The following is a 230686-nucleotide window of genomic DNA, read 5'->3' as shown; positions in this document are numbered from 1 at the left end:
TGATTATGGCGTTCGGCATGGTGGCGAATATTTTGGTCGCGCGTTTTACCCGCTTAAAATTCATTTTCTTAACCGGTCACCACACCTTTTATATGGCGTGTATGATTGCGGTGATTTTAACCGTTGCCGGTTTGGAAGGCATGGAATTGATTGTTGCCGGATCCCTGACTTTAGGCTTGATTATGGCGTTTTTCCCGGCGTTGGCGCATTTTTATATGAAGAAAATCACAGGTAGTAATGATGTGGGTTTCGGGCATTTCGGTACTTTGGGTTATGTGCTTTCCGGCGCCATCGGTCAGGCGGTGGGTAAAGGATCCAAATCCACGGAAGAAATGGATTTGCCGAAAAATCTAAGCTTCCTGCGTGACAGTTCCATTTCCATTTCACTGACCATGATGGCGATTTATTTCATTCTTGCCATCGCTTCCGGCAGTGAATATGTGACGGCGCATTTCAGTAACGGACAACATTATTTGGTGTATGCGGCGATTCAAGCCATTACCTTCGCAGCTGGCGTGTCCATCATCTTGCAAGGGGTGCGTTTGATTTTGGCTGAAATCGTTCCGGCATTTACCGGGATTTCCGAGAAGCTCGTGCCGGATGCCAAACCTGCGCTGGATTGCCCGATCGTCTTCCCGTACGCACCGAATGCGGTGTTAATTGGTTTTCTTGCCAGTTTCGTGGGTGGGATCGTCGGCTTGGCGTTACTCAATCAATTACACTGGGTGTTAATTCTGCCCGGTGTTGTACCGCACTTTTTCTGTGGCGCCACAGCCGGGGTGTTCGGTAACGCCACCGGTGGTCGTCGCGGCGCAATTTTAGGCGCATTTGCACACGGCGTGTTGATTACCTTCTTGCCGGTATTCTTATTGCCGGTCTTGGGTTCTCTTGGTTTTGCCAATACCACCTTCTCCGATTCGGACTTCGGCGGTGTGGGTATTGTGCTGGGCTACATGGCGCAATATTTCTCCAAAGAGATGATTTTAATCTCCGTGGTGAGTGTTTTCCTGTTGCTGGTGGGCTATAACTACATTGCGAAAAAAACAACAGAGCAAAAATAGGTGAATAAGATGGATACTACAGAACTTCAACGGTTTGCTCAGAAAATTCGTCTTAACACATTAAAATCGCTGGTGCATTTAGACTTTGGTCACTTCGGTGGCAGCCTTTCTATCGTAGAAACCCTTGCCGTGTTATACGGCAAGGTGATGCGCCTCAAACCTGAAGATCCGCATTGGCAGGAACGCGATTATTTTGTGTTATCCAAAGGGCATGCAGGCCCCGCCCTGTATGCCACTCTCGCCTTAAAAGGCTATTTTCCTCTCGAGCAACTTTTTACCTTAAATTCCGACCGCACTTTTTTGCCAAGTCACCCCGACCGTTTGAAAACCCCCGGCGTGGACGCCACAACAGGTTCGCTCGGGCAGGGCATTTCCATTGCGGCAGGCATCGCCTTGTCCCATCAATTACGCGGTATGCCGAACCGCACTTTTTGTATTGTGGGCGACGGCGAACTGAACGAAGGTCAATGTTGGGAGGCGTTTCAGTTTATTGCGCATCGCAATTTAACCAATCTTTGCGTCATCGTGGATTACAACAAATTGCAATTAGACGGATGCCTGACGGACATCATCAATCCGTTCAGCTTGCAGGACAAATTTGCCGCTTTCGGCTTCGTGGTGGAAACCGTCAACGGCGATGATATTGACGCCTTGTGTCGTGTGCTTTCCGCTACGCCGACCCGACCGTTGGCGGTGATTTTGGATTCCAAAAAAGGGCAGGGCGTGCCTTATATCGAAAACCTTGCCAATAATCACCATTTGCGTCTGAATGACGAAAGCCGCGCGCAAATTCAGTTATCAATCGACGAATTGGAGGCGGAGTATGGCGCTTAAATTAGAACGTGATGCGCTGGAAATGCGCAAAATTTACGCCGGCACCTTGCAGGAATGTATGCGGGAAAATCCGCTGGTGATTGAACTGGACGCGGATTTAATGAGCTGCATGACCATGGATAAAGTGCAGAAAAATCTGCCGAATCAGGTGATTAACTGTGGCATTATGGAAGCCAATGTGGTGGGCATGGCGGCAGGGTTAGCCATTGCCGGGCACATTCCGTTCTTCCACTCGTTTACCGCCTTTGCCAGCCGTCGCTGTTTGGATCAGCTGTTTATGTCGGTGGATTATCAACAGGTGAACGTGAAAGTTATCGCCTCCGACGCGGGTGTCACGGCAGTGTATAACGGCGGCACGCATATGTCCTTTGAAGACATGGGCATTGTGCGCGGGCTGGCTCATGCCAAGGTGTTGGAAATCACCGACGGCGCCATGATGAAAAATCTCGTTCGGCAGTTGGTGGCGTTAAAAGGCTTTTATTGGGTGCGCACCATTCGTAAAAGTGCGGTCAAAATTTACGATGAAAATGAAACCTTCACTATCGGTAAAGCAAAAGTCCTGCATGAAGGCAAAGACATTACCCTGATCGCCAACGGCATTATGGTGGCGGAGGCCTTGAAAGCGGCGGATATGTTGGCAGAGCAGGGCATTGACGCCACGGTAGTGGATATGTTCACCCTCAAACCGCTTGATCGGGAATGCGTGATTCAATGTGCCAAACGCACCGGTAGAATCGTCACCTGTGAAAATCACAGCGTCCAAAATGGTTTAGGTTCCGCCGTGGCAGAAGTGCTGGTGGAACATTGCCCGGTGCCAATGCGTCGTATCGGCATTAAAGAGCGTTACGGGCAAGTGGGATCCTTGGAATTCTTGATGAATGAATACGAGCTCACTGCGAATCATATTGTGCAGCAGGCGTTGACGTTGTTTTGATGTTCCCGACCAAAATCATGAACTTGCTACTTCGTGGTATAAATAACCCGTACAATGCAAACGATATTGTTAGATAAGATGAATTTATAGCTAAATACTTAACAAACAAAAGTGCGGCTAGTTTGAAAAACGTTTTTTTAGCTGACCGCACTTTTATGAATCCCGCTTAAGCAAAAGTTGCCTGGTGGGCGATGAGTTCTGCTTTGGCTAAGGCGAAAACGCCGACACCGCCGTTTTTGAGTTCAAGCCAATTGAACGGGACGTTGGGGAATTGTTCGATTAAATGCACCATGCTGTTGCCTACTTCGCATACCAATACGCCGTCGTCGGTGAGGTAGTTTGCCGCTTGGCGCAGGATTTGTTTGGTGATGGTTAAGCCGTCGTCGCCTGAACCGAGTGCCATTTCCGGTTCGTAGTGAAATTCTTCCGGCATATCTGAGCGATCGTCTAAATCCACATAAGGCGGGTTGGTGACGATGAGGTCATATTGTTCTGCCAATAATTGAGAGAATAAATCCGATTGAATCGGAAACACGCGGCGGCTGAGGTTGTAGCGTTCAATGTTGATTTCCGCTACATTCAGCGCATCAAGAGAAAGATCGACGGCGTCCACATCCGCTTCGGGGAATTGCTCGGCACAGGCGATAGCGATACAACCGCTACCGGTGCACATATCCAAAATACGTTTCGGCGCTTTTGGCAACAAGCCGGCAAAGCCATCCTGAATCAGCGCACCGATCGGCGAGCGCGGGATGATGACCCGTTCGTCTACATAAAATTCCAATCCACAAAACCAGGCGCTGTGAATTAAATAGGCGATAGGAAGGCGTTTTTCAAGACGAATCATCACTAAACGGATGAGTTCCAATTTTTCTGCGACGGTTAAGCGGGCATTGTATAATTCGGCGGGAAAATCGGGCGGCAGGTGAAGGCAGGAAAGCACCAGCTGGTGCGCTTCGTCCCAGGCATTGTCATAGCCATGCCCGTAAAATAATTCGGCGCGATTAAAGGTGCTGTAGGTCCAGCGCAGAAAATCTTTGATACTGTGCAGTTCGTCATGTACGTTGGCGGAATAAATATCGTCGATCAATTCCTGATTAAAGGTAATTTGGTTCATGGTTTGCTCTTATCAATGTTAGAATTGCGCGTAGTTATACCATATTTGAGATAGGAAACGAAATGTTAGATGATGAAGCGATTTCGCTGTTCCGTGCCGAAATCAAAGGTGTGAAGCCGTTAAAGCAGGACAGATTCGTGCCGCCGCGCGCCACGAAGAAGAAAAATCAGATAGCGGTCAAAGAGGTGCGCGAGCAGCGGGACACGTTATTTTATTTTTCTGACGAATATGAACCGTTGTTGAACGACGAAAGTGCGGTCAAATATTTACGTGAAAATGAGGATTCCCATTTGCTGAAACAATTGCGGCGCGGGGATTTTTCGCCGGAAATTTTTTTGGATTTGCACGGCTTAACCCGCGAGCAAGCAAAGCTGGAATTGGCGGCACTGATTCAAGCCTGTGAGAAAGAACATATTTATTGCGCAAGTATTATGACCGGTTACGGCACTTACACCTTAAAACGTCAAATTCCCCGTTGGTTGGTGCAACACCCTAAAGTGCGCGCCTTACACCAAGCCCCGAAAGAATGGGGCGGTGATGCGGCAATCTTGATTTTAATCGACGTTTAGACGGTTTTCTGAAATGCACCGTAAAGGGACGGCAGAATTTGGCTGATCATGCTTAACTGCTGAATCGGAATGTTAAATTGTACCTGTTCCGGTTGGGCGTTAGTATTTAGATTGACTTGCACCTGTTTTAAACGTGATTCAATGTTCTCGTGCAGCTTTTCAAAAATATCCGGTGGCAGTTTTTCCAGGTGTTCCAAAATATAAATAATCTTTTTCGCCGCCGGATAAAATTCCGCTAAAAATGCCGTGCTTTGCTGTATTTTTTTCATTTTACTGCGATACGCGCCGAGCGCCGAAATATAACTGAGCAGAGAATAATTGATTTTTAGCAGCTCGAATCCTGTTTGCAAATACGCCTGATATTTCTTCGGTTCATGATTCATATTGGAAATGGTGGCACTTAGCGCCGCCGCATATTCGTGGGCGTAACGACGCACGATACGGTATTTCAGATTATCCCCTTTGCCGAATTGCAGTTGGCTGACCACATAAAGCAAATATTGCGCATCGCTTTTTACTGCCTGTCGGCTTACTTTATCCAGTTGTAAATATTTCCAGTCCGGCCAAAAATAAGACACCGCAAACCAAGAGATCGTAGCGCCGATAAGGGTATCAATGACCCGCGAATAAAGCGCCTGTTCCACATCAAACCCCATGACATCAAAACTGAAAATCACTTGTAAAGTAATAAAAAAGGTGGAGAAACTGTAATTATTGGTGCGGAAAAAGAAGAACAGGGTGCTGGTCAGCACAATTAAGCCCAGTTGCAATTCCAGTGTCGGGTTGGTGTATGGCAATAATGAACCGATAACCACACCGAGAATGGTGCCGATAATTCGTTGTTTGAGACGTAATTTGGTGGCGGTGTAGTTCGGCTGGCAGACGAACACGGCAGTAAGCAAAACCCAATAACCACGATCTAACGGTAAAAATTCGCCGATTACACAACAAACAAACACTACAATAGACAGACGCACCGCATGGCGGAAGAGTTGGGATTCAAAGCTACAATGGCTACGAATTGCCAATAGGATATTTTTTAACCCGGTGATTTGCTCTGTGTAAATTTGTGCCCGTTCAGTTTGTTCCGTATTGTCCGCTTCCTGATCAATGTGGCGTAGCTGATAATCCACGCTTTTCAGGTTATCCAGTAAGGTTTGCAGATTGAGCAGAGTTTCGCTTTCTTCCCCATGAGCGGCGCTGTAAAACTCAAAGGATTGGTTTAAACCGTGAATGGCTTTTTCTACCCGAGTGTCGTAGTGATAGGTTTTATTGCGCTGTAAACTTAAAGCAATGTCGCGACAGGCTTGGGCTTGCAGTTCCAATAAACGTTGAATGCGGAAAATTAAATCGGTGTTTTTTAAATGTTCCGCTAATTTTTGATAGTTAAAATGGCTGGAACTGATGCGCTCGTGAATGTCCTGTGCGGCAAAATAATAACGAATCATTTGGGTGGTGTGGCTGTGGCGATGTTGCCCGCGAATACGGTAAAAAAGTGCGGTGCGGGAGCCGTTGAAGGCATTGATGAGTTCGCTGTTTTTCATCGCCATGGCAATGTGTTTATTTTCGATTTGATCGATTTCATCAGGATCGAAAAACATGGATTTGGCATCCAGATAATTGGCTAATGCCAAAAAGGATTTGGCAACGCTTTCCTGTACCGGGCGATTAGGGAAAAATAAATGCACGCATAGGGTAGTGACGCTATAAAGCAGCGTACCGCAGAGGATCATCAGCGGATTGATGTACCAAAGGGTATCGGGCAAATAGGCCAGCGTGGTGTATAACGCTACTACTAAGGTGCCGAAAGCGATGGTGCTGTAACGCTGCCCCAAAGCGCCGATCATGGTGAAGGCAAAGGTCATGAGCGTCATTAACAGCATAAATTGCAGGTTATGCCCAATGCTCAGTTGCACGCTTAGGGTTGAAACGGAGAAAGCGAGCAGGGTGTAAAATACGTTTTTAATACGGCCGGTTAACCGGTTATCCAAATCCACTAATCCGCCGGCAATAATGCCCAGCACCAAAGGCATGCTTTGTTCGGAAATATTAAAATACCAAATTGCCAGCACCGCGAGATTTACGGCGATAAAAATCGGAATGGACGCAATAACTTTGGCGTTAAACCAGCGATTCATGTTTAACCTTATTTATAAAACTGCTTGTATTGTTGTTCGGTGAATTGTTGGCGGATTAAGGCGGCAGTGTCTTTCGGCAACACGCGTTGTCCCACCGGATATAATGCGATGGCGGCGATTTTGAAATGCGCCAAGCCGGTCGGAATACCGATGATGGTCAGACATTGAGAGATACCGCAAAACACATTGCTGAGACAAAGCCACCAGCCGAACAAAATGAACCAGACAATGTTAAGTACGGATCCGATGGAATTTTCCACCGCACTTTTCGGTTCTAAATACTTAACATGAATAATGTCATTGCCGAAAGGCACGAATGTCATTTTGGTGATTTCCCAACAGCTGCGGGTGTATGGCAAGGTGACGATCAAAACGGCGCTCATCACGGTGGCCAAAAGCCATGCCAAGGTGACGGCGAAGCCACCCAGGACAAAATTCAGAATATTTAAAACGAGTGCAAGTGTTGCGTTATTTCCGTTCATTATTTCAGTCGCTCGGTTAAATAGCCTTGGTAATCTGGAATGCGAATGTCGGCAGTTTCATTAAATAACGGAGAAGTGACTAAAAATGGCGATATTCATGGCTACCGGAATATTCCACACCGTTGCGATACGCATTAAGGCTTTGACGTCCGGATCATGGGGCACGGCATTCATCGGATCCCAAAAGAAAATCATTAAATCAATTTTGTTTTCGGCGATCAATCCGCCTAGTTGCTGATCGCCGCCCATCGGACCGCTCAATAGGTTGTTTACCGTTAAGCCCGTTTCCCGATGAATCAGATTGCCGGTCGTACCCGTGCCGTACAGGGTGTGATTTGCCAATAAAGTGCGGTGGTTTTTACACCAGTTTATGAGGTCCTGTTTACAGTGATCATGTGCCACTAACGTGATATGTTTATTTTTAGGTAGCGCACGATAAGTGGTTTGCATAAATTCTCCTTAAACAAAAAGTGAGCGGGAAGCTCACTTTTCAAATGTATCTAAAATTAATTTTATTTTTGTTTTTTCACCCAATTAATGAAACGGGTTTGCGTTTCTTTGTCGGCTTGTTGATACCAGTATTGGAGCATTTGCTCGGCAACATTCTCGCCTTGTAAGGTGACTTTGCCTTTTGCTACTTTACCTGTGGCCGCACCACCGGCTACCACGGTAGTGGTCGGCGTGGCAGTTGAAGCGGTTGCAAAGGCAGGCACGGCGGCGGCTGCACCGGAAGCGTTGTATTCGCCTAAGTCTTTAATCAGGCTAACGGTTGGGAAGAAACCTTCCTGTTTTAAGTATTCTTGTTGGGTTTGTATGTTCGCGCCGGAAGCGGTTTTTACGCTGATCACCGGGGCCTTTTTAAAGGCATTGAAATCACGCTCGTTAGATAATTTCGGGGCGGAAATGATGATGTCTTGTGTTGAACCTTGGAAGGTAACGACAATTGGATCGGTTTCAAGTAAGGCGCTGTCGGAACTGGTTTTTATAATCTCGGATACGCGCACTACCACTTGGTGCTTTTGGGTGTCATTAATATTGAAACTGCGGGCTTCCTTCAATAAGGATTTTGACGGTTTTTGACCGTCAAAGGCGAGGAAGTCGATGTTGGATGAACTGGTGATCATACCTGCAAAGCTGGCGGTACTGGCTAAAAGTGTTGCAGCTAATGCAGCTAAACGAAATTTCATATTTGCTCCTGTTTTGAGTAAAATTAAGTGACACTTTATAGCATAAAGCGTTGGCTGTATGCTATTCCAAATTCGCGGAAATGCAAATAGAAAATTGTATTTAATGGCTGGTTTTTTGTTTTTATTCGATTTTAGGAGACGAAAATGCTGAAAAAACGTTTTTTGGTTTATGGTTGCGTGCAGGGTGTCGGCTTCCGTTATTTCACTTGGCAACAGGCAACAAAAATCGGCGTGACGGGCTTTGTACGCAACCTTGCTGATGGCTCCGTGGAAGTGGTAGCCATCGGTTCTGAGGTGCAAATTCAGGCGTTAAGTGACTGGCTGCACCATGGTCCGCGCACGGCGACGGTGCAACAGGTTTTTGCGGAAGATTATCTCAGCAGTAAAGTATTTACGACGTTTCAAGTGTTGCATTAAAGCGCAGGCGGATTTTGCTGTAAATAAGTGCGGTCAAAAATGCGGTCGCTTGTAGCAAGATAATGCAAGGACCGGTTGCGCCGTCGATATAATAGCTGATGATCGTGCCTAAAATGCTCGTGCTGACTGAAGTTATTAGGGCAATGGCGATCATATAATCAAATCGCTTGGTTAAAATAAAGGCGGTAATACCCGGTGAAATGAGCATGGCGACTACTAAAATAACCCCCACCACCTGCATGGCGCTAATGATGGTTAAGGCAAGTAAAATCAATAAGCTGTAATGTAGCAGACGCGGCGATAAACCAACAATTTTGGTTTGGTTGGGATCGAAACAATAAAGTAGGAAATCTTTTCGACGGAGAAAGATGACAAGAAAAATCAGCGCAGTCATAAAGAAGGTTTGCCAAACCTCGGCATCACTGACACCAAGTAAATTACCGAATAAAATATGGGTTAAATGTTGTTCTGTTTCAATTTTGGTAAACAGTACAATCCCTAAGGCAAACATCCCTGAAAATACAATACCCATTGCAGTATCTTCTTTAATTCGGCTGTTTTCTTTTAAATAGCCCACACTAATAGAACAAACCAAGCCCGCGATAAAAGCGCCTATACTTAACGGTAATCCCAACCAGAATGCGACCACAATTCCCGGTAACACGGCGTGTGAAATGGCATCGCCCATTAACGACCAGCCTTTTAACACTAAATAGCAGGACAGCATAGCACAAATAACGGACACCAACAGCGCGGTAATTAACGCGTTTTGCATGAAAGGGTAGCTGAAAGGTTCGGTAATCCAAAGATAAATGGCGTTCATTTTTGCACCTCTTCTTGTGCGATGGGTTTATGTTGATGGAGCAAACCGTACTTCGGTGAAAAAATGAATGCCAGCAAGAAAAGAGCGGTCTGAATACAAACAATAACGCCACCTGTTGCACCGTCTAAGAAATAGCTTATATAAACGCCTACGGAACTGGAAGAAATGCCTAAAACTACGGCAATAAGGACCAAAGTTTTAAAACGATCGGTGAGCAGGTAAGCGGTTGCGCCCGGTGTGATAACCATGGCGATAACCAAAATGGCACCGACGGTTTGTAACGCGGCAACCACGCAGGCGCTGAGCAAGGTGAAAAACAGGATTTTGTAGTAAATCGGTGAAAAGCCGACGGAAGTGGCGTGCACTTCATCAAAGAAAATCAGCAAAAGATCTTTCCAAAAGATCAGCAGTAATACTAAACAAACGCCGATGATAATGCCGACTTGCAGAATATCTTCATCGGCAATGCCCAGAATGTTGCCTAAGATAATGTCTTGTACGTTAATCGACGTCGGGTTAAGGGAAATAATCAGTAGGCCAAGGGCAAAGAAAGTGGTAAAAATAAAGCCGATGACTGCGTCTTCACGGAGTTTGGTAATGGATTTTATCCAAAGAATGGCGATGGCGGCGAGGATACCGGAAAAAAATGCACCAAGCGCGTAGGGCAGGGAGAGGGCATAAGCAATGGCAACGCCGGGTACGACGGAATGAGAAAGGGCATCACCAATCAGTGACCAACCTTTCAGCATTAAATAAGCGGATAAAAACGCACAAATGCCACCCACCGCCGAGCTGATTAAAATGGCTTTCACCATGTAATCGTAGGAAAAGGGTTCTAATAACAGGTCCCACATTATGCGTCTTCCTTCGGTTTGGTATATCTGACAGTAGGTGCCGGTGGATCAATTTTAGTTTTACCATAGAATACCGCTGCCCGCTCATCATCGGTTAATACCGTAACGGCGCGTGGGTCCTCGTCATCATGCAAGTCTTCGCCTAATAGCTTAATGTGGCGCAACACACCGCCAAAAACCAATTCCAAGTTATGCTGGTTAAAAGTAGTTTCGGTCAAACCTGCAGCGATTACCGTGCGGTTAATCATTACCACGCGATCACAAAAATCCGGCACGGAACCTAAATTGTGCGTGGAAACCAGAATTAAATGCCCTTCACTGCGTAACTGACCTAATAAATCAATAATGGCGTTTTCCGTTTGTACATCTACGCCGGTGAAAGGTTCGTCCAATAAAATAATCTTACTTTGTTGTGCGAGCGCGCGAGCAAGAAATGCCCGTTTTTTTTGCCCACCGGAAAGCTCGCCGATTTGGCGATGGGCAAGGTGTTCAATGTTCACCCGTTGCATGGCTTCCTGCACCTTTTGTTTGTCCGTTTCACTCGGACGGCGCAGGAAGTTCATGTAACCATAGCGCCCCATCAGCACCACATCGTAAACAGAGACCGGAAATTGCCAGTCCACGTCTTCCGATTGTGGCACATAAGACACTAAATTTTGTTTTAAGGCTTGTTTAATTGTGAGATTGCAAAGAGAAATATTACCTCGTTGCGGTGTAATTAACCCCATCAGACTTTTAAACAGGGTTGACTTACCGCTCCCGTTCACGCCGACTAAAGCGCAGGTCGTACCGCCTTCTAGTTTAAAAGAAACATCATGAATGGCGGTATGACCATTGTTGTAACGAACGACTACGTCTTCAACGCAAATAGAGGCAATATTTGATGACATTATTTTTCAAATCCTTTAGCAATGGTAGAAACAGTCACTTTTAATAAATCAATATAAGTCGGCACAGGACCCCTGGCACCGGAAAGAGAGTCAACATAAAGCACGCCACCGTATTTTGCACCGGTTTCTTTTGCTACTTGTTTTGCCGGTTTCGGGGAGATGGTGCTTTCACTGAATACGACCGGAATATTGTTGGCTTTGACGGTTTCAATTACTTTACGCACTTGTTGCGGCGTGCCTTGTTGCTCAGCGTTAATCGGCCACAAATAAGCCTCTTTAAAACCGTAATCACGTGCTAAATAACTGAATGCGCCTTCGCTGGTCACCAACCAACGCTGTGCTTCCGGCACTTGTGCTAATTTTTCACGCAACGGTTGATCAAGTTCTTTGATTTTTTGGATATAAAGTGCGGTATTTTTTTCGTATGTTTCTTTATTTTGCGGATCGTATTTAATCAACGCATTTTTAATATTTTCAACATAGATTAACGCATTGGAAGGTGACATCCAGGCATGCGGGTTCGGGTTGCCGGTGTACGGACCTTCATGAATTGACATCGGCTCAATGCCTTCGGTTACAACGACCGCCGGTTTATCTTTGACGTTTTGGAAGAATTTTTCAAACCAACGCTCAAGGTTCAAACCATTCCATAACACTAAATCGGCAGATTGTGCCTTGACAATATCTTTCGGGGTTGGCTCGTAATCATGGATTTCTGCTCCGGGCTTGGTGATGGACTCTACGGTTGCCGCATCACCGGCGACATTTTGTGCCATATCTTGAATAATAGTGAACGTAGTGACAACTTTAAATTTCGCATAAGCAAGACTACTGCTTAAGCTTAACGCAAGTACGCTGACTAATGTGGCTAATAAACGCATATTTTTTCTCCTTGGCTTTTTAACTATAAAATAACAACATAAGCTGCGCGGACATTATATTCTTTCTATTTCTAAATGCAAATGATTCTCAAAAAAAATTATAGACATTTTACCGGTTTGGGGAGACCCGCCAGCTTGGTTGCCTGTTTTGCCGGACCATCGGGAAATAAACGTTGCAAATAACGGCTATTGCCTTTATCTTCTCCCAGCTTTTGCGCGGTGGCTTTCACCAACATACGAATGGCAGGAGAGGTTTTATATTCTTGATAAAAATCACGCACAAAATGGATAATTTCCCAATGGGCATCCGTTAATTCCAGATTTTCTAACTTTGCAATCGCTAAGGCGACGTCCGGTGTCCAATCATTTATATTTAGTAAATACCCCGACGCATCGGTTTCAATGCGTTTTTTATTGACTTCGAGCATCGGCAAGACCTCATGATTTATACGGATTTGGTTATATAAAAACGCCCCAAAAAAGGGGCGCTGCATTTATCTATTAAATTAATAATTAATCTCGGGAAGAGAAGAATGAAAGTAAGTTTAACAAGCTGATAAATAAGTTATAGATTGATACGAATAAACTTACTGTGGCACGAATATAGTTGGTTTCGCCGCCGTGAATGATGTTGCTGGTTTCATACAGAATTCCCATGGTGGAGAAAATCACGAACAACGCACTGATACCTACATAAAGCGCTGGGAATTGGAAGAAGAAACTGGCGATCATGCCAAGTAACAACACCACGAATAAGGCTAAAATGGTGCCGGACAAGAAAGACATATCTTTCTTCGTGGTCAATACATAGGCAGAGCATGCGAAGAAGGTCGCCGCAGTACCCGCCAATGCCAACACGATAGCATCACCCAAACCGGCACTCACATACGCATTTAAAATCGGTCCGACGGTATAACCCAAGAAGCCGGTAAAGGCGAAAGCGGACAAAATCCCCAACGCACTGTTTGCCAACGCATTGGTTAAGAAAAGTAAACCGTAGAAACCCACAAGCATCAGAATTAACCCCGGTCTTGGTAAATTCATCGCCATGGAAACATAGGCCACCACAGCAGAAAATGCTAACGTCAAAGCCAATAGGAAATAGGTGTTACGCAACACTTTATGTGTGCTCAGCAACGATTCTTCCTGCGTGCTAACAATAATACGAGATTGCATAAAAGCTCCTTTAAATTAAAGAAAATAACAGGTTAAAACCTTTGTGTAAAGTAAGGGTTGAGAAGGGAAAAGTCAATTCTTGGCAGTAAATATTTTTTATGGATGCGCTTGCGGAGTGAAAAGTGCGGTCTAAAAAGTAGGTGTTTTTATGCTTCAATAAGAAGATTAAATAAATTTAATAATTTCAGTAGATTAAATAATTTTCTGCTATTGACTATGGAAGATGGACGGGTAAATTATTCAAAAAAATGAATGACAATAATGCTATCTACTTATCCGAAGATCATCTTCGGTGTTAAAATCTAAGGGAAGCTATCATGTCTTGTTTAGAAAATGATCCTTATTATGTCAATTCTCCTGTTATGAACCTTAGCGTTCGCTACTTTTTAGTGCTGTTTTTTATCCAATTAAACTATTGCCTACTGTTTCGGAATGATAGAAAGCTACGCAGCTATTGACTATCCTGTTTGGCAGTGACACTGAAACCTTTATCGACAGCCTGCACCATGCTGATTAAATCGACGGACTGCTACGCAAACTCCAGCCCTACACCGTGCAAATCCCTGAAAAAGCGTTTGAGGCTTTATATAAGGCAGGACGCATTGAGCCGATAAACGAGAAAACCTTCGGTAGACAATTTTATACACTGATTGGGCTGGATTTGTATGACGAGGTGGCGGAGCTTTCTTCGGAAGATACGGAGTTTTTGAAGAAAGAAAACTTGGTGTTTTAGCTAACTTATTATTTTTACGATGAAAGTTTGCATTTTTCTTTTAGAGCGCATATCATCAGTCTGATTTAAAAACATATTCGGAGAAAACCAAGACCCATGCCCCATCACCAGCTTACTCCCTATCAAGCCCGATACTACTCCTGGTTACTTACCCGTCAAGCCGAGGGGAGCAACGTCGAATCTTTAGCAAGCACCTTAGTCGATGCCCAAGTCGATTTGAATCCGCACCAAGTGGATGCAGCTTTGTTTGCCTGCCAAAATCCCCTGTCAAAAGGCGTGATTCTGGCGGATGAGGTCGGTTTGGGTAAAACTATTGAAGCGGGCTTGGTGATTTTGCAGCGTTGGGCGGAGCGCAAACGCAAAATTCTGATTATTACGCCTGCCAACCTGCGCAAACAATGGCATCAGGAATTGCAAGAAAAATTCGGTTTGCAAGGCATGATTTTGGAAGCCAAAAGCTACGACGCTGACAAGAAAACGGGCAAAAACCCATTCCGTCAAGAAAGACCCGTTATTTGTTCTTACCAGTTCGCCAAATCCAAAGCGGACGACATCAAACAAATCGGCTGGGATTTGGTCGTATTGGACGAGGCGCACCGCCTACGCAATGTCTATAAGAAAAACAACGTCATAGGTAAAACCCTAAAAGAAGCCCTGGCAAACGTTTCCAGCAAAGTCCTGCTCACCGCCACGCCTTTACAAAATTCCCTGTTGGAACTCTACGGCTTGGTCAGCATGATAGACGAGCTCGTTTTCGGCGACTTGGACAGTTTTCGCACCCAATTCGGTGCAAAAGTGACCGAACAAACTTTACTTCATCTACGCCAACGGCTAAGTGCCGTCTGTCAGCGCACCTTGCGCCGACAAGTTCAGGCATATGTTCCCTATACCAAGCGTCTCGCCATTGTGCAAAAATTCACCCCGTCCGACCAGGAGCGGGAGTTTTCTTTTTTGGTTGCCGAATATCTGCGCCGTCCGAATCTGCAAGCCCTGCCCGAAGGGCAGCGGCAGTTGATTTCATTGGTATTGTGGAAACTGCTTGCTTCCAGTAGCCGCGCCATTGCCGGCGCATTGGAGACCATGACCAAACGTCTGCAAGGTGTGTTGGAGGAATCTGCGCCGCAAGACTTGGTTGAAACGCTGGACGAAGATTATGAAAGCCTGGATGAAACCGCCGAAGAATGGGAAGAAGAAAACGAACCCAATCTTCTGACCACCGACGAATATCACGCCATTGCCGATGAAATCGACGAGCTTAAACATTTCAAAACATTGGCGGAAAATATCCGTGAAGACGCAAAAAGCTGCGCATTATTGACCGCACTTTCCACCGCATTCGACAAATTAAAAGAACTCGGCGCCGCACAAAAAGCCATCATCTTCACCGAATCCAAACGCACCCAAGATTACCTCTTAGAATGCCTTACCCAAACTTTATGCCGGTGAAAACGGCGACGGCATCGTATTATTCAACGGCACCAACAACGACGCACAAGCGCAAAAAATCTACAAAGACTGGCTCAAGCGACACGAAGGCAGCGACAAAATCACCGGCTCCAAAACCGCCGATACCCGCGCCGCCCTGGTCGAGCATTTCAAAGATCGCGGTTGCATCATGATTGCCACCGAAGCGGGCGCCGAAGGCATCAACCTGCAATTCTGTTCGCTCATCATCAACTACGATTTGCCGTGGAACCCGCAGCGCGTCGAACAGCGCATCGGACGCTGCCACCGTTACGGGCAAAAACACGATGTAGTCGTCGTGAACTTTGTCGATGAAACCAACGAAGCCGACCAGCGCGTTTACGAACTGCTCGAACAAAAATTCCAACTCTTCAACGGCGTCTTCGGCGCCAGCGACGAAGTATTGGGCGCCATCGGTAGTGGCGTGGACATCGAACGGCGCATTGCCGACATCTACCGCCGATGCCGCCAACCCGAAGACATCAAAACCGCCTTTGACAGCCTGCAAAGCGAATTATCGGACGAAATCAACCAAAACATGATGAAAGCCCGACAAACCCTGCTGGATAATTTCGACGAAGAAGTCCGCGAAAGACTACGGATTCGCGCCGAAGAAAGCCAGGCTGTGCTCGACAAATACGAAAAAATCCTACTGGACTTGACCCGAAGCGAATTGGGCAGCTACGCCGATTTCGACAACGGCGGCTTCACGCTAAAAGGGCTACCTGAAAATCTTTCAGACGACCTTAGCATCCTAATCGGACGCTACGAACTGCCGAGAAAAAGCGGCGAAGCCTACCTCTACCGCATCACCCACCCATTAGCGCAAGCCATCATCGAACACGCCAAACATTGAGATTGCCCGCCTGTACGCTTGATTTTCGATTACCAAGTAGGCAACGGCAGAATCAGCACGCTGGAACCCTATCGCGGACAAAGCGGACAGCTTGCCGCCAAACTCATCAGCGTCAGCGCGCTGGGCGGCATGGAGCAGCACATCCTTATTTCCGCCGTCACCTCAAACGGCGAAACCCTGCAAGATAACGACCCCGAAAAACTCCTGCGTCTGCCCGCCCATATCGCCGAATCCGCCGTCAATCCCAATTTTCAGACGACCTTGACCAACGATATGGCGCAACGTCTTCAAACCCTGCTCAACCAAACCACCGAACGCAACCTCGGCTACTTCGAGCAGGAAGTGCAAAAACTGGATGATTGGGTCGATGATTTAAAACAAGGTTTGGAACAAGAAATCAAAGAAACCGATCGCGAAATCAAAGCGGCTCGCCGCACCGCCGCCACTTCCGCCACCTTGGAAGAAAAACTAAGCTGGCAGAAAAAACAGCGCGAACTGGAAAACAAACGCAGCCGCCAACGCCGCGAGCTTTTTGACAGACAAGACGAAATCGAAGAACAGCGCAACCGATTGATTGAAGAGCTGGAAGAACAGTTGAAACAAGAGGTTGAAGAGGAAGAATTGTTTTTTATTGAGTGGGAGATGGTGTGATATGAGTCAAATTGAAAGGAAAAATAAATATGGCTGATTCATCTTTAAGATTAAGACCATGGGTCTCGTTAATTCTTTTTATTAGTGCATATTCTCCATTAATGGTGATTATGGCAATTAATGGTGGGGCAGCGTTTAACAAAATGCTCTGTGCGACTTCGATACTCGCCAAGCTCACGATTTATTACCCTGCACGATTTTATACAATCCTTTTTTAATCTTATTCAACATATTGGTAATTCAAAAAAACACCTTAAAAATCAACCGCACTTTTCCTTTCATAAAACAAAAGCTGAATCTCTCTAGATCCAGCTTTTTTTATCTATTTATTACGCTAATTCCACGCGTAATTTTTTCGTTACATCCACCATCACTTTTAATGCGGCGATGGTTTCCGGCCAACCGCGGGTTTTTAAACCACAGTCCGGGTTGACCCATAAGCGTTCTTTCGGTACCACTTGTAACGCTTTGCGTAGCAAGTGTTCGATTTCGGCGGCGGTTGGGACGCGTGGGCTGTGGATGTCGTACACGCCCGGGCCAATGTCGTTCGGGTATTTGAAATCGCCGAATGCCGTTAATAATTCCATGTCGGAACGAGAGGTTTCGATGGTGATCACATCTGCGTCCAAGCCTGCGATTGCCGGTAAAATGTCGTTAAATTCGGAATAACACATGTGGGTGTGAATTTGCGTATCATCTTGGCAACCCATTGAACTTAAACGGAATGCTTCTCCTGCCCATTGTAAATAAGCGTCCCAATCGGCGCGTTTGAGCGGTAAGCCTTCGCGAATTGCCGGTTCGTCAATTTGAATCACTTTAATGCCGGCTTTTTCCAAATCCAACACTTCATCGGAAAGTGCCACGGCGATTTGTTTACATACGGTTGAACGCGGAATATCATTGCGTACGAAAGACCATTGTAAAATCGTTACCGGGCCGGTCAACATGCCTTTCATCACTTTTTGCGTTAAACTTTGGGCATATTGCGACCAGCGTACCGTCATTGGCTCAGGGCGAACCACATCGCCGTAAATCACCGGCGGTTTTACACAACGGGAACCGTAGCTTTGTACCCAACCGAATTTGGTGAAGGCAAAACCGTCTAATAATTCGCCGAAATATTCCACCATGTCGTTACGTTCCGCTTCGCCGTGAACCAGCACGTCTAAATCCAATTTTTCTTGCTCACGCACCACCAATTCGATTTCTTTTTTCATTGCCGCTTCATAATCCGCAAGGGACAATGTGCCTTTTTTGAAGGCGGCGCGCGCGTGTCGAATTTCAGTAGTTTGCGGGAAAGAACCGATATTCGTGGTTGGCAATAACGGTAGATTTAACCAGGCATTTTGTAATTTGATACGTTCCGCAAACGGGGATTTACGTTGATCCGCGCCTTTTGGCAAGTTCGCCAAACGTTCCGCCACTTCAGGGCGATGAATATCTTTTGAGGTCGCACGGGCATCGGCGGCAACTTGGCTGGCATCCAGTTCCGCTTGTACGGCGGCTCTGCCTTGCTCAAGTGCGGTCTTAATGACGCGTAATTCTTGAATTTTTTGTAAACAGAATGCAAGCCAGCTGTAAAGTTTAGGTTTGTTTACTTGTAACTGTGTTTCCACCGATAAATCATAAGGGGTGTGAAGCAGAGAACAGCTTGGCGCAATCCACAAACGATCGCCCAGTTTCGCTTTTAACGGTTCCACCACATCCAACACTTGGTTCAGGTTCGCACGCCAAATGTTACGACCATCAATCACGCCCACAGACAAAATCTTGTCGTAATCAGCAAAGGCGGAAAGTTGGTCAGGCGCACGCACTAAATCAATGTGTAAGCCCGCAACCGGCAAGGCTTTTAATAACGCAGCGTGTTCCGCGACAGAACCGAAATAAGTGGCTAACAGTAATTTTGCGTTTACTTGTGTGCTTAATGTGGCGTACACGTCTTTATAAGCCGCAACCCATTTAGCCGGCAAATCGACAGTTAAAGCAGGTTCGTCAATTTGAATATAATCCACGCCTTCTGCTGCCAATGCGTTTAAGATTTCTACATAAACCGGTATGAGTTTATTTAATAAATCAAAGCGATCAAATGCCGCACCTTTTTCTTTGCCTAACCACAAGAACGTTAATGGACCAACAATAGTGGGTTTAACATTCAAGCCAAGGGCTTTGGCTTCGCGAATTTGTTGCACGTAATGCGCCGGATTAGCTTTGAATTGGGTATCCGCGTGGAATTCCGGCACGAGGTAATGATAGTTGGTGTCAAACCATTTGGTCATTTCAATGGCAAATTGTGCTTTGTTACCGCGCGCCAGTTGGAAATATTGATCAAGGGTTAAATGTTGGCTGTCAAAGCCGAAACGAGCCGGAATCGCGCCTGTTGCCACTTGCAAGTCTAAAATGTGATCGTAGAAGGTGAAATCCGCCACGGCGACGTAATCCGCATTCGCTGCCGCTTGGTGTTTCCAGTTGATTTCGCGTAAGGCTTTGGCGATGTCTAATAAATCGGCTTCTGCGATTTCACCGCGCCAATAACGTTCTTGTGCAAATTTAAGTTCACGTTTTGCGCCCACGCGCGGAAAGCCGGATAAATGAAAAGTTGTCATACTAATTCCTCAATGTATTAAATGATTTAGACGGCTAAACGTCTATACGTGGGCTAGAATGACGAAAACGGGGGTATTATGCAAATTAATAATTTTCTAAAAGTTTATGAAAGAAATTAATGATCCTGTATTTTATTAGTTTGCGGTGGTAATCATAAAAAACGCTTTTAAAAACGACCGCACTTTTTCATCGATTTCTTTATGGATTTTATGGATTTCTTCTATGTAACGTTAAAGTGCGAGCCGTTTTCGTGTATGATACGGCTTCATTCTTTTTCGAATTTAGATGAATCTTTCTCATGAAACCGATCTTCCTTGAACTCAGACATCTCAAAACTTTACTTGCCCTGAAAGAAACCGGTAGCGTTTCCTTAGCGGCAAAGCGGGTTTATCTCACCCAATCGGCGCTGTCCCATCAAATTAAATTATTGGAAGAACAATACGGCTTGCCGTTATTTGAGCGGAAAACCCAACCGTTGCATTTCACCGCGGCCGGGGAGCGCTTGATTCAGCTTGCCAATGAGATTCTGCCGAAAGTGATTGAAGCGGAGCGCGATCTGGCGCGGGTGAAGCAGGGCGATGCGGGCGAGTTGCGGATTGCCGTGGAGTGTCATACCTGTTTTGACTGGCTGATGCCGGCAATGGATTCTTTCCGCAAGCACTGGCCATTGGTGGAACTGGATATTGTGTCCGGATTCCACACCGATGCCGTCGGCTTATTGCTGAACCATCGCGCCGATTGGGCGGTGGTTCAAGAAGTGGAAGAAAATTCGGGTATTGTATATAAACCATTGTTTTCGTATGAAATGGTCGGCTTATGCGCGAAAGATCATCCCCTGGCGACGAAAGATATTTGGCAGGCGGAAGATTTTTCCGATCAAACTCTGATTACCTATCCTGTGCCGGACGATATGCTGGATTTACTGCGTAAAGTGTTGTATCCGAAAGGCATTAACCCGACCCGTCGCACCAGCGAACTCACCATTGCGATTATTCAACTGGTGGCAAGTAAACGTGGCGTGGCGGCTTTGCCGTTTTGGGCGGCAAAACCTTATTTGGATCGTGGTTATATTGTGGCGCGCAAAATCACTCATCAAGGTTTGCACAGTAATCTCTATGCGGCCTTTCGTGAAACAGACGCGCATATCGCCTTTGTTGATGATTTTTATGAAACCGTTAAAGTACAAAGTTTTTCAACTTTACCTGAATTATCTATATTAGAAGAGAGCTAGCCATATGTCTGATGTTAAGACAACTCCTCATCCTATATTTGCTGCCGCCAAAGCAGCGTTACCGTACAGTTCACCGATGATTGCCGGTTTTTTATTCCTTGGTATGGCATATGGCATTTATATGAAATCCCTGGGATTTGGTGCGTGGTATCCGTTTTTTATGGCACTGTTGATCTACGGTGGTTCGGTGGAATTTATTATTGCCGGCGCGCTCACCTTACCGTTCGCTCCGCTTAATGTGTTATTGATTACACTGATGGTCAGCGGACGACAACTTTTTTACAGCATTTCCATGTTGGAAAAATACGGTAAATATTTGGGCAAGAAACGTCCATATCTCATCGCTGCCCTAGTGGATGAATCCTTCTCTCTCAATTATATGGTAAAAATTCCACCGCACTTGGATCGCGGCTGGTATATGTTTTTCGTCAGCTTTTATTTACAAGTTTATTGGGTGGCAGGCGCGGTACTCGGCAATTTGTTCGGCAACATTATTCCTTTTGATTTAAAGGGCATTGAATTTGCTATGACGGCATTATTCTTAGTGATTTTTGCCGAAAACTGGTCGCGGGAAAAATCCCATGAAAGTTCTGTGTTGGGGCTGGCAATTGCGTTTATTGCGTTGTTAATTTTCGGCAAAGATTACTTCCTGCTGCCGACGCTAATCGGTATTTGGACGGTGCTGACACTCCGTCGCCCGAAACCGAAATCAAAATTGGAGAGGGTGAAATAAATGAGCTTAACCGAACAGATTCTCACCATTGCTATCGCAGTATTGGCGGTGCAGTTTACCCGTTGGCTGCCGTTCTGGATTTTCCCCGCCAACCGCCCGATTCCCGAATATATCCGTTATTTGGGCAGAGTGTTACCTGCCGCCATGTTTGGTATGCTGGTGGTGTATTGCTATAAGAATATTGACGTATTGATCGGTTTTCACGGCTTGCCGGAATTTATCGCCGGTGCGGTGGTGTTGGCGCTGCATTTTTGGAAACGCAATATGTTCCTTTCTATCGCTGCCGGCACCATGCTGTATATGTTGCTGGTGCAACAGGTTTTCGTGACATAAAAACGTTCTTCGAGATAACCGCACTTTTTCTGACATGATAAGTGCGGTTATTTTTTTAGGTGTTTTTTATTGACGTAAAATTGCTTCAAAACGGGCAGCTTTGACTAAAACTTTTCTTGCTAATGCCTCAAGGTGAGGTTTGTCGGCAATCTGTTCCAATCGTTGATACAAATAAACCGACTGTGGGTTGCTTTGCTGCCAATAACTGTCCTCAATCATGCCTGCCACAGAGACGAGTGAATCAAACTGACGTTTGATGTATTGCTGTTGCTCAGCTTTTTTTTTGCGAAGTAGTGTTTCATCTATACCGTTTTCAATAATTTCATCCAAAATTTGATGGGTCAATTTGATTAATTCTTCAGCACGATTAGGTGCGCAACTGAACGCAATTTTCCCTTCAATTTGCGGCGTATGCGGATCTTGGCTGAACCAACTATTGACGGAATAAATGCCCGATACTTTTTCACGTAAAACAAGGCGAAGTTTTTCTTGTACAATTTCAGCAAGGATTTCTAAGGCATATTTCTGTTCCGGATGCCATTGATTTTCAGCGGTAAGATAAATTTCCACATCAGCACGTGGTTCACTTAATCCGCGCATAATGAATGCTTTTTTAGGAGTATGAATATAACCGGGCTGATAAGCACGGGCCTGTGTTTTTATTTCCACTGTCGCTAAATATCGCTTTGCCAATTTTTCGACCTCGGATCGGGAAATATCACCAATAATGAAATAAGTGAAATCCGTTTTACCTAAAATCTTTTCTTGATAAATTTGACTTAATTGTGCAGCTGTAAAGCTAAGCTGTTCATTTTGATTTTGGGTATAAACTGTAGCAGTGTTAGGTCGGCGCAAATAGGAAATAGATTGCATAAACTTTGTTTCGGCATCAATTTGTTTAAAATAATCCTGTGTTTCCCGATGATATTTTTGTAACACATTATCTGAAACGGGAGCGGATTGGAGTTTCAGACGGAAAAGTGTCAGCAAACTACTGAGATCTTGCGGTTTTGCCACACCGGTAAAACCTTGCTTATCGTCATCAATAACCGTTGCCAACACAAGTGGGCTTTGACCAAAGAGGTTGTTGACATCTGCCTGCGTTAGTTCACCTGTGCCGGTATCATCAACTAAGGTAATCGCCGTTCGCAATAAATGATAATCTTGGTTTGGTACAGATCGTAATCCACCGCTTGTTACTGCTCGAAAATGGACTTGGTTCGGTGTTTTATTGCTGTAGTGATAAATTAATTTTGCCCCGTTACTGAGGCGAAATTCATCAATATCGCCTTTATCCCAGTGTTTTTCTAATACTAATGAACCGTCTTTGAATTCAAAGTGCGGTTGTTTTACGATGTGTTTTTTGTTTTCCCATTGATTTTGACCGGAATGCATTGCTTGGTTCCAACGCTGTTCTATATAATCTGCATCAAAAGGAAGTTTTTTCTCCGGTAGCGGTTGTGTTATCAGTAATAGCTTAGCGTTTAACGCTAACATTTGATTAAATGTTGCATTTAAGTCAGTTACTTTAATTTCATTCAAAAAACGTCGATTTAGATTATAGCGTTCTTTAGCGCTTAACATGATTTGATGATTTGCCGCGATTGCAATCAAATCATTAGCAATTTTTAAGCTGCCAGGACGAATATTTTGTTGTTTTTCATTGAGATTATGTAGTCGTGCAATTTCGCCGTTAAGCTCGTCGGCGGTAAATCCATGTTGTTTAATTTCGGCGATAAAAGCAAAAAGTGCGGTGATATTTTTTAAATAATTGGTATCGATTAATTGCAAGGAAAAGACACTTTGCAGGGTTTGTTTACCAAGATGAGAACGATAGAAATTCGCCGAATCCAACCAGTTGTTTTGGCTTTTTTCCCATTTTTGCAGACGTAAATTGACTAAACGGGTCACAATTTGTTGAATGAGATCTTGTTTGTAGCCAATGGCCGTTTCTTTTTGTTTATCTTCTTCAAAAAAGCTCAACTCCAGTGCCGGGATATTGGTGCCTTGTTCGGCAATACTTGCTACCCGCCAATGATGAATCAGCGGAATGCTAAAATCAATTTTATCTAACGGGCGTTGTGTGCGAGAACTCGGTTTATCTAGTTGTTGTGATATTAACTGTGCAATTTTGTGCGCATCGATATCACCGACGACAATAAGGGACATATTATCCGGTCTATACCATTTATGATAAAAATCGGTTACGCGATCACGGGAGATGTGACGAATAATATTCATATCGCCAATCGGGTCACGTAACACATAGCGCGAACCTGCCATTTCAATTGCACTTTTTTTATCTCCGAGACGTAACATTGGGCTTAATCGACGTCGCCATTCTTCTTGTACCACGCCGCGTTCACCATCAAGGTCTTTGGGTAAAATTGTGAGATGATTCATCCATTCATTGATAACATCAAAAGCAAGGGATAGTTTTTGCGGGCTATTACCGTCTAAATTCAGAGTATAAACGGTATTTTCAAAATCAGTGAATGCATTAATATCGCGGGCAAATTTCATACCCAATTTTTCAAGAGCATTAATGATGGTATTTTCAGGATATTTTTTCGAACCGTTAAACGCCATGTGTTCTACTAAATGGGCGATGCCTTTTTGATCATCATCTTCGTGCATTGAACCGGCATTTACCACTAAACGAATATACACCCGATCTTTGGGATCACGATTATTCAAGATGTAATATTGCAATCCGTTTGTCAGTTTGCCGTGTTTAATATCGGGATCGAAAGCTAAGGCATCAGGATCTATTCCGGTTCGACAAGCAATGAGTAAGTGAAAAGAGCAGAGCAGTACGAAAAGTGCGGTCAGTTTTTTCATCGTTTTTTGATTGGACGTAACAAAGAAAACCTACGCTAATTCACATTAGCGTAGAAGTATGAAGTAATTATTATGAACTAGAATTTGTAGCCGACTTCCAGCCAAAACTCGCGGCCGGGCGTGTAAATACCGTATTCATCGTTACTTGAAATTGGTTTTACGGTTTTTGATTTACGGGTTTTATTTAATACATTTAGTATGTCAACTTGCAAATAAATACTGTGATTACCGGTAATGGTCGGTTGCCAACGAATACTACTGTCCCATTGGGTGTGTCGGCCGTAGTGATAAGAACGATAACGGGAAATTCCGTCGTTAAAATCACCTTCCAAAACGTCATAACTGCGAATCGGTGCTTTTATATACAATTTGTTTGACCAAGTGATGTTGTAATCGGGGATTGCCATATCCAAGCCGAAGCGAGCAATCCAGTCTTCTGTAGAACTATTGACTTTGTTCAGCATTTCTCTGCGGGTAAGTAATTTACCATCGAGATAAACTAATTCATTGGGATCAAGATCTCGACCTATATCCGCCCGTTTGGTTTTTAACCAATCAAATCCCAGAGAGCTTGTCCAGTAGCTTTTACCCAATTGCCAAGGTTCAATATTATTCATTTGGAAAGTGTAAACGTCGACGCTGAAGTCACTGCCGTTATGATAAAAATTAACTTTATTGGCATCACGTTTTAGCACAATACGATTTTTATTTTTGCGATGAATATAATTAAGTTTAAATGCCAGATTATTGAATTCTTGATCAAAACCGATACTAAGTTCATCAGCGTAAGGGGTTTTTAAGGAATGAAATTCTTGGTATTTACGACTGGTATCACGGTTTATTTTTAAAATCTCATTCGTTAGTTTTAATGAAGCGAAAGAGCGTCCATAATAGCGATTTAAACCTAATGTGAACCCGGTTTCCTCCCACGGCTTATAGCGTGCAACAAAACGCGGGGCGATATTATTGTTTTGTAGATAGTCATCACGTTCAATACGTACACCCGGGCGTAGCTCCAATTTTTTCCACTTAATTAAATCTTCGGTATAAAAAACAAAGTTTTGATAACGGGTTTGGGCATTACCTTGGTGGGTAATATTTGTTGTCTCAATTGGGCTAAGGTTAGGATATTTTTGAATAATTTTGGAATGTACATCCTGCGGGCGGTTAAATTTATAATGGGTTGCCTGATAAATTCCACCTATAGAAATAGAATGGTTGGCAAAACCTAAATTAAAGGGATCTACGGCAAATTCTGTGGAGAAATGAATGTTGTCTTGCGTAAGAGAACTATTACCATAACCACCTTTTTCATAATCATAAAGCGGATCAAAGTTTTCATCGAAAACAGAAACGATTTCAACATTGGCAGAGGAGGATTTCCGCTTGTCTTTAAAGTGATCGTAAGCAAGTGTATTTGTCAAAATGCCTGAATTAAAAGAATGTACCCAAGCTAATGTTGAACCGAGGGCTTGATGATAATCACTGACGTTACTATCAATATTAGTAGCATAATATTTTTGTTCTTTATAATTAGAATAACGGAAGCCCAGTTCAAAACGATCTTTTTCACTTGCCGCCAAATTGAAGTTCAACAATAAATTATCTGAATCGCGTTTATGATTTTGTTTGTCTAATTTAGCGTCGGGAGCATAACCAATTAATCTATTCTGTTGAATGCGGGCGTGGCGTTTACTGTAACCGATCACCATGCCCAAATTTTCCGTTAAGCCTTTTTCTGCCATGATGCTGAACGTCTGTTTATGGTATTTAGGTTGAAATTCGGCAACACCGCCTGCATCAGGCCTAATTTTATCTAAAAGAGTTTTTGCTGAGCTATCTGCATTAATTTTTGCCCAACCGGAGTTGGTGGTGCGATATTTTAGTGAAACACCGTCTTTACCATTATATTGTTTGGTTTTAGCTACGACTGCACCTCCCATGAAACCACCTAAACTTGCGGAAATGTTGCTATCGTGAACTTCGACTTTTGATAGCATAGATGCATCAAAAAAATAAGCTTGCGTATTACTAATACCCGGAACAACCTGCATGGCTCCATCAAAGATTTCGTTATCGACGGTTAAATCATTATTTACGTTTACGTTATCGACAAAGTAAGCAGTTTGGTTTGCATCGGCTCCATTAATTGAGATATTTTGCGGCTTAATTTCGCCACGTTGAAAACCATCTTGGTCGCTGTCTTCATAACGAATGTGCGGGTTGGAACGTAGATAATCGGTGATGTTATTATTGGTTGTCGGTATTTTTTCCATTTCATTGGAAGTAACAGCCTGGGTGGAGGAAAGGGATTTATTACTATCTCCGTATACTATAATTTCCGGTAACATATTGGATTTATTTGTTGATTTTTCTTCCGAAAGAACATGCTGTGCATACAGCGCCGTACAAATGAAAAATGCGATCTTGGTTTTTTTATACATAGTATTTCCTCAGATTCTGGCCATAGATAAAAACGATTCGCATTATATTTTTGTTTGGTTTAATGTAAAGAATAAATTTATAAAATATTTGATACAAAATTTTGTAACTTTGACTACCTTCCGTAGCGAAATATCCAGGGTAGCTTTTTAGTTAATTAATTGAGTTCATGTTTTAGTGAAGTGACAGATTAAGTGCGGTGGTTTTTCCTCGTGTTTTTACGGCGCATGGGCGCATTTAAAATAACAAGGCTTTTTGCTATAATCTGGCGCTTAATTTATTGAATCGATTTTTATGGGGTTTATGGTGGCAACGTTCCATTTTCCGACATTTCATGAAATGTTTCCCGTTGAAAAACGTAAATTAAAATTATTGCGGGAAGGGTTGCGCTATGGGGCGCGTCGTTTGTTTTTTGTCGGGCAATGTTCGGCGTTGGTCAAGTTTATTCACGACAATACCTTGTGGCAGCCGATTTTTACGCAGCATCCTTATCGGGTGAATACGTTATTGAGCCAATATTGCGATAAAGGTTTTAACGTAACTCAGCGCTTACAGGCGATTGAAACCAATTTTGCCGTGGCGGAAAAACAATTCGGTAAGGCGTTATGCGAAACGTTAATCGCGCAACAGCCGGTATTGCTATCACAGTTAACCGATGAGTTAGCGTTAAATTTAACGCTGAATCATATCGACCCTTACGAAGGTTTTTTTGCCATGGGTTTAACAGATGCAAATCAACGCAGCATTTATTCTGCCGGTTTTACCTTTTTAGCGAATAATCGCGTATTGATCGCTTCCATTCAGGGACCAAAAGGCGATGAAGCGCAGGATTTGGTGCGTCAGGCAACAAAAGCATTGCATGGCGTGCGCCCGATGTTTATGTTGGTGAATGCGTTTAAGGTATTGGCGGAAGTATTACATTGTCGCTTGCAAGGCATTCCGCATAAGCGTCAGGCGAAATACCGTTGGAACGATTCGGCGAAATTGTTGTTTAACTATGATGAATTTTGGCAGGAAAACGAGGGCAAATTAGCGGAAAATTATTGGCAAATTCCGACCGCACTTGAACGTCGTCCGTTAGAAGAAATCCAGAGTAAAAAACGTTCTATGTATCGCAAACGTTACGATATGTTCGACAAAATGACGACAGAAATTCAATCCCTTTTTAATAGAGAAAATCATGAATAAAATTATTACGGTGGACGGCCCGAGCGGCGCCGGTAAAGGCACATTATGTTATGCGTTGGCGGAAAAACTGGGCTTTACCTTGTTGGATTCCGGTGCGATTTATCGTGTGACGGCGTTAGCGGCGCTAAAAAGTGCGGTGGATTTGGCGGATGAATCTGCGCTTGCCGAGTTGGCACAACATTTACACATTGAATTTGTGGCGCAAGACGGTGAAATACAAATTTTACTCAATGGTGAAAATGTCAGCGGCCAGATTCGTACGCAGGAGGTTGCCGATGCCGCCTCAAAAGTCGCGGTGTTCCCGCAGGTACGGGCGGCGTTACTGCAACGTCAGCGCGATTTTGCAACGGAAAAAGGCTTGATCGCGGACGGTCGGGATATGGGCACGGTGGTGTTCCCCGAAGCGCAAGTCAAATTATTTTTAGACGCCAGCGCGGAGGAACGTGCAAAAAGACGTTATAACCAGTTGCAAAATAAAGGGATTAGTGGTAACTTTGCACAGATTTTAGCCGAGATAAAAGCGCGTGATTTGCGCGATAGAAATCGTGCCGTCGCTCCTTTAAAACCTGCTGGTGATGCGTTTTTACTTGATAGCACCGCATTGAGTATTGATGAAGTGATTCGTCAGGCGCTCGATTATATTCAGCAACGTATTGATATTAAAGCTTAAATTTCACGGTTTGTTCATGGATGAATGAACTTTATTATCAGCCCCACTTTTTATGGATTAGAAGTGGACGTTATTTACTTAAAATTGAAGATTAATTATGACAGAATCTTTTGCTCAACTCTTTGAAGAATCATTGAAAGACCTTGAAACCCGTCAAGGTGCGGTCGTTAAAGGTACCATCGTTGCTATCCAAAAAGGCTTCGTACTTGTAGATACTGGATCTAAATCCGAATCAGCTATTCCTGCCGAAGAATTTTTTAATGCACAAGGTGAATTGGAAGTTCAAGTGGGTGATGTTGTTGATGTCGTGCTTAAAGCGGTGGATGACGGTTTCGGTGAAACTGTAGCTTCCCGTGCTGATGCAAAACGCAACGAAGCTTGGATTGTATTGGAAAAAGCATACGACGAACAAGCGACTGTTCTTGGTTTGGTTAACGGTAAAGTTAAAGGTGGCTTCACAGTTGAGTTAAGCGGTGTTCGCGCATTCTTACCGGGTTCATTGGTTGATACCCGTCCTGTTCGTGATGCAGATCACTTACTTGGCAAAGAATTAGAATTCAAAGTAATCAAACTTGATCAAAAACGTAACAACGTTGTTGTTTCCCGCCGTGCCGTTATCGAATCCGAAAGCAGCCAAGATCGCGAAGAAGTATTGGCGAACTTGTCTGAAGGTGCAGAAGTTAAAGGTACCGTTAAAAACTTAACCGACTACGGTGCGTTCGTTGATTTAGGCGGTGTTGACGGTTTATTACACATTACCGACATGGCTTGGAAACGTGTTAAACACCCAAGTGAAATCGTTAATGTTGGTGATGAAATCACTGTTAAGGTATTGAAATTCGACAAAGATCGTACCCGTGTATCTTTAGGCTTAAAACAATTAGGTCAAGATCCTTGGGCGGCAATCGCTGAAAATCACCCGGTAAACAGCAAATTAACCGGTAAAGTGACTAACTTAACCGACTACGGCTGTTTCGTTGAAATTTTAGACGGTGTTGAAGGTTTGGTTCACGTTTCCGAAATGGATTGGACTAACAAAAACATTCACCCATCTAAAGTGGTTAGCTTAGGTGATGTTGTTGAAGTGATGGTACTGGAAATCGATGAAGAACGTCGTCGTATTTCTTTAGGTTTAAAACAATGCAAACCTAACCCATGGACACAATTCGCCGAAACCCACAACAAAGGTGACAAAGTTGTCGGTAAAATCAAATCCATCACCGACTTCGGTATCTTCATCGGCTTAGAAGGCGGTATCGACGGTTTGGTTCACTTGTCCGATATTTCTTGGAATGTTCAAGGCGAAGAAGCCGTACGCAACTACAAGAAAGGTGACGAAGTCGCTGCCGTTGTATTGCAAGTGGACGCAGTGAAAGAACGTATTTCTTTAGGTATCAAACAACTTGAAGAAGATCCGTTCAATAACTTCGTTGCAATCAACAAAAAAGGCGCAGTATTAAACGCTAAAGTTGTTGAAGCAGACGCTAAAGGCGCTAAAGTTGAATTAGACGGCGGTGTTGAAGGTTATATCCGCGCGGCTGATTTAACTAACGAAGTGGTTGCCGGCGATGTTGTTGAAGCGAAATACACAGGCGTAGATCGTAAAGCCCGTATCGTTCATTTATCTGTTCGTGCGAAAGATCAAGCTGAAGAAGCCGCGGCAGTTGCAAGCGTGAATAAGCAAGAAGATGTTGCTATTCCAAATGCAATGGCAGAAGCTTTCAAAGCCGCTAAAGGTGAATAATTCACTTTTTACTAATAAACCGGCATAGCAATATGCCGGTCATAAAGAGTTAGGAGAATATATGACAAAGTCAGAACTTATTGAACTTCTGGTGCAAAAAAACAGCAACATTCCTGTTAAGCATGTTGAAGAAGCGGTAAAAGCAATTTTAGAGCAAATGTCATATGTGTTAGAACATGGCGAACGTATAGAAGTGCGTGGTTTCGGTAGTTTTTCTTTGCATTGTCGCCAACCGCGCATCGGACGTAATCCTAAAACCGGCGAACAAGTAAAATTGGATGCCAAATGTGTGCCATATTTTAAGGCAGGCAAAGAATTAAGAGAACGTGTCGACGTTTATGCAGCATAATTTTTTACTAACTAACTTTTCATAACGGCACTTCTAAGTGTCGTTTTTTATATGTATTTTTGGCATAATGCTCACACATTTATCTAAAGGAGAAACAAATGATTAAATATATTTTGGGATTGATCATTACCTTAGCCATTGTGCTGGTTGCCGTTACCATTGGTGCCAACAATGATCAAATCATTACCTTTAATTATATTGTGGCGCAAAGCCAATTCCAGCTTTCTACCTTAGTTGCTATTTTATTCGGCCTGGGATTAATTCTAGGGTGGTTTATCACCGGATTCTTCTATCTCAAATTAAAGTTAAAAAATATTGCGCTGAATCGCCAAATCAAACGCCAAACGCAACAAATCAACGAATTAACGACCAGCAGAGATAAGGTTTCTCAATAATGCTTGAACTCCTCTTCCTTCTTTTGCCGATAGCCGCCGCGTACGGTTGGTATATGGGGCACCGTAGTGCTAAAAAAGATCAGGATGATGTCAGCAACAAGCTTTCTCGGGATTATGTCACCGGGGTGAATTTTTTACTTGCCAATCAAACGGAAAAAGCTGTTGATTTATTTTTGGATATGCTGCAAAAGCAGGAAACTGAGAATGAAATCGATAGCACCTCACAATTTGAAGCGGAATTAACTTTAGGGAATTTATTTCGCTCCCGTGGCGAAGTGGATCGTGCGTTGCGTATCCATCAAGCCCTCGATAACAGCCCTCATTATTCTTTTGAACAAAAACTGTTAGCCAAACAACAATTAGCCAAAGATTTTATGACCGTCGGTTTTTTTGATCGGGCGGAAAATCTGTATATTTTAATGGTAGATGAGCCGGAGTTTGCCGAAGGCGCGTTACAACAACTGACGGTGATCTACCAGAAAACCAAAGAGTGGAAAAAAGCCATTAATGTGGCGGAGAAACTGGCAAAAATAGCACCGAAAGCCAATAATGTGGAACTGGCGCAGTATTATTGTGAATATGTGCAACATTTGCCGGCAGACAGTAAAGAAAATCGGCAGCAAATCTTATTGCAAGCGCTTAAAGTCTCTCCGAATTGCGTTCGTGCTTCAATGATGTTGGCGGACTTGGCAATTCAACAAGAAAACTATAAAAGTGCGGTCGGTTTTTTAGAAGAAATTTTAAATCAGAGCCCGGCGTATATTAGTGAAGCCTTGCCGGCGTTGAAACATTGTTATCAAAAATTAAATCTGTTAGATAATTTTGAGCTATTCTTAATCAAAGCCAGCCGCCAAAATAACAACAGCGCAGTGGTGTTAATGCTTGCAGAACTGATTGAAGAAAAAGACGGTTATTCTGCCGCCCAATTGAAGTTATACCAACAATTGCAACAAAATCCGAGCACGCCGATTTTTCATCGGTTTATCCAATATCAAATTGATGATGCAGAGCAGGGCAGAGGCAAAGACAGCTTGATTTTATTGCATAAAATGGTAGGTGAGCGGATTAAACAGACTTTTGATTACCGCTGTAGCAATTGCGGCTTTCAAACCCATAAATTAATGTGGTGCTGTCCTTCCTGTCGTCAATGGGAAACCATTAAACCGGTTAATGCGATTGAACATAATTAACCGTGACTTTGCTTTATAAGGAGAAAAATATGACGAATAAAGTCATTATTGCATTGGATTATGAAAGGGAAGCTGAAGCCTTGGCTTTGGTTGACCAACTGGATCCGAATTCATGCCGTTTAAAAGTCGGAAAGGAAATGTTTACGACGCTTGGCACGAATTTTGTAAAGCAGTTACATAAGCGTCATTTTGATGTTTTCCTTGATTTAAAATTCCATGATATTCCGAACACGGTAGCAAGAGCGGTGCGTTCTGCGGCCGATTTAGGCGTTTGGATGGTGGATTTACATGCCAGCGGCGGTTTGCGTATGATGGAAGAAGCCAAGAAAATCCTCGAGCCTTATGGCAAAGATGCTCCGTTGCTAATTGGCGTTACCGTGCTGACCAGCATGGAAGATTTGGATTTATTGCAAATCGGCATTAACGCCTCACCCATGGAACAAGTTATTCGTTTGGCGCATTTGACCCAACGAGCCGGTCTGGACGGCGTGGTTTGTTCACCGCAAGAAGTGGAAATTTTGCGTCGTAATTGCGGTGAGAACTTCCTGCTGGTGACACCGGGAATTCGTCCGATTGGTACCGATTTGGGTGATCAACGCCGCGTGATGACACCGGCGGCAGCAATTCGTTCCGGTTCCGATTATTTAGTGATTGGTCGTCCAATTACCCAGGCGGAAAACCCGGCAGAAGTGTTAAACGCCATTAATGCGTCTATTGCGTGATACGTATGACAAGTCATTTAGTGTATTCCACCGACGTCGGACGTATTCAAGCCGACAAACCGCAGGAACCAATTCCGCAGGGCGACGGTATTGTGCGTATTCAGCTGCAAAAAACTGGACGGAAAGGAAGTGGTGTAAGTATTATTAACGGGCTTGGACTGGCTGAGCCTGAGTTGAAAGCCTTGGCGGCGGAATTAAAAAAACGCTGTGGCTGCGGTGGTGCGGTGAAAAATCACACCATTGAAATTCAAGGCGAAAAGCGTGATTTGCTGAAACAACTACTGGAGCAAAAAGGCTTTAAAGTAAAGTTGGCGGGAGGTTAAAACAAAAAGTGGGTTTGAGCCCACTTTTTGTTTCTAGTGAAAGTAGCCTAATAACATCGTGGCAGTCAGTGCCGCAAGGGCGAAGAAGAAAAAGTGCGGTCGAATTTGAGATTGTTTTTTACTGAAGAATTTTGCCGAGAAGACAATGTAGCCTGCAAGCAGTAAAATTTTCACTATGATCCAAATTGGTAAGCCGTAGTTGAACACAAATAACATGGCGACACCGCTCAAAATAAGCAGGGTGTCCGTTAAGTGCGGTAGGATTTTCAAGAGTTTTACCGCGCGCCAGTTTTTCTGTGTTAACTGCATTGCCCCACGCACAATTAACAACCCTAAACTTAGAAAAGCACAAACAATGTGCAAATAAACCAGATAAATACCCATTTTTCACTCCAATAGTAAAGGCAGTAGTAAAACACTACTGCCTTAAAATAGAAATAACCTAATCTTGTTATTCTTCGTTATTTTCTACCGCACTTTCTGTCGGATTTTCACTTTCTTCGTCATCCACTTCGCAGATACGTTCTAAACTCACAACGTGTTCTGCTTCGCTGGTGCGGATTAAGCGAACGCCTTGGGTGTTACGTCCAACGATGCTGACTTCGCTTACTCGGGTGCGAACAAGGGTGCCTGCATCGGTGATTAACATGATTTGGTCGTTTTCTTCCACTTGTGCCGCCGCCACGACTTTGCCGTTACGCTCACTCACTTTAATGGAAATCACCCCTTTAGTGTTGCGGGATTTGGTCGGATACTCATCCAGTTTCGTCCGTTTACCGTAGCCATTCTGCGTTGCGGTGAGAATTTCGCCGTTGTTTTTCGGAATGACTAAAGAAACGACTTTGTCGATATTTAAATCCAAGGTTTCTTCTGCGTTATCATCAGAAACGTCTTCAATTTCCACCGCACTTTCGTCGTCATTCAGATCATTGGTTAAGGCGAGTTTGATCCCGCGCACACCCGTTGCCAAGCGCCCCATAGCACGCACGGCGGATTCGCTGAAGCGCACCACGCGACCTTGAGAGGAGAACAACATGATTTCATTGCTGCCGTCGGTAATATCCACGCCGATTAACTCATCTTCATCACGCAAGTTAAGGGCGATAATCCCGCTGGAACGCGGACGGCTGAATTCTGTTAATGCGATTTTCTTCACAATCCCACCGGCGGTTGCCATGACGACGAATTTGTCTTCCTCGTAGGCGGCGACCGGTAGAATAGCGGTGATCCGTTCATTTTCATTTAACGGCAAAATATTCACGATTGGTCGTCCGCGCGCGCCACGGCTGGCTTGCGGTAGTTGATATACTTTCAGCCAGTATAAACGTCCGCGGCTGGAGAAGCAGAGAATGGTATCGTGGGTGTTGGCAACCAGTAATTTTTCGATAAAATCTTCTTCTTTCATTTTGGTTGCGGATTTACCTTTACCACCACGACGCTGTGCTTCGTAGTCGGTAATCGGTTGATATTTCACATAACCTTCGTGGGAAAGGGTCACCACCACATCTTCTTGGGCAATCAAATCTTCCAGATTTATATCGCCGGAAGCCGCCGTGATTTCGGTTCTGCGCGGATCGTTAAATTGCTCGCGGATTTGCTCCAATTCTTCACGAATCACTTCCATTAAACGCTCAGGGCTACGCAAGATGTACAATAATTTACCGATGGCATCCAATAATTTTTTGTATTCGTCCAGGATTTCATCGTGACCTAAATTGGTTAATTTTTGCAAACGTAAATCTAAAATGGCTTGTGCTTGCACTTCGGTTAAATAATATAAACCGTCACGAATGCCATATTGTTCGTCCAAATCTTCCGGACGAGCGGCATCGACACCGCTTGCCGCCAACATATCGGCGACATGACCCAGCTGCCATGGATGGGTGAGCAATTCACGTTTGGCGTTTTCCGGATTTGGTGCTTTGCGGATTAATTCGATAATCGGATCGACGTTTGCCAAGGCAATCGCCAAGCCTTCTAAGATGTGCGTACGTTCACGGGCTTTGCGTAATTCAAAAATCGTACGACGGGTCACCACTTCGCGGCGGTGTAATACGAACGCCTCAATGAGCTGTTTTAAATTCAATAGTTTGGGCTGACCGTGGTCAAGTGCGACAATATTAATCCCTAAAGTGACTTGCATTTGTGTCAACGCATACAGGTTATTTAACACCACTTCGCCGACCGCATCACGTTTGATTTCGATGACGATGCGCATACCGTCTTTGTCGGATTCATCGCGCAACCCGCTGATCCCCTCAATTTTTTTGTCTTTGACGAAATCGGCAATTTTTTCGATGAGTTTCGCTTTGTTCACTTGATACGGAATTTCGTTCACGATGATGCTTTCACGGCCTTTTTCATCGGTTTCGATTTCTGCGCGGGCGCGTACGTAAATTTTTCCGCGTCCGGTTTTATAGGCTTCTTCAATGCCTTTACGTCCGTTGATCAATGCCGCCGTCGGGAAATCCGGGCCGGGAATGTGGCTCATTAATTCATCAATGGTAATGTCGTTATTTTCGATATAAGCCAGACAGCCGTCCAACACTTCGCCCAAGTTGTGTGGCGGAATGTTGGTTGCCATCCCCACTGCAATCCCGGAGGAACCGTTTACCAATAGCGCCGGGACTTTGGTCGGCAGCACTTCGGGAATCATTTCGGAACCATCGTAGTTTGGCACGAAATTGACGGTTTCTTTGTCTAAATCAGCCAATAATTCGTGGGCGATTTTGGTCATACGGGCTTCCGTATAACGCATTGCCGCCGGCGCGTCGCCGTCCACCGAACCAAAGTTACCTTGCCCGTCCACCAACATATAACGTAAGGAGAACGGCTGCGCCATACGTACTAACGTGTCATATACCGCGCTGTCGCCGTGCGGGTGGTATTTACCGATCACGTCACCGACGATACGGGCGGATTTACGATAAGGTTTGTTGTAGAGATTGCCCCCTTCATGCATCGCAAATAACACGCGGCGGTGTACCGGTTTTAAGCCGTCACGCACATCGGGCAGGGCGCGCCCCACAATAACGGACATGGCGTAATCAAGGTATGAAGATTTCAATTCTTCTTCAAGGCTTACCGGCGTAATATCTTGGATTAAATCAGACATTTAGAATTTCCTAATGATTGAATTTAATAGTGAAAAATTGGCGTGATTATAGCACGGAGAGGTACTTTTCCCTAAGAAAAATCTCGGTTTATAGGCGAAAAGTGCGGTTGATTTTTCAGATGTTTTCAGAGATAGAAAGGGCGGTTTTGAGACCGCCTTTTGCATGGTTATTTTTTGTTATTTTCTGCGCAATGATTAATGTCGCTACACTTGCCGTAAAGGTACAGGTTGTGACTGGAAAGCTCAATACCGTGTTGTTTACTGATTTCTTTTTGGCGACTTTCGATTAACTCGTCATTGAATTCAAAGACTTTGCCGCAATCGGTGCAGATAATGTGGTCATGATGTTGGGTTGGCGCCAGTTCGAAAACTGATTTATTGCCTTCAAAGTTATGGCGAATAAGAATCTTTGCTTCATCAAACTGGTTTAATACACGGTATACTGTTGCTAGACCGATGTCTTCGCCATTTTCCAATAACATTTTGTAAACGTCTTCAGCAGAAAAATGGTGTTCTCTGTGTTTTTGCATTAAAGCGAGAATGGTTAAACGGGGTTCGGTAATTTTTAATCCTACTTTTTTTAATAATTTAATATTTTCTTCAGACATAACAGCTCCTTTTTGCTATTAAGCTAATTCGGCTAAGCACATCTCTTCATAGACTTGTTTAACCCATTTATTTACACGTTCGGATGTTAATTCAGGCTGGCGATCTTCATCAATGCACAAGCCGACAAAGGTATCATTGTCGATTAATGCTTGTGAAGATTCAAAACTATAGCCCTCGGTTGACCAGTTGCCTACGATAATGGCGCCGTGCGGTTCAATAATGTTGCGCACTGTTCCCATGGCATCACAGAAATAATCTGCGTAATCCTCTTGGTCGCCACAACCGAAAATTGCTACGAGTTTATCCGTAAAATCAATTTGTTCCAATGTCGGGAAGAAATCATCCCAGTCGCATTGCGCTTCACCATAATACCAAGTCGGGATACCGAATAGCAGAAAGTCGTAAGCTTCAATATCTTCTTTGCTGCTTTTTGCGATGTCGCGAATATCGACTAATTCACTACCTAATTGTTTTTGAATCATTTTGGCAATATTTTCCGTATTGCCTGTGTCACTACCATAAAATAAGCCGACAACAGCCATTTTGTTCCCTATTTTCTTAACTTCTTAACACTAAAATCATCTTGTAAAACTGTTACGATTAACTCGAAACGGTTTAGGTTTCGTGTTGGCACACATCCTCATAACTGCTGAACCAAACCCGTGTGCAACTCTAGCTTCACACGTTTTTACCCACAGGATTTACCGCATTTTAACTGAGAGCATTTATTACTTCGAATTGGTTTTTCCCGCCTAAAATAGATTGGTTTTTGCATGCTTAACTTTACGGATCTCGCTAAATAAATCTAAAGTAATACAGTCGGAATCTTGTTTTGCTATATTGTGGATTATTGGTTTGTCAATTCACATTTCAATAAAGAGAATTATTTGTAAAGTGATAATGATAAGCCACAGTGAAACCCGCGTCGAACTATACCATAAATTTGGCACTAAATGAAACTCTATTTAGACTTGTATTCGCTATTAATTTTATTTAAAAAGTTCGTGATAGCACGAATTACAAATTGTGGTTTCTCGGCGTGTACCCAGTGATCGCTGCCGTTAATGGTGAAGGAACTTGCCTGCGGGCATTGGGCCAAAATGCGATCGGCATATTCCGGCAGAATATAGGACGAATTGCCACCTTTAATGAACAGGCAGGGTTGTTGAATGTGGCGGGTTTGCCATCCCATCAGGTTAGGGTAATTGCGTTTAAGTGCGGTCAAATTAAAACGAAAATAATCGACGCTTGTGGCATCAAAAGACTTCAGCATAAACTGTTGCACGCTTTCATCGTAAATATGTTGTGCCAAAATTGGTTTGGCTTCCTGACGGGTATGAGGCTGCGTGTTTTTCACCGCAAATAACCCGTTGAAAACCGCATCATGCCCATGTTCGCCGTAGGCAATGGGCGCAATATCAATCACCACCAGTCCTTTTACCAAATCAGGAGAATTCGCCGCCAGTACCATGGCGGTTTTGCCGCCCATAGAATGCCCCACCAAAATCACTTCGCGCAGTGATAAGGATTGAATGACATGAAACACATCTTCCGCCATCAAATCATAGTTCATTTCTTCACTGTGAAAGCTCGCGCCGTGATTGCGCAAATCTACCCGTAAAATGGCATAATCTTCACTAAATGCGCGGGCAATAATACCCAAATTATTCATATCGCCGAATAAACCGTGAATAAAAACCAAAGTCGGCTTGTTAATTGCTTGTTTTAATTCATTAAATTGAAATTTGAGTAATTTTTGCATCGGGTAAATTTTTGGCTAGAGAATTTATTAATAGCTCGCTATAATGTGCCAAAAGATTAAATAGATCAAGCAAGTGGAGAGAGAAAATGAAAATTATCGAAGTGGACGAAGAACTTTATCAATATATTGCCGGTAACACGCAATCTATTGGCGAAAGTGCATCCGATATTTTACGGCGCTTATTAAACCTTTCCCCGCACAACACATATTTCAGTTTACCGGAAAATCAACCGACGATCGTCACCTCTCCATCAGACGCCAAAGCAGAAGCAACGGAACAAACCACGATTTTTGAAGAAGAAATCAATAAGCCGGTGACGAGAAAACAATCTGATGAAGTGATGCAGAAAACCATCAGTAAATTGGAAACCTTGTTACATTCCGAAGAATTCAAACAGGAAAACAAAGCGGTTATTCGTTTTTTAGCGATTTTGACCATTTTGTATCGCACCAATCCGGAAGGATTTGCGCTTGCCACCGAATCGTTACAAGGGCGCACCCGCGTGTATTTTGCCAGAGATGAAGGCACATTGCTGATGGCGGGCAATCACACCAAACCGAAACAAATTCCCGATACGCCGTATTGGGTGATCACCAATACCAACAGCGGTCGTAAAATGCTCATGCTGGAAGGTGCGATGCAATCCATGCACTTGCCGGAATCGTTAATTGATCAAGTGCGGTTATTTTTTACGGCAAATTAAATCTCATGGCTCTTGGTAGCAAATTCGCACAATCTTCTTTATTCTCCGAACGAATCGCCTTGCAAGTATTGCAAGGCGACGCTTTTACATGGCGCCAACTGGTTGAAAAAACGCTACAAATTTCCGCATATCTGCAGCAATTGGGCGTAGAAAAACAATGTGGTGTCGCGCTATGCGGAAAAAATAGTCTTGAACTGCTGCTATTTTATTTGGCGGCGATTCAGACGGGGGCGCGGGTGTTAATGCTTAATCCGATGTTCCCGTTGGAAAAACGCATTGCTCTTTGTCAATCTAATCATGCGGATTTTTACTTTACGGCAGAGCAGAAGGCATTTGCTAGCGAGCAACAAAAGTGCGGTCCAATTTTCAAGTGTTTTTTAACCCTGAACGACGCCATGGCACAGGCAAATCAAATTCACGCTTACTCGGATGTTGATATTGATTTTTCTCAACCCGCCACCATGACGCTCACTTCCGGTTCCACAGGCTTACCGAAAGCCGTAGTGCACAATGTACAAGCCCATTTGGATAACGCCCGAGGCGTGTGTGAGTTAATGAACTTTGACGCAGCGGATTCGTGGCTGCTTTCCTTGCCCTTATACCATGTCTCCGGACAGGGGATTGTGTGGCGTTGGTTGACCGGCGCCACCACCTTGGTGTTACCCGGTGAAGATTTTTATGCGGCAGTGAATCAAGTGACCCATGTCTCGTTGGTGCCGACGCAGGTTCAACGTTGGTTGCAATATTTGCAGGAAAACCCGGCGCCGTTACAAATCAAGGCGGTGCTGCTTGGCGGCGCGCATATTTCCTTAACGCTTACCCGGGCGTTGCAACAGTTGGGTATTAAAAGCTATTGCGGTTACGGTATGACGGAAATGGCATCCACAGTGTTTGCCAAAGAGAGTGACGAAAAAAATGGTGTGGGAAACGTCTTAGCCGGGCGTGAATATTGCCTGCAAAATGGCGAAATTTGGCTACGTGGCGCGGGATTGGCACTCGGTTATTGGCAGCAGGGGAGAATTGTTTCGCTACTGAATGAACAGGGTTGGTTTGCTACCAAAGATAAAGGGCAATGGCAGAATGGCGAGCTTGTGATTTCGGGGCGAATTGATAATATGTTCATTTCCGGTGGGGAAAATATTCAGCCGGAAGAGATTGAAAAGGTGATATTGCAGTCTGATTTAGTTAAGCAGGTTTTTGTGTTGCCTATGGCGGATTTGGAATTCGGTCAGCGACCGGTTGCAATCATTGAGTGGTTGGAAAAATCCAAAAGTGCGGTGGAAAATCTGCGCGAATTTTTACAAGGGCGGTTGGAACGATTTAAACAGCCTGTTGCCTGTTATGATCTGCCGTTAAATTTAACCGACGGCGCTATTAAGATTTCACGGAAAACGTTGGCGGATTGGCTGGCGCAGCAATGAGGATAAGTATGAAAATAAACGCTTTTTTGACCGCACTTTGTGTGGCATTGTTGCTAAACGTTGCCGTTTCGCAAAGTGCATTTGCCGATCAGAATAATGCGTTACCGACGGAAAAATCCTTAAAAGCCGATTTGGCGAATGCGCAGAAACTGCCCGATGGCGATGAGAAAAAAACATTGGTCGCCGACCTGCAAACGTCTTTGGATTTGTTACAGCAAATTCAGGCACAGCAAAAAGCCAATGATGAGCTACAGGCAACCATTAACGGCGCCGATGCGGAAATTCAAAAAGATAGCACGGATCTGCAAAATCTGAAAAAACAACTGAATACGGCAAGTGCCGATGACTATAAATCCGCCACCTTGACCTCGTTACAATCCGCTTTTGAAAAGCTAAATGCACAACAACAAGACACGCAAGCGGCATTAAATGTAGCGAATGGCTTGTTGGCGGGGCAAAGTTCCGTGTCCGAACGGGCGCAAACGGCGTTGGCGACGAATTTAAAACGCACGCAGGAACTCAATCAAAAACTTGCCGAGTCTTCTACAAGCAGCACGCTGAAACAGCAATATCAGTTAGAGTTACAACTGATCGAACTGCGCAATGCCAACAATCAATTTTTGTTGAAAAACAGCGATCAACTTACCGTATTGTATAAAAACCGTTACGATTTATTGAGCGTAAGAGTACAAGTGCAGCAGCAACAGCTTGCGCTGATTCAAGAAGTGATTAACCAAAAGAATTTGGTGCAATCGCAAAATCAGGTGGAGCAGGCGCAGCAGCAACAGCAAAGTGCGGTCAAAAATAATTTTATTCAGCAAGAACTGGAGCGTAATGCACAGTTGAGCCGCTTTTTACTTGAACAAACGGAAAAAACCAATACGCTGACTCAGGATGAATTGCGTATGCGCAACGTGTTGGAAAATTTAACCCAAACTCAGCGCACCATTGACGAGCAAATCAGCGCCTTGCAGGGCACATTGGTGTTGTCACGAATTATCCAGCAACAAAAACAAAAACTGCCTACCAATCTAAATATTCAGGGTTTATCAAAACAAATTGCCGATTTGCGCGTGCAGATTTTTGATATTACCCAGCGCCGTAACGAGTTGTACGATTTAGATGCTTATATTACGAAGGTACAATCTGATGAAAATCAAACCTTCACCGATACGGAAAAAACGCAATTAACTAATTTGTTGACGGAACGCCGTAAAATCGCTTCCGATGTGATTAAATCATTAAATAATCAGCTGAATTTGGCGATTTCCTTAGAGTTGACCCAACAGCAGATTACGCAAATCAGTGATCGAATTCAGGCTAAACTGGATCAGCAAAGCTTCTGGGTAAAAAGTAACAACCCGCTCAACCTGGATTGGATTAAAACCTTGCCGATGTCATTGAGCACGCAATTTGACGGCATCGTTAAAAAATTAGGTTTCCCGAGTAATTTTGACAATCTGCCGTATTTATTGACTTATGTGTTTATTCTGGTAGTCATTGGCGGGATTATTTTTAAATTCAAACCGGCAATTAAACACCGCTTTGCGTTAATGAACGGTGAAATCAATACGTTGCGCTCCGACAGCCAGTGGCATACGCCGATTGCGTTGTTTTACACAGCAATTTTGTCCCTGTCAGGAACGTTATGGTTTTTGGCAATTTGTCAGCTTGTCGGCTTTTTCTTCTTCCGTAACCCGGCGGAATTCTGGCAGTGGTCGCTGAGTATGGCGGGCTATTGGTGGTTCTTTAGTTTCCTGCTGGCGGTATTGCGCCCGAACGGTATTTTAGTGCGCCACTTCGGCTTTTCACAGGAAACGGCGGAGAAATTCCAATCCATTACCAAGCGGATTATTGTCGCCGTGGTTTTATTGTTGAATACTTCGATTTTCAGCAGCGTGATGGATAGCGGTTTAGCCAATGATGTGCTTGGTGAAATTAATACCATTATTGCGTTAGGGTTCTGTATCCTCATTATTGCGCCGCGCTTTAATCGCGCGGTGACGGCGTTTGGCGCAAACACGCAGGATAATCGCGATAAAATTATTCTGAAAATCGTACGCATTTTGCTACGTTTGGCGCCGGTCGGATTAATCGTATTGGTCGTGTTAGGCTACTATTACACCGCGTTAAATCTGATTTCACACATTATTAATACTTACATTGCCTGGGTGGTGTGGTCGCTTGCCCGCCATACCGTCTATCGTGCCATTACCGTGGCGTCCCGCCGTTTGGCGTATCGTCGTTTACAGGAAAAACGTCAGCAAAAACAAGCGGATTCTAACGACGGTTCTCCTTCTGACGATGTGGTAATGATTACTGAGCAGGAAGAAGGTTTGGCGTTAAATCAAGTGCGCAGCCAGTTATTGAGCTTTGCCGATTTATTCATTTGGACGGCGCTGTTTGCCATGTTCTATTATGTATGGTCGGATTTGGTCACTGTGGCAAGCTATTTGCGCGACATTACATTGTGGCAGCAAATTTCTACCACGGAAGCGGGCGTAGTAACGGAAAGTATTTCGTTATTTAACTTGCTGGTGGCGTTGGTTATCATCAGCATTACCTACATTCTGGTGCGCAATATTCCGGGGATTTTGGAAGTGATCGTATTTTCTCGGGTAAGATTGTCGCAAGGTACGCCTTATACCATCAACACCTTATTAACCTATATTTTAGTAGCTATCGGCGGCGCCTGGGCGTTTGCGACGCTGGGAATGTCGTGGTCGAAATTGCAGTGGTTATTCGCCGCACTTTCCGTCGGTCTTGGTTTCGGTATGCAGGAAATCTTTGCGAACTTCGTGTCGGGGATTATTTTATTATTTGAACGCCCGATTCGGGTCGGCGATACCGTCACTATTAATGATGTGAGCGGTACCGTAGCGAAAATTCGGATTCGTGCTATTACGTTGATAGATTTTGATCGTAAAGAAGTGATTGTGCCAAATAAATCCTTCGTGACCGGGCAGGTGATCAACTGGGCGTTATCCAATACGATGACACGTTTGGTAATTCGCGTTGGAGTTGCTTATGGTTCCAATCTTGAATTGGTGAAAAAATTATTGCTTCAAGCGGCAAATGAACAGCCGGCTGTGCTTAAAGATCCTGAACCGCGTGCATTATTTTTATCCTTTGGGGCAAGCACATTAGATCATGAATTGCGTGTTTATGTGGGGCAACTTTCCGAGCGAACAAATACCATCGACTCGCTCAATCGACGAATTAATGAATTATTTACAGAAAATAACATTGATATTGCCTTTAATCAGCTTGATGTGTTTATTAAAAATCAAGATACCGGTGCAGTCATGCCACTGATTGAAGTAAAATCTTAATTGCATTAAAGAGAGAACAGCATGGCAGGAAATACCATCGGACAATTATTTCGCGTCACCACCTTCGGCGAGTCCCACGGCATTGCCTTGGGTTGCATTGTGGACGGCGTACCGCCGAACATGGCATTATCGGAAGCGGATATTCAACCGGATTTGGATCGTCGTAAACCCGGCATCTCGCGCTATACCACACCGCGCCGCGAAGACGATGAAGTGCAGATTTTATCCGGTGTCTTTGAAGGAAAAACCACCGGCACCAGTATTGGCATAATCATTAAGAACGGCGATCAACGCTCGCAGGACTATGGCGAAATTAAAGATCGCTTCCGTCCGGGACATGCAGATTTTACTTATCAACAAAAATACGGCATTCGTGATTATCGCGGCGGCGGTCGTTCTTCCGCCCGCGAAACTGCCATGCGCGTGGCGGCGGGTGCCATCGCGAAAAAATATTTACGCGAACAATTCGGCATTGAAGTGCGTGGTTTCTTAAGCCAAATCGGCGATGTCAAAATTGCGCCGCAATCCGTGGAACATATTGATTGGGCAGAAGTAAATAGCAATCTGTTTTTCTGCCCCGATAAAAGTGCGGTGGAAAAATTCGATGAATTAATTCGTGATCTGAAAAAACAAGGGGATTCTATCGGTGCTAAATTGACCGTGGTGGCGGAAAACGTCCCCGTCGGGTTGGGCGAACCGGTGTTTGATCGTTTGGATGCGGATTTAGCCCACGCATTAATGAGCATTAATGCGGTAAAAGGCGTGGAAATTGGTGACGGTTTCGCTGTGGTAGAACAAAAAGGTAGCCAACATCGTGACGAAATGATCCCGCAAGGATTTCTTTCCAACTATGCCGGCGGGATTTTGGGCGGCATCAGTTCAGGACAACCGATTATCGCCACGATTGCCCTCAAACCCACTTCCAGCATTACCATTCCGGGGCGCTCGGTGAATCTCGACAATGAATCTGTCGAAGTTGTTACTAAAGGTCGCCACGATCCTTGTGTCGGCATCCGCGCCGTGCCGATTGCGGAAGCTATGACGGCGATTGTATTGTTGGATCATTTGTTGCGTTTTAAAGCGCAATGCCGATAAACCTGAAAAACGGATGCCATCATGAATAAAACCTTTCTCCAATTCATCAAAAGTGCGGTCGTTTTCAGCAGCGTTTTTTACGCCGCCAACGCTTTTGCCGCGCCGCAAGATTGGCAACAAATTAAACGTCCGATTCCCGCAGAAGACGGGAAATCGCAGGCTATCGGCAGTTATTCCAACGGTTGTATCATAGGCGCCCAGCCTTTGCCTTATAAAGGCGACGGCTATCAAGTGATTCGCATGAATAAAAACCGCTATTACGGACACCCTGACATGATTAGCTACTTGCAACGTTTGGGGCAACGCGCCAAGGCGGCGGGTTTGCCGACCATGTTGGTGGGCGATATTGCTATGCCGGGCGGCGGACGTTTTCTGACGGGACACGCCAGCCATCAAATGGGGCTGGATGCGGATATTTGGCTGCGCATGGGCAGTATGTCCGACAGCGACGCACTGAATTCCGACGGCAAAGGTTTGTTGGTGGTGAATCGCAAAGCGCAGCGGGTGGACGACAGTATTTGGAATGCCAACCACGCGAAACTAATTAAACTGGCGGCGGAAGATGTGAAAGTGACGCGTATTTTCGTTAATCCGGCGATCAAATTAAAACTCTGCGAAACCGCGGGCGCCGATCGCGCCTGGTTGCACAAAATCCGCCCGTGGTTTGGGCATGACTCCCATTTCCATGTGCGTCTGACTTGTCCGCAAGGGGCGCAGTATTGTGAGAATCAAGCGCCGGTGCCCGCCGGCGACGGTTGTGGGGAAGAACTCTATTCTTGGTTTAAACCGGCAAAACCGGGTTCAGCCCCGAGCAAACCGAAAGTTACACCGCCCGAACCGTTTTTGTGTCAGCAAGTCTTAAGCTCGCCGAATCGAAGCGAGTGGCTGGAGTGATGTATGGAATTCGGACTTGATATTTTAGCCATTTTATTTGCTGTTGCCTTTATTGCCGGTTTTATTGACGCCATTGCCGGTGGCGGCGGTTTAATCACCATCCCCGCGTTACTGATGACAGGGCTTCCGCCGGCGGTTGCGCTCGGTACCAATAAACTACAAGCCTGTGGCGGTTCCTTTTCTGCCAGCCTTTATTTTCTGCGTCAAAGAGCGGTTAAATTTTCGGAAGTTTGGTTGATTTTGTTGATGATCTTCCTCGGATCTGTTGCCGGCACCATTTTAATTCAATTAATTGACGCGTCTTTGATCAAGAAAATTCTCCCGTTTTTGATTTTGGCTATCGGTATCTATTTTTTGGTCACCCCTAAACTCGGCGACGAAGATCGCAAACAGCGTCTTTCTTACCCGATTTTTGCATTTTGTATCGGTACGTTTATGGGCTTTTATGACGGCTTTTTCGGCCCCGGTACCGGTTCCATCATGAGCTTGGCTTGCGTGACATTACTTGGCTTTAATCTGGCAAAAGCCACTGCCCATGCCAAAGTGATGAATTTTACCTCTAATCTGGCTTCCTTGATTTTCTTCTTAATCGGCGGACAAATTTTATGGACAGTGGGCTTGATTATGCTGGCAGGGCAGTTCATCGGCGCCAACTTAGGCGCCAAAATGGTGATGACCAAAGGAAAAACGTTGATTCGCCCTATGGTGGTCGTAATGTCCTTTATCATGACGGTGAAAATGGCGTTTGATCAAGGTTGGTTTGACTTTTAACGGCATAGAGTGCGGTCAATTTTTTGATTGTTTTTTTATGAATTCCGATGGCGTCCTGATGGCGTGCGTTTTCTAACGCGTGTCCTAATTCTTAAAACTGAACGAAGAACGATAAATGACAGATTCTCAACAAAACGTCCGTTTAACGGCGCGTGTCGGCTATGAACCACGTTTCTCATGGTCGTATTTAAAGCCGAAATACTGGGGCATTTGGTGCGGTATTTTGGTACTGCTTTTGCTCGGCTTTATCCCTTTTCGCTTGCGCGATAAGCTGGCGGCGAAACTCGGTGTGTTTATCGGGCATAAAGCGAAAAAACAACGTAAACGGGCGCAAATTAATTTGCAATGTTGCTTTCCGCAATGGTCGGAACAGCATCGTGAGAAGGTGATTGATGAAATGTTCGCCGTGTTGGCGCAAGTGATGTTGGGCATCGGTGAAGTTGCCGTGCGTTCAAAAAAACATTTGCAAAAACGCAGTGAATTTATCGGCATTGAACATATTAAACAGGCAAAAGAACAGGGTAAAAACGTGATTTTGCTGGTGCCGCACGGTTGGGCGATTGATGCGTCGGGGATTATTTTGCACACCCACGGCATTCCCATGACGTCCATGTATAACCCGCACCGCAATCCTCTGGTGGACTGGCTTTGGACTATCACCCGACAGCGTTTCGGCGGCAAAATGCACGCCCGCCAAAATGGTATTAAACCGTTTTTGAACCACATTAAGCAGGGGCAAATGGGCTATTATTTGCCGGATGAAGATTTTGGCGAAGAGCAGAGTGTGTATGTGGATTTCTTCGCCACCTACAAAGCTACATTGCCGGGTATTAATAAAATGGCGAAACTGGCAAAAGCGGTGGTGATTCCCATGTTTCCGCGCTACAACGCAGAGGCCGGCAAATACCAGATGGAAATTCATCTCGCCATGGCATTAAGTGATGATCCGGAACAATGTGCACGCGCCATGAATGCAGAAATTGAAAGTTTTGTCACTGAAACGCCGGCGCAATATGTGTGGATTTTACAGCTGCTGCGCACCCGAAAAAATGGTGAAGATCTTTATGATTAATGTTCGGCAATCCGTCGATTTATGATAATATGCGCGCCGATTTATAATTTTAATCCGTGCAAAAAAACAACCGCACTTTTAGGTAAAAAAATGGAAAAACAACTTGCACTTATCGCTTCTTCAATTAAATCCATTCCCGATTATCCGAAACCGGGCATCATTTTTCGTGACATTACCAGCCTGGTAGAAAACCCGGCGGCATTTCATGCGGCTATCGATCTCATCGTGCAACATTGCAAAGACAAAGGGATTAATAAAGTGATCGGTACCGAATCCCGCGGTTTTATTTTCGGCGCGCCGGTGGCGTTGGCGTTAAATGTGCCTTTCGTGTTGGTGCGCAAGCCGGGCAAATTACCCCGTGAGACCATCGCACAATCTTACGAATTGGAATATGGGCAAGACACTTTGGAAATTCACACGGATTCCATTCAACAACGTGATAATGTCTTAGTGATTGATGATTTGTTGGCGACCGGCGGCACTGTTGAAGCCACCGTTAAATTAGTGCAACGTCTTGGCGGTGAAGTGAAGCACGCCGCGTTCGTGATTAATTTATCGGAATTGGGTGGCGAACAGCGTTTACTTGGATTGGGCGTGGAACCTTATACCTTGGTTAATTTCGCCGGTCATTAATTTTTCAGATTAGGCAAGCGGGAAAATATAGTATGAGTTATCAGGTATTAGCAAGAAAATGGCGTCCGAAAACCTTTGCTGACGTTGTGGGGCAGCAACATATTTTGACCGCACTTGCTAACGGTTTGCGTGAAAATCGTCTGCATCATGCCTATTTGTTTTCCGGCACGCGCGGCGTGGGGAAAACTTCCATCGCCCGTTTATTCGCCAAAGGGCTTAATTGTGTCAGCGGTGTCACCGCCGAACCCTGTGGCGTGTGCGAGCATTGCAACGCCATCGAAAAAGGCAACTTTATTGATTTGATCGAAATCGATGCGGCGTCCCGAACCAAAGTGGAAGACACCCGTGAATTGCTGGATAACGTGCAATATAAACCGGTGTTGGGGCGCTATAAAGTGTATCTTATCGATGAAGTACACATGCTTTCCCGCCATTCTTTCAATGCGTTGCTGAAAACCCTGGAAGAGCCGCCGGAATACGTCAAATTCCTGCTCGCCACCACGGATCCGCATAAATTGCCGGTAACGATTTTATCCCGTTGTATGCAGTTCCATTTGAAAGCCCTGGAGCAATCACAAATCGCTGACCATTTGGCGTATATTCTCAATCAGGAACAGATCCCTTTTGAATCCTTGGCGTTAGATAAACTTGCCAACGCCGCGCAGGGCAGTATTCGCGACAGTTTAAGCCTCACCGATCAAGCGATAGCCATGAGCAACGGCAATGTTACGCTCAATATCGTTAACGATATGCTCGGTTTACTGGATGAAAGTCAAGCCATTGAGATGATTTATGCGTTACAGCAAGGTAACGGCGAAAAACTGATGCAGGCAGTGAATGCTGTGGCGGATAAAGCCGGCGATTGGGATGAATTGCTACGTGAAGTGTCGGAAAACTTGCACAAAATCGTCATGCAACAACTCTTGCCGCAGGCTGCCTTGGATGAAAGCAGTCAAATCGGCTTTTTAGCCAAACATATTGCGCCTCAGGACGTTCAATTTTTCTACCAGGTCGTTGTCACCGGTCGTAAAGAATTAAGTGCCGCACCAACGGCGCGTATGGGCGCTGAAATGGTGTTATTGCGTGCGTTGGCGTTTCACCCGAAATTAATGGGGGATTTTGCGAATGCAGAACAGAACGAATTCAATCCTCCGTTAAGCCAACAAAGTGCGGTGGAAAATCCCGTTAAATCTCCATTGCAATCTACCGCCCCCGCGATTGAAATGCCGGTGGTTTCACAGGCGATCAAAGCCAATTATCAAAGCCGTAAAAAATCGGTGGCGGATAATGCGCCGACTCAAATGGAAAAAGCACAACCTGCGCAATCGACAGAGGCGTTAGTCAATTCCCCCGTGCTGGACGCCTTAAACGGGCTGGAGCAGCTGGATGCCATGCCGAGTACGCCCTCTCAAGAAAAAAAAAAGTCTGAACGCTTAGCACAACATTCATCGGAAAAACTGACCGCACTTTCCCATGCAACCACGCATTCTGACGCCCAAAGTGCGGTAGAAAATCAGAGTGAATCTGATAGCGACGAAACTGATGCGGATGTGTTGTTAGGCGAGGATTATCGTTGGGAGTGGAGCAACCCCGAGCTTGCCAATATTGAGCAAGGCCCTAAGCCCTCCGAAATCAAAGCCGCCATTTTGCAGGACATCACTCCTGAATTACAGCAAAAAATCGTCAATTTAACTCAAACGCAAGATCGCTGGGCGCAGCTGATTGAGCAAAGCGGTGTAGAAAATCTCACCAAAGAGTTCGCCTTAAATACCTTCATTTGGCAGGAAAATGACGCGGAGTTTAAACTTGGTGTGCGTTCCAGCCACGGGCATTTAAATCAGGATAAGCATCGGAAGCTGTTACAACAGGCACTTTCAGTGGTGTTACAGAAAGAAATTGCACTGACCGTGGAAATTAACGACGACGAACAATATCTGACGCCGACGGATTATCGCCGTAAAACCTATGCTCAATTGCGTGAGCAGGCGAAACAGGATTTGTTGCAAGATGAAAAGTTGCAACTATTGGAGCGTGAATTTGATTGTCAGGTTGATGTGAAAAGTATTCGTCCGGTGTAATGATGGCAAAGAAAACGACGCATTTTATTCGCAAATTTCTCGCTTTATTTGGTATAGTCGCAGTAGGCGTTGCTGCCTATCTTTTTTACAGCATCGAGATTTTTTTGCCGGTCAAAATCCATTTTTCCGGTGCTTCCAAGCTGACTTACCAACCGCTCGCAAAACACGAAGATTTAACCTGTTACCAAGCGGCGCAAAAACCGCAAGAAATGACACAAAATAGATTCCGTTTACTCGTTTGGAATTTGCACAAAGGGCAGGATGCCGGTTGGCAGCAGGCGCTTTCCCGTTTTGCCAAAGGGCGCGACTTTGTGTTGCTGCAAGAGGTGTTAAATACGCAACATCTGGCGACGCAATATTCAGCGCAATTTCCGACCGCACTTTATGCCTCTGCCTTTGCTTATTTACAGCAGCAATCGGGCGTTGAAATTCTCTCAAAATTTCCACCGCACTTTTATTGCGCCGGTTCAAAACCGGAACCCTGGATCCGCATTCCGAAAGTCGGCGCCGCCATGAGTCTGCCTCTGGCGGGAGGAAAAAATCTCTTATTAGTCAACGTGCATTTAATTAATTTTGAATTAAACCCCACCGCATACGGCGAGCAACTACGCACGCTCATGCAACTTATTTCCCACCATCAGGGACCGTTAATTTTCGCCGGGGATTTTAATTCTTGGAGCAGTTACCGTATGTCGCGTATTCATGAGTTAATTACGGAATATGGTTTACAAGAGGTGACTTTTCCGCAAGATCATCGTCTGCGCTTTTTGGGTAACCCGCTGGATCATATTTTTATTCGCGGATTAAATGTCATCAACGCCACTACAGAACCAACGGAAAGCTCCGACCATGCGCCGTTGTTGCTGGAGGCGGAGCTAATAGCAGATAAATAGAATCCATTCTATTTATTATCTTTCTTTGGTGTTTTACTGTACTTTACAGTTATTCACTTCTATACTTATCCTGTCATTAGATATAATTACTATCTGTTTATATCATAATTTTTAAATATTTTTTCCAAATGATGAAGGCTTTTATGTCGGAACCTATACTTACAATTGTTTTGCCTTGTTATAACGAACAGTCTGTTTTATCTAAATCCATACCGATTATTCTTAATCACTTATTAAATTTAATAAATAATAAGAGAATTAATAAGAATAGTAAGTTATTGCTGATTGATGATGGTTCAAAAGATAATACCTGGCTGGAAATAGAAATGCTGGTTAAGCAATATCAGCAAATCAAAGCATTAAAGTTAACCCGCAATTTTGGGCACCAAAATGCCTTGTTGGCAGGAATGATGTTTTCAGCTAAACAGTTAAAAACAGATATTTGTATTACTATGGACTGCGATTTACAAGATGATCCCGGTACTTTAGAGGAGATGTTAGAAAAATATTTTTCTGGTTATGAAATTGTATATGCTGTGAGAAATAGGCGTGCAAAAGACAGCTTATTAAAACGGAATTTTGCTTTATTATATTATAACATTTTAAAAAAGATGAATATTAACGTTGTTCCTAACCATGCAGATTATCGTCTAATGAGTGCTAGAGCTTTGTCTGCTTTGGAATGTTTTAGGGAAAGTAATTTATTTCTTCGCGGTATTGTTCCACTTTTAGGATTTTCAAGTACTACAGTTTATTATGCACGTGAAGAAAGGATCGCCGGATTTAGTAAATATAGCATTCCTCGTATGATGCGTTTAGCCATAGATGGGATATGTGGATTTAGTGCAATTCCTTTATTATTTATATTATGGTTAGGTATTATTGTTAGTTTAATTTCACTGGCAATGGGAGGATGGGCACTAATTATAAAAATTTTTGGCAGTGGTATAGTACCCGGATGGGCGTCTACTGTTGTGCCTATGTATTTTTTAGGCGGTGTGCAACTTTTTACTTTAGGTATTATAGGTATCTATATTAGTAAAATATTCGATGAAGTCAAAGATAGACCTAAATATATAATAGAGAAAGAATTATAATAATGAAAATATTTACCTTATTAACTAATAATGAAAGAAATTTATTTTATCTGGTTCTGCTTGTTACTGTTCTTTTTTTATTTTATCCACCATATTTACCCATGGTTGATTTGCCGCAGCATGCAGCCCAAGTAGTTATGTTAGATGATCTGTTTAAACAACAGAGTAAATGGTCTGATTTAGTTCAGCTGAATTGGGATACTCCTTATTTAACGGGCTATTTTGTTTGGTGGTTGCTATATCAATTCACGGATATTGTTACATCTTCTAAACTGTTGGTGGTTTTTATATTCCTATTTAATGTTTGGGCGGTTTTTCTTTTGAGAAAAAGCTTTCAAGCTGAAAGTATTCTGGAATGGGCTGCGATAACAAGCTTTTTTGGATTTGCTTTCCAATGGGGATTTGTTACATTTCTTTTAGCAATACCTATCGGTATTTTATTTTTTCTTTCTAATAAAAATTGGCTTGAAACTAAGAAATATCGTTATTTTATAGGTATAGTATTATTAGGTATTTTATCTTACTGTAGCCATGTTTTAATTTTTTCATTCTTCTGTTTTATTTCATATGGATATTTTTTAGCTATTCATTTTAGACAAGAATCTTATAAAGCGGGGGGGGGGTAATATTTACTCTCCCTTATCTGCTATTTGCAATAATATTAATTCGGTATTTGGGTAAAACAGATTTACTACAATTTAAAGATTATTCTGAAAATTATGTATTCCTACCTTTTTGGTATAAAGTATTTACACTGATTTACTATCCTTGGAATATGGACTATGCCGTATTATATAATGTTGCTTGGATAGTTTTTTTTATTTTACCGAGTTATATGGGCTATACCTTAACTAAGGATATTAAACGTTATATTCCTTTTATCGGTTTTCTCATTCTTTGGTTTAGTTTACCTCATGCACTTAATCAAACAGCATTTATATATGAACGATTTTCCATTTTTATGCTTCCTTTTTATTATTTAATTTTTGAAAAAAGGTCAATCAAAAAGAATAACGGTAACATAATTTTCTTTAATTTAATGTTTTTTATATTTGTTTTCTTATTAATGGGAAAAGTCTATTATAATAATATTCAATTTAATAATGATCCAAATATGAGAGCATATTCGAAAATAATAGAGTCTATGCAGTCTCAAAAAAGAATATTAACTTTATTTAGTCAATCTTCAGAAACCAGTGGATTGCTTACTTCAAGTACAGAATATTTACATTTTGGTAGCTGGTATCAGGCGCAAAAACATGGGTGGTCCGATTTTAATTTTGCCGTTTATTCACCGCAAATAGTTAGATTCAAACCTAATAAAATGCCAAATATATCAAGTCGTTCAGGTGTGGTTAATAAAGATTGGATTATTAGCCTTGATAATTGTAAGGATTATGATTATTTATTGATGAAAACAAAAGAATCACCAACAATGATTTCGACATGGTTGGCAGAAAACCCTCGATGTAAAACATTCATTTTAGAGAATCAGCAACAGGATTGGTTACTGTTTAAAAAAATTAAAGAAAATGAAGCGTTATAAATTGTAATATGAAGGCTAAATATTAGGTCCGAATAGCATTGTTAAACCGCCGACGTCACCACAATTTCCACTTTCCAGCGAGGATCTGCCAGTTTGGCTTCTACAGTGGCGCGCGCCGGTGGATTTTGTGGATCAACCCATTCGTCCCATGCCTGATTCATCAGGGCATAATCCTGCATGTCGGCAAGATAGATCTGCGCGTTTAAAATTTGGCTTTTGTGGGAATTGGCTTTGGCAAGTAATTTGTCGATGAGATTTAGCACTTCTTGCGTTTGGGCGTAAGCATCCTGTGCTAAGGTGGTTTCCGGAACTTGTCCTGCCAAATAAGCGACACCATGATAAATCACCAGTTCGGCAAGGCGGGCGTGAGTATCGATACGTTGAATTTGTGTCATGATTTCTTCTCCGTAATGAAAATAATTCGTAAGGATTATATCAATCTTCCAGAAAAACCTCTAAAATTCTTAAACTTTTCAACTGATAACTAGTCTCAATTATGACGCTATTGATTTCTAATCAGCACGGCGCAATCGTCATGGCACTCATGCCATTTCTGTACGGTATGTTACTTGCTCACCCTATTTGGCAGCACCTTTTCTTTTTATTGGCATGGTTTTCATTATATTTAATGACTTACCCGTTTCTGAATTTGTTCAAAGGCAGAAATTTAGAACTGTACATAAAATGGTCGTGGATTTATTTCTTTGCCACGGTGATTTTTGCCATTCCGGTGTTATTGCATAACTGGCGAACGGTGCTTTTTGTGGTCGCCATGATGCCGTTAGTGTTGGTAAATATTTATTATGTGAAAAAAAAGGATGAGCGTGCTTTTTTAAATGATCTGGTGGGAATCATTATTTTTGCCATTGCGGGCATGGGATCCTACTATTTTTCCGACCGCACTTTTGATGGCAAAATCTGGCTGGTAGCGCTGTATCCGAGCTTGTTTTTTATCGGTACCACCTTATATGTCAAATCCGTCATGCGTGAGCGAAAAAATCCGTTATATTTGAAGTTATCTATCGGTTTTCATGCGCTTTGTGTGCTCGGATTTATCTTGTTACAACAGTATTTAATGGCGCTGGCGTTTGTTCCGTCGTTAATTCGTGCAATTTGGCTACCGCACAAAAAAATGTCGGTAAAACAAGTGGGGCTGACCGAAATGGGCGTTTCGCTGCTGTTTTTTGCCAATTTGCTTTATGCAACGTTATGAATATGATGAAAAAACAGTTAAAACATTTTGCGATAGTATTGGGATTATTGGGTTTTTCTGTACAAGCGGCGGAAAATGTGGCGTTTTCGGTCGCGGAACGTGTACAAGAAATGTCGGCGTTTGCACAGAATAAATTGAATAATGATGAATTGAGAAATCTGGCAAGATATTTCTATCAAAATGACGATGTCCGTTCGGCATTCAATGTGATGCGTATTTTGGCGCTACGTGGTGATAGTAACGCGCAACTGGATTTAGGGCGTTTGTATTTTGGCGGTAACGGCGTAGAGAAAAATTACGAAAAAGCCTATTGGTGGTTTAGTGAGGCGGCAGAAAAGGGGAGTGTGAAAGCGCTCACCAATTTGGGCATTCTTTATACAGGCGGCTACGGCGTTAAAAAGAATCTGGAATATGGCATTAATTTATTGGAGCAGGCCGCCGAAGTTAGCGATTCGCAAGCCATGTTGATTTTAGGCATGCTGTATTACAACGAGAACAAAATTAAGAATTTCAACAAAGCATTTCAGTGGTTGGAAAGAAGCGCACGACAAGGCAACGAAGAAGCGATCTTTCGTCTGGCACTAATGTATGAACATGGCGAAGGTACTCGACGCAATCGCCCGCTCGCTATTTCTATTTACAAGGATCTTATTGCACAACAAAGTTATTTTTCTGATGCCGCCCGTGAACGGTTAGAGATTCTGAACTATCACTAAATAAAAAAATCCGTCTCTATAAAGACGGATTTTTTTATTTAATACAAGAGTTAAATCAACCCTTCGGCTTTTTGTACACGTTTTACAATGTCCAATGCTGCAATGCGTTGCGCAAATTCGGTTAAATGTGTTAGGGATGAAAAATCAAGATCGATAAATTTACACCAGCCTAAAATTGTAAATAGATAAATATCGGCGACGGATACATCTTCGCCTAGGTAATTCTGCTTTGATAAGCAGTGATTAGCTTGCGCCAGCATACCCAGAATATTTTCTTTCGCTGTTTTTTGAATCGCTTGTTTTAAGGATTCATCTTGAACGTAAGGCGGTACATGGAAGAGTGGGACAAAGGCTTTGTGTACGTCAGAATTCAAGAATGCCAACCAGCGAAATGCTATAGCTTTGCCTTTGGCTGAGTCGCTGCCAAAGAGTTTTGCCTGTGGGTAAAGATCGTCTAAATAAGTTAAAATCGCCAAGTTTTGGGAAAGTACAAGATTACCGTCAACGAGTAGAGGAACTGCACCTTGTGGATTGAGCTCTAAGTATTCCGGGCTCTTCATATACTCTTGTGTCACTGCTTCGGCTTCATAAGGCTGATTGATTTTTTCCAATGCGAAATGCGGTACGAATGAGCATGCACCCGGCTTAAAATATAGTTTCATATTAACTCCTTGAATAAAATGACAATTACAATTTTTGCCTGCTTAATGATGGTATAAATAACCATCAGGGACATTGTAGCAGATTTGTGTAATATGCCCACCTGATTGAATCTATTGATATTTCCATTTATGGATATATACAACGTGCCGGCTTAGTTACACTCAGTAGTGAATAAAATTCTTTCTATCTTGTTTATTGTAAGAGAAAAAAACACCGGTAAAAATAACCGCAGTTCCTCATGAAAGAATGCGAATAGCAGCCTTTAAGTGCAATTTAAGATTTTCACTGCTGTGGTGTTACCACTTCAATTTCCACATTACTGTGTAAACCCCGTGGCAATTGCGTGCCTTTACGACCGCGTTCGGCGCGGAATTTCTGCAGATCTTCCGGTTTCAGTACAATTTTGCGTCTGCCGGAATGGAACACTAGACTCGAATTTTCTTCAATCAGCAATAAGTGCACCAACAGCTCAGAACGGGCTTTGGCGTTGGCGGACGGAATGGTAACGATTTTGTTGCCTTTGCCTTTGGATAATTCCGGCAAATCCTGCGCGGGGAAAATGAGCATGCGACCGGCGGAAGTGAGCGCTACCAAAAGTGCGGTGGAATTTTTCAGCGTTAACGGCGGCAAGACTTTGGCATTTTCCGGCAGGGAAATCAGCGCTTTGCCGGCTTTATTGCGGGCAATTAAATCGGCAAATTTACAAATAAAACCGTAGCCTGCGTCAGATGCCATGAGCAACGGCTGATCTTCATTTTCAATCAGTAACTGATCGATAGTCGCCCCCGCCGGTAAAGTGAGTTTGCCGGTGAGCGGTTCGCCTTGTGAACGGGCGGATGGCAACGTCAACGGATCCAGCGCGTAACTGCGCCCCGTGCTGTCGATAAACACCGCTGCTTGATTGCTTTTGCCGTAGGCGTGCGCCAAATATTTATCGCCCGCTTTATAACTCAAGCCTTGTGGATCAATATCGTGTCCTTTGGCACAACGCACCCAGCCCATTTCCGACAAAATCACGGTGACCGGTTCTGTCGGCAGCATTTCGTTTTCCGCAATGGCTTTGGCTTCTGCACGTTCCACTAACGGCGAACGGCGCGGACTGGCGTAGATTTTGGCATCCTGTTGAATTTCTTTTTTCAGGAGCGTATTCAAACGGCGCTCGGAGCCTAAAATCTCTTCCAAAGATGACCGCTCTTTTTCCAACTCCGCTTGTTCCGCTTGCAGCTCATGCTCTTCTAACTTGGCTAAATGGCGCAAACGTAAGTTCAAAATAGCTTCTGCCTGCTCGTCGCTTAAATTAAAACGCGCCATCAATTCCGCTTTCGGTTCGTCTTCGTAGCGAATGATGTGGATCACTTCATCAATGTTTAAAAAGGCGATCATTAAGCCTTGCAAAATATGCAAACGGGCGAGCACTTTGTTCAGATGATATTGCAAACGACGGGTGACTGTAGTGCGGCGGAAGCTGAGCCATTCGGTGAGAATTTCCAACAGATTTTTCACCGCCGGCTTGTGATCAAGACCGATCATGTTCATGTTTACGCGATAACTTTTTTCCAAATCGGTGGTGGCGAATAAATGTGCCATCACGGCGTCAATATCCACCCGATTGGAACGCGGCACCAGCACGATGCGCACCGGATTTTCATGATCCGCTTCATCACGAATATCTTCCACCATCGGCAGTTTTTTGGCATTCATCTGCTCGGCGATTTGCGCGATGACTTTCGACGGTGAAGATTGATGCGGCAAGGCGCTGATAACAATTTCACCGTCTTCTTTCTTCCAAGTGGCGCGCATTTTAATAGAACCGCGACCCAGTTGATAAATCTTCCGAATATCTTCTTTCGGCGAAATAATTTCTGCTTCCGTCGGGAAATCGGGGCCTTGCACTACGGTTAATAATTCGTCCAGCGTAGTTTTCGGATTGTCCAATAACATCACCGCCGCGTCGGCGATTTCATTAATGTTGTGCGGTGGAATATCCGTCGCCATCCCCACCGCAATGCCGGTGGTGCCGTTGAGTAAAATGTGCGGTAGGCGCGCCGGTAAATATTGCGGCTCTTCCAGCGTGCCGTCGAAGTTCGGCTGATAATCTACTGTGCCTTGTCCAAGTTCCGCTAACAGAATCTCAGAAATTTTAGATAAACGGGACTCCGTATAACGCATGGCGGCGAAGGATTTCGGATCATCCACCGCCCCCCAGTTACCTTGCCCGTCAACCAGCGGATAGCGGTAAGAGAACGGTTGCGCCATCAGCACCATGGCTTCATAACAAGCGCTATCGCCGTGCGGATGGAATTTACCCAACACGTCCCCCACGGTACGGGCGGATTTTTTGTACTTCGCCGTGGCGTTCAGCCCGAGTTCGGACATGGCGTAAATAATACGTCGCTGCACCGGCTTTAAGCCGTCACCAATAAACGGCAACGCGCGATCCATGATGACGTACATGGAATAGTTGAGGTACGCACTTTCAGTGAAGTGGCGGAGTGGCATTTGTTCGATGCCTTCGTAGTTGATGGATTCTGTTGTCATTTGTAGTTCATATTTTGGTTGTGTTAATCGGTTTCGCCTGATGGGGCGAGTTACTTTTATTTGCTTCGCCAAAGAAAAGTAACCAAAAGAAAGGCGACCCCGGATAAATTGCTTTTCCTCTCTTAGCATTAATTTTCTTCACGGAAAATTTTGAACTCGCCACTACGTGGTTCAAACAAAGCAAAATTTTCCTAAAAATTAACGCACGTTCGGGCAATTTATACGGGGACCCATTATTTCGAGCGTTATTCTGAAAAGTGCAGTTGATTTTTTTCGGATGTTTTTTTATTTAAAAAATGATTTTAAAATCGACCGCACTTTTAGAGCTATTTATTGGGTTCCCTTCTTTGCCGCCCTTGTGGAGTTGAATTTGTAGGAAATTTTCGCTTTGTTTGAATCACGTAGTGGCGAGTTCGAAAATTTCCGTAAAGCAAATTCAGTGGAACAAGGGAAACAAGGGAAAGCAGGGCGTGTTTTCTTTTTGCCTACTTTTGCTTTGCACGAGCAAAGAAAAAGTAGGTCGCCCATCGGGCGAAATCCGATATCAATTTAATAATGGGCTGAAATTATTAAAAATAATCGAATATACTCTTACACCGCCAAATCAACCTGGTCACCTTTTGCCTGCAACCAGTTTTTACGGTCTTCGGCACGCTTTTTAGCCAGTAACATATCCATGGTTTCGATGGTTTCCCGCTTTTCTTCGCTTTGGGCTTCAAAGGTGAGCTGCACTAAGCGGCGGGTGTTCGGGTCCATGGTGGTTTCGCGCAGTTGCATTGGGTTCATTTCGCCCAAGCCTTTAAAACGCTGTACGTTCGGTTTGCCTTTTTTCCCTTTAAGACGATCTAAAATCGCGTCTTTTTCGCTTTCATCCAAGGCGTAAAACACGTCTTTGCCTAAATCAATACGGTATAACGGCGGCATTGCCACATACACATGGCCCAGTTCCACCAGTTTCGGGAAATGGCGTAGGAACAAGGCGCAAAGCAGGGTGGCGATGTGTAAGCCGTCGGAGTCCGCATCGGCAAGGATGCAGACTTTACCGTAACGTAGTTGGGATAAATCGCTATTGTCGGGATCAATGCCCAACGCCACCGCAATATCATGCACCTCTTGTGATGCCAAAACTTGTTCCGGAGACACTTCCCACGTATTCAAAATCTTGCCGCGTAACGGCAGGATCGCCTGATATTCACGATCCCGCGCTTGTTTGGCGGAACCACCGGCGGAATCGCCTTCTACGAGGAATAATTCGGTGAAATTGATGTCTTGCGAGCTACAATCGGCGAGTTTACCCGGTAGCGCAGGGCCACTTACCAGTTTTTTGCGTACCACTTTTTTCGCCGCACGCAGACGACGTTGAGCGGAGCTGATTGCCATGTCTGCCAACAGTTCCGCTTGCTGAATGTTTTGGTTGAGCCATAAACTGAAGGCATCTTTGACTACGCCGCCGATAAACACCGCACTTTGACGGGAAGAAAGTCGTTCTTTGGTTTGACCGGCGAACTGTGGATCCTGCATTTTGAGGGAAAGCACATAAGCGCAGCGATCCCATAGGTCGTCGGCGGTCAGTTTTACGCCGCGCGGCAATAGATTGCGAAACTCGCAGAATTCGCGCATGGCGTCTAATAAACCTTGACGCAAACCGTTGACATGGGTGCCGCCAAGTGCGGTGGGAATCAGGTTCACATAGCTTTCACCAATGAGTTCACCGCCTTCCGGCAGCCACAATAATGCCCAAGATACCGCTTCTTTTTCGCCGTTAAATTCGCCGATAAAGGGCTGTTCCGGCAATGTGACCAAGCCATTGACCGCTTCCATTAAGTAGTCATTTAAGCCGTCTTGATATAGCCAGGTGTCTTCGGTGTCGTTGACGTTGTCGATAAATTTGATTTCCAAGCCGGAACAAAGTACGGCTTTGGCGCGTAATAAATGGCGTAGGCGGCTGACGGAGAATTTTTCGCTGTCGAAATATTTCGGATTCGGTTTGAAATGCACGGTGGTACCGGTCGTGCGGCGACCGCAGGTGCCGATAACAGTAAGATCTTCTACTTTTTTGCCGTTTTCAAAAGCGATTTTATAGATTTCGCCATTGCGTTTAACGGTAACATCAACCCGCTCCGATAAGGCGTTTACGACAGAAATTCCGACCCCGTGCAAACCGCCCGAGAAGGTGTAGTTTTTATTGGAGAATTTACCGCCGGCGTGCAATTTACTCATGATCACTTCCACACCGGAAACTTTTTCCACCGGGTGAATATCCACCGGCATCCCGCGTCCGTTATCAATGACTTCAATGGATTGGTCTTTGTGCAAAATCACTTCAATTTTGGTGGCAAAACCGGCAAGAGCTTCGTCCACGCTGTTATCGATAACTTCTTGTGCAAGATGGTTCGGGCGGGTGGTGTCCGTGTACATGCCGGGACGCAGCTGGACAGGTTCGAGGTCTTTTAAAACGGTAATTTCGTTGGCGGAATAATTCGTTGTCATAATGGGTTAATTCATAAAATCGGGAAGCAAAATTGCGCGGGATTATAGCAAAAAACAACGGAATTTTTAACCGCACTTTAATGGATTTGGCAAAAAGTGCGGTCGTTTTGGCAGGTGTTTTATTTTTTTGAGTAATGGCTCGTGTGGTGATAGCTTTAAAAAAGGTCTCGGCAGGTAACTATTTTAACCGATTAAAATATAATTTTTTTAGATTATAAGTTTGGAGGGAAAGATTTAACCTTGTTTAAAGAAGGATTAATAAATGGTTTTTTAATATGCAAGATTAAGTATTGTTTCTATTTTAGGGTAAAACAATAGTCGTAACCTATTGAATTGATACATTTATATTAGAAGGGATTCATATTTTTTTGTGGTATAAATTCAAGCCGAAAAGGAGGCATGTTAAATCAGACTCTTTTTTAATTTTATTATGGAAGAATGGTTTTTCGATTTCGAAAAATTAGACTAAAAATTAAATAACTTTATTTTTTAAGGATGAATTATGACATATCAATTATTTAAACACCACCTCGTTGCTTTAATGGTCACTGGTGCAATTTCTGTCAATGCATTGGCTAAAGACTCTTTTCTGGAAAATCCTTCTGCTAATCTTCCACAACAAGTCTTTAAAAACAGGGTGGATATTTTTAATAATGAGACGAACATTAATGAAAATAAGAAAGATATTGCTATTAATAAAGCAAATATTGCTAGTATAGAAAAAGATGTTATGCGTAACACTGGGGGGATCGATAGATTAGCTAAGCAAGAGCTTGTTAACAGGGCAAGGATTACTAAAAATGAGTTAGATATTCAGAAAAATACTAAATCAATTGCAGAGAATACAGCTTCTATAGCCCGTATTGATGGAAATCTGGAAGGCGTTAATCGGGTGCTTCAAAATGTAGATGTGAGATCTACCGAAAATGCGGCAAGATCCCGTGCTAACGAGCAAAAAATCGCCGAGAATAAAAAAGCAATTGAAAATAAAGCGGATAAGGCTGATGTAGAGAAAAACAGAGCCGATATTGCAGCAAATTCCAGAGCGATTGCAACCTTTAGATCTTCAAGCCAAAACATCGCGGCATTAACGACCAAAGTTGATCGTAATACTGCGCGTATTGATCGATTAGATAGCCGAGTCAATGAATTAGACAAAGAAGTAAAAAACGGTTTGGCTTCCCAAGCGGCACTAAGCGGCTTATTCCAACCGTATAATGTCGGCAGCCTTAACTTGAGTGCAGCTGTTGGTGGTTATAAATCTAAAACAGCACTAGCGGTTGGTTCAGGTTATCGTTTCAATCAAAATGTAGCCGCGAAAGCCGGTGTGGCAGTAAGTACCAATGGTGGCAGCGCAACCTATAACGTCGGTTTAAACTTTGAGTGGTAATTCACTTAAAGTGCGGTCAGAATTTTAGGTGTTTTTGGCTGCATCAATAAAACAAAACCCGTTTTCAATGAAAGCGGGTTTTTTTGTGTTTCGCGATTAACAATTATTTCGCAATGCGTTTATATTTAATTCGGTGCGGTTTAAGGGCTTCAGCACCGAAAGTTTTCTTTTTCCATTCTTCATAATCGGAGAAATTGCCTTCGTAGAAGGTGACTTTGCCTTCATCGCCGTAATCTAAAATGTGGGTGGCGATACGATCTAAGAACCAGCGGTCATGGGAAATTACCATGGCACAGCCCGGGAATTCCAAGATGGCATTTTCCAGTGCGCGCAAGGTTTCCACATCAAGATCGTTAGTTGGCTCGTCCAATAACAGCATGTTGCCGCCGGCTTGTAATAATTTCGCCAAATGCAAACGACCACGTTCACCGCCGGAGAGTTCGCCCACACGTTTTTGTTGATCCACGCCTTTGAAGTTGAAGCGTCCTACATAAGCACGGCTTGGGATTTCAAAGTTACCGATGGTTAGAATATCTTGTCCGTTGGACACTTCTTCCCACACGGTTTTTTTTTCGTCCATAGCATCACGGAATTGATACACGGAAGCTAACACGACGGTTTCGCCCAAGGTAATGGTACCGGAATCTGGTTTTTCTTTGCCGGAAAGCATACGGAAGAGGGTGGATTTACCCGCGCCGTTGGCACCGATAATACCGACAATGGCACCTTTCGGAATGCTGAAGGATAAATCGTCGATTAAAGTGCGGTCGCCGTAGGACTTACTTAAATGTTGCACCTCGATGACTTTTTCGCCCAGGCGTGGACCGGGTGGAATAAAGAGTTCGTTGGTTTCGTTACGTTTTTGATATTCGCCGGAATTAAGTTCTTCGAAGCGCGCCATACGGGCTTTGCTTTTCGCTTGGCGGCCTTTCGGATTTTGACGCACCCATTCCAATTCTTTCTCAATGGATTTTTGGCGGGCGGATTCCTGCGCCTGTTCCTGCGCCAGACGTTTTTCTTTTTGTTCCAACCAAGAGGAGTAATTGCCTTCCCAAGGAATGCCTTCACCGCGGTCAAGTTCTAAAATCCAACCGGCAACGTTATCCAAGAAGTAACGGTCGTGGGTGATTGCCACTACAGTGCCTTCGTAGTCGTGTAAGAAGCGTTCCAACCATGCCACGGATTCCGCGTCCAAGTGGTTGGTCGGCTCGTCTAACAGCAACATATCCGGTTTTTCCAACAACAAACGACACAAAGCAACGCGGCGGCGTTCCCCCCCGGATAAATGCTCGATTTTGGCATTCCAGTCCGGTAAACGTAGCGCATCGGCGGCGCGTTCTAATTGATTTTCTAAGTTATGCCCGCCGTGAGCCTGGATAACGGCTTCCAGCTCCGCTTGTTCGGCGGCAAGTTTGTCAAAGTCCGCATCGGGATTCGCATATAGCGCATACACTTCATCCAAGCGGGTTAAAGCGCGTTTCACCTCGCCGACGGCTTCTTCAATGGCTTCGCGCACGGTGTGCTGTGGATCGAGTTTCGGTTCCTGCGGAAGATAGCCGATTTTAATGCCCGGCTGCGGACGGGCTTCCCCTTCGATTTCTTTATCGATGCCTGCCATAATGCGAAGCAGGGTGGATTTACCGGCACCGTTTAAGCCAAGTACGCCGATTTTGGCGCCCGGGAAAAAGCTGAGTGAAATATTTTTCAGAATATGACGTTTCGGCGGAACTACTTTGCCTACTCGGTGCATCGTATAAACGAATTGTATTGACATAATTATTCTCTGGGTTAAGGGAAAAGTGCGGTCGGAATTCAAGGCGTTTTTTCGGCACCTGATGACCGATGGAATTTAATCATTCGGGGGTTCATTCTACTTGATGTTTCATCTTTGTGCTAATCATTCGCGGAAAACAGATATAAAAAAACCTCTCGCGAGGAGAGGTAGGAAAGTAGTTTAGCTATTTATGATTATTTTATTTAGGAACTTTATGAATATCAAGCAATCACTTGACGCGATTGAATGCTATAGATTTTTTCGTGTGAAGAAAAATACTAAATTAAGTTTTTTTGATATAGATCACAAAACTGAGCGTGTTTTTTTCTTTTTGCTGATTTTTTATACTTGTTCTGTGTAATTTTATTTTATGTTAGAATGCGTTATAGCTATTTTTCGGAAGGTGAATTTGTGAAGAAACTTTTTTTATTGCTATTGTCTTTGTTATCCGCTCAGTATGTTTTTGCCCATCCTCATGCTTTCATTGAGATAAAAACCAAAACCTTGGTAGAGAATCAACAATTAGTCGGTTTTTCAATGCAGTGGATTTTAGACGAACCCAGCTCCGCAGCGGTTTTATACGATTTAAGACAAACCAAAGGCGATAAAAACGCGCGACAAAAGCTCATTGATGAAGTCATGGGCAATGTGGTGAATGAGCATTATTTTAGTTATTTTTTTGACAAGCAGGGCAATAAAATTAAATACCGAGCCAAACCGCAAAACTACGGTATGAAATCCAATGGTTCACAAGTGATGTACTTTTTCGATTTCATGTTGTCTAAACCGCAGCCCTTGACAGATAACGAATATACTTTAAGTACTTACGATCCAACCTATTATGTGTCCATGTATTACGGCGAACCGACCAAAAGTGCGGTGGATTTTTCCGCGCTGCCGGCAAATTGCCGGGGACAGGTGCTTGAGCCGCAAGTGGATGAAAAAGTGAAACAATACGCCTCATCATTAGATCAAACGCAACGTGATGAGGACAATACATTGGGTGCGCTATTTGCACAAAAAGTGCGGTTGATTTGCCGTTAGTTTTTAAAAATTTTATGAAAGCCCGTTTATTTTACAGCATCGTCTTTATCGTCTTAGTTCTCGCTATTATTTATCTTTTCCCCTGGCTGTTTAAGCAGGTTGTCGTGTGGCAGCGGGAATTTAATCAACTGATTTCCGGTTACTTGCACGAAATCAAGCAACAGCCCGTGTATGCCGGCAGCCTGCTGATTGCTGTTAGTTTTTTATACGGTGTGTTTCATGCGCTGGGTCCGGGACACGGTAAATTTATTATTGCCGGTTATTTAGCCACCCATCAAACCAAGCTCGAGCGCAGTATGCAAATCACGTTCTTTTCTTCTTTAACGCAGGGCGTGGTGGCAATTTCGGCGGTGTCAATCGTGGTTTTGCTGCTTCAGCTTTCTTCCGCTTATTTTAATTTAAGCCAATTATGGCTGGAGCGAACCGCTTATGCGTTAGTGATTTTATTGGGATTAAATTGGTGTTGGAAAAGCGGGAAAACGCTGTTGAAGCAACATCGACAAACGAAGCAGCAACTGCAAATCAAAAAAATTGAAGGCGGTTTGGTAAATGAAATGCGTGTCGGTTCATTGATCGCAGGAAAAAGTGCGGTCAGAATTTCAGGTGTTTTTAACGGGCATACGGAACACCACGAAAATTGCGGTTGCGGGCATCAACATGTGCCGAACCCCGAACGACTCAATCAAAGTACCAACATCAAAGAAAGTTTGCTGATTATTTTGAGTATCGGCATGCGCCCCTGTTCCGGCGCGATTTTCGTACTGTTTCTGGCGTATATGTTGGATCTCTATGCTTGGGGCGTGATAGCGACACTGGCAATGGCTCTCGGCACAGGAATGACATTATCGGCCTTTGCGTTGTTGGTGCGCTATGCCCGATCCACTGCCGTGAAAATGGCGCAGTGGTATCGCCTGCCGTTTGCCAATGTGAATACGGAAGCCTTAATGAAATGCCTTGCCGGCATCATATTGATTTTCTTTGCGATGAGTTTACTTTATGGCACCACATTGCCGATAAGTGGCGGGGCAGCATTATTTGTTCGATAAGCGAAGATCTTAGAGAGTGAAAGAATCCGGTAGAAAAATAAAAGCCCATAAAGAAGGTATGGGCTCAAATTCTTTTGGTATGCTTTAGTTTCATAATAAGGAGATAAATAAAAACTGTCCAAAAGAAAAAATTGGCTCCTCCTGCTGGACTTGAACCAGCGACATATGGATTAACAGTCCACCGTTCTACCGACTGAACTAAGGAGGAATAATTTGGTGTCAAAAAAGACAGGTCGCGTATACTACTGATCCGATTTCTCCTTGTCAACACCTTCAATTGAAAATTTTTTGAATATTTTTGAGTGAAATTTTCTATCCACAAAGTCTGTGGATAAGTTTGTGGGTTATTATTTTACGAATGGGCTAATACCCGATGAAATAAGGCTTCAACAAAATCCTAAGAGAAACTGATTGTAAAATAACATTTATTTAATTTTCAAATGGTTAGTAAAAATCTAGCGAATTTTTTGAAATTTTTTTCTAAATTTGTGAAGTAACCTGCTTGACAAATATAACTCTGTGTAAAACTTGATTTTTTAACCCTCAATTTAGTGCCTTAAACGTGTTAAAATAGCCGCCATTAGAAACAATGCTAAAATCGGTCGCACTTTATGTCAGAAAAAATTAACACTAAACCTTTTATTCTTCATTCCCATTTCAAACCCTCCGGCGACCAACCCCAGGCCATCGCAAAATTAGCCGAAAATTTAGAAGATGGCTTGGCACATCAAACCTTGCTTGGGGTAACAGGTTCAGGCAAAACCTTTACCATTGCCAATGTGATTGCGCAATTGAATCGCCCTGCGATGGTGTTGGCACCGAACAAAACCCTTGCCGCCCAGCTTTATGCCGAAATGAAGGATTTTTTCCCGGAAAATGCGGTGGAATATTTTGTTTCTTACTATGATTATTATCAGCCCGAAGCCTATGTGCCGAGTAGCGATACTTTTATTGAGAAAGACGCGTCTATTAATGATCAAATTGAACAAATGCGACTTTCCGCCACAAAATCTTTCTTAGAACGGCGCGATACTATTGTAGTGGCGTCCGTGTCCGCTATTTATGGTTTAGGAGACCCCGATTCCTATTTAAAAATGATGCTGCATTTGCAACAAGGCGCGATTATTAATCAGCGCCAAATCTTGGCAAAATTGGCAGAGTTGCAATATACCCGTAATGATCAGGCGTTTCAGCGCGGAACGTTCCGTGTACGGGGAGAAATTATTGATATTTTCCCGGCGGAATCGGACGATCGGGCGGTACGTATCGAATTATTTGATGATGAAATCGAACGCTTGAGTTTATTTGATCCGCTCACCGGCAGCAGCTTCGGCACGGTGCCGCGCTTTACCGTTTATCCGAAAACGCACTATGTCACACCGCGCGAGCGTATCTTGGATGCCATCGAAAAAATTAAACTGGAATTGGCGCAACGGCGGGAGTATTTCATTAAAGAAAATAAATTATTGGAAGAGCAGCGTATCAGCCAACGTACCCAATTTGATATTGAGATGATGAATGAACTCGGTTATTGCTCGGGCATTGAAAACTATTCCCGCTATTTATCGGGTAGAAATGAGGGCGAACCGCCACCGACCTTATTTGATTATATGCCGTCTGACGCAATTTTGATTATTGACGAATCCCACGTCACCGTGCCACAAATCGGTGGGATGTATCGCGGCGATCGCTCCCGTAAAGAAACCTTGGTGGAATATGGTTTTCGTCTGCCTTCTGCGTTGGATAACCGTCCGTTACGTTTTGAAGAATTTGAACGTTTGGCACCGCAAACCATTTATGTTTCCGCCACACCGGGACCGTATGAACTGGAAAAATCCGGTGGGGAAATTATCGACCAAGTAGTGCGTCCGACAGGTTTGCTTGATCCGCAAATTGAAATTCGCCCGGTATCTATTCAGGTGGATGATTTACTTTCCGAAGCACGCCACAGAGCGGATAAAAATGAACGCGTTTTAGTGACGACATTAACGAAGAAAATGGCGGAAGATCTTACCGACTATTTAGATGAACATGGTATTCGCGTACGTTATTTGCATTCTGATATTGATACTGTCGAACGGGTGGAAATTATTCGTGATTTGCGCTTGGGGGAATTTGATGTTTTAGTCGGCATTAACTTATTACGGGAAGGTTTAGATATTCCGGAAGTGTCTTTAGTGGCAATTTTAGATGCGGATAAAGAAGGTTTTTTACGTTCCGAGCGTTCATTAATTCAAACGATCGGACGTGCTGCGCGAAATTTACACGGAAAAGCCATTTTGTATGCGGATAATATAACCAAATCAATGGAGAAAGCTATTACCGAAACCAATCGTCGGCGTGAGAAACAAGCAAAATATAATGAAGCACAGGGCATTGTGCCGCAGGCATTAAATAAAAAGGTAGGCGAGTTGTTAGATATCGGTCAGGGTGCCAATCAGAAAGCCAAAGCCAATAAACAACGTGGAAAAACGGTGGCAGAACCGACCGCACTTTATACAACGCCGAAATCACCGAAAGAATATCAGCAACAGATTAAGAAACTTGAGCAGCAAATGTATAAATTTGCACAGGATTTGGAATTTGAGAAAGCTGCTGCAACGCGCGATCAGTTACAACAATTACGGGAAAGTTTTATGTTATCAAGTGAGTAAAATTTCATATAAAAAGCAACAAAGGAAAGTTGGTTATATTGATCTGAAAAATAAGCGGAATTTGATTTTTTATTTTTTTATAGGATAATACTAAAGCTTTAGCATTTTATTTTAAATAAAGGACTGAATTTACCCAAATAAAGCGGTTCAATTTGCCTTTAGTTAAATTAAAATCTTAAGTTAGCATATTTTAAGTTAATCAAATTAATAATATAGGAGAGCAAAAATGAAAAAAACTGTAATCGCATTAGCTACTACTGCGGCTTTAGCTGCATCAGTAGCGACAATTGTGCAGGCAGCATCGCAAGCAAATACCTTTTATGCGGGGGCAAAAGCCGGCTGGGCATCTGTCCGTCACGGTTTAAATCAATATCAGTATGAGCAGGACGGCACAGTAGTGGGTAAAGCCAAGAAAAACTCGGAATCCTATGGCATCTTTGCCGGCTACCAAATTACCGATAATTTCGCTGTTGAAGCAGGGTATGAATTCTTCGGTCGCGGTAAAGTAAAAGAAGCTACCGGAGAAAAACGAATTACCGCTCATGGTTCCAGCTTGTCTCTTAAAGCAAGCTATCCTGTATTGCATAATTTAGATCTTTATGCACGTGCAGGTGCAGCATTAATCCGTGTTGATTACAAAGATAACACTTTCGGAGAAACTCATAAATTCCATGATTTAAAAGTTTCTCCGGTATTTGCCGGGGGGCTTGAATATGCCATTCTTCCTGAATTGGCATTACGTTTGGAGTATCAATGGGTGAGCCGAGTAGGCAATTTCGGCAAAGCAGAAAGAAAAGCCAATTATTATGAAAATAACGAATCTGATGTTCGCTATTCTCCGGATATTGGTTCCGTAGCGCTAGGTTTATCTTACCGCTTTGGTCAGGGACCGGCGCCTGTTATTGCTCCTGAAGTAGTTAACAAAGTATTCAATTTGAATTCTGATGTGACTTTTGCGTTCAACAAAGCGAATTTAAAACCGCAGGCGCAAAAAACTTTGGATGGCATTTCCCACGAAATTGCACAAGTAAATAACGCTAACGTTCAAGTTGCAGGTTATACAGACCGTATCGGTTCCGACGCTTACAACCAAAAATTATCCCAAAGACGTGCTGAAACTGTAGCAAATTACCTTGTATCTAAAGGTGTTTCTCAACAGGCAATTTCCGCTACCGGTTACGGTAAAGCAAACCCGGTTACCGGCAATAAATGTGACACGGTTAAAGGTCGCAAAGCGCTGATTGCGTGCTTGGCTGATGACCGTCGTGTAGAAATTGCGGTAAACGGCACGAAATAATTTCTTTTTAATTGAAGAATAAATAAGTAATAAATCTGCATGCTGTGAAGTATGCAGATTTTTTTATCTCTTTTTTCAGAAAATAGGCCATGAAAAACACCTGATTTTTTGACCGCACTTTATAGCAATAGCGTGCTTATAAAAACCGTACGCTATGCGTATGGAATCAAAGAGCTTAAGCGGTCAACATAAAAAATCCTCACTATATAATGAATAAGGCTGACAACCAAAATTCAAGATATAGGAGGATAAGTCAATGGTAAGTAAAGCCAATGACGATTCAAGTCTATCACACACCAAATGGAACTGTAAGTACCACATTGTTTTCACCCCGAAATAGAGAAGAAAAGCCATTTGCGGAAAGCTTAGAACGGATAGATATTTTCTGCTGGCTTGTTTTCCGCCTTTGTTTTCCAACAGCCAAATCAAGCCATCCTATGATAAAATAAGAGTTGTTTACCGAATTGTGTAGTGTAAACAATGGAAAGATAGTTTTTTACCAACTATTTTGTCTACTATGTCTTGAGAAAATGGTGAGTCTAATGAGGCAGCATCATATCGCAAAATACATTGATTTTCGACCGCACTTTTTTGTAGCTTATCGGCTTTTATGTTCTTAGTTAATAAAAAAGCTTGGAGAATATTCCAAGCTTTTATCAAGATTTAGACGAAAACTCACTTCACTTTTGCTTTAATCGCCTCCGCCATCAATTCTGCTTCGGGGCCAAGAATCACTTGTAACCCGTCATTACCTAGTTTGACATTGCTTTTAGAACCGAGGGATTTGAGTTGTTCCTCGTTGATTTTATTTCGATCAACCAAGGTTAAGCGCAAGCGGGTAATACAGGCGTCAATGGTTTTGAAATTGTCGGCACCGCCTAAAGCGTCGATAAATTTGATCGCCCTTTCTTCACGGGATTGATTGTTTACGCTTGGTGCAGGGACGGATTCTTCCGTTTCTTCTGTGCGACCGATGGTTTTTAAGTTAAAGGCTTGGATGGCAAAACGGAACACCAAATAGTAAATGGCGAAGAACACTAAACCTTGCACCGGTAACATATACCAGTCAACGGCGAGTGGGTTGCGGGAGGAAAGTACCATATCCACCAAACCGGCACTGAAACCGAAGCCTGCGATCCAGTGCATACTGGCGGCGATAAATACGGAAATCCCGGTGAGTAATGCGTGCAATACATAAAGAATCGGCGCCACGAACATGAAAGAAAATTCGAGCGGTTCGGTGATACCGGTGAAGAAGGAAGCAAAAGCACCGGCGAGCATGATGGAGGCGACTTTCACTTTTTGGCTTGGTTTCGCACATTGGTAAATGGCAAGTGCCGCGCCCGGTAAGCCGAACATCATGACCGGGAAAAAGCCCGCTTGATACATCCCGGTGATGCCCATGGTTGCCGTGCCTTCGGCAATGGATTTGGCGCCGCCTAAGAAATTCGGAATATCGTTAATGCCCGCAACGTCAAACCAGAATACGGAGTTTAAGGCGTGGTGTAAGCCAACCGGGATTAATAAACGGTTGAAGAAGCCGTAAATCCCTGCGCCCACTGCACCGAGGTCTTTGATGGACTCCCCGAAGGACACCAAGGCATTGAAGATATAAGGCCATACATAGAGTAAAACGAAAGACAAGGCGATCATGGCGAAAGACACTACAATCGGCACTAAACGTTTTCCGCTGAAGAATGATAAGGCTTTCGGCAATTCCACTTGGTAAAAACGGTTGTAAAGTTCGGCGGAAAGTACACCGATTAAAATACCGATAAATTGGTTGTTGATTTTGCCGAAAGCAGCAGGCACCTGGCTTGGATCAATATGTTGTAATTGCGCTACGCCGCCAGGGGCGAGTAGGGTAGTGACCACATAATAGCCCACTAAACCGGAAAGCGCAGCAGAACCGTGCTTGTCTTTGGACAACCCGAATGCTACGCCCACGGCGAATAATAAGCCCATGTTATCGATGATTGCCGCGCCGGACTTGATTAATAAGGCGGCAAGTTGGCTGTTTGCGCCCCAGCCGTCCGGGTCAAGCCAATAGCCGATCCCCATTAATACGGCGGCTGCCGGCAAAACGGCAACGGGTACCATTAAGGCTTGCCCGATTTTTTGGGCATAACTTAAAACACTCATACGAACTCCTTTAATTTATTTTTGATTCCATAAGATTTTTTATTAAACGGAAGAGAGCATATGACTATGCGATTTCCTTTGGCAAATAAAAACTTCCGTTTTTGTGAGAAGTATCACGCAACGGCGTGGTATTAGCGGTGGCTTATTTTAAAACGGTTCCCTTGTTCCGTAAATTTGTGCCCGCCACAATAACAATGAAGGATTAAACGTCATTGGCGTAATCCTTCATTTTTTACGTCTTTGACAGGTTATTCGACACTTAATTTTTTGCCGTTGTAGCTCATGCTTTGTACGGAAGTTAAGGCTTTGCCGCCGTTGGTTTCACCACCGATTAAAAGCACTTGATTGTTGTAAGACACCGTAACACCATAGCCGATACCGGCAGGCAATTCACCGATAATTTGCCATTTACCGTTGTTTAAGGTGTAAATGTCTTTGTGCCAGGCCTTGCTTAAGCCTTTGTGGGCGTGAAGCATGCCTTCTTTGAATTGTTTTACGGAGCCCGGGAAGTTTGCGCCACCGGTGACTAAATAATGCCCGTGGCTATAGCCCGCCATGGCACCCGCTAAACCGTCTTGGCTTTGCCCTTTTGGTGCCGGCAGATCAGGTAGATTTTTCCATTGCACGCCTTTGTCGGTGAATTTACCTTGATGGGTTTCCGCTGTGCGCAAGCCCGGTTTGATTTCGCCGTTGACAACGATTAACTCATTGCCTTGAATAGTAAACGCCGCACCGGCACGTCCGGAGAACGGCACGCGACCTTCGTTGCGCCATTTGTTGGTGGACGGTTCATAGCTGAGCAGTTCGGTGGTGAAGAAATAATCTTCAGGGCGTTGTTCAAAATAGGCTTTGGCAATGTCGTCTTTTTTCGCTTTGTCTTCACCGGCGGCGACGGTGTCTTGGAAGAAGCCGTTGAAAATAGAGAGATTAGAACCGCCGATGATATACACTTTGTCGCCGTGAGAAGCACCGCTGGAACCTACTAGACCACGCGGTGAACGGGTTGGCAATTTGTTCCAGGTATTGTCGGCAGGGTTGTAGCTGTAAGCGTCATTGACCAGTTGTAATTCGCCTTTTTCATTTTTTTGTAAGCCGCCGAAAATGTACAATTTGCCATCAACTGCCGCCGCGACAGGTTGGTTGCGTTCGCCACCCGGGAACGCGGCAATTTCTTTCCATCGGGCGTTCGGGGTCTTTAAATCCAAGGCATAAAATTTATCTCCGCCCGAGCCTAAGCCCACATAAACCGTATCGTTGATTAACGCGCCTGCGCCGCTTTTAATCGCCACGGGTAAATCGGGATAAGCTGCTTGCGCAGTCGTGGCAAAAGCCGTTGCAGCAAAAAATAAATTCGCTAATGTTGTTTTTTTGAATGTCATAACACACCTCGTTTTGAGTTATTGTTTGCTATTCGTAAACGGCATGAATAGATTTTTTGTGGTAGGGCGCAACCGGTTGCACCCTAGGGTTTAAAGTGCGGTTAAAATTTACAGCGTTTTTCAACCGCACTTTTTTTCCTAAGGTATTAATAAATTCGGCACAAAGGTAATAATTTGCGGGAAGATGGTGATTAATACCAAAGTAATAAAAATCGGCACTAAGAATGGTAATACCCCTTTGGTAACGGTGGAGACGGACATATTGCCTACCCGTGCTACCACGAACAACGCCATTCCCATCGGCGGTGTTAAGATACCGATCATCATGTTCAAGGTGGTCATGACACCGAAGAACACGAGGTCGATACCAAATTGCATAGCGATTGGAATGAGCATCGGTAATACCAAGAATTGCAAGGCAAGGGCGTCAATAAACATACCGAGGAATAGTAACAAGGCGTTGATCATCACCAGCACCATTAACGGGGAATCCGCCACGGCGACGAACACATTGGCAATACGCATTGCCACTTGTTCGCGGGCGATCATGTCGCCGAAGAAAGTTACCGTCATGATCATCAGGGCGACCACGCCGGTAATTGCCATGGCTTCCACACAGCTGTTGAACAGCATTTTAAGGGTAAGTTCTTTATACACGAATTTACCGATAATGATGGAATAGAAGGCCGCTACTACCGCAGATTCTGTCGGGCTGAATAAACCGGAGAAGATACCACCGATAATCAATAACGGGGTTAAAATCGCCCAGAATGCCCCTTTAAAAGAGGCGCAAAGTTGCTCCCGGGTGGTTTTCGATGTTCTTGGATATCCGCGTTTTTTAGCAATGTAATAGTTCATACCCATTAGTGCGATGGTGACTAAGACACCCGGGATGAAGCCGGCAATAAATAGTTTTGCAATGGATTCGTTGGCGATAACGCCGTAAATGATCATGGCGATACTTGGCGGCACTAGTGGGCCGATGATACAGGAAGCCGCAGTGATACCACCACAAACGTCATCGTCATAACCTGCGTCGCGCATGGCTTTGATTTCCAGTTGACCTAAACCACCGGCATCGGCAAGGGCAGAACCCGACATACCGGAGAATAATAAGCTGGCGCCGATGTTAACGTGTCCCATTCCGCCGGTATAGTGACCTAATAAAGTTTTGGCGAAATCAAAGATACGGGTAGTGATACCGCCGGTGTTCATTAAAATTCCGGTGAGAATATAAAATGGTACGGCAAGGAGTGGAAAACTGTCCAAGCTCAAGGTCAGTTTTTCGGAAGCCGCATTCACCACGTTCCAACGGGTCATAGAGAAATAAAGCAGGGTAGTGATGAATAGTGACCAGCCCACCGGAACGCCTAAGAACATGATAACCAACCAGAAGACCAGTGCGACATAAACCGCATTGGAGCCGAATTTGACATATTCCGTGATGCGCAGTGCTTTGTACCATTCAGGGGTGGTAAATAAAATACCCAATAAAATAACCGCACTTATAATGAAAAAGGTCGCCGGCAGATAGCTTTTATTGTCTTTGAAATTATCTGCTTGCGCTTGAAAGAAGCGAATTAGCATTAAAACGGAAATAATCGGCAGGGAGGCGTAAATCCATTTTTCCGAAATACCGCCTAAGGCATCAATGGGGAAACCGGCACCTGTGAAGGTTTTTATGCCGAAGTGGATAAAGAAAATCACACCGAGGAAAATCACCAATTGCACAAAGGAATTGACGATTTTTTTGATTGTCGGCGGCATTAAGTTGGTGAGAAAGTCGATATAAACATGTTCTTGTTTTCTGATGGCGACACTGATACCAAGCATACCCACATAAACGAATAGCAGTTTTGCCAGTTCTTCACTCCAAATTAATGGAGATTGGAAAACTTGTCTGAACAGAATTTGTAAAACAAGAATGCAGAATATCACGAGGAACAAGACACCACCGATCCATTCTTCAAGTTTATTAAAGATTTTCATGTTCAACTCCGTTCAATCATAATGGAGGACATGCCTGCCGAAACAGGCACACGTATGAGTCAATTATTTGTTGATTGCTTGAATCTGTTTTAGGACCTCTTCACCTTTTGCGCCGGTTTGTTTTACAAATTCGGCGTAGTAAGGTTTCATAGCGTCTTTAAACGGTGTTAAATCAGGATGCGTAACGGTGACACCTTGTTTTTCAAAGAAAGTTACTAACTCTTTTTCTCCGTCAACAAAGAGTTTGGTGTGATATTCCGCTGCTTTTTGTGCAGCTTCTTTTACTACTTTTTGTAAATCTTCCGGCAAGTCGGCGAAGGTTTCACTGCTGACCAAATAAAGTTGGTCGTTCAGAATGTGGTTGGTTATCGCCAAGTATTTTTGCACCTCATAGAATTTTTGCGCCTGCACGGTTGCCAACGGGTTTTCCTGACCGTCCACGGAATTGGTTTGTAGTGCTAAATACACTTCGGAGAATGCCATCGGTGTTGGAGACGCGCCCACATATTTGGCGTAAGCCAGATTGGTTGCGGCATTCGGTACGCGCAGTTTCAAGCCTTTCATATCGGCAATGCCGTTGATGGCACGGTTTGAAGTGGTTTGGCGAGTGCCGTTATAGGCTTGGGATAACAAGGTTAAGCCCAATTCTTTGTTCATTTTTTGGATTAAATCTTTACCGAATGCGGTGTCATGTAACGCCTTTTGTGCCACTTCATAATTGGTGATCACATAAGGCAGGGCAAATACCGCCGCTTCAGGATAGAACAATTGGAAACGGGCGGATTCCGCAAAGGTGAAGTCCAATGCGCCGTCTTTTAATTGCTTTAACATGGCGCGGTCGTCACCTAATTGAGAACTTGGATAAAGGGAAATTTCAATTTTGCCGTTGGATTTTTCTTTCACTTCTTTGGCAAACATTTCGGCAGCTTTGTATTCATTGGATGAAGTGCCTGCATTCATACCGAATTTCAAATCATATTCTGCGGCATTGGCAACAGAGGTCACACCTAGTGCAATTGCAGTGGCAAGGAAAAGTTTGGCTAGTTTCATGGCTACACTCCTGTAGTAACAAATAATGAATATGGGATGTTTGAATTACAGCTCAGTTTGCATTCTAAAGTAAAAAAATCGTTTTTAAATAGAGAATGAAGCTTTATTTCAAAAATGAGAAGTAGATCACATAGTTGGAATATTACTTCAAAAAATATTTTAAAATGAAATTTTATTTTAGTAGAATGTCTCCATTGACTAGAATGACTGCCAAATGCAGCCGCAAAAAAGAGGAGTTTCTATGTCACAGCTATCTCAAAAATTATCTCATCAAGCCGTTTTCGCCCAACTTCAGAACGGATTAATTGCCTCTTGTCAGCCGGTGGATGATGGTCCGATGGATAAACCGGAAATTGTCGCTGCTATGGCGCAGGCTTCCGTTATCGGCGGGGCGGCGGGGTTGCGCATTGAAGGTGTGGACAATTTAAAAGCCGTGCGCCCGACCGTAAATGTGCCGATCATCGGTATCGTCAAACGGGATCTTCCCGACAGCCCGGTACGTATCACCCCGTTTTTACAGGACATTGAAGACTTGGCGCACGCCGGAGCGGACATTATCGCCGTGGATGGCACTCGTCGCCCGCGCCCGGTAGAGATTGAAAGTGCGGTTAAAAAAATTCATGAAATGGGCTGTCTTGCCATGGCGGATTGCTCCAATCTGGAAGAAGGGTTGTATTGCCAAAAACTCGGTTTTGACATCGTGGGTAGCACCATGTCGGGCTATACCGGCGGCACCGTACCGACCGAACCGGATTATCAGTTAGTGAAAGATCTGAAAGCGGCGGGTTGCAAAGTGATGGCGGAAGGGCGTTATAACACGCCGGAACTTGCCAAAACCGCTATTGAAATCGGCGCGGATTTCGTCACCGTCGGATCGGCATTAACCCGCCTGGAACACATCGTCAGCTGGTTTGCAAGTGCGGTCAAATCGGCGGACAAATAATAAAGAGGGACAGATGATGCGTTGCTTAGCTTTAGATATTGGCGGAACCAAAATCGCCGCCGCCATTGTTGCTCAGAACCAAGTTACACAACGGAAACAAATCCATACGCCACAGGAAAATGTGGCGGCGGCAATGCATCAGACTCTCGCGCAATTACTCACGGATTATGCGGGGCAATTTGATTACGTTGCGGTTGCTTCAACGGGCATCATCAATAAAGGAATATTGACCGCATTGAATCCGAAAAACCTGGGCGGTCTTGCCTACTTCCCGTTAAAAGAAAGCCTTTCCAAGCATACGTCCAAGCCGGTGTATTTATTAAACGATGCACAGGCGGCGACTTATGCGGAATATCAACTGCAAGATAAAAATAACATTCAAAACTTTGCTTTTATTACCGTCTCCACCGGTGTGGGAGGTGGTTTAATTTTAAATCGCCGATTACTTACCGAACCAAACGGCATTGCCGGTCATATCGGACATACCGTCGCCGATCCGAACGGGCCTGTGTGCGGTTGCGGACGCGTGGGCTGTGTGGAAGCTATTGCGTCGGGGCGTGCCATTGAAGCGGTTTCCAAACAATGGGACGATCCTTGCGAACCGAAAGAGGTGTTCGCCCGTTTTCGAAAAACGGACGAAAAAGCCACCGTACTTGTGTCCCGTTCGGCAAAAGCCATCGCCAATCTGGTGGCGGATTTGGTTATCGGTATGGATATTCAAAAAGTGGTTATCGGCGGCAGCGTAGGACTGGCGGAAGGCTATTTGCCTTTGGTTCAAGCCTATTTGCAACAAATGCCGGAAGTGTATCGCGGCGCTATCGAATCGGCTCAACTAGGGCAAGATGCGGGGCTTATCGGTGCAGCTTCTTGGGCGCTGGCGCAAATTCAGGCTGCCGCGTAAGGGGAATTTATGGCAACGAATGGCAATGTGCTTAACACCGTTAGCGCGTTATATCAGAGTTTAACTAAAACGGAAAAGAAAATTGCCGATGTGATTTCGCAATCACCGGAAATGGTCATGCAATATTCTCTTTCCGAGCTTGCATCGAATTTGAATGTGGGCGAAGCGACCTTTGTACGTTTTTGTCGAACCTTGGGGTTCAAAGGCTTCAGCGATTTCAAACTGGCGTTTTCCATTGAGCTGGCAACCGCCAGAGAAAGCCGTGACGACACCGTGCTGGAAACGGAGATCATGCCTGACGACGATTCATTGAAAATCGCTCACAAATTACAGGCAGCGATCTCCAAAGTGATGGACGAAACGGTGAATTTGCTGGATTTCCAACAACTTGAAAGCGTGGTGCGGGCGATTCAAAAAGCTAAACGGGTCTTTTTATTCGGCGTGGGATCTTCCGGTGTCACGGCGGAAGATGCGAAAAATAAATTTATGCGTATCGGTGTGCCGGTAGATGCTACCGGTAACAATCATTTTATGTATATGCAGGCGGCGCTGCTGAAAGAAACCGATGTGGCGATTGGGATCAGCCATTCGGGCTATTCACAGGAAACCGCCCACACGTTAAAAATCGCCAAACAAAACGGGGCGACGACAGTGGCGTTAACGCACAGTTTGCGTTCGCCTATTACCGAACACGCGGATTTTGTACTGGTCAACGGCAATAAACAAGGGAAACTCCAGGGAGATTCCATCGGTACGAAAATCGCTCAATTATTTGTATTGGATTTGATCTACGCTTTATTGGTACAAGCCAAACAGGACGCCGCGACCAAAACCAAACAGAAAACACTTAATGTTATTTTAGAACAACGTATTAAATAGGAGAAAACTATGCGGGATTTAAAAGGAATTTTCAGTGCATTATTAGTATCATTCAACGAAGACGGCTCTGTGAATGAAAAAGGTTTGCGCGAAATTATTCGTTACAACATCGACAAAATGAAAGTGGACGGCTTGTATGTGGGCGGTTCCACCGGTGAAAACTTCATGCTTTCCACGGACGAGAAAAAACAAATCTTCCGTATTGCCAAAGATGAAGCCAAAGACCAAGTGGCGTTAATTGCCCAAGTGGGTAGCGTGAATTTACAGGAAGCCGTTGAATTGGGTAAATACGCCACCGAATTAGGCTATGACAGCTTGTCTGCGGTCACCCCGTTCTATTACAAATTCAGCTTCCCTGAAATCAAACATTACTATGATACTATCATTGCCGAAACTGGCAACAACATGATCGTGTATTCCATCCCGTTCTTAACCGGTGTGAACATGGGGATCGAACAATTCGGCGAACTTTACAAAAACCCGAAAGTGCTTGGCGTGAAATTCACCGCAGGCGATTTCTATCTGTTGGAACGTTTGAAAAAAGCCTATCCGAACCACTTAATCTGGGCAGGTTTCGACGAAATGATGTTACCGGCAGCCTCTTTAGGGGTGGATGGCGCTATCGGTTCAACCTTTAACGTGAACGGTATCCGCGCCCGTCAAATTTTTGAGTTAACCAAAGCGGGCAAACTCAAAGAAGCGCTTGAAATCCAGCACGTCACTAACGATTTAATCGAAGGCATTTTGGCGAACGGTTTATATTTAACCATCAAAGAATTGTTGAAATTGGAAGGCGTTCACGCCGGCTACTGCCGTGAACCGATGACCGCCAAAGCCACTCCGGAACAACTCGCGAAAGCGAAAGAATTAAAAGCGAAGTATTTATAATTTAATGGAAACTGCAATGACCTAGGGTAACAAGTTACCCTAGGTTAGGCATAGTTGTTCCCCTTTGGGGAACCTATACAGCCCAAAAGGGGCTGAATTATACATAATCGTGGGTAATTTATTACCCACGGCGATAGAATAAAGGAATTTCACTATGCGTCTTATCCCACTCACTACAGAACAACAAGTCAGCCGCTGGGCAGCACGTCATATCGTGGATCGAATCAATCAATTCAAACCCACTGAAAATCGTCCTTTCGTATTGGGCTTGCCGACCGGCAGCACCCCGTTAAAAACCTATCAGGAATTAATTAAACTTTATCAAGCGGGCGAAGTGAGCTTTAAACATGTGGTGACATTTAACATGGATGAATATGTCGGTTTGCCGAAAGAACATCCGGAAAGTTATCACAGCTTTATGTATAACAATTTCTTCAATCATGTGGATATTCAACCGCAAAATATCAATATTTTAAACGGTAATACGGAAGATCATGATGAAGAATGCCGTTGTTACGAAGAAAAAATCAAATCCTATGGCAAAATCAATTTATTCATGGGCGGTGTGGGCGTTGACGGGCATATCGCCTTTAACGAACCGGCATCTTCTTTAAGCTCCCGCACCCGTATTAAAACCTTGACGAAAGACACCTTAATCGCCAATTCCCGCTTCTTTGATAATGATGTTAAAAAAGTGCCGAAATATGCCTTAACCATCGGTGTGGCAACGTTATTGGATGCGGAAGAAGTGATGATCTTAGCCACCGGACACCAAAAAGCCCTTGCAGTACAAGCAGCGGTGGAAGGTTCGGTGAACCATCTCTGGACGGTCAGCGCGTTGCAATTACATCGCCACTTTATTTTGGTGACGGATGAAGCCGCGTTGCAAGAGCTTAAAGTGAAAACCGTGAAATATTTCACCGAATTGGAAGAAAGAGCCATTCACAGTGTGTTATAGTTAAACGCCGCACGAAAGTGCGGTTGTTTTTTTCGATAAATTTGGGAAGGTAAGAATGAAATATGCATTAACAAACTCTGTGATTTACACAAAATATGAGGTGTTACGGGATTATGCCGTGGTGATTGAAGGCGAACATATTCAAGCCGTGGTTCTGCAAAGTGAATTGGAGCGCGGTATTAAAACCATTGATTTACAAGGACATAACCTCACGGCAGGGTTTATTGATTTGCAACTTAACGGCTGCGGCGGCGTGATGTTTAACGATCAAACCAGCGTAGAAACCTTGGAAATCATGCAAGCTACCAATTTGAAATCGGGCTGCACCAGTTTCTTACCGACCTTTATCACCGCACCTGATGAAGGCATTAAAAGTGCGGTTAAAATTATGCGTGAATATTTAGCCAAGCATAAAAACCAAGCGCTGGGCTTGCACATTGAAGGACCGTATTTAAGCGTTGAGAAAAAAGGCGTGCACCGCCCGGAATATATCCGCGAAATTTCGCCGGAAATGAAAGATTTCCTTTGTGAAAATGCCGACGTGATCACCAAACTCACGATCGCCGCAGAAAATCCGACCGCCAATTATATTCCGGATTTCGTGAAAAGTGGCATTGTGGTTTCCATCGGGCATTCCAACGCCACCTATGAAGTGGCAAAAGCGGCGTTCCATAAAGGCGCCACCTTCGCCACCCACTTGCACAACGCCATGTCACCGATCAGTTCCGGACGCGCTATGGGCGTGGTCGGCGCGGTGTTGGATTCTGATGTTTACACTGGCATTATCGTGGACGGCGTGCATGTGAATTTCGGCAACGTACGCCTTGATAAAAAAGTGAAAGGCGACAAACTCTGTATTGTCACCGACTCCCTTGCCGCTGCCGGCGCAGGTCCGGAATTGGAAAGTTTCACCTTCGTGGGTAAAACCATTTATGTGAAAGATGGTCGTTGCTACGATGGCAACGGCACCATTGCCGGTGCGTCCATTACCATGATGGAATCCATCAAAAACGCCGTAGAATATGTGGAAATCCCGCTCGCCGAAGCGGTTCGCATGAGTAACCTTTATCCCGCACGCGCCATCGGCGTGGACGATCGTTTAGGTTCCGTGGAAACCGGCAAAATTGCCAACCTCGCCGTATTCTCCAATGATTACGAAGTTATTGGCACCGTGCTGAACGGCGAGTGGAAAGTGAATTAATCAATGGTAGGGTGGGAATCACACCATTTTAAAAACCTTCCGATGGCGGAGCGGTGAGTTTTTGTATATCAATAGGCTATCGGTGCGTTCCGTAAAACGTGCGCTATCAAGGTGGGATAAATCCCATCCTACAAAAAAAGTGCGGTAGATTTTCCACGTGTTTTTAAAACATCGAAAAAATCTACCGCACTTTTATGTGATCAACTATGCCAATACTGCAAGTGCCGCGTCGTAATTGGGTTCATTCTTAATTTCAGAAACTAACTCGCTGTGTAACACGTTGTTATTTTCATCCAACACAATAACCGCGCGTGCCGTTAAGCCGGCAAGCGGACCGGAGGTGATGTCAACGCCTAAGGTGTTGTGTAGGGCGTGGTTACGGAAGGTGGAAAGGGTTTTGACATTTTCAACGCCTTCCGCGCCACAGAAACGGGCTTGGGCGAACGGTAAATCGGCGGAAATGCAAAGCACTACGGTATTTGCCAAATTTGCCGCTTTTTCATTGAATTTGCGTACCGATGTGGCGCAAACACCGGTGTCGATACTTGGGAAAATATTTAAGACTTTGCGTTTACCGGCAAAGCTATTAAGTGCCACATCTGCCAATTCATTGTTGACTAAAGTGAAATTGGCGATTTGCGTATCTGTTGCAGGAAAAGTGCCAGCAACATCAATAGGGGTGCCTGTTAAAGTGACTTTACTCATAATTTTCTCCTAAATTGAATTAAAAATATAATGCCGGCCATTAATGGCAACGGCTGCTTAATTGACCTGAAGTTTGCACTTCAATGATCGGAACTTCGTTGATATTCGGCACATTGCAATTATTGCATTTCATTTTGCCGATCATATTCAGTAATAGTTTACCAAGCGCTTCGATATGCGCCGGTTCGGCATTGAGCGCCGGGATGTAGTGATAGCTTTGTCCGCCGTTGGCTAAAAATAGTTCGCGGTTTTCTTCGGCGATTTCTTCCAAGGTTTCCAAACAATCGGCGGCAAAGCCCGGGCAGAGTACGGCAATATTTTTGATGCCTTGTTGTGCCGCACCGGCAAGAAAGTCGTCGGTGTAAGGCTGCAACCATTCTTCTTTACCGAAACGGGATTGGAAAGTCACCCCCCACTGCTTTTCATTTAAACCCAAGCCTTGCGCCACAGCAGTGGCAGTTTGTTGACAGTGGGTGCGGTAATAATCGCCGGTGTTTTCGTAACGTAACGGAATGCCATGGAAAGAGAACAGTAAAAACTCTTCGGATTTCAACCGCACTTTGCAGGATTCAATCAGGGCTGTAATATAACCTTGGTTTAATTGATAAGAATGAATGAAATCGAACGGCACGATGCCACGCTGTTGTTTCAGCGCCGCAGCGAAGGAGTCAAACACAGCGCCTGTGGTGGTGCTACTGTATTGCGGATAAAGCGGCAATACAATAATGTGATCCACTTTTTTATCTATTAATTTTTGTACCGCGTCGGGTATTGACGGATTGCCGTAAGTCATGCCGATTTCGATTTCCATATTAAGGTTTTGTTGTTGCAGAAAAATCGCTAACGCTTCTTTTTGTTGTTGAGTTATGGCAAGTAGCGGCGAACCTTGTTTGGTCCAAATGGCACGGTAGTTTTTTGCAATACGTTTGGAGCGCAAGGGCAAAATAATGGCTTTGAGCAGCGGAAACCATTTATAGCGTGGCAAATCTACTACGCGCGGATCCGTTAAAAATTGCCATAAGTAGCGGGAAATATCCTTAGGATTGGGCGAGTCCGGTGTACCTAAATTGGCAAGGATGACGCCGATTTTTGCTGCTTTATTCATGAGTGATTACAGAAAGAGTTAAACGTGAAACGCAGCATAGTTTATCTTGCTCGTCACGAATGTCAATTTGCCAAACCTGCACATTTTTGCCCAAGTGAATGGGCATGGTTTTGGCATACACATTGCCTTGACGCACGGCGCGCAAGTGATTGGCGTTAATTTCCAGCCCGACCACCACCTGATTTTCCGCCACACAACAAAACCCGGCTGTTGAAGCGATAGTTTCCGCCAATGCCGCAGAAATGCCACCGTGCAATAACCCCATGGGTTGCGTAGTGCGTCGATCTACCGGCATTCGTGCTTCCAGCCAATCATCACCTTTGGCGATAAATTCAATGCCTAAATGTTCTACTGCGCAGTTTTTACAAAACGCATTCAGTTGTTCCAACGTAAGATTTTTTTTCCAGATGCTCATGGGATCTCGTTATTTAAATAAAGTTAATAAGGCTTGCACAGGGTGTTTTGGCTGATAATGGGCGAAACGTTTAACTTGACTGCGACAGGAATAACCGGTGGCCAAACAATAGTCAGGCTTTCTATTTTGCAGTTTTTGCTCCCACGAAGATACATAAATAGCTTTCGACATGTCGATGTGTTGGGTTTCATGCCCGAAAGTGCCCGCCATACCGCAACAACCCACGCTTTCGACCTGTAACTGTTGAGTGAACGCGGCAAAAATTTGCTGCCATTCTTTTGCGCTGTTCGGCATTGCGGTGATTTCCGTGCAATGCGGGAATAAATACCACTGATGCGGCTCAAAAGTGCGGTCATTTTTCCCGGCGTTTTTCATGTGCTGCAACAACGTGCCGTTATCAAGCTGTTGTTTTAGCCATTCGTGTGCAGTCAGCACATGGAAATCCCCCCGTTCTGTCCCTAGGATTTCTTTATACTCATCGCGATAAGATAACACAATCGCCGGATCCACGCCTACCAATGGCAAGCCTAGCTTCGCCATGCGATTAAGAAAGTCCGCCTGATTTTTCGCGGTTTTCGCAAAACGGGTTAAAAAGCCTTTAATGTGTTGTGCTTTACCATTCGGTTTGAATGGCAATAACACTGCTTTAAATCCTAATTTTTCGGTCAGCGCCACAAAATCGACAACCACTTTGGCATCATAATAAGAGGTAAAAGGATCCTGCACGATGAGTAAAACATTTTGTTTTTCCACCGCACTTAGGCGTTCCAGTGTTTCCAAGGAATCATTTTTATGTCCGATTTGAATGAGTTGCTGCTGCAAATTCGGCGTGGACAACAACGGCAAATCCGTCATGCCTAAATATTTTTCCGCCGCCTTTTGGCTCACTTTTGCCGTGGTAAAATAATTGAAGAATTTCGCCTGTTTTGCCATCAGCGGCGCAATAAATTCTACATTGGACACCACATAATCTTTTATCGGGCGCAAGTAGCGTTGGTGATAAAAATGGAAGAATTTAGAACGGAAATTCGGCACATCAATTTTAATCGGACATTGACTGGCGCAGGCTTTACAGGCAAGGCAAGTATCCATGGCGGCTTTCACTTCATGGGAAAAATCATATTCGCCACGACGTTTTTTGCGGCTGTTTTGGATTTTTTTCACGATATTCGTGAGTTTCATTGTGGATTGTCTGAAATCCAGTTGTTCCGGGCGAATTTGTTCATTTGCCAATAAACGCAACCATTCGCGAATCATCGCAGCGCGTCCTTTCGGTGAAAAAATACGGTTTTTGCTCACTTTCATGGACGGGCACATGGCGCTGTGCACGTCAAAGTTAAAGCATAATCCGTTGCCATTACAATTCATGGCGCCGATAAATTCTTGTTTCATTTGAATAGGAATTTGACGATCCAAATCGGCGCGCATCGGCGATAAAATGGTGTAGGGTTCTTGCTCGCTGCCCAGCGGGGTGCAGATTTTCCCCGGATTTAAGCGGTTTTGCGGATCGAACAGGAATTTGATGTAACGTAACTCACGCCATAGTGCCGGTGTGAAGAATTTTTCGCCGTATTGCGAACGCATACCTTTGCCGTGTTCACCCCAAATTAAACCGCCGTATTTGCGGGTTAAGTCCGCCACTTGGTCGGAAATTCGTTTGAACAGTTTCACTTGTTCCGGAGCGCATAAATCTAACGCCGGGCGTACGTGTAACACGCCCGCGTCCACGTGTCCGAACATACCGTATTGCAGCTTATGGCTATCCAACAAGGCGCGGAATTCACTAATATAGTCCGCCAGATTCTCCGGCGGCACGCAGGTGTCTTCCACAAAAGGGATAGGTTTCTCTACGCCTTTGGCATTACCCAACAAGCCCACAGCTTTTTTGCGCATGGCGTAAATTCGTTCGATAGAAGGCAAATCGGAACACACTTGATAGCCGATGATATGATCCTGCCCGTCGGCGATTTTTTGATCTAATGTCGCACATAATTGAGACACTTGATTTTCAATGAGCGCCTGGTTATTGCCGGCATATTCCACTATATTTAAGCCGAGAATCGGATTTTGCTCTTCTTCTGTTAAGAGTGCTTTCACCGAGTGCCAAATAATGTCCTGCTTCGCCAGATTCAACACCTTGGAATCCACGGTTTCCACGGAAAGGGCATTGGCTTTCACCATAAACGGCGCATTACGCAACGCCGCGTCAAAGGAACTGTATTTAATTAAGGTACGATATTGCGGAATCGGCGTTAAATCCAGCACTGCTTCACAAATAAAGGCGAGGGAACCTTCCGAGCCGGTGAGAATGCGGGTTAAATTGAATTCGCTTAAATCATCGTTAAAAACATTCTTCAAATCATAACCGGTGAGAAAACGGTTCAATTGCGGTAAATCATTAATGATTTGTTCACGGTTTTCTTTGCAACGTTGGAAAATTTCCTGATGGATTTTTTTCCCGTTGGCAGATAAATGACTTTCTTCTATCGCATGAAAAACGTCGTCAGATTTGACCGCACTTGTGTCCAGAATTTCGCCATTCATTAATACGGCACGCAATCCCAAAACATGGTCGGAGGTTTTGCCGTATTGCAAGGAGCCTTGCCCGGAAGCATCCGTATTGATCATACCGCCCAAAGTGGCACGGTTGCTGGTAGAAAGCTCCGGCGAGAAAAATAAACCGTGCGGTTTGAGGAACTGATTAAGCTGATCTTTCACCACGCCCGCTTGCACGCGCACCCAACGTTCTTTGACGTTGAGTTCTAAAATTTTCGTCATGTGGCGGGATAAGTCCACAATAATATTGTTATTGATGGATTGCCCATTGGTTCCTGTGCCACCGCCGCGCGGGGTAAAGGTCAGCGGAAGGTATTTTTCCTGTTGTGCCAATTTGGTCAGACGTACCACATCGGCGACGGTTTTAGGGAACAAAATGGCTTGTGGCAGTTGCTGATAAACACTGTTGTCGGTGGCTAAGCTCAAACGATCGGCATAATTAGACGAAATATCGCCTTCAAAGTGTTGTCGGTACAGAGCATTCAAATAATTTTTAACCAAAGGAGAACACTGGGGAACATTTTTTAAACGAGGTAGTATTTGCATGACGCTTTATTAGTTAGAGCGGTAGAAAGTAACCGAATCTTAGCACACAAATGCAGAATATTGTCAGTAGAAAAAAGCAAATAAATATTAAATTTACTGAATAAATTCTTAAGATTGGTTGATTAGTGAACTAGAAAGGTGTTGGGTTGTTTAAAAAATAATCAAAAAAACTTAAGTTGTTTGATTTTCGGCTTTTTAGTAGGATAATGTTCGAACTTTTAAACAGTCATTTCATAAGGGATATGTATTTGTTAAAAGTATATGGGGTGAATTCAACTTCGTATTAAACAATATCTTAGTTCGTTAATTGTAAAAAATTTCACTTTTTTACTTAAACGGTTTAAGATGACAGGTAACACAAGTCCTTGTGTTGGTTTTCAGCTGTATCGGCTGATACTGTTTTAAATTAAAGATGACTAATTAATAGAGGATCATCAAAATGAAAAGAACTGCAATCGCATTAGCTATCGCTGGTTTAGCAGCAGCAACAGTAGCACAGGCAGCACCACAAGCAAACACTTTCTATGCTGGTGCAAAAGCCGGTTGGGCTTCGTCTCATCACGGATTAAATCAATTTAAACAGAAAGGAGTTTCTATAAATCGTAACTCTGAGGCTTACGGCGTTTTCGGTGGTTATCAAATTACAGATAACTTCGCTGTTGAAGCAGGTTATGAATATTTTGGACGTTCTAAGGCTAAAGTTAATGGTGCTCAACGCTTTAGACATACTGCTCATGGTACAACTTTAGCCCTTAAGGCAAGTTATCCTGTATTGGACAACTTAGATGTTTATGGACGTGTTGGCGCCGCTTTAATTCGTAGTGATTATAAAGTTGGTCAAGCCAATAAACCTGATAGATATCACAATTTGAAAGTATCTCCGGTTTTTGCCGGTGGTGTTGAGTATGCCATTCTTCCTGAACTGGCATTACGAGCAGAATATCAATGGGTTAGCCGTGTAGGTAACTTAGGCCGTGCAGAAGAAAAAGCCGACCGTTCTGCACGTACAATTGATTATTCACCGGACATCGGTTCTGTAGCAGTTGGCTTGTCTTACCGTTTCGGTCAAGGTGTAGCGCCTGCTCCGGCTCCTGAAGTTGTAAGAAAGACATTCAGTTTGAACTCTGATGTAACTTTCGCATTCGGTAAAGCTAACTTAAAACCACAAGCACAAAACACATTAGATGGCATCTACGGCGAAATCGCTCAAGTGAACAATGCTAATGTTCAAGTTGCAGGTTATACAGACCGTATCGGTTCCGACGCTTACAACCAAAAATTATCTCAAAGACGTGCTGAAACTGTAGCAAACTACCTTGTATCTAAAGGTGTTTCTCAACAAGCCATCTCTGCTACCGGTCACGGTAAAGCAAATCCGGTTACCGGTAACAAATGCGACGTAGTTAAAGGTCGTAAAGCGCTTATCGCTTGTTTGGCTGATGACCGTCGCGTAGAAATCGCTGTTAACGGTACTAAATAATTCATTTGTTAATTGTTAGCAAATAGAGATAATAAAGACCTAAACGAAAGTTTAGGTCTTTTTTTATGTAGTCAGATTTGATAGTAAGAAATGAAAAATAGCTTATTTTAATCGCAGTTGTTGTGATTGTGGCAGTCACGTTTATTCCAAACTTATATCAGTCAAAATCATGTGCTGAATGAAGCATTACCCCAAACCTTGCCGCCCTAATGGATGAGGCGAGGGCGTTTTGGTAGTAGCCGGTAAATACCCGAGCCAAACATTCAGACCTTTATTGGTGGGGAAAATTGTTTGTGATACAATACGCGCGTTTTTTTCCTTCAATGAACACAAGGAATGTTATGGAAACTTTAGATAAAATCAAAAAACAAATTAGCGAAAACCCCATTCTTATTTACATGAAAGGTTCGCCGAAATTCCCGTCTTGCGGTTTTTCCGCCCGCGCGGTTGAAGCCTTAATTAACTGCGGTGTGCCGTTCGGTTATGTGGATATTTTACAACACCCGGACATTCGTGCCGAATTACCGGCTTATGCCAACTGGCCGACATTCCCGCAATTATGGGTGGAAGGCGAGCTCATCGGTGGTTGCGACATCGTGTTGGAAATGTACCAACAAGGTGAGCTTAAAACCTTGTTACAAGAGGTTGCCGCAAGACATCCGCAAGCGTAAAAACGCGTTTCAAAATGACCGTACTTTGGTTTCCGGAGTGCGGTTTTTTGCTGCTTGGCGCAGGGAAAAACAGGCGGTTTGTGCTATAATTCTCCGCAAATTTTTACCGCACTTTAGGATCAATATGTCGTTTCAATTCAACGCGATCGCCTTACTTTTGGTGATTTTAATTTTATTAGGTGTACTCAGCCACAACAGTTCCATCACCATTTCCGCTGCCGTATTGCTCATCATGCAACAAACCTTGCTCGCAAAATATATTCCTTACTTGGAAAAATACGGCTTGAGCATCGGTATCGTAATTTTAACCATCGGCGTACTAAGCCCGTTGGTTTCCGGCAGAATTCAACTGCCTGGCTTGTCGGCATTTTTTAGCTGGCGAATGTTTGTTGCCATTGGCGTCGGCGTATTAGTGGCGTGGCTTGCCGGCAAAGGCGTTCCGCTCATGGGGGAACAGCCTGTTCTGGTAACCGGCTTGGTTATCGGCACCATTATCGGCGTTTCTTTTCTCGGTGGTATTCCCGTTGGTCCCCTTATTGCGGCAGGGATTTTGGCATTATTAATAGGAAAATTTTAAATGAAAAACAAATGGTTATTGATTGCCGCCGTGAGCGGTTTTTTATGTGTGACTATCGGCGCGTTTGCGGCGCACGGTTTAAGCCAAGTGTTGGACGCGAAAGCCTTAGCGTGGATTGACACCGGCGTGAAATATCAAATGTTCCACACCCTCGCCATCATGGGAATCGGCATCGCACAATTATGTCGCGAACCATTTGCCGCCAACAAAAGCGCCAATGTTGCCGCCGGCGCGTGGTCATTCGGAATCCTTCTCTTTAGCGGCAGTTTATACGCCCTCGCACTTGGCTCAGGTAAATTTATGGTTTGGCTCACGCCCATCGGCGGCACGCTATTTTTAATCGGCTGGCTTGGTTTAGCTTACGGCGCTTTCAAAAGTAAATCAGAATGAATAAAAGAACGATAAAACAAGAACTTAATCCTTTACAACAATCCCTTTTCACACAACTGAATGACGTCATGCTTTCGGATAAACGCCGTTTATCCGAAAGCATTCACGGCATTGGCAAAATAAAAAGCACTGATGCGCAACAGGCGGTGATAGCGGAGATTGAACAGCAAATTCACCTCGCCAAATTGCGCGTAGAACAACGCAAAAGTGCGGTCAAAAATTTGATTGTTTTTCCGGAAAGTCTGCCTGTTAGCCAACGCAAAGCGGAAATCGAAAAATTATTGTCCGAACATCAAGTGATTGTGGTGGCGGGGGAAACCGGTTCAGGCAAAACCACTCAGTTGCCGAAAATGTGCCTGGAGTTGGGGTTAGGCAATCTTGGCATGATTGGGCATACTCAACCACGCCGTATTGCCGCCCGCTCCGTCGCCGCGCGTATTGCGGAAGAATTGCAAACGGAACTGGGCGATTTGGTCGGTTACAAAGTGCGTTTTAACGACCAAATCAGCGACAACACCCAAATCAAGTTAATGACTGACGGGATTTTGCTGGCGGAAATTCAAACGGATCGTTTTCTCAACCAATATGCCTGCCTGATTATCGACGAAGCCCACGAACGCAGTCTGAATAACGATTTTATTCTCGGCTATTTGAAACAGCTCCTGCCGCGTCGCCCTGATCTTAAATTGATTATCACGTCCGCAACCATTGATGTGGAGCGTTTTTCCAAGCATTTCGATAATGCGCCGATTATTGAAGTCTCCGGCAGAACTTATCCTGTGGAAGTGCGTTATCGTCCTATTGCGGAAGAAGACGATCAAGACCAGCTACAAGGCATTTTAAATGCGGTGGACGAGCTACAAGCGGAAGGGCGCGGTGATATTTTGATTTTTATGAACGGCGAACGGGAAATCCGCGACACCGCTGAAGCCCTGCAAAAGCAAAATTTAAAACACACGGAAATCCTACCGCTCTTTGCGCGCCTTTCTGCGCAAGAACAAAACAAAATTTTCCACCCGAGCGGACTTAATCGCATCGTGCTTGCCACCAACGTGGCGGAAACTTCCCTCACCGTGCCGGGCATTAAATACGTCATCGACCCCGGCACTGCGCGCATTTCCCGTTACAGTTACCGCACCAAAGTGCAACGTCTTCCCATTGAACCCATTTCACAAGCCTCCGCCAATCAGCGTAAAGGGCGTTGCGGGCGTGTGAGCGAAGGCATTTGTATTCGTCTTTATTCGGAAGACGATTTCAACAATCGCCCGGAATTTACCGATCCGGAAATCCTGCGAACCAATTTGGCGTCGGTGATTTTGCAAATGACGGTGTTGGGTTTGGATGCTATTGAAGCCTTCCCGTTCGTGGATGCACCGGATAAACGGCATATTCAGGATGGCGTGAAATTGTTGGAAGAATTGGGGGCGTTGGAATGGAAGGCTATTCGCAAATCTCCCCCTTCCGCCTTCGGTACTTCCCCCCGTAAACAGGGGGAGGGAAAGGGTATTTTATCAGAAGAAGGATCTTCGCTCCCTCCGTTTACAGGGGGATCTGCCCGTAGGGCTGAGGGGGGGAATACTCCAACTTTCAAAGAAAAACGTGTTCTCACACACCTCGGTCGCCAACTCGCCCAGCTCCCAGTCGATCCATGCTTGGCAAAAATGCTACTAAGTGCGGTCAATTTTTGCAGCGTTTATGAAGTAATGATCATCGTTTCGGCGTTATCCATTCAGGATCTGCGCGAACGTCCGACGGAAAAACAACAGGCAGCGGACGAAAAACATCGTCGTTTTGCCGATAAAAAATCGGATTTCTTGGCGTTCTTGAACCTGTGGAATTATCTGCAAGAACAACAAAAAGCGCTGAGCAAAAACCAATTCCGTCGCCAATGTCAAAAAGATTTCCTCAATTACCTGCGCATTCGCGAATGGCAGGATATTTATCAGCAAATTCGTCTGGCGGTGCGTGAAATGGGCTTGCCGATTAATTCCGAAAAAGCCGAATATCAGCAAATTCATACCGCACTTTTAAGTGGCTTGTTGTCCCATATCGGGCTGAAAGAAGCGGAAAAACAACAATATCTCGGCGCGCGCAACGCCCATTTCGCCATTTTCCCCAATTCCGTGCTTTTCAAAAAACAACCGAAATGGGTAATGGCGGCGGAGCTGGTGGAAACTTCCAAACTTTGGGGGCGCATGGTAGCGGAAATTGAGCCGGAATGGATTGAGCCTTTGGCTGAACATCTGGTGAAAAAATCCTATTCCGAACCGCGTTGGTCGAAATCTCGCGGGGCGGTGATTGCCGATGAGAAAGTGAGCTTGTACGGCGTGCCGATTGTGGCGGGGCGCCCTGTGAATTACGGCGCTATCGATCCTGTGGTGAGCCGTGAGATCTTTATTCAATCGGCGTTGGTAGAAGGCGATTGGAATACGAAGCACCCATTCTTCAAGCAAAATCAACAGCTGATTCGTGAAGTGGAAGAACTGGAACACAAAAGCCGCCGTCGTGATATTTTGGTGGATGAGCGCACGTTGTTTGAATTTTACGACCAACGCATCGGCACAGACGTGGTGTCTCAAAAGCATTTTGATACCTGGTGGAAAAAAGCCTCAAAACAGGATCCGGAACTGCTGAATTTCGAGCGTTCCTTCCTGATTAATGATGACGTGGAACAGGTCAGCAAGCTGGATTTCCCGAATTTCTGGCATCAAGGTAATTTAAAACTCAAGCTCACGTATCAATTTGAACCGGGCACCGACGCAGATGGCGTGACGGTGCATATTCCGTTGCCGTTGCTCAATCAGGTGGAAATGACGGGCTTTGACTGGCAAATTCCGGGCTTGCGTGAAGAACTGGTGATTGCGCTGATTAAATCTTTGTCGAAATCCTACCGTCGTAATTTTGTGCCCGCGCCGAATTACGCTCAAGCCTTTTTAGGGCGAGCCGTACCATTGGAAAAACCGCTGTTAGATACGCTGATTTATGAATTGCGCCGTATGACGGGTGTGACCGTGGAAGCGGAACATTGGAACTGGGCACAAATTCCAAGCCATTTGAAAATGACCTTCCGCGTGGTGGATGAAAAAGGCAAGAAAATTGCCGAATCGATGGATTTGGACGCGCTGAAATTTGAGCTGAAAGACCGTGTGCAGGAAAGCATTTCTGCGGTGGCAGACGACGGCATTGAACAAAGCGGTGCGCACATTTGGAATTTCGCCGACCTGCCGCAATTTTATGAGCAGAAAAAACAGGGTTTCAGCGTCAAAGCCTTCCCGGCAATCGTCGATGAAAAAGATGCCGTGGGTGTGAAACTCTTTGAAACGGAATTTGAGCAAGCGGTGGCAATGCAACAAGGTCTGCGTCGATTATTACTGCTCAACGTGCCGTCGCCGATTAAATACCTGCACGAAAAATTGCCGAATAAATCCAAACTCGGGCTTTATTTCACGCCGTTTGGTCGCGTAATGGATTTGATTGACGATTGCATCGCCTGCGCCGTGGATAAACTTATTGCGGATTTCGGCGGTTTTGTGTGGAACGAAGAAGGCTTTGAAAAACTGCGCGATTTTGTGCGGGAAAACCTCAATGATGTCACCGTGGATATTGCACAAAAAGTAGAGCAAATCCTCACGCTCACCCATCAATTAAACCAACGGCTGAAAGGCAAAATGGATTTCACCATGGCGTTTGCCTTATCGGACATTAAGTCTCAATTAAGCGGCTTGGTGTATCAAGGTTTTGTGCAAAAGAGCGGTTACCATCGCCTACCGGATTTACTGCGTTATTTACAAGCCATTGATAAACGCATCGACAAACTTTCGCAAGATGTGAATCGCGATCGTGCGGCAATGTTACGCGTGGAACAGGTTCAACAGGCTTATCAACAGTTGCTCGCCAAACTCCCGAAATCTAAACCGATTTCTGATGAAGTGGCAGAGATTCGGTACATGATCGAAGAATTGCGTGTGAGTTTATTTGCACAGCAGTTGGGGACGAAGTATCAGGTTTCGGAGAAGAGGGTTTTGAATACGATTGGAACATTCTAAAAAAATTTAGTGAAAATTAAATTCAATTCAATAAGGCAAATTTTTTAATATGGATATTAACAATAGAGAATTAGCAACTGCAATATGGATGGTGATCTTATTTACATATTTATTTTATTTTCATAAGAATATTAGAGATGGTTTTTATAATGTAATAGATTGCTTTTTCAATAAAAAGATTTTATTTGTAATAGCCCTAGCTGCTATATGGATGAGTATTGGTGTATTTATTTTATATGAAGTGGGAGTCTGGAAAGAGAATAATATAAAAACGACTTTAGTATGGTTTTCAACCTCAATAATCACAATGGTTATTGGTGTTAGTAAAGTTGAGGACAAAAAGGATTATTTCTTATCATTGTTAAAAGAAAATATTAATGTTGGTGTATTCTTGATATTTGTTCTTGAACTTTATTCTTTTTCTTTTTTAATAGAGTTTATTATGATACCTTTTTCAACGTTTTTATTTTTATATATCAAATGCAATTCATTAAATGAAAACAATAAAAAGATAAGTTGTTTTATTTATATAATACTCAGTTTATGGATTGTGATATATTTTTTACATTCAATATATTTATCTGTTTTGTTATTTGATGCAAATTCTTTATGGGGCAACATTCTAGAGTTGTTTTTGCCATCTATCCTTTCTTTAATATGTATTCCTTTTTTGTATTTTTTATCTATATATATGGAGTATGAACGAGTATTTGCATCTTTGAAAATATATTTTAATGATAATGGTTTATTTGAGTATGCCAAAAAGTTAAGTTTAAAATATTTTAAGTTTAATGTTGATTATTTAAGACGATGGAATAGAAATATTAGAATCTACCAAATAAGAGATAAAGAAGATTTAGAAAGAAGTGTATGTAACATAAAGAAATTAAAAGGTGTAGAATCTAATCCTCCTTTTGTTCCTTCAAAGAAAGGCTGGTCTCCATATTTGGCTAGAAATTTTCTTAAAAATGACAAAATTATAATGACTGACTATCACCCTGGCTATGATAATAGATGGTGGGCGTATAGTAGGCCATTACTAATAGATTAAGAAAATTCATTTTCAGATATGATTACATATTATATATATGGAGATGAAAAAATTGTTGGTAATTTAAAATTAAAAGTTTATATTAATAATGTATCCATATCGGAATCTACAAAAGAAGTTATCTTAAAGGTATTTAGTGGTTTATTGCTTAATTCAATAAAGTGTGATTCTATTAAAATAAATAATTGGTTGAAAAAAACTCCTTTTTCGATGGAGAAAGATAATTATATTATAAGTTTTACTAAGGAGAATTTTACAAATAATAGAGGCTATACTTTGGAATTGAATATATCAATTAAATTAGAATAATATTATCCCCCCACGATGGCGAGCGTCTCCCGACCATAGCTGTTCGAAACCTGAGAAAAAGGTAAAATCACCTTATTAACAGAGAGTGAGGTGAGCGATGAAACTCAGAGAAATCTTAAGCTATATTCCGAAAGAACAGTTAAGAATGTTTGCATTGGAATATCAAGTTGACCGTCAAGTGAAAAAATTAAGCGGTGAAGTGATGTTTTATTTACTGCTATTTTCATCATTAAATGTACGACATAACAGCTTAAGAACATTAGAGCAATTTTACAGTTCTCCGACCTTTACCGGATTATTTGATAAACCGATAAAGCATGCAAAATATAATTCGATTAGCGACCGATTAAGAACCATTAATGCAGATTATTTTAAAGCCATTTTCGAGTCGGTATTAAGTCGATATAGTGACAGTTATTTAAAACCGAGAGATAACATTATCGCTTTTGATTCCACAATCGTGACGCTTTCAAGTAAGTTATTAAAAACGGGAATGAAAGTGGGGAGTTATCAGGGTGTAAACGGAATCAAGTTCAGTGTGGCGTTTTCGAGCGTACCGGTAAAATCAAAACTGTTTACGCAACGGGTTTATTCCTCGGAAGATGTTGCGCTCAAAGAGCTGATTGTAGAATATCCGTTGAGCCGGGATAATATCTTATTGTTTGATATGGGAATTCAGTCAAGAAATACGTTTGATGAATTTAGCGATAAACATTTTACCTTTGTGACCCGGGTTCGTGAGATAGCGCGTTATCGGGTCATGAGTGAAAATCCGGTAGAAATCCGGGAGACGGCAAGTATGGTTATACAATCGGATTATAATGTCAGATTATTTAATAAGGAAAATAAAGAAACCCGACATATTTTTCGATTAATTATCGCGAGATTAAAAGAGAAGGATGAAGAGATTTACTTTCTGGCAAACCATGCGGATTATTCGGCAACGGAAATAGCTGAGTTATATAAGAGACGTTGGGAAATCGAAGTTTTTTTCAAATTTATTAAGCAACATTTAGACTTCAGCCATTTACTTTCACGTAATGAAAATGGCATGAAAGTGGAAATGTATATGACGTTAATTACGGCGATTTTATTAATTGTTTATAAGAAAGAGAACGGTTTATCCGGTTATAAGATGGCGAAGTTAAAATTAGCCATTGAAATTGAAAGTCTTTTAATTAAAGAGATAGTTTTAATTTGTGGCGGAGACCCAAGCGGTGTTGACCGTCTTTGGGTTCCAAGTTAAGGTTTCGAACAGCTGTGGTTTCCTAACGTGTGCCTGAAATATCAACAGGTTACAAGCACACGCTGGGAAGCGTGCGCTATCAATAAATCGTATCTCGGCATAATCATCAAAAAGTGCGGTCATTTTACCAATCGTTTTTCAAGTTCAAAAAACACTTCCAAAATCCACCGCACTTTTTCTCAATAAACCGATTAATGATGCAACTGTTGAATAACGCGCAAGATTTCTTTCATGTCTTTACCGCAATAATCGGCTTCGGATTGGTCGATGAGCATGCGTTTTTCTTCGTAGGCGATGACGGGAATGCCGGCGGTTTTAGCGGCTTGAATGCCGAAAAAAGAATCTTCAATCGCTACGGCGTTTTGTGCTTGTACGCCTAATTTTTCGAGGGTGTAACGGTAAATTGTCGGACCCGGTTTGCTGCGTTTAAATTGTTCGCCGCTGACGATAAAGTCAAAGTGCTGAATGATGCCGCATTCGGTCAGGATGTTTTGAATATGGTCGAGGTGAGAAGAGGAGGCGACCGCCAATTTGATACTGTTTTGCTTGGCGAAATCGATGATTTGCTGAATGTCGGCTCGGAAAATTGAACGGTAATCCACGGTGGCAAAAAGCTGTTTGAAGAAATCAAAATAGCGCTGCCTGATTTCTTCCAAAGAGAGCGAGGAACCGCTTAATTTTTTCACGATTTCGGGGATTTCCGCCAGTCCTTTGCCTATCACTTCCGAACGTTCGAGCGGGGTTAACGTGCGGTCGTGTTCCTTAATGGCTTCAATGAATTGCGCCTGTAAGTCGTATTCTAAAAATTCGGTATCGACAATGACGCCGTCCATATCAAAGATGATCGCTTGTAGCATAGAGTTTCCTTATGACAGTTGAATTTTGAAAAACGTTACATTTTGCTGGTGCGCGTTTCCTAACGCGTGCCTGTAATATCAATAAGTTAAAAGCACGCGCTATGAAGCGTGCGCTATCAAAGGTGTTTTTTTGTGTTTTCGCGTAGGGGCGGGTCCTGTGCCCGCCCGTTGGATTCATCGAAAAATTCGGGCAGGCACAGGACCTGCCCCTGCTGTTTTGGCATAGCGCAAGCATTCATAGCTTGTTCTGATCAGGTTTAAGCATTGGATGTTTGAACCTTCATTTTGTTCTCAAAAAACATTTCCAAAACCGACCGCACTTTTCCATTATTTCTTCAACGTTTCCACATAGCCTGCCACATCTTGCATATCCTGTTCGCTGAGGGTGGATTTGGCGCGGTTGCCGGCGCCTTCGATTTTACCGCTCTTGCGGTCTTGCAGAGCGTTGATGATTTGGTCTTGGGTGAAGGTGTTGATGATTTGGGATTGTCCCATTGCCGGTTTTTCTGCCTGTTTGCCGTGGCAAAGGGCACAGGAGCGGTTATAGACTTTTTGTCCGTGCGCAATGTCGGGTTCGGCTTGGGCGGCGGTGATGGCGCAGCAAGCGAGGAGAAAGAAAGTAAAGTCGCGTTTTTTCATGGTTGGTTAGCTTTTCGTCGGGTTGAATAATTGTTGTAAATCGTTTTCGGAAAGTAACCCTTCAAATTTGCGTAATAGTTTGCTGTTCGGGTCGATGACAAATGAGGTTGGGGTGCCGATGAGTTGGTAGCGTTCGGCGGTGATTTTCATTTGATCTTTAAACACGGGCAAATTTAATTGACGTTTGGTGACGACGGCTTGGGTGTCGGCATTTTCGCCGTCGATGTTCATGGCGACCAGTTGGACGCGGTTCGGGTATTTTTCCGCCCATTGTTGCAGGGTTTGCAGTTCCACAATGCAGGCACCGCAGGTTTCCGACCAGAAATTGATAAGCACGGTTTTGCCTTGCCAGTCGCTTAACGTGGCTTTGTTGCCTTGTAAATCGAAGGCGGCAATTTCCGGCGCAGGTTGTCCGAGCTGCGCGTTTTCTTCCTTGCAAGAAACGCTGAGAAAAATGACCGCACTTATGGCGAGAAAGCGAATGACGTTAGCCCACATTTTGTTCCTCGCTTAACAGTTTGCCGTGTTGTAAATAAAGAATGCGATTGGTGAGTTTGCCTAAATCGGGGTTGTGGGTCACCATTACGATCGTGCGTCCTTGTCGGTTTAACTCGGTGAGCAAATCCAGCACCAAATGTTCATTTTTCTCGTCGAGGTTGCCTGTCGGTTCGTCGGCAAAAATCACCGGCGGTTGATTGACCAATGCGCGGGCGATACACACCCGTTGCTGTTCCCCGCCGGAAAGTTGGCTAGGGCGGTGATCCATTCGATGTGCCAACCCCACCTGTTCCAGCACCGCTTTGGCGGCGGCTTCATCCACCACGCTGTGATAATGTTGCGCCAACATCACGTTTTCCAACGCGGTTAAATAGGGAATTAAATGGAATTGTTGGAACACCAAGCCGATTTTCTCCGCACGGAAGCGTTGCCTGCCCGTTTCGTCCAGTTGCGCCGCATCTACGCCGTCTAAAATCACTTTGCCTTCGCTGGCGGTGTCCAAGCCGGTGAGAATGTTCATTAAGGTGGTTTTCCCCGAGCCGGAAGCGCCCATGATGGCAACAAATTCCCCTTCGGCAATTTGAATATTAATGTCTTCAAGTGCGGTCACTTGCCCGAATCTTTTATATAAATGCTGTGTTTCAATCACGGTTTTAGCCATGTTATTCCCCTTTTAACACATTGGCGGTTTGAATGTCTAAGGCGCGGCGGGTCGGTACGATAACTGCGATAAACGCCACTAATAAGGATAATCCGATGGTGATCGGCAACACCGGCAGGCGCATGTCGATGTAGGCTTTGAAGACGGTTAAGCCGAGTACTTGCGCCAGTAAATAACCGATAATTAAGCCGCTGATGATCGCGCATACGGCGATAATTAAGGTTTCCGCGCCGATTTGTTTGATGATGTCCCGGCTTTTCGCGCCGAGGGCTTTTTGCAACGCGAATTCTTTTGCCCGTTCGCCCACGATGGCGATGAGAGTGGTGTTCACGCAGAGGGTGGCTAAAATCAGAATCACCACGGAAATCAAGCCCATCAAGCCTTTAATCTTATCCAGAATTTGCCCTTCGGAGGCGGAGACTTTGCGGATCGGATGAATATCCAAATCGGGATATTGTTGCTGAAGTTGCTGTGCGAATTGTTCCACTTGCCCCTGATCATTTTTCACGTTAAGCAGGGCATTGGTGGCAAAGTTTTCTTTTTCCAGCCAGTTTTGCGCGAAATCCAGGCTCACGATGAGCATATTGTCGGTGGCGTCGCCCGCTTCCACGATGGCTTTAATCGTAAACTGGTGTTTATCTACCGAATTCAGGCTTAAGGTCAGCTTACTGCCCACTTTCAGGTTTAAGCGTTCGGCGAGGGTTTTGCCGATCATGGCGTTGCGTTCGTCAAAGTTGACACCGATGGGCGTGCCGGTGATTTGCCAGTAGGGCGCGAGGGTTTTCATGTCTTCAAACCACACGCCCATGATGACGATTTTTTCCAAATCACTACGGGTTACACCGTATAAATAAGGGCTGGCGGCGGTAATTAAGCCTTTAGGCGCTAGGTTAATGATTTCTTGCACCTGATCCATTTTAATCAAACCACCATTGTTTGAGCCGATATAAAAGTTAGCGCCGAAGGTGCGCAGTTCCTGACTCATTTTGGTGTTGATGTCGAAATACACCGCCGCCATGGCGGTGACGATACTAGCGCCTACCGTGAGCGCGGCAAAGATGATAAACACCCGTTGCAAACGTAGCCGTAAGGCGCGTAATACCAAGCGCCGGAACATATTGATGGGTCTATTGTCTGCCATAAAGCACCTCAATAGGATAAAGACGGGCAATTCGATGTGCCGGGAACCACGCACCGATGACCGCAATCAATACGGAAATCACCAGTACGCAAGGCACCACAATCCACGCGAAACTGAGCGGTGCGCCGAACAGGGTGGCGCCGATAAAGCGTGCCAAGCCCCAGCCGGCAGCACAGCCTAAAATGCCGCCGATTAAACCGCTGATGATGGCTTCACAATAAAACAGCAGCACGATTTGCCATTGATAAGCGCCGAGGGCTTTCATTAAGCCGATTTCTTTGCTGCGTTCGATAATGGTGGTGGTCATGAGAGAGGCGATCCCCATGGCGGCGGCAATGAGCGCGGCGAGGGTCACTACGGCGAGTAATAATTGAATTTTCTCAATGACTACACCTTCGGAGGCGGCGACTTGCCAAATCGGACGAACAATGGCGCCGGAAATGGCTTCTTCCAATTGGTGAGAAATGGAGGAAACATAGGCGGTGCAATACCAGCGGTCATATTCTTCCGCCGCCAAGCCGTCCACGTTGGCGCGGGCTTTGCGCGATAAATCGTTTTCCGGTACGGTGAGGGCGGACACTTTCACCGCCTGCACTTTGCCTTCCAATCCAAGTAAATTTTGCACCGCACTTAATGGCAGAATCAGTTGTTGTTCTTCCGTGCCGCCGGTTTTCACAATGCCTTTTACGATAACCTTAAGCTGTTGTTGCGGAGACTGTTCATCTTGTTGATAGCGCAAGATTATGGCGTCGCCTATTTTCCACTGATGTTGTTTGGCAAGTTGTGCGCCGAGTAACGCAGGAACCTGTTCGCTGAAATCATCGGTGGCATCGTTCACCCATTCGCCTTCCACCTGCCAATAAGGGTTGATGATTTTTTGGCCGGTGTGGTAATCGTCTTCATCCGGCACGGCGATTTGATGATCAAAAAACGTGCCGAGAATGTCGATGTCTTGCGCCTTGCCGTTTGGTCCATCGGCTTTGACTTGCGCGCTGAGTAACGGGGCGAAGCCTACAATATTGTTACGCCAAAAAATGTCTTTAATGTTCGGCAGTTCTTTTTCGTCCAAAAAATCTTGCGTGGCGAGAGAATTATTACCGCTCACTTCATCAGGCAAAATGGCGCTGCTGGCGGGCTCCACCAGAATATTGGCGCCGTAGGATTTAAGCTCTTTCGCCATTTTGTCGCCGATGTCGATGGACACCGCAAGCAAGGCGGAAATTAATCCGGCAGCGAGGAAAATGGTCACAATGGCGAGGAGTTTGCGCTTTAAATCATAACGCCAGGATTGAAATAACATTCTTGCCAACATGATTATTTTTCCTCTTTCATTATTGAATCCGTGGTGGAATCCGCAGCGGTTTTGTTGAGATACACTTCCGGATTATCGCGGAACAGATTCAGGTTCTTTTCATCGCTGAAGAAGTAGGTTTTGCCGTCATAGCTGTATTTGTGTTCCGTTTTGGTGTTGGTGAGTTTTTTGCCGTTGACGGGATCCACGACTTCAATTTCAATCACCGTGGTGAAATAATTCAAACCTTCTTCCAAGCTTTTCTTGCTGATGATGACTTCCGTTTCTGTTTGCTTCCAATCATCAATCGGCACCGGATTGCAGCCGCCCGGTTTGCCGATGGACGGCGTAAATAAACGCACGCCGCAACCCACGCACACCACTTGGTTGCCTTCCATCACATAACCTTGGTCGCCGCATAAAATGCAGGCATCGAATACGACGGCGAGGCTGAGCTTTTCGGCAAGGCGATTGATGATAAAGAAACGCACCGCTTTGCCGTCGTCGGCAATCCAAAGGAAACGGTGTAATTTGCCGTCTTTCACCTGTTCGATGGGAATGCGCACGTTGTTTTCTGCGTCTAAGGTGATTCGTTGTGCTTCCGAAAGTTGCGGCGGCTGGGAGGCGATTTTGTCCCAATAGAGTTGCGATGCCAAAATGATTGCCACAGCCGTTAAACCGTAACCGATGATTTTGGCGGAAGTACGTTTGGCGGCAATGGCTTTGCGTTTTGCGATAGGTTGTTGTTCGATATTGACCTGACGAATGCGAGGCAAGTGTGTTTTAACGGCAAAAATAAGCACGATAAACGCCAGTACGGTGGCGTTGATGTAATTCAAATAAGCGGAAATATTGCCCGATTTCGCCACAAAACTTAACCGCACTTTGGTCAGTTCCAGCACTTGCAATTTCATTAATATGAGCAGTACGTCGCCGATGAGCGGAGTAATCAATAGCAGGGTGAAAATTGTGGTTAATAGGACGGAAAGTGCGGTTGTTTTTTCCGGTGTTTTTTGTTGTTGAAATAAAATATACAGCCAGCCGGCGACGATCAGGCAGAAAATAAAACCGAGAATGATGGCGCTGAGGTGGAGTAAAAATTCCGTGTTAATCACGTTGGTGTCGGTGATGGCGGCGATATTCGGATCTTTCGCCCATAAATACCCGGCAAGCACGGACAGCATAATATGCCAAAAGCCGTTAAGTTTTTGCCAATGAATAAATTGAAAGCAATACGCAAACAATAAAATACAGAGTGCGACAAGGGCGACGGCGAGTTTTGCACTTTGTGTCGCGGGTAAATTTAACGTAATAAGGCTGCCGATAATAAAACCGAAAAGCGAAAGCCAAATGAGTTTCTTGAAATTGGTTTGTGGGTAACGCACCCAGCTGCAACCGAGCAGCAGAGAAATCGGGAGTAGGGTTTGAATGAGAAAAACAAAGAAATAGTTCATAGCTTACTCCGAGTATTTGAATCAATAATTTTGCTTATTTTTATGGATGGGTTAATTATGCCCTCAAATAAACAAAAACACCTTGATATGCCTCAAGGTGTTTTTATTGATTTTTGTTTTTATTAACACCTGAACGGGTTATTTCAAACCGGTGAATTTAAATTCATAGTTCACGTCGAACGGTTTCCACCAACGACCGACGCCGGTTTCTTCATCGGTGTGACGGTGCATACCGGCTTTTGGCGGCGGGTCGATATGGTAAGTTAATTTATAGTTACCCACGCCCATCATTTTGATGTTTGCGCCGTAGTGCGGGCCATCGCTGGCAACCATCGGCATGAATGTTCCTTCTTGTTTTTCACCGGTATCGGCGTTCACTAAAGTATACTGAATGGTTAAATACGGCATCCATTCGCCTTCACCGAAACCGTTTTTGTTGCCTTTGGTGGCGTGAATATCGGCTTCTAAGTGAATGTCGGATTTGGCAGCCGGCAAGCCCATGCCACGCGGTTCCATGTCAACCGGTTGCAAATACACGGCGGCGATTTCCATTTCGTTCATGGTGACAGGTTCGCCGATTGGGTATTCTTTAAAACCTAAAGCGGCAGGCGCGGTGATCATACCTGCTAAAAGTGCGGTAGCGATTAACGTTTTTTTCATACTTAGTTTCTCCTTAACTGAATAAGTATTTGTCGTTTGAAATCAAATAGATTTTTTGCTTTGGTACTTCATATAAATTAACGCAAAAACAGCGGCGACCAACAGCACAACCTGCGGAACCAATGTTTCTACATAAGGATAAATACCCAACCACGGGATTTCTGTCATGCCGGAAATGAGGGTCGGCTCAAATAATTTGCCTTCAATCAGCTCCAGCACGCTTTTACCGGCGAACACGAACGCCATTAAATACATAAAGGAACCGGTGAACATAAAGAACGGTTTAAGCGGCAATTTCACCACGGTGTAGCGCATAATGAAATAGCACACGGCGAGGATAATCACACCGAGGAAGAAGCCGCCGAAAAGATAGAAATAATCCACCGCACTTTTGGCGTCGCCGGCAAGGGCGTAGTAAAACAGCACGGTTTCCGCACCTTCACGATAAACCGCCAGGAAGCTGGTGAGCCATAAGCCTACTAAAGAACCTGTGGTCAACGCGGTGGACAGTTTGCCTTCTAAATATCGTTTCCAGTTTTGTGCTTCCACTTTGGATAATAACCAGTAGCTCATCATGAACAGCATTACCACGGCGATGATCATGGTGAAGCCTTCCAGCAATTCGCGGCTGGCGCCGGAATTAGAGAAAATCATCTGGAAGATGGCGGCGGTGATGACGCTACCGAGTAATGCCACATACACGGACTGGCGAATAACGGGCAGTTTGTCCTGATGGTCGTTTTTCACTAAATACGCCACGATCGCGGCAACAATCAGCAAGGCTTCCAAGCCTTCACGTACAATAATTAACAGGCTGTATAAGAACATACTCCAGGCGGTTTGTTCTCCGCCCTGTAACATGTCTACCGCTTTGCTTAAATCCTGACTTAACCCTGTGGCTTGTTCCTGTAACTTTTCTTTCTCCGCACCGGCTTTCATTAAGCTCACCAAACGGGTGAAATAGCCTTCCAGTTGCGCTTTAAAGTTGCTGTTGCGGGAACCGATTTTGTTTTCCATACCGGTGTTTTCAAAAATATCAAAATAGGTATCCTGCACCGTTAACATGGCTTTTTTCGCTTCGCCTTGCTCATACAGTTTAATGGCTTGCTGAATTCCTGCATTCACCTGCACGCTGATTTGCGCCCAGTCTTTGTCCGACGTGGTATCGGCGACGGTTTGATTGGCAGGTTGTTCAATTTGATCGTCACGGGTGGTCGGCAAGTCCGGAAGTTGTTCTTCAATGTCTTGCAGCAAGGTCGTGATTTGATAGCCGAAATTGCTAATTTGATCAGGCACTTCGCTGAGTTTGATGAGATCGTAAAATTGTTGATTGAAGTTGGCGGAAATGGCGGCGGAACGATTTTGCCGAATAGACATTTCCATTTCGGAATTTTTGTACCCCTCATACTGCGCTTGTTGCACCAGTTTTTTCGCCGTGGCGTAATCTTGGGCTTCATAAGCGGTAATTGCTTGGGCTAATAGATCGTCAATGGTTTTAAAACTTTTTTGCCAGTGGGCGGCGATGGTTTGGTTTTCATACACGCCATGTTGACCGGAGGCGTTGAGTTGATGACCTTCTTTTAAAGAGGGAAGCACTTCCTGAAGCTCGGCTTTCAGCCCGTCGATTTTGGCTTTTACCTGATCTTGCGGCAATCCGTCACGAATCATTTTGCGAATTTCACCGAAAGTGGCTTCCATTTGATAGCTTTTTTGTGCGGAGAAGTTAATGCGAATCGGACCTTCCAGATTTTCAAACACCTCAAAATACGCCATTTGCACTTCCGTTTGAGCATCATCGGTTTTGTTCTCGGCGTAAAGTGCGGAGGTTTTATCCAGCCGATTTTCAATATCCTGCACCCATGCTTGATAGTTATCTTCCGCATGAGTAAACGCCGAGAATAAAATAAACAGACTGAAAAGAATACATTGATACCAACGGGAAAGACGCATATCCCATCTCCTTATCGTAAAACTATTCCTGCTTGATGTAATTGATAATAATTATCCTCTAATAAATTCAGAGTGCAAGGGAAAATCAACCTCCTTTTCATTGAAATGTGATCCATGTAGCATTTGTTACAAATTTGAAGTCAGAGGTTTACATTTTTGTAACATTTTGTTGCAGGGGAATTTGATGAGAGGGAGAAAAAGTGCGGTTGTTTTTAAAGGTGTTTTGTGGGGAGGATCTTGTGCCCACCCGCTCAACCCATCGATATTCGGGTAGGCATAGGAGCTCTCACTTTTCAAATTAATTTGACGGCTTTGCTTCTTCCACCGGTACCGATTTGTCTTCTTTTAGCACATCCCACACGCTTTCCGGTTTGGTTGCGGTGTTGGCGTTGGTTTGGGTTGGGGCGTTGGTGATGATGTTGGCGGTTTGGGTCAACACGGCTTGTTGGCAGAAGGATTGATTTCTGTCAGCCCAAACGGGGATGGTGCGTGAACTGGCGCAATCCCAGCCGCCGTAGGAATTGATGCCGACCCATTTGATGTCTTGCGGTTTATGCAGTTTTAACGGACGGATAGCAGAACGTTGTAAATAATCTTTATAAACCTGTAATGCGCCGCTGGCACCGGTGAGTTTGGTTTCTCCGTTGTCATCGCGCCCCAGCCAAACGGTGGTGACGTTTTCGCCATCGATCCCCACGAACCAGGTATCACGCGCATTATTTGTAGTGCCGGTTTTGCCCGCCAAATGTAAGTGGGCGAAGTCTTTTTGTAGGCTACGTGCCGTGCCGCGATCTACCACTTGCTGCAGAGCAAATAAGGTTTGGAAAGCGGCTTCTTGCGGCACCACTTGCTGTGGTGCGAATTCTCGCTCATAAATCACATTGCCTTGTCTATCCACCACACTGTTGATGGTGTTCAATGGTACGCTGGCACCTTCGTTGGCAATGGTTTGATAGAGTTTAGTCACACCATAAGGCGAAATGGAATAAGAACCGAGCAGGGTTGACGGCACTTTCGGAATGGCGACTTTATCCCAGCCCATGGCTTGTTGCACAGAAATCACCTTCGTCAAACCGAGCTTCATGCCGATGTTCACCGTCGGGATATTCAAGGAGCGTACCAGGGCGTCCATCAACATCACCGAACCGCTGTATTTGCGATCGTAATTGCGCGGTTGCCACGGTGGACTGCCTTTGATGTTAATGGTAATCGGTTGATTGTTGATCGGCGTATTCAGGCGGAACTGATCCGGGTACATAAGTGCGGTCAAATAAATGGATGGTTTTACTAAAGAACCGATTTGCCGCTTCGCCGTCAAAGCGCGGTTGAAGCCGGCAAATTGAGTTTGTAAGCCGCCCACGATGGCGCGCACTTCGCCGGTTTGATAATCGGCAACCACCATGGCGGATTCCAAGTGCGGATTTTTATGTTTCGTCTGTAAATCGGATACGGCGTTAATCACCGCCTGTTCGGCGTAATTCTGTTGTTTCACGTCTAAGGTGGAGAAAATCCGTGCGCCCAATAAATTCGCGGCTTTGCCTTCGCCGAGGTGATGGCGTAATTCCGTTTGCAGGGTTTGAATAAATGCCGGATATTTACGGCTGATTTTCCCTTTTTCCTGTACGCCGAGTGGGCGTTGGCTCAATAATTGATAAAGTTCTTCACCGATAACTTTGTGTTCCAGCATCAAATGCAACACCACGTTTCGACGTTCGAGCGCGTTTTTCGGGTTGCGCCATGGATTATACAGCGACGGACCTTTTACCATGCCCACCAACAACGCAATTTGATCCAGGCTGATTTCCCGCACGGAACGCCCGAAATAAAACTGACTGGCTAATTCAAAACCATGGATTTGGTTGTCGCCGTTTTGTCCGAGGTAAATTTCGTTTAAGTAGGTTTCCAGAATGCGGTTTTTGTCGTAACGCCAGTCCAGAATCAACGCCATTAAGGCTTCGTTAATTTTGCGGCTGAGGGTACGTTCGTTACTTAGGAACAGATTTTTGACCAGTTGTTGGGTGAGGGTGCTGCCGCCTTGCACCGTTTGCCCCGCCTGAATATTGGTGATCATGGCGCGTAAAATGCCGAGCGGGCTGATGCCGTCATGTTCAAAGAAACGGCGATCTTCGGTAAGTAATAAGGCGTCGATGAGTAGGCGAGGATACTGTTGCAAGGAAATGGCAAGGCGTTCTTCTTTGTCTGATTGTAAAATGGCGATGAGTTTCGGCGCCATGCGGAATTCGTCGATGGTTTTAACGTTAATCAGATCTTCAATCATCGCCAATTTTTCCTGTTGGAAACGCAGGCGGAAAACCCGTTGCGCTTCCGGTGTACCGGGAAACGGGAAGCCGCGACGCAGTAACACGATGGTATTGTCTTCAATTTTGAAATCGCCCGGCGCGGCAATCATGGTGGTTTGGCGATATTCGTTATCCAGTAAAATTTGTTTGATTTGCTCAAAACTCGGTTCGTCGCTGACCCGAATGTTTTCAATGCGACTATACACTTCCGCCGGCAAACGCCAAATTTGCCCGTCCATTTTGCTGCGGATTTGCCAATCCAGATAGGCAGAATAGCAAAACAGCATGCACAAGGCGGTAAATGCCGTTTTTAACATCAGGATTTTCCAAGATCTTTTCGGCTTTGTCGGTTGCTGTTCGGTGGAGGAGTTGTGATCTTGTGTCTTTGCCATGTGCGTTACCGTTCGGGCTGAGTTGTAATTAAGGGCGGATGAAAGCTAAGTAAGGGTGCAGAAAACGGGCGAAATTTTCAATGCTGCAAAAGGCAATGATTGTGGCGTTACAATAAAACCTATCTCTTCTAATTCCGTTTGTGATCGATTTAACTGTGGATCCGACCGCACTTCAATGTTAAACCGATTAGCGAAAACGCTATATTCCATGGAACGCTTGGTGATGATATTGCCTTGATAGGCGGTGAATTGAAAATCCATGTCAGATACTGAAGGAAGAACCGCAACCGCAAGTGGAGGTGGCGTTTGGGTTGTTTACGACAAAACGTGAACCTTCCAAACCTTCGGTGTAATCAACGGTGCCGCCGATTAAATATTGTAAGCTCATTGGATCAATGACTAATTGTACGCCCGAATTTTCCACGGTGAGGTCACCGTCGTTGACTTTTTCGTCGAAGGTGAAACCGTATTGGAACCCGCTGCAACCGCCACCGGTGATGTATACGCGCAATTTAAGTGCCGGATTTTCTTCTTCGGTAATTAAGGTCTTAACTTTTTGCGCAGCTGCGTCGGTAAAAGTTAACGGAACTGATATCTCTGTCATTGTAATTCCCCACGATTTAGTCGAGGCTGTATTATCCATTAACCCACTATTCCATTCAAGAATTTATCAAGGATTTTTCAATAGGTAAGTGCTATAATTCTACGTACGAATTTTTAACAGGGAGATGAATATAATGATTCCATTAAGAACGGAAGCTGAAATTGTTAAATTGCGGAAAGCATGTAAATTGGCATCTGATATTTTGGTGATGATTGAGCCTTATGTTAAAGAAGGCGTAACAACCGGTGAATTGGATCGTATCTGCCATGATTATATGGTGAATGAACAAAAAGCGATTCCGGCATGCTTGAATTATCATGGTTTTCCAAAATCCATTTGTACCTCTATTAATGAGGTGGTTTGTCATGGTATTCCGAATGATGATAAACGATTGAAATACGGCGATATTATAAATATTGACGTCACGGTCATCAAAGATGGTTATTACGGCGATAACTCTAAAATGTATATTGTGGGTGAAACCAATTTACGTAGTAAAAAATTGGTGGAAGCGGCACAAGAAGCGCTTTACGTGGGCTTGCGTACGGTAAAACCGGGGATTCGTCTCAATGAAATCGGTCGCGCGGTGCAAAAATATACGGAATCGCAAACCTTCAGTGTGGTACGCGAATATTGCGGGCATGGCGTGGGCACGGAATTCCACTGCGAACCGCAAGTGTTACATTATTACGCGGACGACGGCGGCGTGATTTTAAAACCGGGCATGGTGTTTACCATCGAGCCGATGATTAACGCCGGTAAAAAAGAAGTGCGTTTAATGGGCGACGGTTGGACGGTGAAAACCAAAGATCGTAGCCATTCCGCCCAATTCGAGCATCAACTGGTGGTCATCGAAAATGGTTGTGAAGTCATGACCATTCGTGATGAAGAAATTGCCGAAGGGCGTATTCAGCGTTTTATGGTGAATGTTTAATTGACTGAAATCCGTTGTGTTTTTCATGGCGGATTTTTTCTATTTCTGCTTTTTTATCACGACCTATGCTTTTTCCTTACGATACGCAAACCGACATCAGCCCAAGTGCGGTCAAAATTCAAAAAGAAAATTTAAAGCAGTTTGAACTGGCGAATTTCGATGACATAGCCGTGGATCAATTCATCGCCAACCGCACCGCGTTTTACGATCAATTACTCGCCCGTTTGTGGCGACATTTTCAATTCGCCGACGATTCTACGTTGAGCCTTATTGCGGTGGGCGGCTACGGGCGGGAGGAAATGTTTCCCCTTTCCGATTTGGATATTTTAATTTTAACCGAACAACCCGCGACACCTGCGCTACAGGAAAATCTGGGGCAATTTGTGCAGTTTTTATGGGATTGCGGTTTTAATGTGGGACACAGTATTCGTACTCTTGAAGAATGTAAAACGGAGGGGCTGGCGGACATTACCATCGCCACCAATTTGCTGGAAGTGCGCTATTTATGCGGCAACCGTAATGTGTTTAAAGCGCTGGTGAATTTGGTGCAACAATCGGATTTTTGGTCGAAAACGGATTTCTGTCAGGCAAAAATTCAGGAGAAAATCGAACGTTATCAACGTTATAACAACACCTCATACAATCTTGAGCCGGACATCAAATACAGTCCGGGCGGGTTGCGCGATTTGCATTTGTTGTATTGGATCGCGTTGCGCCATAACGGGGCTAAAAATTTACAGGAAATTTTACAGGCGGGGTTTATTCATCCGGCAGAACACGCCTTGTTACTAAAAAGCCAGCAATTTCTGTTTAAAGTGCGGTACGCTTTGCACTTAATTTTAAAGCGTTATGACAACCGCCTGTTGTTTGATCGCCAACTGAAAGTCAGCGAATTGTTGGGTTTCCAGGGGGAAGGCAATCAAGGCGTGGAAGCCATGATGAAGCGCTTTTTTCAGGCGTTGCATTCCATTTCGTTACTAAGCGAATTGTTGGTAAAACATTATCAGGAACATTTTTTAACCCGTCATGCAGTGGTGAGCGAGCAAATACTCGATGACAATTTCAGCCTGATCAATCAATCCATTTGCTTACGTAATCATCAATGCTTTGAGCAGCAGCCGGAAAGCATTCTTGACCTTTTTTATCATTTAACCCAATATCCGCAGGCGGAAATTCATTCCTTTGTCTTGCGCGAGCTTTATTTGGCGCTGGAGCAACGGCAGGGCTATTTGTGTGATTTGCCAGCGGCGCGGGAAAAATTCGTGCGCCTGTTTAATCAGCCGAATGCGATTAAACGTGCTTTTTTCCCTATGCACCAATACGGCGTGCTTACCGCCTATTTACCGCAATGGGGCAACGTCGTCGGTTTAATGCAGTTTGATTTATTTCATTGTTACACCGTGGACGAGCATATTCTGCGCGTGATGTTAAAACTGGAAAGTTTTTTAGAGGGCGCTTCGGCACAAAGCCATCCCATTTGCCATCAAATATTCAGCCGAATTTCCGACCGCACTTTGTTGTATATTGCCGCTTTATTTCACGACATCGCCAAAGGGCGCGGCGGTTCTCATGAATTATTGGGTGCGGTGGATGTGCGCGAATTTGCCGTTCGGCACGGTTTTGATCAACGGGAAACGGAAACCATGGTGTGGCTGGTGGAGCAGCATTTGCTTATGTCGGTCACGGCGCAACGGCGGGATATTCATGATCCGGAAATTGTACTGAATTTCGCCGAACTGGTGCGTAATCAGGTGCGTTTGGATTATTTAACCTGCCTGACCGTCGCCGATATTGTGGCGACCAATGAAACTTTGTGGAATAGCTGGAAGCGTTCTTTGCTGGCGACTTTGTACGATTACGCCACCCAACAATTCGCCCAAGGGCTGGAAAGTATCTTGGATAATCAAGCGAAAGCGAAAGGACACCGCCGATTAGCACTGCAGGAAATACGTGAAAAAACCACCGCACTTTCCGACAAACACATCGAAAAATTGTGGCAGCGTTTTCCGATAGATTATTTCTTGCGCAATTCGCCACAACAAATTGGTTGGCATACCCGTTCGCTTGCCGAATTTGAAGGGGAATTGTTGGTGAAAGTCAGTAACCGGTTTTCTGCCGGCGGCACGGAAATTTTCATTTATACCAAAGACCGACCGAACCTGTTTCACAAAGTGGTAAGTACTATCGGCGCGAAAAAACTCAGTATCCATGATGCGCAAATTATCACCGCCAAAGACGGCTATGTGTTGGACAGTTTTATTGTGACGGAATTAGACGGTTCCGTGCTGCCTTTTGATCGCCGCCGAATGTTGGAAGATGCGCTCACGGAAAGTTTAACTTCCGATGCGGTTAACAAACAGCGTCTGCGTGAAAATCATCAATTGGCACATTTTCATGTCAAAACCGAAGTGCGTTTTTTGAATCTCGAAAAAACCGATCAAACGGAAATGGAACTGTTCGCCTTAGATCAGGCGGGCTTGCTGGCAGATGTCAGCGCGGTATTCTGCGAACTGGAACTAAATTTGCTTAACGCCAAAATCACCACAATTGGTGAAAAAGCAGAAGACTTTTTTATTCTGACGAATAAGGTGGACAAAGCATTAAACGAAGAAGAAAGGGCGAGGTTATTGAATCGTTTATTGCAGATTTTGAGTTAGTGGTTTTACACAACAAAAAGTGCGGTGGATTTGAAAAACGTTTTTAAAACACACCGTACTTTTTGTGATTTCAGATTAAGCCAATTCGACAAAGGCAATATCTGCCGCCGCTAAAGTGCGGTCAATATCCTCATCGGAATGGGCGAGGGACATAAAGCCCGCTTCAAATGCCGATGGTGCCAGGTAAACGCCGAGATCCAACATTTTGTGGAAGAAGCGTTTAAATTTTTCCGTGTCGCACGCCATCACGTCCTGATAACAGGTAACAGCTTTTTTCTCGGTAAAGAAGATGCCAAACATCCCGCCGACATAATTGACCGCAAACGGCACTTGATGTTTGGCCGCCAGTTGTTGTAAGCCTTGCGCCAGTTTTTTCGTTTGTCGGGCGAGTTTTTGTTCGTTGCCGGCGCGTTTTAATTCCGTTAAACAAGCGATACCCGCCGCCATGGCAATGGGGTTGCCGGATAAGGTACCCGCCTGATAAACAGGACCGGTTGGCGCAATGTGTTGCATGATCTCTTTTTTACCGCCGAACGCCCCCACCGGCATACCGCCGCCGATGACTTTGCCCAAACAGGTTAAATCCGGCGCGACATTATAGTAGCTTTGTGCACCATCAAGCGCCACGCGGAAGCCGGTCATCACTTCGTCAATAATAAAAACCGCGCCGTATTGATCGCAGAGTTTGCGCAAACCTTGCAGAAAATCATTTTTCGGTGGCACGCAGTTCATATTACCGGCAACCGGTTCGACGATCACGCAGGCGATGTCATCAGGGTATTGTTCAAATGCTTGTTGGACGGAATCAAGATCGTTGTAGGTGCAGGTGAGGGTGTGTTTGGCGAAATCCGCCGGCACGCCCGGTGAGTTGGGTTGCCCCAGCGTTAATGCGCCGGAACCGGCTTTTACCAGCAGTGAATCTGCATGACCGTGATAGCAACCTTCAAATTTAATGATTTTGTCGCGCTTGGTGTAGCCGCGCGCCAAACGAATGGCGGACATGGTGGCTTCGGTGCCGGAGCTGACCATTCTGACCATTTCAATAGACGGAACCAGGCTGCACACCAATTCGGCAAGCTCGATTTCCAACGGCGTCGGTGCACCGAAACTGAGCCCGTTTTGTGCAGTTTTGATGACGGCGTTTAAGATGGACGGGTGGTTGTGTCCTAAAATCATCGGCCCCCATGAACCGACGTAATCGATATATTGTTTGCCTTCCGTATCGTAAATGTATGCGCCTTCAGCCTTCTCAATAAAGACCGGTGTTCCGCCGACGCTGTTAAAGGCGCGAACGGGAGAGTTCACCCCGCCGGGAATTACTTGTTGGGCGCGGGAAAAAAGTGCGGTTGAATTTATCATCGTTTTTTATCCTTACGTTCAAAAAATGTGTGACATTGTACTGAAAAAATAGGAGGTTAGTAAAAATATTTATGTAGCCTTTTGCCTTTGTGATATGCTTTGCGCACTTTATTTTTACGGGAAGACCTATGTTACTGACGTTAATTTTTACATTTTGGGGAGCATTTTTAACTTTACTCGTGATGCGTCCCGCTGCAATTCGATTCGGCTTGGTGGATAAACCTAACTACCGTAAACGCCATCAGGGCGCGGTTCCGTTAATCGGTGGAATTTCATTGTTTATGGGTAACCTTTGTTTTTACCTGATGCAATGGGATCAAACCCGTTTACCTTACCTTTATTTATTCAGTATTTTGGTGTTGTTATTAATGGGGATCATTGATGACCGCTATGACATTAGTCCTTTTCTGCGCGCCGGTATTCAGGCATTTTTAGCCATTCTGATGATTGATATGGGGAATGTTTACCTCGATCATCTGGGGCAAATTCTTGGTCCGTTTCAGTTAACGTTAGGATCTATCGGTTTAATTATTACTGTGTTGGCGACCATTGGGATCATTAACGCATTTAATATGATTGACGGAATTGACGGTTTGCTCGGCGGCTTGTCTTGTGTCTCTTTTGCGGCGATTGGTATTTTGATGTACCGCGACGGACAAATGGATTTGGCGTATTGGAGTTTTGGTTTAATCATTGCGATTCTTCCTTATTTATTGATGAATCTGGGGATTCCGCTGGGACCAAAATTTAAAGTATTTATGGGGGATGCGGGCAGTACGTTAATCGGCTTTACGATTATTTGGATTCTTTTACTAAGCACACAAGGCAAAGGGCATCCGATGAATCCGGTGACCGCCCTTTGGGTGATTGCGATTCCGTTGGTAGATATGGTGGCAATTATTTATCGTCGTTTACGCAAAGGCAAAAGCCCGTTCCGTCCGGATCGATTGCACGTACATCATTTAATGGTGCGCGCCGGTTTAACTTCCCGCCAGGCGTTTTTATTAATTACCTTTGTGGCGGCGTTATGTGCCGGGTTCGGTATTTTGGGTGAGATCTACTATATTAATGAATGGGTGATGTTTATTGCTTTCATTATTCTGTTCTTCTTATATTCTTACTCTATTACACGGGCGTGGAAAATTACCCGCTGGATACGTCGCATGAAGCGCCGTGCTGCAAGACGTTCTAAAATTAAATAGAAATTAATATTTTCATTAAAAAGTTAAAATTAAATAAAAAATAATCAGATAATTTATAAATTATATTCACTTTGAATAAAAAATAGCTGCTAATAAAAATTTATAAAAAAAGACTAGACAAGCACTTTTGAAACTTTTAATATACGCCCCGCAACGACGCTTCCAGCGCTCGTAGCTCAGTTGGATAGAGCGTTGGCCTCCGGAGCCAAAGGTCGCAGGTTCAAATCCTGTCGAGCGCGCCAAAGGTCATGCAAATTCAGCTAATTCAATATGGTGGCTATAGCTCAGTTGGTAGAGCCCCGGATTGTGATTCCGGTTGTCGTGGGTTCAAGTCCCATTAGCCACCCCAATCGGCGAGTAGCGCAGCTTGGTAGCGCAACTGGTTTGGGACCAGTGGGTCGTAGGTTCAAATCCTATCTCGCCGACCAATTCTAATTCTGGGTTTTCTCAGAATTTTTTGTTCTTTAACAATCAATCATACAAACTGTGTGGGCACTTATAGATTCGTTTTAAATAATTTTAAGATTGAACTTAATAGGTGCCGGAAGATTCGTTTATTTATATTATTTATAATAGATTAATTAAGTCAGCTATTGAGGGATTAAGCTTTTTGAATTGAAGAGTTTGATCATGGCTCAGATTGAACGCTGGCGGCAGGCTTAACACATGCAAGTCGGACGGTAGCAGGAGAAAGCTTGCTTTCTTGCTGACGAGTGGCGGACGGGTGAGTAATGCTTGGGAATCTGTCTTATGGAGGGGGATAACGACGGGAAACTGTCGCTAATACCGCGTAGAGTCGGGAGACGAAAGTGCGGGACTTTATGGCCGCATGCCATGAGATGAGCCCAAGTGTGATTAGGTAGTTGGTGGGGTAAAGGCCTACCAAGCCGACGATCGCTAGCTGGTCTGAGAGGATGGCCAGCCACACCGGGACTGAGACACGGCCCGGACTCCTACGGGAGGCAGCAGTGGGGAATATTGCGCAATGGGGGCAACCCTGACGCAGCCATGCCGCGTGAATGAAGAAGGCCTTCGGGTTGTAAAGTTCTTTCGGTATTGAGGAAGGTTGGTGTGTTAATAGCATGCCAAATTGACGTTAAATACAGAAGAAGCACCGGCTAACTCCGTGCCAGCAGCCGCGGTAATACGGGGGGTGCGAGCGTTAATCGGAATAACTGGGCGTAAAGGGCACGTAGGCGGACCTTTAAGTGAGGTGTGAAATCCCCGGGCTTAACCTGGGAATTGCATTTCATACTGGGGGTCTGGAGTACTTTAGGGAGGGGTAGAATTCCACGTGTAGCGGTGAAATGCGTAGAGATGTGGAGGAATACCGAAGGCGAAGGCAGCCCCTTGGGGATGTACTGACGCTGATGTGCGAAAGCGTGGGGAGCAAACAGGATTAGATACCCTGGTAGTCCACGCTGTAAACGGTGTCGATTTGGGGATTGGGGTTTAGCCCTGGTGCCCGAAGCTAACGTGATAAATCGACCGCCTGGGGAGTACGGCCGCAAGGTTAAAACTCAAATGAATTGACGGGGGCCCGCACAAGCGGTGGAGCATGTGGTTTAATTCGATGCAACGCGAAGAACCTTACCTACTCTTGACATCCGAAGAAGAACTCAGAGATGGGTTTGTGCCTTAGGGAGCTTTGAGACAGGTGCTGCATGGCTGTCGTCAGCTCGTGTTGTGAAATGTTGGGTTAAGTCCCGCAACGAGCGCAACCCTTATCCTTTGTTGCCAGCGACGTGGTCGGGAACTCAAAGGAGACTGCCGGTGATAAACCGGAGGAAGGTGGGGATGACGTCAAGTCATCATGGCCCTTACGAGTAGGGCTACACACGTGCTACAATGGCGTATACAGAGGGTAACCAACCAGCGATGGGGAGTGAATCTCAGAAAGTGCGTCTAAGTTCGGATTGGAGTCTGCAACTCGACTCCATGAAGTCGGAATCGCTAGTAATCGCGAATCAGAATGTTGCGGTGAATACGTTCCCGGGCCTTGTACACACCGCCCGTCACACCATGGGAGTGGGTTGTACCAGAAGTGGATAGCTGAACCGAGAGGGTGGCGTTTACCACGGTATGATTCATGACTGGGGTGAAGTCGTAACAAGGTAACCGTAGGGGAACCTGCGGTTGGATCACCTCCTTACGTACGAACGACTTTAAGTGTTCACACAGTTTGTTTGATGGTTGTAGGCAATGGAAGAACGACATCGAAGACAAAATCCTGTTGGGTCTGTAGCTCAGGTGGTTAGAGCGCACCCCTGATAAGGGTGAGGTCGGTGGTTCAAGTCCACTCAGACCCACCACTTATACATCAAGAGCACTGAGTATGAGTGAAAGCCAAAGGATATGATTGGGGATATAGCTCAGCTGGGAGAGCGCCTGCCTTGCACGCAGGAGGTCAGCGGTTCGATCCCGCTTATCTCCACCAACATCGTCATAGTTAAGTTTATTTAAGGTATCTTTTAATTTCGATGAATGAATTTAACTATGATGATAGTGAGTCTATAGACTTACATTATTCTTATCTGTTCTTTAAAAATCCGGAAACAAGCTGAAAACGAGACTTTCAAGGAAGTCTGAGCGAGTGATTGAGAAAAGGCGATTACTCGACTTTAATTTAAAACTGTTATTAATCGCAGCGCGGGTATGCCACTTATGGTGAATATACTAATATCCTATGAGAGGGCAAGAATACTTGAGGTTGTATGGTTAAGAGACAAAGCGTACAAGGTGGATGCCTTGGCAATCAGAGGCGAAGAAGGACGTGCTAATCTGCGAAAAGCTCGGATGAGTCGATAAGAGGCGTTTAATCCGAGATATCCGAATGGGGAAACCCAGTGGGTGAAGAACCCACTATCATTACCTGAATCCATAGGGTAATGAGGCGAACCGGGAGAACTGAAACATCTAAGTACCCCGAGGAAAAGAAATCAACCGAGATTTTGTGAGTAGCGGCGAGCGAAAGCGAAAGAGCCTGTTAGTGATAGCGACAGAGACAGAGGAATGTGCTGGGAAGCACAGCGAGACAGGGTGATAGCCCCGTACTCGAAGTCTGGGTCGTGGTACTAAGCTAACGAGAAGTAGGGCGGGACACGTGATATCCTGTTTGAAGAAGGGGGGCCCATCCTCCAAGGCTAAATACTCCTGATTGACCGATAGTGAAGCAGTACTGTGAAGGAAAGGCGAAAAGAACCGGGGTGACCGGAGTGAAATAGAACCTGAAACCTTGTACGTACAAGCAGTGGGAGCCCGAAAGGGTGACTGCGTACCTTTTGTATAATGGGTCAGCGAGTTATATTTTGTAGCGAGGTTAACCGGATAGGGGAGCCGAAGGGAAACCGAGTCTTAACTGGGCGCTTAGTTGCAAGGTATAGACCCGAAACCCGGTGATCTAGCCATGGGCAGGTTGAAGGTTGGGTAACACTAACTGGAGGACCGAACCGACTAATGTTGAAAAATTAGCGGATGACTTGTGGCTGGGGGTGAAAGGCCAATCAAACCGGGAGATAGCTGGTTCTCCCCGAAATCTATTTAGGTAGAGCCTTGAGCGGACACCTTTGGGGGTAGAGCACTGTTTCGGCTAGGGGGCCATCCCGGCTTACCAACCCGATGCAAACTACGAATACCGAAGAGTGATACTCAGGAGACACACGGCGGGTGCTAACGTCCGTCGTGGAGAGGGAAACAACCCAGACCGCCAGCTAAGGTCCCAAAGTACTAATTAAGTGGGAAACGAAGTGGGAAGGCTTAGACAGCTAGGATGTTGGCTTAGAAGCAGCCATCATTTAAAGAAAGCGTAATAGCTCACTAGTCGAGTCGGCCTGCGCGGAAGATATAACGGGGCTAAAATTAGTCACCGAAGCTGCGGCATCAGGCGTATCACTAATACGCCTTACGATTAACAACTTGCGAAACGAAGAGAAGCAAGTTGGTCAAGCGCCAAACACGTTGAGACGGAAGTCATGACGGGAAGTGCGGTTGGGAATTGAGGAATATTAGTGATACGCCTGTTGGGTAGGGGAGCGTTGTGTAAGCGGAAGAAGGTGTATTGAGAAGTATGCTGGACGTATCACAAGTGCGAATGCTGACATAAGTAACGATAAAACGGGTGAAAAACCCGTTCGCCGGAAGACCAAGGGTTCCTGTCCAACGTTAATCGGGGCAGGGTGAGTCGGCCCCTAAGGCGAGGCTGAAAAGCGTAGTCGATGGGAAACGGGTTAATATTCCCGTACTTGGTAAAGCTGCGATGTGGGGACGGAGCAGGTTAGGTTAGCGTACTGTTGGATATGTACGTTTAAGTTGGTAGGTGGGGAGCTTAGGCAAATCCGGGCTCCTGTTAACACTGAGAGATGATGACGAGACTCTACGGAGTTGAAGTAACCGATACCACACTTCCAGGAAAAGCCACTAAGCGAAAGGCTTTACTAAACCGTACTGAAAACCGACACAGGTGGTCAGGTAGAGAATACTCAGGCGCTTGAGAGAACTCGGGTGAAGGAACTAGGCAAAATAGCACCGTAACTTCGGGAGAAGGTGCGCCGGCGTAGATTGTAAGGGCTTGCCCCTGAAGGTTGAACCGGTCGAAGATACCAGCTGGCTGCAACTGTTTACTAAAAACACAGCACTCTGCAAACACGAAAGTGGAGGTATAGGGTGTGATGCCTGCCCGGTGCTGGAAGGTTAATTGATGGTGTAATCGAAAGAGAAGCTCCTGATCGAAGCCCCAGTAAACGGCGGCCGTAACTATAACGGTCCTAAGGTAGCGAAATTCCTTGTCGGGTAAGTTCCGACCTGCACGAATGGCATAATGATGGCCAGGCTGTCTCCACCCGAGACTCAGTGAAATTGAAATCGCCGTGAAGATGCGGTGTACCCGCGGCTAGACGGAAAGACCCCGTGAACCTTTACTATAGCTTGACACTGAACATTGAATTTTGATGTGTAGGATAGGTGGGAGACTATGAAGTAGTGACGCCAGTCATTATGGAGTCGACGTTGAAATACCACCCTTTAACGTTTGATGTTCTAACGAGACATCGATTACAGGTGTTCGGACAGTGTCTGGTGGGTAGTTTGACTGGGGCGGTCTCCTCCCAAAGCGTAACGGAGGAGCACGAAGGTTTGCTAATCACGGTCGGACATCGTGAGGTTAGTGCAATGGTATAAGCAAGCTTAACTGCGAGACGGACAGGTCGGGCAGGTACGAAAGTAGGTCATAGTGATCCGGTGGTTCTGCATGGAAGGGCCATCGCTCAACGGATAAAAGGTACTCCGGGGATAACAGGCTGATACCGCCCAAGAGTTCATATCGACGGCGGTGTTTGGCACCTCGATGTCGGCTCATCACATCCTGGGGCTGAAGTAGGTCCCAAGGGTATGGCTGTTCGCCATTTAAAGTGGTACGCGAGCTGGGTTTAGAACGTCGTGAGACAGTTCGGTCCCTATCTGCCGTGGGCGTAGGAGAATTGGTTGGGGCTGCTCCTAGTACGAGAGGACCGGAGTGGACGCACCGCTGGTGTTCCGGTTGTGTCGCCAGACGCATAGCCGGGTAGCTAAGTGCGGGAGAGATAAGTGCTGAAAGCATCTAAGCACGAAACTTGCCAAGAGATGAGTTCTCCCAGACTTTAGGTCTGTAAGGGTTGTTAAAGACTATGACGTAGATAGGCGTGGTGTGTAAGCGTAGTGATATGTTGAGCTAACACGTACTAATTGCCCGAGGGGCTTAGCCATACAACGCTCAAGTGTTTTTGCGGGGGGCAGGAGCGCAGGGGATGTATTGATAAGAATAACGGTATTAGATTAAATTAAAGAGAAAGATAAAGAGAAAGAGAAGAAAAAGGATTGTAGCTCAGGAGAGGGAGTTGAGGGAAGGAAGTTGGTTTGAGGCTTGTTTTTGGAGAGGACGCGTATAGCGTGCAGGAAAGGAAGTAAGAAGGGAAAGAACGAGAGAAGCGAAGAGCGGAATAAGAAAGCGAAAGCGCGGAAAGGAGAGAGGATAGTCATCAAAGAATATTGGCGGCGATAGTGCGGTGGTACCACCTGAAACCATACCGAACTCAGAAGTGAAAGGCCGTAATGCCGATGGTAGTGTGGGGCATCCCCATGTGAGAGTAGGTCACCGCCAAGCCTGATAGGGAGCCCTGATGTGAGAGCATCGGGGCTTTTTGTTTTAGTGGAATAAATGGGATTGGAATTTGGGGTCAGGAAGGGGATTTTGATTTTAAAAAAACACTGAAATTTTTTACCGCACTTTATTGGCTAAATCTTCATTTTTCCAAGATGAATTATCCAGAATTTTACCAAAATGGCTTTCAATGAGGCGTTTGGTTACATCGGTTTTAGGCGCAGTAAATAAGGAATGCGTGTCGCCATATTCAATCATTTTCCCGTCTTCCATCACGAGAATCGTATCGGCAATATGTTTGATGATGCCGAGATTTTGTCCGACATAAATATAGGCAAGTTTGAGTTTTTTCTGTAATTCCAACACGAGATTAGTCAGTTGTGTTTTTACCGTGGCATCTAATGAACCAAGTGCATCATCAATAATAACGACCTCCGGATTTAAAATCAGTGCGCGGGCTAGGGCGATACGTTGCTTTTGGCTGACGGAAAGCGTATTGATTTTTATATTAGTGTGATCCGGGTGCATTCCTACGAGTTTTAAAATATCAAAAATTTTCTGATTGCGTTGCTGCTCATCAAATTTTGTCGTGAGAAGTAGGGGGGCATCCAGCACTTGACCAACATTTAGACGCGGATTAAAGGCGGTATTCGGATCTTGGAATACCATGCGAATATGCTTGGCACGATAATGATAATCGCCGAATACTAGGGGATTGTCTTTAAACAAGATGTTTCCTGATGTGGGTTTTGTGATACCTACAATCATTTTTGCTAGGGTTGATTTTCCTGAACCGTTTCTTCCGATAATTGCCAGGGTGTTACCTGCTTCAAGACTAAAGCTGATTTGTTCCACAGCGTGAAAATAGCCGGAGCTAAAGAGGCCGAGGCTACCCTTAAAGGATTTTGTTAAATCTTCCACTTGTAATAACGGCATTTCTTATTCCTGTTTATCGGTGTTTAGGGTGAGCGGTTGAATCTGCTCTTTTTCTTTGATTTTCTTTTCCCGTAAATTAATCGGGAAATGGCAGAAAAATTCATGTTGTTTAATACGAAGTGCGGTCGGTTTTACGATACATTTTTTTTGCGCGAAAGGGCAACGCGGACCGAGACGACAACCGATCGGCATTTGCTCCAATAATGGTACCGACCCCTTTAATGTACCCAGATAGCCTTTAAACGGTAAGGGCTGTGTAAAATCCGGGATGGAATGCAACAAGGCTTGCGTGTAAGGATGATGAGGGTTTTCCAAAATATTTTCTTTTGGTCCTGATTCCGCGTTTTGCCCGGAATAAAGCACAATAAAAGAATCACACCATTCACTAATACTATTAATATCATTGCTGGCAAGCAAAATAGAAGTGCCTTGGTTTTGATTCATGCTGGATAGAAGGCGGAATATTTGTACCCTTGTAATGGATTCCACGGAATTTGCCGGTTCGTCGGCAATAAGTAAACGCGGTTGGTTTGCCACAGCGATGGCAACCATCACTTTTTGCCCTTCCCCTTCGGTCAGTTCGTGCGGGTAGCTGGCCATGATGTCTTTGTGTTCTTTGATCCCTACGCGATGCAATAATTCGATGGCGCGACGTTTTTTCCAATTGAATAAACGCTGCCACCAGTGCCCTTTAAACGTCCAGTTCGGGATACTTTCAATCAGTTGCTTGCCGATTTTTTGGCTGGGATCAAGACAGGTGAGCGGATCCTGAAATACCATGGAAATTTCTTTACCGACGATTTTACGTCGTTGGGGCGGTGTGAGCTTGAGTAATTCGATGTCGTTAAAGCGAAAGCGGTCAGCTGTGACAATCCAGGAATCTTTGAATGCATTGCAAATGACTTTAGCAATTAAACTTTTACCGGAACCGGATTCGCCGACCAAGCCGCAAATTTCCCCTTCGTTTAATGTTAGACTTACGTTATCAACAATCCGAATAAACCCTGCCGGCGTTTTTATATCAATGCGTAAGTTACGAATATCCAATAAAGCCATTTCTTACCTACTCATAATATTTATCAATGGCTTTGCAGAGCCCGTTGGTGAAAATTAAGCTGATTAATACGCTCAGAATGATCGCCAGCCCGGGTAAAATCACAGTCCAAGGAGCGAGGTAAATCAGCTCTAAAGAATCTTGGATTATCGCGCCCCATTCCGGTGCGGGACGTTGTGCGCCGAGGGCGATAAAACTTAATGCGCTGATATCCAGAATGGCAATATTGAAGGCACGGGAAATTTCCTGAATATAGCGGGTGGCAATATTTGGTAAGATGGTATCCTTTAACAAAAGTCGCTTTGAAATGCCATCCAGACGCAACATAAGCACGTATTCTTTCTTTAATTCCTGCTGAATGCTGAGATAAATTTCATGTACGAAATACGGCAATAACGCCAATCCGATTGATAACATTGCGTTGATTAAACTCGGTTCCATGAGTGTCGCAATAATAATTGCCACTAAAAGTACCGGAATAGTGAGAAACGCATCAAGAAAATGTCCTAAAACACGGGATTTAATCCCTTGTGACATTCCTGCCAAAATGCCCAGTCCACCACCGACAAGGGCGGTCATCATGGCGACAATAACCGCGGCGCCGACGGTATAGCTGGTGCCGATAAGTATACGACTGAATACGTCGCGTCCAATATCATCGGTGCCAAAGAAGTAGGCTATTTGCCCATCACTTGCCCAAGAAGGCGGTGTCAGTTCTTTGCCGACAAATTGCATTTCACTTGGATAAGGCGCAAGTAATGGTCCGAAAAGTGCGGTCAAAATTAGCAGTAAAAATGCGTAGAAGCCGAATAACGCAATGCGGTCTTTACGAAATAACTGCCAAATATGTTTTAAGGTCGCAGTTTCACGAAAGTCTTTCGGTTCTCTATCTTGCATACCAACCCTTCTTATTTAACGGATCCAAAATAAAGATTAAGCTTTCGGAGAATAATTTGATGAAGATAATACATGATCCGATAGTAATAATACCTGCCGAAATACTGTTGTAATCCTGCTGGGTGACCGAATCAATAAGCCAGCGCCCGATCCCCGGCCAGCCGAGGGTGCTTTCTACCAGCATACATTGTGTGATGACCAAGGTGAATAAACGGGTCATTTGCGGAATAAGCAGAGGCAGGGTATTGCGTAAAATATATTTGCGTAGCATCTTAAATTTTGACCAACCGCGAGTGGCGGCCACTTTAACGTAATTTTGCTGAAAAATAGTTTCCGCTTGTTGCTGCACAAAACGGACAATTTCCATTGTCGGCAGGATGGTTAACACTAAGCTGGGCAATGCCAAATGTTGCAGCACGTTTTGAATGATTTTGAGCCGATAAGGCGCTTCGACAAACCATACGTCAATAATAGGGAAACCGGTTATCGGTTTAATTTCATAGAGTAAATTGTATTGCCCGATTGCGGCGATTTCCCAACCATTTATCGCGGAGGCGTATAATAAAATCGGTGCAATCCAGAAGACTGGCATGGCCAATCCCATGGAAGATAAAGTGCGGGTGGTTTTTCCGATGAAATGTGATTGGTAAATGGCACCTAATAAACCAAGAGGAATGCCGAACAGCACCGCCAACAAAATGGCACAAAAGCACAATTCAAGGGTGGGGGGTAAAACAGTAAAAATCGTGGATTTTAACAGCTGCCCGCCATTGTAACTGATACCTAAATCACCACGGGTAAGGTTGCCTAAATAATTAAGGTAGCCATTGTAAAAATACGGTGTCGCCAGTTCGGCATTTAATGGATCCTGCATTAAAATAACGTAACTTATCAATGTGAGGATAATTGACGTTAAAACGAGAAAAACACATTGCCGAATCAGTGAATTAAACATTATTTGTGTCCTTTTCGCAGGGAGAGGGTTGAAAAGTTCAGGCTACCGAACGGACTCATGTCGATATTTTGAACACGCGAACTGGCGACGAGAACCCGCTTAACGTTCGCGATCGGAATGATTGGTAACTCCGATAAAATTAACGTCTGTGCCTGATTATAAGCAGCGGAGCGTACGCGCTGATTGGAAGTATCCAATGCCTCATCCATAATTTGATCAAATTTTTCGCTGCACCAGTTGGATAAGTTGGTAATTTCATTTGAGGTGCTGCAACTTAAAATCGGGCGCATAAAACTGTCCGGATCTAAATTTCCCCCCAGCCAACCGGTTAAAATCATGTCGTAATCTTCGGCTTTTTTATGTAATTGCTCGATTAAAAAGGTGCGGGTGACAGAACGAATATTAACCTCAACACCAGCATTTGTTAAATCTGCTTTGATGAGTTCTGCGGTTTTTAATGGCGCAGGGTTATACACCTGTTCTTCATTAATCACCCACATACTCAGGCTTAACTTTTTATCCTGTAAGATTCTCTTCGCCTGTTGCGGATTATAATCATAGTCAAAATCGGGAGTATTCACCGCGGAAGCCCAAGAAATGTTCGGGATGATATTATTCGCCACGGTTGCCGTATTGTGATAAATGGTTTTAATAATCCGTTGTCGATTAATCGCTTGCGAGATAGCGCGGCGTAATTGCTCGTCTTGAAGGGCAGTTTTTTGGAAATTAAACGCCAGATACGCCAAATTCATGCCTTCGACACTTTTAATGTAATAACGTTCGTCATTTTCCCGTAATAAGCCCAGTTGGCTGACTTCGGGATAGGACGCAATCTGGCATTCGCCATTGAAAAATTTAATCAACCGCCCCGTACGATCCGTTGAGAGGTCAATAATGATGTCGTTAATTTTGGCGTCTTTTTTCCAATAATCTGTATTTTTTTCTAAACGCACATATTGGTTACGAAAGTAATTTTTCACTTTATACGGACCGGTTCCCACGGGCAATGTATCCAATTGTACCAAGTTGTCGTCCGCATTGAGCTGTACGGCATATTCCTGCGAGAAAATAATGGCGTACTGGCTTGCCAAATGGGACAAAATGGAGGAATCCGGTTTAAATAAGATAATTTCCACTGTATGCGGATTAATGGCTTTTACCGATTCGATTTTTTGATTCAATTTAATGCTTTCAAAATAAGGAAAACGCACCTTTTTTGCCTGTTCGTGAAAGATGCGATACTGAGGATTTTTATAGCTGACCGAGGTCTGTTCTAAGGTCGGTAAATAGGTTTCATAGCCCAGCACGCGATTTAGCGAAAAAACCACATCATCGGCATTGAAATCACGGGTCGGTTTAAACCAATCGGTGTGATGAAATTTAATGCCCCTGCGTAAATGAATTGTAATGACTTTGCCGTCAGGCGAGAGAGAATAGGATTGCGCCAATACCGGCGTTGGCGCCGCACTGGTATTGGATATTTCAAAAAGTTTATTATAAATCTGCTCGGTGACTACATTCATGCTGGTGCCGGCATCGGCGGTTTGCGGATTAAAAGAAAAACCGGAAGCATGAGTACAATAAATCAATCCGTTGTTTGTCAACTCTTCCGGCACGCGTGGCGCCGCCATTGCGGAATTAACCGCAAAAGCGAGCAAACAACATGACGTAAGGATTCTTTTATTCAGCATAACAACAGATTTCGCGGTTCTAAAAAATGAATGTTAAATTGTAAAATATATTCCGTGGATATTCTAGCGAATATGCCTTTTCTTAGTATTCACCGTAGAAAATAACCGCACTTTTTCGGGAGAAACGTTGTTAATTTAAGCCTCTCTTCATTTTTTCAGTATAATATTCGTCATGATTATTGCACTATTGCACAAATACTGAAGAATGAAAACCATGCTAAATCATTTGCAAAAAGAATTAAACGATCTGGTTAATCGCGGATTAGACCGCACTTTACGCATTGCTGTGACAGGGTTGAGTAGAAGCGGGAAAACTGCTTTTATCACCAGCCTTATTAACCAATTGTTACATATCAATCGCGTGGATAATAGCCATCTGCCGCTCTTTGATGCGGCGCGGCGGCGCGGGATTATTGCGGTAAAACGTATTCCTCAACCGGATTTATCCGTTCCCCGTTTTGATTATGATGGCAATCTCAATGCCTTGTCGCAGCAACCGCCTGTTTGGCCGCAATCTACCAGAAGTGTAAGCGAAACCCGACTGGCGATTCGTTATCAGCGTAGTTCGGGCTTATTGCGTCATGTTAAAGAAAAAGGCACGTTGTATCTGGATATTTTTGACTATCCGGGCGAATGGCTGTTGGATTTGCCTTTGCTGGAACTGGATTTTCAACAGTGGTCGCAGGAATTGCAACGACAGCTCAATGCGACTCATCTGCAACTGGCGCAACCTTGGTTGGAGAAAACAAAGAAAATCAATTTAACCGATGTTGCCGATGAAGACATTTTGGCGCAACTTGCCAAAGACTACACGGACTATCTATGGCAGTGTAAAAAACACGGATTGCATTTTATTCAGCCAGGGCGATTTGTGTTACCCGGTGAATTGGATGGCGCACCTGCCTTGCAATTCTTTCCTTTGTTACATTTAACCGAGTCACAATGGCAGCAGCTGAAAAAAGAGGCAAAAGAGAACAGTTATTTTGTCGTGCTACGAAAACGCTACGATTATTACCGTCGGCGTATTGTGAAAGATTTCTATGAAAATTACTTTTCCACTTTTGATCGGCAGGTGATTCTGGCGGATTGTTTAACGCCCTTGAATCACAGCCGTGAAGCCTTCGGCGATATGCAGCTGGCGTTACATCAGCTGTTTCGGAATTTTCACTATGGAAAGCGCCATTTTCTTAATCGCCTTTTTTCACCGAAAATCGATAAATTGATGTTTATCGCAACCAAGGCGGATCACATCACGACCGATCAATTTCCCAATTTAGTCAATCTTATGCGCCAATTAGTCCAGGAAGGCGGGCGCTATGTGGAATTTGCCGATATTGCCACCGATTACACCGCCATTGCTGCCATTCGGGCGACGCAACAGGTGGTGGTGAACCAAAACGGTCGCCAATTTAAAGCTATTCAGGGCGTTCGTAGTAGCGATCAGCAGAAGGTGACGCTTTATCCCGGTAGCGTACCGAGTAAATTGCCGAGCGCCGATTTTTGGCAAACCCGGAAATTTGAATTTGACCAATTTGAACCACACCGTTTAGAACAGGGCGAAAATATACCGCACTTACGTATGGATGCCGTGTTGCAGTTTTTGCTGGGCGATAAGTTATAAAAGGAGCGAGGAAATGGATAAAAAAATGTTTGACCAAGCCGATGACCTAGAACAACAAGATGCCTTTATTGCCAAACAGGAATTCCGTGAAGAGCAGGCAGTGCCGGATACGGAAGCGGAAAATGTCGTATTGGACGGGGAACTGTTGGAAGATCAATTTGAACAAAGCATTCAACCGACACCCCGCTGGTGGAAACGCGTACTTACCGGCACCGCATTTTTGTTTTTGACGGCGACGGTGGCGCAATCGGTGCAATGGCTGATCGATACCTGGCAACAAAATCAGTGGATCTATTTTGTGTTTTCCTTGGTGTTGTGTTTGGCGGTATTGCTTGGTTTATCCGCAATCATCGGCGAATGGCGACGCTTGGTGCTGCTACGGAAACGTGGCGAAATGCAAAATCAAAGCCGCGAATTGCTCAAAAGTGCGGTCGTTTTTCCGGGGGAATTTTCAAGTGCAAGCAATCAACAAGCGGTTGGGCTATGTGAACAAATCGGCAAACTGATGCACCTTGAATCACAGCAAGATGGCTTCACTCAATGGCGACAGCAGGTGAATGAATCTTATTCGGCTCCTGAAGTGTTGCATTTGTTTAGCCAGAATGTACTGCAATCTTTTGATAAACAAGCAAAAAAACTGGTTAACAAAGCCACTGCTGAATCGGCGGCTTTGGTGGCAATCAGCCCATTGGCGTTGGCGGATATGTTTTTTATCGCGTGGCGTAATATTCGCTTGGTAAATCAAATTGCGTGTCTTTACGGCATTGAGCTGGGCTATATCAGTCGTCTCCGTTTATTGCGTATAGTATTGGTGAATATGGCATTTGCCGGTGCGACAGAATTAATTCAGGATCTTGGCGTGAATTGGCTTTCGCAAGATCTTACTGCCAAACTTTCTGCCCGAATGGCACAGGGCATTGGCGTCGGTTTGCTAACCGCCCGTTTGGGGATTAAAGCCATGGAATTTTGTCGTCCGCTGGCATTTCAAGCCGATGAAAAACCGCGTTTATCGCAAATTCATAAGGAATTATTAAGCCATCTCGGCTCAACTATTTTTGATAATGTAAAATTTAAACAGAAAGATAAAGTGTAAACTGTAAATAAAAGTTGCCAAATAGTTGGTGATTTTGATTTGTAACGGTATCATTATGCCGTTTTCTATTTATTGAGGCACTTATGGCAACTTCTTCAACCACCGATCCTTTTTCACACATCGTCAGCCGAAATCCGCGAATGCGGGATGTTATTGCGAAAGCCAGAAAATTTGCGTTATTGGATGCGCCGTTGGTGATTCAAGGTGAAACCGGCACGGGAAAAGACGTGATTGCCAAAGCCTGCCATGATTTTAGTGCGCGCCGAAATAAAGCATTTCTCGCCGTAAACTGTGCCGGCATTCCCGGCGAGGACGCGGAAACGGAAATGTTCGGGCGGCGTAATAAAGATGGTGAATTTATCGGTTTTTTTGAATATGCCGATGGCGGCACGGTGTTGTTAGATGGTGTTGAGGAGTTGCCTCTGACTTTGCAGGCGAAGCTTCTGCGTTTTTTAAGCGACGGTACTTTCCGCCGTGTCGGAGAGGAAGAGGAGCATTATGCCAATGTACGTGTGATTTGCACGGCGCAGCAGCCGTTACAGCATTATGTCGAGCAGGGTAAAATGCGTAGCGATTTGTTCCATCGGCTAAACGTGCTGACGTTAAACCTGCCGTTGCTGCGTGAGCGCGTGGAAGATATTGAGCCTCTTGCCTGCCAATTTATTGCTGAAATCAGTGAAAAACTCGGCATTTCCGCACCGCACTTTGATGCCGAATTTTTGCATTATCTTCAACAATATCCTTGGTTTGGTAACATTCGTGAACTTTATAACGCGCTGTATCGTGCCGTTTCGTTAGCCAAAGAAAATCGTTTACTTATTGAAGATTTAGGGCTGGAGACGCAAGTTTCTACATCTCAGGCTATAGATGATCTTGTTCTGGAAGGTGAAACTTTAGAGGAAATCATGGGGCGATTTGAAGCGGCGGTGTTAAATAAATTTTATGCGAAATATCCCAGCTCCAGAAAACTTGCCGCCCGTTTAGGCGTATCTCACACGGCAATCGCCAATAAATTACGCCAATATGGCATTGGCAAATCTTAGTCTACAGGCTGAATCGGGTTAAATGCGGCAAACGGGGCAAAACGTTTAATCAGTTTCAGACACTCCATTTTTTCAATACGAATATTCGGCAAAAACTCACCGAATTGGTTGATCTCTTCTTTATTGTCCATTTCGCGCTGACCAATAAAATATTGTCTTGAGCGGATTTCGTGAGCAGTTGAAATTCATTTAAATCATCCGTATTTTTTTGTGAATCAAAAAGGCAATGCACGATAGTGGCATGATTCAATCCATGATTTTTCATGTGATGAGGGATTATCAGGCTTATCAGACGCAAAAAGTGCGGTGGAAATTTCCGCAGAATCCACCGCACTTTGGCTTAAATTATTGAGTAAAGGGTTCAATATTTTCAGCTTCGTTATTCTGCCTGAGCTTCAACATTGTTTTCGGCAGGAGTAGTTTCTTGCTGTTGTCCCTGATGTTGCTGCTGTTGGTTAGCATTGTGATGGGCGACGGAACGCGCCGGTACAACAGTCGAGATGGCGTGTTTATAAACCATTTGATTTACTGTGTTTTTCAGTAAAATCACGAATTGATCGAATGACTCGATTTGCCCCTGTAATTTGATACCGTTTACCAAATAAATTGAAACGGGAATGCGTTCACGACGAAGTGCGTTCAAGTAAGGATCTTGTAAAGATTGTCCTTTTGCCATTTTTCTTTCCTTCTATTTTCTACAAATTTTTATTAAAAAAACAATACAGCCAAGCTGTACGGCCTCCGAGATTCAATATAACAACAATTGTTTAGAAAGTCACTAGGCGCAATAGGGTTTTACGCTTTATTTGAAAGCAAACTTAACACTTTCTCAAGCGCTTGAGCCGGTTGTAAACTGTCCAGCCATTGAATCGGTGATTTCCAACCGCGTAACCAAGTAATCTGACGCTTGGCTAATTGGCGGGTGGCGCAGATACCACGAAAAACCATTTCATCATGGCTATAGTCACCACGCAAATATTCCCACATTTGACGATACCCCACACAGCGAATGGAGGGCAAATTCTCGTGCAAATCAGCGCGTCGGTACAGTTTTTCGACCTCTTGTTGAAAGCCAAGTTCAATCATTTTATGAAAACGTTGCTCAATGCGTTGATGCAACAGATCTCTCTGCTCCGGTGCAATGGCGAATTGCAGAATCTCATAGGGCAGCGCGTCGCCTTTTTGTTCGGTTAATTCCGTTAAGGTTTTGCCGCTTAAATAAAACACTTCCAGTGCGCGGTTAATCCGTTGCGAATCATTCGGGTTAATGCGTTGCGCCGAGATGGGGTCGATTTTGTTCAGTTCCTGATGTAATGCCGCCCAGCCGATACGTTCCGCTTTCGCTTCAATTTCTGACCGCACTTTTTCATCGGCGGAGGGCAATGGCGATAAGCCTTCGAGCAACGCTTTGTAATACAACATCGTGCCACCCACCAATAACGGGATTTTACCCAACGAGGTAATGTCCTGCATTTCACGTAGGGCGTCGGTGCGGAAATTGGCGGCGGAATAGCTTTCTGCCGGGTCGCAAATATCAATTAAACGGTGGGGCGCCAGTGCCAACTCGGCTTTTGAGGGCTTTGCCGTGCCAATATCCATGCCGCGATAAATGAGAGCTGAATCCACGCTTATTACTTCCACCGGCAGATGTTGGCGCAGTTGAATGGCTAAATCCGTTTTGCCGGAAGCGGTGGGACCCATTAAAAAAATCGCCAAAGGTTTTTGTTCGGAATCTTGCATAGTTAGTGGGGCGGTTATTTCAGTTGGGTTAAATAAGGCTGCCAATCGATTTCCACAAGCAAATCCATCAGGCAGGTTTGCGCTTGTTTGGCAAGTAATTGTTCCGTATCGGTCAGCAAACTTACCGCATCGGCAAGCACGGTGATGGGCGCGAATTCTAAGGACGCCAAAAGTGCGGTCAAAAATTCAGGTAAATTTTCGATGGAGTGATTTAATAGCGAGATAATTATCTGCTGTAAATTTTGTTGGCGTAAATGTGCCGATACTTTTTGCAGCGTTATTTTATGTTGTGTCGCCTCTTCCGTAAAAGTAAAACCGATTTGCTCAAAGAACGTTTTTTGTTGTAACCATGCCTGCCATTGGTCATTAGATAAGCGAAAAATAATCGGGATTAACAATGGCTGAGATGTTGGCGCCAAGGTTAAATTCAACTCCAATTTTAAATGCTGCAAACGGGCTAATGACAACAAATAAAAATGCTGTCCTTGCTGTAACAATAATGCCTCGTCGTTGATAAGCGCAAGCGCGTGTAAAAAATCGGTATTGGGTTTGCTGACTTCCGCTATGGTCATTTCCGTTTGAGGCTGATTTTTTAACGCCGTCCACAAGGTTTTGTGGGCATTCAATACGTTCTGCGTAATTTGTTCACGATGGGCATTTTCACGATAAAAGTGCGGTGAACTTTGCCGGTGTTTTTGCGTGCCGTCATTCTTTTTTTCGGCGTAGGCAGTGGCGGAATAACCGGTAGTCGGTGCGAATATATTTTGCCCTGCCGCCGAGCGATTCGGTTTGGTGTAAGTCGGCGCTTCCCACACACCCGCAGGTTCTTCTACGGCATTTTCCATTGATGACGGGGTCAAGTGTATTTGTTCTGAAGCCAGCGCGTTACTAATGCCTTGGGTGATGAAATCATGCACCAATCGGGATTGCTGGAAACGCACTTCGTGTTTGGTTGGGTGCACATTCACATCCACCTCATTCGGATTGAGATCAATAAACAACACAAAAGCGGGATATTGTTCAGTGGTTAAATAATCCGCATAGGCTTGGCGGATCGCGTGCGTAATGGTTTTATCACGCACCATGCGCCCGTTGACATAGCAATAATTCAGGTCGTTTTGCGGACGGTTAAACTGCGGCAACGCCACCCAGCCGGATAAATGCAGGTCATCGTGTTTCCAGTCGATTTGTAACGCGTTTTGAATAAAATCCTGACCGCAAATAGCAGCGACGCGCTTTAATTTTTGTTCATGGGTGACCGCACTTTTATACTGGCGAAGCACTTTCCCATTGTGTGTCAGAGTAAAGTTAATGTGAAATTTGGCTAATGCAATGCGACGAATAACTTCATCAATATGGGAAAATTCGGTTTTTTCCGAACGTAAAAATTTGCGACGGGCAGGCGTGTTAAAAAATAAATTTGCCACTTCAACGGTAGTGCCCACAGGATGAGAGGCGGGTTGAATGATGGTTTTCATATCCCGCCCTTGGGCATAAACTTGCCAAGCTTCGCTTTGTTCGGCTGTGCGGGAGGTGAGGGTTAAGCGGGAGACAGAACTGATACTGGCGAGCGCTTCACCGCGAAATCCCAGGCTTAAAATGGCTTCCAAATCTGCTAAATCGGCAATTTTGCTGGTGGCATGGCGGGCAAGGGCTAAAGCTAGCTCCTCTTTAGCAATGCCGATGCCATTGTCACGAATGCGAATCAGCCCGGCGCCCCCGTTTTCAATATCAATTTGAATTTTATCGGCACCGGCATCAAGGCTGTTTTCCACCAATTCTTTCACCACCGAAGCAGGGCGTTCAACCACTTCCCCGGCGGCAATTTGGTTAGCTAATTGTGGCGATAAAATGCGTATGGTCATTATTTTTTCCCGTGTTTGTTTTCAACCAGTCGGATTTTTTGCCCGCTTAACACTTTGCCGTTTTTTAATTGCGGGTTCAGTTTTAGCAAGGTATTTGGCGAAAGATTATACTCACGTGCAATGGAGTAGAGCGTTTGATCTTTTTTCACCACATGGAAAGTCGGCACAGCTTGTTTTACTTCCGCTTTGCCTTTCCCCGAGGTGTTTTCGTCCTTGCTTTTCGTATTTTCTGCAGCTTTCCCTTTTTCCGTTTTGGCTTCGGTTTTCATGGTATCTTCCGCTTTGGCAACGGCAGGAATTTTAATGGTTTCACCCAGTTGCAGTTCTTTACGTTTTAGCTTATTGAGCGTAAGAATATCGTTACCGGAAACTTTATATCTTGCCGCAAGTTTAGTTAAAGTTTCGCCTTTTTTCACTTTATGGCGAATGCCGCTGTCTTTAATTTCCGCACTTTTCACCGGTTTAGTTTCGGTGTTTTCCTTCGTGTTGGTCGCGTTGTTTTTGCCATTATCAGGGATTTTAATGGTTTCGCCCACCCACAATTTTTTGCGTTTTAATTTGTTTAACGCAATGACATCCGCGATGTTAACATGGTATTTTTCAGCCAGTTTGCCTAAGCCTTCGCCTGATTTCACCTTATGACGAATGCCACTGTCCGTCACTTCAAGTGCGGTGGATTTTTCAGGTGTTTTTACGGTCGGAATTTTTGGCTCGTCTTTATAATTTTGACGACGATATTCGACCAAACCGTTATAAATGGCTTTTGCAATTTTTTTGCGGTAGGCGGGCGTGCTTAATTTCAGTTCTTCATCTTGATTGGAGAGAAAGCCCGTTTCTACCAAAATGGATGGAATATCCGGCGAACGTAAGACGCCAAGGCTTGCATGGCGTGGTGTCGGGCGGCTTAAAGAAGCAATTTGGGAAAAATGGCGCAGCACGATATTGCCTAATTCATAACCCACCCGTTGGCTATGTCCGAATTGTAAATCTAACACCGTTTGATCCAAGTATTTTTCATTATGTGAAGCGAGCACGCTACCCGCTCCGCCCAACAGCTCCGAACGTTTTTCATGATCTTCCAGCCATTGCCCCATTTCGTCATTGGCGCGACGGTTTGACAACACCCATACGGAAGCGCCGCGTAAATTCGGGGTTTCTGAGGAATCTGCATGAATGGAAACCAAATAATTGGCTTTGTGCTTACGCGCAATTTCGGAACGTTGCGGCACGGAAATAAAGTAATCGCCGTTGCGGGTTAATACGGCATGAAAATGCGGATCCTTATCTAAAAGCGCTTTTAATTCACGGGCGATAGAAAGGGTTACATTTTTTTCATAAATTTTTAGGTTGCGCCCGATAGCGCCGGGGTCTTTCCCGCCATGACCGGGATCAACGGCAATTGTCCATGCGTTACCGGCGAGAACGGGCATTGCAAAGAAAAAAACGCTGTTGACAAGAAATAATTTAAAGATATTGCCGAGTTTCATTGTGGTACATCATCGTTATTTAATTGTTCAATAATCTGTCTGCCGATTGGCGATTGAGCAACCAATTCAATGTGACGGGCAGTTTCCGCATAGGCAATGTTGACCAACAAATCTGCCGCCATAAGCATGCCTGTTCCTTTCTCAGCCCACTCAATCAAGCAAAGCGTGTTTTCACTAAAATAATCACGAATGCCCATAAATTCCAGCTCTTCAGGATCGGCAAGACGATACAAATCAAAATGGTAAACGGTTTTGTTGCGGAATCGATATTCTTCCACTAACGTGTAAGTCGGGCTTTTTACTTTACCTTGATACCCCAAAGCTTGAATCATCCCACGGCTTAAGGTCGTTTTCCCAGCGCCAAGATCACCGTTCAAATAAAGTGCAATGCCTTGTTGATTCGGAACATGGCTTATCGCATTGATAAGTTTTGCTCCAAAGGCGCACATGGCATTTTCATCAGAAATGTATTGGCTAAATCTATCGATCATGCTGTTTGTCAGTTTAAAAAGTAGTAAGGAATTGTACCGCACTTTGGCGGGATTATGTAGTGGCTTTGAATTGATGTATGGTTACAGTGGGCATTTGGAATGAGAAAAAGTCATTATTTTAAAAAATGACTTTTTCTCATTACATTATAGTTAAGTTATTTGAGTTCGGGTTTAATAAATTTATATAAAATAATATTGGTGTTTTCATTGGCATCAATAAATTCAAGATAATCAGGTATATCTTTCTTATCTATTAATTTTTGAGCCATGATTTCTTTCCCCTTATATTTATCGGCTAAAACATTGGCAAAATTTTTCTCAATCAGAATATAATCCACATTATTTCTAATCAAGTATTTTTCTGCATCATCTGTATTAACTGACGTATAAAACCGCATTGTATCAGAATTTCCTCTTATATTTCTATGGTAAGGCGCAGAAATAGAAGCATTGGATGTTGTAGCAATAACGGCAGCACCTAAATCAATAGGAGGTAATATAATTTTATTTTCTAAATTGTTTTTATTAAGTAATTTTTTCGTCGCATAGTAGCTATTATTATATTTTTCGTCATAAATCTCTTTGGATTCATTTTCATCGTTGAAATTTATGATTATTTTAGTTGAAATTAATAGAAATGTAGGTATTGATAAAAATAAAATGATAGTTTTTGTTATCGGTAATGAACATTTCTCTCTTAATGAGTAGCAAGTATAAGCTTGTAAAGGAATTGCAACAGACATTGCTGTATAGAACATTCTTACTTGCCAAAATATTGCCAGTAATAAATTAGTGATTAAAGCGATATATATAATCCAGTAATTTAATTCCTTTTTATCAGATAAAAATAATGGAGAAAGGATAGCGGGAAGAATCGCAATAAAATAACCTATATCTCCGATATCCTGAGATATTGTCACAGTTAATGGTCTTGCTTCAGAGACAAAAGATAGCCAGTTATCCTTAAGGAAAATAGGGTAGTCGGCATACCCTCCTTTTATTAGGTTTGGATAAATAATTATGATAGGCAGAACTAAAGCAATACCTGTTACACACAAAAAAGCAATTTTTTTAATTTTGTTAGTAAAATGAATAGAAAACTTAATCAATAAAGTACAAAGAATAGATCCTGCAATAAAACAAAGTAAGAATGGAAATGATAAAGCGTCATATTGTGGGATAAATAATTCATTTGCAGGTCTGTTTAGTATTAATACTGCAAAAGATAGAATACTACTATGCAGGCATATTTTTTTGGCTAATTCTAAGTAATATAAATTATTCAGTAAACCATATAAAACAAATAGCATTAAAATGGCAACAAAGCTATATATGTTTTCTAGCCCTATCCATAATGATAAAACTATACTTATCGCTATAAAGAATGGCTGCCCGTTTTGATTTTGTTTATTTTTTGCTATAGAGAAAATGCAAAAAGATATTAATAAAATAAACTGAAGATTATGGTGATCTAAAGCGCCCGGAAGAAAACGATAACTAATTGGTGCTAATAGTGGAAACAGCATTGCTATTTTAGCTGTCTCCAGCCCAAATAAACGGTAAGATATTAGTGATATAATTAATAAAAAAATTAATAGATAAAGGAGTGGTGTTATAACATTCGATATGGTGAATGCGGTGTTCCAATCGGTGAAAATAGAAGCAAGCAGGGCTACCCCGGCTAATGGAATATCCACAACTCTGGACCAGTGCATGATAACGCCGTCTTGTGGGTTAAATTGAGGATCCGGCAGTAAATACCAATTCCCATTTTTTAACCACTCACTATATTGATGATAGCGCATAAGATCATCAGTATCACTCAATGCGAAATTTGCGACATCACTCCAGTTCCGTATAATTAAAAAAGTGGCACATAATATCCAAATAATACAAGCGATATAAACTAATTTTTTTATGTCATTATTTATAAATAATTTATTATACATATTAACCTTTTTAGTGTTTAATTATTACTTATTATTTCGAAAAACAATATATCTGGAATATAAAAAACCTAGGATTAGGCTTATACCGGAAGAGGTTATTAGCGTAATTGCCGGGAGCGCTTCTATTTTATCGGCTATCAATCCTATGAGATAACTCATTAAACCCATGAAGGAAACATAGAAAACCATTCGTGTAATATTAATTTCTTTTTCAAATGTATATTTTGAATTTACAAAAAAAGAGAATATTACGGCGGTACTGAATCCTATAAGGTTGCTTAATGACTGTACGTATGTTAACCGATAGAAAATATAAAATACTCCCCAGTGTATTATTGTATTTATGATACCTACTGAGAAGTATCGAAAGAATTGCTTTATCATTTTTTATTTAATATTGAGATAATTCATTCTTTTAAGTTCTTTTCTTGCATTGGATATTGAGTCTAGAATTAATGCAATTGCAAAAAATAATATAGCCAGAATCCCCATGCCGGTAGCGAATACAGCAGTAGATATTTTTAGTACCGTACCAAGCTTGAGATACTGGAAGATAACGGAAGTACCGGTAATCAGTGAAAATAGTGTGCAAATTAAAGAGAGTGTCATAAAAAATAATAGCGGTTTTTGCTCTCTAATTAAGAAGAAAATAAAACTTAATATTTTAAACCCATCTCTATATGTTCTTAACTTGCTCTTACTATTTTCTTTTCTTGAACTATAGTTAGTGGGAATTTCCTTTATTGGCATATTTAATTGTAATGCTAATACCGTCATCTCTGTTTCAATTTCAAACCCATTACTGATTAATGGTAAAGATTTGACAAAGCGTTTCGTCATTATTCTATAGCCGGAAAAAAGATCATTTATAGTTGAATTAAAAAAATAACTAATTATTTTTGAAAAAATTTTATTACCCAGTATATGACCTTTAGGGTAGGATTCTGATTTTCTATTTCGCGCCCCGATTATCATATCTAAGTTTTCCTGAATCAGGGTGTTAACTAAATCCGGAGCAATGTTGGCATCATAGGTATTATCTCCATCCACCAGAATATAAATGTCTGCATCAATATCTGCAAACATTCTGCGAACGACGGCACCTTTTCCTTGTTTAGGTTCATTGCGTACAATACAATCTAGTTTACTTGCAATTTCAAAAGTTTTATCTGTCGAATTATTATCATAAACGTAGATTTTTGCCAAAGGCAAAGCGGATCTAAATGAGAGAACAGTATCGGATATACTATGTTCTTCATTATAACAAGGAATTAATATTGCAATTGATTGATTGATTGATTGATTCATTCATAATTTACTTAATTAAAAAATCCATATTTATATTCTGTGATCATGTTTCCATCTGTAATTATTTCTAATGGGCGTCCTAAATTTTGGAAATTTATCTCTTCATAACGAATTAGAGGTTTTATAAAAATAGTATTAACGCCTTTCTCTAACTCTTCTTGTGAATTGAAGACATGACTTCCATTTTCCCATTTTAATCTTGATAATCCGGACGTAATTTGATCTTTGGTTAGTGCGCTGATCGGATTCAATGAAGCTAGTGACATATTCATATATTGATAAACATGAGGGAAAACTTCTTTTGAGGTGTAGTATGCATCATATGATTCCGTTGTGTTGAAATAGATAAAACCATTTTCATTTAAATGCGATTTTGTTAATTCTAAAAACTCTTTACTAAGTAAATTAGATGCATAATTTCTCCAATGGAATGTGGTATTCATTAGAATAAAGTCAAATTTTTTCTCAGGATTACGGTTTAACCAACGGCGACCATCATCAGTGATGAGATTGACCCGCTTGTCCTGTAGAAATTTGCCCATTTCAGAGTACATTCCGGCTAGCTGAGGATAGCCCGGATTTAATTCAATAACAGTCATTGATTCCAGTTCGGGCATTGATGTTAAAACTCTTGTCCAAGAGGCTGTACTTAAACCGATAACAAGAATGTTTTTCGCATGAGGTGCAATAACCGGTAATAAATAAGCTCTTTCAATGCCATTATGACTGTGATTCAAATTTGTATTTAGCATACCATCATAAGCATTACCGCCGAATACGAGTTTGTCATTGTTTTCGCTTAAATATACTTGAATAAAACCGTGTTTATTTTCAATCAGTTTCTCTAATTTTAAATATTTCCCGTTTTCATCTTTTTTCTTGGCTAATGAATGAATCATATTTTCAGGTAAAACGAAGGTTATCGCTATAATAATAGTAGCTATAAGAGCGGTTGTGCTTTTTAGCCATTTTTCTTGTATACAGAATGCAGCTGTAACCAGGGTAATAAAAGTGATGATAAAATATGTTTGTTGTGTAGTAAAAATGTCAAGGAGGTAAAATCCAATTAATATCGGAGAAATTGTACATCCCAGAACATTAGCAAAATAGACATTAGAAATTGCTGCACCTGTTTTTTTCTGTTCCGCACCTAAATGATGAACAATTGGGAACACAATTCCTCTTAGTAGTGCGCTGTAAAATATGCATACGATAAAGATGCCTAACATACCCTCAATAGGGAAATTAACTATTAGTGAGATTGTTAAGCAATCAAAAATTGAAGATAGCAGAAAAGAATACCCAATATATTGAACAGTTCCTTTTTCTGATTGGCATAAGCGCTTGCCAATTAAAGAACCACAAGCGATACCCAATAAAAATAAGGCAAGCGTTAAAGAAAATATTTGGGGTAGAGAAATACCATAGAAACCAAAAAGTCTAATCCAAATCACTTCTAATCCTAAGCTTAGGAAGCCACTTAGAAAAGATAATATTATTGCTTTTTTAGTGATTGTCATGACTGATTCCTTTTTTCCCGTATTTTAAGAATATAACTGTCGCTACAAGATAATTAATAATTGCTGCCAAGTAGATTACTTGTGTGATTGTAAAATAATTGAATAAGATAAACCCGGTTGTTATACAGGCAAATGCCGCGCCTAAAGTATTGGTAAAGTATAACCAGCCTATATTATTGCCAATATTATCAAAGTGTTGATTTAAATATTGTGTCAGCAGGGGAAGAGTGCTTCCCATTAGAAACGTAGGGAATAGCAATAAAACAAAGTTAGAGAACGCGACAGTAAGAAGTGCCGAATGTAAAAATAACGCTTGGGTTAAATTAATTAGTGTGGGGCTTAAGAAACCGAATGTACCAATCCCGATTTCTGTTAATGCGAAGAGTAAAATAATTTGTTTAGGAAATTTATCGGCAATGCGTCCGCCAAAATAAGCACCTATGCCTAATCCGGCCATAAAGACGGCAATAATAACAGTGATTGATTCTAAGTCTACTCCAAAAGCAGTAAATAACATTCTTTGCCATGCTATTTGATAAATTAAGGCAGCAAAGCCCGACATAAAAAATACAGATTTTACCGTTCCGGCAGAATATTTATCCATTATGATATCCTATTGTTTTAGTTATAATTTAAAAATTCGGTATATTGTCGTTTTTTAATGTGTCATAAGAAATATTTTCTCTGAAATTAAATACTTTAATGTCTTTATCATCTTTATTTGAGAAAAACTCATAGCCATTATTTAATTCTTCTGTTTTTATTCCTAACCATTCGGCATAACCATAGATAAAATTAAATGCACTTCGCTTCACATTCACTAAATTTCTTGATGTGTCATCACTGGAAAGTTTAACAAAGGGTACTTCAAAATTTTGTTTTGATTCTTCACCAAAATCTAAATCTATTTCTTCTTTGCTTTCTTTATTTTTGTGCGATAATCCATGATCTGAAAAATAAATTAAAGAATAACTTTCATTCTGTGCTTTTAATAAATAGACGATCTCTTCAATTAATTTATCCGTTTTTAAAATACTATTGACATAACAGGATAAACTTTCATTTATAAATTCGTATTTCTTTTCATCTTTTGTGATTCTCTGGCAAAAATTACGATGAGATCCCATCAAATGAATGACAAATAGTCGTGTATTATTTGCATAACTTTTCTCTTTAAATTTGACTTTAAGTTCATCCAGTAATTTGAAATCATCGGTATTATTGGTAATAAATCCACCTTTTTTCGTGAAGTAATGAAAATCTGCACTTGCACCTGATCTGCTGGCAAGAGTGTCATATTTTCCTATACACCCTTGATTTGATAGCCAGAAGGTTTTTATACCGGCCGCCTTCGCTAACGTGATAATATTAAAAGAATAATTTTTTTCGCCCTTATCTTTGGGTTTAAAATATAATGTATTTAATAGTGAATGGTATGTTGCCGGCGCAGCAGAAATATAACCTGCATTAATATATCCATTCGTTTTATCCAGGAATGGTGTTGTCGGCAACTTAAAACCGTAGCTTGACATATAATCCTTTCTCTCACTTTCGCCGATAATTAACACATAATTTTTATATTTAGGATGACTGGAAATAATATGCCAAGGAGATCGCATACTTTTAGCTGATTCTAAGTCTTCTTTATCACTATAATATTCGCTCACACTGTCTATTATATTCGCATAAAACGAAATCAGATTTATTGGGCTGTTGGCTAAAGTCCAACGGGAATCTACTTGTTCTGTGGAAGCATAATCGAAATGATGTTTTGTAGGGAGCCAAATAATACTCAGAATTGCTACTGCCGTTAATGCATACTTTAAGATCTTTTGATGTTTCATTTCTTGTTGAGTCGGTGGGGTTTCCGGTATTGCTTGTTTTCTTAGTCTATATAAAATATATCCGGATAAAATAAATAAGAATGGCAGTAAAAATTGGCTAAATTTTAATTTTCCTAAAAATTCAAAAGATTCTTCCGGGTTGGTTTCAAAAAAAGCAGCAACAACTCCGGAGTTTAAGTTTCCATAAGATAAATATATAGGCTGATAAATAGATAACGTTATGATAACGAATGTAATAAGGCTCCAGAATAACTTCTGATTTAGTGAGAATATTAAATAATAGATAATGTATATTACAAACATGCCATAATAAATAGTATTCTCAGGTGATATAATAAGCGTAATAAATGAGAAAAAGAGTAGCCAAATCCAAAAGATTCGGCTATTTAGATAATTAAGAAATTTTTTAAACATAAATTGGTTCTTTAGGTTTAAGACTGAAGATAACAGAAAAGACAAAGTAAGAGTGCTAATTTTATACCTAATAACTTATAACCTCAATAGCATTAGGGATATGCCAATGTAAAGATAAGTTAAAGATTTGTCAGTTTGTATTGAAAAACACCGGGAATTCTGACCGACTTTTCAGTCTCAAGGTCGCGCACAGAATAAAAAATCCCTCGCTGAAAGGCGAGGGATTGTAAATTTGGAGCGGGAAACGAGGCTCGAACTCGCGACCCCGACCTTGGCAAGGTCGTGCTCTACCAACTGAGCTATTCCCGCGTTCACATAAAACGAATGAGACGGCATTATACGAATATTTTTGTGCAGTGCAAGTATAAAATCGTGGAAATTACGCGCTTGTTTATATATTCGACGATTTAGTCCATCTTCAAAAAATGTTCACGATAATAGGCTAACTCTTTGATAGATTCACGAATATCGTCCAGCGCCAAATGCGTATTTTGCTTATTAAAGCCGTTTAAAATGTCCGGTCTCCAGCGGGCGGCAAGCTCTTTTAAGGTGCTGACGTCAAGGTGGCGATAATGAAAATAGTCGGCAAGTTCAGGCATGTATTTAAACAGGAAGCGTTTGTCCTGCGCAACGCTGTTGCCACAAATCGGGGAGGCGCCTTTCGGAACGTATTTTTTTAAGAAATCAAGTGTTTGTAGCTCTGCCGCGCGTTTGGTGAGTTTGCTGGCTTTAACACGTTCGATCAAGCCGTTTGCCGTGTGGGTTTTTACACACCATTCACTCATTTTATTCAGTAACGCATCGGGCTGGCGAATAGCAAGGACAGGGCCCTCGGCAAGGATGTTTAAATTTTTATCGGTCACGATGGTGGCGATTTCAATAATACGTTCTTTTTCCGGATCAAGTCCGGTCATTTCTAAATCAATCCAAATCAGATTTTGTTTATCGAATGACATGATATAAGGTATCCTATGCAAAATTTTTGTTATTCTAGCGAAAAACGCCCCAAAAAACGACCGCACTTTTATGAGCAAACCGAAATTAACTCAGAATCAACAACGCCGTATTCAGTCCAACAACAAGAAAGTTTTGCATCGCCATCAGAAAAAAGAGATTGAGTGGCAGGATGACATGTTGGGCGCGTCGCAAGAAGGCTTGGTGGTGACCCGCTATGCCCGTCATGCGGATGTCGAAAATGAGCGGGGTGAGATTTTCCGTTGTAATTTGCGTCGGACCTTAGCTGGTGTAGTGGTCGGTGACCGTGTAATTTGGCGACAAGGCAACGAACAATTGCAGGGCGTGAGTGGGGTAATTGAAGGTGTTCATCCGCGCCAAAATGAAATTTCCCGCCCGGATTATTATGATGGAATGAAAGTGATCGCCGCCAATATTGATCGCATTATTATCATTTCTTCCGTATTGCCGAGTTTATCGTTAAATATTATCGATCGTTATTTAGTGGTGTGTGAAGAAGCCAAAATTGAACCGATTATCGTGTTAAATAAGGCGGATATGTTGACGGAGTTGCAGTGGCAGGAGGTGGATTCGCAACTGGAAATTTACCGTAAAATCGGTTACCAAACGTTGATGGTGTCTGCTCAGAGCGGAAAAAATCTGGAAAAACTGACCGCACTTTTATCCGACGGTGTATCTATTTTTGTCGGGCAATCCGGTGTGGGAAAATCCAGTTTGATTAATGCGGTGCTACCTCATGTTGAAGCGCAAGTCGGGGAAATCAGTTCCACTTCAGGTTTGGGACAGCATACCACCACATCATCCCGTTTATATCATTTGCCGCAAGGCGGCAGTCTGATTGATTCGCCGGGAATTCGGGAATTCGGTTTGTGGCATCTGGAAGATGAGCAGATTACAAGAGGTTATCGTGAATTTCAGACCGTGTTGGGAACTTGTAAATTCCGTGATTGTAAGCATTTAAATGACCCGGGGTGCGCTTTGCGACAAGCCGTGGAAGAAGGAAAAATTAGCGCTGTGCGCTACGAAAATTATCACCGCTTACTCACCAGCCGAAGGGACATGAAATCACAACGGCATTTTTCTATTGAGTGAGATGGTTTACTGCTTTTTAGGCATTGAATGTTAATTTTTGGTTAAAAGATTAATTTATTTTGAATTTTTTTGTGATCTGATTCAAACTTTTGGGTAAAACGGCTTGCATCAGAAGATGAAACACAAGATACTGTCATTTATTTTAGTATTTTAAATAAATAATTGAAAAAATACTGAAATGAATTAAATGCATTCTATTAACTTTTTAGAGGAAAGTAACATGTATTCAAAAGATGTTGAAATTACTGCAGCTAATGGTTTACACACGCGTCCGGCAGCGCAATTTGTAAAAGAAGCGAAAGCGTTTGCTTCTGACATTACGGTCACATCCGCCGGTAAAAGTGCCAGTGCGAAAAGTTTGTTTAAATTACAGACACTGGCGTTAACTCAGGGAACTGTGATTACTATCTCGGCAGAAGGTGAGGACGCGGAAAAAGCGGTTGAGCATCTTGTTGCATTAATTCCTACATTAGAGTAATTAAGCAGCCATAATTTTCCTCCTTGTTGCTATAAGCTTTTGGATGGCGGGTTATGGCTTTTATTCTATTTAGTGAGTGATTGATTTTTGTTCAGTTTAATAAGAAGGTTACTATGATTTCAGGAATTCCGGCCTCTCCGGGTATTGTTTTTGGCAAAGCACTTGTGCTTAAAGAAGAAAAAATTGTACTTGATACGCAAAAAATTAAAGACAGCCAAATTGAAGATGAAGTGGCACGCTTTTATGCGGGACGCGATGCTGCGGTTGAACAGTTAAATTCTATTAAAGATCGGGCCTATCAATCTTTGGGGGAAGAGAAGGCGGCTATCTTTGAAGGTCATTTAATGATTTTGGAAGATGAGGAACTGGAAGAAGAAATCATTGATTACCTTCGTTCAAATCATGTCAATGCTGCAGTTGCCGCGAATGTGATTATCGATCAGCAAGTGGCGATGTTATCGGAAATTGATGATGAATATTTGAAAGAACGTGCCGGCGATATTCGCGATATTGGTAATCGTTTAATTAAAAATATTTTAGGTATGCATATCGTCGATTTAGGTGAAATTAACGAAGAAGCGATTTTGGTTGCCTATGATTTAACCCCTTCCGAAACCGCACAGTTAAATTTGGATAAAGTGTTAGGCTTTGTTACCGACATTGGTGGTCGCACCTCCCATACTTCAATTATGGCGCGCTCTTTGGAATTGCCGGCAATCGTGGGAACCAATAACGTTACCCATAAAGTGAATACCGGGGATTACCTGATCCTGGATGCGCTAAATAACGTAGTTTATGTCAATCCTTCTCAAGAAGATATTCAACGCTTGAAAGCATTACAAGCGAAATTGGTGGAAGAAAAAGCCGAATTAGCAAAATTAAAAGACTTACCGGCGCTCACGTTAGATGGTCACCGTGTCGATGTGGTGGCGAATATCGGTACAATCCGTGATGTGGAAGGCGCTGAACGTAACGGCGCGGAAGGTGTTGGTTTATACCGTACCGAATTTTTGTTCATGGACCGCGACCAGCTACCAACCGAAGAAGAACAGTTTATTGCGTATAAAGAAGTGGTAGAAGCCATGAATGGGAATCTCGTGGTGTTGCGTACCATGGATATCGGTGGCGATAAAGAACTGCCATATTTGAATCTGCCGAAAGAAATGAACCCGTTCCTTGGCTGGCGTGCAATTCGCATTGCGTTGGATCGTCGTGAGATTCTACATGCGCAATTAAGAGCCGTGTTGCGCGCTTCTGCTTACGGAAAACTAGCGGTGATGTTCCCGATGATTATTTCCGTGGAAGAAATTCGCGAATTAAAATCGGTGGTTGAAAAATTAAAAGTTGAATTGCGTAACGAAGGCAAAGCCTTTGATGAAGATATTCAAATCGGTGTAATGGTTGAAACCCCGGCGGCGGCCGTCAATGCCGGATTCTTAGCAAAAGAAGTGGATTTCTTTAGTATCGGTACCAATGATTTAGCACAATACACTTTGGCGGTTGACCGTGGTAACGAGTTAATTTCCCATCTCTATAACCCAATGAGTCCATCGGTGCTGAACTTAATTAAACAGGTGATTGATGCCTCTCATGCAGAAGGAAAATGGACCGGTATGTGTGGTGAGTTGGCAGGTGATGAACGCGCGACGATTCTATTGTTGGGTATGGGCTTGGATGAGTTCAGTATGAGTGCCATTTCTGTGCCGCGCATTAAGAAATTAATCCGTAATGTGAATTTCCAAGATGCAAAAGCCTTAGCTGAAAAAGCGTTACAGCAACCGACGGCTGCCGAAATTGAAAGTTTGGTCTCTGATTTTTTGTATGAAAAAGCATTAAATTAGATACAACTTTTAGATTTTAAGCTAAAATACGACCGCATTTTTTAACGTCAGGAGAGTAAAATGGGTTTATTTGACAAATTATTTGGTTCAAAAGACAAGAAAGCGATGGATGTGGAAATCTATGCGCCACTTTCCGGAGAAATCGTGAACATTGAAGATGTTCCGGATGTCGTATTCTCTGAAAAAATCGTTGGTGACGGTGTTGCAATTCGCCCGACCGGTAACAAACTGGTTGCACCGGTGGATGGCGTAGTTGGTAAAATCTTTGAAACTAATCATGCCTTTTCAATGGAATCAAAAGAAGGCGTTGAATTGTTTGTACACTTCGGCATTGATACCGTTGAATTGAAAGGCGAAGGATTTACCCGTGTTGCAAAAGAAGGTCAAACCGTAAAACGTGGTGATACCATTATTGAATTGGATCTTCCGTTATTAGAAGCAAAAGCCAAATCTGTATTAACGCCGGTGGTGATCTCTAATATGGACGAAATCAGTAATATGGAGAAAAAATCCGGTGAAGTGGTTGCCGGTGATTCCGTTGTATTGGTTCTGAAAAAATAACTCGGTTTTAAATAAGAAGGCTTACTTGTAATGAGTAAGCCTTTTTTCCATGGTAAAAAACACCTAAAATAATGACCGCACTTTATCGCCTGAAGGAAAAGTGCGGTCGTTTTCAACGGCGTTTTTTAATTTGCAATGCCTTTGTGGCGGAGTAGCGCATCTAATTGCGGTTCACGACCACGGAAGTTTTTGAATAACGTCATCGGCTCTTCGGAACCGCCTTTGGTGAGGATTTCATCCAAGAAAGATTGACCGGTTTTCGCATTGAAAATGCCTTCTTCCTCAAAGCGAGAATAAGCATCTGCCGATAACACTTCCGCCCATAAATAGCTGTAATAGCCCGCCGCATAACCGCCGGCAAAAATGTGGCTGAAGCTGTGCGGCATTCTTCCCCATTGTGCACCCAGAATCACCGCAACTTGGCGTTTCACGGCGTGTAGCATATCCAATACTTGATTCTGTTTATTCGGTTCAAAAGTATGATGCAAACGGAAATCAAACAACGCGAATTCCAGCTGACGCAAAACAAACATCGCCGCTTGGAAATTTTTCGCTTTGAGTAATTGGGTCAGTTTCTCTTTTGGTAACGGTTCACCCGTTTGATAATGACCGGAAATAAACTGCAACGCTTCTTCTTCCCAGCACCAGTTTTCCATAAATTGACTTGGCAATTCCACGGCATCCCAAGGCACACCGTTAATGCCGGCGACATCCGCCACATCGATTTTGGTGAGCATATGATGTAACCCATGCCCGAATTCATGGAACAGGGTAGTGACTTCATCATGGGTGAATAATGCCGGTTGATCACCGAGCGGACGATTGAAGTTACAGGTTAAATAGGCGACCGGTTTTTGTAGACTACCGTCGATGGTTTTGCGACGACCGATACAATCGTCCATCCATGCGCCGCCGCGTTTATGTTCACGGGCATACAAATCTAAATAGAAGCTGCCGCGAACTTCATCATTTTCATCAATTAAGTCAAAGAAGTGCACATCTTTATGCCAGGTTTCCACATCATGACGTTCTACGGCACGAATGTTGAAAATGCGTTTAATCAGTTCAAATAAGCCGTTAAGGACACGATCTTCCGGGAAATAAGGGCGCAATTCTTCATCGCTAATGGCATATAAATGTTGTTTTTGTTTCTCGCTGTAAAAGGACAAATCCCAAAGCTCAAGTGCGGTCAAATTATAGTGTGTTTTGCAGAAATCTTTTAATTCCTGTAATTCATGTTCGCCTTGTGCTTTGGCGCGGGTAGCGAGATTTTCTAAGAAGTCCAACACCTGTTGTGGATTTTCCGCCATTTTGGTGGCAAGGGATAATTCGGTATAGGTGTTGAAATCCAGCAATTTTGCTAATTCAACGCGCAGACTCAAAATTTCCTGCATAATTGCAGAATTATCCCATTTGCCCGCATTCGGACCTTGATCGGAGGCGCGGGTGGCGAAAGCACGATACATCTCTTCGCGCAATTCACGGTTTTCACAATATGTCATCACCGGAATGTAGCTCGGAAATTCCAAGGTAAAGCGATAGCCGCTTAACCCTTTGCTTTCCGCCGATTGTTTTGCCGCTTCCAGTGCGGATTCCGGCAAGCCTTTAAGAAGGTTTACGTCTTCAATGACTTTCTCCCAGCCCATGGTGGCGTCCAGCACGTTATTGCTGAATTGGGAGGTGAGCTCAGATAATCGCGCGGTGATTTCGCCATAACGTTGTTGTTTTTCCGGCGGCAAGGAGATGCCCGATAATTTGAAATCACGCAGGCTGTTTTCAATGGCTTTTTTCTGTGCTTGGCTGTAACCGGCAAATTCAGGGCTGTTTTTTAATTGCAAATAGGCTTCATATAACCCCTGATGTTGGCCGACCCACGTGCTGTATTCCGCCAATAGCGGCAGACAGGCTTGGTAGGCTTCGCGTAATTCGGAGCTATTTTTTACCGAATTCAAATGCGAAATCGGCGACCAAACTTTGCTTAAACGATCGCCGGCTTCCGTTAACGGCAGGATGAAATTTTCCCAAGTAAAGTGCGGTTGTTTTACCACGCGTTCGATGGTTTCACGATTTTCTTGAATCAGTTGCTTGATGGCAGGTTCGATATATTGCGGCTCGATTTTGGAAAATGCGGGTAAGGTGGTGGGTGTGAGTAATGGATTTGTCATTCAAATGTCCTTTTATTATAGAAAAAGCGAATATTATAGAAAAAACTGATTAATTAAATTGGGTTCGATTTTATGATTTCAAGCTTGAAAAATCCACCAATTCAAGGATAATTGCGAATAATTTTTATTTTGAGGTTCTCAATGAAGTATTTTTACATCGGACTTGGCTTTATCTTTTTGGCATTAGGTATTGTCGGTATTGTCCTTCCTCTTTTGCCTACTACGCCGTTTTTGCTGCTGACCTTATTTTGTTTTGCCAAGGGGTCTGACCGTTTGCATAACTGGTTCATCGGCACAAAAATCTATCAAAACCATCTGAAAGATTTCCAGCAACAACGCGCACTAACCAAGAAAGCGAAAATCTATATTTTGAGCTTTTCTACCTCTATGCTATTGCTAGGCTTTTATTTTACGCCGAGTATCATTGGTAAAAGTATTATTATTGCTGTCCTCCTGATTAAATATTGGTGCTTCTTTTTCTGGATCAAAACCCTCAAAGAAGAGTAAACAATCAAACAGACTGATGTATAATGTGCGCATTTATTTCATTGAATTCATTTAAATGCGTATTTTCCACTTTAAAAGTGCGGTGCTTTTTTTCAGTGTTTTTGGGTTGAACGGATGTGATGACCAACCCCAAAAGCCCGCCAAACCTGTTTCAACGGTTGACGTACCAACCGAACAACCCTCACCTCAAGCGAACCGCCAGTTGCTGGTGCGTGGTGTTTATTCCGACTTATTCTTGAACCCATTGCAAGCTTCAAATATTGAGCAAATCGCCTTTTTGCGCGATATTTTTGAAGGTTTGGTGATTTATGATCCTCAAGGCAATGTGGTGCCGGCAGTGGCGGAAAGCTGGCAAACCAAAGACAACAAAATCTGGCACTTCACCTTACGAAAAGAAGCAATATGGTCTAACGGCGAACCGGTGACTGCGCAGCAATTTGTTGCAAGCTGGCAACGGCTGGCGCAATCGGATTCTCCTTTAAAGCACTATTTACGCTACCTTAACTTAGTCAACGCGGAGAAAGTGTTACAGCAAACTCTGCTGCCAGAGCAGTTGGGAATTGTCGCGGAAAATGACCGCACTTTACGCTTAACTTTAGATAAAGCGACCCCTTACTTGCCGCAAATGCTGGCGCATATCAGCCTGTTGCCACAATATTTGTCGCCACATGAAGGCATTGTGACCAACGGGGCGTATCAAGTGATGGGGCAGCAAGGCAATCTCATCCATTTGGAAAAGAACCCGCAATATTGGGCGAAAGAAAAAGTGGCGTTTAAAAATGTGGATTATCAGAAAATCGCACTGCAACAGGACGTCAGCGCCTTAGATGTGGTGTGGCAGCCGCAGCAACAAACGGATCAAACTCAATACTTCCCGCAACTTTGCACCTATTTTTACACCTTTAATTTTAACACGCCACAACTGGCGCAAAGCCCGGTGCGTAAGGCATTGGCAATGATGACATCTGCCCGCAGTTTATTGCCGGAAAGTAAAAACAGGATTCCTTTAACGGATAATTTTTTACCAATTTCCATGCAAACCATCGACAGCCGGTGGGAGCAAACGCCGGTTGAACAATTATTAAGCCAAGCGCGAATTGGAGAGAAGGCACCGCTCAAACTGACCCTAAGTTACGATCAATCAGAAGTGCAAAGTCAACTGGTGCAGGGGTTGATTCGCACGTGGTCGCAATCGGACATGATTCAGATTATCGGCGAAGGGATGCCGAAACAACAATTGCTGGAGAACATTGCTAAAGGCGAGTTTCAAATCGCCCGCGCCGGTTGGTGTGCCGATTATAACGAACCATCCGCATTTTTAAGCCTGTTCTACAGCCGTAGCCCGGATAACAAAAGCGGTTATAGTAACGACGAACTGGATGGCTTATTTGAACAAAGCCTGAAAGTCATTCTACCGGCAGAACGCACCGCACTTTACGGACGAATCGAGCAAATCCTGCAAGAGGAAAATGTGGTTCTGCCGTTATATCAATCCACCGTTCCCGTCTATCTCAACCCCACACTAAACGGCTACGACCCCGCCAACCCGACGGAAGTGATTTATAGCAAGGATTTGTTTCGTAAGGTTAGATAATGTGCTGATAAAATTTAACTACATGCCTTAATAAATACTCAAAGCCTATTGAAATCGGTCAACAGGCTTTTTTATCCGGATATTCATTATTCCATACTTGACGTATCATTTAATTGAATAATCTTCTTAGTATAAAACAAAGCCAACGCCGGGTGGAAAATGTACGGATAATACGGTAATGGAACACTTTTTTGTAGTTTAAAGACGGATAAACTTTATTGTGAAAACGATGCCATTTTGTCTTTGTGATATTACAAATTTTTGAATCGTTACACTAATCATCCAATCCATTCAACGCATTAATCAATCTCACTTCCTCAAATAAGTGCAAATCCGTGGCTAAAATCGACCGCACTTTTATGCGTCCTTGGGTAAGTAATGTTGCCCGTTGGGTGCCTTCGAGCAGGGGCGTGTCGGGGGTGAACCATTGGGTGTTTTGGCGGAAGATGAGGTTGCCGATGGAACAATCGGTGACATAGCCGTTTTTGATGATCATGATTTCGTCACAATCGCCTTTTTGTGCGAACAGTGCATTTAACAAGGTGCGGTCGGCGTATTTTAATCCGTAGTCAATGTGGTCGCAGACGATAGGCTTAAAAGTGCGGTAGGTTTTGCGCGTGTAGGGAAAATAGCGACAAAGGATTTGTTCAGCGTTGTAATCAATTCGGCAGCGAATCAGCGGTTCGGCTCGCAATTCCGCCGGCACATGGATCTGTTTGGCAAGCTGAAAAACGTTTGGAAAAATGACCGCACTTTTGCCGTAAAACGTCTGTAAACTGCGTTCGTAGCGTTGTTGATGAAGTTTAATGTTGCGTACTTTGCCTTGTGCTATGGCAAGGGTTTCAAATAGGGGAAATTCCATAATTAACCTCGTTGTAACGGCACATATACTTTTTGAATCAGCTCACGATATTCTTCCTGCGCATCACTTTGAATAGTAATGCCGCCACCACTGCGGAAGAACAACCCCTTTCCCGTCTGTTCGATAAAACGAATTGCCACCGCGCTTTGCAATGATTCGCCGTCAAAAATGCCGAAAATGCCTGTGTAATACCCACGTGGTTGTTGTTCTGCCTGTTGAATGATTTGCACGGTTTTTTCTTTCGGCGCGCCGCTGATGGAACCCGCCGGCAATAAGTTGGCAAGTATAGATCCAATCTGTCCCTGCCAGTTTTCCGCCAATTCGCCGCAGATTTCCGAGCTGGTTTGCAAAATAGCGCCTTGTTCCGTTTGGATTTTTTCCACATAACGAAAACGTGTTACCTGAATATTTTTCGCCACTGTGGCTAAATCATTACGCATTAAATCCACGATGGTGTAATGCTCCCGTTGTTCCTTTTGATTATTGAGCAAGAGGGCTTGCGCGTCGGGCAGGGTAGCGTCAATAGTGCCTTTCATGGGGTAAGTGAAAATGCGGTTGTCACGCAAATTGACAAAACATTCGGGCGAGAAGCAAACGAACTGATCTTTGAATAACAATTTATATTTCGCCTGACTTTGCCAAAACAGCTGTCGTAGAGAATAATTGGTTTCAATGGGCGTTGGATAGGTGAGATTCAGCAAATAAGAATTGCCGAAGCGCAATTCCCGTTGCACTAAATCAAAACCTTGTTGATACGCCATAAAATCCATGGGTTTCTTGTGTAAATAAAAGGCTTCCGGTGGTTCTTTTTGCCAATTCACGTTGGTATAGCCTGGAAATTGCACGAAAATGCCTTGTTCTGCCGTTTCATTTAATGGGCAGAGTATCGGTTTTTGTTGTTCAAAATCGATTAAAAAGAAGAAGGGCGTTTTTGTTTTGCCAAATCGGTTTGCGTGTTGAATAAAATTTTGCCACATAACGTTATCTCGTGAAAAAACGACAAAAATTTTAGCCTAAATCGGCATAAAATTATATACTTTTGCGCCTATGTGAGAGCCTGTCCACCGAGAGAGAATGTATGTCCTTACTGATTATCAACAACCACGATTCCTTTACTTTCAATTTAGTGGATTTAATCCGCCGTTTGGCAGTGCCGTTTCAGGTGGTGAATGTGGAAGACCTGGATTTGGACGCGGTGGAAAATTTCTCCCATTTGCTTATTTCTCCCGGCCCCGATGTGCCGCGTGCGTATCCGCAATTATTTGCCTTGTTGGAACGTTATCACCGGTGCAAATCCATTTTCGGCGTGTGTTTAGGACATCAAATGTTGTGCGAATTTTTCGGTGCGGCATTATATAACCTGCCGTCGCCCCGCCACGGGCAGGCAAAGCTGTTGTATCTTGTGTCGGATTCGCCGTTATTCAAAAACTTGCCGCCAAGCTTTCAAATCGGTTTATACCATTCCTGGGCGGTGGGCGAACCGCATTGCCCCACGCAACTACAGATTACTGCCCGTTGTAGCGATAACATCATCATGGCAATGCAGCACAAAACTTTGCCCATTTACGGCGTACAGTTTCATCCCGAATCCTACATTTCCGAATACGGCGAGCAGATTTTACGAAACTGGTTGCAGGCGTCATAGGCTCCCGAGTGAAAAGTGCGGTGGTTTTTCTCAGCGTTTTTTAGATCGGGATCACACAAATCACAAAAATCCTGCCATTCCCTTGTTTTTCCTTAAAGGCCTCTTTAAAGTTATGAACCGCATTCAGAATTTATTACGCATAAAAGGAGTTTTTGATGAATATTGTTTTTTTAGACCGCACCGGCATTCCCGCCGGCCATGACATTCCACGCCCGAGTTTTCCACACACCTGGACTGAATATGACCGCACTTTGCCGCAAGAAACCTTTGAACGCACCAAAGATGCCGACATTGTGGTGACCAGCAAAGTGGTGTTCGACCGTGACTTATTAAGCCGCTTACCGAAATTAAAACTCATCGCCATCACCGCCACCGGCACCAATAACATTGATTTAGAGGCGGCGAAAGCGCTGGGTATCGCCGTGAAGAACGTTACGGGTTATTCCAGCGTCACCGTGCCGGAGCACGTTTTAGGTATGATTTTTGCGCTGAAACATAGCCTCATGAGCTATCACCGCGATCAAGTCACTTCTGATCGTTGGGCGACCTGCGGGCAATTTTGTTATACCGATTACCCGATTACCGATGTGCGTGGCGCGACTCTCGGCGTATTCGGCAAAGGCAACATCGGCACGGAAATCGGGCGCTTGGCGCAGTTGTTGGGCATGAAAATATTGTATGCGGAACACAAAGGCGCAAGCCAAATTCGGGACGGCTATACCGATTTTGAAACCGTGCTGAAACAAGCGGACATCGTCACGCTGCATTGCCCGCTCACCGACACCACCAAAAATCTTATTAACTCCGATACCTTGGCATTAATGAAACCGACGGCTTATTTAATTAACACAGGTCGCGGTCCGTTGGTGGACGAAACCGCATTATTGGCGGCCTTAGAAAGCGGTAAAATTGCCGGGGCGGCGTTGGACGTGTTGGTGAAAGAACCGCCGGAAAAAGAAAATCCGCTCATTCAAGCGGCAAAACGCTTACCGAATCTTTTGCTTACCCCGCACGTTGCCTGGGCGAGCGATTCTGCTGTCACCACGCTGGTGAATAAAGTAGCGCAAAATATCGAAGATTTTGTGGCGAACGGTAAGTAATTTCCCCTGTGCTATATATGGCGCCGGAAACGGGCGCCATATTTTTTATATCTCACTGTGAAACTTGAAGACAACATAAAATGAGGAAAAATCTGATTACAACCGCGATTTAAAGTTATTTTTAAGTAAAATATTCTTACATTTACGATAAATAGGATTATCCATGCACTGGTTATTCCTGGCATTAACTATAGTGGGAGGAGTCTTCGGTTCATCAATGTTAAAAATAAGTAGCGGTTTTGTCCGTGCTTTTTATTTTTTGTCTATTGCGCTGCGCTAAAAAATATTCTGCTCGGCACTGTATATGCCATTTGGACTGGCATAGGTTTGGCACCACTTGAGCAGAGTTTTACATTATTTGGTGTCTACTTGTCGATTTCTTCGAATGCTATTATACGACTACCGCTGCGTCGTATTTCAGCACTGGTTTGGCGTATTTTTCATGTGTGGCATGAGAAACTTCTTGCTGTTCTGCTTTTTCTTTCCTTCTATGCTAAACTAGCGCGCAATTTTTCCGTATTTTTGACTATTTTTAAGCAGTTATGACTTTATCTACACCTCTTTTTATCGCGTTACGCTATTGGCGGGCGAAAAGTGCCGATCGTTTCGGGCGTTTGGTGACGAATTTGGCCGGCTTCGGGATCGTTCTCGGCGTGATGGCACTAATCATTGTGCTGTCCGTGATGAACGGATTGGAGGGCTACCAGAAGCAACAAGTGCTATCCACCATTCCGCACGCCATTGTCAGCCCGAACGGTAACGCCAAAATTGACGACGCACCGCCGACAATGCCGGATTTCGTGCAAAAAGCCGTGCCAATTAACATGACCAATGTGATTTTCCAGACGGCAGGCGGTGTCAGTGCGGGACAGGTGATTGGTATTCGGCAGTTTTCCGATGATCCGCTTTTGTTTGATTTTCCCGAGCAGGAATTCGACAAAATGCTGCCGACAGGCGGGTTTAGAATCATTATCGGTGATCAGCTGGCGCAGAAATTAAATCTGCATGTGGGCGATAAAGTGCGGTTGATGATCACCGAGAATAGCCAATATACGCCTTTCGGACGAGTACCTTTACAGCGCTTATTTACCGTGAGCGAAATCTATTTTGACAACAGCGAAGTGTCTGGCTATGAAGCCTTTACCAATCTAACGGACATCGGGCGTTTAATGCGTATTCAACCGGGCGAGGTGCAGGGCTTTCGCTTATTCTTAGCGGATCCTTTCCAGATTACAGCCTTGCCGACTGCGTTTCCGGCGGACTATCAAATCAGCGATTGGCGCACTCAAAAAGGCGAGTTTTTCCAAGCGGTGCGTATGGAAAAAAACATGATGGGCTTGTTGGTGAGCCTGATTATCGTGGTGGCGATTTCCAATATTATTACGTCTTTAAGCCTGATGGTGGTGGACAAACAGGGTGAAATCGCCATTTTGCAAACCCAAGGGCTGACCAAAGGGCAGGTACGTTCCATCTTTATTTATCAAGGTTTGTTGGTGGGCTTGATGGGAACGCTGCTAGGCTCGATTTTAGGTGTGCTGGTGACGTTAAATTTAGACGGCATTGTGAATTTATTCGGCGCACAAACGATGTATTTACCGACCGCACTTGAGCCTTGGCAAATTCTGACGATTATCGCCTTTTCTTTATTATTGTCTTTCTTATCCACCATTTATCCGGCATATCGGGCGGCAAAAGTTGAACCGGCGGAAGCCTTGCGTTACGAATAACAAGAGATGAAAACATGACTACAGCATTATTATCCTGCCAAAATATCAGTAAATTTTATCAAGAAGGCACGCAACAAACGGAAGTGTTGAAACAGGTTTCTTTCGCGATGCAACAGGGCGAATTGGTTGCTATTGTGGGCAGTTCCGGTTCGGGTAAAAGCACCTTGTTACACACTTTGGGCGGTTTAGATCAACCGAGCGGCGGAGAGGTGTTTATTAAAGGGCAGTCGCTGCAACAGATGACGCCGAATGCCTTGGCGAAATTGCGCAACCAGTATTTAGGCTTTGTTTATCAGTTTCATCATTTGATGGCGGATTTCACCGCACTTGAGAATGTCATGATGCCGATGTTAATCGGGCGACAAAATAAAAGTGAAGCGCAAGCACGCGCCGAGCAGATGTTAAGTGCGGTCGGTTTACAGCACAGAATTTCACATCGCCCATCCGCCTTGTCCGGTGGCGAGCGTCAACGTGTGGCGATTGCCCGTGCGCTGGTGAATAACCCGGCGCTCGTGCTGGCGGATGAACCCACGGGGAATTTGGATCATAAAACCACGGAAAGCATTTTTGAGTTGATTCAACAGTTAAACCAAGAAAAACACATCGCCTTTTTATTGGTAACGCATGATTTGAGTTTGGCGGAAAAACTCAATCGCCGTTTAATTATGCAAGACGGCGTGCTACGCGAGGAACATGCCTGATGAATACGCCATTTTTTATTAGCTGGCGTTATCAGCGCAGTAAACATAGAAATCGCCTGGTATCGCTGATTGCTTTTTTTTCCAGCATGGGCATTGCCTTGGGCGTGGCGGTACTCATTGTCGGCTTAAGTGCCATGAATGGTTTTGAGCGCGAGTTGAATCAACGTATTTTGGCGGTGGTGCCACACGCGGAAATTATTTCCGCCCCGGGGCAAGGGGATGCGCCCATCGATCATTGGCAGAATTTGGCGGCGAAACTTAAACAAAATCCGCAAATTCGCGGTATTTCACCTTTCGTAAGTTTTACCGCGTTGGTGGAAAACGGCGCAAAATTAAAAGTCGTGCAAATTAAAGGGGTGGAAACGGCGTTGCAGGATCAAGTGAGTTCTCTCGGGCGCTTCGTGTTAAATGCCGGTTGGCAGAATTTTGCGCAAAACGGCGGATTGGTCCTCGGTTCCGGTATTGCGCGGGATTTGGACGTGCAGGAAGGGGATTGGGTATCTTTGTTAATTTCCCAGCAAAAAGGCTCGGAAAATCTCACCCAGCCGTTGCGTGAACGTATTCAAGTGACCGGTATTCTACGTTTGGACGGTCAGTTGGATCACAGTTATGCTTTGATGCCGTTGGCACAGGCGCAGCAATTGATGAATTATCAGGCGGATCAGGTCACCGGCGTGGAACTGAAAACCGTAGATCCGTTTAGTGTGCAAAATATGGATTATTCCATGTTGCAGGATTATCCGCAGATGCTGTACCTGCAAAACTGGATCAGCAAATTTGGTTATATGTACCGCGATATTCAGCTGATCCGCACGGTGATGTATATCGCCATGGTGTTGGTTATCGGGGTCGCCTGTTTTAACATTGTTTCCACTTTAATTATGGCGGTAAAAGACAAAGTCGGCGATATTGCCATTATGCGCACCCTCGGCGCCAATAACCGTTTCATTAAACGGATTTTTATTTGGTACGGCTTGCAGGCGGGCATGAAAGGCTGCCTGATTGGCATTGTGTTTGGCATGATTTTAGCCTTGAATCTGACTCAATTAATTCAGTTATTGGAAAACGCCATTGGTAAGAAATTGTTGTCCGACGGTATTTATTTCGTGGATTTTCTGCCGACGGAACTACATTGGCAAGATGTGCTTTTGGTGTTGTTGTCCGCGTTAATTTTAAGTTTATTCGCCAGTCTTTATCCGGCAAACCGCGCGGCGAAATTACAACCGGCACAGGTGTTAAGCGGTCATTAAGAAGAAATTCAATAAACTCTTTTGCTAGTACAAGAGATGGTGGTAGAGTAGAGTCGCTTTTTTAAATTTAGTTTTGTTGTTGTGTAATAAAGAGTGAAAAATGAAAAAAAAAGATATTAATATTAAAAACGATGATACTCGAATCGGTAAGATTGAACAGGTATTGCCGCCCATCGCGTTATTAGAAAAATTTCCTGCCAGCGAGGTTGCGGTAAAAACCGTAGAACAAGCCCGCGAAGAAGCACACGACATTATTCATGGCAAAGATGATCGCCTGTTGGTGGTGATCGGGCCTTGCTCCATTCACGATCCGAAAGCGGCATTGGAATATGCGCAACGCATTAAATTAATGCGTGAAAAATTCAAAGATACCTTACAAATCATCATGCGCGTGTATTTTGAAAAGCCGCGTACTACCGTGGGTTGGAAAGGCTTAATTAATGACCCGCACTTAAATAATACTTATGCCTTGAACGACGGTTTGCGTATGGCGCGTAAATTATTATCCGACATTAACGATTTAACCGTGCCTTCCGCCGGTGAGTTTTTGGATATGATCACACCGCAGTATTTAGCGGATTTCATGAGCTGGGGTGCCATCGGTGCAAGAACCACCGAATCCCAAGTACACCGTGAACTGGCTTCCGGTTTATCCTGCGCGGTGGGCTTTAAAAATGCCACTAACGGTTGCGTGAAAATTGCTTTAGATGCTATCGGCGCTGCAGAAGCACCGCACCATTTTTTATCCGTAACCAAATTCGGTCATTCCGCCATTGTTTCTACCAAAGGCAACGAAGACTGCCACATTATTTTACGTGGTGGCGACAACGGTCCTAATTACAGTGAAGAAGATGTTTCCGACGTGTGTGCAAAACTTGCCAAAGCCGGTTACACACCGCATGTTATGGTGGATTTCAGCCATGCCAACAGCAGCAAACAATTCAAAAGACAATTAGACGTTAGCCATGAAGTGGCGCGCCAAATTGCCGGCGGCTCAAAACAAATCTTCGGCGTCATGATTGAAAGCCATTTGGTGGAAGGTCGTCAGGATTTGGTAGAAGGCAAAGAATTGACATACGGGCAAAGTATCACCGACAGTTGTATTGGCTGGGACGACAGTGAAAAAGTCTTGCAGGAATTATCTGACGCGGTAGCGGCAAGACGTAAATTAAACGGCTAATACTGATTTTAATTGTGCCTTTCTAAAGAAAAGTGCGGTGGATTTTTACGGAGAATTTCCACCGCACTTTTTTGTATTTTTAAGTTAAACCGCCCCCGGATTTGGTATATCATATAGCGACTTTTTTCCACTAACCGAGGCAACGATGGCGTCTAAGAATTCACCTCCTGCAAAAGAAAAAAATACCACCAATTTAAATATTCCCCCTCATTCCATTGAAGCCGAACAAGCGGTGTTAGGCAGTATTTTATTGAACAATTTTTATTGGGATGATGTAGCGGAAAATGTGGTGAAAGAGGATTTTTACCGCTTTGAGCATCGCCTGATTTTTGAGGAAATGGAAAAGCTCATTGCGCAACAGGCGCCGGTGGATTTAATCACTTTGGAACAAGCCCTCAAAAGCCGTGAAGTGATTGAACAGGTAGGCGGCTTCGCTTATTTGGCGGAACTTTCCAATAACACGCCAAGTGCCGCCAACGTGGTGGCGTATGCGAATGTGGTGCGGGAAAAAGCCATTATGCGCGAATTGATTTCCGTGGGGAATAAAATCGCGCAGAACAGTTATTCACCGAAAGGGCAGGATGTGAAACATTTGCTGGACGAAGCGGAACGGGAAGTGTTTGCCATCGCGGAAAAACGTACCTCGGGCAATGAAGGTCCGCAAAATATTATCGCCATTCTGGAAAATACTATCAGTAAAATCGAACAACTCAGTCAAGCCAAAGATCATTCCGGCGTCACCGGCGTTTCTACCGGCTTTAAAGATTTGGATAAAAAAACCGCCGGCTTGCAAAAATCCGATTTGATTATTGTGGCGGCGCGTCCTTCCATGGGGAAAACCACGTTTGCTATGAATCTGTGTGAAAATGCGGCGTTAGGCAGTGAAAAACCGGTGTTGGTATTCAGTTTGGAGATGCCGGCGGAACAAATTATGATGCGTAGCCTTGCGTCACTTTCCCGCGTGGACCAAACTAAAATTCGTACCGGTCAGGGGTTGGACGATAACGACTGGGCGAAAATTTCCAGTACCATGGGCGTACTTGCTAAAAAGCCGAATTTATTTATTGATGACTCCTCAGGGTTAATGCCAACAGAGCTACGTTCCCGTGCCAGACGGGTGTATCGGGAAAACGGCGGATTAAGTTTAATCATGGTGGACTATCTTCAATTAATGCGCGCACCGGCATTTTCTGATAATCGAACGTTGGAAATTGCGGAAATTTCGCGTTCTTTAAAAGCCTTGGCAAAAGAATTGGAAGTGCCGGTGATCGCCCTGTCACAATTAAACCGTACGTTGGAAAACCGTCAGGATAAACGCCCCGTGAACTCGGATTTACGGGAATCTGGCTCCATTGAGCAGGATGCGGATTTGATCATGTTTATTTATCGTGATGAAGTGTATAACCGCGAGTCGGAAGAAAAAGGCATTGCGGAAATTATTATCGGTAAACAGCGTAACGGCCCTATCGGGCGCGTAAAACTGGCGTTCCAAGGACAATTTTCCCGGTTTGATAATTTGGCGGAACATCATTATTACGATGATGAATATTAAAGAATCAGCGAAGAGATTAAAAAATGCACATGAAGCCCGCGACAGCCAAAATCAGTTCTGTTGCTTTGAAGCACAATATTCAAACTATCAAACAAAAAGCTCCGGAAAGCAAAATTATTGCGGTAGTCAAAGCCAACGCCTACGGCCATGGCGTCGTGTTCGTGTCTTCTGCCGTAGAAAATCTGGTGGATTGCTTCGGCGTGGCGCGTTTGGAAGAAGCGTTAAAATTGCGTTCCAACGGTATTACCAAGCCGATTTTATTGCTGGAAGGTTTTTTCTCTGCTAAAGATTTACCCGTTCTGGCGGTGAACAACATTCAAACCGTGGTGCACAGCCAAGAACAGCTGGACGCGCTGGAACAGGCGAAAACCCCGAATCCGATCAAAGTCTGGTTAAAAATTGATACCGGTATGCACCGTTTAGGGGTACATTTAGACGAAGTGGATGCCTTTTATCAAAAATTAAAATCGTTACCCTGTGTTGACCCGAATATCGGTTTTGTTAGTCATTTTAGTCGCGCCGATGAATTGGCATGCGGTTATACCGAAAAACAATTGGCGCGTTTTTTACAGGCGACGGAAGGTAAAGGCGGTGAGCGTAGTATTTCCGCATCCGGCGGTATTTTATTCTGGCAGGACGCGCATTTGGATTGGATCCGCCCTGGTATTATTATGTACGGCATTTCACCGAATAATACCGCCGGCAAAGAATACGGTTTAATTCCGGTGATGAATCTTACGTCTTCCCTAATTGCCGTACGCGAACATAAAAAAGGCGAGCCGGTGGGCTACGGCGGCGTTTGGATGAGTGACAAAGATACCAAAATCGGCGTGGTGGCAATCGGCTACGGCGACGGTTATCCGCGTGACGTGCCGGAAGGTACGCCGGTTTACCTTAATGGTCGACGTGTGCCTATTGTCGGAAAGGTTTCCATGGATATGCTTACCGTGGATCTTGGTGCAGACAGTCAGGATAAGGTCGGTGATGAAGTGATCTTGTGGGGCAAAGAATTGCCTATTGAAGAAATTGCAGCAATTACCGGCGTTATCAGTTATGAATTAATCACCAAATTGACCCCGCGTGTTTTAACTGAATACATAGATTAAGTTTAAGGAGAGTTTATGCAAAATCTTAATCCAACCCAAACTAGCGCATGGAAAGCACTAACGCAACATCATGCACAATGCAAAAACGCTACGATTCAGGAATTATTTGCGCAAGAAAAAGATCGCTTTGCGCATTATTCTTTAACCTTCAACAATGAAATCTTAGTGGATTTTTCTAAAAATAATCTGACTCAGGAAACCCTCGACTTGTTGCGCCAACTCACCGAAGAGTGCGGTCTGGCGCAAGCGAAAGAAGCCATGTTCAACGGGGAAAAAATCAACCGTACGGAGAATCGTGCCGTTTTACACACCGCACTGCGTAATCGAGCCAATACGCCTGTCTTGGTGGATGGCAAAGACGTGATGCCGGAAGTGAATGCGGTGCTTGCGAAAATGAAATCTTTCTGTGAACGCGTGATTTCCGGCGAATGGAAAGGTTACACCGGCAAAGCCATTACCGACGTGATCAATATCGGGATCGGCGGTTCGGATCTCGGTCCTTATATGGTGACCGAAGCGTTGCGTCCGTATAAAAATCATTTAACCATGCACTTCGTGTCTAACGTGGACGGCACGCACATTGCGGAAACCTTAAAGAAAGTTAATCCGGAAACCACCCTTGTGTTGGTTGCCTCCAAAACTTTCACCACTCAAGAAACCATGACCAACGCCAACTCCGCCCGCGATTGGTTCTTAGCTACCGCAAAAGACGAAAAACACGTTGCAAAACATTTTGCGGCGCTTTCTACCAACGCCAAAGAAGTGGAAAAATTCGGTATCGACACCGACAATATGTTCGGTTTCTGGGATTGGGTCGGCGGACGTTATTCCTTATGGTCAGCCATCGGTTTATCCATCGCGCTTTCCATCGGCTTTGAAAACTTTGAAGCGCTTTTAAGCGGTGCGCACGAAATGGATAAACATTTCCGCAATGCGCCGTTGGAACAAAACATTCCGACCACATTGGCATTAGTGGGCTTGTGGAACACGAACTTCCTCGGCGCACAAACAGAAGCCATTTTGCCTTACGACCAATATTTACACCGTTTTGCCGCCTATTTCCAACAAGGCAACATGGAATCCAACGGTAAATACGTAGGACGTGACGGTAAAGTCATCGACAACTACCAAACCGGTCCGATTATCTGGGGTGAACCGGGCACTAACGGTCAACACGCGTTCTATCAATTGATTCACCAAGGTACCACATTAATTCCTTGTGATTTCATCGCGCCGGCGCAAACCCACAATCCGTTGTCCGATCATCACAACAAATTGCTTTCCAATTTCTTCGCGCAAACCGAAGCCTTGGCTTTCGGTAAAACCAAAGAGCAAGTGGAAGCGGAATTCCTGAAAGCGGGCAAAACCTTAGCGGAAGTAGAAGACATCGTGCCGTTCAAAGTATTCAACGGCAATAAACCGACCAACTCCATCTTGCTACAAAAAATCACCCCGTTCAGCCTTGGTGCCCTTATCGCCATGTATGAACACAAAATTTTCGTACAAGGCGTGCTGTTCAATATTTACAGCTTCGACCAATGGGGTGTGGAATTAGGGAAACAACTCGCCAACCGCATCCTGCCGGAATTGGTGAATAACGATAAAATCGAAAGCCACGACAGTTCAACCAATGGCTTGATTAATCAATTCAAAGCCTGGCGTTAATTCAGCCTGAACGGCATTAAAGTGCGGTCGAAATTCTCTGCGTTTTTTAACCGCACTTTTTCCTTTCTTACTGCCAGAAAAGGAATTTTATGCTAGAATTCACGCGCTATTTTTCATTAACATATCTATAGGAAAGAACATGAAAGTTTTAGAAGGTCATATCGCAACGCCGGAAGCTAAAGTCGCCGTGGTTATCAGCCGTTTCAACAGTTTTATCAACGAAAGCCTGCTTGAAGGCGCTCTGGATGCGTTAAAACGTGTCGGTCAAGTGAAAGATGAAAATATCACTTTAGTGCGCGTACCGGGTGCATATGAACTGCCGTTAGTAGCGCGCCGTTTGGCGGAAAGCAAAAAATTCGATGCCATTGTTGCTCTGGGTACGGTAATCCGTGGCGGCACGGCGCATTTTGAATATGTGGCGGGTGAGGCCAGCAGCGGTTTAGGCAAAGTGGCGATGGAATCCGAAATTCCGGTGGCATTCGGCGTATTAACTACCGAAAACATCGAACAAGCCATTGAACGTGCAGGCACCAAAGCCGGTAATAAAGGTGCGGAAGCTGCCTTAGTTGCGTTAGAAATGGTGAATCTGTTAAATCAAATTCAGGCTGCGTAAGTAACAATGGCTGAACAAACAAAAAAAATCTCTCCTCGTCGCCGCGCCCGTGAATGCGCCGTTCAGGCGTTATATTCTTGGGCGATTTCAAAAAATTCCCCGGAAATAGTGGAACTGAATTTCATCACCGAACAGGATATGAAAGGCGTTGATACACCGTATTTCCGCAAATTATTCCGTCAAACGGTGGAAAATGTGGAAGCGGTGGATGCCACCATGCAATGCTATTTGGATCGCACGTTAGAAGAATTGGATCCTATCGAAAAAGCCATTTTGCGTTTGGCGGTGTATGAGCTGCAATTTGAAGCGAACGTGCCTTACAAAGTGGTCATCAACGAAGCCATTGAAGTGGCGAAAGTGTTCGGCGCAGACGAAAGCCATAAATATATCAACGGTGTATTAGACAAAATTGCACCGGTTGTGCGTGCGTAAATGGCGCAGAGAGGCAGTATGAGCGAAGGTGAATTTGACATCATTCAACGTTATTTTACTGCTTCCAAGCGTCCTCCGCGCAAAGATGTAGTGCTTTCGGTGGGCGATGATTGTGCCATCACCGAATTGAACACCAATCAGCATTTAGCCATCACCACCGACACCATGGTGGAAAACGTTCACTTCTTATCGACCATTCGCCCTGCTGATTTAGCCTACAAAGCGGTCGCCACTAATTTAAGCGATCTTGCCTCTATGGGTGCCGAACCCGCTTGGATTTCCCTCGCTTTAACCTTGCCGAAAATCGATCATGATTGGCTGGCGGAATTCAGTGAAAGTTTCTTTGCCATTTTGGATCATTACAACGTCGATTTAATCGGTGGCGACACCACGAAAGGCCCGTTAGGGTTGACCATTACCGCGCAAGGCATTATTGCGAAAAATAAAGGGTTATGTCGCCATCAGGCGAAAGTGGGGGATTGGATTTACGTTTCCGGCACCTTGGGCGACAGCGCGGCAGGCTTATCTTTTATCTTGCAGGGCAAAAGTGCGGTGAATTCTGCGCAAGAATTTTTAATTCAACGCCATCTGCGCCCGACACCAAGGGTGCTGCTGGGATTGGAACTTTCCGTTTCCGGTTTAGCAAATGCGGCAATCGACATCTCAGACGGGCTGGTTGCCGATTTAGGGCATATTTTAGAACGCAGCCAATGCGGTGCGATGATTGAATTGGATAAATTGCCCCTTTCCGCCGAGTTGGTCGCCGAAGTCGGTTTGGCGAAAGCGGAACAGTTTGCCTTGTCCGGCGGCGAAGACTACGAACTTTGTTTCACCGTACCTGACAACAATATCGTCAAATTAGAAAAAGCCCTGGCGCATCTCGGCGTGCCATATACCTGTATCGGGCAAATTCGTCACGCGGGCAAAAAACGTATTCAGTTTCAACGCAACGGGCTGGCGGTCGAGCTTGAGTTGCCATACGGTTTTGAGCATTTCAAATAGGTTTCACTTATGACGTCATTACAACATCCGCTCGAACGGGTGAATTTGCGCAATCCTATTCATTTTTTCGCGCTGGGGTTCGGCTCCGGTTTATTGCGTCCCGCGCCCGGCACTTGGGGCAGTTTGGTCGGCGTGATTTTAGGCGCGTTATTGCTGCCGGTACTCGGCGCAAAAACATTTTTTATTTTGACCGCACTTTGCTTCTTCATCGGCATTTGGCTATGCGAACGCACCAGTCATGACATGGGCGTGCACGATCACGGCAGCATTGTGTGGGATGAAATCGTGGCGGTTTTCCTTGTGTTATTAGCCGTGCCGCAAGTGTCATTATTATGGTGCGCCATCGCTTTCGTGACTTTCCGTCTGTTTGATATTTTAAAACCTTATCCTATTCGCTATTTTGACGAAAAACTCACCAACGGCTTTGGCATTATGGTGGACGATATTTTGGCAGCAGGCTACAGCATCGTTGTTATTTTTGTATTAGCACATTTTATCTAGGCAATCAGATGTTAAATTTAATGTTCGTTCATTTGGTGGGATTGCTTTCCCCCGGACCGGATTTTTTCTATGTGAGCCGTGTCGCGGCAATCCGTTCACGACGTACCGCTATTTACGGCGTTATGGGCATTACGCTCGGCGTGTTCCTCTGGGCAACCGCTGCCGTGTTGGGGCTTGCTATCGTCTTTAAAACCTCGCCGGCATTGCAAGGCGTGGTGATGGCATTGGGGGGCAGTTATTTGTTTTATCTTGGCGTGAAAATGACGCGCGTTAAAACCAATGCGGTGTTTAATGATTCGGCGGAAGGGCAAAAAAGCGTGGGTGCCAAAAGTGAGTTACTGAAAGGGTTATTGGTCAATTTATCCAATGCCAAAGTGGTGATTTATTTCAGTAGCGTAATGTCTTTTGTGTTGGTCAACATCACCGAAACGCGGCAAATTCTGACCGCACTTTTGATTATCACGGTGGAAACTTTTTTGTATTTTTACGTCATTTCCATTTTATTCTCACGCCCTTTCGCCAGACAGTTTTACAGTCGATACAGTCACTATATTGATAACGTTTCGGGCGTAATTTTTATTTTATTCGGCATCTACTTAATTTATAGTGGTGCGCTGAAAGTGTTAGGCTAATTTATTTTCGGGAGAAACAATATGACATTAAAAATTGCTGTAGTGGGCGCAGGCGGACGTATGGGTCGCCAATTAATTCAGGCGGTACATAACGCGGAAGGCGTGGAATTAGGTGCGGCGTTTGAGCGCAAAGGTTCCTCATTGGTGGGCGCCGATGCCGGCGAATTGGCGGGAATCGGCAACTTAGGCATTAAGGTCGGCGATGACTTAAACGCGGTGAAAGATCGTTTCGATTTACTGATTGATTTCACCCGCCCGGAAGGCACATTGGAACATTTGGCATTTTGTGTTGCCAACCATAAAAAAATCATTATCGGCACCACGGGTTTTGATGACGCCGGCAAAGCGGCAATTAAATCAGCAGCCGAAAAGACCGCTATCGTGTTTGCTTCAAATTTCAGTGTCGGCGTGAATTTGGTCTTTAAATTATTGGAAAAAGCCGCCAAGGTGATGGGCGATTATTGCGACATCGAAATCATCGAAGCGCACCACCGCTATAAAGTCGATGCGCCGTCCGGTACCGCGCTTTCCATGGGCGAACATATTGCCAAAACCCTCGGACGGGATCTGAAAACCCACGGCGTATTTTGTCGCGATGGTATTATCGGTGAACGTAAACGTGATGAAATTGGCTTTTCCACCATTCGCGCCTCCGATGTGGTGGGCGAGCACAGCGTCTGGTTTGCCGACATCGGTGAACGGGTAGAAATAGCCCACAAAGCCTCCAGCCGCATGACCTTCGCCAACGGAGCCGTACGTGCCGCCAAATGGCTTGAAGGTAAAAACAACGGCTTGTTCGACATGACGGACGTGTTGGATTTGAATAATTTATAAGGTCGAGTGCGTGTAAACGCACTTTTTTAATTTATGGATGGTGCAACAAGTTGTACCTTCCAAAGTGCGGTCGTTTTTTTACTCGTAAATCCTGAAGATTTACTCGCTCCTTCGGAACTGTTGGCAGAGACAACGTTCAAAAAGCGTTGCTTTTTGTCTGATATTTTTACAATTCAATTTCCAAATCTTCTTCCACCCGACAACAACACAATAAAATCTCATCTTTTTGTAAAAAGGCTAACGGTGTTTCTGCGTAGGACACCTTGCCTTTTTTGATTTTTACCCGACAGGAACCACAGTAGCCACTGCGACATTGGTATTCGTGATGAACGCCGTGTTGTTCCAGACGGTTGAGAAGCGGAATTCGGTTATCGTGTTCGATGGTTTGTTGGCGGAGTAATAAATGGATTTTCATGATCGTTAAAATAAAAAGAGCAGCTAGAAGACTGTGCTAAATAGCATTATCTCTATTGTAATAGAAATTAGATCGACGCGGAATACGCCGGTTCGTGATTTTCCTGTGGAGAGAAAGGAGGGGCGTTAATTAACACCAACATCAAAATAAAATCGAAATCTAAAATGAAAATAATCAGGCTGTTATATTGAGAAAAAAGTTGTTTCGGTTTGGTAATAGGTTCAAGTTTGTGGCGGATGTTAAGCGGTTGGAGGGTGGTAGAAAGTGCGGTGACTTTTAGAGGCGTTTTTGGGGGATGTACCTGCTCGAAAATCGAATATAAAAAGGGTGGGTACATGACCCGCCCCACAAGGGATGATTACAAATCAAAATCATCAAAATCTTTGGTATCGACTTTGGAATCGATTTGACCCACAAGATAAGAACTCACTTCCACTTCTTGCGGTGCCACCTGTACGTTGTCGGAAACCAACCAGGCGTTGATCCAAGGAATCGGATTAGAGCGCGCTTGGAACGGCAACGGCAAGCCTACCGCCTGCATACGGATATTGGTGATGTATTCCACATATTGCACCAAAATGTCTTTGTTCAAACCGATCATGGAACCGTCTTTAAACAAATAATCCGCCCAGTCTTTTTCCTGTTCCGCCGCGGCGAGGAACAAATCGTAGGCTTCCTGTTTGCATTCTTCGGCAATTTCCGCCATTTCAGGATCGTCCTGACCCGCCGCCATAATGTTCAAAATGTGCTGCGTACCGGTTAAGTGTAATGCTTCATCACGAGCGATGAATTTAATGATTTTTGCATTACCTTCCATTAATTGGCGTTCTGCAAAAGCGAAGGAACAGGCAAAAGACACATAGAAGCGAATGGCTTCCAAGGCGTTGACGCTCATTAAGCACAGGTAAAGTTGTTTTTTCAGGTTACGCAGGCTCACCACGCATTCTTTACCGTCCACAGTGTAAGTGCCTTCGCCGTAGAGGCTGTAAAGCTGGCTGTCGCGGATTAAATCGTCGTAGTAAGAAGAAATATCGCGTGCGCGTTTGATGATTTCTTCGTTGGTCACGATGTCATCAAACACGATGGACGGATCGTTTACGATGTTACGAATAATGTGGGTGTAAGAACGGGAATGGATGGTTTCGGAGAAGGTCCAGGTCTCGATCCAGGTTTCCAATTCCGGAATGGACACCAACGGCAACAACGCCACATTCGGGCTTCTGCCTTGAATGGAATCCAACAAGGTTTGATATTTTAAGTTGCTGATGAAAATGTGTTTTTCATGTTCAGGCAACGCCGCGTAGTCGATACGGTCTTGCGACACATCCACTTCTTCCGGACGCCAGAAGAAGGAAAGTTGTTTTTCAATGAGCTTTTCAAAAGTCTCATATTTTTGTTGATCGTAACGCGCTACGTTGACGTTTTGACCAAAGAACATCGGTTCTTTTAATTGGTCGTTTTTGTTTTGTGAGAAAGTGGTGTATGCCATAGTATTTACCTATTTAACTTAACTATTTATGACTAACAGGAGGAGTTGTGGGTTTTACTGGAGCAGACTGTTGTTCCCTAACCTTTATATTAAAATCATCTGACTTTAATTTATAGTTTTCTGTGGATAATCTTTCATTTGTGGTTCTTAATGTTATACCATCCATTACAATGGCTTCATGGTTTTGGTTATATCTCATATCTATTCTCCTTTTGAAGGTTGTTGTGTAGTTGAAATTATAAGGTTTTTATATGGCTCACATATTGAAAGTCTAAGAGCTGTGTAAATTTTTGTTGCTTTACCTTTTGATGTTTTATAAACATCAGCATTTTCAATGTATATTTCGAATAGTTCTTTATCTTCATGAAAGGAATTTACAATACCCCTAATAAATAAATTTTTATCCCAAATAGTGATATCTATGTATTGATCTTTGTTATCTTTTAATAACTGGGGGAATACTCCATAATCACCATATTTTCTAGAAATATTAAATTTAAGAAGAAATTTGGCAAGGTATTCTTTGTGATCTATGTAAACAAATAATAAACCAAGAAAAAATGACACTATTCCTGAAGCAATTACTTCATTATAAGGTAGGTTAATACTTGAATTAACATCCCATACTTGAAGATACTCTGCATTATTTAATGTGAAATTTTCGTACCCGATTTTGGCACATTGATTTAATAGCGATAGAATTTGTAATATTAAGTAAGATAATATTCCATATGAAATAACAAACAATGAATATTTATAGTTATTCCATTCTTTATGTTCAGTGAACTTATCTATAAGCATTGTAATTATAATGCCAGGTAATAAAAGAGCATTACAATTTTTATTGTCAATTCATTCATATGAACTCGCTAAGAGTAATCTAATCCCTCCAATGAGGAGGGATTATTAATAATTAAATCTTACACGCCCCACCGGCACAACCATCATCCAAATCTTCTTGGCTGTCTTCGGCGCCGTCGCGGGTGTTCTGGTAGTAGAGGGTTTTTAAGCCGTATTTGTAAGCGGTTAAGAGATCTTTTAACAACACTTTCATCGGCACTTTGCCGTCTTCAAAACGTTTCGGATCGTAATTGGTATTAGCGGAAATCGCTTGATCCACGAATTTTTGCATGATGCCCACTAAGTGTAAGTAACCGTCATTGCTTGGAATATCCCAAAGCAATTCGTAGTTTTCGCCGAGGTTTTCGTAATCCGGCACCACTTGTTTCAAAATGCCGTCTTTGGAGGCTTTCACGCTCACATGACCGCGTGGCGGTTCGATGCCGTTGGTGGCGTTGGAAATCTGGGAAGAGGTTTCCGACGGCATTAAGGCGGTGAGGGTGGAGTTACGCAAGCCGAATTCTTGGATGTCGCGGCGCAGGCTTTCCCAGTCGTAATGCAGCGGTTCGGTGGTTAGGCTGTCGATGTCTTTTTTGTAAGTATCGATTGGCAAAATGCCTTGGGCGTAAGTGGTTTCGTTGAAATACTCGCACGCGCCTTGTTCTTTTGCCAAATTCATGGAGGCTTTCAGTAAATAATATTGAATGGCTTCAAAAGTGCGGTGGGTTAAATCGTTGGCGCTGCCGTCGGAATAACGCACGCCGTGTTTCGCCAAGTAATATGCATAGTTAATCACGCCGATACCCAAAGAACGACGGGCAAGGGAACTGCGTTTCGCCGCAATCACCGGATAATCTTGGTAATCCAATAAGGCATCTAAGGTGCGAACAGCAAGATCTGCCAGGTTGTCTAACTCGTCTAAGTTTTCCAGTTTGCCTAAGTTAAAGGCGGAAAGGGTACAAAGGGCTATTTCGCCATTTTCATCGTGGAAATGTTGTAACGGTTTGGTCGGCAGGGCGATTTCCAGGCAAAGATTGGATTGACGCACCGGTGCTACTTTCGGATCGAACGGTGAATGGGTGTTACAGTGGTCCACGTTATGAATATAAATACGACCGGTGGAAGCACGCTCCTGCATTAATAAGGAGAATAATTCCACGGCTTTCACGGTGCGTTTACGAATGTTTGGATCCTGTTCGTATTGCACATAAAGTTGCTCGAATTTATCTTGATCGGCAAAGAACGTTTCATAAAGCCCCGGCACATCGGACGGGCTGAATAGGGTAATGTCGCCGCCTTTAATTAAGCGTTGATACATTAATTTGTTGAGTTGCACACCGTAGTCCATGTGACGCACACGGTTGTCTTCCACGCCACGGTTGTTTTTCAACACCAACAGGCTTTCCACTTCCAAGTGCCAAATCGGGTAATACACCGTTGCCGCACCGCCGCGCACACCGCCCTGTGAGCAGGATTTGACGGCAGTTTGGAAGTGTTTGTAGAATGGAATACAACCGGTATGGAAGGCTTCGCCGCCACGAATCGGGCTGCCAAGAGCGCGAATAGCGCCCGCGTTGATCCCGATACCGGCGCGTTGGGAAACGTATTTCACAATGGCGGAGGCGGTCGCGTTAATGGAATCTAGGCTGTCGCCGCATTCGATCAGCACGCAAGAGCTGAATTGACGGGTTGGGGTGCGCACGCCTGCCATGATTGGGGTCGGCAGGGAAATTTTAAAGGTGGAGGTGGCATCGTAAAAACGGCGCACATAATCCAAACGGGTTTCCTGCGGGTATTTGGAGAACAGGCTCGCCGCTACCAATAAATAGAGGAATTGGGCGGATTCGTAGATCTCACCGGTCACACGGTTTTGGACTAAATATTTGCCTTCTAATTGCTTCACTGCCGCATAAGAGAAGGTCATATCGCGCCAATGGTCGATAAAACCGTCCATTTCATCCCATTCTTCGCGAGTGTAGTCATCCAATAAAGACGGATCGTATTTGCCCATACGTACCAGTTTTTTCACGTGATCGTATAAACGCGGCGGATCAAAATGCCCGTACGCTTTTTTACGCAAATGGAACACCGCAAGGCGCGCGGCAAGGTATTGATAATCCGGGGAATCTTTGCTGATCAGATCCGCCGCCGCTTTAATAATGGTTTCGTGAATGTCGGAGGTGCGAATCCCTTCATAAAACTGAATGTGAGAACGCAATTCCACTTGAGACACGGACACATTGTCCAACCCTTCCGCCGCCCAAGTGATCACGCGGTGAATTTTATCAAGATTAATCGGTTCCGGTTTTCCGTCACGTTTGGTGACCATCAATGCCTTGTTCATGGAAGATACCTATTTCTCTAAAATATATGAAAAACACAACATATAGTTGCGTTATAAAAATTTTGCACAAGATAATGTGTTGGATGTGAAAATTCAAGTACTAAATTTTTTACTTGAATTATTGACATAAAATAACTGCTTATAAACCAAGAAGAATTTTTTGCGTGGTAAAAATCGCATTATTAAAATTTGTGTAAAGGGACAAATTTTATGCGAAATGATGAGGGTAGGGCGTTTTGAAAGAAAAAAGTGCGGTGAAAAAACACCTTAAATTTCCACCGCACTTTTTAGGGGAAAGGTGATTAGATACTTCCACCGATGCCCTTAAATTTCTCAACAAATTCCGCAATTTTTTGGAAAATACTTTTCTTTTTCTTCAGATATTCCGGATTGAGCGGACTCATCTTAGGCAGGGCTTCATTTAAATCCGTGCCGTTTTCGCTGGCGTACTCGCGTTTTAATGAAACACTAATATAACGTTTAGCCGCTTCTATGTTTAAGTTTTCCGAAGCAATGAGTTCATTAGCCTCTTTTTGTTGCTCTGTTTGAGCAAATTTAAAGAACGCTTCAATGATACTTGCCTTGTCGGCAATAGCATCTAAATCTGTTTGATGAATAAAATCGATGATTAAACTTTCTTTGGCGCGGTTTCCCAAACTTGAGCGGATAATTGAACGAATTTCTTCAACCAAGGTTTCTTTGTCTTTGGTTTTTTTATTGTGCTCAAAAATCAGCTCTAAAATATAATCCAGATTGATTTCTTGGGATTTTAATAAATCCACCTCAAAGACTACATCATCCCAATCAATGGTTGATTTGCCTTTTTCTTCGCCATCTTTTTGCCGGCGAAGCCAATCACGAATGTCATTATAAGTAGATCGATAATTTTGAATAGCGCGTTCGCTTGGTATATCAATTTTTTGTATTTCAGCAAGGGCTTCATCGCTAAGATAATACTTTTCTTTAAATGCTTGTATTGCTTGTTCATCAGTTTTATCAACGGATTGAAATGCCTGCAAAGCGGAAAATTCATCATAATTTTGCAGGATATTTTCAACGCGTAAATATTCACCGAATAATTTAACAAAGGCTTTTTTGCCTTTTTCCGTTTCAATTTCAGTTGGATCAGGAAAACGATCGCTGAGTTCGGTAATGACGTCTAAATAGCCGCGGCGATCGATGCCTGCATCGGTATAGCCTTCCATATATTCTTGATAGCTTTTTTCCAGTACTACGTTACGCGTATTGGCGTTGCCAAAAAGCGTAATGGCATCAATGGTGTTTTGCTCCAAATCGCGGAAAGTAACGATATTGCCAAAGGTTTTGGTCGCATTATAAATTCGATTGGTGCGGGAAAAAGCTTGAATTAACCCGTGATAACGTAGATTTTTATCGACAAACAAGGTGTTTAGCGTTGGCGCATCAAACCCGGTTAAAAAAATACCGACAACAATAAGCAGGTCAATTTCTTTATTTTTTACCCGTTTTGCCAAATCTCGATAATAATTTTGGAAGGATTTTCCATCTACATCATAGTTGGTTGCAAAATACTTGTTGTAGTCATCAATAGCAGATTTTAAGAATTCTTTGGCGCTCGAATTCATGGCTTCCACTTCAAAACTTTCATCGGTAATATCGCCTACCGCGTCTTGTTCTTCATTAGCGGCAAAAGAAAAGATAGTGGCAATTTTAAGCGGATTTTCTACCGCACTTTGTTGCTTTTTAAATGCTTCATAATAAAACTTTGCCGCCTCCACACTACTCACCGCAAACATCGCATTAAAGCCTTGATTGCCGGCGTTGAAACGATGTGTCTTTTGTTTGAAGTTGTTCAAAATGTATTGTGTGATTCCTTCAATGCGCTTGGGCTGTAAAAAAGCCGCTTTTTGCTCAAGTGCGGTTAGTTTTTTCCGTGTTTTTAGCCGGTGATTGGTTGTACCTGTTTTTCATCAGCGCAAAAAATAAACGTGATTTATTTAGTATTTTGCATTCAATGGCATATAATCCTGAGCAATCAATGATGATTAATTTATGAGGGATTGAATATGCAAAAATGGTTTAAACGCAGTTTAGGTTTGGTTTGTCTTTCGCCTTTTTTCTTCGCCCAGCAGGCACAGGCGGAAGGGCGCTTGACGGTGTATTGCACGGTGCAAAATAAAGTGTGTGAAAAAGTGACGCAGGATTTCGGCGCGAAATACAACGTGGAAACGCAATTCGTACACGGCGGCACGGAAACCATTTTTGGCAAGATCAAAGCGGAAAAAGACAATCCGCAGGCGGATTTTTGGTATGGCGGAACTATCGAACCACATTTTCAGGCGGGGGAATTAGGTTTATTGGAAGCCTACCGTTCTCCGAAACAGGCGGAAATCCTACCGCAGTTTAAAACCTTGATGGCAGAAAAAGGCGAGTTTACGTCCGTGGCGTATATGCTGGTGTTAGGTTTCGGCGTGAATACGCAAAAATTAGCCCAACTCGGTTTGCCGACACCGCAAACCTGGGAAGATTTGTTAAAGCCGGAATACAAAGGCGAGGTTCAACTGCCGGATCCGCGCGCTTCCGGCACTACTTATACAATTATGGCGACTTTAATTCAGCTTTGGGGCGAAGAAAAAGCTTTTGATTACCTCAAAAAACTCAATGAAAACGTGTCGCAATATGTGAAAAGCAATTTGGTGACGGCGAATTTATCCCGTGGCGAAACGGCGATCAGTATTGGATTCGTGCATTCTTACGCCACGGAAAAAGAAAAAGGCGCGCCGGTAGAGGCGGTGATTCCGCAAGGCAAAACGGGTTACGCCTTGGGCGGTGCGAGCATCATCAAAGGTGCGCGTAATTTGGATAACGCCAAACTGTTCATGGATTATGTGCTTTCCAAAGAGGTGGAAGAAATTCCGTGGCGTGAATTCGGTTTGTATCAAATTCCGACAAACGTGAACGCTGAAGCCTCACCGAAATCTGTTAATCCGAAAACCTTACAATTACTGGATTTTGATTTTGTGAAATTCGGTTCCAGCGAAGAAGGCAAACGCTTGATTAATAAATGGTTGGCGGAAATTAAATTGGCGAAATAGCCTTATCGTGGGGAATAACTTCTCCACGAAATCAGCTCAGATTTTCTATCAATGCTAAAAAAACAATTTCGTCACAACCTCACCTGGATTTTGCTTGCATTTACGGCATTTGCGCTATTGCCTGTGCGAGCTTTGGATTACGGCATTTTCGGCGCCACCCGCAGCGAATATTTCGCGGCGCTGGGCTGGGTTCAACCGAATATCAGCTGGCTGTGGTTTGCGGCGTTATTGTTTTTCCCTTTTCTTTCCCGCAGTGCCTTCGGGCGACCTAAAATTACTTTATTTTTAGCCGTTTCACTCGGTGTCTTCATTTGGTTTTCCGCCGAATTTTTCCGTTTTCGTTTTGGCTACGCCGTTATTTTTCTGACATTGGCGCTAGGCGCCATTTTGGTGGATGCCTTGGCACGCCTGCGATTTATGCAGGGCGATCGTTTTTTATTAAGTGTCGCCTTGGGGCTATCTTGTTTAGTCATCGGTTTTATTTTTTATCCCATCGGCAAATTGTTCGCTGTCTTTTTTTGCGCAGAGCAGAGTGATTGGCAGAATATCTCTGCCTTAATGGCGAACGCCGGCTTGTGGCAGGTGGTGGGGAATTCTTTGGCGGTGTCTGCTTCCGTGGGTGTTTTTTCCGTCGTCTTCGGCTTGATTTTCGCCCTTTATACCACCCGTATCGCTAAACGCAGTGTATGGATCAGCAAACTCTTTTCGATTTTACCCATGATTACGCCGCCCTTTGTGGTGAGCCTCGGCGTGATGCTCATGTTCGGACGCAACGGTTCCGTCACACTGTTTTTAACGCAACATTTCGGTATTACGGCAAATTGGCTGTACGGCTTCAACGGCATTTTAATTTCCCACACGCTGGCGCTCACGCCCATGGCATTTATGCTTATTGAAGGCGCGTTAAAAGCCTTGTCGCCCAAACTGGAAGAAGCGGGCGTGATGTTAGGGGCAAACCGTTGGCAAAGTTTCCGTTTTATTGTATTGCCGCTACTCAAACAGGCGTTAGCCAATGCGTTTTTGATCGTGATGGTGCAATCGCTGGCGGATTTCAGCACTCCCTTCGTGCTGGGGGGCAATTTTGATGTGTTGGCAACGCAGATTTATTTTTATATTGTCGGCGCACAAAATGATTATTTAGCCGCCAGCACCCTGGGCGTGATTTTGCTTGCTATCTCGTTGAGCATATTCTGGCTGCAATACCGTTTTATCGGCAGCCAAAACTATGTCACGGTATCGGGCAAATCTTTTGAAGGGCGGGTAACGCCGCTGGCTACCGGTTTGAACGTGTTGGTGACGACGGTTTTTATCCTTTGGGTGGGCTTTAACGGTATTTTGTACGGTAGCATTTTTTACGGCAGTTTCATGCAAAGCTGGGGCATTAATAATCAATTTACCTTTCAGCATTACATCACCTTATTCGGACAAGGCTGGAACAGCGGCGCCATTCCGTCTTTAGTGCAAACCGTATTATTCGCGTTAATTGCCGCACCCTTTACCGCCATCAGCGGTTTTCTGTTAGCCTATTTTTTCGCCCGTCGGCATTTTTTCGGCAAAAAATACGCGGAATTTTTCACTTTATTAAGTTTTGCCGTGCCCGGCACGGTGGCGGGTGTTTCTTACATTCTGGCGTTTAATAACGTGCCATTGTATTTGACCGGCACCGGCGTCATCATTGTGCTTTCCATGATTACGCGCAATATGCCTATCGGCTTGCGTGCGGCGTTAGTGAATTTCAAACAGTTGGATCCGACTTTGGATGAAGCGGGTTATACGCTAAAAGCGAGCAGTTTTCAGGTATTACGCTTTATTATTCTGCCTTTATCAAAACCGGCGTTATTATCCGCCTTGGTGACCGGTTTCGTGCGCGCCATGACCACCATCAGCGCCATTATTTTCTTAGTCACACCAAGCACCCGCGTTGCCACGTCTTATATTTTAAATCGCGTGGAAGACGGCGATTACGGACTTGCGGTGGCATACGGCGCAACTCTCATTGTGGTGATGATGCTGGTGATTGGATTATTCGGGCGCTGGGTCGGCGATCTCAATTTGCAGAGAAAACAACATGACAGAACAGATTGAATTAAAACACATCTATAAATCCTTCGGGCAAACCAAGGTGTTGCAGGATTTCAATTTATCTTTTCAAAAGCATAAATTCACCACTTTGCTTGGTGCCTCCGGCTGTGGCAAAACCACCATTTTGCGTCTGATTGCGGGGCTAGAAGAGCCGGATAAAGGGCAGATTTTGTGCGACGGACGGGATCTCAGTCGGCTTGCTCCGCAACAACGTGGCGTGGGCTTCGTATTTCAGTCTTATGCCTTATTTCCCCATTTAACGGTGAGTGAAAACGTGGCGTTCGGCTTAAAAATGCAGGATGAAAACGCAACGAACATTGCCGCTAAAGTGAGGAATGCGTTGAAAATGGTGGAGTTGGACGGTTTTGAAACGCGTCGTATTGAGCAGCTTTCCGGCGGGCAACAACAGCGGGTGGCGCTTGCCCGTGCCTTGGTTATCGCGCCGCAGATTTTATTGTTTGATGAGCCTTTGAGCAACCTGGATACCAATTTACGCCGCACATTACGCGAAATGATTCGTCATTTACAGCAACAACTGAATATCACTACCTTATATGTCACCCACGATCAAAGCGAAGCCTTTGCCATTTCTGATGAAGTGGTGGTGATGAATCAAGGCAAAGTGGAACAAATCGGCACCCTAAGCGAGCTCTACCGCGCGCCGACCTCCCGCTTCACGGCGACCTTCATGGGCGATGCCTCATTCTTTCCCGTGCAATCAAAAAACGGCAAATTATTCATGGATAAAAATCCATTATCATTAGTCTCTCAAACAGGGGCGACGGATGGCAATTATCAGCTGGGCATTCGCCCGGAAGGGGTGTTGCTTGGTTTGCAAGGTGAGTCGGCTGCACAATGCACGATTCAGTCGGCGGTATTCATGGGAAATTACTGGGAAATTCGCGCCTTATGGCAGGGCTTGCCGCTATTGATTCACCTTAACCCGAACGATTACATTCCGAACCAACCGCGTTATTTCGTGCAACTACGCCCCATAGGCTGGTTTTTGCTGCCGGCAGAAGGGTAAAAAAAGTGCGGTCGATTTAAAAAACGTTTTTTGAAATGACCGCACTTTTTGCAGTAATCTTACTCTCCTGCCCAAACGACCATCACTTTATCGCCGTCCAATTCACGGCTAAAGGCGTAATATTTCTCCGTTTTCGCAGTGGTTTGTTTACCTGCGCCGATTGCCGGATGCGCTTGGCGGAAGTGGGCGAGTGTTTGCCAGTGGGTGAGCAGGGCTTGTTTGTCGCCGTTTGTGCCGAGGTCCTGCCAATTCATATCGGAACGCGTGCCTTGCATCGGGTCGGAACCGGTGGGTCCAAAGTCCCGTCCGCTTTCATCGCCGTAATAGATTTGTACAGCGCCCGGCGCCAGTAATAACAGGTTAGCGGCGATTTTTTGTTTCGCGTTGTTGCCTTGGCTATCCGAATGATAGAACAAACGGGTATCGTGGGAGGAAAGGTAACTCAACACATTGAAATCTTTCAGTTTGTCGCTCATGTTCTGATACACGGGATCAATGTGGGCGAAACAATCCAACGCATTTTTTGCTTGGTCCTGAAAGTCGAAATTGATCATGGCGTCGAAGCCGTTTTGGTAGTAATCGCTTTTCAGCACGCCGTGTCCCCAGGCTTCGCCCGTCATCCAAAAGGGTTCACCGCTGCTCTCGGAAGGATGTTTTTGCTGCCACTGGTGTAATGCCGCGTCCGCCGATTGTTTTAATGCCAGCCAAGTGGATTTTTCAACGTGTTTGGCGGTATCCACGCGAAAGCCGTCTACGCCGTAGTTACGCACCCAATCAGACAACCAGCCGATGAGATAATCACGCACTTTGGCATTTTGCAGAGCTTTGGCATGGGTTTGTTTGTGGTGATAAAAAGGCGGCAAACCCACTGCATTATCGCTTTCGGTTTTGAGATCGGGCAATGAAGCGAGGGACATTTTCAGATCGTCGAATTTCGGGCTGTCGTAATCGCCAATGTCGGATCGCACCCAATCCTTACCCCACCATTTCACCCAGCTGACGCTATCGCCGAAATTGATGTAGTCGTTAAAACTATGCCAATTCTGACCGCGTTTCGGTTTCCAGTTCGTCCATTTTTCACCTAATACGGATTGCATTTCTTCCGGTTTCAGGTAAAACGAACCGAAACCGAATTCCTGCATATCCGCAAGAGTAGCGTAGCCGGTGTGATTCATCACCACGTCGAAAATCACTTTCATGCCGCGTTTATGGGCTTGCTCAATGAAATGGCTGAGATCTTGCTCCGTCCCCATGTTGGCGTCAATTTTCGTCCAGTCCTGATGATAATAGCCGTGATAGGCGTAATGCGGAAAATCGCCTTTATCCCCACCGCCGACCCAGCCGTGCATTTGTTCTAGTGGCGAGGAAATCCAGATGACGTTCACGCCGAGCTGTTGCAGGTAATCCAGTTTTTCCGTTAAGCCTTTTAAATCGCCACCATGGAACGTACCGATTTCCTGCATACCGTCTTTTTGTCGTCCGTAGCTGTGATCGTTGTGCGGGTTGCCGTTATGAAAGCGATCGGTCAACACAAAATAGACGGTGGCGTTTTTCCAGTGAAAAACACTTGGATTTTTAACCGCACTTTTTTCCAAGAGCAGCAATCCGCCCGCCAGCGGATCCGGCGTCAAGGTCACTTTACCGTTTTTCACCACCGCACTTTTGCCCGAATAAGCATCGCGCACGGTATCGCCCTCGGCGAAGGTTTGGCTCACGTCAATTTCCAACGGTTTCTGATCCCACTTCGGACAAGTTTTTGCTACGGCTTCCGGTTCCGGCTGTCGTTCAATGCTGATACGTAAAGTCGGCGTGCCGCTGCGGGTGTCGATTTGGGCGAGATAATTGCCGTGACGGAAAATACGTAATTGCGGCGCGTCGCCGTGGCAAGGTTCGAGGGAGGCGGTTTGATTGAGTTTCACGGCAGTTTGAGGCTGGAAGCATTTGCCGTCGCGTTGGAATTGTAACGAATAATTGCCTTTGTCCAGCGTTGCCTGCCCTTGGAAGAGTTGCTTTTCGGCGTTGTCGTTCAGTTCGTTAAACTGCGGATGCTGCCACGCGGCAAAGGTATTGCCGGCGCAGAACAGAGAAAAATAGAGAATGGATTTTTGCATGAGACGCTTCCTGATGAACAAAAGTGCGGTGGTTTTTGGAGATAGATTTAATGTCTGAAAGAAATCCCCCTCTTTGCTAAAGAGGGGAGTTTCTTTACCCCTTCACCCCACCTGCCGTTAATCCGCCGATTAACCAGCGTTGTGCCAGTAAGAACACGAGGGTAATAGGAATAGCGGAAAGCACCGCTGCAGCGGCGAAGTCGCCCCAAAGGTAGTTTTGCGGGTAGAGATATTGTTGCATTCCCACCGCCAGGGTGTAGCTGTTGACATCGCGTAATAATAGCGAGGCGACCGGCACTTCGGTAATGGCGGCGATGAAGGAAAGAATGAAGACCACCGCCAGAATCGGTACGGAGAGAGGTAGTAAAATTAAGCGGAATGCCTGCCATGGGGTAGCGCCGTCTAAGGCGGCAGCTTCTTCCAGGGATCCGTCGATGGTTTCAAAATAGCCTTTGATGGTCCAAACGTGCAAGGCGATACCGCCCAAGTAAGCGAAAATCACGCCGCCGTGGGTGTTTAAGCCGAGGAACGGGATATATTGACCGAGGCGATTGAATAAGGCGTATAAGGCGACCAAAGACAACACCGCAGGGAACATTTGGAAAATTAACATGCCTTGCAAGATGGTTTTTTTGCCTTTGAATTTCATCCGCGCGAAAGCGTAGGCGCAAGTGGTGGACATAACAACGATACCCACGGAGGTGATGGTCGCCACTTTAATGGAGTTCCACAACCACAACAACACCGGGAACGGCGGTGGTGTGACAGAACCGTCGGCGTGTACCACATAAAAGCCAAGCGCCGCCTGCCAGTGTTCCCAGGAAATTTGTTTCGGAATCAAATCGCCCAAAGCGAGGTTGCCCGGGTGCAGGGAAATGCCGATCACCATCAGTAACGGGAAAATAATCAGACAAATAAATGCAATCAGCAGCAAATGGGTCACCCATAAACGGTAGCGGGCAGATTTGGATTGTACGATAGCCATAATTCGGTTCTCCTGAATGCGTTAGTCTAATTTCATTTTAGTGGCTTTGATGTTGAGTAATGCCAAGCCGCCTACGAGCAAGAAGATGATGGTGGCAATCGCTGCCGCCAAGCCGAAGTCTTGCGTGCCGCTGCCTTCAAAGGCGATGCGGTAGGTGTAGCTGACGAGCAAGTCGGTGTAACCTGCCGGCGTGGTGGTGCCGATCATGTCCGGGCGACCGTTGGTTAATAGTTGAATCAACACGAAGTTGTTAAAGTTAAAGGCGAAGGACGCAATCATTAACGGGGTTAACGGTTTTAACAACAACGGGAAGGTGATTTTGCTGAAGTTCTGCCAGGTGGACGCGCCGTCCATGGCAGAGGCTTCGTATAAATCCGACGGAATGGCTTTCAACAAGCCCATGCACAAAATCATCATGTACGGATAACCCAACCAGGTATTGACGATAAGAATCATGGTTTTCGCCAGGAACGGATCGTTAAACCATTCCGGGCTAATGTCGAATAATTGATTCAGAATGACATTGATTTCCCCGAAACTTTGGTTGAATAACCCTTTGAAAATCAAGATGGAAATAAAGGACGGCACGGCATACGGCAAGATTAACAGCAAGCGATATACGCCTTTGCCTTTCAGCGCTTCCCATTGCACCACGCAAGCCAACACCATGCCGAGAATAACGGTGAAAACAACGGTGAGTAAGGAGAAAATCACCGTCCAGATAAAAATTTGAATGAACGGTTTTTGGATACCTTCATCGGTGAAGATTTTCACGAAATTCAGCCAGCCCACAGACACCGTATAACCCGGCTCTAAGGTTTCATTTAACCATTCGCCGGTTTCATTAACCGCTTGGAAAAAGCCGATATCATTGTTGGCTTTGTAGATTTTGCCGTTTTCGTTGTTGGTTAAGGTATTGGTTTCGCTGTTAAAGGTGTAACGCGGTTTTTGTTCGGAAAATTGACGTAATGAACTCATGGTCAATTCATTGCCGCTTGGCAAGGTCACGCGCATGGCTTGTAAGGCGCTGCGGTTTTGCGTAATCACTTTAAGCGGTGCCGCTTCGCTTTGCGGTGCGGCTTGTTCGGTTACCGTGATTTCCTTATCGGTGAGTTTAATAGGAACGGAAGCGAAATCCTGTCCGGTATTGTTATTGTGTAGGGCAAGGATATAGCTGTTGTCCTGTTGCGGGTAGAGTTTGAAATCGTATTTATCACCGGCGAAGTAACGTTGTTCGCCTAATACGGCAACGGCACGTTCAAAGGAAAGCTGGTTGGTGCCGCTGTAATTGGTGAAGGCGATGGCGATGGTGGCGACCAACGGGAATAAAATAAAAATCGCCATGCCCGTTAAGCCGGGATACACATAACGCCATGCGTACACTTTTTTGCTGCTGAAAATGTACACGCCGGAAGTCAGAATCACCAAGGTTAAAATGGCGAACAAATATTCTCCCTGCGAATACATTAAAACCACTAAATATAAGTCAATCAACAATACGACGCCGGCTAACAAATATTTCAGCCACGGGGATTGCGATGTCGCTTGAGTCGGAGATTGTTGCATAAAACACCTCGAGAACAGAATGACTAATCGGCTATGGCATAGAAAACACTAAAAATTTGCACCGCACTTTTTGAATTGTTAATGTGCCGAACCGTCAATTCGGCTCGGCACATCAGGCTTGGTTTATTGTTGTTTTTGGATACGTGCGCGGGCATCGTCCAAGGCTTGTTTTACGCTTTGACGACCGCTGACGGCATTGCCGATTGCCGCTTTTTCGGCATACCAGAAGGCACTCATTTGCGCGATATTCGGCATGATTTCACCGTTTTTCGCATTTTCCATGGTGGCGGCGATACGCGGATCTTTCGCTAATTTTTCTTGGTAGGATTTCAATGCCACAGCGCCTAGTGGTTTGTCTTTATTGACGGTTTCCAAACCGTCATCGGTCAACAGGTAGTTTTCCATGAATTCCACCGCGAGATCTTTGTTCGGGCTGGCGGAGTTAATACCGGCACTTAACACGCCGACGAACGGTTTGGCATTGTGACCGTTTAAGGTCGGCAACACGGCAACGCCGTAATTGATTTTGCTTTTCTCAATGTTGCCCCAAGACCAAGGACCGTTAATGGTTAACGCCGCATCGCCTTTGTTAAATGCCGCTTCCGCGATGGCATAGTCCATATCGGCGCTGATGACTTTATTTTTCACCATATTCACCACGAATTGCAGGGCTTTTTGTGAACCTTCGTTGTTTACGCCGATGTCGTTAATGTCATATTTGCCGTTGACAAATTTGAAGGCATAACCGCCGTTAGAAGCGACGATAGGCCAAGTGAAATACGGCTCGGACAGGTTCCACATAATGGCGTTTTTCTTGTCTTTTTTGAGTTTGGCATCCAGCTCAAGAATTTCTTCCCAGGATTTCGGCGGGGTAGGAACCAAGTCTTTGTTGTAGATTAAAGACAGGGATTCAATCGCCACCGGATAGCCGATGACTTTGCCGTTATAGGTTTCCGCATCCCAGGCAAAATCTACGAATTTATCTTTAAATTCTTTGCTTGGGGTAAGTTCGGTCAATAAACCCGCTTGCGCATAGCCGCCAAAACGGTCATGTGCCCAGAAGATAATGTCCGGGCCGTCACCGGTGGACGCCACTTGAGCAAATTTTTCTTCCAGTCTGTCCGGATGTTCTACCAAAACGGAAATGCCGGTGTCTTTTTCAAATTTTTTACCCACTTCAGCCAAGCCGTTATAGCCTTTGTCGCCGTTGATCCAAATAACCAATTTTCCTTCGGTCATTTTTGCCATTACAGCGGAAGACATAACTAAGCCCGCCACGGCGGTTAAAGTGAATTTAACGAGTTTGTTTTTCATGTTGTAAGTCCTTGTTGGTTATTTACTGATACCGGAGCGAATACGTTGAGCCGCTTCGTCCGGTGCCTGTTTAACGGTTTGACGTTCGGTAACTGCAAGTTGAGTGGCGGTATTTTCCAGTGAGCATGAAACACTTAAAAAGCCTTTTTACACATTATTGGCATTATCCGTAAATATTTTATTTTGTTATCCTCCCCCTGACTACTCCTTGTCTGTAACACTGTGATCTCATCGACATTTTTTATAAGTTTGTGACTTCGATCACATAAATTAATTAAAAAAATTAGAGCTGGATCACAAAATTTTATGCGCCTACCAAAAAAGAAAATATTTGAATAAATTTTGAACGATTTTATCTAATCCCCCTAAATTTTTTATCAGGGAGGATTTTTTCTTTATACGTATAAGTATGATTAGCCCGAACATATAAAAGACAAGGTATCGAGAGGTTTCATTATGGCAAGTGTAACATTGCGCAATGTGGGCAAATCTTACGGAAACGTACATATTTCCAAAGATATTAATTTGGATATTGAAGAAGGCGAATTTGTCGTCTTTGTCGGACCGTCCGGTTGCGGTAAATCCACATTATTGCGAATGATTGCCGGACTTGAGGATATTACCACCGGTGAACTTTACATCGGTGAAAAACGGATGAACGATGTGCCGCCGGCAAAGCGCGGTATCGGTATGGTGTTCCAATCTTACGCCCTGTACCCGCACTTGGATGTGGCAGAAAATATGTCTTTCGGGCTGAAATTAGCCGGTGTAAATAAAACGGAACGGGATCAGCGCGTTAATCAGGTTGCCGAAATTTTACAGCTTGCCCATTTGCTTGAACGTAAACCGAAAGCCTTGTCGGGCGGTCAGCGTCAACGTGTGGCGATTGGGCGAACCCTTGTTTCCCAGCCAGAAGTATTCTTGCTGGACGAACCGCTTTCCAACTTAGATGCCGCCTTGCGCGTACAAATGCGGGTGGAAATCTCCAAATTACACAAAAAACTCAACCGCACCATGATTTATGTTACCCATGACCAAGTGGAAGCCATGACCCTGGCGGACAAAATCGTGGTGTTGAATGCGGGCGGTATTGCGCAGGTGGGGAAACCGCTGGAACTTTACCATTATCCGCAAAATCGTTTCGTGGCCGGTTTTATCGGTTCACCGAAAATGAATTTCCTGCCGGTGAAAGTGACTGCTGTGGAAAAAGAGCGGGTGCAAATCGAATTGCCCGACGCCAACCATCATAACTTCTGGATCCCGGTTTCCGGTAATGGCGTGAAAGTGGGTGAAAACCTTTCATTAGGTATACGCCCTGAGCATTTAATTCCGTCTGATGAGGCAGAAGTTACGTTGCGCAGCAATGTGCAGGTGGTGGAATTGCTTGGTAACGAAACGCAAATTCACCTTGAAATCCCTGAAATTAAACAACCGACCTTAATTTATCGCCAAAATGATGTGGTGTTGGTGAAGGAGGGGGAAACGATGGACATCGGCATCATTCCGGAACGTTGCCATCTGTTTAAAGAAGACGGCACCGCCTGCCAACGTTTGTATAAAGAAAAAGGCGTTTAAAGGAATTGATTACACCGTAGAGGCCACGGGCTACCGGTGGCTTAAGGTTATTAACTCAATGCAAGAGAGGTCTCTTATGAAAATTCAAAAAACACTTCTGACAATTGCCATTAGCGGCACATTATTTGCAACAAGCGCAAGTGCGGTGGATTTCCACGGTTACGCCCGTTCCGGTATTGGTTGGACATCGGGCGGTGGCGAACTGACCGCATTTTCCGCCAACGGCGCACCGGCAAAATACCGTTTAGGTAACGAATCCGATACCTATGCGGAATTAGGCTTCGGTCAAGAATTATGGAAAGAAGGCAACAAACGCTTCTATTTCGACAGCTTAATTGCCTATGGTGGTAATTTGCATAAAGGCGACTGGACCGAAACCAGCCCGGCAGTGCGTGAATTAAATGTGAAATTTGAAAACTTCGCTGACAGCTTACCGGGCGCCACATTATGGGCAGGTAAACGTTTCTACCAACGTCATGACGTACACATGAACGACTTCTACTACTGGGATATTTCCGGTCCGGGTGCGGGGGTTGAAGGCATTGATTTGGGTTTTGGTAAATTATCTCTTGCGGTAACCCGTAATACAGAAGCAGGCGGTGCATTTAGCTACTACTATGATCGCGCAAATAAAAGATGGGATACTACCCGTAAAGTACAAAAAGATGTTTACAACGATGTATTCGATGTTCGTTTAGCTGAAGTTCAAGTTAGCGAAAACGGTAAATTAGAATTCGGTTTTGATTACGCCCGATCTCATAAAAAAGACGATGCCCGCTATGTAAATGATGACGCGACCAAAAACGGTCACATGTTCACTATCGAACATACTCAAAGCGAGTTCTTCGGCGGCTTCAATAAATTCACCGTGCAATATGCCAAAGATTCCATGGCATCTGACGGTTGGAACTACGGTCATGCGCAAGGTTCATTAACCAGCAACCGTGGTCACATGATCCGTTTAATTGACCAAGGTACCGTTCAATTCAGCGATAAAGTTGAAATGATGTACGCCTTGATTTATCAAAAAACCGATTTAAATAACAAACAAGGCAAAACCTGGTACTCCGCCGGTGTTCGTCCGATGTATAAATGGACTAATACCATGAGTACCTTAATGGAACTCGGTTATGACCGCGTGAAAGATCAAGCCACCGGTAAGAAAAATGATTTAGCCAAAGTTACTCTTGCGCAACAATGGCAGGCAGGTAGTAGCATCTGGGCGCGTCCGGCAATTCGTGTGTTCGGAACTTACGCGCACTGGAATGATAAATTCAACACTGAGAATCGTATTGAACATGGTTACAAAGCAAAAGATGGCGAATTTATCGCTGGTGTTCAATTTGAAGCATGGTGGTAATCACCGTAAAATGTGCTATCCGCCAGTGCGGGTAGCACAATAACTTCCCAACTCTTTCATAAAGTACATTTTTTCTGAGGTTAATATGAAAAAAACGATAAAATTTTTGACCGCACTTTTATTGGCGAATATCGCAGTAGCCTCGCCAAGCCGGGCTAATACGCCTGTTCATATTAACTCAACGGCACTGGCAAATCTGCAATGGCAGGACGTATCCTTTTCCGAAAAAGTCACCACCAATTTATCCGAACAACAAAAACAAGCCTTTACCGCCTCTTTTGCCGGTGTAGAAAGCCCGATTGCCGCCTATCGCATTCCGGCGAACCAAGGCACTTTGGAAGTGGAAATTATCAGTCCTATTGAAAACAAAAGCGCATTCGTCCCAAGTGCGGTGGTTTTAGATAGCAATTTTAATGTGGCGGCGACTTACCCTTCATCCGAATTCAAATTCCAAGAAGAACGCGGTATGCAACCGAATCGCTTTGCCGCCGAGCTAAACCTTACGCCTGCCGCTTCACAAAGTTATATTTACCTGTTGATTTACACCACCCAACAAGATTTGGCAAAAACCACCATGATCCCGCATCCGGCGAAACTGTATGCCAAAGGCACCGGGCACCAACCGCCGGCATTGAATGATATTGAAGTGAAACACAGTTTGAATGGTCAGATTATCGTGAACGTCACTAACGCTAACGGCACGCGCTTTATCGGTATGCCAACCAATATTTTCTCCTCTTCCGATAAAAAAGCGGTTCAACCGGTAGGGGCAGCGCCTACACCGGCGCCGACAGCAAACATTGTGTCGTCTAAAGCGGTGAATGTGCCGGTGGATCGAGACACTGAAGCCTACTTCAATCAGGCAATCACCAAAGCGTTAAAAGGCGGTAATGTAAACAAAGCGATGAATTTAGTTAACGAAGCAGAAAAACTTGGCTTAACCTCACCGCGCCAAACCTTCTTAAAACAGGTTTCCTCGAAATAACCAACTCGCTTTTTCATGCATTTTTCATGATTTGCCACCGATTTTCGGTGGCTTTTTTATGATTGGAATAATGCAATTGCAGGAAAAGTGCGGTGGTTCTTGGCGGTGTTTTTTAGGAACGGGGCCTGGGGAGTTGAAAAATGATATTTACGAAGAAAAGAATCGATTGAATACAGGTGCGCTGATGGCGCGCGTTTCCTAACCAAAATAGCTCGAAGCAGATAGTGCACGTCTTCCAACGCATACTTCTAGTATTCAGGTAATGTATATGGTTGCTAGCCGAAAAAACATTTGAAATTTTAACTGCACTTTTCATTTATGATGGTTAAGAGCCCACGCTTGGAGTAACGGAAGCACCGGCTTAGTGCCGTTGCTATCTATATATTACCCTTCCCCGTCAACTTCACTTCCCTTACCGACATCGTCATCCCATCAATTAACAACAACCGACCGCATAAATTCGTGCCGATTTTTAACCGCACTTTGATAGCTTCCAAGGCCTGAATGGAACCGATCAAACCTACGATAGGTGCTAGTACGCCGGCTTCTACACAACTTAAGGCGTTATCGCCGAACAAACGGCTGAGGCTGTGATAGGTTGGAGTGTCGTCTTCGTAAGTGAACACGGAAACCTGTCCTTCCAGACGAATCGCCGCACCGGAAACTAGCGGGATTTTATGAGCTGAACAGGCACTGTCTAATTGGTTTCGGGTGGTGACGTTATCGGTGCAATCCAGCACCACATCAAATTTGCTGACCAATTCCTTGAGCTGTTGTTCGTCCAATAACTGATTGATAGCGTCCACTTCAATATGCGGATTTAAACGCGCTAAAGAACGTTTTGCCGAGTCCACTTTCGGCATGCCGAGACGACTGTCATCATGCAACACCTGACGTTGTAAGTTGGATATATCTACGGTGTCGAAATCCAGCAGCGTCAAATGTCCCACACCGGCGACGGCTAAATATTGGCTGGCAGCGCAACCTAAACCGCCCAAACCGACGATGAGCATTTTGCTGTCTTTCAGCGTTTCCTGTCCGTCAAAATCAATGTCTTTCAACACGATCTGGCGGTTGTAGCGTAATTCTTCCTGATGGGTTAATTCCATAATAGACTCAATGAATTAGTGTAATAAATCGGTAAAAGGCTCAATGGTGACCGTTTCGCCCGCTGCAACATTACCGCGTTCCTGTTCCAGCACGATAAAACAATTACTTTTCACAAAGGAGCTGAATAAATGGGAGCCTTGGAAACCCACCGGTTGCACTTCAATTTGCCCTTGAGCGTTGACGTGATAATACCCGCGTTGGAAACCTAATCGTCCCGGCGCTTTTTTCAAATTCACGGCGGCGACGGCAGGGAAGCGAATCGGCGCTTTCCATTGGCTGTAGCCGCTGAGTTTGGCGATGGCGGGTTGCACTAATTGATAAAATGTCACCAACGCCGACACCGGGTTGCCCGGCAAACCGCAGAACCAGGCGTTTTTTAATTTGCCGAAAGCAAAAGGTTTACCCGGTTTAATGGCGATTTTCCAGAAATTGATTTTGCCCACTTTCTCTAAAATATGTTTGGTGAAATCCGCTTCGCCCACGGAAACGCCGCCGCTGGTAATCACCAAATCCGCCTGTTGTTGCGCTTCAATAAAGGTGTTTTCAAATTGCGCCTCGTTATCTGGCAAAATACCGAAATCCAACACTTCGCAGTTTAATTTTTCCAATAATAATTTCACGGCGAAACGGTTGGTGTCATAAATTTGCCCGGTTTGTAGCGGTTTGCCCACCGGCACCAATTCATCACCGGTAGAAAGCACCGCCACTTTTAAACGCGGGAAAACCTTCACGTTTTCAATGCCAAGGGAGGCGAGTAACGGCAGGGAAATCGCATTTAATAAGGCGCCTTGTCGCAACACCACATCCCCCTGTTTAACATCTTCCCCGATACGACGAATATTTTGATTTAATTTCGGCAGATTTTGGAAGGTTACCGTGCCGTCATCGTTCACCTGAACCTCTTCTTGCATCACCACCGCGTCCGCATCCTGTGGAATCATGGCACCGGTCATAATTCTGACCGCACTTTGCGCCGTCCATTCACCCTCAAATGGCGCACCGGCAAAGGCTTTGCCCGCCACAGTAAGCGTCATGGATTGTTGCAAATCCGCCAACCGCACGGCATAACCGTCCATGGCGGAATTGTCGAAAGAGGGAACGTTAATAGGGGAAATAATATTTTCAGCGCAAATGCGTTGGCTTGCCAGGTGAGTCGGCAGTGCTTCCGTAGAAGTGGGAAAGGGAAGTTGGTTTAACATTTGCTCAAGGGCTTGGGATAACGGCAACATAGTGGATCCTTAAATAAAAAAGTACGGTCATTATACTAAAAGTTTTCATGCTACATAGTCATTATCTTCATTTTATTATTGCCTTGGAGTTTGCTAAAATGCGCAATTATTTTCATTGGGAGCAGTAAATGAACGATATTTCACCTGAAGCAGAGAAAGTCCGTACGGCGCTGGTTCAGAAAGGAATTGAAACACCGATGATTGTGTCGGACGAGAGCAAAGATGAACGTCGCACAAGAATCGAACAACATATGCGCGAAGTGTTGCGTTTAATCGGCTTGGATTTACGTGACGACAGTATTGAAGAAACCCCGTCACGTCTTGCAAAAATGTTCGTTGATGAAATTTTTAGCGGCTTGGATTACGTCAATTTTCCTAAGATTACGAACATTGCTAATCGTATGAAAGTGAGTGAAATGGTGTTGGTCAATGATGTCACATTAACCAGCACCTGCGAACATCATTTTGTTACCATAGACGGAAAAGTTTCCGTGGCGTATTACCCGAAGAAATGGGTTATCGGCTTATCTAAAATTAATCGCATAGTGACATTTTTCGCTCAACGTCCGCAAGTGCAGGAGCGTTTAACGGAACAAATTTTGTTGGCATTCCAAACCATTTTGGAAACGGAAGATGTGGCGGTTTATGTAAAAGCAACCCATTTCTGCGTGAAATGCCGTGGCATTAAAGATGCCAACAGCTACACCGTCACCTCCGCTTTCGGCGGCGTGTTCTTAGAAGATCGCGAAACACGCAAAGAGTTTTTGAGTTTAATTAATAAATAATTCGACATCGTTTATAAGAAAAAAGTGCGGTGGATTTCCTCGGCGTTTTAAAAACGTTTGAAAAATCCACCGCACTTTTTGTCTTTTTAATCCTGCGAAATTAATCCTGATACAGCGCGTTATACACGCCGCTTTCAAATTGCACTAGCGGGGCACGCTTGGTTTTGCTTTCCGGATCGCCGGTGGAGTAGCCGTTGATAAATTGCACGAACGCCACTTTTTCTCCGCGCGCGTTGGTGAGATAGCCCGCCAGATTGTACACGCCTTTCAATGCGCCGGTTTTGGCGATGACGTTTTTCACCAACGGCGGATTGATTAATGACCCGCGCCCGCTTAAGGTGCCGTCCACGCCGGCGATAGGGAAGCTATCCAATAAATGCAATTTTTCTTCATTTTTTGCGATGTAATCCAACACCTGCAACATGGTTTGCGGCGCCACTAAATTATGGCGGGATAAGCCTGAACCGTCGGCGATAACGCTGTTGCCGAATTTAATACCCACCTGCGATAACACCCTTTTCATTGCCAGAGTGCCTAATTGGAAGGACGCGGGGCGTTTGTATTGGTTGTAAGCGATGGTGCGGAACAACGCATCGGCAATTTGGTTGTCAGATTTTTTCATCATTTTTTTGATGAGATCGGGCAGCGGTTTGGACAAATGTTGCGCCAACACCTGACCTTGTTGTTGGCGATAAGGTTGTTGCACTTGCCCGTTAAATTCGATATTCAGGCGTTTTAGCTGGCGTTGAATAATCGCCGCTGCGTAAGCGTTGGGATCCTGCACGGCGAAACTTAACCCGAAAGGCTTGCTTTGACGCACCAGACAGCCTTTCACCTGATAGCGGTTGTTATCATGCACGATAGCATCCAACTGGCAATAACCGGCTTCCTCTTTACCTGCCACATAAACCTGCCCGAACACCTGAATCGGGTATTGCGACGGCACGTTGAATTTTACCGGTTGCCCTTCCGGCTGGTTGGCATCAATATCCACATAAAAGCAGTTATTATCAATATTTACCGCGGCAGGCGGAGCGTTAAAGCACATGGTCAGATCATTCCAGATCCAGCCTAAACCGCGATCGTGACCGATAAACACCGACGTATCTAAAATCAGATTGCCGGTGATTTTATTAATGTTTTGCTTCTTTAATTCCGATAATAAATTGAATAATTGCCCGCTGGTTAAATCCGGGTCGCCGGTAAAACGCACAATTAAATCGCCGTTGAGTTGACCGTTTTGTACTTTGCCGTTGGTTAAAAGTGCGGTTTGAAATTGAAATGAATCGCCGAGCGTCAATTTTGCCGCCAAAGCGGTAAATACTTTTTGCGTGCTGGCGGGGAGCATGAACGTTTGTCCGTTATAATCGGCGATAATGTTATCTTGATTGATGTTTTTGGCGATGAATGCCAAATTTGCCCCCTTGGGAAGATTGGCGGTGTAATTGGCAATATTGACTTCGGCGAAAGAGGCGGTGGCGATGCCGAGGCTGAGTAATAAGAATGTTTCTTGAAAAATATGACGTGGTGAAAATTTATACATGATCCGTGCTTGAGGTTGCTATTTTTTGAAAGACGAACAATAATAGTACGCGAATACGCGGGAGTAAATGCTTTTCTCCCGCCATAACCGATTAATTTACGCTGTGGAATCCGGAGGATTCCACGGTTTTTCTTTTATTCAAATTTAGGGAAAAGAAGAATGCAACAAATTCCAATGACTGTTCGCGGCGCACAATTACTGCGTGAAGAACTGGATTATCTTAAAAAAGAACGTCGCCCGGAAATCATCAAAGCCATTGCGGAAGCCCGTGAACATGGCGATTTAAAAGAAAATGCGGAATATCACGCCGCCCGTGAGCAACAAGGTTTCTGCGAAGGACGCATTCAGGAAATCGAAGGCAAATTAGCCAATAGCCAAGTGATCGACGTCACTAAAATCCCGAATAACGGCAAAGTAATCTTCGGTGCCACTGTAGTGTTGCTTAACACCAATACGGACGAAGAAGTGAGTTACCGCATTGTGGGCGATGACGAAGCAGACATCAAAAACGGCTTAATTTCCGTTAATTCACCGATTGCTCGCGGTTTGGTCGGCAAAGAAGTGGACGATGTGGTCAATATCTCGACGCCGGGTGGCACGGTGGAATTTGAAATCATTGAAGTGGATTACGTTTAAGAAATAATTGCATCCGAACCATTGATAACAAAAAAGGCAGTTTCTTAACTGCCTTTTTTCATGTTCGCTTTTTTATTTGCGCGGAAGCTGAATTTTATTTTCTTCACTCGGACGATATAGCACCAGCACATGACCGATGGTTTGCACCGCCGTAGCGCCGGTTTCCCGCACAATCGCATCAATAATAAGTTGTTTGGTTTCACGATCGGAACCGCTGATTTTCACCTTAATTAATTCATGATGATTCAACGATAAATCAATTTCTGCCAGCACGCCTTCCGTTAAACCATTGCCACCGAGCATCACCACCGGGCTTAAATGATGGGCCAGTCCTTTTAGATACTGTTTTTGTTTGGTTGATAATGTAATTGACATAATAATCTCTTTGAAAAAATTGATGGCTGATTCTAATGCAATATTTATTTCGATACAACATATCGGGTGAAAGAACCTTATGTTGATAAAGGTAAAGTGTTAACTATACTTGACACTTTTAAGCTAAAGGCTATACTTAGGCGAAACAAATAACGACAATTAATTCAATGATGATACAAATTAAGACGACTTTTCTTTTTGATGAATGGTTGAAGAAACTCAAAAACCTAAGAGCTAAAGCAAAAATCAACGCACGAATTAAACGGTTACAGTTTGGTAATTTCGGTGATTTAAAAAGCGTTAATGACGGCATATTTGAAATGCGGATTGATAAAGGTCAGGGGTATCGGGTTTATCTGAAAAATCAAAATGGCATACTTGTTATCCTGCTTTGTGGCGGAGACAAATCCACTCAAGAGAAAGATATCAAGAAAGCAAAACAACTTGCACAGGAAATGGGACTATGAGTGAACAATTGAAAGATTTTGATCCTGCAGAATATTTATCTACCGAAGAAGATATTCGGCTTTATTTAAATGAAGTGCTACAAGAAAATAATATTGAGCTTATTTTGTCTGCGTTAGGCGATATCGCACGAACCAGAAATATGAGCCAAATTGCCCGCGAAACCGGTATGAGTAGAGAAGGGCTTTATAAAGCCCTGTCCGGTACGGGCAATCCTACCTTTGCCACCGTGATTAAAGTCATGAAAGCCTTAAATTTACAACTCCAAGTGCAACCTTCCGGTTATGTTTCTTAGTCGAAAAGTGCGGTCAAAATCCACCGCACTTTTTACGCCTCTTTCTGCGCTAAGTAACGTTCAACGGTATCCACAATTGCCTGGGTTTGCGGGTCGATTTCGATATTCACTTTGTCACCCTCCGCTTTCTTACCGATAAGGGTGCGGTGGAGGGTTTCCGGGATCAGGTTCACGCAGAAGCTTTGTTCGCGTACTTTGCCGATGGTTAAGCTAATGCCGTCTACGGCGATAAAACCTTTGGTCAGCACATATTTCATCACCTCTTTATTCGGCAGTTTGAACCAAATTTGCAGGTTGTTTTCGGAAGGCAGGCGTTCGATGATTTCCGCCGTGCAATACACATGACCGGATAAAATATGCCCGCCGATTTCCGTACCCATTTGCATGGCGCGTTCGATATTCACGGGATCTCCGACCTTTAATTCGCCTAAATTGGTGATCTTCAACGTTTCCTGCATTAAATCGAAGCTCACCAGATTATCTTTAATTTCCGTTACGGTTAAACATACGCCGTTATGGGCAACGGAGGCGCCGATTTGTAATCCTTTCAGCATTTCTTGTGGCATTTCCACGGTGTGTGTTCTAAAATTAGCCTTTTCCGTGATCGTCTTAATTTGTGCGGTACCTTGCACAATGCCTGTAAACATAATTACCTCGAAATTTATCTATTTTTATGAAGTTAACAACCGTCAAAGAATATCATATTGAAGCTAAAAAATTAATTGCTATTGCCCTCCCGATTTTGCTCGCGCAAATTGCGCAGAATTCCATGGGATTGGTGGACACCATTATGGCAGGACGTGTCAGTGCGGTGGACATGGCAGCGATTTCCGTGGGGGCGTCCATCTGGCTGCCGTTGGTGTTGTTCGGGTATGGCTTATTGCTTGCGTTGCCGCCGACCATTTCCTATTTGAACGGTTCGGGGCAACGCCGGCGCATTGCCCATCAGGTGCGCCAAGGTATTTGGATTGTGCTTTTTAGCTGCATTCCGCTGGTGTGGCTGATTTATAGCAGCGATTTCGTACTACAAAAAATGGACATGGAACAACGCTTGGCGGACATTACTATCGGTTATTTGCACGCCATGGTTTGGGGCTTGCCGGGCTATTTGTTGATGGTGAATTTTCGTTGTTTAAATGACGGCATCGCGAAAACTAAACCAGCGATGGTGATCACCTTTCTCGGCTTGCTGATCAATATTCCTCTTAATTATATTTTTATTTATGGCAAATTGGGTGTGTCGGCATTCGGCGCCGTGGGCTGTGGCATTGCCACGGCAATTGTAAACTGGGTGATGTGTCTGTTGATGTTGGCATACTGTATGCGGGCGAAAAATCAACGTGATTTGAAGGTTTTCGCAAATATCATTGAACGCCCGAATAGACGCACGCTGGGGAAATTGCTGAAGCTGGGTTTTCCCATTGCCATGGCGTTGTGCTGTGAAGTAGCATTGTTTGCGCTAACCTCTTTATTCTTATCGCCTTTGGGCGCCGACGTGGTGGCAAGTCATCAAATTGCACTAAATACCGGTTCTTTTGTATTTATGTTGCCTATGTCTCTCGGCATGGCAACGACCATTTTGGTGGGGCAGCGTTTGGGTGAAAAATCCCCGGAAGGCGCAAAGCAGGTGACCTATTCTGCGCTGGTTATGGGGTTATTTATTGCGGTGATAACGGCATTTTTAATCGTAATTTTGAAGGAGCAAATTGCTAACATTTTCGTGAAAGATGCCGAAGTCATTGCCATGGCGGGCACCCTGTTGCTATTGGCGGCGTTGTATCAATTCTCCGACACCATACAAGTGATTATTGGCAGTGTGTTGCGCGGCTACAAGGACACGCAAGCGATTTTATACATCACCTTATTTTGTTATTGGGTTGTAGGAATGCCGCTCGGTTACGTTCTGGCACGCACGGATCTCATCGTTCCCGGCGGCATTGCGGCAAAAGGCTTCTGGATTGCTTTCGTGGTGAGCCTGACGATTGCGGCAGTTTTACTGTTTTTCCGTCTGCGAAAAACACAAGGGCAGCCGGACGATATTTTATTGGCAAGGCTGGAGAAATTGAAATAATCCTGTAGGTGGGCTTGTCCCACCTTTTTTGTCTTTCGATACGATAAATCCCTCCCGCGTACATAAAGTGCGGTCACAAAAAATTCTGTTTTTTGAACGTTGGCTATGCCAACGGCCCCGAAGGGGTGAATAAATCACTTCAGTGATTTATGAATATTTTTACAAATGTTTTTTGTTAGCTCAGAAAAAAGAGAATGATTATATTTTACGCCTGAAACTTTTCAGCTATACTGACGCGATTTTTTTGACTCGAGAAAGGTAACTTTTATGAAATTTAAATTAAGTTTAATTTCCACCGCACTTTTACCCCTCATCCACAATATCCAAAAACGTCGCATTCAATATTTTCGCCAAATCCTGCGGGGCGATTTCAACGCTTAATCCGCGTTTACCGCCGGAGACGAAAATCTTGTCGAAATTCAGCGCAGATTGTTCAATGACGGTGGTTAGGCGTTTCTTTTGACCTAATGGGCTGATTCCGCCCACCAAGTAGCCGGTACTTTTTTGTGCCGCGTCTTTGTCCGCCATTTCCACTTTTTTGACGCCCAAGGCTTTTGCCGCTTTTTTCAGGCTTAACAGATGGCTGGTGGGCAGCACGAAACAGGCGAGCTTTTTCTGATCGCCGTTTTCCGCAACCAATAAAGTCTTGAAAGATTGATCGGGATTTATGCCTAATTTCTCGGCGGCTTCATCGCCGAAATGGGTGTTGTCCGGGTCGTGATCGTAATGATGTAAGGTGAAAGGGACTTTTTGCTTTTTCAATAAGTCAATCGCCGGTGTCATTGTATTTCCTCATGATAATTCAGTAAAATGGAGCCCGTTTATTTTACTGCGGAGAGAAAAATGAGTACAAGATTAAATATCGCCCTGGTCGCCGAATTCGATTTATGCGAGAAATTGGCGGAGGCGTTGGAGCAGAGCAGTTTAGCCATTGAGACCCTGTCTGTGGTCGAACTTTTCCCTTTTAGCGAAGAACAGGGCATTCGATTCAACAACAAAAGCGTGGCGCAAATTCCGTTAGAGGAAACGGAATGGTCAGAATTTAATTATGTGTTATTTGCCGGTGAATTTGCTCATGCGACACATATTGCCAATACGGCGCAAGCGGGTTGTGTGGTGATTGATTTGAAAGGCGTGTGCGCTTCGCTAAATGATGTGCCGCTTATCGTCCCGAGCATTAACGATGAACAGTTGGTTTTATTGAAACGTAACATTGTGTCTTTGCCAGATCCGCAGGTTACACAATTCATTTTCTCTGTGTCACAATTTGCCCACGAAAATACATTGTCTCAAGTGTTGGTTACGTCATTATTACCGGCATCTTATGTTGACAGCGACACCGTGAATAAACTTGCCGGACAAACCGCGCAACTATTGAACGGCATTCCGTTAGATGAAGATCAACAACGTTTGGCATTTGATGTGTTCCCGCTCGCCAAGCCGACCACAAACCTTGCTGCACAAGTAGAAAAAATTTTTCCGCAACTGCCGAATGTGATTTTTCATCAGGCGCAAGTGCCGGTGTTTTATGGCATGGCGCAAATGGTCACGCTGCTTTCCGAGTATGAATTTGATGAACAGCCGCAGATCCAGGCATGGCAGGCGAAACTAAAGCCACCGCACCGGTGGTGTTGCATATTCCGGTGATGGCAATTCGTCGGGATAAAAGCGCCGGCATTGATTCTTTTAAAGCCTTAGCGGAAAGCAAATTACGTTTAGGCGTTGGCGATAGCAAAGCGATGGCGTTGGGCAAAGGTGCGGAGAAGATCTTTGAATTGTCGGGCTATCAACAGCAGTTGAATGACAAAGTGGTGGTGAGAGCCGCGACGGTAAAACAGTTGATGTTATATTTATTGAATGGGGATGTGGATGCGGCAGTTGTCGGACGTTCAGGGGCATGGAAAGTGCGCGATAAAGTCACCATTTTGCCTAATCCGCAAGGCACCCCGGAAGAAAAAGTCACGGTAGCGTTGCTTTCTTCTTCGAAACATACGGCGGAAGCGCAACAATTATTTGATCTTTTTAAATCCGAGCAAGGTGTGAAATATTTTGTTGATGAAGGCTTCTTACCTGTTAAATAAAAGCCTTGGTTTAAAGTTAGCACTGATTCCGTTGATGATTTTGTTATTGATTGTGATAGGCTCGGTGCTTTCTTTAATGACGCAACTGGATTTTCATTTTTTCAAACAGGTGCTTTTTGATGCCGAGCTTCATTTTGCCTTGGGAATGTCGTTGGGTTCCTCTTTAATTTCGCTGTTTCTCGCATTTTGCCTATCTGTGCCGAGCGCGTGGTTGATGAGCCAAGTGCGGTTACCTTTGCAAAAGTTTATTGATACCTTTCTTGATTTACCCATGGTTTTGCCGCCTTTGGTTACCGGGTTAAGTTTGCTGCTTCTCTTTAATTCACAAGGCATTTTGAGTCAGTGGATTCCTTCGATCAGCCAATGGATTTTTAGCCCCGTTGGCATTGTGGTGGCACAAACGTATATCGTGTCGTCCATTTTATTGCGTGGCACAAGAGGGATTTTTTCGTCTTTTGATCAAGGCTATCGGTTTGCGGCATATAGTCTGGGGTTATCGCCTTTCAAAACCTTATGGAAAATTGAATTGCCCATGTGCTGGAAGCCATTATTAGGCTGTGTGATTTTGGCGTGGTCGCGGGCGATCGGGGAATTTGGCACCACGTTAATGCTTGCCGGTGCAACGCGATTTAAAACGGAAACCTTGCCGATGGCGGTGTATTTGAATATTTCCAGCGGCGATTTTGAAATCGCTATCGGCGCATCATTGTGGCTGCTGTTTATTTCCGCCTGTTTATTGATGCTTTTACGGATTGTGAATCGAAATGTGTAATGATGTTGAAGATTGAACATTTATCTGCCGGCATTCTGCGAAATATTTCCCTGTCGGTAGAGGCAGGCGAATGTGTCGCCATTGTGGGGGAATCGGGCAGCGGCAAAACCACGTTATTAAACGCCATTGCCGGTTATATTGATTATGCCGGCACCATCCGATTAGCCAATCAATCGTTGGACAACTTGGCGCCATGGCAACGCAATTGTCGTTATTTAAATCAGCGGCTTTATTTGTTTCCCCATAAAACCGTTAGCGGCAATTTAGCGTTGGCGAATCCTGATACCACATTCGAGGCACAAATCGCCTTATTGGAAAAATTAAAAATTGCCCATTTAATCAATCGCTATCCTCATCAATTATCCGGCGGAGAACAACAACGGGCGGCATTTGCCCGCGTGTTAATTAACCCACCGAATTTGTTATTGCTTGATGAGCCTTTTTCTTCCCTGGATTGGCAAACCCGTGTCCATATTTGGCAGATGTTAAACGCATTAAGGCAGGAATATCAAATGACGACCCTTTTGGTCACGCATGAACTCAAAGAAGCCGAATATTTGGCAAACCGAACAATTTCGCTTAAGCAAGGACAATTTCTTGATAAGGACAAGCCATGATTTACTTTTCAGACAAAGAACTTAATGATTTTTTATTGGAAGATATTTACCGAGGTGATCTCACTACCCATGCTTTAGGATTGGATGATGTTCCTGCAAGGATTTTGTTTAAGCGTAAAAACACAGGAAGAGTGGCGGGCGTGAGCATCGCGGAAAAGCTGTTACGTAAGCTGGATGTTCAAGTGAAAGTTCATATTGCGGACGGTGAAAATGTGGCTGCCGGCACATTGCTGTTGAGTGGAGATGGGCATGCCGATAAATTACATCAGGCGTGGAAAGTGGTTCAACTGGTGTTGGAATGGTCTTGTGGCGTGGCGCAATACACCGCCGAAATGATTGCCAATGCGAAAGCACTCAATCCACAGGCTATTGTGGCGTGTACCCGTAAAAGTATTCCGAATACGCGTAAATTGGCAACTGCTGCGGTGCTTGCCGCCGGCGGGCATATTCATCGCCAGGGACTAAGCGAAACCTTACTTGTGTTTACCAACCATCGCAATTTGCTGGATAACCCCACTGATTATCAAGCAATCGTTTCCCAATTGAGACGGGAAGCTCCGGAAAATAAAATCACCTTGGAAGCTGATAATTTTTCGCAATTTGAACAAATGCTTGCAGCCGAACCGGATATTATTCAGTTGGATAAATGGTCGCCGGAACAGGTTCAACAGGCATTGGCTTTGTTAAAAAAGCAAAGTAAAAAAACGCTCCTTTCTGTTGCCGGCGGGGTGAATAAAAACAACATAGCAGATTATGCCAAGTTAGGGATAAATTTATTTATCATCTCCGCGCCTTACTATGCACCGCCGGAAGATATTAAAGTGGTGATTGAGCGGATGCAGAACAAAAACACTTAAAAAAATGACCGCACTTTTTTTAAATAGTTAAAAAACACAACGCAGAAATTCTTAAAAAAAAGTTATTAAAAGTGCGGTTAAAAAACAAATTAAAAATTCACCGCACTTTTTATTCCCCTCCACAATTCAACAAAATAGAATTTATACCCTTAAATAAATTGCGGATAAACCGCTCTTTTTCTTTGGAAAATATCGGATTTATTGCCATTTTCAGGTAACTTTCCTTTTCGGTTTTGGCGGAAAATACGTTATAATCCCGACCAATTTTTTATCGATAAAATGACCGAGATTTCTATGTTAAAAAAAGTGACCGAAAGTTTATTGGTGCAGAGCCATTTGACGCTTGCGGATTTGCCGAATGTGTTTGATACCTTGGCGCAGCGCAATGTGGATTATGCGGATTTGTATTTTCAGCTCAGTCAGGACGAGAACTGGGTGTTGGAAGACGGGATTATTAAGGAAGGCGGGTTTCATATTGATCGCGGCGTGGGCGTGCGTGCGGTGAGCGGTGAGAAAACCGGTTTCGCTTATTCCGACCAGATTAATTTAGCCAATTTACAGCAATGTGCGCAGGCAGTGCGTGGCATTGCGCAACCTTCTCAATGTAATTTTATTCTGCCGGTGAAGTTTAACCCGGTGGACGCGACTTTGCGTTATCAGCCGATTAACCCGTTGCACAGTTTAAGTCAGGAACAAAAAATCGAACTCTTGCGTTTGGTGGACAGAACCGCCCGTGCGGAAGATCCGCGTGTGGTGCAGGTGAACGCCGGGTTAAGCATGGTGTATGAAGAAATGCTGGTGGCGGCGACCGACGGCACGTTAGCGGCGGATATTCGTCCGTTGATTCGGTTGTCCGTTTCCGTGTTGGTGGAACAAGACGGCAAACGTGAACGGGGCGGCGCAGGCGCAGGCGGACGTTTTGCTTTGGATTGGTTCTTTGAAAACTATAACGGCGAGCAAAGTGCGGTCTATTTTGCCAAAGAAGCGGTGCGCCAGGCGTTGGTGAATTTAAGCGCGGTTGCGGCACCGGCAGGGTTAATGCCGGTGGTGTTAGGCGCAGGTTGGCCCGGCGTGTTGTTGCATGAGGCGGTTGGACACGGTTTGGAAGGCGATTTTAATCGCAAAGAAAGCTCTTTGTTTACCGGCAAAATCGGTGAATTGGTGACATCGCCGCTGTGTACCATTGTGGATGACGGCACGTTAATGGATCGTCGCGGTTCTGTTACCGTGGACGATGAAGGTGTGCCGAGCCAACATAATGTTTTAATTAAAAACGGCATTTTGCAGAAATATATGCAGGATAAAATGAATGCCCGTTTGATGGGCGTGCAACCGACAGGGAACGGTCGCCGTGAATCTTATGCTCATTTGCCGATGCCGCGCATGACCAACACTTATATGCTGGCGGGCAAAGATAAATTTGAGGATTTGGTGGCATCGGTGGAACAAGGGATTTTCGCACCGCACTTTGGTGGCGGACAAGTGGATATTACCTCCGGCAAATTTGTGTTTTCCACCTCTGAAGCCTATTTGATCGAAAAAGGAAAAATCACCAAGCCGGTGAAAGGGGCAACCCTCATCGGCAGCGGCATCGAAGTAATGCAAAATGTGTCTATGGTTGCCGACGAAGTGGAATTGGATCACGGTGTAGGCACTTGCGGTAAAGAAGGTCAAAGCGTACCGGTAGGCGTGGGGCAGCCGGCGTTGAAAATCGATCAGATTACCGTGGGCGGCACAAACTAACAGACGTTAAATTGATTAGCAGAATATTATTTTAGGAACGGAGAAGTCCTATGCAGAGCAAAATAAAATTTTCAGTACTTGGCGCACTCGTGCTGGCTGCCGCAGCAGGTGGTGCTTATTGGTATCAACACCAAAAAACCGATGGCGGCAATACGATTAAAGTGAAATTTAATCCGATTGAGCAAACGTCTTACGGTCAATCCGGTGAAGGGCAAACGACAAATACGATTTACCCGTTAAGCGTGGAATTCAGCGGCGCGGCGGCACCTATTGACAAAGTAAAAAGCGAAATCACCCAGGGTATAAAAATGGAACCTGCCATTGAGGGGAAATGGATCTGGTCAAGCGACTATTTGCTTAGCTTTACCCCGACGCAGGATTGGCCGACAGGGCAAGAATATAAAATTACCTTGGATAAGAAAGTATTAAATCCAAGTTTGACTTACGCGAAATCCGTTACGGATACCCATTCCGTGAAAACTCAGCCTTTTAGTGTGGTGGAATCCGAATCGGAATTTTATCAGGATCCGAATTTATCCCATATTCGCCATGCGTTGACTCATTTGGTGTTTTCCAACCCGGTGGATCCGAAAGATTTGGAAAAAGCGGTTGAAGTGAACTTGGTGCATAAAAATCAAGATCAGTCGCTGAATTTGATTAACCCGTTGAAATTTAAAATTCGTTATTCCGATAATAAGCTGGAAGCTTGGATTAGGTCCGATGAACTTTCTTTGTCCACCCAGCCGAATCAATTTGTACAGACCAAAATCAGCCGGGCATTACGCGCGAAAACCGGGGCGAATACTTTAGAAAGAGAAATTACCAAACTGGTGCAAGTGCCGTCGAAATATAGTCTGCAAAATTCCCACAACAGCTTCAAAATCGTTAACAATCAGAAAAATGAAGCAGATCAGGTATTAACTTTCAACTTTAATTATGGGGTGAAAGGGAAAGACATTGCCGATAATTTAAGCGCAGTGTTACTGCCTGAACCGCCGGAAGGTAAAAGCTGGGAAGTGGAAAAATTAACCGAGGCCGTAGTGAAGCGTGGTGAACGCATTCAACCGGAGCTTATTCCAAGTGAACGTCCGTATGCCAACAATCAATCCTTCCGTTTTAATATTCCGGAAGGGCGTTGTCTTTATTTGCAGTTGGATAATAAATTCACCGCATTAGGCGGCTACCAATTGAAAAAAGCTATCGGTAGCCTGGAATGTGCACCGAATTATCCGACTTATGTGAACTTTGTGGGGAAAGGTTCCTTATTGTCTCAATACGGCGATGGCAAAGTTACACTTGCTGTGCGTAATACAGATCGTGTGCGATTGGATATTGGTCGTGTGCAGGCGGAACAATTGCGCCATGTGGCAAATTTGAATAGCAAAAATTTCCAAAAACCGGATTTAGGCAACTTGAAATTTGATGACATCGCAACCTTTAAAACGGAAACTCTGACCGTTGCCAATCGCGATCCTCGCAAATCCGATTACCTCAGCGTGGATTTATCACAAAGAGGTTTACCGAAGCAAGGGATCTTCTGGGTGAAGGCAAGTGCGGTCAATGCTAAGGATAAATCTGAAGGCGGTAGTTTAAAAGACCGTGGTGATGACGATGGCTATTATTTTGATGCTGATCCGGATTCACAAAAAAGTGATTACCGTTTAATCATCTTGACAGATTTAGGTATCATTACCAAAAAAGCGGCGGACGGCACACAATCCGTATTTGTACAATCAATTGCAAGCGGCGCGCCGGTTTCAAGTGCTCTGGTGAAAGTGATTTCCCGCAATAACACCGTTATCGCCAGCCAATACACTAACAGACTTGGCGTTGCCCAACTCCCTTCTTTAGAGAATTATAAGCAGGAGCTTGAGCCGGTGATGTATTTGGTGGCACGCGGGCAAGATCAGTCATTCTTGCCGATTGATAAATCCGACCGTACATTAGATTTCTCCCGTTTTGATATTCGCGGTCAGGAAATGTCACAGGAACAAAATGCTATTAAAACGTTCCTGTTTAATGATCGTGGTATTTATCGCCCGGGCGAATCTGTCCATATTGGCATGATCAGTAAGGCATTGGATTGGAAGAAATCCTTAGCCAATGTGCCGTTGACGTTGGAAGTTACCTCGCCGTCCGGTAAAACCCAATGGCAAAAGAATATTCGTGTGAGCGAAAGCGGCTTTAATGAGCTGACTTACCCGCTATCGGATAGTGCGGAAACCGGCGAATGGCTGGCACATATTTATATTGGTCAGCAACAGGAGAAAATTGATGTAGGTTCCATGACATTCCAAGTGCAGGAATTTGAACCGGATACCTTAAGAATCAATACGATGTTTGATAACAGCCAACAGCTGGGCTGGGTTTCGCCACAAGATTTGAATGCTACCGTGCATTTAACCAATTTATTCGGCACACCGGCACAAAAACGCAGAGTGGCAGCGAATATTATGCTGCATGCTATTTTCCCAAGTTTTCCGCAGTATAAAAATTATCAATTCTATGATAATCAGCGTAACAAAAATGCCATTTTGTTAGAAACTGAATTGCAGGATCAAACGACAGATAATAACGGTAATGCGATTTTTGCCTTGAATTTGGAGCATGAAGCGGAAAATACCGTACAAATGTTGTATTTCACGGCGGATGGTTATGAAAATAACAGCGGTCGCGGTGTGTCTAAAGTGCAATCGATATTGGTTTCTGCGCAACCTTGGTTAGTGGGCTACAGCAGCGCGCAAGACTTAAATTATTTAAGAGAAAAGAGCGAGAGCAAGGTAAATTTAATCGCTATTAATCCAAGCCTGCAAAAAACCTCAGTGCGAGGATTAAGTGCGGTGCTAATGGAACGTAAATATGTTTCCGTGCTAACCGAGCAGCGTTCCGGTGCCTATAAATATGAATCCAAAATGGTAGAAAGCCAGCTGGATGAAAAACCGCTTAATATCGATCAGAACGGTTCGGATTTTGCTTTGAATACCGAGCGTAGCGGCGATTTCGTGTTAGTGATTAATAATCAATACGGCGAAACCGTCAACCGTATTCCTTATACGGTTATCGGTAACAGCAATGTTACGGTTGCCATGGATAAAAACACCGAACTTAAGTTGAATCTGAACAAAAAACAATTTATGCCGGGTGAAGAAATCGAAGTAGCAATTAACGCGCCTTATGCAGGCAGCGGTTTAATCACTATCGAACGCGAGCGTGTGTATACTCATAAATGGTTTAAATCCACAACCAATCGTTCGGTACAAAAAATCAGAATCCCGGAGAATTTTGAAGGCAGCGGTTACATTAATGTGCAATTCTCCCGCGATATGCAATCTGATGACATTTTCACCAGCCCGCTAAGTTATGGTGTGGCACCATTTAGTGTTAATGTAGATAACCACCGTTTGAAGGTAAATCTGAGTGCGCCGCAACAAGTGAAATCCGGCGAGAAAGTCAAATTTACGTTATCTACTGACAGACCAAGTAAAGCCGTGATTTATGCGGTGAACGAAGGCATTTTGCAGGTAGCGGGGCATAGACAGGAGGATCCGTTACAATTTTTCTTCCCGAAATATGCGTTGCAAGTGGAAACTTTGCAAATTCTGGATCTGATTTTGCCGGAATTCCGTAAAGTGTTGCAGTTTGCGCAAACCGGTGGTGACGCCGAAGAGACAGCTGCACTAGCAAAGGCCATCGCAGCGAATACTAATCCGTTTAAACGTAAAACCGACAAACCGGCGGTGTTCTGGTCAAATATCATTGATGTGGACGGCACAAAAACCGTGACTTATCAAGTGCCGCAAGGTTTTAACGGCAATCTTAAAGTGATGGCGATTGCTGTGACAAACGATGGTTTGCAAATGAATATCGGTCAAACGGAAACCTTAGTGCGTGATGATATGGTTTTGTCACCAACTGCTCCGATTACTTTAGCGCCGAATGACGAAACCAAAGTGAGTCTGACTGTTTCCAATAACACGAAAAGCAAGCAAAACGTTCTGGTTCAACTCAATGTGGCACCGCAATTCCAAGTGTTGAGTAATGCGCAAACCGCGATTATGTTGGAGCCGATGAGCGAAGGTGTCGTGAATTTCCAGTTGAAAGCCACGGACCAGCTCGGTAGCGGTATTTTATACTTCACTGCCGCGTATTTGGATGAACAGCAACAACCGGCGCAGGTTGAGCGAAAATACGGTATTTCCGTTCGTCCATTAACGGCAAAACAGCAATTCATCAAAGTGGGTGAAGTGGCGGCGAATCAACAGGCTCAAAGCGGCTTTCCGAATGTATTATTCCCGCAACTACGCGAGCAAACCGCGCTGATTTCGCCTGCACCGTTAGCCTTGGCGCAAGGCATAAGCAGTTATTTAGGCAATTACGACAACTTATGCACGGAGCAGATTATCAGCGCTGCCATACCGAATTTGTTATTTGCCAATAATCCTGAATACCAAAGCTTGCTCGGTATCTTGTCGCAAGTGGGAGATAACACCGCGACACAAAGTAGCAAACAGCAAATTCAGAGTAATCTGAACCGCGTCTTTAGTTTGTTGCCGGCACGTCAAACTGTTAACGAAGGTTTTGGCTTGTGGTCGGGATTAGATGAGGATGACGGATTTTTAACCGCTTATGTGGCACATTTCCTAATTGAAGCGCAAGAACACGGTGTGCAATTGCCGGCGGCATGGATTACGCCAAATGGTTTATTTAATAAATCCATCACAGCGTTAGAGCGTTTAAGCCGCCCTGAAAGTGAAGATGATTTAGCCATGTTGCGCCAGCGTGCTTATGCTACTTATCTATTAGCACGTTTAGGGCAAGTGCCAAGTGACAGTTTGCTGTCTATTCGCAGCCTATTGGAACGCAATTTCAAAGCGGAAGAATGGCGATTTGATTTAACTGTAGCTTGGCTGGCAGGCGCTTATCAATTGGTGAAACAGGAAGAAGATGCGGATAATCTAATTAGCAATGTGATGGCGAAATTTAATAATTTGCAGCCTAAAAACGCGTGGTTCTACCGAGATTATTTGGATCCGTTGATTGAGAAGGGGGCTGTTTTGTATGTATTAGCGCGTCATTTCCCTGAACAGGCGGAACAATTATCCGACACCTTATTAAGTAGCATCGTGAAGGATTTAAACGACAATCGTTATAACACCTTGTCTTCCGCTATGGTGTTGTTGGCGTTAGATGCTTATAGTAAGCAACATGCCGAACAAATTGCAAACCTGCATATTCAGCAGGACGGGCAAAATATTGGCGGCGTGCAGGGGGCCTTCGTGTTAGCCAATATCAATGCGGATAAAGCGCAATTAAATTTCGTCAACCAAAGCACGCAAAAAGCCTGGTATGCCATTAGTCAATCCGGTTATGTACAGCAGGCGCCTGCCGAAGCAATTAAAAACGGTGTGGAAATCGACCGCACTTATTTAGATCAAGAAGGCAAACCGGTGACTTCAGTGAAACTTGGCGATGTGATTAACGTACAAGTTAGGGTGCGTTCATTACAAAATGAACTGGATAATATGGTGATTACCGATCTCTATCCGGCAGGTTTTGAAGTGGTGAACAGTAATGGCGATGAAACCGTGAATGTCAAAGAAGGTGACATAATTTATATGTTTAACTTCATTCATCGCGATTTGCGTGAAGATCGTATGTTGAGTTACGGTTCAGTGGGTGATACTACTACGGTGATTAACTACCAATTAAAAGCCGTAAACGCGGGTAAATTCCAAATTCCGCGCGCCTATACGGAAAATATGTACAACCGCACGGTGAACGCACAGTCTGCCGATAAAGGTTATATTGAAGTTATACAATAACTATTTGAAAAATAAAAACTCTCCTCAGCTCGACGGAGAGTTTTTTTCTTTTTTGCAATAAGCCATATTTCTAGTTTTATTGATTAAAGTGCGGTGAGAATCAACTGCATTTTTTTATTTTCTCGGCGTATAATGAAGCCTCTTTTCCCTTTTATAATAAATAAAATGAAAAATCGAACATTATACTTAGGGCTAATTTGTGTCGCTTTTTTAGCACTAATAGCCGAAAAAATAAGCCAAACGACATTTGCTCTTCAGTTACATTTAAGTGCATTAATCATCGCAATTTTGCTGGGGATGATATTTGGTAACAGTGTTTATAAAGGATATGAGAAGCACCTTGAAAAAGGCATTTTATTTGCAAAAGGACAAATTTTACGGATAGGGATTGTATTGTATGGCTTTCGGCTTACTTTGCATGACATTGCGCAGGTCGGCATGAATGCGATTTTAACGGATGCCCTGATGTTACTCTCTACGTTTTTTCTGACCTGCTTCATCGGGATCCGTTACCTTAAAATGGATAAACAACTTGTTTATCTCACAGCTTCCGGTTGTAGCATTTGTGGCGCTGCTGCAGTGATGGCGGTAGCGCCGGTCACTAAAGCGGAATCTCATAAAGTTTCGGTAGCAATTGCTGTGGTGGTGATTTTTGGTACACTTTCCATTTTTCTTTATCCGTCTTTATATTCTTGGGTAGGCGTATTGATTACCCCGCACCAGTTTGGTATTTATGTGGGTTCCAGTGTGCATGAGGTAGCTCAGGTGTATGCCATAGGTGGCAATATTAGCCCCGTTGTAGCGAACACGGCAGTCATTACCAAAATGATTCGGGTAATGATGTTGGCGCCATTCTTGTTGGGATTGTCTTGGTTGCTTAACAAAGATTCTCAAGGCGGGGAACAACGTAAAATTATCATTCCATGGTTTGCCCTTTGGTTTATTGCGGTTGCGGTATTCAATTCTTTCAATTTATTGCCGGATTTTTTAGTGAAACTTTTAGTCGAACTGGATTCTTTGTTACTCGTTACTGCGATGGCGGCATTAGGATTAACTACACACCTCGGCGCAATTAAACAGGCAGGATTAAAACCGTTAATTCTCGGCACATTGATTTATATTTGGTTAATCGTCGGCGGATTCTTTTTGAACTATGAAGCAGCTCTCTTTTTCTCGTTGTAGAAAAGTGAGTTGGTTGTGGGTTGTTTAATTCAAAAGTAAATTATTATTTTTAATATCTTATTAAAATACATCAGGAACATACCGCACTTTTCTGAGTGCTTTTATCCATAATTGATTTTATGTCACAGATATCCCGTAAAAGTCTTTATTTTGTTCTATGCGGCTTATTGCTTACCTGCATAGGGGGGCGTTTTTTACCTCACATTCCGTTAAAACAGCGTTTCCCTTATTCCGTCGCGGTGTATGATGAACAGCAGAATCTGTTACGCCTGACCACGGCAAAGGATCAGAAATATCGTCTTTGGACGCCGTTGGAAGAACTTTCACCACAACTGGTGGATGCAGTGTTATTTCAGGAAGACGAATGGTTTTATTATCATTTCGGGGTCAATCCTTACGGTTTATTGCGCGGGGCGACACAAACCTATTTATTCGGCGGCTCACCGCAAGGCGGTTCGACTATCACCATGCAACTGGCGCGAATATTGTGGAGTATTGATAGCCGCAACATCGGCGGGAAAATCGAGCAGATTCTACGCGCCGTTCAGCTGGAATTACAGTATTCCAAACGGGAAATTCTGGAAGCCTATTTCAACTTTGCTCCTTATGGACGGAACATTGAAGGGGCGGGCACAGCGAGCCTGATTTATTTTAACCGTGCCAATAAGAACCTGAATTTGGCGGAAGCCATGACCTTGGCGATTTTACCGAAAAATCCGAACGCTTACATTCAGCAGAACAATCAGCAACTTAATCCGCAGCTTTTTAATGCGCGTAATAAACTTTATGCCCGCTGGGTGGAAAGCCATCCGAAAGATCGTCAATGGCAGTCGCATTTCAAATTAAATTACCCGTTGCGCCCGCTTGAAAAACTCCCGTTTTTTGCACCGCACTTTACCGATCAAGTGTTGCAACAATACGTCGAAAGCGAGGCGATTCAAAACGGACGAATCATTACCGGCTTAAACAGCGGTTTACAGCGTTTGGTGGAGCGCATTAGTTTGCGTTATCTGCAACAGCAAAAACCGTATGGCGTGAATAATCTTGCCGTTCTGCTGGTGAATAATCGCACCATGCAAATTAAGGCGCTGGTGGGTTCCGGCGATTATTTTAATCAACATATCAGCGGGCAGATTAACGGCACGCTGGCAAAGCGATCTTACGGTTCCACGTTAAAACCGTTTATTTATGGCTTGGCGTTTGATCAAGGTTTGGTACACCCCAAAACGATTTTAAAAGATTTGCCTACCACCTTCGCCGATTATCAACCGGAAAATTATGAAGGCAATTTTCTGGGACCGGTAAGCGTTACGCAGGCGTTACTGCAAAGCCGTAATATTCCGGCGGTAGGCATGGCGCAAAGGCTGAAATATCCCGATCTTTACGATTTACTTAAACAGGCAAAGATCACCTTGCCGAAGGAGAAAGCACATTACGGGTTGTCATTAGTGCTGGGCGGCGCGGAGCTTTCCATGCAACAATTGGCGGGGCTATATGCCGCCCTTGCCAATGGCGGGCAATGGCAACCATTACAAACATTAAAGCATTCGCCGGCGACGCAAAGCGCCACCTTACTAAGCTCCGAAAGCAGCTATATGCTGGGCGATATTTTGTCGCAGAATATTCGTACCGATATTTACAACAAAGCCATCAAAACCAAACTGCCGATTTATTGGAAAACCGGTACGTCAAACGGCTTGCGCGATGCCTGGACGGCAGGCTATTTCGGCAATTACACGCTGGTGGTGTGGTTCGGCAATTTTAACAATAAAAGTAACCCGCACTTTATCGGTCGCCGCCTTGCCGCGCCGTTATTTTTACAACTGGCGGACAGCATTATTGCGCAATACCCGAACATGAAAGACCCGCTTAGCCGTGACAAGCTGAACTTAACGGAAGTTGCTGTGTGTGCCGCCGACGGCAACCTGCCGAACAAATATTGTCAGCAGCTCACGAAGACGTTGTTTATCCCGGGTAAATCGCCTATTCAGGTGAGCAATATCTATCAAAAATTACGCGTGCGCAAAGGCACAGACGTCCTGGCTTGCGCAACGGATCCGAATGCGCAAACGGAGCAAAAAATTTATGAAATCTGGGGCAGTGACTATCAAAAAATGTTTGCGCAGGCGGGCATCATGAAACGCAATCCCATCGTCAACGTCGAATGCCCTTACGAGCAACAAAACCAGTCCTTGCAACACATTACGCATAATCCGCTGAAGATGACATCGCCACTGGAAAACCGCACTTACTACATCAATATGAACAGCCCGGAAAACCACATTCCGCTGACCGCGACAACCTCCGGCGAAGTTCAACACCTTTATTGGTTCGTGAATAACGTCTACTTAGGCGAAAGCCCCGCCTCCAAAGCCTTCTTATGGCAACCCACCAAAAGCGGCACCTACCAAATCACCGTCGCCGATGAACAAGGACACAGAACCGGTGTGAGCGTGGTGGTGAGTGTGGTGAGGTAGGGGGAAAATAAGGAAGATGGGAAGCGATAAACTTTAAAATTCACTGTAAAAATAGACCGCACTTGGCGTTGCTCGATCAAAGTGCGGTCATTTTTTTCGGTGTTTTTAATTACCAGTATTGATTGATTTGTTCGCGGATGGCTTCGGCGGTAGCTTTGCCGTTTTCGCCCACTAATGCGCGGCCTGCGATGAAGGCTTTGGCGTTTTTGATGTCTTTGAATAAATGAATGTCTTTTGGCACGATGCCGCCGGTGATGGAGAGTTCAAGCCCTAAAACCGATAATTGCTTCATGAGCTCCACGTCTTCCGCTGTCCAACCTTTGCCGGCAAGTTCGGCATCCCGTGAGCGGTGGTAAATGGCTTGCGTCACACCCAACGCAACCCAGTCTTTGGCGTCATCTAATGTCCAGTTGCCGTAAATTTCGATTTGGATTTCTTTTTTCACTTTGAGATCCGGGTGCTCTGCGTTGAATTCGTCGGCAACTTTTTTGCATGCTGCTTTGGTGGCCGGGTGGGCGGCGGCGGAGACGGTGAGCCAGTCGGCACCGGCTTCAAATGCCATTTTGGCTAAAATGGCGCCGCCGTCGGTGGTTTTTAAATCGCATACGATAATGTGATTCGGGTGAAGGGCGCGTAGGGTGGACACCGCTTTCATGCCTTCGGCGCAGGCAAGAATGGTGCCCACTTCAATAATTTCCACTAAATTTTCCGCTTGTTTGGCGTCGGACACGGCTTTTTCTAAGCTCAGTGAATCTAAGGCGATTTGAAGTAATGGTTTGTTCATTTTTGTTTTCCTCTGTCAATTTTCATTCATAAAAGTGCGGTTGATTTTGGCGACGTTTTTCAACCGTGCATTTGGATTAAGCATTCAGTGTGGCATCAATTACGGCAAGCACCTCTCCCGTAGTTTTGCAATCCAGGAATTTTTGGATGTTCACACCGTCATCGCTGTTGGGATCGTCGAAGATTTGGGTGATTTCCATAATGCCTTCCATGTGGGAATTGGAATCGCTGCCGGCAAGAGTGAGTAGCACGGAAATGGATTCGCCGTCGAGATCTACCGGCACGCTTAATGTGGTTAAGCCGAATGCGGTTTTAATTACACCTTCTTCCGGGCGGGCGTGCGGCATGGCAAGCCCCGGGGCGAGAACGATATAAGGCCCGAACTTTTTGATGTTGTTGACAATATTGTCATAATAACGCGGTTCTATGGCACCTGAAGCGACCAGTAAATCCGTACCGATTTTAATGGCTTCTTCCCAGTTGGATGCAGATTGGTTGAGTCTGATGGAATTATTTTCGATAAGGGATTCTTTTAGCATGACGTTACTCCTTTTGATACCTAACTTCCCCTACAGCGTAGGGGAAGTCAGTGATTAGGCAGAATGATGTTTATTGATTAACTCGACCAATTCATCGCCGAAAGAGTTAGGGTTAAGCATATTTTGCACGCCGAGTACGGCTTTGCCTTCGCCCACTTCAATTTCGCCGGCTAAGTGTTTGGATGCAACGATAATATCCACTTCGTTGAGTTTACCTTTATAGTCGGTCACTGCGCAGGAATCCATAATATTTGGAATGCCACGTTTGTCCAGATAACCTTTGATCTTCATTTTCATCATCATAGAAGAACCTTGACCGGAACCGCATACGGCTAAGATACGAATCGGGCACTCACCGCTTTGTTCGGCAGGTTGCGCTTCACGTTGTATTTCGGTCACCGGTTCGTCGTCTAAGTTGTAACCGTCCATTTGCTCCAAGGTTTTGCCTGCAGCAGCGGCAGCAGCTTCGTCGGCACGCAATTTTTTAGAAGCGAAGAACATATAAACCAAGGAAAGGGCGACGATAACAAAGAAGAAGAACGGAATGCTCACAATACCTTGCAAAACAGGTGGGAATAATAACGCCCAGTCCGCCATACCCATCCAACCGTTGAAGGTAGTGCCTTGGGTTGCTAAGAGTTGAATAACCCAGGCGGAACCTAATACTTCAATGATCCCCATCACGAAACAGATTTTCATGACCGCTTTCCAGCCGCCGAAGTGGTTGGCGAAGACGCCGATGGTGGCGTTAGAGAAGAACATCGGGATAAAGCCCGGAATGATTAAAATCGGTGCGCTGAAGCCGAGCAGGATACCTACCGCCACGAATTGACCGATGGCACCCCACATGAAACCGAATACCATGGCGTTAGGGGAGAAGGCGTAAATCGCTGCACAGTCAATGGCGAGTACCGCATTTGGAATCACCCGTTCGGAAATCCCCTTAAAGGCTTCCGATAATTCGGCGACGAACATACGCACACCCATAACGATAATTTGAATGGCGACGGCGAATTTTAAACCGGTTTCCAAAATGTAAATTGACCAGTGAGTTTTGCCCGCCATGGTTTGCAGATTATCCAGTCCGAAGGAAAGTAAAATAATCCCGAAGAAGACGGACATAACAATAGCGGTGGCGGAGATGCTGTCGTGGAAAATATGTAACCATTTCGGTAAATCCATGTGATCCACGTTGTCATTTTTATCACCCAGTTTCGGTGCGATTTTGGTGGCAATCCATGAGGCGACCTGTTGTTGGTGACCAATGGAGAAGCCCGCACCGCCGGTAACTGATTGGGTTGCTTTATACATAATGTTAGAGGAAATCCCCCAATATAATGCCATGATGACTGCTGTATAAACGATGGTTTCCCACATGGAAGCACCGATGATCATATAGAACACCGCAACCAAACCCGCCTGCTGGAACATGATATGGCCGGTAAGCATGATGGTACGAATACCGGTAAAGCGTCTGAATACCACTAATAAAATGTTCAATGCCAGTGCCAATAATACGGCATAGCTGACCCAACCGTAGTTATCTCCCATGGTTTGGATGGTCGCCTGCATGCTGGTGTAAGGGTCAATGACTGCACCGGTTAAATTATGGAACTTTGCCAGATTTTCAATAATTGGTTTAAAACCGGCAACCAATGTGGCCGCCCCCACTTGTACCAACATAAAGCCCACGATGGTTTTAATCGTGCCTTTGATAATAGTTGCTGTGTCTTTTCTTAACAGAATATAACCGATACAGGCTACGATACCGAGCAGTAAGGGCGCTTTAGATAGGATCTGTTCGTTGATCCACATGAAGATTTCCATGGTAATGCTCCTTGAAATGTAGAGTTAATATAAATATTCATGCGTAAATTTCGTTTGTTGGCGGCGGATAATAAATATTTATAATGATTTTTCAAAGATGTTTTTTGATAAAATGTGAGCAATGTCACGATTTATTTTATTGAAATACTTATGTGTGATTAGAAATTTCGAATCAAGAGTTGGCGTTGTTATCTAAGGTTAAAATGTTAGCTAAGTCTGGAATTTAATAAATTTTTAACATATTTTAATAGAAAAATTTAAAAAAAAATATTCCATTAATGAAAATGATTGTTTATGATTATAAATGATTAAATTATTCTACTAAACCTAAAAAAAGGAGTTATTGTATGGCTAAAGTTAATGAAATCACCCGTGAAAGTTGGATCCTTTCTACTTTTCCTGAATGGGGCACTTGGTTAAATGAAGAAATTGAGAACGAAGTTGTTCCCGAGGGCAATTTTGCCATGTGGTGGTTAGGTTGTGTCGGTGTGTGGATAAAAACCCCCGCGGGCGCCAATATTTGCATGGACTTATGGTGCAATCGTGGTAAGAGTACTAAAAAAGTAAAAGACATGGTGCGCGGTCACCAAATGGCGAACATGGCAGGCGTGCGTAAATTACAACCGAACCTGCGTGCCCAGCCAATGGTTTTGGATCCGTTTGCCATTAACGAAGTGGATTTCATTTTAGCCTCCCATTATCACAGCGATCATATTGATGTAAACGTTGCGGCGGCAATCGTAAATAACCCGAAATTGGATCATGTGAAATTTGTTGGTCCATGGCATTGCGCCGAATTATGGAAAAATTGGGGTGTACCGGAAGAACGCATCATTATCGTTAAACCGGGTGATATGGTGAAATTAAAAGATGTCGAAATTTACGCCTTGGATTCTTTCGACCGCACTTGCCTGGTGACATTGCCGGTTGAAGGTGCGGAAGAACAAGGCGGTGAATTAAAAGGGCTTTGCCCGTCTGATGAAGAAATGGGACGTAAAGCGGTGAACTATGTGTTCAAAACACCGGGCGGTAATATTTACCATGGTGCAGATTCGCATTATTCCATTCAATTCGCCAAGCACGGTAAAGATTTCGATATTGATGTGGCACTGAATAACTATGGTGAAAATCCGGTGGGGATTGCCGATAAAATGACTTCAATTGATTTACTCCGTATGGCAGAATGTTTGCGTACCAATGTTATCATTCCTGTTCATCACGACATTTGGACCAACTTTATGGCGAGTACCGATGAAATTCTTGCGCTATGGCGTATGCGTAAAGATCGTTTGCAGTATAAATTCCATCCGTTTATCTGGGAAGTCGGCGGTAAATATGTGTACCCGCGTGATAAAGATTTGATTGAATATCATCATCCGCGCGGTTTTGATGATTGCTTTGAGCAGGAACCGAACATCCAGTTTAAATCCATGCTTTAAGTTAAATAAAATATTGCCGTCGCTTTTTAGCGGCGGCAATTCTCAGGCAGTTCATTAGGTTATGGATGTAGGAAATGAAAAGGAAAACATAATGAACGAACGTTATCGTCATAATCAAATATTAGATTTACTGAAAGAGCGAACCCTTCTTTCGACCAACGAAATTATCGATACCTTTAACATCTCGCCGGCAACAGCACGTCGCGATATTAATAAATTAAATGCGCAAGGGTTGCTTAGAAAAGTCCGTAACGGCGCCGAATACCTTGCCTTTAACGGTAAACAATATGCGCAGCCCCGTGTTGTTAATAATGCCGAAGAAAAACAACGCATTGCCGAAGCCGCAGCAAAACTTTGTGAAAACGGGCAAAGCGTCGTACTGACTTGCGGCACCACCATGCAAATGCTGGCGGATAGCCTGTGCGGATGCAATGTACAGATCATTACCAACTATTTGCCTTTGGCTAATTTCCTCATTGAACATAATCATGACGATGTCGTGATTATGGGCGGTCAATATAATAAAAATAAAGCGGTGACTTTATCCCTGAATTCCACTAACGAACCGGCTTATGCCGCCAATATTATGTTTACCAGCGGTAAAGGCATGACCACAGACGGCTTATACAAAACAGATATGATTATCGCCAATTCGGAACAGCATATTTTACCTAAGGTCAGCAAACTGGTTGCTTTGGTTGACAGTTCAAAGCTCGGACGCGAAATGGGCATGCTGTTTAGCGAATTGAAAGATATTGATTTACTGGTGACCGGAAAAGAGGCCGATCCAAAGATTATTCAAGAATTAAAAGACAAAGGATTAGAAGTTATTCTTGCCTGATGTGGCGTTTACTGCTGATCCATAAGTAAAGGAGTGTATTGTGAGAAAACATAAATTGGGTATTTATGAAAAAGCCCTGCCGAAAAATATTAGCTGGCAGGATCGCTTGTCCATCGCCAAAGCCTGCGGTTTTGATTTTGTCGAAATTTCTATCGATGAAAGCGATGAGCGTTTGGCGCGTTTGGATTGGAGCGAAAAAGAACGCATTCAGTTGGTGAAAGCCATTATCAAAACCGGCGTTACCATTCCTTCTATGTGTCTTTCCGGGCATCGTCGTTTTCCTTTCGGCAGCCGTGACGAAGCAACCCGCGCAAAAGCTTATGAAATCATGGAAAAAGCCGTTAAATTAGCCGTCGATTTAGGTATTCGCACCATTCAGTTGGCGGGTTATGACGTGTATTACGAAGAGCAGGACGAAGGCACTATTCAGCGCTTCCAAGAAGGCTTGCAATGGGCGGTGGAATTGGCGGCAAGTAATCAAGTGACCATTGCGGTAGAAATTATGGATACCCAATTTATGAGCTCCATCAGTCGCTGGAAAAAATGGGATGACCTTATCAAATCGCCGTGGTTCACTGTGTATCCGGATCTCGGCAATTTAAGTGCGTGGAATGACAACGTCGCGAAAGAATTGAAGCTGGGCATCGACAAAATCTCCGCCATTCATTTGAAAGACACTTATAAAGTTACCGACACCTGCAAAGGGCAATTCCGTGACGTGCCGTTCGGTGACGGTTGTGTGGATTTTGTTGCCTGTTTCAGAACATTGGCAGAATTGAATTATCGCGGCGCATTTTTAATTGAAATGTGGACGGAAAAAGCGGAAGAACCGATTGCGGAAATTATTAACGCCCGCCGTTGGATTGAACAAAAAATGAAAGAAGGTGGTTTTCCATGTTAGAAACACTTAAAGAAAAAGTCTTAAAAGCAAATCTGGCGTTACCGAAATACAATTTGGTGACTTTCACTTGGGGCAACGTTTCCGCCATTGATCGCGAAAAAAATCTGGTGGTGATAAAACCTTCCGGCGTGGAATACGATGTCATGACCGCCGAAGATATGGTGGTAGTGGATTTATTCACCGGCAAAGTGGTAGAAGGCAGCAAAAAACCGTCTTCCGACACGCCGACCCACTTGGAATTGTATCGCGAGTTCCCGACCATCGGCGGCATCGTGCACACCCATTCCCGCCACGCTACCATCTGGTCACAAGCGGGCGAAGATCTTATCGCCGCAGGCACTACCCATGCCGACTATTTCTATGGTTCCATTCCTTGCACCCGCAAAATGACCCCGGCGGAAATTCAAGGCGAGTATGAATTAGAAACCGGCAAAGTTATCGTGGAGACCTTCCGCAAACGCGGCATCGATCCGAAAGACGTACCTGCCGTATTGGTGCATTCCCACGGCCCATTCGCGTGGGGAACGGACGCCGACAACGCCGTGCATAATGCGGTAGTGCTGGAAGAAATCGGCTACATGAACCTGTTCAGCCGCCAACTCCGCCCGAACCTACAACCGATGCAACAAGAATTACTGGATAAACATTATCTACGCAAACACGGTAAAAATGCTTATTACGGGCAGTAATCAACCGTATTAAAATCCATCTTAAAAACCGACCGCATTTTGATCTTCCCGATCAAAGTGCGGTTATTTTTTCCAGCGTTTTTTAGCCCACTACAAACGGCAAATAACCCGCGCGGATGGCGAAGGGGATGGAGGTGATGATCACGCCCAGGACCAACGCCACCGCCAGTGTTAAATTGCCACCCAAGACTTTATATGGCAGGTTCGGGTGGATTTTGCGCGCTTTCCACACGAGGGCGACCGGTAGGACGACGGCGTAAAAGGCGAACATTTGTCCGGCGTAGCCTAAGGCTAAAATGAAGCCTTGCGGGTAGAACAGGGTGAAAACGATGGGCGGAATGAACGTGAGTAAACCCAAAGAGAAGCGCCTGGTGTGAACATTAAATGAGCGTTTTAACAAGTCTTCTATACATTCCAATAAGCCGATGCCGACACCTAAAAATGAGGTGATGAGTGCTAGGGTAGAGAAGATTTTCACCGCGTTTGCCATGATGCTGCTTTGTGTGATGGTTAAGGTGGCGGTGACCAAACCGTTCAGCGTAGGATCTTGTTGTAAGACTTGTAAAAACGCGTTTTGGGTCAGCAAGCCGTGGGTGGAAAGTTGCCATAAAATGTAGGCGAATAAGGTGATGCCCGAGCCGACTAAAATGGAGATTCTTAGGGCTTTTACATTGCCGCCGAGGTATTTGTTCAGGCTGGGAATGGAGCCATGGAAGCCGAATGCGGTGAAAAACACCGGGCCGGCGGAAATGATGAGGGCGTTATCAATAGGCATTGCCATTAAGTTATCCAGTTTGATTTCCGGCAACATGAGCGCCAATACCACGATGAATGTGCCGATCATAGTGAAAAATAACAAACGGTTGATTTTATCGACGCTGTGCGTGCCGATGACGATAAACATACCGAAGAAAAGGGTGAAGATTAATACGGCGATTTTGCCGGTGGTGTCTTTGTCGGCGATGGTCGGTAGGGTGTCAGCCAATAAGGAACCGCCGCCACTGATGTAAGCGGCGATGAGGGCGTATAAGAAAATGATTAATACGGCGGTGGCGATAATGCGTCCCGGTCGACCGAAATATTGTTCGGCAAGGGTGCCGATGCCGGCGTCGCTCGGGGCGGTTTGGTAAAGTTCGACGAATAACAGCGCGGTAAAGGTGAGTAATCCCCACAAGCCTAATAATAAAAGTAAAGTGAAACTAAATCCGATGCCGGCGGAGGTGAGCGGCATTGCCAGCATGCCGGCGCCAATCATGGTTCCTGCCACTAACAGCGTACTTCCTACGGTTTTGTTCATAGATTTTCCTTATTGTGTATTTAAAAGTTGACGGAGATTGTATTTTAAATTTTACATTCTGTAAAACAAAGATCGTGATATAAGCCGCAAAATCTTAATTTTAGGTGAAATTTATGGGGCGGATTGAGTATAGTAAAAATTTTCATTCCGCTGTAAGGGGTTCCGCCATGACATTACTCAATTACTTTCAGGATTTAGAAACATTACACATCAACACCGCAACACGCCTATTTTATTCCCCATGCCAATGACCAAAGTGCGGTGGAAAATCCAAGAGAATTTTACGATTATTTTATGGTGTTGAACGGGCAATTCGTGGGTTATAGCCAAATCAGCCATTGCACCTCTGAATTTGATGTAACGAATTATTTACAGTTAGACGAGAATATCCTCGATATTATCGTGCTGAAATGGTGTGACGGCAGTTATTTGGAGGAACAGGATAAATTCCGTATGTCGGGGATTTTTCGTGATGTTTATCTGCTGTAACGGGATGCGCAGTATTTGCAGGATTTTTCATTAAAACGGAACCGTGGGAGGATTTCAGTGAAGCGAAAATCTCGGAGGAATGTAGCTTTTCCGATGGTGCGGCGCATGAAGTTCAGTGATAATTATTTGACCCGCGCGTTTGGTGGCGGAAAATTATTGTTCGGGGTTTGAGCAAATTATTCTAACGGAACAAATTGCACTATTTTTTTATCATGCAGAAAAATCTAAATGTTTTTTCCACCGCACTTTTTTATTAAGCGAAATTAATCAATATCGCCAAACTGTTCGGCCATTAAGGCCTCAAAATCGGTGCAACCGCCGATCGGCTTGTCACCAATCAGAACCTGCGGCACGGTTTGCACCGGCTTGCCGATGATGTTGGCGATGTCTTCTTTGCTCATGCCTTGCTCGATGATGTCGATGTAACGATAATCAAAATTTTCCACAGTATTTTTTAATTTTTCCGCTAAGGTTTTGGCGCGAACGCAATAAGGGCAGCTTAGGCGACCATAAATTGTAACGAACATAATGTTTCCTTTTGAGTGAATTTGTGCTGATTTTAAGGATTCGCGAAAAAACAATAAAGTGTTTTTCGGCATTCTTGTAATTAGTGTAAGATATGGCGAGTTTAATGTGCTACACAAGGAATTTTTATGTCTGAGAAAAAATATACCTCCGAAACCTTAGATTGTATTTTAGCCCACCGTTCTATTCGCCGTTTTACCGATGAGCCTGTTGATGACAATATTATCGACCGTTTGGTGAATGCGGCGCGTTTTGCTTCTACGTCCAACCATTTGCAATGTGTTTCCATCGTGCGTATTACCGATCAGGCGATTCGTGAGCAAATGATGGTGTACAGCTCCAATCAGGAGTATGTGAAATCCGCGCCTGAATTTTGGGTATTCTGCGTCGATTTTAATAAGCATAAACAAATTTGCCCGACGGCGCAGCTGGATTATGCGGAAGTGTTGCTGATCGGCGCGGTGGACACCGGCATTATGTCGCAAAACGTGCTGTTGGCGGCGGAAAGTTTAGGATTAGGCGGGGTGTATATCGGATCCTTGCGTAATGAAATGGAAGCAGTGGGCAAATTGCTCAATCTGCCGGAACATTGCCTGCCGATGGTGGGAATGTGTTTGGGCTATACGGATCAGGATCCGCCGAGCAAGCCACGCCTGCCGAAAGAAACCCTGTTTTTTGAAAACCGTTATCAGCCGTTGGATACCACCAAACTGGACGAATATAACGCGACGGTTGCTGACTATTATTGTCAGCGCAGCAACATTGACATGGATTGGTCGCGCAATGTGATAAAAAGTTTGGATAAGCCGATTCGTCCGAACGTATTGGCTTATTTGCAGCAACAGGGCTTTATTAAAAAATAATTTTGTATGAAATTCTTAATGTTGTGCCGTGAGCCGCGTTTATATAGCTGTCAACGGCTCAAGGATGCGGCAGAGGAAAACGGGCACCAAATGGATATTTTGGATCCGAATCGTTGCCTGATAAAACTCCAAAAAAATCCACCGCACTTTGTGTTGTATTATCAAGCGGACGCGGAGAGTGAGGCGCAGCTTTTGCCACATTATGACGCGGTGTTGCCCCGCTTCGGCACCACCAGTATGCTTATGGGCTGTCGCGTGTTGCATTATTTCCAAGCGCAAGGCGTTCCTTGTTTGAATAACGTCGATGCCTTTCGCAACGCCCGCGATAAATGGCTTAGTCTGCAAATGTTGCTGCAACAAGGTGTTGCGGTGCCGGATTCTTTGCTCGCCGGCATTGAAGTCAATGCTAATCATGCGGTGCAACACATCGGCGCGCCAACCATTTTGAAAACCTTGAGCGGTTCTCAGGGCATCGGCGTGATTCTGGCGGAGCGAACAAAAAGTGCGGTCAGTATTTTGGAAACTTTAAAACAAGCGGACGTGCCGGTGTTGTTGCAGGAATTTGTGGCAGAAGCCGACGGCACGGATGTACGCTGTTTTGTGATTGGCGGACGGGTGGTTGCCGCCATGCAACGGGTCGGGCAAAACGGTGAATTTCGCGCCAATTGTCATCGTGGCGCGACAGCAGAAAAAGTGGTGTTGACCGAACAGGAAAAGCAAATCGCCTTGCGTGCGACCAACGCGCTCGGCTTAGATGTTGCCGGTGTGGATTTGATTCGCTCGGCGAAAGGCCCGTTGGTGTTGGAAGTGAATGCCAGCCCGGGGCTTGAAATGATTGAGAAAACCAGCGGTATTAATATCGCGTTACAAATGATTTTATATTTAGAGCAGAAAATCCGTAATCAAGTTGGAGTAATAAAATAATTATTTATTTACACGGTTTTGATTCCGGTAATTTTGTAATTATGAAAAAGTGATGCAATTAAAATTTATTGACGACGATGTGCGTTTTGTGAATTGCAGCACCCTGCATCCACGTCACGACATGACGTTTTTGCTCAATGAAGTGCATAATTGGTGTCCCAATCTAAAGACGAAAATCCACTCATTTGCGGTGTTGGTTTGTCAGTTATTGGGCGGAACATATCGGCTTTTTGTGCGGCATTAAGCAAGCAATTTTTAACCCGAATTTATTCCCGTAGGGAAATATGACAGGCAGTTAACCTAATTCCGGATCTTGATCCTGAAATTGAAAATTCGGCGGCAGTTGCGGGCTGGCGTCATCTTCGCCCAGCGGGTCCACTTCCGGCGTGCGTTTAAACTTCTCCGGTGAGTTTGCATTTTTTTCTTTTCCCAATAACTGCGGTTGTAATTGAATAAAGTTGCTGTTCGGCGACAACCAAATGCTAATCAGCGCTTGTGCAAATTGCGGTTCGAATTCATGATCCAAAATGGTGTCGTTTAAAATGAAATAGCTTTTTTCCGGCAGGGCGACAAAACGCAAAATGTCGTTAGGTGAGAAGTCGGGAAAAAGCTGCTGCATTTGCTTCAACCACAAATCGCCTTGCGCTTTATCCACGTTGAGATGTTCCATTTCTTTCGCCAGGCTGATGGCAAAATTTTTGCCTTCAATGGGTTTTTCGTATTTAAAGGAAAGCATAAACGGCAACTGATTGGCTTCATAAGCCCCGTTTTCCGTTTCTAACTCGATGGTATAAACGAGGAACGGACCCCAGTTATAATCGGCGTTTCCGACATTGAGCCAGTGCGCCGAAAGTGCGGTAGGAAATAAAGTTAAAATGAATAACAGCGATTTTAATTTCATAAAAAGTCCGTCATAAAAATTTATGTGGGCGATTATAGCAAAAAAGACGGGAAATTGATCCCGCCTTTCTTCATTATTAATGGTTTAATTTAATGTGTAAGCCTTATTTTAAGCTGCCCACCATATCTTCCGGACGCACCCATTTGTCGAAGTCTTCGGCGGAAACCAAACCGAGGTTAATGGCTTCTTCACGCAAGGTGGTACCGTTTTTGTGTGCGGTTTTTGCGATTTTCGCCGCATTTTCGTAGCCGATATGGGTATTAAGTGCGGTCACCAACATCAATGAATTTTCAAGTTGTTGTTTAATGCGCAGATAGTTCGGCTCGATACCGGTTGCGCAGTGTTCGTCGAAGGAAACGCAGGCGTCTGCCAATAATTGGGCGGATTGCAGGAAGTTGGCGATCATCACCGGGTTGAACACGTTCAATTGGAAATGACCTTGTGAACCGACGAACGAGATGGTGGTGTCGTTACCGAACACTTGCGCGCACACCATGGTCATGGCTTCGCATTGGGTCGGATTCACTTTACCCGGCATGATGGAAGAGCCCGGTTCATTTTCCGGAATTAAGATTTCGCCGATACCGGAACGCGGACCGGATGCCAATAAACGAATGTCGTTGGCGATTTTGAACAAGCTCATGGCTAATTGACGTAATGCACCGTGGGTTTCCACGATGGCATCATGCGCCGCCAAGGCTTCGAATTTGTTTTCGGCAGTGATGAACGGCAAACCGGTAAATTTCGCGATGTATTCCGCCACTTTCACGTCATAACCTTTCGGTGTATTCAACCCCGTACCCACAGCAGTACCGCCGAGGGCTAATTGACGCAAATGCGGCAGGGTATTTTTCAACGCGATTAAACCGAAGTGCAATTGCGCCGCATAAGCGGAGAATTCCTGACCTAATGTGAGCGGGGTTGCGTCCATTAAATGCGTACGACCGATTTTCACCACATCTTTGAAGGCTTCGGATTTTGCCGCGAAGGTTTTTTGCAAACGTTCTACTGCAGGAATGGTAGTTTCTACCACTTTTTTGTAAGCCGCAATGTGCATTGCTGTCGGGAAGGTGTCGTTGGAGGATTGGGATTTATTCACATCGTCATTCGGGTGAATGATGGATTTTTCGCCTAATTTACCGCCGTGTAAAACGTGTGCGCGGTTTGCCACCACTTCGTTCACGTTCATGTTGGATTGCGTACCGGAGCCGGTTTGCCAGATAACCAACGGGAATTGATCGTCTAATTTGTTGGCTAAAATTTCATCGCAGGCTTGCGCGATCAAATCGCGTTTTTCCGCAGGCAATACGCCGAGATCCGCATTGGCAAACGCCGCCGCTTTTTTCAAATAACCAAAGGCTTCGATAATTTCATGTGGCATAGATGCCGCGGGACCGATTTTAAAATTATTGCGGGAACGTTCGGTTTGTGCAGCCCAATATTTGTCTGCCGGAACTTGAACTTCACCCATAGTGTCTTTTTCAATGCGAAATGCCATTGTGATTACCTCTTAATGATTAACAAGATTAACCAGATTCTAGCACTGGTAAACGAATCTATGAACCGAAATTACAAACAGAAAAACGGTTTTGTGACCTAGATCATAAAGTGCGGTTCGCTTGCAAAACGTTTCGGAAATTAACATTTTCTATTTGAGCTGATTTCCGCTAAAATCTTGCG

Annotated in this window: 195 protein-coding genes, 7 tRNA genes, 3 rRNA genes and 7 pseudogenes (1 of these 212 cut by a window edge); 120 read left to right on the top strand and 92 right to left on the bottom strand. The window is 44.3% G+C overall.

Annotation, left to right across the window (positions count from 1 at the left end; genetic code table 11):
- The 3 genes and pseudogenes from LIN98_RS08855 to LIN98_RS08845 form a co-directional block, all read left to right on the top strand.
- Window positions 1-1061: pseudogene (locus LIN98_RS08855) on the top strand (PTS ascorbate transporter subunit IIC); it begins 294 nt to the left of the window's first position.
- Between the two features lie 9 nt (window positions 1062-1070).
- Entirely contained in the window at window positions 1071-1895 is an 825-nt protein-coding gene (locus LIN98_RS08850) for a transketolase (protein ID WP_014167890.1), read from the top strand.
- Complete coding sequence (locus tag LIN98_RS08845; protein WP_233113337.1) at window positions 1885-2829, top strand: transketolase family protein; 945 nt, start codon at window positions 1885-1887, stop codon at window positions 2827-2829. Before LIN98_RS08850 ends, LIN98_RS08845 begins: the two co-directional genes overlap by 11 nt.
- Window positions 2830-2995: 166 nt before the next feature.
- On the opposite strand, the gene prmB is transcribed toward LIN98_RS08845, so the two are convergent.
- Window positions 2996-3946: a 50S ribosomal protein L3 N(5)-glutamine methyltransferase gene (prmB, locus tag LIN98_RS08840; RefSeq protein WP_005547958.1), complete on the bottom strand. Its 951-nt coding sequence runs from the start codon at window positions 3944-3946 to the stop codon at window positions 2996-2998.
- A gap of 62 nt (window positions 3947-4008) precedes the next feature.
- Between prmB and smrB the strand changes: the two genes are divergently transcribed.
- Window positions 4009-4515 (top strand): endonuclease SmrB, encoded by a 507-nt coding sequence (gene smrB, locus LIN98_RS08835; RefSeq protein WP_005567535.1) that lies wholly within the window; start codon window positions 4009-4011, stop codon window positions 4513-4515.
- Here smrB and yccS read toward each other — a convergent pair.
- The 4 genes and pseudogenes from yccS to LIN98_RS08815 all read right to left on the bottom strand — a co-directional run bounded on the left by yccS (window position 4512) and on the right by LIN98_RS08815 (window position 8322).
- Window positions 4512-6653, bottom strand: coding sequence for a YccS family putative transporter (gene yccS / locus LIN98_RS08830; protein ID WP_148326123.1), 2142 nt, complete (start codon window positions 6651-6653; stop codon window positions 4512-4514). The genes smrB and yccS overlap by 4 nt on opposite strands.
- An 8-nt stretch (window positions 6654-6661) precedes the next feature.
- Entirely contained in the window at window positions 6662-7135 is a 474-nt protein-coding gene (locus tag LIN98_RS08825; RefSeq protein WP_005540343.1) for a YccF domain-containing protein, read from the bottom strand.
- Window positions 7135-7585 (bottom strand): annotated as a pseudogene (mgsA, locus tag LIN98_RS08820) (methylglyoxal synthase). The gene LIN98_RS08825 and the pseudogene mgsA overlap by 1 nt, the downstream one beginning before the upstream one ends.
- A 62-nt stretch (window positions 7586-7647) precedes the next feature.
- Window positions 7648-8322 (bottom strand): curli polymerization inhibitor CsgI-related protein, encoded by a 675-nt coding sequence (locus LIN98_RS08815; RefSeq protein ID WP_005547953.1) that lies wholly within the window; start codon window positions 8320-8322, stop codon window positions 7648-7650.
- A gap of 144 nt (window positions 8323-8466) precedes the next feature.
- On the opposite strand from LIN98_RS08815, the gene LIN98_RS08810 reads away from it, so the two are divergent.
- Window positions 8467-8739 carry an acylphosphatase gene (locus tag LIN98_RS08810; RefSeq protein ID WP_005540337.1) on the top strand — a complete coding sequence of 91 codons (273 nt, stop codon included), beginning with the start codon at window positions 8467-8469 and terminating at the stop codon, window positions 8737-8739.
- Here LIN98_RS08810 and afeD read toward each other — a convergent pair.
- From afeD to LIN98_RS08780, 6 genes are all read right to left on the bottom strand, one after another.
- Window positions 8714-9562 (bottom strand): iron ABC transporter permease subunit AfeD, encoded by an 849-nt coding sequence (gene afeD / locus LIN98_RS08805; protein WP_005540335.1) that lies wholly within the window; start codon window positions 9560-9562, stop codon window positions 8714-8716. The genes LIN98_RS08810 and afeD overlap by 26 nt on opposite strands.
- The gene (gene afeC, locus LIN98_RS08800; protein WP_005540332.1) at window positions 9559-10416 is read right to left on the bottom strand and encodes an iron ABC transporter permease subunit AfeC; all 858 of its coding nucleotides are present in this window, start codon (window positions 10414-10416) and stop codon (window positions 9559-9561) included. Before afeC ends, afeD begins: the two co-directional genes overlap by 4 nt.
- On the bottom strand, window positions 10416-11306 hold the full coding sequence (afeB, locus tag LIN98_RS08795) for an ironABC transporter ATP-binding protein AfeB (RefSeq protein WP_005547952.1): 891 nt from the start codon (window positions 11304-11306) through the stop codon (window positions 10416-10418). Before afeB ends, afeC begins: the two co-directional genes overlap by 1 nt.
- Complete coding sequence (gene afeA / locus LIN98_RS08790; protein WP_014167887.1) at window positions 11306-12187, bottom strand: iron ABC transporter substrate-binding protein AfeA; 882 nt, start codon at window positions 12185-12187, stop codon at window positions 11306-11308. The genes afeB and afeA overlap by 1 nt, the downstream gene beginning before the upstream one ends.
- Window positions 12188-12285: 98 nt before the next feature.
- Complete coding sequence (locus LIN98_RS08785) at window positions 12286-12615, bottom strand: TusE/DsrC/DsvC family sulfur relay protein (RefSeq protein WP_005574103.1); 330 nt, start codon at window positions 12613-12615, stop codon at window positions 12286-12288.
- An 85-nt stretch (window positions 12616-12700) separates the two neighbouring features.
- Window positions 12701-13363 (bottom strand): Bax inhibitor-1 family protein, encoded by a 663-nt coding sequence (locus tag LIN98_RS08780; RefSeq protein WP_005547949.1) that lies wholly within the window; start codon window positions 13361-13363, stop codon window positions 12701-12703.
- Between the two features lie 553 nt (window positions 13364-13916).
- Here LIN98_RS08780 and LIN98_RS08775 point away from each other — a divergent pair.
- The 6 genes and pseudogenes from LIN98_RS08775 (at window position 13917) to LIN98_RS08750 (ending at window position 17285) form a co-directional block, all read left to right on the top strand.
- Window positions 13917-14096 (top strand): hypothetical protein, encoded by a 180-nt coding sequence (locus LIN98_RS08775; protein ID WP_005547948.1) that lies wholly within the window; start codon window positions 13917-13919, stop codon window positions 14094-14096.
- Window positions 14097-14192: 96 nt separating this feature from the next.
- Window positions 14193-15542: a DEAD/DEAH box helicase gene (locus tag LIN98_RS10535; RefSeq protein WP_249856109.1), complete on the top strand. Its 1350-nt coding sequence runs from the start codon at window positions 14193-14195 to the stop codon at window positions 15540-15542.
- Window positions 15543-15555: 13 nt separating this feature from the next.
- Window positions 15556-15777: pseudogene (locus LIN98_RS10530) on the top strand (helicase-related protein); the annotation flags it as partial.
- Window positions 15778-15858: 81 nt separating this feature from the next.
- Entirely contained in the window at window positions 15859-16416 is a 558-nt protein-coding gene (locus LIN98_RS10525) for a hypothetical protein (protein ID WP_231098023.1), read from the top strand.
- Between the two features lie 18 nt (window positions 16417-16434).
- The gene (locus tag LIN98_RS10520; protein ID WP_005590081.1) at window positions 16435-17067 is read left to right on the top strand and encodes a hypothetical protein; all 633 of its coding nucleotides are present in this window, start codon (window positions 16435-16437) and stop codon (window positions 17065-17067) included.
- Between the two features lie 29 nt (window positions 17068-17096).
- Window positions 17097-17285 carry a hypothetical protein gene (locus tag LIN98_RS08750; RefSeq protein WP_033000624.1) on the top strand — a complete coding sequence of 63 codons (189 nt, stop codon included), beginning with the start codon at window positions 17097-17099 and terminating at the stop codon, window positions 17283-17285.
- Between the two features lie 111 nt (window positions 17286-17396).
- On the opposite strand, the gene metE is transcribed toward LIN98_RS08750, so the two are convergent.
- Complete coding sequence (gene metE / locus LIN98_RS08745) at window positions 17397-19670, bottom strand: 5-methyltetrahydropteroyltriglutamate--homocysteine S-methyltransferase (RefSeq protein ID WP_014167885.1); 2274 nt, start codon at window positions 19668-19670, stop codon at window positions 17397-17399.
- 299 nt (window positions 19671-19969) lie between these two features.
- Between metE and LIN98_RS08740 the strand changes: the two genes are divergently transcribed.
- The 3 genes from LIN98_RS08740 to LIN98_RS08730 are packed head-to-tail and all read left to right on the top strand — an operon-like array spanning window position 19970 to window position 21968.
- Window positions 19970-20902, top strand: coding sequence for a LysR family transcriptional regulator (locus LIN98_RS08740; RefSeq protein WP_005547945.1), 933 nt, complete (start codon window positions 19970-19972; stop codon window positions 20900-20902).
- Between the two features lie 4 nt (window positions 20903-20906).
- On the top strand, window positions 20907-21635 hold the full coding sequence (locus tag LIN98_RS08735) for an AzlC family ABC transporter permease (protein ID WP_005568353.1): 729 nt from the start codon (window positions 20907-20909) through the stop codon (window positions 21633-21635).
- Complete coding sequence (locus tag LIN98_RS08730; RefSeq protein ID WP_005540849.1) at window positions 21636-21968, top strand: branched-chain amino acid transporter permease; 333 nt, start codon at window positions 21636-21638, stop codon at window positions 21966-21968.
- Between the two features lie 66 nt (window positions 21969-22034).
- Here the strand turns inward: LIN98_RS08730 and LIN98_RS08725 are convergent, their stop codons facing one another.
- Window positions 22035-24809 (bottom strand): M16 family metallopeptidase, encoded by a 2775-nt coding sequence (locus LIN98_RS08725; RefSeq protein WP_014167884.1) that lies wholly within the window; start codon window positions 24807-24809, stop codon window positions 22035-22037.
- 77 nt (window positions 24810-24886) lie between these two features.
- A complete protein-coding gene (locus LIN98_RS08720) occupies window positions 24887-27253 on the bottom strand; it encodes a TonB-dependent receptor plug domain-containing protein (protein ID WP_005565171.1) in 2367 nt (788 codons plus the stop codon).
- A gap of 292 nt (window positions 27254-27545) precedes the next feature.
- Here LIN98_RS08720 and LIN98_RS08715 point away from each other — a divergent pair, with 292 nt between their 5' ends.
- The 8 genes from LIN98_RS08715 (at window position 27546) to yciH (ending at window position 33832) form a co-directional block, all read left to right on the top strand.
- Window positions 27546-28439, top strand: coding sequence for a VirK/YbjX family protein (locus tag LIN98_RS08715; protein ID WP_148321806.1), 894 nt, complete (start codon window positions 27546-27548; stop codon window positions 28437-28439).
- Window positions 28429-29109 carry a (d)CMP kinase gene (cmk, locus tag LIN98_RS08710; RefSeq protein ID WP_187370350.1) on the top strand — a complete coding sequence of 227 codons (681 nt, stop codon included), beginning with the start codon at window positions 28429-28431 and terminating at the stop codon, window positions 29107-29109. The genes LIN98_RS08715 and cmk overlap by 11 nt, the downstream gene beginning before the upstream one ends.
- 97 nt (window positions 29110-29206) lie before the next feature.
- Window positions 29207-30853, top strand: a complete 1647-nt coding sequence (rpsA, locus tag LIN98_RS08705; protein ID WP_005540860.1) for a 30S ribosomal protein S1 — start codon at window positions 29207-29209, stop codon at window positions 30851-30853.
- A 61-nt stretch (window positions 30854-30914) separates the two neighbouring features.
- A complete protein-coding gene (locus tag LIN98_RS08700; protein WP_005540862.1) occupies window positions 30915-31202 on the top strand; it encodes an integration host factor subunit beta in 288 nt (95 codons plus the stop codon).
- Between the two features lie 98 nt (window positions 31203-31300).
- Complete coding sequence (locus LIN98_RS08695) at window positions 31301-31597, top strand: LapA family protein (RefSeq protein ID WP_005540864.1); 297 nt, start codon at window positions 31301-31303, stop codon at window positions 31595-31597.
- On the top strand, window positions 31597-32787 hold the full coding sequence (lapB, locus tag LIN98_RS08690; RefSeq protein ID WP_005547936.1) for a lipopolysaccharide assembly protein LapB: 1191 nt from the start codon (window positions 31597-31599) through the stop codon (window positions 32785-32787). The genes LIN98_RS08695 and lapB overlap by 1 nt, the downstream gene beginning before the upstream one ends.
- 29 nt (window positions 32788-32816) lie before the next feature.
- Complete coding sequence (pyrF, locus tag LIN98_RS08685; RefSeq protein WP_005547935.1) at window positions 32817-33509, top strand: orotidine-5'-phosphate decarboxylase; 693 nt, start codon at window positions 32817-32819, stop codon at window positions 33507-33509.
- A 5-nt stretch (window positions 33510-33514) separates the two neighbouring features.
- A complete protein-coding gene (gene yciH / locus LIN98_RS08680) occupies window positions 33515-33832 on the top strand; it encodes a stress response translation initiation inhibitor YciH (protein ID WP_014167881.1) in 318 nt (105 codons plus the stop codon).
- 33 nt (window positions 33833-33865) lie between these two features.
- Here yciH and LIN98_RS08675 read toward each other — a convergent pair whose 3' ends face one another.
- From LIN98_RS08675 to LIN98_RS08650, 5 genes are all read right to left on the bottom strand, one after another.
- Window positions 33866-34216, bottom strand: a complete 351-nt coding sequence (locus LIN98_RS08675) for a SirB2 family protein (RefSeq protein ID WP_005540872.1) — start codon at window positions 34214-34216, stop codon at window positions 33866-33868.
- 67 nt (window positions 34217-34283) lie between these two features.
- Complete coding sequence (gene gyrA, locus LIN98_RS08670) at window positions 34284-36947, bottom strand: DNA topoisomerase (ATP-hydrolyzing) subunit A (RefSeq protein WP_005571372.1); 2664 nt, start codon at window positions 36945-36947, stop codon at window positions 34284-34286.
- A 167-nt stretch (window positions 36948-37114) separates the two neighbouring features.
- Complete coding sequence (gene fur, locus LIN98_RS08665; RefSeq protein WP_005540878.1) at window positions 37115-37555, bottom strand: ferric iron uptake transcriptional regulator; 441 nt, start codon at window positions 37553-37555, stop codon at window positions 37115-37117.
- Between the two features lie 18 nt (window positions 37556-37573).
- Window positions 37574-38098, bottom strand: a complete 525-nt coding sequence (gene fldA, locus LIN98_RS08660) for a flavodoxin FldA (RefSeq protein WP_005547930.1) — start codon at window positions 38096-38098, stop codon at window positions 37574-37576.
- Window positions 38099-38517: 419 nt separating this feature from the next.
- Complete coding sequence (locus tag LIN98_RS08650) at window positions 38518-39318, bottom strand: alpha/beta fold hydrolase (RefSeq protein ID WP_005568364.1); 801 nt, start codon at window positions 39316-39318, stop codon at window positions 38518-38520.
- A gap of 86 nt (window positions 39319-39404) precedes the next feature.
- Here LIN98_RS08650 and seqA point away from each other — a divergent pair, with 86 nt between their 5' ends.
- From seqA to LIN98_RS08585, 13 genes are all read left to right on the top strand, one after another.
- Window positions 39405-40022: a replication initiation negative regulator SeqA gene (seqA, locus tag LIN98_RS08645; RefSeq protein WP_005547928.1), complete on the top strand. Its 618-nt coding sequence runs from the start codon at window positions 39405-39407 to the stop codon at window positions 40020-40022.
- A 5-nt stretch (window positions 40023-40027) separates the two neighbouring features.
- On the top strand, window positions 40028-41443 hold the full coding sequence (gene menE, locus LIN98_RS08640; RefSeq protein ID WP_005568366.1) for an o-succinylbenzoate--CoA ligase: 1416 nt from the start codon (window positions 40028-40030) through the stop codon (window positions 41441-41443).
- Between the two features lie 8 nt (window positions 41444-41451).
- Window positions 41452-44775 (top strand): mechanosensitive channel MscK, encoded by a 3324-nt coding sequence (mscK, locus tag LIN98_RS08635; RefSeq protein WP_012821059.1) that lies wholly within the window; start codon window positions 41452-41454, stop codon window positions 44773-44775.
- A gap of 21 nt (window positions 44776-44796) precedes the next feature.
- Window positions 44797-45870 (top strand): chorismate synthase, encoded by a 1074-nt coding sequence (aroC, locus tag LIN98_RS08630; protein WP_005571360.1) that lies wholly within the window; start codon window positions 44797-44799, stop codon window positions 45868-45870.
- A gap of 21 nt (window positions 45871-45891) precedes the next feature.
- The gene (gene mepA, locus LIN98_RS08625; RefSeq protein WP_005547922.1) at window positions 45892-46764 is read left to right on the top strand and encodes a penicillin-insensitive murein endopeptidase; all 873 of its coding nucleotides are present in this window, start codon (window positions 45892-45894) and stop codon (window positions 46762-46764) included.
- A gap of 3 nt (window positions 46765-46767) precedes the next feature.
- Window positions 46768-47535, top strand: a complete 768-nt coding sequence (locus LIN98_RS08620) for a TSUP family transporter (protein WP_005547920.1) — start codon at window positions 46768-46770, stop codon at window positions 47533-47535.
- Between the two features lie 115 nt (window positions 47536-47650).
- Complete coding sequence (gene lpxM, locus LIN98_RS08615; protein WP_005547918.1) at window positions 47651-48607, top strand: lauroyl-Kdo(2)-lipid IV(A) myristoyltransferase; 957 nt, start codon at window positions 47651-47653, stop codon at window positions 48605-48607.
- Between the two features lie 21 nt (window positions 48608-48628).
- Window positions 48629-49240 carry an adenine phosphoribosyltransferase gene (gene apt, locus LIN98_RS08610; RefSeq protein ID WP_005543085.1) on the top strand — a complete coding sequence of 204 codons (612 nt, stop codon included), beginning with the start codon at window positions 48629-48631 and terminating at the stop codon, window positions 49238-49240.
- Between the two features lie 32 nt (window positions 49241-49272).
- Window positions 49273-51318, top strand: coding sequence for a DNA polymerase III subunit gamma/tau (gene dnaX / locus LIN98_RS08605; protein WP_053330419.1), 2046 nt, complete (start codon window positions 49273-49275; stop codon window positions 51316-51318).
- Window positions 51318-52211 carry an endonuclease/exonuclease/phosphatase family protein gene (locus LIN98_RS08600; RefSeq protein WP_005589124.1) on the top strand — a complete coding sequence of 298 codons (894 nt, stop codon included), beginning with the start codon at window positions 51318-51320 and terminating at the stop codon, window positions 52209-52211. The genes dnaX and LIN98_RS08600 overlap by 1 nt, the downstream gene beginning before the upstream one ends.
- Before the next feature lie 143 nt (window positions 52212-52354).
- On the top strand, window positions 52355-53308 hold the full coding sequence (locus LIN98_RS08595) for a glycosyltransferase family 2 protein (RefSeq protein ID WP_014167878.1): 954 nt from the start codon (window positions 52355-52357) through the stop codon (window positions 53306-53308).
- 2 nt (window positions 53309-53310) lie between these two features.
- Window positions 53311-53934: a hypothetical protein gene (locus tag LIN98_RS08590; protein ID WP_233115846.1), complete on the top strand. Its 624-nt coding sequence runs from the start codon at window positions 53311-53313 to the stop codon at window positions 53932-53934.
- A 47-nt stretch (window positions 53935-53981) separates the two neighbouring features.
- A complete protein-coding gene (locus LIN98_RS08585; RefSeq protein ID WP_014167876.1) occupies window positions 53982-54854 on the top strand; it encodes a hypothetical protein in 873 nt (290 codons plus the stop codon).
- A 41-nt stretch (window positions 54855-54895) separates the two neighbouring features.
- Here LIN98_RS08585 and LIN98_RS08580 read toward each other — a convergent pair whose 3' ends face one another.
- Window positions 54896-55249, bottom strand: coding sequence for a RidA family protein (locus tag LIN98_RS08580; RefSeq protein ID WP_005568378.1), 354 nt, complete (start codon window positions 55247-55249; stop codon window positions 54896-54898).
- A 101-nt stretch (window positions 55250-55350) separates the two neighbouring features.
- On the opposite strand from LIN98_RS08580, the gene LIN98_RS08575 reads away from it, so the two are divergent.
- Entirely contained in the window at window positions 55351-56067 is a 717-nt protein-coding gene (locus tag LIN98_RS08575; protein WP_005547897.1) for a YwiC-like family protein, read from the top strand.
- Window positions 56064-56783, top strand: coding sequence for a tetratricopeptide repeat protein (locus LIN98_RS08570; protein ID WP_005547895.1), 720 nt, complete (start codon window positions 56064-56066; stop codon window positions 56781-56783). The genes LIN98_RS08575 and LIN98_RS08570 overlap by 4 nt, the downstream gene beginning before the upstream one ends.
- Before the next feature lie 50 nt (window positions 56784-56833).
- Here the strand turns inward: LIN98_RS08570 and LIN98_RS08565 are convergent, their stop codons facing one another.
- The 3 genes from LIN98_RS08565 to parE form a co-directional block, all read right to left on the bottom strand.
- Complete coding sequence (locus LIN98_RS08565; protein WP_005544647.1) at window positions 56834-57445, bottom strand: glutathione S-transferase family protein; 612 nt, start codon at window positions 57443-57445, stop codon at window positions 56834-56836.
- 283 nt (window positions 57446-57728) lie between these two features.
- The gene (parC, locus tag LIN98_RS08560) at window positions 57729-59984 is read right to left on the bottom strand and encodes a DNA topoisomerase IV subunit A (protein ID WP_005544645.1); all 2256 of its coding nucleotides are present in this window, start codon (window positions 59982-59984) and stop codon (window positions 57729-57731) included.
- Window positions 59985-60575: 591 nt separating this feature from the next.
- On the bottom strand, window positions 60576-62474 hold the full coding sequence (gene parE / locus LIN98_RS08555) for a DNA topoisomerase IV subunit B (protein ID WP_005566521.1): 1899 nt from the start codon (window positions 62472-62474) through the stop codon (window positions 60576-60578).
- A 502-nt stretch (window positions 62475-62976) separates the two neighbouring features.
- Between parE and LIN98_RS08550 the strand changes: the two genes are divergently transcribed.
- A complete protein-coding gene (locus LIN98_RS08550; RefSeq protein ID WP_005544639.1) occupies window positions 62977-63864 on the top strand; it encodes a YadA C-terminal domain-containing protein in 888 nt (295 codons plus the stop codon).
- 103 nt (window positions 63865-63967) lie between these two features.
- Here LIN98_RS08550 and ettA read toward each other — a convergent pair whose 3' ends face one another.
- Window positions 63968-65638 (bottom strand): energy-dependent translational throttle protein EttA, encoded by a 1671-nt coding sequence (gene ettA / locus LIN98_RS08545; protein WP_005566523.1) that lies wholly within the window; start codon window positions 65636-65638, stop codon window positions 63968-63970.
- A gap of 378 nt (window positions 65639-66016) precedes the next feature.
- Here ettA and zevA point away from each other — a divergent pair, with 378 nt between their 5' ends.
- Together zevA and zevB are read left to right on the top strand one after the other, a co-directional pair.
- Window positions 66017-66682: a zinc transporter binding subunit ZevA gene (gene zevA / locus LIN98_RS08540; protein WP_012821052.1), complete on the top strand. Its 666-nt coding sequence runs from the start codon at window positions 66017-66019 to the stop codon at window positions 66680-66682.
- Between the two features lie 14 nt (window positions 66683-66696).
- Complete coding sequence (gene zevB / locus LIN98_RS08535) at window positions 66697-67728, top strand: zinc transporter permease subunit ZevB (RefSeq protein ID WP_014167871.1); 1032 nt, start codon at window positions 66697-66699, stop codon at window positions 67726-67728.
- Between the two features lie 132 nt (window positions 67729-67860).
- On the opposite strand, the gene LIN98_RS08530 is transcribed toward zevB, so the two are convergent.
- Window positions 67861-67936, bottom strand: a tRNA-Asn gene (locus LIN98_RS08530).
- 403 nt (window positions 67937-68339) lie between these two features.
- On the opposite strand from LIN98_RS08530, the gene uvrB reads away from it, so the two are divergent.
- The 3 genes and pseudogenes from uvrB to LIN98_RS08515 form a co-directional block, all read left to right on the top strand.
- Window positions 68340-70382, top strand: coding sequence for an excinuclease ABC subunit UvrB (gene uvrB / locus LIN98_RS08525; protein WP_014167870.1), 2043 nt, complete (start codon window positions 68340-68342; stop codon window positions 70380-70382).
- Between the two features lie 226 nt (window positions 70383-70608).
- The gene (gene ompA / locus LIN98_RS08520; RefSeq protein ID WP_005566529.1) at window positions 70609-71679 is read left to right on the top strand and encodes a porin OmpA; all 1071 of its coding nucleotides are present in this window, start codon (window positions 70609-70611) and stop codon (window positions 71677-71679) included.
- Window positions 71680-71935: 256 nt separating this feature from the next.
- Window positions 71936-72016: pseudogene (locus LIN98_RS08515) on the top strand (IS200/IS605 family transposase); the annotation flags it as partial.
- A gap of 338 nt (window positions 72017-72354) precedes the next feature.
- On the opposite strand, the gene nagE reads toward LIN98_RS08515, so the two are convergent.
- The 4 genes from nagE to LIN98_RS08495 all read right to left on the bottom strand — a co-directional run bounded on the left by nagE (window position 72355) and on the right by LIN98_RS08495 (window position 78239).
- Window positions 72355-73821 carry an N-acetylglucosamine-specific PTS transporter subunit IIBC gene (nagE, locus tag LIN98_RS08510; protein WP_005566531.1) on the bottom strand — a complete coding sequence of 489 codons (1467 nt, stop codon included), beginning with the start codon at window positions 73819-73821 and terminating at the stop codon, window positions 72355-72357.
- Window positions 73822-74069: 248 nt separating this feature from the next.
- A complete protein-coding gene (locus LIN98_RS08505) occupies window positions 74070-75200 on the bottom strand; it encodes an N-acetylneuraminate epimerase (protein WP_005570066.1) in 1131 nt (376 codons plus the stop codon).
- 138 nt (window positions 75201-75338) lie between these two features.
- Complete coding sequence (locus tag LIN98_RS08500; RefSeq protein ID WP_005592763.1) at window positions 75339-77189, bottom strand: TRAP transporter large permease subunit; 1851 nt, start codon at window positions 77187-77189, stop codon at window positions 75339-75341.
- Between the two features lie 63 nt (window positions 77190-77252).
- Window positions 77253-78239: a sialic acid TRAP transporter substrate-binding protein SiaP gene (locus LIN98_RS08495; RefSeq protein ID WP_005566536.1), complete on the bottom strand. Its 987-nt coding sequence runs from the start codon at window positions 78237-78239 to the stop codon at window positions 77253-77255.
- Window positions 78240-78480: 241 nt separating this feature from the next.
- On the opposite strand from LIN98_RS08495, the gene LIN98_RS08490 reads away from it, so the two are divergent.
- The 6 genes from LIN98_RS08490 (at window position 78481) to nagA (ending at window position 84009) form a co-directional block, all read left to right on the top strand.
- Window positions 78481-79182, top strand: a complete 702-nt coding sequence (locus LIN98_RS08490) for an N-acetylmannosamine-6-phosphate 2-epimerase (RefSeq protein WP_005566538.1) — start codon at window positions 78481-78483, stop codon at window positions 79180-79182.
- A gap of 16 nt (window positions 79183-79198) precedes the next feature.
- A complete protein-coding gene (locus tag LIN98_RS08485; protein WP_005566540.1) occupies window positions 79199-80083 on the top strand; it encodes an N-acetylmannosamine kinase in 885 nt (294 codons plus the stop codon).
- Window positions 80084-80092: 9 nt separating this feature from the next.
- Entirely contained in the window at window positions 80093-80962 is an 870-nt protein-coding gene (locus LIN98_RS08480) for a MurR/RpiR family transcriptional regulator (protein WP_005570074.1), read from the top strand.
- A 9-nt stretch (window positions 80963-80971) separates the two neighbouring features.
- Window positions 80972-81850: an N-acetylneuraminate lyase gene (gene nanA, locus LIN98_RS08475; protein ID WP_005589859.1), complete on the top strand. Its 879-nt coding sequence runs from the start codon at window positions 80972-80974 to the stop codon at window positions 81848-81850.
- A 154-nt stretch (window positions 81851-82004) separates the two neighbouring features.
- Window positions 82005-82808 (top strand): glucosamine-6-phosphate deaminase, encoded by an 804-nt coding sequence (gene nagB / locus LIN98_RS08470; protein WP_005566546.1) that lies wholly within the window; start codon window positions 82005-82007, stop codon window positions 82806-82808.
- Window positions 82809-82863: 55 nt separating this feature from the next.
- Window positions 82864-84009, top strand: a complete 1146-nt coding sequence (gene nagA / locus LIN98_RS08465) for an N-acetylglucosamine-6-phosphate deacetylase (RefSeq protein ID WP_005566548.1) — start codon at window positions 82864-82866, stop codon at window positions 84007-84009.
- Window positions 84010-84213: 204 nt separating this feature from the next.
- On the opposite strand, the gene tpx is transcribed toward nagA, so the two are convergent.
- Genes tpx through ydiJ form a run of 4 tightly spaced genes read right to left on the bottom strand, consistent with a single transcriptional unit; the run spans window position 84214 to window position 89336 of the window.
- Window positions 84214-84714 carry a thiol peroxidase gene (tpx, locus tag LIN98_RS08460; protein ID WP_005566550.1) on the bottom strand — a complete coding sequence of 167 codons (501 nt, stop codon included), beginning with the start codon at window positions 84712-84714 and terminating at the stop codon, window positions 84214-84216.
- Between the two features lie 40 nt (window positions 84715-84754).
- A complete protein-coding gene (hemH, locus tag LIN98_RS08455) occupies window positions 84755-85819 on the bottom strand; it encodes a ferrochelatase (RefSeq protein ID WP_005566551.1) in 1065 nt (354 codons plus the stop codon).
- Window positions 85812-86234, bottom strand: a complete 423-nt coding sequence (locus LIN98_RS08450; RefSeq protein WP_005566553.1) for a hotdog fold thioesterase — start codon at window positions 86232-86234, stop codon at window positions 85812-85814. Before LIN98_RS08450 ends, hemH begins: the two co-directional genes overlap by 8 nt.
- Before the next feature lie 9 nt (window positions 86235-86243).
- Window positions 86244-89336 carry a D-2-hydroxyglutarate dehydrogenase YdiJ gene (gene ydiJ, locus LIN98_RS08445; protein WP_249856108.1) on the bottom strand — a complete coding sequence of 1031 codons (3093 nt, stop codon included), beginning with the start codon at window positions 89334-89336 and terminating at the stop codon, window positions 86244-86246.
- A 439-nt stretch (window positions 89337-89775) separates the two neighbouring features.
- Between ydiJ and ompA (LIN98_RS08440) the strand changes: the two genes are divergently transcribed.
- From ompA (LIN98_RS08440) to LIN98_RS08405, 8 genes are all read left to right on the top strand, one after another.
- Entirely contained in the window at window positions 89776-90816 is a 1041-nt protein-coding gene (ompA, locus tag LIN98_RS08440; protein ID WP_005566558.1) for a porin OmpA, read from the top strand.
- Between the two features lie 341 nt (window positions 90817-91157).
- Window positions 91158-91487, top strand: a complete 330-nt coding sequence (gene grxD / locus LIN98_RS08435) for a Grx4 family monothiol glutaredoxin (RefSeq protein WP_005538743.1) — start codon at window positions 91158-91160, stop codon at window positions 91485-91487.
- A gap of 124 nt (window positions 91488-91611) precedes the next feature.
- The gene (locus tag LIN98_RS08430; protein WP_005566559.1) at window positions 91612-92064 is read left to right on the top strand and encodes a DUF441 domain-containing protein; all 453 of its coding nucleotides are present in this window, start codon (window positions 91612-91614) and stop codon (window positions 92062-92064) included.
- Window positions 92065-92454, top strand: coding sequence for a DUF423 domain-containing protein (locus tag LIN98_RS08425; RefSeq protein ID WP_005570597.1), 390 nt, complete (start codon window positions 92065-92067; stop codon window positions 92452-92454).
- Window positions 92451-96500, top strand: a complete 4050-nt coding sequence (gene hrpA, locus LIN98_RS08420; protein ID WP_053330476.1) for an ATP-dependent RNA helicase HrpA — start codon at window positions 92451-92453, stop codon at window positions 96498-96500. The genes LIN98_RS08425 and hrpA overlap by 4 nt, the downstream gene beginning before the upstream one ends.
- Before the next feature lie 49 nt (window positions 96501-96549).
- Window positions 96550-97551 carry a hypothetical protein gene (locus LIN98_RS08415; RefSeq protein WP_014167863.1) on the top strand — a complete coding sequence of 334 codons (1002 nt, stop codon included), beginning with the start codon at window positions 96550-96552 and terminating at the stop codon, window positions 97549-97551.
- Window positions 97552-97569: 18 nt separating this feature from the next.
- A complete protein-coding gene (locus LIN98_RS08410; RefSeq protein ID WP_005541703.1) occupies window positions 97570-97860 on the top strand; it encodes a hypothetical protein in 291 nt (96 codons plus the stop codon).
- A gap of 97 nt (window positions 97861-97957) precedes the next feature.
- Window positions 97958-99106 (top strand): IS4 family transposase, encoded by a 1149-nt coding sequence (locus LIN98_RS08405; RefSeq protein ID WP_050846426.1) that lies wholly within the window; start codon window positions 97958-97960, stop codon window positions 99104-99106.
- 191 nt (window positions 99107-99297) lie between these two features.
- On the opposite strand, the gene LIN98_RS08400 is transcribed toward LIN98_RS08405, so the two are convergent.
- From LIN98_RS08400 to erpA, 12 genes are all read right to left on the bottom strand, one after another.
- Complete coding sequence (locus tag LIN98_RS08400) at window positions 99298-99963, bottom strand: HAD family hydrolase (protein ID WP_005547143.1); 666 nt, start codon at window positions 99961-99963, stop codon at window positions 99298-99300.
- A gap of 327 nt (window positions 99964-100290) precedes the next feature.
- A complete protein-coding gene (locus LIN98_RS08395; protein ID WP_005566566.1) occupies window positions 100291-100602 on the bottom strand; it encodes a c-type cytochrome in 312 nt (103 codons plus the stop codon).
- 6 nt (window positions 100603-100608) lie between these two features.
- Complete coding sequence (locus LIN98_RS08390) at window positions 100609-101100, bottom strand: TlpA family protein disulfide reductase (RefSeq protein WP_249856107.1); 492 nt, start codon at window positions 101098-101100, stop codon at window positions 100609-100611.
- Window positions 101090-101761 (bottom strand): ABC transporter ATP-binding protein, encoded by a 672-nt coding sequence (locus LIN98_RS08385; protein ID WP_005571834.1) that lies wholly within the window; start codon window positions 101759-101761, stop codon window positions 101090-101092. The genes LIN98_RS08390 and LIN98_RS08385 overlap by 11 nt, the downstream gene beginning before the upstream one ends.
- A 1-nt stretch (window position 101762) precedes the next feature.
- Window positions 101763-102902, bottom strand: a complete 1140-nt coding sequence (locus LIN98_RS08380) for an ABC transporter permease (protein ID WP_019518223.1) — start codon at window positions 102900-102902, stop codon at window positions 101763-101765.
- Entirely contained in the window at window positions 102889-104214 is a 1326-nt protein-coding gene (locus LIN98_RS08375) for an ABC transporter permease (RefSeq protein WP_005547153.1), read from the bottom strand. The genes LIN98_RS08380 and LIN98_RS08375 overlap by 14 nt, the downstream gene beginning before the upstream one ends.
- A 2-nt stretch (window positions 104215-104216) precedes the next feature.
- Entirely contained in the window at window positions 104217-105647 is a 1431-nt protein-coding gene (locus LIN98_RS08370) for a Fe-S-containing protein (RefSeq protein WP_005566576.1), read from the bottom strand.
- 138 nt (window positions 105648-105785) lie between these two features.
- Entirely contained in the window at window positions 105786-106307 is a 522-nt protein-coding gene (locus tag LIN98_RS08365; RefSeq protein ID WP_005538703.1) for an iron transporter, read from the bottom strand.
- 42 nt (window positions 106308-106349) lie between these two features.
- A complete protein-coding gene (locus tag LIN98_RS08360; RefSeq protein ID WP_005566577.1) occupies window positions 106350-108257 on the bottom strand; it encodes an FTR1 family iron permease in 1908 nt (635 codons plus the stop codon).
- A gap of 298 nt (window positions 108258-108555) precedes the next feature.
- Window positions 108556-110949, bottom strand: coding sequence for a penicillin-binding protein 1B (gene mrcB, locus LIN98_RS08355; RefSeq protein ID WP_005566579.1), 2394 nt, complete (start codon window positions 110947-110949; stop codon window positions 108556-108558).
- A 45-nt stretch (window positions 110950-110994) separates the two neighbouring features.
- Complete coding sequence (locus LIN98_RS08350) at window positions 110995-111210, bottom strand: YacL family protein (protein WP_005566581.1); 216 nt, start codon at window positions 111208-111210, stop codon at window positions 110995-110997.
- A 1-nt stretch (window position 111211) separates the two neighbouring features.
- Window positions 111212-111553 carry an iron-sulfur cluster insertion protein ErpA gene (gene erpA / locus LIN98_RS08345; RefSeq protein WP_005538694.1) on the bottom strand — a complete coding sequence of 114 codons (342 nt, stop codon included), beginning with the start codon at window positions 111551-111553 and terminating at the stop codon, window positions 111212-111214.
- 133 nt (window positions 111554-111686) lie between these two features.
- Between erpA and map the strand changes: the two genes are divergently transcribed.
- Window positions 111687-112487 carry a type I methionyl aminopeptidase gene (map, locus tag LIN98_RS08340; RefSeq protein ID WP_005571341.1) on the top strand — a complete coding sequence of 267 codons (801 nt, stop codon included), beginning with the start codon at window positions 111687-111689 and terminating at the stop codon, window positions 112485-112487.
- A gap of 65 nt (window positions 112488-112552) precedes the next feature.
- Window positions 112553-115144, top strand: a complete 2592-nt coding sequence (gene glnD, locus LIN98_RS08335) for a bifunctional uridylyltransferase/uridylyl-removing protein GlnD (protein ID WP_061869897.1) — start codon at window positions 112553-112555, stop codon at window positions 115142-115144.
- Between the two features lie 75 nt (window positions 115145-115219).
- Here the strand turns inward: glnD and hemL are convergent, their stop codons facing one another.
- Window positions 115220-116503 carry a glutamate-1-semialdehyde 2,1-aminomutase gene (gene hemL / locus LIN98_RS08330; RefSeq protein ID WP_005547170.1) on the bottom strand — a complete coding sequence of 428 codons (1284 nt, stop codon included), beginning with the start codon at window positions 116501-116503 and terminating at the stop codon, window positions 115220-115222.
- A 128-nt stretch (window positions 116504-116631) separates the two neighbouring features.
- On the opposite strand from hemL, the gene wecA reads away from it, so the two are divergent.
- From wecA to rrf, 9 genes are all read left to right on the top strand, one after another.
- Entirely contained in the window at window positions 116632-117705 is a 1074-nt protein-coding gene (gene wecA / locus LIN98_RS08325) for a UDP-N-acetylglucosamine--undecaprenyl-phosphate N-acetylglucosaminephosphotransferase (RefSeq protein ID WP_005547173.1), read from the top strand.
- 165 nt (window positions 117706-117870) lie between these two features.
- Window positions 117871-117947 (top strand) — tRNA-Arg (locus LIN98_RS08320).
- A gap of 31 nt (window positions 117948-117978) precedes the next feature.
- Window positions 117979-118054, top strand: a tRNA-His gene (locus tag LIN98_RS08315).
- A gap of 2 nt (window positions 118055-118056) precedes the next feature.
- A tRNA-Pro gene (locus LIN98_RS08310) sits at window positions 118057-118133 on the top strand.
- Window positions 118134-118317: 184 nt separating this feature from the next.
- Window positions 118318-119857: ribosomal RNA gene (locus tag LIN98_RS08305) — 16S ribosomal RNA — on the top strand.
- An 83-nt stretch (window positions 119858-119940) separates the two neighbouring features.
- A tRNA-Ile gene (locus LIN98_RS08300) sits at window positions 119941-120017 on the top strand.
- A 49-nt stretch (window positions 120018-120066) separates the two neighbouring features.
- A tRNA-Ala gene (locus tag LIN98_RS08295) sits at window positions 120067-120142 on the top strand.
- A 279-nt stretch (window positions 120143-120421) separates the two neighbouring features.
- Window positions 120422-123444 (top strand): 23S ribosomal RNA (locus LIN98_RS08290).
- 281 nt (window positions 123445-123725) lie between these two features.
- Window positions 123726-123841 (top strand): 5S ribosomal RNA (gene rrf / locus LIN98_RS08285).
- Together the 16S, 23S and 5S rRNA genes with 5 tRNA genes alongside form the textbook arrangement of a ribosomal RNA operon.
- A gap of 114 nt (window positions 123842-123955) precedes the next feature.
- Here the strand turns inward: rrf and LIN98_RS08280 are convergent.
- From LIN98_RS08280 to LIN98_RS08260, 5 genes are read right to left on the bottom strand one after another with little or no spacing between them, the layout of a single operon-like run.
- Window positions 123956-124774 carry a peptide ABC transporter ATP-binding protein gene (locus LIN98_RS08280; protein ID WP_005545405.1) on the bottom strand — a complete coding sequence of 273 codons (819 nt, stop codon included), beginning with the start codon at window positions 124772-124774 and terminating at the stop codon, window positions 123956-123958.
- 3 nt (window positions 124775-124777) lie between these two features.
- Window positions 124778-125830 (bottom strand): peptide ABC transporter ATP-binding protein, encoded by a 1053-nt coding sequence (locus LIN98_RS08275; protein ID WP_005550711.1) that lies wholly within the window; start codon window positions 125828-125830, stop codon window positions 124778-124780.
- Between the two features lie 7 nt (window positions 125831-125837).
- Window positions 125838-126725, bottom strand: a complete 888-nt coding sequence (locus tag LIN98_RS08270; RefSeq protein ID WP_005568224.1) for an ABC transporter permease subunit — start codon at window positions 126723-126725, stop codon at window positions 125838-125840.
- Window positions 126715-127680, bottom strand: a complete 966-nt coding sequence (locus tag LIN98_RS08265) for an ABC transporter permease (protein WP_005568222.1) — start codon at window positions 127678-127680, stop codon at window positions 126715-126717. Before LIN98_RS08265 ends, LIN98_RS08270 begins: the two co-directional genes overlap by 11 nt.
- Window positions 127680-129371 carry an ABC transporter substrate-binding protein gene (locus LIN98_RS08260; protein WP_014167687.1) on the bottom strand — a complete coding sequence of 564 codons (1692 nt, stop codon included), beginning with the start codon at window positions 129369-129371 and terminating at the stop codon, window positions 127680-127682. Before LIN98_RS08260 ends, LIN98_RS08265 begins: the two co-directional genes overlap by 1 nt.
- Before the next feature lie 214 nt (window positions 129372-129585).
- Between LIN98_RS08260 and LIN98_RS08255 the strand changes: the two genes are divergently transcribed.
- The 3 genes from LIN98_RS08255 to LIN98_RS08245 all read left to right on the top strand — a co-directional run bounded on the left by LIN98_RS08255 (window position 129586) and on the right by LIN98_RS08245 (window position 133128).
- Complete coding sequence (locus tag LIN98_RS08255) at window positions 129586-130992, top strand: YcjX family GTP-binding protein (protein ID WP_025298286.1); 1407 nt, start codon at window positions 129586-129588, stop codon at window positions 130990-130992.
- Window positions 130993-131005: 13 nt separating this feature from the next.
- Window positions 131006-132085 carry a TIGR01620 family protein gene (locus LIN98_RS08250; protein ID WP_005568215.1) on the top strand — a complete coding sequence of 360 codons (1080 nt, stop codon included), beginning with the start codon at window positions 131006-131008 and terminating at the stop codon, window positions 132083-132085.
- Between the two features lie 83 nt (window positions 132086-132168).
- A complete protein-coding gene (locus LIN98_RS08245; RefSeq protein WP_005545394.1) occupies window positions 132169-133128 on the top strand; it encodes a sigma 54-interacting transcriptional regulator in 960 nt (319 codons plus the stop codon).
- Here the strand turns inward: LIN98_RS08245 and LIN98_RS10395 are convergent.
- The 14 genes from LIN98_RS10395 to orn form a co-directional block, all read right to left on the bottom strand.
- Window positions 133125-133259, bottom strand: a complete 135-nt coding sequence (locus LIN98_RS10395) for a hypothetical protein (protein ID WP_005545392.1) — start codon at window positions 133257-133259, stop codon at window positions 133125-133127. The genes LIN98_RS08245 and LIN98_RS10395 overlap by 4 nt on opposite strands.
- A gap of 248 nt (window positions 133260-133507) precedes the next feature.
- Window positions 133508-133804, bottom strand: coding sequence for an RNA chaperone Hfq (gene hfq, locus LIN98_RS08240; RefSeq protein WP_005542348.1), 297 nt, complete (start codon window positions 133802-133804; stop codon window positions 133508-133510).
- Between the two features lie 119 nt (window positions 133805-133923).
- Window positions 133924-134868 (bottom strand): tRNA (adenosine(37)-N6)-dimethylallyltransferase MiaA, encoded by a 945-nt coding sequence (miaA, locus tag LIN98_RS08235; protein ID WP_014167689.1) that lies wholly within the window; start codon window positions 134866-134868, stop codon window positions 133924-133926.
- A 14-nt stretch (window positions 134869-134882) separates the two neighbouring features.
- Window positions 134883-136733, bottom strand: coding sequence for a DNA mismatch repair endonuclease MutL (mutL, locus tag LIN98_RS08230; RefSeq protein ID WP_249856106.1), 1851 nt, complete (start codon window positions 136731-136733; stop codon window positions 134883-134885).
- Window positions 136733-138220 carry an N-acetylmuramoyl-L-alanine amidase gene (locus tag LIN98_RS08225; protein WP_061869823.1) on the bottom strand — a complete coding sequence of 496 codons (1488 nt, stop codon included), beginning with the start codon at window positions 138218-138220 and terminating at the stop codon, window positions 136733-136735. The genes mutL and LIN98_RS08225 overlap by 1 nt, the downstream gene beginning before the upstream one ends.
- On the bottom strand, window positions 138217-138711 hold the full coding sequence (tsaE, locus tag LIN98_RS08220) for a tRNA (adenosine(37)-N6)-threonylcarbamoyltransferase complex ATPase subunit type 1 TsaE (protein WP_005545380.1): 495 nt from the start codon (window positions 138709-138711) through the stop codon (window positions 138217-138219). The genes LIN98_RS08225 and tsaE overlap by 4 nt, the downstream gene beginning before the upstream one ends.
- Window positions 138712-138866: 155 nt before the next feature.
- On the bottom strand, window positions 138867-140660 hold the full coding sequence (locus LIN98_RS08215) for a hypothetical protein (protein WP_005545377.1): 1794 nt from the start codon (window positions 140658-140660) through the stop codon (window positions 138867-138869).
- 24 nt (window positions 140661-140684) lie between these two features.
- On the bottom strand, window positions 140685-141044 hold the full coding sequence (locus LIN98_RS08210) for a GtrA family protein (RefSeq protein ID WP_014167692.1): 360 nt from the start codon (window positions 141042-141044) through the stop codon (window positions 140685-140687).
- A gap of 3 nt (window positions 141045-141047) precedes the next feature.
- The gene (locus LIN98_RS08205; protein ID WP_053330344.1) at window positions 141048-141968 is read right to left on the bottom strand and encodes a glycosyltransferase family 2 protein; all 921 of its coding nucleotides are present in this window, start codon (window positions 141966-141968) and stop codon (window positions 141048-141050) included.
- A gap of 11 nt (window positions 141969-141979) precedes the next feature.
- Window positions 141980-143488, bottom strand: a complete 1509-nt coding sequence (locus LIN98_RS08200; protein ID WP_005545374.1) for a fused MFS/spermidine synthase — start codon at window positions 143486-143488, stop codon at window positions 141980-141982.
- Complete coding sequence (locus LIN98_RS08195) at window positions 143475-144092, bottom strand: fused MFS/spermidine synthase (RefSeq protein WP_005545372.1); 618 nt, start codon at window positions 144090-144092, stop codon at window positions 143475-143477. Before LIN98_RS08195 ends, LIN98_RS08200 begins: the two co-directional genes overlap by 14 nt.
- A gap of 28 nt (window positions 144093-144120) precedes the next feature.
- Complete coding sequence (locus LIN98_RS08190; protein ID WP_025298293.1) at window positions 144121-145746, bottom strand: phosphoethanolamine transferase family protein; 1626 nt, start codon at window positions 145744-145746, stop codon at window positions 144121-144123.
- A 233-nt stretch (window positions 145747-145979) separates the two neighbouring features.
- A tRNA-Gly gene (locus LIN98_RS08185) sits at window positions 145980-146055 on the bottom strand.
- Between the two features lie 98 nt (window positions 146056-146153).
- Complete coding sequence (orn, locus tag LIN98_RS08180) at window positions 146154-146702, bottom strand: oligoribonuclease (protein WP_005545363.1); 549 nt, start codon at window positions 146700-146702, stop codon at window positions 146154-146156.
- 70 nt (window positions 146703-146772) lie between these two features.
- Here orn and rsgA point away from each other — a divergent pair, with 70 nt between their 5' ends.
- The 4 genes from rsgA to crr all read left to right on the top strand — a co-directional run bounded on the left by rsgA (window position 146773) and on the right by crr (window position 150693).
- Window positions 146773-147813, top strand: a complete 1041-nt coding sequence (rsgA, locus tag LIN98_RS08175) for a small ribosomal subunit biogenesis GTPase RsgA (RefSeq protein ID WP_005568194.1) — start codon at window positions 146773-146775, stop codon at window positions 147811-147813.
- A 220-nt stretch (window positions 147814-148033) separates the two neighbouring features.
- Complete coding sequence (gene ptsH, locus LIN98_RS08170; protein WP_005540961.1) at window positions 148034-148291, top strand: phosphocarrier protein Hpr; 258 nt, start codon at window positions 148034-148036, stop codon at window positions 148289-148291.
- Between the two features lie 113 nt (window positions 148292-148404).
- Window positions 148405-150132 (top strand): phosphoenolpyruvate-protein phosphotransferase PtsI, encoded by a 1728-nt coding sequence (gene ptsI, locus LIN98_RS08165; protein ID WP_005545359.1) that lies wholly within the window; start codon window positions 148405-148407, stop codon window positions 150130-150132.
- A 60-nt stretch (window positions 150133-150192) separates the two neighbouring features.
- Window positions 150193-150693, top strand: coding sequence for a PTS glucose transporter subunit IIA (crr, locus tag LIN98_RS08160; protein ID WP_005540965.1), 501 nt, complete (start codon window positions 150193-150195; stop codon window positions 150691-150693).
- A 125-nt stretch (window positions 150694-150818) separates the two neighbouring features.
- Here the strand turns inward: crr and prlC are convergent, their stop codons facing one another.
- Window positions 150819-152858 (bottom strand): oligopeptidase A, encoded by a 2040-nt coding sequence (gene prlC, locus LIN98_RS08155; RefSeq protein ID WP_148326183.1) that lies wholly within the window; start codon window positions 152856-152858, stop codon window positions 150819-150821.
- 141 nt (window positions 152859-152999) lie between these two features.
- Between prlC and LIN98_RS08150 the strand changes: the two genes are divergently transcribed.
- Both LIN98_RS08150 and LIN98_RS08145 read left to right on the top strand, forming a co-directional pair.
- Entirely contained in the window at window positions 153000-153365 is a 366-nt protein-coding gene (locus tag LIN98_RS08150; protein ID WP_005540969.1) for a YbaN family protein, read from the top strand.
- A 55-nt stretch (window positions 153366-153420) separates the two neighbouring features.
- Window positions 153421-154959, top strand: a complete 1539-nt coding sequence (locus tag LIN98_RS08145; protein WP_005545353.1) for a peptide ABC transporter substrate-binding protein — start codon at window positions 153421-153423, stop codon at window positions 154957-154959.
- A gap of 274 nt (window positions 154960-155233) precedes the next feature.
- Here the strand turns inward: LIN98_RS08145 and LIN98_RS08140 are convergent, their stop codons facing one another.
- Window positions 155234-155821 carry an aminotransferase class IV family protein gene (locus LIN98_RS08140; protein ID WP_005545351.1) on the bottom strand — a complete coding sequence of 196 codons (588 nt, stop codon included), beginning with the start codon at window positions 155819-155821 and terminating at the stop codon, window positions 155234-155236.
- Between the two features lie 2 nt (window positions 155822-155823).
- Window positions 155824-156798, bottom strand: a complete 975-nt coding sequence (locus LIN98_RS08135) for an aminodeoxychorismate synthase component I (protein ID WP_005545348.1) — start codon at window positions 156796-156798, stop codon at window positions 155824-155826.
- Between the two features lie 101 nt (window positions 156799-156899).
- On the opposite strand from LIN98_RS08135, the gene LIN98_RS08130 reads away from it, so the two are divergent.
- The 15 genes from LIN98_RS08130 to dapB all read left to right on the top strand — a co-directional run bounded on the left by LIN98_RS08130 (window position 156900) and on the right by dapB (window position 171761).
- Window positions 156900-157466, top strand: a complete 567-nt coding sequence (locus LIN98_RS08130; protein ID WP_005545346.1) for an anthranilate synthase component II — start codon at window positions 156900-156902, stop codon at window positions 157464-157466.
- 155 nt (window positions 157467-157621) lie between these two features.
- The gene (locus LIN98_RS08125) at window positions 157622-158566 is read left to right on the top strand and encodes a 2-hydroxyacid dehydrogenase (RefSeq protein WP_005568190.1); all 945 of its coding nucleotides are present in this window, start codon (window positions 157622-157624) and stop codon (window positions 158564-158566) included.
- A 542-nt stretch (window positions 158567-159108) separates the two neighbouring features.
- Window positions 159109-160293 (top strand): lipoprotein-releasing ABC transporter permease subunit, encoded by a 1185-nt coding sequence (locus LIN98_RS08120; RefSeq protein ID WP_005545341.1) that lies wholly within the window; start codon window positions 159109-159111, stop codon window positions 160291-160293.
- Between the two features lie 14 nt (window positions 160294-160307).
- A complete protein-coding gene (lolD, locus tag LIN98_RS08115; RefSeq protein WP_005545339.1) occupies window positions 160308-160994 on the top strand; it encodes a lipoprotein-releasing ABC transporter ATP-binding protein LolD in 687 nt (228 codons plus the stop codon).
- The gene (gene lolE / locus LIN98_RS08110) at window positions 160994-162244 is read left to right on the top strand and encodes a lipoprotein-releasing ABC transporter permease subunit LolE (RefSeq protein ID WP_014167698.1); all 1251 of its coding nucleotides are present in this window, start codon (window positions 160994-160996) and stop codon (window positions 162242-162244) included. Before lolD ends, lolE begins: the two co-directional genes overlap by 1 nt.
- A gap of 100 nt (window positions 162245-162344) precedes the next feature.
- Complete coding sequence (aroG, locus tag LIN98_RS08105; RefSeq protein WP_012820942.1) at window positions 162345-163424, top strand: 3-deoxy-7-phosphoheptulonate synthase AroG; 1080 nt, start codon at window positions 162345-162347, stop codon at window positions 163422-163424.
- Window positions 163425-163569: 145 nt separating this feature from the next.
- Window positions 163570-164976, top strand: a complete 1407-nt coding sequence (locus tag LIN98_RS08100; protein WP_014167699.1) for a replicative DNA helicase — start codon at window positions 163570-163572, stop codon at window positions 164974-164976.
- A gap of 23 nt (window positions 164977-164999) precedes the next feature.
- On the top strand, window positions 165000-166082 hold the full coding sequence (gene alr / locus LIN98_RS08095; protein WP_005544553.1) for an alanine racemase: 1083 nt from the start codon (window positions 165000-165002) through the stop codon (window positions 166080-166082).
- Between the two features lie 15 nt (window positions 166083-166097).
- Complete coding sequence (gene pgi, locus LIN98_RS08090; RefSeq protein ID WP_005545329.1) at window positions 166098-167747, top strand: glucose-6-phosphate isomerase; 1650 nt, start codon at window positions 166098-166100, stop codon at window positions 167745-167747.
- Between the two features lie 139 nt (window positions 167748-167886).
- A complete protein-coding gene (gene ribH, locus LIN98_RS08085) occupies window positions 167887-168360 on the top strand; it encodes a 6,7-dimethyl-8-ribityllumazine synthase (protein ID WP_005537755.1) in 474 nt (157 codons plus the stop codon).
- A gap of 6 nt (window positions 168361-168366) precedes the next feature.
- Window positions 168367-168792, top strand: coding sequence for a transcription antitermination factor NusB (gene nusB, locus LIN98_RS08080; RefSeq protein ID WP_005545327.1), 426 nt, complete (start codon window positions 168367-168369; stop codon window positions 168790-168792).
- An 18-nt stretch (window positions 168793-168810) separates the two neighbouring features.
- Window positions 168811-169794: a thiamine-phosphate kinase gene (gene thiL / locus LIN98_RS08075; protein ID WP_005571510.1), complete on the top strand. Its 984-nt coding sequence runs from the start codon at window positions 168811-168813 to the stop codon at window positions 169792-169794.
- A gap of 9 nt (window positions 169795-169803) precedes the next feature.
- Entirely contained in the window at window positions 169804-170295 is a 492-nt protein-coding gene (locus LIN98_RS08070; protein ID WP_005568188.1) for a phosphatidylglycerophosphatase A family protein, read from the top strand.
- 8 nt (window positions 170296-170303) lie between these two features.
- On the top strand, window positions 170304-170927 hold the full coding sequence (locus tag LIN98_RS08065; RefSeq protein WP_014167700.1) for a LysE family transporter: 624 nt from the start codon (window positions 170304-170306) through the stop codon (window positions 170925-170927).
- A gap of 21 nt (window positions 170928-170948) precedes the next feature.
- Window positions 170949-171761 carry a 4-hydroxy-tetrahydrodipicolinate reductase gene (gene dapB / locus LIN98_RS08060; protein ID WP_005590834.1) on the top strand — a complete coding sequence of 271 codons (813 nt, stop codon included), beginning with the start codon at window positions 170949-170951 and terminating at the stop codon, window positions 171759-171761.
- Between the two features lie 166 nt (window positions 171762-171927).
- Here dapB and yfaE read toward each other — a convergent pair whose 3' ends face one another.
- The 7 genes and pseudogenes from yfaE to LIN98_RS08025 all read right to left on the bottom strand — a co-directional run.
- Complete coding sequence (gene yfaE / locus LIN98_RS08055; protein ID WP_005537767.1) at window positions 171928-172176, bottom strand: class I ribonucleotide reductase maintenance protein YfaE; 249 nt, start codon at window positions 172174-172176, stop codon at window positions 171928-171930.
- A 67-nt stretch (window positions 172177-172243) separates the two neighbouring features.
- A complete protein-coding gene (locus LIN98_RS08050; RefSeq protein ID WP_005568183.1) occupies window positions 172244-172513 on the bottom strand; it encodes a hypothetical protein in 270 nt (89 codons plus the stop codon).
- 21 nt (window positions 172514-172534) lie between these two features.
- Window positions 172535-173665, bottom strand: coding sequence for a class Ia ribonucleoside-diphosphate reductase subunit beta (gene nrdB, locus LIN98_RS08045; RefSeq protein ID WP_005545312.1), 1131 nt, complete (start codon window positions 173663-173665; stop codon window positions 172535-172537).
- 22 nt (window positions 173666-173687) lie between these two features.
- Window positions 173688-173864 carry a hypothetical protein gene (locus tag LIN98_RS08040; protein ID WP_019518397.1) on the bottom strand — a complete coding sequence of 59 codons (177 nt, stop codon included), beginning with the start codon at window positions 173862-173864 and terminating at the stop codon, window positions 173688-173690.
- A 2-nt stretch (window positions 173865-173866) separates the two neighbouring features.
- Window positions 173867-174466 carry a hypothetical protein gene (locus LIN98_RS08035; RefSeq protein ID WP_249856105.1) on the bottom strand — a complete coding sequence of 200 codons (600 nt, stop codon included), beginning with the start codon at window positions 174464-174466 and terminating at the stop codon, window positions 173867-173869.
- Between the two features lie 112 nt (window positions 174467-174578).
- The gene (gene nrdA, locus LIN98_RS08030) at window positions 174579-176849 is read right to left on the bottom strand and encodes a class 1a ribonucleoside-diphosphate reductase subunit alpha (RefSeq protein ID WP_005545205.1); all 2271 of its coding nucleotides are present in this window, start codon (window positions 176847-176849) and stop codon (window positions 174579-174581) included.
- 302 nt (window positions 176850-177151) lie between these two features.
- Window positions 177152-178768: pseudogene (locus LIN98_RS08025) on the bottom strand (type I restriction endonuclease subunit R, EcoR124 family); the annotation flags it as partial.
- Window positions 178769-178894: 126 nt separating this feature from the next.
- Here LIN98_RS08025 and LIN98_RS08020 point away from each other — a divergent pair.
- Genes LIN98_RS08020 through LIN98_RS08010 form a run of 3 tightly spaced genes read left to right on the top strand, consistent with a single transcriptional unit; the run spans window position 178895 to window position 183032 of the window.
- Complete coding sequence (locus LIN98_RS08020) at window positions 178895-179923, top strand: ABC transporter substrate-binding protein (protein WP_005568172.1); 1029 nt, start codon at window positions 178895-178897, stop codon at window positions 179921-179923.
- 51 nt (window positions 179924-179974) lie between these two features.
- On the top strand, window positions 179975-182008 hold the full coding sequence (locus LIN98_RS08015) for an ABC transporter permease (RefSeq protein WP_005589715.1): 2034 nt from the start codon (window positions 179975-179977) through the stop codon (window positions 182006-182008).
- Entirely contained in the window at window positions 181992-183032 is a 1041-nt protein-coding gene (locus LIN98_RS08010; protein WP_005570241.1) for an ATP-binding cassette domain-containing protein, read from the top strand. The genes LIN98_RS08015 and LIN98_RS08010 overlap by 17 nt, the downstream gene beginning before the upstream one ends.
- A 59-nt stretch (window positions 183033-183091) precedes the next feature.
- Here the strand turns inward: LIN98_RS08010 and LIN98_RS08005 are convergent, their stop codons facing one another.
- The 4 genes from LIN98_RS08005 to malE all read right to left on the bottom strand — a co-directional run bounded on the left by LIN98_RS08005 (window position 183092) and on the right by malE (window position 189008).
- Entirely contained in the window at window positions 183092-185143 is a 2052-nt protein-coding gene (locus tag LIN98_RS08005) for an alpha-amylase (protein WP_148326184.1), read from the bottom strand.
- Window positions 185144-185237: 94 nt separating this feature from the next.
- Window positions 185238-186128, bottom strand: a complete 891-nt coding sequence (gene malG / locus LIN98_RS08000; RefSeq protein WP_249856104.1) for a maltose ABC transporter permease MalG — start codon at window positions 186126-186128, stop codon at window positions 185238-185240.
- A gap of 21 nt (window positions 186129-186149) precedes the next feature.
- A complete protein-coding gene (gene malF / locus LIN98_RS07995; protein WP_014167703.1) occupies window positions 186150-187694 on the bottom strand; it encodes a maltose ABC transporter permease MalF in 1545 nt (514 codons plus the stop codon).
- A gap of 123 nt (window positions 187695-187817) precedes the next feature.
- Window positions 187818-189008 (bottom strand): maltose/maltodextrin ABC transporter substrate-binding protein MalE, encoded by a 1191-nt coding sequence (gene malE / locus LIN98_RS07990; protein ID WP_005545224.1) that lies wholly within the window; start codon window positions 189006-189008, stop codon window positions 187818-187820.
- Between the two features lie 456 nt (window positions 189009-189464).
- On the opposite strand from malE, the gene malK reads away from it, so the two are divergent.
- The 3 genes from malK to malM all read left to right on the top strand — a co-directional run bounded on the left by malK (window position 189465) and on the right by malM (window position 192928).
- Complete coding sequence (malK, locus tag LIN98_RS07985) at window positions 189465-190583, top strand: maltose/maltodextrin ABC transporter ATP-binding protein MalK (protein ID WP_005537806.1); 1119 nt, start codon at window positions 189465-189467, stop codon at window positions 190581-190583.
- 76 nt (window positions 190584-190659) lie between these two features.
- Window positions 190660-191943 (top strand): maltoporin, encoded by a 1284-nt coding sequence (locus LIN98_RS07980; RefSeq protein WP_005545228.1) that lies wholly within the window; start codon window positions 190660-190662, stop codon window positions 191941-191943.
- A gap of 85 nt (window positions 191944-192028) precedes the next feature.
- Window positions 192029-192928 (top strand): maltose operon protein MalM, encoded by a 900-nt coding sequence (malM, locus tag LIN98_RS07975; protein ID WP_148326185.1) that lies wholly within the window; start codon window positions 192029-192031, stop codon window positions 192926-192928.
- Between the two features lie 377 nt (window positions 192929-193305).
- Here the strand turns inward: malM and moeB are convergent, their stop codons facing one another.
- Both moeB and moeA read right to left on the bottom strand, forming a co-directional pair.
- Window positions 193306-194037 (bottom strand): molybdopterin-synthase adenylyltransferase MoeB, encoded by a 732-nt coding sequence (gene moeB / locus LIN98_RS07970; RefSeq protein WP_005568159.1) that lies wholly within the window; start codon window positions 194035-194037, stop codon window positions 193306-193308.
- Window positions 194038-194052: 15 nt separating this feature from the next.
- Window positions 194053-195267 (bottom strand): molybdopterin molybdotransferase MoeA, encoded by a 1215-nt coding sequence (gene moeA, locus LIN98_RS07965; protein ID WP_148326186.1) that lies wholly within the window; start codon window positions 195265-195267, stop codon window positions 194053-194055.
- Window positions 195268-195395: 128 nt separating this feature from the next.
- Between moeA and folE the strand changes: the two genes are divergently transcribed.
- The gene (folE, locus tag LIN98_RS07960; protein ID WP_005568155.1) at window positions 195396-196052 is read left to right on the top strand and encodes a GTP cyclohydrolase I FolE; all 657 of its coding nucleotides are present in this window, start codon (window positions 195396-195398) and stop codon (window positions 196050-196052) included.
- A 100-nt stretch (window positions 196053-196152) separates the two neighbouring features.
- Here the strand turns inward: folE and dacB are convergent, their stop codons facing one another.
- Window positions 196153-197595: a serine-type D-Ala-D-Ala carboxypeptidase gene (gene dacB / locus LIN98_RS07955; RefSeq protein WP_050846335.1), complete on the bottom strand. Its 1443-nt coding sequence runs from the start codon at window positions 197593-197595 to the stop codon at window positions 196153-196155.
- A gap of 159 nt (window positions 197596-197754) precedes the next feature.
- Here dacB and greA point away from each other — a divergent pair, with 159 nt between their 5' ends.
- Window positions 197755-198231: a transcription elongation factor GreA gene (gene greA / locus LIN98_RS07950; RefSeq protein WP_005572298.1), complete on the top strand. Its 477-nt coding sequence runs from the start codon at window positions 197755-197757 to the stop codon at window positions 198229-198231.
- A 72-nt stretch (window positions 198232-198303) separates the two neighbouring features.
- Here the strand turns inward: greA and yhbY are convergent, their stop codons facing one another.
- Window positions 198304-198606, bottom strand: coding sequence for a ribosome assembly RNA-binding protein YhbY (yhbY, locus tag LIN98_RS07945; RefSeq protein ID WP_005568150.1), 303 nt, complete (start codon window positions 198604-198606; stop codon window positions 198304-198306).
- A 167-nt stretch (window positions 198607-198773) separates the two neighbouring features.
- Between yhbY and LIN98_RS07940 the strand changes: the two genes are divergently transcribed.
- A complete protein-coding gene (locus LIN98_RS07940) occupies window positions 198774-199073 on the top strand; it encodes a type II toxin-antitoxin system RelE/ParE family toxin (protein WP_014167707.1) in 300 nt (99 codons plus the stop codon).
- Complete coding sequence (locus tag LIN98_RS07935; protein ID WP_005568148.1) at window positions 199070-199366, top strand: addiction module antidote protein; 297 nt, start codon at window positions 199070-199072, stop codon at window positions 199364-199366. Before LIN98_RS07940 ends, LIN98_RS07935 begins: the two co-directional genes overlap by 4 nt.
- A gap of 32 nt (window positions 199367-199398) precedes the next feature.
- On the opposite strand, the gene LIN98_RS07930 is transcribed toward LIN98_RS07935, so the two are convergent.
- Window positions 199399-200013 carry a riboflavin synthase gene (locus tag LIN98_RS07930; protein ID WP_005568146.1) on the bottom strand — a complete coding sequence of 205 codons (615 nt, stop codon included), beginning with the start codon at window positions 200011-200013 and terminating at the stop codon, window positions 199399-199401.
- Between the two features lie 26 nt (window positions 200014-200039).
- Between LIN98_RS07930 and LIN98_RS07925 the strand changes: the two genes are divergently transcribed.
- The gene (locus LIN98_RS07925) at window positions 200040-201437 is read left to right on the top strand and encodes an MATE family efflux transporter (protein WP_005592819.1); all 1398 of its coding nucleotides are present in this window, start codon (window positions 200040-200042) and stop codon (window positions 201435-201437) included.
- 303 nt (window positions 201438-201740) lie between these two features.
- Here the strand turns inward: LIN98_RS07925 and ybaK are convergent, their stop codons facing one another.
- A complete protein-coding gene (ybaK, locus tag LIN98_RS07920; RefSeq protein ID WP_005545251.1) occupies window positions 201741-202220 on the bottom strand; it encodes a Cys-tRNA(Pro) deacylase in 480 nt (159 codons plus the stop codon).
- Window positions 202221-202280: 60 nt separating this feature from the next.
- Here ybaK and LIN98_RS07915 point away from each other — a divergent pair.
- From LIN98_RS07915 to pbpC, 9 genes and pseudogenes are all read left to right on the top strand, one after another.
- Window positions 202281-203063 (top strand): annotated as a pseudogene (locus tag LIN98_RS07915) (oxidoreductase); the annotation flags it as partial.
- A pseudogene (locus LIN98_RS07910) lies at window positions 203039-203518 on the top strand (substrate-binding domain-containing protein); the annotation flags it as partial. The pseudogenes LIN98_RS07915 and LIN98_RS07910, both read left to right, overlap by 25 nt.
- On the top strand, window positions 203493-204290 hold the full coding sequence (locus LIN98_RS07905) for an ABC transporter permease (protein WP_005568139.1): 798 nt from the start codon (window positions 203493-203495) through the stop codon (window positions 204288-204290). The pseudogene LIN98_RS07910 and the gene LIN98_RS07905, both read left to right, overlap by 26 nt.
- 2 nt (window positions 204291-204292) lie before the next feature.
- Window positions 204293-204907, top strand: a complete 615-nt coding sequence (locus LIN98_RS07900; protein WP_033000934.1) for an ATP-binding cassette domain-containing protein — start codon at window positions 204293-204295, stop codon at window positions 204905-204907.
- Window positions 204904-205764, top strand: a complete 861-nt coding sequence (gene modD / locus LIN98_RS07895; RefSeq protein WP_005568137.1) for a ModD protein — start codon at window positions 204904-204906, stop codon at window positions 205762-205764. The genes LIN98_RS07900 and modD overlap by 4 nt, the downstream gene beginning before the upstream one ends.
- A 294-nt stretch (window positions 205765-206058) precedes the next feature.
- Window positions 206059-207507 (top strand): metalloprotease TldD, encoded by a 1449-nt coding sequence (tldD, locus tag LIN98_RS07890; RefSeq protein ID WP_005545302.1) that lies wholly within the window; start codon window positions 206059-206061, stop codon window positions 207505-207507.
- A gap of 50 nt (window positions 207508-207557) precedes the next feature.
- Window positions 207558-213329 (top strand): alpha-2-macroglobulin, encoded by a 5772-nt coding sequence (locus LIN98_RS07885; protein ID WP_005545300.1) that lies wholly within the window; start codon window positions 207558-207560, stop codon window positions 213327-213329.
- A gap of 165 nt (window positions 213330-213494) precedes the next feature.
- Window positions 213495-214511 carry a YeiH family putative sulfate export transporter gene (locus tag LIN98_RS07880; RefSeq protein ID WP_005585930.1) on the top strand — a complete coding sequence of 339 codons (1017 nt, stop codon included), beginning with the start codon at window positions 213495-213497 and terminating at the stop codon, window positions 214509-214511.
- Between the two features lie 119 nt (window positions 214512-214630).
- Entirely contained in the window at window positions 214631-216988 is a 2358-nt protein-coding gene (pbpC, locus tag LIN98_RS07875; RefSeq protein ID WP_041915481.1) for a penicillin-binding protein 1C, read from the top strand.
- A gap of 109 nt (window positions 216989-217097) precedes the next feature.
- On the opposite strand, the gene LIN98_RS07870 is transcribed toward pbpC, so the two are convergent.
- The 3 genes from LIN98_RS07870 to LIN98_RS07860 form a co-directional block, all read right to left on the bottom strand.
- Entirely contained in the window at window positions 217098-217772 is a 675-nt protein-coding gene (locus tag LIN98_RS07870) for a 3-keto-L-gulonate-6-phosphate decarboxylase UlaD (RefSeq protein WP_005541897.1), read from the bottom strand.
- Between the two features lie 76 nt (window positions 217773-217848).
- Window positions 217849-218310: a PTS sugar transporter subunit IIA gene (locus LIN98_RS07865; protein ID WP_005572227.1), complete on the bottom strand. Its 462-nt coding sequence runs from the start codon at window positions 218308-218310 to the stop codon at window positions 217849-217851.
- A gap of 54 nt (window positions 218311-218364) precedes the next feature.
- Window positions 218365-220137: a PTS ascorbate-specific subunit IIBC gene (locus LIN98_RS07860; RefSeq protein ID WP_014167709.1), complete on the bottom strand. Its 1773-nt coding sequence runs from the start codon at window positions 220135-220137 to the stop codon at window positions 218365-218367.
- A 347-nt stretch (window positions 220138-220484) separates the two neighbouring features.
- On the opposite strand from LIN98_RS07860, the gene ulaG reads away from it, so the two are divergent.
- The 4 genes from ulaG (at window position 220485) to araD (ending at window position 224007) form a co-directional block, all read left to right on the top strand.
- The gene (ulaG, locus tag LIN98_RS07855; RefSeq protein WP_005541905.1) at window positions 220485-221576 is read left to right on the top strand and encodes an L-ascorbate 6-phosphate lactonase; all 1092 of its coding nucleotides are present in this window, start codon (window positions 220485-220487) and stop codon (window positions 221574-221576) included.
- Window positions 221577-221667: 91 nt separating this feature from the next.
- Window positions 221668-222417, top strand: coding sequence for an HTH-type transcriptional regulator UlaR (gene ulaR, locus LIN98_RS07850; RefSeq protein WP_005567397.1), 750 nt, complete (start codon window positions 221668-221670; stop codon window positions 222415-222417).
- 40 nt (window positions 222418-222457) lie between these two features.
- Window positions 222458-223318, top strand: a complete 861-nt coding sequence (locus LIN98_RS07845; RefSeq protein WP_005573669.1) for an L-ribulose-5-phosphate 3-epimerase — start codon at window positions 222458-222460, stop codon at window positions 223316-223318.
- The gene (gene araD, locus LIN98_RS07840; RefSeq protein WP_005567401.1) at window positions 223312-224007 is read left to right on the top strand and encodes an L-ribulose-5-phosphate 4-epimerase; all 696 of its coding nucleotides are present in this window, start codon (window positions 223312-223314) and stop codon (window positions 224005-224007) included. The genes LIN98_RS07845 and araD overlap by 7 nt, the downstream gene beginning before the upstream one ends.
- An 82-nt stretch (window positions 224008-224089) precedes the next feature.
- Here araD and LIN98_RS07835 read toward each other — a convergent pair whose 3' ends face one another.
- Entirely contained in the window at window positions 224090-225304 is a 1215-nt protein-coding gene (locus LIN98_RS07835; RefSeq protein WP_005545280.1) for an aromatic amino acid transporter, read from the bottom strand.
- A 261-nt stretch (window positions 225305-225565) separates the two neighbouring features.
- Between LIN98_RS07835 and LIN98_RS07830 the strand changes: the two genes are divergently transcribed.
- On the top strand, window positions 225566-225793 hold the full coding sequence (locus LIN98_RS07830; RefSeq protein ID WP_005567402.1) for a sugar-binding domain-containing protein: 228 nt from the start codon (window positions 225566-225568) through the stop codon (window positions 225791-225793).
- A gap of 263 nt (window positions 225794-226056) precedes the next feature.
- Here LIN98_RS07830 and LIN98_RS07825 read toward each other — a convergent pair whose 3' ends face one another.
- Window positions 226057-226320 (bottom strand): GrxA family glutaredoxin, encoded by a 264-nt coding sequence (locus LIN98_RS07825; RefSeq protein ID WP_005545275.1) that lies wholly within the window; start codon window positions 226318-226320, stop codon window positions 226057-226059.
- Between the two features lie 126 nt (window positions 226321-226446).
- On the opposite strand from LIN98_RS07825, the gene nfsA reads away from it, so the two are divergent.
- The 3 genes from nfsA to LIN98_RS07810 are packed head-to-tail and all read left to right on the top strand — an operon-like array spanning window position 226447 to window position 228349.
- Window positions 226447-227181: an oxygen-insensitive NADPH nitroreductase gene (gene nfsA, locus LIN98_RS07820; RefSeq protein WP_005590173.1), complete on the top strand. Its 735-nt coding sequence runs from the start codon at window positions 226447-226449 to the stop codon at window positions 227179-227181.
- Window positions 227182-227187: 6 nt separating this feature from the next.
- Window positions 227188-228105 (top strand): ATP-grasp domain-containing protein, encoded by a 918-nt coding sequence (locus tag LIN98_RS07815; RefSeq protein ID WP_005545271.1) that lies wholly within the window; start codon window positions 227188-227190, stop codon window positions 228103-228105.
- Between the two features lie 52 nt (window positions 228106-228157).
- Entirely contained in the window at window positions 228158-228349 is a 192-nt protein-coding gene (locus tag LIN98_RS07810) for a YqiA/YcfP family alpha/beta fold hydrolase (RefSeq protein WP_005567404.1), read from the top strand.
- A gap of 51 nt (window positions 228350-228400) precedes the next feature.
- On the opposite strand, the gene LIN98_RS07805 is transcribed toward LIN98_RS07810, so the two are convergent.
- Window positions 228401-229006: a hypothetical protein gene (locus tag LIN98_RS07805; protein ID WP_005567405.1), complete on the bottom strand. Its 606-nt coding sequence runs from the start codon at window positions 229004-229006 to the stop codon at window positions 228401-228403.
- 103 nt (window positions 229007-229109) lie between these two features.
- Window positions 229110-230504, bottom strand: a complete 1395-nt coding sequence (gene fumC, locus LIN98_RS07800) for a class II fumarate hydratase (protein WP_014167712.1) — start codon at window positions 230502-230504, stop codon at window positions 229110-229112.
- Between the last annotated feature and the right edge of the window lie 182 nt (window positions 230505-230686).

The organism is Aggregatibacter actinomycetemcomitans (genome assembly GCF_023518055.1).
GTDB lineage: Bacteria > Pseudomonadota > Gammaproteobacteria > Enterobacterales > Pasteurellaceae > Aggregatibacter > Aggregatibacter actinomycetemcomitans.
This window is presented reverse-complemented; position numbering and strand designations above follow the sequence as displayed.

Bases quoted from the DNA above. Each gene is read 5' to 3' on its own strand.
- LIN98_RS08480 (WP_005570074.1), top strand. From the start codon at position 80,093: ATGGCAACGAATGGCAATGTGCTTAACACCGTTAGCGCGTTATATCAG.
- greA (WP_005572298.1), top strand. From the start codon at position 197,755: ATGCAACAAATTCCAATGACTGTTCGCGGCGCACAATTACTGCGTGAA.
- nrdB (WP_005545312.1), bottom strand. From the start codon at position 173,665: ATGGCATACACCACTTTCTCACAAAACAAAAACGACCAATTAAAAGAA.
- LIN98_RS08360 (WP_005566577.1), bottom strand. From the start codon at position 108,257: ATGCGTCTTTCCCGTTGGTATCAATGTATTCTTTTCAGTCTGTTTATT.
- dacB (WP_050846335.1), bottom strand. From the start codon at position 197,595: ATGTATAAATTTTCACCACGTCATATTTTTCAAGAAACATTCTTATTA.
- LIN98_RS08410 (WP_005541703.1), top strand. From the start codon at position 97,570: ATGATTACATATTATATATATGGAGATGAAAAAATTGTTGGTAATTTA.
- LIN98_RS08590 (WP_233115846.1), top strand. From the start codon at position 53,311: ATGAAAATATTTACCTTATTAACTAATAATGAAAGAAATTTATTTTAT.
- LIN98_RS08280 (WP_005545405.1), bottom strand. From the start codon at position 124,774: ATGCCGTTATTACAAGTGGAAGATTTAACAAAATCCTTTAAGGGTAGC.
- metE (WP_014167885.1), bottom strand. From the start codon at position 19,670: ATGACAACTTTTCATTTATCCGGCTTTCCGCGCGTGGGCGCAAAACGT.
- LIN98_RS08595 (WP_014167878.1), top strand. From the start codon at position 52,355: ATGTCGGAACCTATACTTACAATTGTTTTGCCTTGTTATAACGAACAG.
- LIN98_RS08815 (WP_005547953.1), bottom strand. From the start codon at position 8,322: ATGAAATTTCGTTTAGCTGCATTAGCTGCAACACTTTTAGCCAGTACC.
- fumC (WP_014167712.1), bottom strand. From the start codon at position 230,504: ATGGCATTTCGCATTGAAAAAGACACTATGGGTGAAGTTCAAGTTCCG.
- LIN98_RS08650 (WP_005568364.1), bottom strand. From the start codon at position 39,318: ATGCAAAAATTACTCAAATTTCAATTTAATGAATTAAAACAAGCAATT.
- LIN98_RS08825 (WP_005540343.1), bottom strand. From the start codon at position 7,135: ATGAACGGAAATAACGCAACACTTGCACTCGTTTTAAATATTCTGAAT.
- ompA (WP_005566558.1), top strand. From the start codon at position 89,776: ATGAAAAGAACTGCAATCGCATTAGCTATCGCTGGTTTAGCAGCAGCA.
- LIN98_RS08260 (WP_014167687.1), bottom strand. From the start codon at position 129,371: ATGCTGAATAAAAGAATCCTTACGTCATGTTGTTTGCTCGCTTTTGCG.
- afeB (WP_005547952.1), bottom strand. From the start codon at position 11,306: ATGTCATCAAATATTGCCTCTATTTGCGTTGAAGACGTAGTCGTTCGT.
- LIN98_RS08580 (WP_005568378.1), bottom strand. From the start codon at position 55,249: ATGACACAAATTCAACGTATCGATACTCACGCCCGCCTTGCCGAACTG.
- pbpC (WP_041915481.1), top strand. From the start codon at position 214,631: ATGTCACAGATATCCCGTAAAAGTCTTTATTTTGTTCTATGCGGCTTA.
- LIN98_RS08395 (WP_005566566.1), bottom strand. From the start codon at position 100,602: ATGAAAAAACGCGACTTTACTTTCTTTCTCCTCGCTTGCTGCGCCATC.
- LIN98_RS08035 (WP_249856105.1), bottom strand. From the start codon at position 174,466: ATGCTTATAGATAAGTTCACTGAACATAAAGAATGGAATAACTATAAA.
- LIN98_RS08225 (WP_061869823.1), bottom strand. From the start codon at position 138,220: ATGAAACTCGGCAATATCTTTAAATTATTTCTTGTCAACAGCGTTTTT.
- fur (WP_005540878.1), bottom strand. From the start codon at position 37,555: ATGTCTGAAGAAAATATTAAATTATTAAAAAAAGTAGGATTAAAAATT.
- LIN98_RS08370 (WP_005566576.1), bottom strand. From the start codon at position 105,647: ATGAACTATTTCTTTGTTTTTCTCATTCAAACCCTACTCCCGATTTCT.
- dnaX (WP_053330419.1), top strand. From the start codon at position 49,273: ATGAGTTATCAGGTATTAGCAAGAAAATGGCGTCCGAAAACCTTTGCT.
- menE (WP_005568366.1), top strand. From the start codon at position 40,028: ATGGCTCTTGGTAGCAAATTCGCACAATCTTCTTTATTCTCCGAACGA.
- LIN98_RS07905 (WP_005568139.1), top strand. From the start codon at position 203,493: ATGAAGGCTTCTTACCTGTTAAATAAAAGCCTTGGTTTAAAGTTAGCA.
- LIN98_RS08725 (WP_014167884.1), bottom strand. From the start codon at position 24,809: ATGAAAAAACTGACCGCACTTTTCGTACTGCTCTGCTCTTTTCACTTA.
- moeA (WP_148326186.1), bottom strand. From the start codon at position 195,267: ATGTTGCCGTTATCCCAAGCCCTTGAGCAAATGTTAAACCAACTTCCC.
- LIN98_RS08010 (WP_005570241.1), top strand. From the start codon at position 181,992: ATGACAGAACAGATTGAATTAAAACACATCTATAAATCCTTCGGGCAA.
- ptsI (WP_005545359.1), top strand. From the start codon at position 148,405: ATGATTTCAGGAATTCCGGCCTCTCCGGGTATTGTTTTTGGCAAAGCA.
- apt (WP_005543085.1), top strand. From the start codon at position 48,629: ATGATAATATGCGCGCCGATTTATAATTTTAATCCGTGCAAAAAAACA.
- uvrB (WP_014167870.1), top strand. From the start codon at position 68,340: ATGTCAGAAAAAATTAACACTAAACCTTTTATTCTTCATTCCCATTTC.
- LIN98_RS08135 (WP_005545348.1), bottom strand. From the start codon at position 156,798: ATGTGGCAAAATTTTATTCAACACGCAAACCGATTTGGCAAAACAAAA.
- LIN98_RS08450 (WP_005566553.1), bottom strand. From the start codon at position 86,234: ATGAGCATCTGGAAAAAAAATCTTACGTTGGAACAACTGAATGCGTTT.
- mrcB (WP_005566579.1), bottom strand. From the start codon at position 110,949: ATGGCAAAGACACAAGATCACAACTCCTCCACCGAACAGCAACCGACA.
- LIN98_RS08040 (WP_019518397.1), bottom strand. From the start codon at position 173,864: ATGAGATATAACCAAAACCATGAAGCCATTGTAATGGATGGTATAACA.
- gyrA (WP_005571372.1), bottom strand. From the start codon at position 36,947: ATGTCTGATTTAATCCAAGATATTACGCCGGTAAGCCTTGAAGAAGAA.
- yciH (WP_014167881.1), top strand. From the start codon at position 33,515: ATGACAAGTCATTTAGTGTATTCCACCGACGTCGGACGTATTCAAGCC.
- LIN98_RS08125 (WP_005568190.1), top strand. From the start codon at position 157,622: ATGAATATTGTTTTTTTAGACCGCACCGGCATTCCCGCCGGCCATGAC.
- LIN98_RS08405 (WP_050846426.1), top strand. From the start codon at position 97,958: ATGAAACTCAGAGAAATCTTAAGCTATATTCCGAAAGAACAGTTAAGA.
- yccS (WP_148326123.1), bottom strand. From the start codon at position 6,653: ATGAATCGCTGGTTTAACGCCAAAGTTATTGCGTCCATTCCGATTTTT.
- ompA (WP_005566529.1), top strand. From the start codon at position 70,609: ATGAAAAAAACTGTAATCGCATTAGCTACTACTGCGGCTTTAGCTGCA.
- LIN98_RS08275 (WP_005550711.1), bottom strand. From the start codon at position 125,830: ATGGCTTTATTGGATATTCGTAACTTACGCATTGATATAAAAACGCCG.
- lapB (WP_005547936.1), top strand. From the start codon at position 31,597: ATGCTTGAACTCCTCTTCCTTCTTTTGCCGATAGCCGCCGCGTACGGT.
- LIN98_RS07815 (WP_005545271.1), top strand. From the start codon at position 227,188: ATGAAATTCTTAATGTTGTGCCGTGAGCCGCGTTTATATAGCTGTCAA.
- LIN98_RS07880 (WP_005585930.1), top strand. From the start codon at position 213,495: ATGAAAAATCGAACATTATACTTAGGGCTAATTTGTGTCGCTTTTTTA.
- nanA (WP_005589859.1), top strand. From the start codon at position 80,972: ATGCGGGATTTAAAAGGAATTTTCAGTGCATTATTAGTATCATTCAAC.
- LIN98_RS07870 (WP_005541897.1), bottom strand. From the start codon at position 217,772: ATGAACAAACCATTACTTCAAATCGCCTTAGATTCACTGAGCTTAGAA.
- araD (WP_005567401.1), top strand. From the start codon at position 223,312: ATGTTAGAAACACTTAAAGAAAAAGTCTTAAAAGCAAATCTGGCGTTA.
- LIN98_RS08205 (WP_053330344.1), bottom strand. From the start codon at position 141,968: ATGAATCAATCAATCAATCAATCAATTGCAATATTAATTCCTTGTTAT.
- lolD (WP_005545339.1), top strand. From the start codon at position 160,308: ATGACTACAGCATTATTATCCTGCCAAAATATCAGTAAATTTTATCAA.
- LIN98_RS08740 (WP_005547945.1), top strand. From the start codon at position 19,970: ATGAAACCGATCTTCCTTGAACTCAGACATCTCAAAACTTTACTTGCC.
- LIN98_RS08255 (WP_025298286.1), top strand. From the start codon at position 129,586: ATGCTAAATCATTTGCAAAAAGAATTAAACGATCTGGTTAATCGCGGA.
- LIN98_RS08575 (WP_005547897.1), top strand. From the start codon at position 55,351: ATGACGCTATTGATTTCTAATCAGCACGGCGCAATCGTCATGGCACTC.
- hrpA (WP_053330476.1), top strand. From the start codon at position 92,451: ATGAATAAAAGAACGATAAAACAAGAACTTAATCCTTTACAACAATCC.
- zevB (WP_014167871.1), top strand. From the start codon at position 66,697: ATGAAAGCCCGTTTATTTTACAGCATCGTCTTTATCGTCTTAGTTCTC.
- hemH (WP_005566551.1), bottom strand. From the start codon at position 85,819: ATGAATAAAGCAGCAAAAATCGGCGTCATCCTTGCCAATTTAGGTACA.
- LIN98_RS08505 (WP_005570066.1), bottom strand. From the start codon at position 75,200: ATGACATTCAAAAAAACAACATTAGCGAATTTATTTTTTGCTGCAACG.
- seqA (WP_005547928.1), top strand. From the start codon at position 39,405: ATGAAAATTATCGAAGTGGACGAAGAACTTTATCAATATATTGCCGGT.
- LIN98_RS07860 (WP_014167709.1), bottom strand. From the start codon at position 220,137: ATGGAAATCTTCATGTGGATCAACGAACAGATCCTATCTAAAGCGCCC.
- pyrF (WP_005547935.1), top strand. From the start codon at position 32,817: ATGACGAATAAAGTCATTATTGCATTGGATTATGAAAGGGAAGCTGAA.
- LIN98_RS08150 (WP_005540969.1), top strand. From the start codon at position 153,000: ATGAAGTATTTTTACATCGGACTTGGCTTTATCTTTTTGGCATTAGGT.
- lpxM (WP_005547918.1), top strand. From the start codon at position 47,651: ATGACAGATTCTCAACAAAACGTCCGTTTAACGGCGCGTGTCGGCTAT.
- erpA (WP_005538694.1), bottom strand. From the start codon at position 111,553: ATGACAGAGATATCAGTTCCGTTAACTTTTACCGACGCAGCTGCGCAA.
- ptsH (WP_005540961.1), top strand. From the start codon at position 148,034: ATGTATTCAAAAGATGTTGAAATTACTGCAGCTAATGGTTTACACACG.
- LIN98_RS08715 (WP_148321806.1), top strand. From the start codon at position 27,546: ATGGGGTTTATGGTGGCAACGTTCCATTTTCCGACATTTCATGAAATG.
- LIN98_RS07900 (WP_033000934.1), top strand. From the start codon at position 204,293: ATGTTGAAGATTGAACATTTATCTGCCGGCATTCTGCGAAATATTTCC.
- prlC (WP_148326183.1), bottom strand. From the start codon at position 152,858: ATGACAAATCCATTACTCACACCCACCACCTTACCCGCATTTTCCAAA.
- LIN98_RS08780 (WP_005547949.1), bottom strand. From the start codon at position 13,363: ATGCAATCTCGTATTATTGTTAGCACGCAGGAAGAATCGTTGCTGAGC.
- LIN98_RS08270 (WP_005568224.1), bottom strand. From the start codon at position 126,725: ATGCAAGATAGAGAACCGAAAGACTTTCGTGAAACTGCGACCTTAAAA.
- afeC (WP_005540332.1), bottom strand. From the start codon at position 10,416: ATGTGGGACCTGTTATTAGAACCCTTTTCCTACGATTACATGGTGAAA.
- nagB (WP_005566546.1), top strand. From the start codon at position 82,005: ATGCGTCTTATCCCACTCACTACAGAACAACAAGTCAGCCGCTGGGCA.
- LIN98_RS08065 (WP_014167700.1), top strand. From the start codon at position 170,304: ATGTTAAATTTAATGTTCGTTCATTTGGTGGGATTGCTTTCCCCCGGA.
- zevA (WP_012821052.1), top strand. From the start codon at position 66,017: ATGCGTTATAGCTATTTTTCGGAAGGTGAATTTGTGAAGAAACTTTTT.
- LIN98_RS08565 (WP_005544647.1), bottom strand. From the start codon at position 57,445: ATGAAACTATATTTTAAGCCGGGTGCATGCTCATTCGTACCGCATTTC.
- lolE (WP_014167698.1), top strand. From the start codon at position 160,994: ATGAATACGCCATTTTTTATTAGCTGGCGTTATCAGCGCAGTAAACAT.
- LIN98_RS08730 (WP_005540849.1), top strand. From the start codon at position 21,636: ATGAGCTTAACCGAACAGATTCTCACCATTGCTATCGCAGTATTGGCG.
- wecA (WP_005547173.1), top strand. From the start codon at position 116,632: ATGTTACTGACGTTAATTTTTACATTTTGGGGAGCATTTTTAACTTTA.
- LIN98_RS08215 (WP_005545377.1), bottom strand. From the start codon at position 140,660: ATGTATAATAAATTATTTATAAATAATGACATAAAAAAATTAGTTTAT.
- LIN98_RS07925 (WP_005592819.1), top strand. From the start codon at position 200,040: ATGAAGTTAACAACCGTCAAAGAATATCATATTGAAGCTAAAAAATTA.
- parC (WP_005544645.1), bottom strand. From the start codon at position 59,984: ATGACAACAGAATCCATCAACTACGAAGGCATCGAACAAATGCCACTC.
- malE (WP_005545224.1), bottom strand. From the start codon at position 189,008: ATGAAAAACAAACTCGTTAAATTCACTTTAACCGCCGTGGCGGGCTTA.
- LIN98_RS07930 (WP_005568146.1), bottom strand. From the start codon at position 200,013: ATGTTTACAGGCATTGTGCAAGGTACCGCACAAATTAAGACGATCACG.
- LIN98_RS08020 (WP_005568172.1), top strand. From the start codon at position 178,895: ATGCAAAAATGGTTTAAACGCAGTTTAGGTTTGGTTTGTCTTTCGCCT.
- LIN98_RS08695 (WP_005540864.1), top strand. From the start codon at position 31,301: ATGATTAAATATATTTTGGGATTGATCATTACCTTAGCCATTGTGCTG.
- LIN98_RS08210 (WP_014167692.1), bottom strand. From the start codon at position 141,044: ATGATAAAGCAATTCTTTCGATACTTCTCAGTAGGTATCATAAATACA.
- nagA (WP_005566548.1), top strand. From the start codon at position 82,864: ATGAAATATGCATTAACAAACTCTGTGATTTACACAAAATATGAGGTG.
- ulaR (WP_005567397.1), top strand. From the start codon at position 221,668: ATGAACGAACGTTATCGTCATAATCAAATATTAGATTTACTGAAAGAG.
- LIN98_RS08385 (WP_005571834.1), bottom strand. From the start codon at position 101,761: ATGGCTAAAACCGTGATTGAAACACAGCATTTATATAAAAGATTCGGG.
- LIN98_RS08735 (WP_005568353.1), top strand. From the start codon at position 20,907: ATGTCTGATGTTAAGACAACTCCTCATCCTATATTTGCTGCCGCCAAA.
- mepA (WP_005547922.1), top strand. From the start codon at position 45,892: ATGAATAAAACCTTTCTCCAATTCATCAAAAGTGCGGTCGTTTTCAGC.
- modD (WP_005568137.1), top strand. From the start codon at position 204,904: ATGATTTACTTTTCAGACAAAGAACTTAATGATTTTTTATTGGAAGAT.
- LIN98_RS08120 (WP_005545341.1), top strand. From the start codon at position 159,109: ATGACTTTATCTACACCTCTTTTTATCGCGTTACGCTATTGGCGGGCG.
- LIN98_RS08850 (WP_014167890.1), top strand. From the start codon at position 1,071: ATGGATACTACAGAACTTCAACGGTTTGCTCAGAAAATTCGTCTTAAC.
- LIN98_RS07805 (WP_005567405.1), bottom strand. From the start codon at position 229,006: ATGAAATTAAAATCGCTGTTATTCATTTTAACTTTATTTCCTACCGCA.
- LIN98_RS08500 (WP_005592763.1), bottom strand. From the start codon at position 77,189: ATGAAAATCTTTAATAAACTTGAAGAATGGATCGGTGGTGTCTTGTTC.
- LIN98_RS08750 (WP_033000624.1), top strand. From the start codon at position 17,097: ATGGCTGATTCATCTTTAAGATTAAGACCATGGGTCTCGTTAATTCTT.
- LIN98_RS08600 (WP_005589124.1), top strand. From the start codon at position 51,318: ATGATGGCAAAGAAAACGACGCATTTTATTCGCAAATTTCTCGCTTTA.
- LIN98_RS08005 (WP_148326184.1), bottom strand. From the start codon at position 185,143: ATGCAAAAATCCATTCTCTATTTTTCTCTGTTCTGCGCCGGCAATACC.
- LIN98_RS08130 (WP_005545346.1), top strand. From the start codon at position 156,900: ATGTCCTTACTGATTATCAACAACCACGATTCCTTTACTTTCAATTTA.
- parE (WP_005566521.1), bottom strand. From the start codon at position 62,474: ATGACAACGAATTATTCCGCCAACGAAATTACCGTTTTAAAAGACCTC.
- afeA (WP_014167887.1), bottom strand. From the start codon at position 12,187: ATGCGTTTATTAGCCACATTAGTCAGCGTACTTGCGTTAAGCTTAAGC.
- grxD (WP_005538743.1), top strand. From the start codon at position 91,158: ATGGAAACTTTAGATAAAATCAAAAAACAAATTAGCGAAAACCCCATT.
- LIN98_RS08810 (WP_005540337.1), top strand. From the start codon at position 8,467: ATGCTGAAAAAACGTTTTTTGGTTTATGGTTGCGTGCAGGGTGTCGGC.
- LIN98_RS08375 (WP_005547153.1), bottom strand. From the start codon at position 104,214: ATGTTGGCAAGAATGTTATTTCAATCCTGGCGTTATGATTTAAAGCGC.
- ribH (WP_005537755.1), top strand. From the start codon at position 167,887: ATGAAAGTTTTAGAAGGTCATATCGCAACGCCGGAAGCTAAAGTCGCC.
- LIN98_RS07940 (WP_014167707.1), top strand. From the start codon at position 198,774: ATGATGATACAAATTAAGACGACTTTTCTTTTTGATGAATGGTTGAAG.
- yfaE (WP_005537767.1), bottom strand. From the start codon at position 172,176: ATGAAAATCCATTTATTACTCCGCCAACAAACCATCGAACACGATAAC.
- LIN98_RS08190 (WP_025298293.1), bottom strand. From the start codon at position 145,746: ATGTTTAAAAAATTTCTTAATTATCTAAATAGCCGAATCTTTTGGATT.
- LIN98_RS08700 (WP_005540862.1), top strand. From the start codon at position 30,915: ATGACAAAGTCAGAACTTATTGAACTTCTGGTGCAAAAAAACAGCAAC.
- LIN98_RS08195 (WP_005545372.1), bottom strand. From the start codon at position 144,092: ATGGATAAATATTCTGCCGGAACGGTAAAATCTGTATTTTTTATGTCG.
- miaA (WP_014167689.1), bottom strand. From the start codon at position 134,868: ATGCAAGATTCCGAACAAAAACCTTTGGCGATTTTTTTAATGGGTCCC.
- LIN98_RS08400 (WP_005547143.1), bottom strand. From the start codon at position 99,963: ATGCTACAAGCGATCATCTTTGATATGGACGGCGTCATTGTCGATACC.
- mscK (WP_012821059.1), top strand. From the start codon at position 41,452: ATGAAAATAAACGCTTTTTTGACCGCACTTTGTGTGGCATTGTTGCTA.
- ybaK (WP_005545251.1), bottom strand. From the start codon at position 202,220: ATGACACCGGCGATTGACTTATTGAAAAAGCAAAAAGTCCCTTTCACC.
- thiL (WP_005571510.1), top strand. From the start codon at position 168,811: ATGAGCGAAGGTGAATTTGACATCATTCAACGTTATTTTACTGCTTCC.
- alr (WP_005544553.1), top strand. From the start codon at position 165,000: ATGCACATGAAGCCCGCGACAGCCAAAATCAGTTCTGTTGCTTTGAAG.
- LIN98_RS08430 (WP_005566559.1), top strand. From the start codon at position 91,612: ATGTCGTTTCAATTCAACGCGATCGCCTTACTTTTGGTGATTTTAATT.
- LIN98_RS08620 (WP_005547920.1), top strand. From the start codon at position 46,768: ATGGAATTCGGACTTGATATTTTAGCCATTTTATTTGCTGTTGCCTTT.
- dapB (WP_005590834.1), top strand. From the start codon at position 170,949: ATGACATTAAAAATTGCTGTAGTGGGCGCAGGCGGACGTATGGGTCGC.
- LIN98_RS07810 (WP_005567404.1), top strand. From the start codon at position 228,158: ATGCAATTAAAATTTATTGACGACGATGTGCGTTTTGTGAATTGCAGC.
- LIN98_RS08675 (WP_005540872.1), bottom strand. From the start codon at position 34,216: ATGGGTATTTATCTGGTTTATTTGCACATTGTTTGTGCTTTTCTAAGT.
- ulaG (WP_005541905.1), top strand. From the start codon at position 220,485: ATGGCTAAAGTTAATGAAATCACCCGTGAAAGTTGGATCCTTTCTACT.
- LIN98_RS08380 (WP_019518223.1), bottom strand. From the start codon at position 102,902: ATGGCAGACAATAGACCCATCAATATGTTCCGGCGCTTGGTATTACGC.
- LIN98_RS07885 (WP_005545300.1), top strand. From the start codon at position 207,558: ATGCAGAGCAAAATAAAATTTTCAGTACTTGGCGCACTCGTGCTGGCT.
- prmB (WP_005547958.1), bottom strand. From the start codon at position 3,946: ATGAACCAAATTACCTTTAATCAGGAATTGATCGACGATATTTATTCC.
- orn (WP_005545363.1), bottom strand. From the start codon at position 146,702: ATGTCATTCGATAAACAAAATCTGATTTGGATTGATTTAGAAATGACC.
- rpsA (WP_005540860.1), top strand. From the start codon at position 29,207: ATGACAGAATCTTTTGCTCAACTCTTTGAAGAATCATTGAAAGACCTT.
- LIN98_RS08070 (WP_005568188.1), top strand. From the start codon at position 169,804: ATGACGTCATTACAACATCCGCTCGAACGGGTGAATTTGCGCAATCCT.
- hfq (WP_005542348.1), bottom strand. From the start codon at position 133,804: ATGGCAAAAGGACAATCTTTACAAGATCCTTACTTGAACGCACTTCGT.
- LIN98_RS08550 (WP_005544639.1), top strand. From the start codon at position 62,977: ATGACATATCAATTATTTAAACACCACCTCGTTGCTTTAATGGTCACT.
- LIN98_RS07835 (WP_005545280.1), bottom strand. From the start codon at position 225,304: ATGAACAAAACCGTAGGAAGTACGCTGTTAGTGGCAGGAACCATGATT.
- nrdA (WP_005545205.1), bottom strand. From the start codon at position 176,849: ATGAACAAGGCATTGATGGTCACCAAACGTGACGGAAAACCGGAACCG.
- glnD (WP_061869897.1), top strand. From the start codon at position 112,553: ATGCTTTTTCCTTACGATACGCAAACCGACATCAGCCCAAGTGCGGTC.
- malF (WP_014167703.1), bottom strand. From the start codon at position 187,694: ATGCAACAATCTCCGACTCAAGCGACATCGCAATCCCCGTGGCTGAAA.
- LIN98_RS08015 (WP_005589715.1), top strand. From the start codon at position 179,975: ATGCTAAAAAAACAATTTCGTCACAACCTCACCTGGATTTTGCTTGCA.
- moeB (WP_005568159.1), bottom strand. From the start codon at position 194,037: ATGGAATTAACCCATCAGGAAGAATTACGCTACAACCGCCAGATCGTG.
- LIN98_RS08200 (WP_005545374.1), bottom strand. From the start codon at position 143,488: ATGACAATCACTAAAAAAGCAATAATATTATCTTTTCTAAGTGGCTTC.
- pgi (WP_005545329.1), top strand. From the start codon at position 166,098: ATGCAAAATCTTAATCCAACCCAAACTAGCGCATGGAAAGCACTAACG.
- LIN98_RS10535 (WP_249856109.1), top strand. From the start codon at position 14,193: ATGCCCCATCACCAGCTTACTCCCTATCAAGCCCGATACTACTCCTGG.
- folE (WP_005568155.1), top strand. From the start codon at position 195,396: ATGAACGATATTTCACCTGAAGCAGAGAAAGTCCGTACGGCGCTGGTT.
- yhbY (WP_005568150.1), bottom strand. From the start codon at position 198,606: ATGTCAATTACATTATCAACCAAACAAAAACAGTATCTAAAAGGACTG.
- LIN98_RS08365 (WP_005538703.1), bottom strand. From the start codon at position 106,307: ATGAAAAAAACGTTAATCGCTACCGCACTTTTAGCAGGTATGATCACC.
- ydiJ (WP_249856108.1), bottom strand. From the start codon at position 89,336: ATGCAAATACTACCTCGTTTAAAAAATGTTCCCCAGTGTTCTCCTTTG.
- aroC (WP_005571360.1), top strand. From the start codon at position 44,797: ATGGCAGGAAATACCATCGGACAATTATTTCGCGTCACCACCTTCGGC.
- LIN98_RS08145 (WP_005545353.1), top strand. From the start codon at position 153,421: ATGCGTATTTTCCACTTTAAAAGTGCGGTGCTTTTTTTCAGTGTTTTT.
- LIN98_RS08490 (WP_005566538.1), top strand. From the start codon at position 78,481: ATGTCACAGCTATCTCAAAAATTATCTCATCAAGCCGTTTTCGCCCAA.
- aroG (WP_012820942.1), top strand. From the start codon at position 162,345: ATGAAAAAAAAAGATATTAATATTAAAAACGATGATACTCGAATCGGT.
- LIN98_RS08720 (WP_005565171.1), bottom strand. From the start codon at position 27,253: ATGTATAAAAAAACCAAGATCGCATTTTTCATTTGTACGGCGCTGTAT.
- LIN98_RS08570 (WP_005547895.1), top strand. From the start codon at position 56,064: ATGAATATGATGAAAAAACAGTTAAAACATTTTGCGATAGTATTGGGA.
- LIN98_RS08245 (WP_005545394.1), top strand. From the start codon at position 132,169: ATGGCAACTTCTTCAACCACCGATCCTTTTTCACACATCGTCAGCCGA.
- malM (WP_148326185.1), top strand. From the start codon at position 192,029: ATGAAAAAAACGATAAAATTTTTGACCGCACTTTTATTGGCGAATATC.
- LIN98_RS08140 (WP_005545351.1), bottom strand. From the start codon at position 155,821: ATGGAATTTCCCCTATTTGAAACCCTTGCCATAGCACAAGGCAAAGTA.
- LIN98_RS07825 (WP_005545275.1), bottom strand. From the start codon at position 226,320: ATGTTCGTTACAATTTATGGTCGCCTAAGCTGCCCTTATTGCGTTCGC.
- tldD (WP_005545302.1), top strand. From the start codon at position 206,059: ATGTTAAAAAAAGTGACCGAAAGTTTATTGGTGCAGAGCCATTTGACG.
- tsaE (WP_005545380.1), bottom strand. From the start codon at position 138,711: ATGATCGATAGATTTAGCCAATACATTTCTGATGAAAATGCCATGTGC.
- smrB (WP_005567535.1), top strand. From the start codon at position 4,009: ATGTTAGATGATGAAGCGATTTCGCTGTTCCGTGCCGAAATCAAAGGT.
- malG (WP_249856104.1), bottom strand. From the start codon at position 186,128: ATGGCTATCGTACAATCCAAATCTGCCCGCTACCGTTTATGGGTGACC.
- tpx (WP_005566550.1), bottom strand. From the start codon at position 84,714: ATGAGTAAAGTCACTTTAACAGGCACCCCTATTGATGTTGCTGGCACT.
- LIN98_RS08350 (WP_005566581.1), bottom strand. From the start codon at position 111,210: ATGGATTTTCAATTCACCGCCTATCAAGGCAATATCATCACCAAGCGT.
- crr (WP_005540965.1), top strand. From the start codon at position 150,193: ATGGGTTTATTTGACAAATTATTTGGTTCAAAAGACAAGAAAGCGATG.
- LIN98_RS08390 (WP_249856107.1), bottom strand. From the start codon at position 101,100: ATGTGGGCTAACGTCATTCGCTTTCTCGCCATAAGTGCGGTCATTTTT.
- LIN98_RS07980 (WP_005545228.1), top strand. From the start codon at position 190,660: ATGAAAATTCAAAAAACACTTCTGACAATTGCCATTAGCGGCACATTA.
- LIN98_RS08265 (WP_005568222.1), bottom strand. From the start codon at position 127,680: ATGTTTAATTCACTGATTCGGCAATGTGTTTTTCTCGTTTTAACGTCA.
- mutL (WP_249856106.1), bottom strand. From the start codon at position 136,733: ATGACCATACGCATTTTATCGCCACAATTAGCTAACCAAATTGCCGCC.
- LIN98_RS10395 (WP_005545392.1), bottom strand. From the start codon at position 133,259: ATGGACAATAAAGAAGAGATCAACCAATTCGGTGAGTTTTTGCCGAAT.
- LIN98_RS08785 (WP_005574103.1), bottom strand. From the start codon at position 12,615: ATGCTCGAAGTCAATAAAAAACGCATTGAAACCGATGCGTCGGGGTAT.
- nusB (WP_005545327.1), top strand. From the start codon at position 168,367: ATGGCTGAACAAACAAAAAAAATCTCTCCTCGTCGCCGCGCCCGTGAA.
- LIN98_RS07865 (WP_005572227.1), bottom strand. From the start codon at position 218,310: ATGCTAAAAGAATCCCTTATCGAAAATAATTCCATCAGACTCAACCAA.
- malK (WP_005537806.1), top strand. From the start codon at position 189,465: ATGGCAAGTGTAACATTGCGCAATGTGGGCAAATCTTACGGAAACGTA.
- map (WP_005571341.1), top strand. From the start codon at position 111,687: ATGATTCCATTAAGAACGGAAGCTGAAATTGTTAAATTGCGGAAAGCA.
- LIN98_RS08100 (WP_014167699.1), top strand. From the start codon at position 163,570: ATGGCGTCTAAGAATTCACCTCCTGCAAAAGAAAAAAATACCACCAAT.
- LIN98_RS08415 (WP_014167863.1), top strand. From the start codon at position 96,550: ATGGATATTAACAATAGAGAATTAGCAACTGCAATATGGATGGTGATC.
- LIN98_RS08485 (WP_005566540.1), top strand. From the start codon at position 79,199: ATGCGTTGCTTAGCTTTAGATATTGGCGGAACCAAAATCGCCGCCGCC.
- hemL (WP_005547170.1), bottom strand. From the start codon at position 116,503: ATGATAAATTCAACCGCACTTTTTTCCCGCGCCCAACAAGTAATTCCC.
- nfsA (WP_005590173.1), top strand. From the start codon at position 226,447: ATGTCTGAGAAAAAATATACCTCCGAAACCTTAGATTGTATTTTAGCC.
- nagE (WP_005566531.1), bottom strand. From the start codon at position 73,821: ATGAGTGTTTTAAGTTATGCCCAAAAAATCGGGCAAGCCTTAATGGTA.
- LIN98_RS08250 (WP_005568215.1), top strand. From the start codon at position 131,006: ATGGATAAAAAAATGTTTGACCAAGCCGATGACCTAGAACAACAAGAT.
- rsgA (WP_005568194.1), top strand. From the start codon at position 146,773: ATGAGCAAACCGAAATTAACTCAGAATCAACAACGCCGTATTCAGTCC.
- afeD (WP_005540335.1), bottom strand. From the start codon at position 9,562: ATGAACGCCATTTATCTTTGGATTACCGAACCTTTCAGCTACCCTTTC.
- fldA (WP_005547930.1), bottom strand. From the start codon at position 38,098: ATGGCTGTTGTCGGCTTATTTTATGGTAGTGACACAGGCAATACGGAA.
- LIN98_RS08495 (WP_005566536.1), bottom strand. From the start codon at position 78,239: ATGAAACTAGCCAAACTTTTCCTTGCCACTGCAATTGCACTAGGTGTG.
- LIN98_RS08050 (WP_005568183.1), bottom strand. From the start codon at position 172,513: ATGTACCCACCCTTTTTATATTCGATTTTCGAGCAGGTACATCCCCCA.
- LIN98_RS07935 (WP_005568148.1), top strand. From the start codon at position 199,070: ATGAGTGAACAATTGAAAGATTTTGATCCTGCAGAATATTTATCTACC.
- LIN98_RS08425 (WP_005570597.1), top strand. From the start codon at position 92,065: ATGAAAAACAAATGGTTATTGATTGCCGCCGTGAGCGGTTTTTTATGT.
- ettA (WP_005566523.1), bottom strand. From the start codon at position 65,638: ATGTCAATACAATTCGTTTATACGATGCACCGAGTAGGCAAAGTAGTT.
- LIN98_RS08845 (WP_233113337.1), top strand. From the start codon at position 1,885: ATGGCGCTTAAATTAGAACGTGATGCGCTGGAAATGCGCAAAATTTAC.